Origin of the sequence: Serratia sp. CY43202 (assembly GCF_052168755.1) — a bacterium.
Lineage (GTDB): Bacteria > Pseudomonadota > Gammaproteobacteria > Enterobacterales > Enterobacteriaceae > Serratia > Serratia bockelmannii.
Map to the genome: position 1 here is coordinate 1 of NZ_JBJNMB010000008.1, position 229,642 is coordinate 229,642.

Consider the following 229,642-nt stretch of genomic DNA (forward strand, 5'->3'; position numbering starts at 1 on the left):
TTTTTTTTCGGCAAAAGGGCGAAAAAGCGACGAATTTATGTCACTTTTTCAGGCAAACAGCCATAAAAGCTGGCGATCGCTGGAGTAAAATAGAAATAACGATGTCAGTAAGGACCCGCAGCCATGCCGTTAAATGCACAACAACAGGCCGCCCAACGCAATCTTTCTTATCTGCTTGCAGAGAAACTCGGCCAACAAATTCTGGCGGGCGATTATCAGGCCGGCAGCATCCTGCCCGGTGAAATGGAACTGGGCGAGCAATTCGGCGTCAGCCGCACCGCAGTACGCGAAGCGGTAAAGATGTTAGCCGCCAAAGGCATGTTGCTACCGCGCCCGCGCATCGGCACCCGTGTGATGCCGCAGAGCCAATGGAATTTCCTCGATCAGGATTTACTGACCTGGTGGATGACGCGGGAAAACTTCGATCAGGTGATGCAACACTTCCTTATCTTGCGCACCTCGCTGGAGCCACAGGCCTGCGCGTTGGCGGCAAACCACGCCAGCCCGCAGCAAACCAAGCTGCTGGCGGAACTGATGGCGGAAATGCGCGCGCTGCATACCCAGTTTGATCGCGAGCGTTGGATCCAGGTCGATACCCAATTCCACCAGCTTATCTATGAGGCCAGCGGCAACCCGTTCCTGACCTCGTTCGCCAACCTGTTCAGCTCGGTGTACCAAAGCTACTTCCGTGCCATCACCGGCAATGAAGTCATTAAGCTGCGCCATCATCAGGCTATCGTCGATGCGATACTCGCCGGAGACAGCGCCGGTGCCCTCGTCGCCTGCCAGGTGCTGTTGAAAGAGAAAGACTAGACACGCTCCCCGCTTATATATAGAAGAAAGAGACGAGGGACAGACGACCATTTAACCAGGACCGACCATGACCCAATCCGCGCGCAGTATGGCAGGGCTACCGTGGATCGCCGCAATGGCGTTCTTTATGCAGGCTCTGGACGCCACCATCCTCAACACGGCGCTACCGGCGATCGCCCAAAGCCTGGGGCGATCGCCGCTGGCGATGCAATCGGCCGTCATCAGCTACACGCTGACGGTGGCAATGCTGATCCCGGTCAGCGGCTGGCTGGCGGACCGCTTCGGCACCCGGCGCGTGTTCATCTTCGCCGTCACGCTATTCACCCTCGGCTCGCTACTGTGCGCCCTCTCCCCCACGTTGAGCGCGCTGGTTGCCTCTCGCGTGCTGCAGGGCATCGGCGGCGCGATGATGATGCCGGTCGCACGGTTGGCGCTGCTGCGCGCCTACCCGCGCAGCGAACTGCTGCCGGTGCTGAACTTCGTCACCATGCCCGGCCTGGTCGGGCCGATTCTGGGGCCGTTGCTGGGGGGGTGGCTGGTCACCTACGCCACCTGGCACTGGATTTTCCTGATCAATATCCCTATCGGCCTGCTCGGCATCTTCTATGCGCGCAAATACATGCCGGACTTCACCACGCCCAAACGCCGCTTCGATTTTCTTGGCTTCATGCTGTTCGGCCTAAGCCTGGTGCTGATCTCCACCGGGCTGGAGCTGTTTGGCGAGCGGGTACTGGCAAGCTACGTTTCGCTGGGTATTCTGCTCAGTGGCTTCGTAATGCTGTTCGGCTACATCACGCACGCCCGCCGTCATCCTCAGCCGCTGATCGGTCTCGACCTGTTCAAAACCCGCACCTTCTCGGTCGGTATCGCCGGCAACGTCGCCTCCAGGCTGGGCACCGGCTGCGTGCCATTTTTAATGCCGCTCATGCTGCAGGTGGGATTCGGCTATACGGCGATCGTCGCCGGTTGCATGATGGCGCCAACCGCCATCGGCTCGCTGATGGCGAAATCCACCGTCACTCAGGTGTTGCGCTGGTTCGGCTACCGTAAAACGCTGGTCGGCATTACCGTTATCATCGGAGTGCTGATCGCCCAGTTCGCCCTGCAAAGCCCGGGCATGCCGCTGTGGCTGATGATCCTGCCGCTGTTCGTGCTGGGCATGGCGATGTCCACCCAGTTTACCGCCATGAACACCATCAGCCTGGCAGATTTGAACGACGCCAACGCCAGCGCCGGCAACAGCGTCCTGGCGGTCACCCAGCAGCTGTCCATCAGCTTCGGCGTGGCGATCAGCGCGGCGGTGCTGCGTTTTTACGAATCCCTGTCGTTAGGCACCATGATCGACCACTTCCATTACACCTTTATCACCATGGGGATCGTCACCGTGGCGTCGGCGCTGGTGTTTATGTTGCTGAGAAGGAAAGATGGCCGCAATTTGATCAGCGGCCAGGAAAGCAAGAAAGAAGCCAAGGCGGCGAGTTAACGGCGGCCCACCGAGGCGCGTTCCACCAGCTCGGGCGTCAGCACCAGCACCTGGGGCGCGCGCTCCGGGTTCTGCAGGCGGTTGATCAGCGCATCGATCGCCAGTTCGCCCAGCGAATCCTTCGGCTGATGAATGGTGCTCAGCGGCGGCGCCAGATAACGCGCCAACTCAATGTCATCGTAGCCCATCACCGCCATATCCTGCGGTACGGAAAGCCCGGCCTGATACAGCGCCTGATAAACGCCTACCGCCACCGCGTCGTTGCCGGCAAATACCGCATGCGGCGGCTCGTCCAGCGCCAGCAGTTGGCGCATGGCGTTCACCCCGCCCTCAAACTCAAAATCGCAATGCACTTCATACCCTGGCGAAACCGGCAATCCGGCGCGACGCATTGCGTTGCGATAGCCTTCCAGTCGGTGACGAGCGGTGGTTTTATCCTCCGGGCCAGCAATGCAGGCAATCTTGCGGTAGCCGCGGGCGATCAGATGATCGGTCGCCATCTCGCCGCCCAGCAGCGAGTTATCCTGAATAATGTCGTTGGCGCCCTCGAACGGCGCCCAGTCCATCATCACGATCGGCAATGACGGGTAGCGGCTCAGGGCATCTTGCGATGGCCGGTGGTTTTCGGTGCACATCAACAACAAACCGTCGACGCGCTTTTGCAGCAGCGTCTCCATGCTGCGGTTCATGCGCGCGGCGTCTTCTTCGGTATTGCACAGGATTAAACTGTAGCCACGTTCATAGCAGCTGCGCTCCACGCCGCGCACCACTTCGGCATAAAACGGGTTGTTGCTGGCGGTCACCAGCATGCCGATGGTGCGCGTCTGATTGAGCTTCAGGCTGCGCGCCAGCGCAGAAGGCGCATAGTTCAGCTGTTCCACGGCCGCCATGACCTTGTCGCGCACGCTGTCGCTGACAAAACGATTATTGTTGACCACATGCGACACGGTAGAGGTTGAAACGCCCGCCAGGCGGGCGACATCTTTCATGGTGGCCAAAGGATCACCCCTGCTGCTGCAAGAAGGCGTCGATCTCTTCACGCCAGGGCACCGAAGGTTGCGCGCCGGGGCGGGTCACGGCGATCGCCGCCGCCGCATGGGCGAAACGCACCGCATCAGCCATGATCTTGCCTTCCAACAGGGCGGTCACCAGCGCACCGTTAAAGGTATCGCCGGCGGCGATGGTATCCACCGCTTGCACCTTGAAACCAGGCACCCGTTTGCCGTTGCCGTTTTCGCTCAGCCACACGCCGCGGCTGCCGAGGGTGATGATCACCGTCGCGATGCCCTTGTCGTGCAGCGCCTGCGCCGCACGCGCCGCATCCGTTTCGTTGTCCACGGCGATGCCGGTCAGGCGCTGGGCTTCGGTTTCATTCGGGGTGATCATATCGATCATGCCCAGCAGCTCGTCAGGTAGCTCGCGCGCCGGAGCCGGGTTGAGGATCACCTGCGTTTGATGTTGTTTCGCCAGGCGGGCGGCGGCGATCACCGTCTCCAGCGGCGACTCGAGCTGCATCAGCAGGGCATCGGCGTCGATCACTTTTTGTTGGTAGCGCGCCAGGTAATCCGGCGTTACCGCGGCGTTGGCGCCGGCATCGATGCCGATCACGTTCTCGCCTTCGGCGTTGACGAAGATCAGCGCCACGCCGGTGGTGCTGTCGGCGATGGCTTCAATCGGTTGGGTATCAATGCGATCGCTCGCCAGCTGCCGGCGGATACGCTCGCCGATATCATCGGCGCCTACGCAGGCGATAAAGGCGATCTCCGCCCCGCTGCGCCCGGCCGCCACCGCCTGATTCGCACCCTTGCCGCCAAACGCCACCTTATACTGTTTCCCGATCACCGTTTCGCCCGGGTGGGGGAACTGTTCAATATTGAGGATATGGTCGGCATTGATGCTGCCAAGAACCACCAGCTTACCTGTTTCCATCGCATTGATTCCTGAATTGCGCGCCATCGTAAACGCCCCGTTCCGATGGCGCTGGTATGACTTACTGAGTGACCAGTTTCAAATCGACCGGGATGGTCGCCGGCACTTTTTCGCCTTTCAGCACTTTATCGGCGGTTTCCACGCCGATCACGCCGATCTGATCGGGACGCTGCGCCACGGTCGCCGCCAGCTTGCCGCCTTCGACCGCTTTCACGCCGTCGGCGGTGCCGTCGAAGCCTACCACGATCACGTCGGTTTTACCGGCGGTTTGCAGCGCGCGCAGCGCACCCAGCGCCATTTCATCGTTCTGGGCGAACACCGCCTGCACATCCGGGTGCGCGGTCAGCAGGTTCTGCATTACGTTCAGGCCCTTGGTGCGATCGAAATCGGCCGGCTGGCTGGCCAACAGTTTGAATTTATTCTGATCCAGCGACTGCTTGAAGCCTTCACCGCGTTCACGCGCGGCAGAGGTGCCGGCGATGCCTTCCAGCTGAATCACCTTGGCATCGGCGCCCACTTTCTTGGCGATGAAATCACCGGCCATTTTGCCGCCCACGCGGTTGTCCGAAGCGATGTGGCTCACCACGTCACCCTTGCTCGCCACGCGGTCCAGCGTGATGACCGGGATCTTAGCCTGGTTGGCCATCTTGATGGCGTTACCCACCGCGTCGGAGTCGGTCGGGTTGATCAGCAGCAGCTTAGGCGCGCGCACCATCAGATCCTGCACGTTGGCCAGCTCTTTCGCCGGGTTGTTCTGGGAATCCAGCACCACCAGGTTGTAGCCCAGCTTGTTGGCCTCTTGCTGCGCGCCGTCCTTCATCGAGACGAAGAACGGGTTGTTGAGGGTGGACACCACCAGCGCGATGGTGTCTTTAGCCATGGCATTGGCGCTCAGGGTGGCGCTCAGCGCGATGGCGGAGGCTAAGGTTGCCAGTTTTTTCATTTTCATCATCGTGATTCCTGTAGGGGAGGTTACTTGTTGCTTTTGTTATCTACCAGAACCGCCAGCAGTATCACCACTGCCTTCACGATCATTTGGTAGTAGGAAGAAACACCCAGTAAATTCAGACCGTTGTTCAGGAAGCCGAGGATCAGCGCCCCGATCAGCGTGCCGACGATGCGGCCCTTGCCGCCGGCCAAGCTGGTGCCGCCCAGCACCACGGCGGCGATGGCGTCCAGCTCATAGCCGGTGCCGGCGGTCGGCTGCGCCGACGACAGGCGCGCCACTTCGATCACCCCGGCCAGCGCCGCCAGCAGGCCGCACAGCGAGTAGACGATAATCTTCACTTTATCGACGCTGATGCCGGACAGGCGGGTCGCCGCTTCGTTGCCGCCCAGGGCATAAATATAGCGGCCCAGGCGCGTATGGTGCAGCATATACCAGGCGGCGATGAACACGATCGCCATGATCCAGATCGGCGTAGGCACGCCCAGCGGGCGGCCGATACCGAACCAGCCGAAGGTATCGGCCACGTCGGTGAAACCGGTGTTGACCGGGCTGCCGTTGGTGTACACCATGGTGACGCCGCGCAGCAGCAGCATCATCACCAGCGTGGCGATAAAGGCCTGCACTTTGCCTTTGGCGACGATCACCCCAGTGCAGGCGCCAACCGCAGCGCCCAGCGCCAATGCCGCCGCCACCGCCACCAGCGCGTTGACCTCAAAGCCGACGATCGACGCCGCCACCGCGCCGGTCAGGGCCAACAGCGATCCTACCGACAGATCGATGCCGGACGTGAGGATCACCAGCGTCATCCCCACCGCCATGATGGCGTTCACCGAAGTCTGCTGCAGAATATTGAACAGGTTGTTCAGGGTGAAGAAGTTCGGGCTCATGGAAGAGACCACGGCGATCAGCACCAGCAGCGCAATCAACGACTTCTGCTCTAACAGCCACTCTTTACTGAACCAGCGCTTGGCTGCGATAGTCTGGGAACTCATATCTGATTACTCCTGCTTTACGCCGTATTGCTTGCCGACGGCTGCCGCCATCAACGCTTCCTGGGTGGCCTGTTCAATCGGGAACTCGCCGCTGAGATGCCCTTCGTGCATCACCAGAATGCGATCGCTCATGCCCATCACCTCCGGCATTTCCGAAGACACCAGAATGATGCTCAGCCCTTCCTGCTTGAACTGGTTGATTAACTGATAGATCTCTTTTTTGGCGCCGACGTCGACGCCGCGCGTCGGCTCATCGAGGATCAGCACCTTCGGCCGGGTCATCAGGCCGCGGGCGATCGCCACTTTTTGCTGGTTGCCGCCGGAAAGCAGGCCGATCGGCTGCTCCATCGACGGCGTTTTGATATTGAACAGGCGGATGAAATCCCCCACCGCCTGCCGCTCATCGGCCTGTTTCAGGCTGCCGTCGGCGCGGCTGAAGTAGCGCAGCGCGGTCAGAGACATGTTTTCCTTTACCGACATGCCCAGCACCAGGCCGTCGCGCTTACGGTCTTCCGAGATATAGACGATGCCGTTCGCCAACCCGTCCTGCGGCGAGTGGGTGACCACGTCGCGGCCGTCCAGGCTGACGGTGCCGGCCTTACGCGGCGCGGCGCCGTACAGGATCTTCATCAATTCAGTGCGCCCGGCGCCCATCAGCCCGGCCACGCCGAGGATCTCGCCGCGGTACAGCGTAAAGCTGACGTCTTCAACGCCGGGTCCGGAAAGGTGGCTGACGTCCAGCCGCTTTTCCCCGCGCGGCAAATCAAGGCGCGGGTATTGTTCTTCCAGCTTGCGGCCGACCATCATCTCTATCAGCGAATCTTCCTGCAGCTCGCTCACCGGCCGCTCAGCGATGAACTGCCCGTCGCGGAACACGGTCACGTCGTCGCAGATTTCAAAAATCTCTTTCAGGCGGTGCGAGATATAAACGATGCCGCGCCCTTCGGCCTTCAGCTCGTTGATCACCTTGAACAGCGAGGCGGTTTCGGTGTCGGTCAGCGCATCGGTCGGTTCGTCCATGATGATCACTTTCGATTCGAAGCTCAGTACCTTGGCGATCTCCACCATCTGCTGATCGCCGATCGACAGCTCCCCCACCAGCCGGTGGCTGCTGTAGCGCAGGTTGAGGCGCGCCAACAAGCGATCGGCCTCGGCGTACATGCGCTTCCAGTCAATGCGGCCGAAACGGTTGACGAACTCGCGGCCGAGGAAGATGTTTTCCGCAATCGTCAGCTGCGGGATCAGGTTCAGCTCCTGATGGATAATGCCGATGCCCGCTTCCTGCGAATCCTTAGGCCCGTTGAATACCACCTCTTTACCGAGAAAATACTGACTGCCGGCGTCTTTCTGGTAGATGCCAGTCAGCACTTTCATCATGGTGGACTTCCCGGCGCCGTTTTCCCCCACCAGCGCCATCACCTTGCCGGGATAGACGCTGAGGGCGGCGCCGGAAAGCGCCTTCACGCCGGGAAAGGCTTTATCAATCCCTTTCAGTTGCAGTAAAGGTTGCATACGCGCCTCAGAAAGTTACGCCGGCGCACAGGATCACGTTCGCGTAAGGCGAACACTCTCCGCTGCGGATCACCGCCCGGCTGTGCTCGGTTTGCGCTTTAAACGCCTGATGGCTGATATAGCGCACGCTGATGGTATTGCCCTGGCGTTGGCCCAGTGCGGTCAGTTCAGCCAACAATGCCTCGTGGAGCGACGGATTTTGTTTCACGATCTCTTCCGCCAGGATGGCGTTTTCTACCTGCATCTCTTGCGTGACCGCCGCGAACACCTGCATGAAGGTCGGCACGCCTTGCGTCAGCGCCAGATCGATGCGCTGCGTCGCCGCCGGTATCGGCAGGCCCGCATCGCACAAGGTGAGCTGATCGGTGTGCCCCAGCCGGGCAATCACGGCAGACACGTCGGAATTCAGTAATACGCCTTTTTTCATCTTCTCACTCCGCTAGCGAAACGTTTCGCTCTCTGGAGGAGTTTAAAAAAACGGCAGGGGAAGGCAACCGGGACAATGCAGAAGTGTGATCGCTATCGAAACGTTTCGTTCGCGCGCGGAAAAAGCGCAAACAAAAGGGGCTCAGCCATGCTGAACCCCTGTCAGGTGGGTTAGATCTCGACCTGCGTGCCGAGTTCGATGACCCGGTTAGGTGGGATCTCAAACTGATCCGGCGCGCGCAGCGCGTTGCGGCTAAGGGCGACGAACAGCTTGCCGCGCAGGTAGAGATACCACGGCCGCTTGGTGAGGATCAGCGACTCATGCGACATGAAGAATGACGTCTCCGACATGCGGCACGGCAACCCTTCCAGCCCGCAGCGGTGGAACACCTCCTCGACGTTCGGCGTTTCCCGCCAGCCGTAGCTGGCCACCACCCGCCAGAAGGTCGGCGACAGCTGTTCGATGGTCACCCGGCGCACGTTGTGCACGTAAGGCGCATCCTCGGTGCGCAGCGTCAGCAGCACCACGCGTTCATGCAGCACCTTGTTGTGCTTCAGGTTGTGCAGCAGCGCAAAAGGAATGACGTTGGTGGCGCGCGACAGGAACACCGCGGTCCCCGGCACCCGCACCGGCGGCGATTTCTCCAGCGAGGCGATCATCGCCTCCAGCGAGTTGCCGTGTTCATGCAGGCGGCGCAGCAAGCGGAAGCGCTCGCTCTTCCAGGTGGTCATAATGACGAACATCACCAGCGCCAAGGTCAGTGGCAACCAGCCGCCGGAGAACAGCTTCAGGGCGTTGGCGGAGAACATCGGCACGTCGATGATCAGCAAGATGGTCACAATGCCGATCGCCAGGAAGCGATTCCAGTGCCAGTTGTTGATCGCCACCGAGGTGACCAGAATGCTGGTCAGCACCATGGTACCGGTGACGGCGATGCCGTACGCCGCCGCCAGGTTGCTGGAGTGTTCGAACCCGATGATCACCAGCACTACCGAGATGTACAGCGTCCAGTTGATCACCGGAATATAGATCTGGCCGGATTCCATTTCCGAGGTGTGAATGATGCGCATCGGCGACAGGTAACCCAGACGCACCGCCTGGCGGGTCAGCGAGAAGACGCCGGAAATCACCGCCTGCGAGGCGATGACCGTTGCCAGGGTTGCCAGAATCAGCAGCGGGATCAGCGCCCAGTCGGGTGCCAGCAGGAAGAATGGGTTTTTGATCGCTTCAGGGTTTTTCAGCAGCAACGCCCCCTGCCCGAAGTAGTTGAGCACCAGCGAAGGCAGCACCACGGTGAACCAGGCCAGGCGGATCGGGAACTTGCCGAAGTGCCCCATATCGGCATACAGCGCCTCAACGCCGGTGATAGACAGCACCACCGCCCCCAGCGCGAAGAACGACACCTTCTTATATTCCATAAAGAAGTTGAGCGCCCATTTGGGATTCAGCGCCTGCAGCACTTCCGGGTTCGAAATGATGCTGCGCGCGCCCAGCACCGCCAACACGATGAACCACAGCAGCATTACCGGGGCGAACAGCTTGCCGACGCTGCCAGTGCCGTGTTTTTGGATAACGAACAGCAGGGTCAGCACCAGAATCGAGAGCGGGACGATATAGGCGTCGAGCGCAGGCGCGGCGATTTCCAACCCCTCTATCGCCGACATCACCGAGATCGCCGGGGTGATCACCACCTCGCCATAGAAGAAGCTGCCGCCGATCAGGCCCAGTATCACCAGCACTGCGGTGGTGCGCGCCGAGGTATTTCGCCCGGCCAGCGACATCAGCGTCAAAATGCCGCCTTCGCCGGCGTTGTCCGCCCGCATCACGTAGGTAAGATATTTGAGGGAAACGATCACGATCAGCATCCAGAAAATCAGCGACAGGAAGCCGAAAACCACGTCTGGACGAACATCGAAGCCGTAATGGCCGGAGAAACACTCTCTCAGCGTATAGAGAGGGCTGGTGCCGATATCACCGTAGACCACGCCGATGGCCGCCAGGGTTACCGCCGATAAGGACTGCTTATGCTCTGCGCTCATAATTCGTTTCTTTATCAGAACATCCGTTAGCGATGCATCCGCATCAGGCAAAATACGGGCTCAAAGATCCGTCACGCCCACCAGAAAGCCGCACAGTATGCACCATTTATACGGCTTGCCTACCCTTATATCAGAGCCGAAAAATAAACAAAATGTGAACCGGATATCCGACTCAACTGAGAAAAATATTACTAATCAATAAGCTATACCAGTAAAAATAATGGTGGTTTATCATCGGATTATCGACCAAGATTGGCTAACTCTCGGACAATGCGACAATTATATGACGCCATCATCCCTTCTGGCAGAACGAATTTCCCGCCTCAGCAGTGCGCTGGAGAGCGGTCTTTATGAACGGCAAGAAGCGATCCGCCTGTGCCTGCTGGCGGCGCTGAGCGGCGAAAGCGTATTCCTGCTCGGCCCGCCCGGCATTGCCAAGAGCCTGATCGCGCGCCGGCTGAAGTTTGCCTTCCGCAACGCCCGCTCCTTTGAATACCTGATGACGCGCTTTTCCACGCCGGAAGAGGTCTTCGGCCCGCTCTCGATTCAGGCGCTGAAAGACGAAGGGCGCTATCAGCGCCTGACCGCCGGCTATCTGCCGGAAGCGGAGATCGTGTTTCTGGACGAGATCTGGAAGGCTGGCCCGGCGATCCTCAACACCCTGCTGACGGCGATCAACGAACGGCGCTTTCGCAACGGCAACAGCGAAGAACCGATCCCGCTGCGCCTGCTGGTCACCGCCTCCAACGAACTGCCCGAAGCGGACAACAGCCTCGAAGCCTTATATGACCGCATGCTTATCCGCCTGTGGCTGGACAAGGTGCAGGATAAACAGAATTTCCGCTCGCTGCTGGTCAACCGCCAGAGCGAAAGCCAAAACCCGGTGCCGGCGGCGCTGAGCATCAGCGACGAAGAGTTTCTGCAGTGGCAGCCGCAGATCGACAAGGTGGCGCTGCCGGAAGCCTGCTTTGAGCTGATTTTCCAGCTGCGTCAGCGGCTGGACGCGCTGGAGCAGGCGCCATACGTCTCCGATCGGCGCTGGAAAAAAGCCCTGCGTCTGCTGCAGGCCTGCGCCTTCTTCAGCGGGCGCGATGCCATCGCCCCGCTCGACCTGATGCTATTGAAAGACTGCCTGTGGCACGATCTCACCTCGCTGAAGCTGCTGCAACAGCAGATCGATCAGCTGCTGACCGAGTCGGCCTATCAGCAGCAGTCGATGCTGATCCAGTTGCAACAGATCCATACCCGCTGGCTGCAGGACCAGCAGCAGCAAAGCGATCGGCAGGCCATCAGCCTGGTGAAAAAGGGCGGCATGTTCAGCCGCAAACCGCAATATGCGCCGGCCACGCCGTTCGCCGGCGGCACCCTCACCCTGCTGCTGCAAAAACCGCTGCAGCTGCATGACATTCAGGTCAACCATCTGAGCATTGAGAGCAGCGTGCTGGATAACTGGCTGCAAAAAGGCGGCGACGTGCGCGCCAAGCTGAACGGCATTGGCTTCGCGCAGCCGATCGATTTGGACGTCGATGACCAACTGCACCTGACGGTGCTGGACGTCAGCCGCCAGCCTTCGCTGCTGGCGCTGCCGGGCAAACAGGCCACCGCCACGCCGCAGGCGCTGCTGGATGAAATGGACGCGTTGGCCCAGCGCCTGGCGGAGCAGCGCCGCGCCTTCAGCCAACATCAGCCCTGTCTGTTCACGCCTGCCGCTGGCCTGGCCAAGATCGAAGCCAGTCTGCTGCAAGTGGCGGAACAGGTTAAACAGCAACAGCAGCAAATGCGCGGCCAGTAACCATGCTCAGTCTGGAGACGCTCGATCTGCTGCTGGCGATCACCGAAGGCGAGATGATCGAGGAGATGATCGTCGGAATGCTGGCGGCGCCGCAGCTGTCGGTGTTCTTTAAAAAGTTTCCGGCCCTTCGCCGGGCGCTGGATCGCGATCTGCCACGCTGGAAACTGCAGCTCAAGGAGCGTCTGCAGGAGGCTATGGTGCCGCCGGCGCTGGCGCAGGAGTTTTACCGCTACCAACAGTGCCAGCTGGAGAACAACACCCAGTTCTATCACAACCTCAATGACACGATGGAGCTGCTGCGTCAGCTGGTCTCGCCGTTTTATGAACAGGCACGCGCGCTGGTGGACGCCGCCGATCTGCCCAACCACCCGCTGGACGACAGCTTCCAAACCCTGTTCTTGCAGCGCTGGCGCATCAGCCTGACGCTGCAGGCCACCATGCTGCACCACCAGCTGCTAGAACAAGAGCGCGAGCAGCTGATGGCGGAACTGCAGGAGCGCCTGGCGCTGAGCGGCGCGCTGGAGCCGCTGCTGTCGGAAAACGACACCGCCGCCGGCAGGCTGTGGGATATGAGCAAAGGCCAGCTGCAGCGCGGCGATTACCAACGGCTGGTGGAGTACGGCAACTTTTTGCAGCAGCAGCCGGAGCTGAAAAAGCTGGCGCAGCAGCTGGGCCGCAGCTATCAGGCCAAGGCGGTGCAGCAACAGGACGCGCAGCCGGAACCGTTCAGGGTCATGGTGCAGGTGCCGGCCACGCTGCCGGAAGAAGTGAGCGGCATTCATCAGAGCGACGACATCCTGCGTCTGCTGCCGCCGGAGCTGGCGACGCTGGGGATTGAAGAGCTGGAATTCGAGTTTTATCGCCGTCTGTTGGAAAAGCGACTGCTGAGCTACCGTCTGCAGGGCGACGTCTGGCAGGAACAGATCCTGATCCGTCAGGTCACCCACCAGCAGCAGGATCAGCAGCCGCGCGGGCCGTTTATCGTCTGCGTGGACACCTCAGGATCGATGGGCGGCTTCAACGAACAGTGCGCCAAGGCGTTCTGTCTGGCGCTGCTGCGCATTGCGCTGGCGGACAACCGCCGCTGCTACATCATGCTGTTCGCCAACCAGATCGTGCATTACGAACTCACCGCCGCCAGCGGCATCGAGCAGGCCGTGCGTTTTCTCGGTCAGCAGTTTCGCGGCGGCACCGATCTGGCGGCCTGCTTGAACGCCACCGTCACCAAAATGGCGGAGAGCGGCTGGTTCGACGCCGATGCGGTGATCATTTCCGATTTTATCGCCCAGCGGTTGCCGGAGGAGGTAATAAAGAAGGTGAAACAACAGCAGCAAAGCCACCAGCAGCGTTTCCATGCGGTGGCGATGTCCGCCTACGGCAAACCCGGCATCATGCGCATCTTCGATCATATCTGGCGCTTTGATACCGGGCTGAAAAGCCGTTTAATGCGCCGATGGCGGCGCTAGGCGGTTAGAGCAGGCCTTCGACCGCCCCGCGCACTTCCGGCGACCACACGCCGCACTGCACCTGGCCGATATGCGACAGCTGCAACAGCAGCATCACCAAACGCGACTGACCGATGCCGCCGCCGATGGTCTGCGGCATATCGCCGCGCAACAGCGACTGGTGCCATTCCAGCTTCATGCGTTCTTCATCGCCGGTCAGCGCCAGCTGATGTTTCAGCGCCGTGGCGTCGACGCGGATGCCCATGGAAGACAGCTCGAAAGCGTCCTGCAGCACCGGGTTCCACACCACGATATCGCCGTTCAGGCCCGCCAGGCCATCCGCCGTCGGCGTGGTCCAGTCATCATAATCCGGCGCCCGCACATCGTGCGATTTGCCGTGCGACAGCTTGCCACCGATGCCGATCAGGAACACCGCGCCCAATTCTTTGGCGATCGCCCGCTCACGCCCTTTGGCGTCCAGATCCGGATAGCGCTGCAGCAGGGTTTCGCTGTGTACGAAGTGGATCTGTTCCGGCAGGAACGGGGTCAGGCCATGCTCACGGCTGACTTCCGCTTCCGTCGCCTTGATCGCGGTGTAAATGCTGCGCACGGTGCTTTTCAGGTAGTCCAGGCTGCGCTCACCGTCGCCCATCACCCGCTCCCAGTCCCACTGATCGACGTACACCGAGTGGATTGGCGTCAGGCGGTCCTCATCCGGGCGCAGCGCCTTCATATGGGTATACAGGCCCTCGCCGGCGCCGAAATCGTAGCTGCCCAGGGTTTTGCGTTTCCATTTCGCCAGCGAATGCACCACTTCGAAGGTGGCGTCAGGCAGAGTTTTGACCTTAACCTGCACCGCTTTCTCGCTGCCGGAGAGGTTATCCTGCGTGCCGTCGCCCAAACGGCTGAGGATCGGCGCTTGCACTTCGATCAGGCCGAGCTGTTGCTCCAGCTGGCGGGAGAAGAAGGATTTGACCTGGCTGATTTGTTGTTGTTTTTGGATAAACTGTTTTTTCATTGCCGTATCTCTTGTAAACCTGTCTCTGTTGCCATCGATTAAGCAACAAAATGACACATCAATTCAATATCCATTAATCAATATTGCCTTTTCACTTTTAATCGTTCATTTTTACCCGGACAGAATTCAACAATCGTTAATTAATGGGGGATTAAATGGCGGAAATTTATCAGATCGATAATCTCGATCGTGGCATCCTCAACGCCCTGATGGACAATGCGCGCACACCGTACGCCGAACTGGCGAAAAACTTCGCCGTCAGCCCCGGCACCATTCATGTGCGGGTGGAGAAGATGAAACAGGCCGGGATCATCACCGGCGCGCGCATCGACGTCAGCCCCAAACAACTGGGCTACGACGTGTGCTGCTTTATCGGCATCATATTGAAGAGCGCCAAGGACTACCCTTCGGCGCTGAAGAAGCTGGAAAGCCTGGAAGAAGTGGTAGAAGCCTATTACACCACCGGCCACTACAGCGTCTTTATTAAGGTAATGTGCCGATCGATCGACGCGTTGCAACAGGTACTTATCAACAAGATCCAGACTATCGACGAGATCCAGTCTACCGAAACGCTGATCTCGCTGCAGAACCCCATTATGCGCACCATCGTGCCGTAACCCGCCAAATTGCATACCCACATTATCCACAGGTAGATCCCAGCCGATTCACAGCGTACAATGCAGCCACTTTGAGTGAGAAGGTTGGGATCGTTGGTTCATGGCAGACATTACTCTGATCAGTGGCAGTACGCTTGGCAGCGCCGAATACGTGGCTGAACATTTGGCTGAAAAGCTGGAAGACGCGGGTTTCTCTACCGAGATGCTGCACGGCCCTGAACTGGATGAACTGCCGTTGACCGGCCGCTGGCTGGTGGTCTCTTCCACGCACGGCGCCGGCGAACTGCCGGATAACCTTCAGCCGCTGTTGGAACAGATCGCAGATCAGCAGCCGGATCTTTCCGAAGTGCAGTTCGGCGCCGTCGGTTTGGGCAGTTCGGAATACGACACCTTCTGCGGCGCGATCAAACAGATCGACGATCTGTTGATCGCCAGAGGCGCTAAAAGGATCGGCGATCGTCTCGAGATCGACGTGACCGAGCATGAAATTCCCGAGGATCCGGCCGAGGAATGGGTAAAAACCTGGATTAATTTACTCTAATTCGTCTAAAGATCGCGCGAACGATTGTGGATAACTAAGCTTAAAAGCAGGGTAAAAGCCGTAGTTATCCCAATAACAACCGTAGTGCGCTTTTTGTCCTGTGCATAACAAGCCTTTTAGATCCCAGCTTATCTGCGTCGGGATCACCGATCATTCACAGCAAACGATCCTCCTTAATCTGCTGATCTTCATCGTGAATAGTCACTTATCCACAGAGGATCGCGATCCTAATAAGAGATCTAATAAAGAGATCTTTAAATAAAAAAGATCTTCTTTTAATTACCGACGATCCTGACCACTTGGTCGATCGTCTAAACTTGAGTAGAATCCCCGACCCCAGGGCAAATACGATCGTTCGCAATACGGCGAGGTGCAGTTCCATGTTTTATCCAGATCAATTTGACGTCATCATCATCGGTGGTGGCCATGCAGGTACCGAAGCCGCCATGGCCGCGGCACGCATGGGACGTCAGACTTTATTATTGACACACAATATCGATACGCTGGGACAGATGTCCTGTAACCCGGCGATTGGCGGTATTGGTAAAGGGCATCTGGTTAAGGAAATTGATGCACTCGGTGGCCTGATGGCAACGGCGATCGACCACGCCGGCATCCAGTTTAGGATACTAAACGCCAGCAAAGGCCCAGCCGTTCGTGCCACACGCGCTCAGGCGGATCGCGTACTGTATCGCCAGGCGATCCGTACCGCGTTGGAGAACCAGCCCAACCTGATGATCTTCCAACAACCTGTTGAGGATCTGATCGTCGAAAACGATCGCGTAGTCGGCGCCGTCACCCAAATGGGCCTCAAATTCCGCGCCAAGGCGGTGGTATTGACCGTAGGCACCTTCCTGGACGGCAAGATCCATATCGGTCTGGAAAACTACAGCGGTGGTCGCGCCGGGGATCCACCTTCGATCTCGCTGTCGCAACGTTTGCGAGAACTGCCGCTGCGCGTTAACCGCTTGAAAACCGGTACGCCACCGCGCATCGACGCCCGCACTATCGATTTCAGCGTACTGGCGCCACAACACGGCGATACGCCGGTGCCGGTATTCTCGTTCCTGGGCGATGCCAGCCAACACCCGGAACAAATGGCGTGCTACATCACCCACACCAATGAAAAAACCCATGACGTGATCCGCAATAACCTCGATCGCAGCCCGATGTATGCCGGGATCATCGAAGGGATCGGCCCACGTTACTGCCCGTCGATCGAAGACAAGGTCATGCGCTTTGCCGATCGCAACGCGCACCAGATCTTCCTCGAGCCGGAAGGCCTAACCAGCAACGAGATTTACCCTAACGGGATTTCCACCAGCCTGCCGTTCGACGTGCAGATGCAGATCGTCCGTTCGATGGAAGGAATGCAAAACGCGCGTATTATTCGCCCTGGTTATGCTATCGAGTACGATTTCTTCGATCCGCGCGACCTGAAGCCGACGCTGGAAAGCAAATTCATCCAGGGGCTGTTCTTCGCCGGTCAGATCAACGGCACCACTGGGTATGAAGAAGCGGCTGCGCAGGGCCTGCTGGCCGGTCTGAACGCTGGGCGTTTCGCCGACGAACAAGAAGGCTGGGCGCCACGCCGCGATCAGGCCTACCTGGGCGTGCTGGTGGACGATCTCAGCACCCTCGGCACCAAAGAGCCGTACCGCATGTTTACCTCACGCGCCGAGTATCGTCTGATGTTGCGCGAAGACAACGCCGATCTTCGCCTGACGGAAAAAGGCCGTGAACTGGGCCTGGTGGACGACGTGCGTTGGGCACGTTACAGCGAGAAGTTGGAGCGAATCGAACGCGAACGCCAGCGCCTGCGCGACATCTGGATGCACCCGCACGCCGAGAACGTCGAACAGGTCAATGCGCTGCTGAAAGCGCCGCTGTCGCGTGAAGCGAACGGCGAAGAGCTGCTGCGCCGTCCGGAGATGGATTACGCGCAGTTGACCGGCACCGACGCCTTCGCGCCGCCGCTGGGCGACGTACAAGCGGCTGAACAGGTTGAGATCCAGGTCAAATACGAGGGCTACATCGCTCGTCAGCAGGAAGAGATCGAAAAACAGCAGCGCAACGAGAATACCTTGCTGCCGTTGGATCTCGACTACCGTCAGGTTTCGGGACTGTCGAACGAGGTGATCGCCAAGTTGAACGATCACAAACCGAACTCCATCGGCCAGGCTTCGCGCATCTCCGGCATTACGCCGGCGGCGATCTCGATTTTGCTGATCTGGCTGAAAAAGCAGGGACTGCTGCGCCGCAGCGCATAAATCTTGCATCCAGGCGGCCGTTTGTTCATCCCGTAGCCAAACGGCCGCTGACATCACTTGCGCCCTGAATTATCATAGTCGCCTCATTGCGCCAGCTAACCATCCGCTGGTCGTTCAGCGCCTGCCAGAGGATCCGTTGTGCAAAAAAAATTAGACTCGCTGCTTGCGGCGGCAGGCATTGAGCTGCCCGATCAGCAAAAACAGCAGCTGCTGGGCTATGTCGGCATGCTGGATAAGTGGAACAAGGCTTATAACCTCACGTCGGTGCGCGATCCGCAGCAAATGCTGGTGCGCCACATCCTCGACAGCATCGTGGTCAACCCGCATTTGCAGGGCTCACGTTTCATCGATGTCGGCACCGGCCCCGGCTTGCCGGGCATTCCGCTGGCGATCGTGCGCCCAGACGCGCATTTCACGCTGCTCGACAGCCTGGGCAAGCGCGTGCGCTTCCTGCGCCAGGTGCAGCATGAGCTGGGCCTGAACAATATCGAGCCGGTGCAGAGCCGCGTCGAAGCGTTTCCGGCTGAGCCACCGTTTGATGGCGTGATCAGCCGCGCGTTCGCTTCGCTGCAGGATATGCTGTCCTGGTGTCATCATCTGCCGGCGAAAGGGCAGGGGCGTTTTTACGCGTTGAAAGGCGTGCGCCCGGATGAAGAGCTGACGCAGCTGCCGGCTGGCGTAAGCCTGGAGTCCATCGTGCGGTTGCAGGTGCCTGAACTGGAAGGCGAACGCCATCTGGTGATTCTTAAGGCAAACTGAGTTTGCTTTTGATCAAACAAGCGTGAATTAAAAGGCAGTACTCAGCAGAAAGGTAAGCAGGCTAATTAGTTGGTCGCTTTTTTTAGTTAATTTACTTTCTATTAACACAAAAAACGCGGCTAATTAGCGACAATAGAGTAATTGCATTTAGAAATAGTCACGTTAGCAATCATGTGCGAAAGATTGGCGTTTGCTGCTAATGTTAATTGGCTGTTGGAATATTGCCTCGCTGCTTGTCAATAAAAGGTTTTCATCGGGTATACGGATTGTTTTTGAACAGTTAACTGATAATGTTTTGATTTATATAATCTTTTGATCGCTCAAATTGCTAAAGACGGTTTGGTTGACCATCGGCTATAAATCAGGAAGGGACATTACTGTGATCGGCCTCGCGTTTCTAAACGCAACGCTGGAATAATCAGACAATTAAATGCGCCCTATTATTCCGACCGTTTTCTTGTGAAAATAGGCTGGAATAGGGAAATTTAAATAATTGTTCACCTTTTCGCTACTTATCGATTGAATTCGTTGGTATGCCCCGTATAATTTGCTCGTTTTTTGCTGCTTGACTCAGGACAGCAAAAACAGTTGTATACGTCACTCAGCATACCCCCTCTGGGGTACGGAGAGAACAAACGTCATGTCTGTGTCCCTTTACAGCGGGAAAGTCGCACGCAAACTGCTGTTTTTGCAGTTAATGACTTTTGTTCTGATCAGCGTTGCTTTCTGGCTGAAAAGCCCGGAATGGAGCGCTTCGGCGCTGGCAGGCGGTCTCGCCGCCTGGTTGCCGAGTGCAATGTTTATGCTGTTTGCCTTGCGCCATCAGGCGCAAACGCCGGCGCCCGGTAGGGTTGCCTGGTCGTTCGCCATCGGCGAGGGGCTAAAGGTCGTGATCACCATCGTTTTGCTGATCGTGGCGCTGGGGGTGTTCAAGGCGGAGTTTATACCGCTTGGCCTGACCTATTTAGCGGTGTTAGTGGTGCAGATAGTGGCACCGGCCGTGATTAACAGTTACCGAAATTAACTAAATAAAGGGTAGAGGCATCATGTCTGCAGAGGGATACAACAGTCCACAGGAGTATATCGGTCACCACCTGACGCAGCTTCAGGTCGGGACTGGGTTTTGGTCGATTAACCTCGACTCGATGTTTTTCTCCGTCGTCCTCGGGGTTTTGTTCCTGGTGATTTTCCGCAAAGTGGCTAAAAACGCCACCAGCGGCGTGCCGGGTAAACTGCAAACCGCCGTGGAGCTGGTGGTTGGTTTCGTCGACAGCAGCGTGCGCGACATGTACCACGGCAAGAGCAAGGTGATTGCGCCGTTGGCGCTGACCGTGTTCGTCTGGGTGTTCCTGATGAACCTGATGGACCTGATTCCGGTAGACTTCCTGCCGTTCATCGGGGCGCATCTCGGTCTGCCTGCGCTGCGCGTGGTGCCTACCGCTGACGTGAACGTCACGCTGTCTATGGCGCTGGGCGTGTTTATCCTGATTCTGTTCTATAGCATCAAAATGAAAGGCGTTGGCGGGTTCGTTAAAGAGTTGACCATGCAGCCGTTCAACCACCCTGTATTCATTCCTATCAACCTGATTCTTGAAGGTGTCAGCCTGCTGTCCAAACCTGTTTCACTGGGTCTGCGACTGTTCGGCAACATGTATGCGGGTGAGTTGATCTTCATCCTGATTGCCGGCCTGTTGCCGTGGTGGTCACAGTGGGTCCTGAGCTTGCCTTGGGCTATCTTCCACATCCTGATCATTACGCTTCAAGCCTTTATTTTCATGGTTCTGACGATCGTCTATCTGTCGATGGCGTCTGAAGAGCACTGATTTTCTTAAAACACTTGCACTTTTAAACTGAAACAAACTGGAGACTGTCATGGAAAACCTGAGTATGGATCTGCTGTACATGGCTGCCGCTGTGATGATGGGTTTAGCGGCAATCGGTGCTGCGATCGGTATCGGCATCCTGGGTGGTAAATTCTTGGAAGGCGCTGCTCGTCAGCCTGACCTGATTCCTCTGCTGCGTACACAGTTCTTTATCGTTATGGGTCTGGTCGACGCCATCCCGATGATCGCTGTAGGTCTGGGTCTGTACGTGATGTTCGCCGTCGCGTAAGTAGAGTAACCCTCTACGACGTAACCAAACTATTAACTTTTAAAGAGGCATTGTGCTGTGAATCTTAACGCAACAATCCTCGGCCAGGCCATCGCGTTCGTTCTGTTTGTCTGGTTCTGCATGAAGTACGTATGGCCGCCGATCATGGCTGCCATCGAGAAACGTCAGAAAGAAATCGCTGACGGCCTCGCTTCTGCAGAGCGTGCCAAAAAAGATCTGGACTTAGCGCAAGCCAATGCGACCGACCAGCTGAAAACTGCTAAAGCAGAAGCTCAGGTGATCATCGAGCAAGCGAACAAACGCAAAGCTCAGATCATGGATGAAGCGAAAGCCGAAGCCGAGCAGGAACGTAACAAAATCGTGGCGCAGGCTCAGGCTGAGATCGAAGCCGAACGTAAGCGCGCTCGTGAAGAGTTGCGTAAGCAAGTCGCGATGCTGGCAATTGCCGGCGCCGAGAAGATCATCGAACGTTCCGTGGATGAAGCTGCTAACAGCGACATCGTTGATAAACTGGTCGCTGAACTGTAAGGAGGGAGGGGCTGATGTCTGAATTTGTAACTGTAGCTCGCCCCTACGCCAAAGCAGCTTTTGACTTTGCCGTTGAGCACCAAAGCGTAGAGCGCTGGCAGGAGATGCTGGCGTTTACGGCTGAAGTCACTCGCAATGAACAGATTTCTGAACTGCTGTCTGGCGCGGTTGCGCCAGAAACGCTGTCCAAGACGTTCATCGCGGTTTGTGGCGATCGGCTCGACGAACATGGCCAGAACTTTATCCGTGTAATGGCCGAAAATGGACGTTTACTGGTTCTTCCTGCCGTGCTGCAGCAGTTCATCGAACTGCGCGCCTCGCTGGAATCCACCGTCGAAGTCGAAGTGCTCTCTGCGAGCGCGCTGAGCGACGAACAGCAGGCGAAAATCGCCGCTGCGATGGAAAAACGTCTGTCACGCAAAGTTAAGCTGAATTGCAAAATTGACAAGTCTGTACTGGCCGGCATCGTTGTTCGCGCCGGCGATATGGTGATTGATGGCAGCGTTCGCGGTCGTCTTGAACGCCTGACAGACGTCTTGCAGTCTTAAGGGGACTGGAGCATGCAACTGAATTCCACCGAAATCAGCGAACTGATCAAGCAGCGCATTGCTCAGTTCAATGTAGTGAGCGAAGCTCACAATGAAGGTACTATCGTTTCCGTCAGCGACGGGATCATCCGCGTACACGGCCTGGCCGAAGTTATGCAGGGCGAAATGATCGCGCTGCCTGGCAACCGTTACGCAATCGCATTGAACCTGGAGCGCGACTCCGTCGGTGCCGTGGTCATGGGTCCGTACTCGGATCTGGCCGAAGGCATGAAGGTTAAATGTACTGGCCGTATCCTGGAAGTTCCAGTCGGTCGTGGTTTGCTGGGCCGCGTAGTTAACACCCTGGGCGCACCTATCGACGGCAAAGGCCCGATTGAAAACGACGGCTTCTCTCCGGTAGAAGCTATCGCGCCAGGCGTTATCGAGCGTCAGTCCGTTGATCAGCCGGTTCAAACTGGCTACAAATCCGTTGACGCCATGATTCCAATCGGCCGTGGCCAGCGTGAGCTGGTGATCGGTGACCGTCAGACCGGTAAAACCGCGCTGGCGATCGATGCGATCATCAACCAACGCGACTCCGGCATCAAATGCGTTTACGTGGCTATCGGCCAGAAAGCGTCCACCATCGCTAACGTGGTGCGCAAACTGGAAGAGCACGGCGCACTGGCCAACACCATCGTGGTGGTGGCGACCGCTTCCGAATCCGCTGCACTGCAATACCTGGCGCCATATGCCGGTTGCGCAATGGGCGAATACTTCCGTGACCGCGGTGAAGATGCGCTGATCGTGTACGATGACCTGTCCAAACAGGCCGTTGCTTACCGCCAGATTTCCCTGCTGCTTCGTCGTCCGCCAGGTCGTGAAGCTTACCCAGGCGACGTATTCTACCTGCACTCCCGCTTGCTGGAGCGTGCAGCGCGCGTTAACGCCGAATACGTTGAAGCCTTCACCAAAGGTGAAGTTAAAGGCCAAACCGGTTCACTGACCGCTCTGCCGATCATTGAAACCCAGGCGGGTGACGTTTCCGCGTTCGTTCCGACCAACGTAATCTCGATTACCGATGGTCAGATCTTCCTGGAATCCAACCTGTTCAACTCCGGTATTCGTCCGGCAGTTAACCCGGGTATCTCCGTATCCCGTGTTGGTGGCGCCGCGCAGACCAAGATCATGAAGAAACTGTCCGGTGGTATCCGTACCGCGCTGGCACAGTATCGTGAGCTGGCTGCGTTCTCCCAGTTCGCCTCCGATCTGGACGACGCGACCCGCAAACAGCTGAGCCACGGTCAGAAAGTGACCGAGCTGCTGAAACAGAAACAGTATGCGCCGATGTCGGTTGCACAACAGTCTCTGGTGCTGTTTGCCGCAGAACGCGGTTACCTGAACGACGTCGAAGTCGCCAAAGTGGTGAGCTTCGAAGCCGCACTGGTCGCCTATGCGGACCGCGAGCACGCCGAACTGCTGAACCACATCAACCAAACTGGCAACTTCAATGATGAGATCGAGGGCAAGTTGAAAGACGTCCTCGAGACCTTCAAGAAAACCCAGTCCTGGTAACGCCGAACGGTCCTGCTGTTGAAAGACAGCAGGCCGTCTGGCACTGAGGAGAAGCAGAGATGGCCGGCGCAAAAGAGATACGTAGTAAGATCGCTAGCGTGCAAAACACGCAAAAGATCACTAAAGCGATGGAAATGGTCGCCGCCTCCAAAATGCGTAAATCGCAGGATCGCATGGCGGCCAGCCGTCCTTATGCAGAGACCATGCGCAAAGTGATTGGTCACCTTGCGTTAGGGAATCTGGAGTACAAGCACCCGTACCTGGATGAGCGTGACGTTAAGCGCGTCGGGTATCTGGTGGTGTCTACTGACCGTGGTCTCTGCGGCGGCTTGAACATCAACCTGTTCAAAAAGCTGCTGGCGGAGATGAAAGCCTGGTCCGAAAAAGGCGTCGAAACCGATTTGGCGCTGATTGGCTCTAAAGCGGCCTCTTTCTTTGGTTCCGTGGGCGGCAACGTGGTTGCCCAGGTGACCGGCATGGGGGACAAACCTTCCCTGTCGGATCTGATCGGGCCGGTGAAAGTGATGCTGCAGGCCTACGACGAAGGTCGTTTGGATAAGCTGTACATTGTCAGCAACAAATTTGTTAATACGATGTCCCAAGAGCCACAGGTGCTTCAGCTGCTGCCGTTACCGCCAGCCGATGACGAAGAGCTGAAGAAAACGCCTTGGGATTACCTGTATGAACCCGATCCAAAAGTGCTGCTTGATACCTTGCTGCGCCGCTATGTGGAGTCGCAGGTTTATCAGGGCGTCGTGGAAAACCTGGCCAGCGAGCAGGCCGCACGAATGGTCGCGATGAAAGCCGCAACCGATAACGGCGGTAGCCTGATCAAAGAGCTGCAGTTGGTATACAACAAGGCGCGTCAGGCCAGCATCACTCAGGAACTCACCGAGATCGTTTCGGGAGCCTCCGCGGTTTAAGCTAGGTTTACGAATTACGTAGAGGATTCAAGATGGCTACTGGAAAGATTATCCAGGTAATCGGCGCCGTGGTGGACGTCGAGTTCCCTCAGGATGCCGTACCAAAAGTGTACGATGCCCTTGAGGTAGAAAACGGCACCGAAAAACTGGTGTTAGAAGTTCAGCAACAGCTGGGCGGTGGCGTGGTTCGCTGTATCGCAATGGGGACCTCCGACGGTCTGCGTCGCGGTCTGAAAGTGAACAACCTGGACCACCCGATTGAAGTGCCGGTGGGTAAAGCTACCCTGGGCCGTATCATGAACGTATTGGGCCAACCGATCGACATGAAAGGCGACATCGGCGAAGAAGAGCGTTGGGCGATTCACCGCGCGGCGCCAAGCTACGAAGAGCTGTCCAGCTCCCAGGAACTGCTGGAAACCGGTATCAAGGTAATGGACCTGATTTGTCCGTTCGCCAAGGGCGGTAAAGTTGGTCTGTTCGGCGGTGCGGGCGTAGGTAAAACCGTAAACATGATGGAGCTGATCCGTAACATCGCGATCGAGCACTCCGGTTATTCCGTGTTTGCGGGCGTGGGCGAGCGTACTCGTGAGGGTAACGACTTCTACCACGAAATGACCGACTCCAACGTTCTGGACAAAGTATCCCTGGTTTACGGCCAGATGAACGAGCCACCAGGTAACCGTCTGCGCGTTGCGCTGACCGGTCTGACCATGGCGGAGAAATTCCGTGACGAAGGCCGTGACGTTCTGCTGTTCGTTGACAACATCTACCGTTACACCCTGGCCGGTACCGAAGTGTCCGCACTTCTGGGCCGTATGCCATCCGCGGTAGGTTATCAGCCAACGCTGGCGGAAGAGATGGGCGTTCTGCAAGAACGTATCACCTCGACCAAGACCGGTTCCATCACTTCCGTACAGGCCGTTTACGTTCCTGCGGATGACTTGACTGACCCGTCACCAGCCACCACCTTTGCGCACTTGGACGCAACCGTGGTACTGAGCCGTAACATCGCTTCTCTGGGTATCTACCCGGCCGTTGACCCGCTGGATTCTACCAGCCGTCAGCTGGATCCGCTGGTTGTTGGCCAGGAGCACTACGACGTAGCGCGTGGCGTGCAGTCCATTCTGCAACGCTACCAGGAACTGAAAGATATCATCGCGATCCTGGGTATGGACGAGCTGTCTGAAGAAGACAAACTGGTCGTATCCCGTGCGCGTAAGATCCAACGCTTCCTGTCTCAGCCGTTCTTCGTGGCAGAAGTCTTCACCGGTTCTCCGGGCAAGTTCGTATCGCTGAAAGACACCATCCGTGGTTTCAAAGGCATTATGGACGGCGACTATGACCACCTGCCGGAGCAGGCGTTCTACATGGTTGGCACCATTGAAGAAGCAGTGGAAAAAGCCAAGAAACTGTAACGCCTTGAGAGGAGGGTGATATGGCTATGACTTACCATCTGGATGTAGTCAGCGCGGAAAAACAGATGTTTTCCGGCCTGGTGCAGAAGATCCAGGTGACAGGCAGCGAAGGTGAACTGGGGATCTTCCCTGGCCATGCGCCGCTGCTGACTGCCATCAAGCCTGGCATGGTGCGTATTGTTAAGCAGCACGGTGAAGAAGAGTTCATCTACCTGTCCGGCGGCATCCTCGAGGTGCAGCCGAGCGTGGTTACCGTGCTGGCGGACACTGCTATCCGTGGTACTGACCTCGACGAAGCGAGAGCGTTGGAAGCTAAGCGTAAAGCTGAAGAACACATTCGCAGCTCTCATGGCGATGTCGACTATGCTCAGGCATCCGCTGAACTGGCGAAAGCGATCGCAAAACTGCGCGTTATCGAGCTCACCAGAAAAGCGATGTAATGTTTGGGTGCTCTGCACCCAACTTTAAGAAAGCGGCCTATAGGGTCGCTTTTTTTTTACTTTAAAATAAGCATTTCAGCCCGGCGGGCGGTGTGGTGTATAACCCCTGATATCGGGAAAGAAACGTCGCCGAACGCCGACAGTTTTTTCGTCCTGAAGCCGAATCGGCCATGATGGCGGCAGGCCAAGAGGCGCGCGGCCTGCGCCGGGTTCGTGATGAGAAATATGTAGTAATATCGTCGCTAAACGGTTTTACTTTCGTCTATCAAAATGGAGTTATCAGGTTGCTTATGTCGAACAGCGCAATGAGCGTGGTCATCCTCGCCGCGGGCAAGGGTACGCGCATGTATTCCGATCTTCCCAAAGTGTTGCATCCGTTGGCCGGTAAGCCGATGGTGCAGCACGTCATTGATGCCGCGATGAAACTGGGCGCGCAACATGTTCACCTGGTATACGGCCACGGCGGCGATTTGTTGAAAAGCACGCTGACGGACGGCGCGCTGAACTGGGTGCTGCAGGCGGAGCAATTGGGCACCGGCCATGCAATGCAGCAGGCGGCGCCGCATTTTGCCGACGATGAAGACGTGCTGATGCTGTACGGTGACGTGCCTTTGATTTCCGTGGATACGCTGCAACGCCTGATTGCGGCCAAGCCGCAGGGCGGCATCGGTCTGCTGACGGTGAAACTGGACGATCCGAGTGGTTACGGCCGCATCGTGCGCGAGCAGGGCAACGTGGTGGGCATCGTTGAACACAAGGACGCCAGCGAGGCACAGCGTCAGATTAATGAGATCAATACCGGCATCCTGGTGGCGAACGGGCGCGATCTGAAGCGCTGGCTGGGGATGCTGAACAACGACAACGCACAGGGCGAGTTTTACATCACCGATATCATTGCGTTGGCCCATGCCGACGGCAAGAAAATCGAGGCTGTACACCCGTCGCGCCTGAGTGAAGTGGAAGGTGTGAACAACCGCCTGCAACTGGCGACCCTGGAACGCGTATTCCAGTCGGAACAGTCTGAAAAGCTGCTGTTGGCCGGCGTGATGCTGCTGGATCCGGCGCGTTTCGATTTGCGCGGGGAACTTGTTCACGGCCGCGACATCACTATTGATGCGAATGTGATTATCGAAGGTCACGTCAAGTTGGGCGATCGGGTGAAAATCGGCGCCGGCTGCGTGCTGAAAAACTGCGTAATCGGTGATGATTGCGAGATCAGTCCTTACAGCGTGCTGGAAGACAGCGTGCTGGAAGTCGGCTGCACCGTGGGGCCATTTGCCCGCCTGCGCCCAGGCGCGGAGCTGGCGGCAGGGGCCCACGTCGGCAACTTCGTGGAAATGAAAAAGGCGCGTCTGGGCAAAGGCTCCAAGGCCGGCCACCTCAGCTACCTGGGCGATGCCGAAATCGGCGATGACGTGAATATCGGCGCCGGCACCATCACCTGTAACTACGATGGCGCCAACAAGCACAAGACGCTGATCGGCGATGGGGTGTTCGTCGGTTCCGATACTCAGCTGGTGGCGCCGGTATCGGTCGGCAAAGGCTCCACCATCGCCGCAGGCACCACGGTGACGCGCGATATTGCCGAGGACGAATTGGTGCTGAGCCGCGTCAAGCAGGTGCACATTCAGGGCTGGCAACGTCCGGTGAAGAAGAAGTCATAGTGTGTTTTGCGTTGGGCTCTGTTCACGAGCCCAATACAAAACATAATAACCCCCACCATCTACAGGCTCGGGGGACGCACGGTAAAAACCGGCAAAAATCAGGTCAAGGCATCGAAAGCGCCCATGAAGGGCGTTCATTAGGAATATAACTGATGTGTGGAATTGTAGGCGCAGTAGCGCAACGTGATATCGCAGAAATCCTGTTGGAAGGTTTACGTCGTCTTGAGTACCGCGGTTATGACTCCGCCGGTCTGGCGGTGGTCGATGAAAAAGGCAACGTCAGTCGCCTGCGTCGCGTAGGCAAGGTACAAAAACTGGCCGAAGCGGCGGAGCAAACCGATCTGCACGGCGGTACCGGCATCGCTCACACCCGCTGGGCAACGCACGGTGAACCGACCGAAGCGAACGCGCACCCGCATGTTTCCGACTACATTACCGTGGTGCATAACGGCATCATCGAAAACCACGAACCGCTGCGCGAGTTGCTGATCGAACGTGGTTACCGTTTCAGCTCCGAAACCGACACCGAAGTGATCGCGCACCTGGTGCACTGGGAACAGTTGCAGGGCGGTACGCTGCTGGAAGTGGTTCAGCGCGTGATCCCACAGCTGCGCGGCGCTTACGGCACCGTGGTGATGGACAGCCGCGATCCGAGCGTATTGGTTGCGGCGCGCTCCGGCAGCCCGCTGGTTATCGGCCGCGGCGTTGGGGAAAACTTCATCGCCTCCGATCAGCTGGCGCTGCTGCCGGTCACCCGCCGCTTCATCTTCCTGGAAGAAGGCGACGTGGTGGAAGTGACTCGCCGCACCGTCAACATCTTCGACAAGCAGGGCAACGCCATCGAGCGTCCTGAGATCGAATCCCAGGTGCAGTATGACGCCGGCGACAAGGGCGCTTACCGTCACTACATGCAAAAAGAGATCTACGAACAGCCGCTGGCGCTGAAAAACACCCTGGAAGGGCGTTTCAGCCATGGCCAAATCAACCTGAGCGAGCTGGGCCCGCACGCCGACGAGCTGCTGGCCAAGGTGCAACACGTGCAGATCATCGCCTGTGGGACTTCTTACCACTCCGGGATGGTGGCGCGCTACTGGTTTGAAGCGTTGGCCGGCGTGCCGTGCGACGTCGAGATCGCGTCCGAATTCCGTTACCGCAAATCGGCGGTGCGTCCGGGCAGCCTGATCATCACCCTGTCGCAGTCCGGCGAAACCGCCGACACGTTAGCGGCGCTGCGCCTGTCCAAAGAGCTGGGTTATCTTGGTTCGCTGGCCGTTTGTAACGTTGCGGGCTCTTCGCTGGTGCGTGAATCCGATCTGGCGTTGATGACCAAAGCGGGCACGGAAATCGGCGTAGCCTCGACCAAAGCCTTCACCACGCAGCTCACCGTGCTGTTGATGCTGGTGGCGCGCCTGGGCCGCCTGAAAGGCATGGCGGAAAGCGTGGAGCAGGAGATCGTGCACGGCCTGCAGGCGCTGCCGGCGCGTATCGAGCAGATGCTGTCGATGGATAAAGAGATCGAAGCGCTGGCGGAAGGCTTCTCCGACAAGCATCATGCGCTGTTCCTCGGCCGCGGCGATCAGTATCCGATCGCCATGGAAGGGGCGCTGAAGCTGAAAGAGATCTCCTATATTCACGCCGAAGCTTATGCGGCGGGCGAGTTGAAACACGGCCCGCTGGCGCTGATCGACGCCGATATGCCGGTGATCGTGGTGGCGCCAAACAACGAACTGCTGGAAAAGCTGAAGTCCAACATTGAAGAAGTGCGCGCGCGCGGTGGCCAGCTGTACGTGTTCGCCGATCAGGACGCCGGCTTTGTCAGCAGCGAAGGCATGACCATCATTCCTCTGCCGCACGTCGAGGAAATCGTCGCGCCGATCTTCTACACCGTGCCGTTGCAGCTGCTGTCTTACCACGTGGCGCTGATCAAAGGCACCGACGTTGACCAGCCACGCAACCTGGCGAAGTCTGTCACCGTAGAGTAATTTGCCGCAGGTAAACTGCAAAAGCCGGCCTTAGCGCCGGCTTTTTTCATGAGCGGCCTTAAAGATGACAGCGCGACCGATTCGGCGATAAACGTTGTCATATTCAAGCGGATAGGCCGCGCCAAAACGGTTTTTTTATTGCTTGGCAAATGTGCTGTTTCACAACTAACTTTTTGATTTATAGATAAAACAATACCCATCAAACGCACTGTAATATAACTGTCATATTGCGTACATTTTTCTGTCACCAAACTGTCCTATTTTCCCTCCTGCAGCAATACTTACTCTGATTAAAACGACTCGAAGTCGATTTTAAGTATCCCATTAGGAGGGATTATGAAACTGATGCGTACCACCGTCGCCAGTATTGTGGCAGCGACCTTCTCCCTGACCGCCGTGTCCGCGTTCGCTGCTGCCAGCCTGACCGGTGCAGGTGCGACATTCCCCGCTCCGGTTTACGCCAAGTGGGCAGATTCTTATCAGAAAGAAACCGGCAACAAAGTTAACTATCAGGGCATCGGCTCCTCTGGCGGCGTGAAGCAAATCGTGGCCAACACCGTTGACTTTGGCGCTTCCGATGCTCCGCTGTCTGACGACAAACTGGCGGCCGATGGCCTGTTCCAGTTCCCGACCGTGATTGGCGGCGTGGTACTGGCGGTGAATATCCCGGGTATTAAATCCGGCGAACTGACGCTGGACGGTAAAACCCTGGGCGATATCTACCTGGGCAACGTCAAAAAGTGGAACGATCCGGCTATCACCAAGCTGAACCCTGGCGTGAAACTGCCTGACCAGAACATCGCCGTAGTGCGCCGCGCCGACGGTTCCGGCACCTCGTTCGTGTTTACCAGCTACCTGTCCAAGGCCAACGCGCAGTGGAAAGAGAAGATTGGCGCCGGTTCTACCGTTAACTGGCCGACCGGTCTGGGCGGCAAAGGCAACGACGGCATCGCCGCCTTCGTTCAGCGTCTGCCTGGCTCTATCGGCTACGTAGAATACGCTTACGCCAAACAGAACAACCTGGCTTACACCAAGCTGGTATCCGCCGACGGCAAACCGGTTAGCCCGACCGAAGAGAGCTTCAGCAACGCGGCCAAAGGCGTGGATTGGAGCAAGACCTTCGCTCAGGATCTGACTGACCAGAAAGGCGACAACGTGTGGCCAATCACCTCCACCACCTTCATTTTGGTGCACAAAGAGCAGAAAAACCCTGCTCAGGGTGCCGAAGTGCTGAAGTTCTTCGACTGGGCTTATAAAACCGGCGCCAAGCAGGCGAACGAGCTGGATTACGCCACCCTGCCGACAGAAGTGGTTGAGCAGGTGCGCGCGGCCTGGAAAACCAACGTAAAAGACAGTTCAGGTAAAGCGCTGTACTAACAACGCAGGGGCGCGGGTTCGCCGCGCCCCACACAGTTCTTCAGGCTCCGATCCCGGTTGGGGCTGCCAGGGTTCAAACAGAGAGTAATCTATGGCTGAGTACAAGCCGACCATCAAAGCACCGGGCAAAAACGGTGACATCATTTTCAGCGCGCTGGTGAGACTGGCTGCGCTGATTACCCTATTGTTGCTGGGCGGCATCATCGTTTCGCTGATCTTCGCCTCCTGGCCAAGCATGCAGAAATTCGGCTTCGCCTTCCTGTGGACCAAAGAGTGGGACGCACCGGCGGAGCAGTTCGGCGCGCTGGTGCCGATCTACGGTACCGTGGTCACCTCGCTCATCGCGCTGATCATCGCCGTGCCGGTGAGTTTCGGCATCGCGCTGTTCCTGACCGAACTGGCGCCGAACTGGTTGAAGCGGCCGCTGGGCATCGCCATTGAGCTGCTGGCGGCCATCCCAAGCATCGTCTACGGCATGTGGGGCCTGTTTGTGTTCGCCCCGCTGTTCGCCGAATACTTCCAGACGCCGGTGGGCGACGTGCTGTCGGGCATTCCTATCGTCGGCGAGCTGTTCTCCGGCCCGGCCTTCGGCATCGGTATCCTGGCCGCCGGGGTGATCCTGGCGATCATGATCATTCCTTACATCGCTGCGGTTATGCGCGACGTGTTCGAACAGACGCCGGTAATGATGAAAGAGTCGGCCTACGGCATCGGCTGCACCACTTGGGAAGTCATCTGGCGCATCGTGCTGCCGTTCACCAAAAACGGCGTCATCGGCGGCGTGATGCTGGGCCTGGGCCGTGCGCTGGGGGAAACCATGGCGGTGACCTTTATCATCGGCAACACCTACCAGCTCGACAGCGCTTCGCTGTATATGCCGGGCAACAGCATCACCTCGGCGCTGGCCAACGAATTCGCCGAAGCTGAGTCCGGCGTGCACACCGCCGCGTTGATGGAGCTGGGCCTGATTCTGTTTGTTATCACCTTTATCGTGCTGGCGCTGTCGAAACTGATGATCATGCGTCTGGCCAAGAATGAGGGGCGTTAACATGGCGACGATGGATATGCAAAACGCAGTCGTTCTGGCGGAAAGCCGCCGCAAAATGCAGGCCTGGCGCCGGCAGAAAAACCGCCTCGCGCTGTTCCTGTCGATGGCGACCATGGCGTTCGGGTTGTTCTGGCTGATCTGGATCCTGATCGCCACCGTCACCAAAGGCTTCGACGGCATGTCGCTGGCGCTGTTCACCGAGATGACCCCGCCGCCGAATACCGCAGGCGGCGGCTTGGCCAACGCTATCGCCGGCAGCGGCCTGTTGATCCTGTGGGCGACCCTTTTCGGTACGCCGCTGGGCATCATGGCCGGCATCTACCTGGCGGAATACGGCCGTAAATCCTGGCTGGCGGAAGTGATCCGCTTTATCAACGACATTCTTTTGTCCGCACCGTCGATCGTGGTGGGCCTGTTCGTTTACACCATCGTGGTGGCGAAGATGGAACACTTCTCCGGCTGGGCCGGCATCGTGGCGCTGGCGCTGCTGCAGGTGCCGATCGTCATTCGTACCACCGAGAACATGCTGAAACTGGTACCGGATACGCTGCGCGAGGCCGCTTATGCCCTGGGTACGCCGAAATGGCGCATGATTTCCGCCATCACGCTGAAGGCGTCGGTGTCCGGCATCATCACCGGCGTGCTGCTGGCGATTGCGCGCATCGCGGGGGAAACCGCACCGCTGCTGTTCACCTCGCTGTCGAACCAGTTCTGGAGCACCGACCTGATGCAGCCGATCGCCAACCTGCCGGTGACCATCTTCAAATTCGCCATGAGCCCGTTCGCCGAATGGCAACAGCTGGCCTGGGCCGGGGTGCTGTTGATCACCCTGTGCGTACTGTTACTGAATATCCTGGCGCGCGTGGTTTTCGCCAAGAAAAAGCATTCATAAAATTTTGAGCGCCGCTTTGGCGGCGCTGATGAAAAGAGAGAAGTCTTGATGAGTATGGTTACTGACGCTTCCAGCAGCAAAATTCAGGTACGCGATCTGAACTTCTACTATGGCAAATTCCATGCGCTGAAGAACATCACGCTGGATATCGCCAAGAACAAGGTCACCGCGTTTATCGGCCCGTCCGGCTGCGGCAAATCTACCCTGCTGCGCACCTTCAACAAGATGTACCAGCTGTACCCGGAACAGCGTGCGGAAGGCGGCATCCTGCTGGACGGCCAGAACATCCTGACCGACAACTCGGATATCGCACTGCTGCGCGCTAAGGTCGGCATGGTGTTCCAGAAGCCGACGCCGTTCCCGATGTCGATTTACGACAACATCGCCTTCGGCGTTCGCCTGTTTGAAAAGCTGTCGCGTGCCGATATGGACGAGCGCGTACAGTGGGCGCTGACCAAAGCGGCGCTGTGGAATGAAACCAAGGACAAGCTGCACCAGAGCGGCTACAGCCTCTCCGGCGGCCAGCAGCAGCGTCTGTGCATCGCCCGCGGCATCGCCATTCGTCCGGAAGTGCTGTTGCTGGATGAGCCTTGCTCGGCACTGGATCCGATCTCCACCGGCAAGATTGAAGAGCTGATCAGCGAGCTGAAGGCTGATTACACCGTGGTGATCGTGACGCACAACATGCAGCAGGCGGCGCGCTGCTCCGACTCTACCGCATTTATGTATCTGGGCGAGCTGATCGAGTTCAGTGATACTGATAACCTGTTCACTGCGCCGCAGAAAAAGCAGACTGAAGACTACATCACTGGCCGTTATGGTTGATAGGAAGCATCATGGATAACCTGAATTTAAACAAACACATTTCCGGCCAGTTCAACGCAGAGCTCGAGCATATCCGCACCCAGGTGCTGACCATGGGCGGGCTGGTGGAGCAGCAGCTGACCGACGCCATCACTGCGATGCACAATCAGGATGGCGAGCTGGCCAAGCGCGTGATCGAAGGCGACGCCAAGGTCAACATGATGGAAGTGGCGATCGATGAAGCCTGCGTGCGCATTATCGCCAAGCGCCAGCCGACCGCCAGCGATCTGCGTCTGGTGATGGCGATCATCAAAACCATTTCCGAGCTGGAGCGCATCGGCGACGTGGCGGACAAGATCTGCCGCACCGCGCTGGAGAAGTTCTCGCACCAGCACCAGCCGCTGCTGGTCAGCCTGGAGTCGCTGGGGCGCCACACGGTGCAGATGCTGCACGACGTGCTGGACGCGTTCGCGCGCATGGATCTGGACGAAGCGATCCGTATTTACCGGGAAGATAAAAAGGTCGACCAGGAATACGAAGGCATCGTGCGTCAGCTGATGACCTACATGATGGAAGACTCGCGCACCATTCCGAGCGTGCTGACCGCGCTGTTCTGCGCCCGTTCTATCGAGCGTATCGGCGATCGCTGCCAGAACATCTGCGAATTTATCTTCTATTTCGTCAAAGGACAGGATTTCCGTCATTTGGGTGGCGATGCCCTGGAAAAGCTGCTCTCCCCGGGCGGTAAAGACGAAAAAGATGACTAACCCTTTCCGGGTAATATCCTCCCAAGGCGCGGTTTCCCGCGCCTTTATTCCATCTTAAACGCGTAAAGATAAAAAGGTTATAAATATAGCTTTTTATATTATTTCCTGACCTATGTGGCGCTTGCTAGCTTATCCGCCAGCAGGACATCAACCACTTAGGAGCTTTCTATGAAACATCGCGCTTTGGCCTTAACGTTGTTAGCCAGTCTGACCGGTTTCGCCGCCGGCGCCGCGCACGCGGACAAACTTGACGATATCAAGCAAGCCGGCGTGGTGCGCATCGCGGTGTTCGACAGTAACCCGCCGTTCGGCTACATCGATCCGCAGAGCAAGAAGCTGGTGGGCTACGATGTGGACGTCGCCGACGCGATCGGCAAAGCGCTGGGGGTGAAAGTAGAGCTGCGCGCCACCAACCCGGCCAACCGCATTCCGCTGCTGGTGTCGAAGAAGGTTGACCTGATTGCCGCCAACTTCACCATTACCGACGAGCGCGCCAAGGAAGTGAACTTCAGCGTGCCGTACTTCGCCACTGGGCAGAAATTCATCGCCCGTAAAGGCGTGCTGAAAACGCCGGAAGACATCAAGAAACTGCGCATCGGCGCGGACAAGGGCACGGTGCAGGAAATCACCCTGCGCGAGCGTTTCCCGACGGCGAAAGTGATCTCCTACGATGATACCCCGCTGGCGTTCGTGGCGCTGCGTAATGGCAACGTGCAGGCGATCACTCAGGACGACGCCAAGCTGGTCGGCCTGCTCGGCAACCTGCCGGCGGCGCAAAAGGCGGAGTTTGAAATTTCGCCGTTCAGCCTGACCAAAGAGTATCAGGGGGTCGGCATTCCCAAGGGCGAAGATCGCCTGACCGCTGCGGTGAACGAGACGCTGATCAAGCTGGAAAACGACGGCGAAGCGGTTAAGATTTACGATCGCTGGTTCGGGCCGGAAACCAAATCCGCTCAACCGCGCGGCGATTTCAAAATCGCGCCTTTGGATCAGCAACCAAAAGCCTGACTTAACCGCTTGCGGTGAGATAGGCACGGAGGGGCGCAGCTTGCTGCGCCCCTGATGCATTCTGCAAGACAAGGATTGAACATGAACCTGGACTGGCTGCTGGCGCCGCAATACCTGAGCTGGCTGTGGCATGGCTTTCTGCTGACGCTGTGGCTTTCCGCCTGCGCGGGCCTGGCGGCCACGTTGCTGGGCTTTGTGCTGGCGGCGATGCGCGACAGCAGCCTGCGGCCGTTGCGTTGGCTGGCGATGGGGTACAGCTCGCTGTTTCGCAATACGCCGCTGCTGGTGCAGCTGTTCTTCTGGTACTTCGCCGCCGGGCAGATCCTGCCGTCCGCCGCCATGCAGTGGCTGAACAGCTCACATCAGGTCGGCCCGCTTGAGTGGCCGTCGTTCGAGTTTCTCGCCGGTTTCTTTGGCCTGACGCTCTACTCCACCGCCTTTATCGCCGAAGAGATCCGCTCCGGCATTCGCGGCGTCGCCGGCGGGCAGAAATATGCCGCTCAGGCGCTGGGACTGACCGGCTGGCAGGCGATGCGCTACGTGGTGTTGCCGCAGGCGCTGAAAATCGCGCTGCCGCCGCTGCTGGGGCAATACATGAACGTGATCAAGAACTCGTCGCTGACCATGGCGATCGGCGTTGCCGAACTCTCTTACGCCTCGCGTCAGGTCGAAACCGAAACCCTGCGCACCTTCCAGGCGTTCGGCGTGGCGACGGTGCTGTATATCGCCATCATCGCGCTGCTGGAAGGTTGGGGCATGTGGCGACAACAGCGTAAACCGCTGGGAGGACATTGAGATGGATTTCAGCGTGATTCACGACAACCTGGGTTACCTGCTGTGGGGCACCTGGCCGGACGGGCCGCTGGGCGGCGCGGCGCTGACGTTGGCGATCAGCCTGATGGCCGGCGTGGCCTCGGCGGTGCTCGGCACCTTACTCGGCGTGGCGCTGGCGATGTCACGCGGTGTCGCCGCCGGGCTGCTGGCGGCGGTGTTGGGCTTTTTCCGCGCCATTCCGGTCATCATGCTGATCTTCTGGACCTATTTCCTGCTGCCGATGGTGTTTGGCGTCGAGATCCCGGAAATCACCACCGTGGTGTGCGCGCTGGCGTTGATCGCCTCGGCCTATCTGGCCCATGCGGTGAAGGCCGGCATCGCCGCGATCGGCCCCGGCCAGTGGCAGGCCGGGCTTTCTCTGGGGCTGACGCGCTGGCAGACGCTGCGCATGATCGTGCTGCCGCAGGCGCTGCGCATGATGGTGCCGTCGTTCATCAACCAGTGGATTTCTCTGATCAAAGACACCTCGTTGGCTTATATCGTCGGCGTTGGCGAATTGACCTTCCTGGCGACCCAGGTCAACAACCGCAGCATGGTCTATCCGATGGAAGTGTTCCTGTTTGTGGCGCTGGTTTATTTCGTGTTCTGCCTGGCGCTCGATCTGTTGGCCAACGCGGTCAACCGCCGCTTCGGCGCGCAAACCCGCGCGCTGAAACGGTCCTGGCGCTGGTGGCGCAACAAGCCGCCGTTGCCGGCCAGTTAATCGGCCGTGAGCCGCCAGCCTCGTTCGCGCCACAGCGCGGGCAGTTGGGCCAGGTCGTCAAACGTGGTCACCAGCGGGTGGTCAATCGGCGGGTTATGCGGATCGGCGCAGAAGTAAAAGACCGGGATGCCGGCATGGATGCCGGCCTGCGCGCCGGCGGGCGAATCGTCCACCAGGATGCAGCGCGTCACCGGCACCTGCATCTGTTCGGCGGCGTGAAACACGATCGCCGGATCCGGCTTCCAGCGCTGAATGTCATAGCCGCTGAATAACCGGTCATCAAAATAAGGCAGCATGCCGGTTAGGCCGAGCGAATGCTGCATCTTGCTGACCGGCCCGTTGGAGACGGTGCAGACAGGCACCGTTATCTGCGCCAGCAGCTCGCGGGCGCCGGCAATCTGTTGCAGTTCGCTGTCGAACAACCGCGCCACTTCCTGCCGATACAGCGGCTCCAGTGTCTCTTTGGCCAGGTCAGTGCCCTGCTCGGCGTTGACCCGATCGATGATCTCGTACAGCTTCACCCCTTTGTATTTCTTGAATACCTCTTCCAGCGACAGATGAATGCCGTAGTGGGCGAACATGTGCACATAGGCTTTGCTGCACAGCACTTCGCTGTCTACCAGCGTGCCATCGCAGTCGAACAAAATGCAGTCAATCTGATTCATGCGGGACAGGTTCCTTCGGGTTAACGCCGCTGAGGCCGCTCAGCGATCACTTGATCAGGTTACGCGCCTTGAGATCGTGCAAAATCAGCGCGGCGACGTGTGAGCACTGCGGCAGATCGCGACTGTCGCACCACTTCAGCTCGGCGATTTCGGCGGCCGGCTGCAACTGCCCGGTAAAGTCGGCCTGGTAGCAGCGAATGCGCACCTGGGTGCCGTCCTGCTTGCCGTCCGCCGGGCCGGTGAATTCGCCGTAAAACGCGATGGATTGCGACAGCAGCGCAACGGTCAGCTCTTCGTCGATTTCGCGGCACAGCGCCTGTTCGTCGGTTTCGCCCGCTTCGCGCTTTCCGCCCGGCATATAAAACAGCGTCTTATTGTGTGAGCGCACCAGCGCCACTTTGTCATCTTTCAGCGCGATCAACGCCAGCTTATCGATAAAGGTCGAAGACATGCGGGCTCCTGTTTTTAACGGATAGGGATAGAGGGGCGATAGGCCATTTTATCGGCCGTGCCGGCAAACGGCAACGCAGCGGGCGGCAAGGGGGATGAATGCCTGTAAATACAAGCCGTTGACGCGTTTAGCCGTAAAGACGGCGAAAAAAACCTGTGACCGACATCAAAAGCCCCACTTTTTGTTATAGGATAGCCGGCGACTGTCCATTCCCATTTTCGGAATTCTGATAATGACCAAACCAGTATCTGGCCTTGACGCTGAGCAAGGCTTGCTTGGGCGTGTGTTTAAACTCAAGCAACATGGCACGACGGCGCGTACGGAAACGATTGCCGGTATCACCACCTTTCTCACCATGGTGTATATCGTGTTCGTTAACCCGCAAATTTTGGGCGCGGCGGGCATGGATACCCAGGCGGTATTTGTCACCACCTGTTTGATCGCCGCCTTCGGCAGCATCTTTATGGGCCTGCTGGCGAACCTGCCGGTGGCGCTGGCGCCGGCGATGGGCCTGAACGCCTTCTTCGCCTTCGTGGTGGTCGGCGCGATGGGCATCTCCTGGCAGGTGGGCATGGGCGCCATCTTCTGGGGGGCGGTCGGCCTGCTGTTGCTGACCATTTTCCGCATTCGCTATTGGATGATCGCTAACATTCCGGTCAGCCTGCGGGTCGGCATTACCAGCGGCATCGGTCTGTTCATCGGCATGATGGGGCTGAAAAACGCCGGCATCGTGGTGGCTAACCCGGATACGCTGGTGACCATCGGCAGCCTGACCTCGCACAACGTGCTGCTGGGGGCGCTCGGCTTCTTCATCATCGCCGTGCTCTCTTCGCGTAACTTCCACGCGGCGGTGCTGGTGTCGATCGTGGTCACCACCCTGATCGGCTGGATGCTGGGCGACGTGAAATACGGTGGCCTGTTCTCCCTGCCGCCGAGTATCACCTCGGTGGTGGGCCAGGTCGACGTGGCCGGCGCGCTGAACATCGGGCTGGCCGGGGTTATCTTCTCGTTTATGCTGGTGAACCTGTTCGACTCTTCCGGCACCCTGATCGGCGTTACCGATAAAGCCGGCCTGACCGACAACCAGGGCAAATTCCCGCGTATGAAGCAGGCGTTGTACGTTGACAGCATCAGCTCAGTGGCCGGTTCGCTGGCGGGTACCTCTTCCGTGACCGCTTACATCGAAAGCTCGTCCGGCGTCGCCGTCGGCGGCCGCACCGGTTTGACGGCGGTGGTCACTGGCCTGCTGTTCCTGCTGGTGATCTTCCTGTCGCCGTTGGCGGGTATGGTGCCGGCTTACGCTGCCGCCGGCGCGCTGATCTATGTCGGTGTACTGATGACCTCCAGCCTGGCGCGGGTGAAGTGGGACGATCTGACCGAAGCGGTACCGGCATTTGTCACCGCGGTGATGATGCCGTTCAGTTTCTCGATCACCGAAGGTATCGCGCTCGGCTTTATCTCCTACTGCGTGATGAAGCTCGGCACCGGCCGCTGGCGTGAAATCAGCCCGTGCGTGGTGGTGGTGGCGCTGCTGTTCGTACTGAAAATCGTCTTTGTCGACGGCCATTGACAGCCAAAGGGCCGACGTCTGTCGGCCCTGAACGCTAGACTCCCGGCGTCGCGTCCGGCGCCTGGTCCAACACCCACTGCAACGGCCGCCTGAAGCGCGCCTGCCAACTGCCGGCGGCATCCTCGCCCTGGGCGAAGTGCAGCGTCTCTACCTGGTTATCCTCTCCAAACAGATTGGCGAAGTGCAACGCCAGCGCCTGCTCGCTGAAGTTCTGCCGATCGTAATACGCCATCACGATTTTCTTTTGCGCCGCCAGCGACTGCTGGGCCGGCTTGATCTCCCCGTTGGGGGCGATCAGGAGCGCGCCGGCGTAAAACTGCGGGTACTTCGCGATCAGGTTGGCGGCGTGCAGTGCACCCTGGCCGCGGGCGCTGAGGTAAATCCGTTGGGTATTCAGCTTTAGCTGCGGAGCCAGCTGTTGCAGCGTACGCTGAATGGCGGTTTGGGTGCTCTCATCGCTGTAATTCGACCAGCGGAAGCTGTTTTCCGACAGCATCTGCGTGCCGTTGATCTCGATGTAGGCTACGCCCATTTCGCCGAACAGCAGCCGTTCTTCGGGGCTGATAGCGGCGGCTTTGCCGTAGGTATGCAGGAAGATCACCGTTGGCCAGCCTTCGGGCGGCGCTTCGCCGTCCGGCATCGCGTAGCTGGCTTTGCCTTCATAGCGGCGAGCGTGCTGCAGATAGCGCGCTTTGGTGGCGGCCAAAATGGATTGGTAGGTGGCGGAATGTTGAATGCTGTTGAAGGCGTCGTCCTCCAGCAGGTTGTAGTAGTACCACAGGCCGCGGTCGGCGCTCAGCTGCAGGTAGCGTTCCGCCAGCTCGGTTTGCCCTTTCTCTGCCGACGACACCGCCAACTGGTAGGGCGCCCAGACATTGCGGCCGTCTTCGCGCATCAGCGTCAGGTACAGCGACATGGCGCCCAGCTTTTTGTCTTCCTGGTTTTGCGCGGATCGCGACAGCTGGGCGTTGAGCGCACTGTGTGCCGGCAGCTCCAGCGGTTCTTCACCGGCGGGATAACGCATGTCTGCGGCGAAAGCGGGACTGGTGATGGAAACAAAAAATAACGCTAAAATGAAAAAATACATGATGCAATGGCTTTAATTTTCAATGAATTGACGGACTTCATGTCCTGTTGCGGCACCCGGTGGGCGCCGCGAGACGGTCACTCCACGCGGCGAATAAAATCGCTGAACGCGGACAGCTGGCCGGTCAGGAAGTCCAGCGTTCCCTGATCGCTCAGTTCACCGGCCTGTTCATCGACCTTGCTCTGGATCACGCCGCCCATAAACTCAGGCTTGTTCATTACCATCGCATCGAGGAATACCAGGATCTGGCGCAGATGGTATTGGCAGCGCGCGCCGCCGATCGGCCCCATCGAGCTGGTTTGAATGGCGACCGGCTTGCCGGCCAGCGGCTGATTCGGCAAGCGAGACAGCCAGTCGATGGCGTTCTTCAACCCGCCGGGCACGGAATAGTTATATTCAGGGGTGACGATGATCACGCCGTCGGCCTGGCGGATCTGTTCGGCGATCGCCTCGACAGCGGCAGGGAAGCCTTCACCCTGTTGCATGTCGGCGTCGTACAGTGGGATATCGCGGATGGATGGTAGCGCTTCAATGGTGACGCCCTGCGGAGCCAGCCCTGGCAGAGCGCGGGCCACCATGGCGTTGTAAGAGCCTTTACGCAGGCTGCCGAGCAGAGTGACGATTTTTAAGGCTTGGTCTGACATGATGATTCTCCCTTTCGAATGAGCAGATTCAGCGTACAACATGGGCGAATAGTAGGCTAAAGCGCGGGTCGAGAATAGGCGATTGCTCAACATTTAGCTGTCTTTACAATTTAATCCAGCGACTCGAGCGGTAAAGACAGCGTTATCCGCTTTGCGCCGCGTTAACCGGGCGTTTTCAGGCCCGTCAGTTTAACGAAGCGCGAGGACGCCGCCGGGCTGCGCGGTGAGATTTCCCCGTCTTTGTGCAGTCCACCGCGCTCTTCGTAGCGCCAGCACAGCAGGCGATCCAGCCCAGGGCTGCCGGCGCAGGCCCAGCTCAGGTATTCGTCGGCGTCGCTCATCACCTGAACGTCCGGCGTGGCACTGGAGCGCAGGTGGCCGGAGAAGGGATGCAGACGCAGCGTAGACTGGCCGCTGTTACCGAGGCCGGAAATTTTCAGCACGCTTTGCCGGATGCTCCACAGCTGAGTCTCTGCCTCCAGCCGATCGTCCTGCGCGCCGATCCAGGCATTCTCCGCCGGCGTCTGATGTGCGTGTTGCAGCGCGCTTTGTCGGGTACCGCGCGCCCGCATCACTTCGATATCCAGTCCGACTTTGCCTTCGTCGCTGAGCAGCACGCCCACGGTGTTGCTGGCGTAAGCGAGGCTAAAGTCGGGCAGCTGATGATCGGCGAAACAGGGGCGGCCGGTCGGCGTAGTGGCGATGGGGGGCAAGGTCGGCAGGCCGTACAGATAGAACATCATTTCGGCGAGCAGAATGCGCCCTTGCAGAAAGCGCGTGCGGCGTTTAACGGAAAAGGTGCGGGTGGCGGCTATCACTTCGTCGGAGAGTCTTTGGGTATCCAGAACAGCGGAGGCCGGGGTCCATCGGGCAAAATGACACGCCATTGTTCACTCCATGACAGAGGGTCGCTAAGAACGCAGGGGTGTTAGATTAAGACTAAGTTGAGGATTTATCATCAAAAAACACTATGCGGATTATCCTATTTATTAACGATGGAAGAGGTATCGTCCGACGCGGCATCGCTCCACCATTGGATCATTGATGCGTTCGGTGCCAAATCAAAGTATGGCTTGCCCAGCAAGTGATTGAGGATGCGCGCTGAACGCCAGGCCATCAGGCTCAGTCCGCCTTCTGCGCTGCCGTGGCTGTGTATCCCGGCATTTACCGCATAAATTCGATTTTGCTCCGGCCCGAGCCATTCAAGATTAAAATTCGGCAGCAGCGGTAGATGCTGCTTCGAATCGAGCGGGATGCGTGGCACCAAGGGTTTCAGGTACGCGGGCAGAGAGGCGCGATAGCCGGTGGCGAGAATGACGATATCAGCCCTGAAACTTTCCCGGCGATTTTCCAGACCGTGAAGCGTGCGCAGATGAAAAGCCTCATCCATTGATTCGACGGTCAGTAGAGTACGATGGGGCAGTAAACGCACATTGCGTGTCTGGCGCATCACGTCAAAACGCATATAAAGCTCACGGTACAAGGTTCGCAGCGTATGATTGCTGATGCCGTCTGCCGGCAATTTCTGTGTTTTGATTTCACGTGCGCGGATCTCGGCCGGCAGCGTATAGAAATAGTCGACGTATTCAGGAGTGAAATATTCGTTGGTGAAGGGGGACTCGTCCAGCGGCTGAAAATTGGGACGACGCGAGAGCCAATCCAGCTGTGCCGGCTCGCCCCAGTGTCCCTGCAACGCGTTCAAAAAAACATCGGCGCCGCTTTGGCCGCCGCCCACCACCATAACCCGCTTGCCGCTGAAGTCTGGATTGCGAAGGGCTATTTCGGCGGCATGCATGCAGTTTTCACCCAGCGCCGGGTAAAATGCTTCCGGCAACCAAGGGTCATGTCCGGTACCCAGACAGATATTTTTCGCCCACAGGGTCTGGCTGTGGGTACATACCTTGAACAAACCTTTTTCATCGTCGAAATCAATACGCTCTACGGACTGTGAAAACTGTAGCCCGTCTAACCTTTCGCAGGCCCAACTCAGGTAGTCGGAAAATTCTTCCCGGCTGATAATTTGCTGCTCGGTGATTAAAAAACGATAAATTTTTTTCTGTTCGACCAAGTAATTAATAAATGAAAATTGGCTGCGTGGGCTGACGGCGGTAACCAGATCCTGAAGTACATAGGTTTGCATATAAGCTGAGGGCAGCAGCATACCGGGATGCCAACGGAAGCTGGCGTTACGATCGAGAAAGGTATAATTGACGGCGCCGCTTTCGGCGGCCAGAGCGGCCAGACTGAGATTGAAAGGCCCCAATCCCACGCCGATCAAGTCTAAAGGTTCGTTCATGTAAGCTTATCTCTCACGCAGCAAAATTGATGAGATAAGCTTAGGTGAGTTTTGATGCCGCCGGGAGAAGTAACATGCGGGCGCCGAGTAGGATACGGCGCTCGCAGTCGATTATTTCCCGATACAGAAGCTGGAGAAGATACGGCCCAGCAGGTCGTCGGAGGTGAATTCGCCGGTGATTTCGCTCAGGGCCAGCTGTGCCTGGCGCAGCTCCTCGGCCAACAGCTCACCCGCGTAAGCGCTCACTAACTGTTCTTTGCCCTGCACCAGGTGCTGTGCCGCCAGTTCCAGCGCCTGCAGGTGGCGACGGCGCGCCAGGAAGCCGCCTTCCATATTGCTGGTGAAGCCCATGCTCTGTTTAAGATGATCGCGCAGCACATCGACGCCTTCGCCGGTGCGGGCCGACAGGCGAATAAGTGAGTGGTTGTTCACTTCTGTCAGACCCAGCGCTTCACCGGTGATGTCGGCCTTGTTGCGCACCACGGTGATCGGCAGCGTGCCCGGCAGGCGCGCCATAAATTCCGGCCAGATCTCAGCCGGCTCGGTGGCGGCGGTGGTGGTGCCGTCAACCATAAACAGCACTCGGTCGGCCTGTTCAATCTCGTTCCACGCACGTTCGATGCCGATGCGTTCCACTTCGTCGCTGGCGTCGCGCAGGCCGGCTGTATCGATGATGTGCAGCGGCATGCCGTCGATATGGATATGTTCGCGCAAGACGTCGCGGGTGGTGCCGGCGATATCGGTCACGATCGCCGCCTCGCGCCCGGCCAACGCATTGAGCAGGCTGGATTTACCGGCGTTGGGGCGCCCGGCTATCACTACCTTCATCCCTTCGCGCAGCAGGCTGCCCTGGCGCGCTTCACCGCGCACGTTGTCCAGATCCGCCATTACGTCGTTAAGCTGCGCCTCGATTTTACCGTCGGACAGGAAATCAATTTCCTCATCCGGGAAGTCGATTGCCGCTTCCACGTAGATTCGCAGGTGAGTGAGCGCTTCCACGAGCTGGTGGATGCGGGTGGAGAACGCACCCTGCAGCGAGTTCATCGCCGAACGCGCCGCCTGCTCGGAGCTGGCGTCGATCAGATCGGCAATCGCTTCGGCCTGCGCCAAATCGAGTTTGTCGTTGAGGAACGCGCGTTCGGAGAACTCGCCGGGCCGTGCGATGCGCACGTCAGGGAGCGCCAGCACGCGCTTGAGCAACAGATCGAGGATCACCGGCCCGCCGTGGCCCTGCAGTTCCAGCACGTCTTCGCCGGTAAAGGAGTTAGGCCCCGGGAACCACAGCGCGATGCCCTGATCGAGGGTGGCGCCCGTGGCGTCGCGGAACGGCAGATAGTCAGCGTAGCGCGGCTTCGGCAGCTTGCCGAGCAACGCCTGGGCGACGTCTTTGGCCTTGCTTCCGGAAATGCGCAGAATGCCGACGCCGCCGCGTCCCGGCGGGGTGGCTTGGGCAACGATGGTATCGGTGGTGCTCATAACGGTTCTCTCTGACGATTAAGATGCAAAAAGGCGGTCTAATGACCGCCTTTGGGGGGACTGCAAGGGTCGGCGCGCCGAACCCCTACAATACGCTTAGCTTTTTTTCTTGTCGCGGCTGTGCAGACCGCGTTTTTCCAGACCACGGTAAATCAGCTGCTGCTGCAGGATGGTCACCAGGTTACTGACGATGTAATACAGCACCAGACCGGACGGGAACCACAGGAAGAACACTGTGAAGATCACCGGCATGAAGGTCATGATTTTCTGCTGCATCGGGTCAGTCACGGTGGTTGGCGACATCTTCTGAATGAAGAACATCGTCACGCCCATCAGGATTGGCAGGATGTAGTACGGGTCTTGCGCCGACAGGTCATGGATCCATAGGGCGAACGGCGCGTGGCGCAGCTCGACCGAGCCCATCAGCATGTAGTACAGCGCCAGGAAGATCGGCATCTGAATGATCAGCGGCAGGCAGCCGCCGAGCGGGTTCACTTTCTCCGACTTGTACAGCGCCATCATCTCTTGGCTCATGCGCTGTTTGTCATCGCCGATGCGCTCGCGCATCGCCTGCAGCTTCGGCTGCAGCATGCGCATTTTCGCCATCGAGGTGTACTGCGCCTTGGTCAGCGGGTACATGATGCCGCGCACGATGAAGGTGATGATGATGATGGAGAAGCCCCAGTTACCGATAAAGCCGTGGATGAACTTCAGCAGTTTGAACAGCGGCTGGGAGATGAACCACAGCCAGCCGTAATCCACGGTCAGGTCCAGGTGCGGCGCCAACTGGGCCATCTGATCCTGCAGCTCCGGGCCGACCCACAGGGTCGCGTTCAGCTGCTGCTGAGCGCCCGGCTGCACCACGACCGGGGTAGATTTGAAGCCGATGGTGGACAGGTTGTCACCCGGTTTGGCGGTGTAGAAGGTGTTGTCACCCTTGGTCGCCGGTACCCACGCGGTGGCGAAGTACTGCTGCAGCATGGCGACCCAACCGTCTTTGGTGGTGACGCTCAGGTTTTCGTCTTTGTCGAACGCGTATTTCTGGTACTTGTCCTCGCTGGACGAGTACGCCGCGCCGCGGAAGGTGTGCAGCGCGAAGTTGCTGCTGCCGGTGTCGCGGTGCTTAGGCAATTCGGTGGTCTGCTTCAGTTGGCCGAACAGGGTCAGCTCCAGCGGCGTCGCGCCTTTGTTGTCGATGCTGTAATCCACGCCGACCGCATAGTGATTGCGTTTGAGCACGAAGGTCTTGGTGTAGATCGCGCCGTCTTTATCGGTGTAGGTCAGCGGGATGCGCAGCTCGTCCTGGCCTTCCGGCAGGGTGTAGCTGTCCTGCGCCGCCTGATACAGCGGGCGCTCGCCGTTGGCCGGGTTGTCCGGGCCGTTTTTACCGGTCAGGCCGCTTTGTGCCTGATAGACGAACGACGGAGTGGTTTCCAGCAGTTGGAACGGAGTCGATGAACCCAGAGTATCCGGGTAGGCCAACAGTTTAGCCTGCTCGATATCGCCACCACGGGTGTTGATGGTCAGTGACAGCACGTCGGTGTTCACGGTAATCAGCTTACCCTGACCACTGGCTGGCACGGCCTGGCTGGCGGCATCACCGGCTACTGCGTTCGAAGTCTGTTGCGTGGTCTGTGCGGCCGGCTGCGGAGCGTTGTCCGTTTGCCATGCCTGCCAGATCATGAAAGACACGAACAGCAGAGCGATGAGGAGAAGATTGCGTTGCGAATCCATCGTTAGTGTTCTCTGTTATCGTCGGTTTTTGGCGGCACCGGATCATCGCCACCTGGGTTCAAAGGGTGGCATTTTAATACGCGTTTCAATGCTAACCAACTGCCTTTTATCATGCCAAACCTGCTTAATGCCTCAATTGCGTAATGAGAGCATGTCGGCTGGAAGCGACAACGAGGCCCTAGCAGCGGACTGATGACGAGCTGATAGGCCCGCACCAGCCCGATCAGGATGCGGGAGCCTGGCGACAGTGGCGACGCCATAATTTATCCAAAGCTTCCGTCAGCGCGCGGTTATCCAAATCCGCTATCCCCTTTTTGGCCACCACGACAAAATCCATCGCCGGTAATTCGTGCTGACGCAGGCGGAAACTTTCGCGGGTTAGGCGTTTGATCCGATTACGCTCGTGCGCGCGTTTGACGTGTTTTTTGGCGACGGTAAGACCGATGCGGGGATGCCCCAGCTGGTTCAGGCGGCCGAGGATGGTGATTTGCGGCGTGCCAGCCCGTTGTGGCTGCTGGAAGACGAAAGTGAAATGAGTGGGAGTTAACAAACGTAACTCCCTGGGAAAAGCGAGCTTAACCACTCAGCGGGTTAGCTTTATTACTTAGAAACAGTCAGACGAGCACGGCCTTTCGCACGACGGCGGGCCAGAACTTGACGACCATTTTTGGTGGCCATACGAGCACGGAAACCGTGGCTACGGTTGCGCTTCAATACGGACGGTTGGAAAGTGCGTTTCATAGCGATTTCTACCTAAACTTAAAATAATTACTGATCAGTAAACGCGTTTGGCTACTCGGCGTGAAGATGACCGACGCCTCAATCGCAATACATAAAGAAGCGGGATTGTAATAATTGTACAGTCCTGAGTCAATTCGCATCGCGCCAGCCTACCTGGTTGTCTGCCAATAACGGAACAAAATCCGGTCTTGGCCCGTGGTCACCGCAGAATCCTGTCTGGCTAATGACGCACCATAAGGAACCAGGTATCACACGTAGGGCGAAGATTATACGGACTCGGGGTGAAATCGCAAGGATCCCCGTGAGATCCTTTGCGCGCGATCCCAGGATCCGACGTGGATAACAGGGTATAACCGGTTGACAATGTAAAAAACGCGGCGCAGCGGCCGGGATCTGCGCGGTCATTCGGTGTTGGCGGTGAAAAGATCGCCGCCGGCCGCGGCCTGTGGATAAAATGGATCTAATCTGTGAGGAAGGGGAGGATCTCTTGCTCGGATTGCGCTATGATCCGTCATTCCGATCGCGATCCCTCATGCCGGGATCGTGAGGGACACAAACCGTGAAAGGCGGTTCGCATCCCCCACAGGCAAACAGCCGATGCCGGGTATGTGTCAAAAATCATGAGTTATAAAAAAGTTGCCCGTTTCTTTTCTTTATTGATCTTGTTCGAGTGGAGTCCGCCGTGTCACTTTCGCTTTGGCAGCAGTGTCTTGCCCGATTGCAGGATGAGTTACCTGCCACAGAATTTAGTATGTGGATTCGCCCATTGCAGGCGGAACTGAGTGACAACACCCTGGCGCTGTACGCGCCTAACCGTTTTGTGCTGGATTGGGTTCGCGATAAGTACTTAAACAACATCAATGGTCTGCTGAATGATTTCTGCGGCACGGACGCGCCTTTGCTGCGTTTTGAAGTCGGCAGCAAGCCGATCACGCAGGTGATCAGCCAGACCGTGACCGCCAGCGTCAGCAGCGCCCCTGCGGCCCCGGCGGCGCGTACGGCTGCACCTTTGCGCCCGAGCTGGGACAACGCGGCGGCGCAGCCCGAGCTCTCTTACCGCTCCAACGTCAATCCTAAACACACCTTCGACAACTTCGTCGAGGGTAAGTCCAACCAGCTGGCGCGCGCGGCGGCTCGCCAGGTGGCGGACAATCCGGGCGGCGCCTACAACCCTTTGTTCCTGTATGGCGGTACCGGCCTGGGTAAAACTCACCTGCTGCACGCGGTCGGCAACGGCATCATGGCGCGCAAGGCCAACGCCAAAGTGGTCTACATGCACTCGGAACGCTTCGTGCAGGACATGGTCAAAGCGTTGCAAAATAATGCCATCGAAGAGTTTAAGCGCTACTACCGTTCGGTCGACGCCTTACTTATCGATGACATCCAATTTTTCGCCAACAAGGAGCGTTCGCAGGAAGAGTTCTTCCATACCTTTAACGCCCTGTTGGAAGGCAATCAGCAGATCATCCTGACCTCGGATCGCTACCCTAAAGAGATCAACGGGGTGGAAGATCGCTTGAAGTCCCGCTTCGGTTGGGGGCTGACGGTGGCGATCGAGCCGCCGGAGCTGGAAACCCGCGTGGCGATCCTGATGAAAAAGGCCGACGAAAACGACATTCGCCTGCCGGGCGAAGTGGCGTTCTTCATCGCCAAGCGCCTGCGTTCCAACGTGCGTGAGCTCGAAGGGGCATTGAACCGCGTGATCGCCAACGCCAACTTTACCGGCCGGGCTATCACCATTGATTTCGTGCGCGAAGCGCTGCGCGATCTGCTGGCGCTGCAGGAAAAGCTGGTCACCATCGACAATATCCAAAAGACGGTGGCGGAGTATTACAAGATTAAAGTCGCGGATTTGCTGTCCAAGCGGCGTTCGCGATCCGTTGCCCGCCCGCGCCAGATGGCGATGGCGCTGGCGAAGGAACTCACCAACCACAGTCTGCCGGAAATCGGCGATGCGTTTGGTGGCCGCGACCATACCACGGTGTTGCACGCCTGCCGGAAGATCGAGCAGCTGCGTGAGGAAAGTCACGACATCAAAGAAGATTTCTCCAATTTAATCAGAACATTATCTTCATAGCGCTATGAAATTTATCGTTGAACGTGAGCATCTGCTAAAACCGCTGCAACAGGTGAGCAGCCCGCTGGGCGGCCGCCCGACCTTGCCGATCCTGGGCAACCTGCTGTTGCAGGTGACGGAAGGCTCCCTGCTGCTGACTGGCACCGATCTGGAGATGGAGATGGTGGCGCGCGTCGCCCTGTCCCAACCGCATGAGCCGGGCGCGACCACCGTGCCTGCGCGCAAATTCTTTGATATCTGCCGTGGCCTGCCGGAAGGGGCGGAGATCGCCGTCACGCTGGAGAGCGAGCGCATGCTGGTGCGGTCCGGCCGCAGCCGTTTCTCACTGTCTACGCTGCCCGCGGCGGATTTCCCGAACCTGGATGACTGGCAGAGCGAGGTGGAATTTACCTTGCCGCAGGCGACGCTGAAGCGCCTGATCGAAGCTACCCAGTTCTCGATGGCCCATCAGGACGTGCGTTACTACCTGAACGGCATGCTGTTTGAAACCGAAGGCGAAGAGCTGCGCACCGTCGCGACCGACGGCCACCGCCTGGCGGTGTGCTCGATGCCGATCGGCCAGCAGCTGCCGTCGCATTCGGTGATCGTGCCGCGTAAAGGGGTGATGGAGCTGGTGCGCCTGCTGGACGGCGGCGATTCGCTGCTGCAGTTGCAGATCGGCAGCAACAACATCCGCGCCCACGTCGGCGATTTCATCTTCACGTCCAAGCTGGTTGACGGCCGTTTCCCGGACTATCGTCGCGTCTTGCCGAAGAACCCGGATAAAACGCTGGAAGCCGGCTGCGATCTGCTCAAGCAGGCGTTTGCCCGCGCGGCTATTCTCTCGAACGAGAAATTCCGCGGCGTGCGGCTGTATGTCAGCCAGAACCAGCTGAAGATCACCGCCAACAACCCGGAGCAGGAAGAGGCGGAAGAGATCCTCGACGTCAGCTACGACGGCGCGGAGATGGAGATCGGTTTCAACGTCAGCTACGTGCTGGACGTGTTGAACGCGCTCAAGTGTGAAGACGTGCGCCTGCTGTTGACCGACTCGGTCTCCAGCGTGCAGATCGAAGACGGCGCCAGCCAGGCGGCGGCCTACGTTGTCATGCCAATGCGGTTGTAGTCTCGTTACCTTGAATTACAGCACCGTCATCGGTAAAGAGATTGCATGGCTCTGACGCGTTTATTGATTAAAGACTTCCGCAATATCGAGGCGGCGGATTTGGCGCTAGCGCCGGGATTCAACTTCCTGGTTGGCGCCAACGGCAGCGGCAAGACCAGCGTGCTGGAAGCGGTGTATACGCTCGGCCACGGCCGCGCCTTTCGCAGCCTGCAGGCTGGTCGGGTGATTCGCCACGACCAACCGGAGTTCGTGTTGCATGGCCGCATCGAAGGTGCGGAGCGCGAGCTGTCGGTAGGATTGAGTAAGAGCCGTCAGGGTGACAGCAAAGTACGCATCGATGGCAGCGACGGCCACAAGGTGGCCGAGCTGGCGCAGCTGCTGCCCATGCAGCTGATCACCCCCGAAGGTTTTACCCTGCTGAACGGCGGGCCGAAATTCCGGCGCGCCTTCCTGGACTGGGGCTGTTTTCATAACGAACCCGGTTTTTTCACCGCCTGGAGCAACCTGAAACGGTTACTGAAGCAGCGCAATGCCGCGCTGCGCCAGGTGAGTCGCTATGCGCAGATCCGCGCTTGGGATCAGGAACTGATCCCGCTCGCGGAGCGCATCAGCGAATGGCGGGCGGAATACAGCGACGCGATCGCCGCGGATATCACCGCGACCTGTGCGCAGTTTCTGCCTGAATTCGGCCTGAGCTTCTCCTTCCAACGCGGCTGGGACAAAGAGAGCGACTACGGCGAGCTGCTGGAGCGCCAGTTTGAGCGCGACAGGGCGTTGACCTATACCGCGGTGGGGCCGCATAAAGCGGACTTTCGCATTCGTGCCGACGGCACGCCGGTAGAGGATTTGTTATCGCGCGGTCAGCTTAAGCTGCTGATGTGCGCGTTGCGCTTGGCGCAGGGTGAGTTTCTCACCCGGCAGAGCGGGCGGCGTTGCCTGTATCTGATTGATGATTTTGCCTCCGAGCTGGACACCGGCCGTCGCCGGTTGCTGGCCGATCGCCTGAAAGCCACCCAGGCCCAGGTTTTTGTCAGCGCAGTCAGCGCTGAACAAGTGACCGACATGGCCGGTGAAAAGGGCAAGATGTTCCGCGTGGAACAGGGTAAAATAGAGGTTCAACCACAGGACTAAAATGAGCGAGAAACGTTGATGTCGAATTCTTATGACTCCTCAAGTATCAAGGTATTAAAAGGGCTGGATGCGGTGCGCAAGCGCCCGGGCATGTATATCGGCGATACCGATGACGGCACCGGTCTGCACCACATGGTATTCGAGGTTGTGGACAACGCTATCGACGAAGCGCTCGCGGGCCACTGTAGTGACATTCAGGTCACCATCCATGCCGACAACTCGGTATCGGTGCAGGATGACGGCCGCGGCATTCCGACCGGCATTCACCCTGAAGAAGGGGTTTCAGCCGCAGAGGTCATCATGACCGTGCTGCACGCCGGCGGTAAATTCGACGACAACTCCTATAAAGTTTCCGGCGGCCTGCACGGCGTGGGCGTCTCGGTGGTTAACGCCCTGTCGGAGAAACTGGAGCTGGTGATCCGCCGCGAAGGCAAAGTGCACGAACAAACTTACAGCCACGGCGAGCCGCAGGCGCCGCTGAACGTGGTGGGCGAAACCGAGCAGACCGGCACCATGGTGCGCTTCTGGCCGAGCCACCAGACCTTCACCAATGTGACCGAATTCGAGTATGACATTCTGGCCAAGCGTCTGCGCGAGCTGTCCTTCCTCAACTCCGGCGTGTCTATCCGCCTGAAGGACAAGCGTACCGACCGTGAAGACCACTTCCATTACGAAGGCGGCATCAAGGCGTTTGTCGAGTACCTGAACAAGAACAAAACCCCGATCCACCCGAACGTGTTCTACTTCTCGACCGTGAAAGACGACATCGGCGTGGAAGTGGCGCTGCAGTGGAACGACGGTTTCCAGGAAAACATCTACTGCTTCACCAACAACATCCCGCAGCGCGACGGCGGCACGCACCTGGTCGGTTTCCGTACCGCGATGACCCGTACGCTGAACAGCTACATGGAGAAGGAAGGCTACAGCAAGAAGGCCAAGGTCAGTGCCACCGGCGATGACGCACGTGAAGGCCTGATCGCCGTGGTCTCGGTGAAGGTGCCGGATCCGAAGTTCTCTTCTCAGACCAAGGACAAGCTGGTCTCTTCCGAGGTGAAAACCGCGGTTGAAACGCTGATGAACGAGAAGCTGGTGGATTACCTGATGGAGAATCCAGGCGACGCGAAAATCGTGGTCGGCAAAATCATCGACGCGGCGCGCGCGCGCGAAGCGGCGCGTAAAGCGCGTGAGATGACCCGCCGCAAAGGCGCACTGGATCTGGCCGGCCTGCCGGGCAAGCTGGCGGACTGCCAGGAACGCGACCCGGCGTTGTCCGAACTGTACCTGGTGGAAGGGGACTCCGCGGGCGGCTCTGCCAAGCAGGGGCGCAACCGCAAGAACCAGGCTATCTTGCCGCTGAAGGGGAAAATCCTCAACGTCGAGAAAGCGCGTTTCGACAAAATGCTCTCCTCGCAGGAAGTGGCGACGCTGATCACCGCGCTGGGTTGCGGCATCGGCCGCGACGAGTACAGCCCGGACAAGCTGCGTTATCACAGCATCATTATCATGACCGATGCCGACGTCGACGGTTCGCACATCCGTACGCTGCTGTTGACCTTCTTCTATCGCCAGATGCCGGAAATCATCGAGCGTGGCCACGTGTTCATCGCACAGCCGCCGCTGTACAAGGTGAAGAAAGGTAAGCAAGAGCAGTACATCAAAGATGACGAGGCGATGGATCAGTACCAGATCGCTATTGCGATGGACGGCGCTACGCTGCACACCAATGCCAGCGCACCGGCGCTGGGTGGCGAACAGCTGGAAAAACTGGTGGCTGAGCACTATGGCGTGCAGAAGCTGATCGGCCGCATGGAGCGCCGCTACCCGCGCGCGCTGCTGAACAGCCTGATCTATCAGCCGACGCTGAACGAAGGCGATCTCAGCGATGAAGCCAAGGTGAAAACCTGGATTGCTTCGCTGGTGCAGGCGCTGAACGACAAAGAGCAGCACGGCAGCAGCTATGACTTCGTTATCTTCGAGAACCGCGAGCGCCAGATGTTCGAGCCGGCGCTGCGCATCCGCACCCACGGCGTGGATACCGACTATAAGCTGGACTTCGACTTCATCCACGGCGGCGAATACCGCAAGATCTGTCAGCTGGGCGAGAAGCTGCGCGGGCTGGTCGAAGAGGGCGCGTTCATCGAGCGCGGCGAACGCCGTCAGCCGGTAGACAGCTTCGAGCAGGCGTTGGAGTGGCTGGTGAAAGAGTCGCGCCGCGGCCTGTCGGTGCAGCGTTATAAAGGTCTGGGCGAGATGAACCCGGAGCAGCTGTGGGAAACCACCATGGATCCTGAAAGCCGCCGTATGCTGCGCGTGACCGTCAAGGATGCCATCGCTGCCGATCAGCTGTTCACCACGCTGATGGGCGATGCGGTTGAACCGCGCCGCGCCTTTATCGAAGAAAACGCCCTGAAAGCGGCGAACATCGATATCTGATGCGTTAATGGCTGTGAAAATCCGCGCCGGGCGACCCGCGCGGATTTTTTTTGCGCCTTTTTTGGCGCTGACAGCCGAGGCTGAAACGCGTTAGCATGGGAAAAAACCACTGGGAGAAGCGTTGAATGGCTATTGAACTGATTGCGATCGACATGGACGGCACGTTGCTGGATCCGCAGCACCAAATCACGCCGGCGGTAAAGCAGGCTATCGCGGCGGCGCGGCGCAAAGGGGTGCATGTGGTGTTGGCCACCGGGCGGCCTTATGTCGGCGTGCAGGATTATCTGCGCCAGTTGGACATTCAGGGCCCCGGCGATTTCTGTATCACCTATAACGGCGCGCTGGTGCTGCGTGCGGTTGACGGCGCCTGCATTCTGCAAGAAACGCTGGGCTTTGAGGATTATCTGCACTTTGAGCAGATGGCGCGCGAGTTCGGCGTTCACTACCAGGCGTTTGATTTCGATACCCTGTATACCCCGAACAAGGATATCGGCAAGTACACCATACACGAGGCGGAAATGACCGGCATTCCGCTGAAATACCGCAGCGTGGAAGAGATGGATCGCCAGATGCGGTTCCCTAAAGTGATGATGATCGACGAGCCGGAGCTGTTGGACCGCGCTATCGCGCGCATCCCGGCGGAAACGCGCGAGCGTTATACCATCCTGAAAAGCGCGCCTTATTTCCTCGAGATCCTGCACAAGAACGTCGATAAGGGCGCCGGGGTGAGAATGCTGGCCGAGCATTTGGGTGTGGCGCGGGAAAACATCATGACGCTGGGGGATCAGGCCAACGATACGGCGATGATCGAATATGCCGGCGTCGGCGTAGCGATGGGCAACGCCATTCCCGAACTGAAAGCGGTGGCGCAGTTTGTCACCAGCGCCAATACAGAGGACGGCGTGGCGCGCGCTATCGAGAAGTTCGTGCTCAACGCCTGATAACGCGGGGCGCTGCGGCGCCCCTTTATACTTTCGCCAACACCCCTTTGGCGATCTGCAGATCCTGAATCGCCAAGCCGGTGAGATCGGCGATGGTGATGTGCTGCGGCTCGCGTCGTACCCGCCCTCCCTGCGCCAAGACGGCGCCCATTTCGACGATTGGCGTTGAAATCAGCCTGTTTTGCCGATAAGCCGTCGCGATCTCGCCATAGTCCGCGCACTGCGTCAGGGCATCGACCAGCAGCGCGTCTGCGTTGGCCACCAGCTCGGTCGCCAGTTCCTGTTTGCCGGGCGCGTCGGCGCCCACGGCGGTGATGTGCGTGCCGGGCCGAATATCCGCCGCCTGCAATATCGGTTCGCGGCTGGGCGTGGTAGTCACGATCAGCCGACAGTGCGCTGCCAGTTCCGCCGCATTCTGCGTAACCCGCACCCGAAAACCCTCGGCTTCGGCATCGCGCCGATACGCCGCCAGCGCCTGTTCGTCTCGTCCCCACACCCATACGTCTCGGCAATCGGTCACCGGTTTCAGGCATTGCAGCTGCAGCCGCGCCTGCAGACCCGTGCCGACCATGCCGATCGCCTGAATATGCGGCGGCGCGCACAGCTCGGCGGCGATGCGGCCGGCCAGGGCGGTGCGCAACGCGGTCAGCCAACCTTCATCCTGCAGCAGCGCCTGCGGTTCGCCGGTCTGGGCGGAGAACGCCATCACCAGCCCCTGATTGCTCGGCAGGCCGTGTTCGGCGTTGCGATAGAAACCGGCGGAGATCTTGACCACGAACAGTTCGTCCTCTTCCAACCAGGCGGACTTGATGCAGCAGTCGCCGTCGGCCCGCTCGAACAGGAAATGCTGCACCGGCGGTTGTTGCACTCGCTGTTGCGAGTAGGCGATAAAACCCTGCTTCAGCAGCGGCGTTATGGTCTCGGCGTCGAACGCGGCGAGGATTTGCTGCCGATTAAGGATGTGCATCGGCGATGGCCTTGAGGTATTTCTCCAGCACGATGTTCTTGCCGCACAGTACCACCGCCACCTTTTTACCTTGGTATTCCGGCGCCAGTTTGATCGCCGCCGCCAGCGCCACGCCGGCCGCGCCTTCGATAATCCAGCGATCGCTGGCGGCGATCCGGCGCATCGCGTGTTTGATCTCTGCCTCGCTAACCAGCACTTTGCGGTCGATCAGCTGTTGGCACAGCGGAAAGGTCACGGCGCCCGGCTCGACGCCGCCGGCGGTGCCGTCGGACAGGGTTTCTTGCTCTTCCACCGGGAAGATATGGCCCGCTTCCAACGCGCTGTACAGGCTGGTGGCGTTTTCCGGCCAGCAGGCGATAAGCTGCGTGTTCGGCGACAGTTGCCGCAGAACGGTGCCGATGCCGGCGATATAGCCACCGCCGCCCACCGCCACGAACACCGCGTCCAGATCGGTGAGTTGTTCAACCAGCTCCATGCCGCAGGTGCCCTGGCCGGCGATCACCTGCTCGTCGTTATACGGCGAGATATAGGTTTTTTCCTGTTCGCGTGCGGCCTGTTCCCCCGCCAGTTCGGCGTTCAGCGCATCGCCCGGCACCAATTCCACGGTGCCGCCCAGTGCACGAATGGTGTCGAGCTTGATGCTCGCGGCCGTCTTTGGCGCATAAACCGTGACGCCAACCCCCATCAGGTACCCCGCCAGGGCGACCGCTTGGCCGTGGTTGCCGGTTGAGGCGGCGATCACGCCGCGCCGGCGTTGCTCGTTATCCAGCAGCCGCAGCTTGTTGCTGGCGCCGCGAAATTTAAAGGAACCGGTGTGCTGCAGGTGATCGCATTTCAAATACAGCTCGCAGCCCAATTGCTGAGAAAGCAGTACGCTGCGCTCCAATGGCGTGACCCGCACCTGAGGGCGCAGTTGCTGATGGGCAGAAACAATGGCATCGAAGAGGGGATTCATACCGGCTCCAGAATGTATTGGACTTAAAAATCCAGTTTGTACTTTTTTGTATTGATTGTAAACCCCGTCGGGCAACCCGGCCAGAAAGCGGAAATGGCCGGGGTACGGCATCGCGTATGCGGTGAAAATAAACATTACTGGGCGTTTAGCGGCACGATTTTTTATTTATTTGCGTTAAGAAAGGCGCTGCCGCTGAATTATTTTGATCAAGTAAATGAGAATGAAAAAATAGCGCTCGCGGCATCTGCCTATACGGCATGGGCACCGCTGAGTTTCACTGCCTGGAATACGGCCGGCTAGCCGGGCGTTTATTTCCTGCCGGCGTCGTCGATAGGTTTAACGGATAAGTCTCATGGAAATTTCGACGCGGGAAAGCCCCCGGCTCGTCCTCGCCGGCCATATGAAACGCGGCTGTCGATCCGGTAAGATGGCCGTTCAGTGCCAGCATGCGCAGGAGAGCCGCCATGAGCCATCGGGAAAAACAACTGACTTTCGACCCACGCGGGCATCAGTTAACCAATATCAACGTCTGGACGCCGGACAGCCAATGGCTGGCTTATGACGTGCGCCCGCGCGGCGCCTCTTTCACCGGCCTGAGCATCGAGCGGGTTAACGTCGCCAGCGGCGCGGTGGAAGTGGTTTATCGCGCCCAGCACGGCGCACACGTCGGTGTGGTCACGGTCAGCCCCGATGCGCCGGCGCGTTACGTCTTCATCCACGGCCCGGAACACCCGGACAGCGCCTGGCAGTATGATTTTCATCACCGCCGCGGGGTGATCGTCAGCGAACCGGATCGCGAGTTGGCCATTACCCTCGACGCGCTGGATATCACGGCGCCCTACACGCCCGGTGCGCTGCGCGGCGGCAGCCATGTGCACGTTTTCAGCCCGGACGGCAGCCGCCTCAGCTTTACCTACAACGATCACGTGATGCATGAATGCGATCCGGCGCGCGATCTGCGCAACGTCGGCGTGGCTGTGCCGCTGCACGGGGTCAATCCGCCGAAACAGCATCCCCGTGAGTATGACGGCAGCCACTATTGCGTGCTGGTCAGCGAGACCGTGCCGCAGCCGCAGCCGGGCAGCGATCAGATCAATCGCGCCTACGAAGAGGGCTGGATTGGCCGCGAAGGTTACCGTAAGGCCGACGGCAGTCGGCAGCGTTGGGCGCTGGCGTTCATCGGCGATACGCTGTCCGCCGCCGGCGAGAAACTGCCGGAGGTGTTTATCGTCGATCTGCCGGAGAACGACGCCGACTACGCCAGGGCGGGCGCTTTGCCGCTGCAGGGGACGGAAAGCGAGCTGCCGGCGCCGCCGCTTGGCGTCAGGCAGCGGCGGGTGACCTTTACCGGGGATCGTCGTTTTCCGGGCGTCGCCGGCGCGCCGCGCCATTGGCTGCGCAGCTCGCCGGACGGCAGCCAGATAGCTTTTCTGATGAAGGATGACGGCGGCGTGGTGCAACTGTGGACGGTGTCGCCGAACGGCGGTGAGCCGCGCCAGGTCAGCCGCGGCGAGCATGACATCCAGTCGGCGTTCAGCTGGCACCCGCAGGGCGGGACGATAGCCCTGGTGTGTGACAACAGCGTGATGCTGTGTGAGGTCGCCAGCGGCCGCCTGCAGCGTTTAACGCAGCGCAGCGTGCAGCCGCCGTCGGGGGATGCCGTGGTGTTTTCGCCGGATGGCAAGAAAGTGGCATTTATGCGCGAGATTGCCGGATTCAACCAGATCTTTGTGGTTGAGGCGTAAGGCGGGCCTGATGGCCCGCTGCGTGCGTGATTAGTGTGTGGCGGTGCTGTCGTTGCCCTCGCCGGGGTTGCCGGTTGCAGCCAGATTCTGTTGCTCGCTGCGCAGGATGCGCGCTTTTGGCGAGTCTGCGGTGGCGTCATTGCCTGAACGCAGATAGTCGTAAGGCAGCAGCACGGTATCCATCACTGCGGAGAACGGCAGATCCAGCGCCACCAGCGGCATCATCGCCCAACTGGTGTTGTCGTCCTTCAGCATGTCCACGCTGGCGCGGGTGCCGGGATAGTAACCCTGATTCGGGCCGGTATGGCTCATCACGCTGGAGCAACCGCTGGTCGCCAACAACATGCAGCCCGTCGCTATCGCTTTCATCGTCGTCATTAATCCATCCTGCAGGGTTGCTGTGCCCCTAAATTAAGCTGATTTATAACATCCTGTTGCTGCTTTAAAAGAAGCAAAATCCCGCTCTGTGGCGGCTCTCTCACTTTAGTGTAAGTGGTAAAAAAACTTTCACCTAACCGAAAAGCGCTTTTTTTGATCCTCGCCCGTTGAATTGATGAAATCAACCCCCATTTTATCATCAGAGCCGGATTGAGAATTTGCCGTAAGGGAATTCTGGCTTAATTAGCCTGTCCAGAATGGAAGGCGTATTTATTTCAACCTCGCTGAAGTGCCTTAGGAGGCTGTTTTATGCGTAATTTCGATCTTTCTCCGCTATACCGTTCCGCCATTGGTTTCGATCGCCTGTTCAACGCGCTGGAGGCCGGCCAGAGCCAGGGCAACGGCGGTTATCCCCCTTATAATGTCGAGCTGGTGGACGAAAATCATTATCGCATCGCCATTGCGGTAGCCGGGTTTGCCGAGCAGGAGCTGGAGATCACCACGCAAGATAATCTGCTGATCGTGCGCGGTGCGCACAATAACGAACCGGCAGAAAAAACCTATTTATATCAGGGCATCGCTGAGCGTAATTTCGAGCGTAAATTCCAGCTGGCTGAACATATTCAAATTAAAGGCGCCAAACTGGAAAACGGCCTGCTGTATATCGATATGCAGCGCATCGTGCCGGAAACATTAAAACCGCGCCGTATCGAAATTAAATAATTCCCTTTTCGCCGGCAGGAACGCTGTCGGCAAATATGCAGTAACAATCCGCCTGCCGTCAGGGGGCTGAATAAACACATCTCGCTTAATGAAAGGAGTTGTTCCTATGCGTAATTACGATCTATCCCCGCTTCTGCGTCAATGGATTGGTTTTGATAAACTGGCCAGTTCCATGGGGGGCCAGGAACCCCAGGGGTTCCCGCCGTATAACATCGAGAAAAGCGATGACAATCACTACCGCATTTCTCTGGCGCTGGCCGGTTTCCGGCAGAGCGAGCTGAATATCGAAGTGGAAGGGCCGCGGCTGACCGTCAGCGGTAAACCCACGCCGCCGGAAAAACAGGTCGAGTACCTGCATCAGGGGTTGGTGTGCAAAGAGTTCCAGCTGACCTTCACTCTGGCGGAACACCTGCAGGTATCCGAGGCCAAATTTGAAAATGGCCTGTTGCACATCGATCTGGTGCGTCAGGTGCCGGAAGCCTTGCAGCCTCAGCGCATTGCCATCGGCGCGACGCCGGAGCTGGAAGCCAAATAACCGACTGAAAAACGGTCATCATCATGCGGGGGAGATCCAGACGGATCTCCCCCGTTGCGTTATGTGGCGCACGCCACAGTCCCCCCGTCTGCCCGATGCCATAATCCTTGTTAATTGTGTGTCTTTGTCCGCAAATCCCATGTTCAACTTTGGCAAGGATGTGACCTATGAGCGATATCGCCCTGACCGTCAGCATGTTGGCGCTGGCGGCCGTCATTGGGCTGTGGATGGGGAACTGGAAGCTGTACGGCGTCGGGCTGGGCATCGGCGGCGTGCTGTTCGGCGGCATTCTGGTCGGCCACTTTGCCCAGAGCGGGCAAATCAGCCTGAATGGTGACATGCTGCACTTTATCCAGGAGTTTGGCCTGATCCTGTTCGTTTACACCATCGGCATCCAGGTCGGTCCCGGTTTCTTCTCTTCGCTGCGCGTCTCTGGTCTGCGCCTCAACGCCTTCGCGGTGCTGCTGGTACTGACCGGCGGCGTCGTGGCGGCGGCGGTGCACAAGCTGTTCGACGTGCCGCTGCCGATCATCCTCGGCGTGTTCTCCGGCGCGGTCACCAACACCCCGGCGCTGGGCGCCGGTCAACAAATCCTGACCGATCTCGGTTCCGATCCGGCGTTGGTGGACGGCATGGGGATGGGCTACGCCATGGCCTACCCGTTCGGCATTTGCGGCATCTTGCTGGTGATGTGGCTGATCCGATTGGTTTTCCGCATCAACATCGAGCGCGAGGCGCAGGCGTTTGAAAACAGCCTGGGCAATCAGCGTGAGCTGCTGCACGCCATCAACGTGGCGGTGCGCAATCCCAACCTGCAGGGCATGGCGATTAAGCAGGTGCCGTTGCTCAACGGTGAAGCGATCGTCTGTTCGCGCCTCAAGCGCGGAGAGCTGCTGATGGTGCCGGCGCCACACGAGCGGCTGGAACTTGGTGACTACCTGCATCTGGTGGGCAAGCGTGAAGATCTGGAGAACGCCCGGCTGGTGATCGGCGAAGAGGTGGACGCCTCGCTGTCGACGCGCGGCACCGCGCTGCAGGTGGTGAGGGCGGTGGTGACCAACGAGCAGGTGCTGGGCAAGAAAATCCGCGATCTGAACCTGAAGCAGAAGTATGACGTGGTGATTTCACGCCTCAACCGCGCCGGCGTCGAGCTGGTGGCCGGCAGCAACGTGACGCTGCAGTTTGGCGACATTCTCAACCTGGTCGGCCGGCCGGAGGCCATCGACGCGGTGACGGCAATCGTCGGCAACGCCCAACAAAAACTGCAGCAGGTGCAGATGCTGCCGGTCTTTATCGGCATCGGTCTCGGGGTGCTGCTGGGCTCCATTCCGCTGTTCGTGCCCGGCTTCCCGGCGGCATTGCGGCTGGGGCTGGCCGGCGGGCCGTTGGTGGCGGCGCTGATCCTGGGGCGCATCGGCAGTATCGGCAAGCTGTATTGGTTTATGCCGCCGAGCGCCAACCTGGCGCTGCGCGAACTGGGCATCGTGCTGTTTCTGGCGGTGGTCGGTTTGAAATCGGGCGGCAATTTTATCGATACGTTGCTGCACGGCGAGGGGCTGACATGGATTGGTTATGGCGCGTTAATCACCGCCATTCCGCTGCTGAGCGTCGGTATTCTGGCACGCACGGTGGGCAAGATGAACTACCTGACGCTGTCCGGCATGCTGGCGGGATCGATGACCGATCCGCCGGCGCTGGCCTTCGCCAACGGTCTGCATCCCACCAGCGGCGCCGCCGCGCTGTCTTACGCCACCGTGTATCCGTTGGCGATGTTCCTGCGCATCATGTCGCCGCAGCTGCTGGCGGTGCTGTTCTGGACGCTGTAGTGCGGATCGTCTACAGCCGATAAGGCATCAACACGCCATTGTCAGTGCCGAAATCTTTGGGGTTGCGGGAGATGAGCATCCGGAATCCCACCTGCGCTGTGGCCCAGATAATGGCGTCTGGCAGTTTCACATGCTGTGAGTGGCGCAGTTCTACGGCGCGTTCAGCGACTTCATCGGTAATAGGCAGCAGCAGAAATTGCCCTAAAAACTGACGTGTTTTCAGCTCCAGTGCCGGACCCTGTTTTTTAGCACCTACCATCACTTCCATCCAGGTGATGGCGCTGATGGCCGGATTGATGTGATACTCGACCAGAACGTCCCTGGCTTGAGGAATGCCGTTGAGATAATCGATCAGGATATTGGTGTCGAATAACGCCCGTTGAGCCACCATTATTCCCACTCCTCGCGCTGACGATTTTCGTACTCCACGCCATCTCCCATCGCCCCGGACCAGAGCCCGAAAGCGTTGCTGGGATCTTCCACGTGGTTCTCCGTCAGATAGCGGGAGACTGCTTGACGAATGATCTCGGCCCGCGGAACGTGGCGGATATTTTTCAGATTATCGAGCTGCCGCAGGTCTTCTTCAGGTAAATCGATCACGATGCGAGTCATCGTTGGCCCTCCAAAAAAAGATATACGATATATGCATCGTATATCTTTGTCGGTCAATTTTCAATCAGTCGGCGTTAGCCTTTCTGATGTGCGCGCTCGATCTCTTCCGCCAGGATCGCCACGCCGCGCTCGATTTTCTCCGGATCGGGCACGTAGTTCATGCGCATGCACTGGTGGGTGTGCGGCCAGTCGTGCTCCAACCCCGGGAAGAAGTAGTGGCCCGGCACCATCAGCACGCCGCGCTTTTTCAGGCGCTGATACAGCACTTCGGTGGTGATCGGCAGATCCTTGAACCACAGCCAGAGGAAGATAGCCCCTTCCGGTTTGTGGATCAGGCAGCGCTCCGGCGACAGGTAGCGGCGAATAATCTCGATGGTGTGCTCGACGCGCTGTTTGTAGAACGGGCGAATGACCTCGTTCGACAGGCGCAGCAGATCGCCGCGCGCGATCATTTCCGTCGCCATCGCCGGCCCCATGCTGCCTGGCGACAGGCTGATGATGCCGTTCATGTTGGTTAGCGCGGTGATCACCTTCTCGTCGGCGATCACGATGCCGCAGCGCGAGCCCGGCAGGCCGAGCTTGGACAGGCTCATGCACAGGATGGTGTTCGGGTTCCACAGCGGCGTGGCGTCGCTGAAGATGATGCCGGGGAACGGCACGCCGTAGGCGTTGTCGATCACCAGCGGAATATCACGCTGCTGCGCCAGCAGGTCGAGCTTCATCAGCTCTTCGTCGGTGATCACGTTGCCGGTCGGGTTGGTCGGCCGTGAAACGCAGATCATGCCGATGTCATCGCCGATGGTGAGATGTTCGAAATCGACGTGATACTTGAACTGGCCGTTCGGCAGCAGCTCGATGTTCGGTTTGGCGGAGACGAACAGCCCTTCGTCCAGCCCGGCGTCGGCATAGCCGATATATTCCGGCGCCAATGGGAACAGCACGCGGCGGCGCGAACCGTCGGCGTAGCGGCCGGCGAACAGGTTGAACAAGTAGAAAAACGCGCTTTGGCTGCCGTTAGTCAGTGCAATATTCTGTGGCGAAATCTCCCAGCCGAGCTCGTCGCGCAGCAGATTGGCCAGCGCTTTCAGCAGCGCGTCCTTGCCTTGCGGGCCGTCGTAGTTGCACAGCGCCTCGGTCAGTTTGCCCTGGTCGAGCATCTCCTGGCACAGCTGTTTGAAGTAGGCTTCCATCTCTGGGATCTGCGCCGGATTGCCGCCGCCGAGCATGATGGCACCGGGGGTGCGCAGGCCTTCGTTCAGGTCGTCCATCAAACGGGTAATGCCCGCATAACGGGTAAATTTTTCGCCGAAAAGTGAGAAAGTCATAGGTGCAGCAGTACTGTTTCTTAGCAGGTAATCACCCACCATACCGCCAGACAAATCCCGCTGCAATGCGGCCGACAAATCGGCCAATGGGCACAAACTTCGCTCATTGGCCGATTAGCAGCATATTACGCTGGATTATTGTGACCGTTCGCCGGCCCACACCACCATCACCTCATCGTCGCCAAGCCGGCGGCTGAAGGCGTAATAGGCGGCGTGCGCCTGCGGGGTTTGCACGCCGCCGCCGATCGCCGGGTGGCGAGCGCGGAACTGCCCTAACCGTTGCCAGTGGGTCAGCAGCGGGGCTTTTTCTCCCTGCAGCTCACGCCAGTTCATGTCGGAGCGGGTACCCTGCAGCGGATCGGAACCGGTTGGGCCGAGCGGGCGGCCGCTTTCATCGCCGTAGTAAATCTGCACCGCGCCCGGCGCCAGCAACAGCAGGTTCGCCGCCCGCTGTTGGCGAGGCAGCGAGCCTTTGGCGTCGCTGGCGAAGAACAGCCGGGTGTCGTGTGAAGAGAGATAGCTTAGCACGTTGAAATCCTGCAGCCGCTCGGCCATCTGCCGGTAGGTGGCATCGATGTCGGCGAAGCAGCCCAATGCCTGCGACGCCTGGTCCTGGAAATCGAAGTTGATCATCGCGTCGAAGCCGTTTTGGTAATAGTCACTTTTCATCACCCCGTGGCCCCAGGCCTCGCCAGTCATCCAAAACGGCGCATCATCCAACGCCTGCTGCGGATGCTCCGCTTTCCATGCCGCCAATGCCGCCGTGGCGCGCTGTTTCAACAGCGCCAGCGTCGGTTTTTCCACGTGCTTGGCGGTATCGACGCGAAAACCGTCGATGCCGTAATCGCGCACCCACTGGCTGAGCCAGACGGTCAGGTAATCGCGGGTGGTGGCGCCGGGCATGTCGCGCGCGGCGGTGTCGGGTTTGTGGCGATAGAACACCGGCAGGCCGCTGGCGCCGGGCGCTTCGGTTTTGATATCCGGCAGGAAGGCCAGTGACATCGTCAGATCGTCATAGCCCGGCGCGTCATAGTCGCCGATGTCGGTGCGGATCCAATTTTTCCCCCACCATGGGCGCCAGCCCGCCTTGTCGCTGAAGTTGATGTAATCGTTGAAGCTGTGCCAGTTTTGCCCTGGCCCGGGGCGCCAGTCGCTCCAGTTTTTCCCCAGGGTTTTCTCCACCTCTGCGCCTTGCAGATACAGCGAGCCGAAGTGGAACGTCTGCATATCCGCCAGCGTGGCGTAGCCGACGTGGTTCACCACCACGTCGAACAGAATGCGAATGCCGCGGCGATGCGCCTGCTCGACCAGCGTGCGCAGCTCCTGTTCGGTGCCCATGTTGGCGTCGAGGCGAGTCCAGTCCAGCGCGTAATAGCCGTGATAGGCGTAATGCGGGAAATCACCTTGGGTGCCGCCGCCGACCCAGCCGTGGATCTGCTCCAGCGGCGAGCTGATCCACAAGGCGTTGACGCCGAGCTGCTGCAGATAATCCAGCTTCTGCGTCAGGCCGGCCAGATCGCCGCCGTGAAAGGTGCCTATTTCCTGCAGGCCGTCGCTGCGGCGCCCGTAGCTGTGGTCATTGGCCGGATTGCCGTTCTCAAAGCGATCGGTCAGCACGAAGTAGACCGTGGCGTTATGCCAGCTGAACGCCGCCGGTTTCGCCGTGGCGGCGGATTCCAGCAGCAACAGGCCGCCGCTGGCGGGGGCGGGCTGCAGCGTGATTTTTCCCTGGCTCACCTGCGCCGTTTGGCCGGAATAGAAATCGCGCAGCGTTTCGCCTTCGGTGAAGGTGGAGGTGACGTCGACCGTGACCGGCTTACCGTCCCAGCGCGGGCAGCTGCGGACGGCAACGGCGGCGCTTTCCGGCACGCTGCTCAGGCTGAGCTGCAGCGTCGGCGTGCCGCTGCGCGTATCGACGCGCACCTGATAGTCGCCGGCGCGGAACTGCCGCCAGCTGACCGGCGGGTTGGCGCCGCAGGGTTGCAGCGACAGCGTCTGGTTAAGCTTCACCGCCTCGGCCGGTTGCCAGCAGTGGTTATCCTGATACAGCCGCAGCGGCAGCTGGCCTTTGGGCAGCGCGGCCTGGCTGGTGAACAGCCCGGCGGCCGTTTCGTCGAAGGCCGGGAAGCCCGGCAGCGTCCAGCCGGCCAGCGCCGAAGGCGACAGCAGCATCAACAAGGGCAGGGGTAACAGTTTCATGGCTCTCCTTACGCGCGGCAGGAAGCGTTTTTTCGCAGGGTAGCGCCCAGTGTGGCAAACGGTGGAAAAATGGCCTCCTCCCTGCGGGGGTTTTTCGAGGAGGAGAGGAAGGGTGGAGCGTTTTCGGATTGATTCGGCTTGGCTTTGTGCGCGCGCTGCGGCAGATTAAACGATGAACATCAAAGGAGGTTAGCGATGACGGACAAAAACTGGCGAGAAGAGATCGTTCAGGCAATTCAGGATGCCGAATTGCAGCACTTCGCCGAAGAACATCAGCTGCAGGCGCTGTTCGCGCCGCAGCAGGAAGAGCAACACGGCCGGTTATCCTCAGACCACCGGCCGCGCTGAGTTATTTCCGCAACAGCTGCGGATTGACGCAGTTTTCTTTCACCGTGCCGGTCAACGCGGCGATCAAATTATCCACCGCGCAGGCGGCCATGCCGTAGCGCGTTTCATGGGTGGCGGAGCCGATGTGCGGCAACGCCACCACGTTCGGCATGCTGAGCAGCGGCGAGTTGGCCGGCAGCGGCTCTTTCTCGAACACATCCAATCCGGCGGCGTGGATCTCGCCGTTTTGCAGCGCTTCGATCAGCGCCTGCTCATCCACCACCGGCCCGCGGCCGGCGTTGATCAGAATGCCGCTTTTCTTCATTTTCGCCAGCTGTTCGCGGCCGATCAGGTGGAAGGTTTGTTCGGTCAGCGGCAGCGTGATGCAAACGAAATCCGACTCGGCCAGCAGGGTGTCCAGATCGCAGCGGCGCGCGTTGAAGCGCTGTTCCGCCTCTTCATGCGTGCGGCGGGCGTTGTACAGCACCGGCATGCCGAAGCCGAAGTGCGCGCGCTGCGCCAGCGCCAGGCCGATGCGGCCCATGCCGAGGATACCGATGGTTTTGTGGTGCACGTCGACGCCGAACCAGTCCGGCCCGATGCTGCCGCGCCATTCGCCGGCCTTCACCCGCTCCGCCACTTCCACCACCCGGCGCGCGGTCGCCAGCACCAGGCTCATGATGGTGTCGGCGACGGTTTCGGTCAGCACCGTCGGGGTGTGCATCAGCAGCACGTTATGGGCGTTGAGCGCCTCGACGTCGAAGTTGTCGTAGCCGACGGAAACGGTCGAGGCCGCGCGCAGTTTGGGCGCCTGCTGCAGGAAGGCTTCGTCAATTTTACCGCCGGAACCGATGATCCCTTCGGCCTGCTGCAGCGCCTGGCGCAGTTCGTCGCGGTTCTCCGGCTGCAGGCCGTTGAAGGCGTGCACGGTGAAGTGCTGTTCCAGACGTTCACGCAGATCGGCGGGCAGGCTTTTGTACAATACGATAGAAGGCTTCATCACGAACTCCATCTGGGCCAAAGGGGGCATGGCGCCCCCCCGGTTGGGTTAACAGATAAAAAGTATAACCGGATCAAGCCAATTGCGGCTGGATCTCGTTGCGGGCGGGTTTGACGATCAGCGTCAGCACCACCGCCACCACCAGTGCGATGGCCATGAACATGTAAGAGGCCGCCGGGCTGCCGGTGGCGCCATTCAGATAGCCGACGAACCACGAACCGAAGAACGACCCCAGCGCGCCCATGCTGTTGATCAGCGCCATGGCGCCCCCGGCAACGTTTTTCGGCAGCATTTCCGGAATGATGGCGAAGAACGGCCCGTAGGGGGCGTACATCGCGGCGCCGGCGACCACCAGCAGGCCGTAGGAGATCCAGAAGTGGTTGGCGCCGACGGCGTAAGAACCGAAGAACGCCAGCGCGCCGATCAGCAGCAGCGGCCAGACGAACAGCTTGCGGTTTTGCATTTTGTCCGACGCCCAGGAGACCACGATCATAGCGATGGTTGCCGCCAGGTAAGGCACCGCCGACAGCCAGCCGGCTTCCACCATGCCCATCTGCATGCCGCTGCGCAGGATGGAAGGCAGCCACAGCACGAAGCCGTACACGCCGATGCTCCAGGCGAAGTACTGCACGCACAGCAGGATCACGTTGCGTGAGCGGAAAGCTTCGCCGTAGTTGCGCACGGCCTTGATGCCTTTTTGCTCTTCGTCCAGCTGCTGCTGCAGCGCCTGTTTCTCATCGGCGCTCAGCCAGCCGGCCTGCGCCGGTTTGTCTTTCGCCAGCACCCACCAGCAGAACGCCCAGATAACCGCCGGAATGCCCTCGATGATGAACATTTCACGCCAGCCGAAGGCGTGGATCAGGTAGCCGGACACCACCGACATCCACAGCACCGTCACCGGGTTGCCGAGGATCAGGAAGGTATTGGCGCGTGACCGCTCCGATTTTGTGAACCAGTTGCTGATGTAGATCAGCATCGCCGGCATCACCGCCGCTTCCACCACACCCAGGATAAAGCGGATGGCGGCCAACATCGGGATATTGCTGACCACGCCGGTCAGCGAGGCGCAGCCGCCCCATAGGATCAGGCACCAGAAGATCAGTTTTTTGACGCTGCGGCGTTCGGCGTAGATGGCGCCGGGAATTTGGAAGAAGAAATAACCGAGGAAAAACAGCGCGCCCAGCAGCGAGGCCATGCCTTTGGTGATGCCGAGATCTTCATTGATGCCGGCGGCAGAGGCGAAGCTGAAGTTGGCGCGATCGAGATAGGCCAGGCTGTAGGTGATAAACACGATGGGCATGATGTACCACCAGCGTTTGGCCGCGACAGTCGCTTTGTTCATGTTCAGTATCCTTCAGTGGTGTTGCATCCCCTTCGCCCGGCACGCTGGGCGTGAAAGAGGAAGGGGCAGATGCTCTCCCGACGCGTCCCGGTTGTAGGGCCAGAGGCTGACGTCATGCGGAGAAGTCGTTTTTTTTATTGTTATTCGGCCAATGCCGCACGGGTCGGCAGGCCTTCGCTGTCGCCGATGGCCTGGATCGCCAGCGAGCCGATTTTATTGCCGCGCTGCACCGCCTGTATCAGCGTTTTACCTTCCAACAGGGCGCTGAGGGTGCCAACGGCAAAGCCATCACCGGCACCGACGGTATCCACCACGTTGTCGACCTTGACCGCGGCCACTGCCGCTTTATCGCCGGCGGCGGTTTTAAACCAGGCGCCGTCCGGGCCGGTTTTGATGATCACCGCCTGCACGCCGCGCTCCAGATAGAAATCGGCGATGCCTTCCGGTGTCGACTGGCCGGTGAGGATCTGTCCCTCTTTCAACCCCGGCAGCACCCAGTCGGCGGCGAACGCCAGCTGGTTCAGCTGCTCGATCATCACCTCGCGGCTGGGCCACAGCACCGGGCGCAGATTGGGATCGAACGAAATGGTTTTACCCATGGCACGCATCTCGCGCGCCGCATGGTGGCACAGCGCCAGCGACTCGCTGGACAGCGCTGCCGCCACGCCGCTCAGGTGCAGGTGGCGTGCGGAACCGAAATACTCGCGGTTGAAATCGGCAATCGACAGGTGGCTGGCCGCCGAGCCCTTGCGGAAATACTCCACACTGGGATCGGTACCATCGGTGGTTTTGGATTTCACCTGAAAACCGGTGGGGTAGTGGCCGTCGACCGTCACCTGCCGGTAATTGATGCCTTCTTTTTTCAACTGCTGCAGGGTGAAGCGCCCGAACGAATCGTTGCCGACGCGGCTGACCCAGCCGACGTTCATACCCAGACGCGCCAGGCCGATCGCCACGTTCAGTTCGGCGCCGGCGATGCGTTTGGTGAAGGTTTCCACCTCCGCCAGATCGCCGGTTTGTGCCGCCACGAACATCGCCATGGCTTCACCCAGCGTGACCACATCCAGGGGCGCCTGCTGCGCCGTCGTTGCCGTTAACGTTGTCATCATGGGGTTACTCCGCACGCAAGATATTGACGTAATGGCGGGTGACGGCTTCCAGGTCATCGCCCTGCAACGGGAATTCGATACCGCGCGGCGCATCGTGCGGCAGGCGGGCCAACAGGTCGCGCCAGCTGCCGTCGGTCTCGTCCAGCGCGATGGCGCGCCAGCCGCGCGGGCCTTGGGTGGCGGCTTTGACGTGCACGTAACCGACGTGGCGGGCCAGGCGTTCGGCGGCGGCGAAGGCGTCTTGCCCCACCCACAGCCAGTTGGCCATATCGAAGGTCATGCTGACCGGCAGGTGGCTATCTTCCGCGGCGTGGAAAAAGGCGTTCAGCATCGACAAAATGCCGCAGTCCGGCGTTTGGTCGTTCTCGACCACCAGCTTGACCGGGTGTTGCTCCAGAGCCACTTTCAGCTCGGTAAAATCAAAGCCGGGGCGGAAATGGCCGAGGGAGAGCTTCAGCTGGCGCGCGTTCAGCGCCTGCGCTTCCGCCAGCAGCGCCGACAGGTTGGGGTTCAGCGTATGTTGCGGTGTGAACAGCGCCTCAGGGGCGGAATAGACGGCGAACAGCTGCTGGCGATCGATCTCTTGCGCCAGCGCCGGCAGGCTGTCCAGTTCACCGGCGGTGAACAGTTCGCGGCGGATCTCCACCCCGTCGGCGCCCGCGCCGGCGATGATGGGCAACAGCGCGCGCTGGCCGCCGTGTTGTTTGACGGTATCGGTGCCGTAGGCGCCGGTGACCACGATGATTTCTGTTTTCATTTTGACTCCTGAGACGGCATTGTCGCCGCCGCTGCTGTTACCGGTACGTTAAATGGAACCGGTTCCAGCGAAAAGCGACAGAGTGTAAAAATATGATCGCAATCACGAAGCTGAGCAAAAAACAGCCGATTCAGATAGAGGCGGGGCGGTCAACGGCCCCGGAGAAGGTGGATTAGCGGGTGGTGGAGCCGCGGACGATCAGCTCGCCGGAGAACATCTGCTCGCCGCTGGGGGTGGCCAGGCCCTGAATGCGCTGCACCAGCCGCTCCAGCGCCGCGTGTCCCATTTGGTAGGTAGGTTGTTTCAGCGTGGTGATGCCGACGCCCGCCAGCTCCGCCCACTCCAGCTCGTCAAAGCCCAGCAGGCCGATGTCGTTGCCCCACTGGATGCCGAGCCGACGCATGGCGCGCGCCACCTGCAGCGTCAGGGCGCCGTTGGCGGAGATCACCGCTTTGCGCATGCCGCGATGGCGGCCGCTGAAATCGCTCAGCACCTGCTCCAGCTTCTGCCGATCGTTGAGCGGCGTTTCGGCCTGCTCCGCCAACAGCGCGGGGTGCTGCGCCATGGTATGTCTGAAGGCGTGCAGGCGTTCGAGACGGGTATTGACCGTACCGAGCGGCTCGCTGAGGAACAGGATCGCTTCGAAACCTTGTTGCAGCAGGTGTTCGGTGGCGACGGTGGCGGCTTCGCGGTTGTTCAGGCCCACCACGTCGCAGGCGAAGTCGGGGATTTTTCGATCGATCAGCACCATCGGCAGCATCGACTGTTGCAGCGTGGATAATGCTTCCTCGCGCATGCCGACCGCGTTGACCACGATGCCTTCTACCCGGTAACTGCTGAGCAGCTGCAGGTAGTGCTGTTCCTGATTGACTTCGTTGTTGGTGTTACACACCAGCAGGGTAAAACCGTGTTGACGGCAGGCGGCCTCGATGCCGCGCATCACGTCCACCGAATAGGGGTTGGTGATATCGGCGAGGATCAGGCCGATCAGGCGGGTCTGGCCGCCCTTCAGGCTGCGCGCCATCTGGCTTGGCCGGTAGTCGAGCTGCTGGATAGCCTGTTCGATGCGCTGTTTGAGATCGTCGGAAAGCAGGTGCTGTTCACCATTCAGATAGCGCGACACGCTGGTCTTGCCGGTTTTGGCGATGCTGGCCACATCGCTGATGGTAGCGCGTCCTGAGGTGCGCGTTGCCTTGCCTGTGCTCACAGCCGATCCCTCCTGCGGTTAATTGCCAAGGAGACTACCATACCCGATGTGCGAGCGGGAATATTGAAGGATAAGGAGAAAGTCGGGAGGAAGCGGCGGGGCACCGGTGGCGCCCCGCACGGGATTACTGCAGCGGGCTGAGGGTGATCTCGACGCGGCGGTTTTGCGCCTTGCCTTCCGCGGTGCTGTTGGAGGCGATCGGGTTGTCCGGGCCGGCACCGGTGGTGCGGATACGGTTCGCCGCCACGCCCTGGGTGATCAGCGCGCTGGCTACGCCGTCGGCGCGCTGCTGCGACAGGTTCATGTTGAGCGAGCGGGAGCCGGTGCTGTCGGTGTAGCCGACCACGTTGACCGCGGTTTTCGGATACTCTTTCAGCACCATGGCGACGCCGGTCAGGGTGTTGGCGCCCGCCGGTTTGAGCGTGGCGCTGCTGCTGTCGAAGGTCACATTATTCGGCATGTTCAGCACGATGTTGTCGCCCTGGCGGGTGACGCTGACGCCGGTACCTTTCATCTTGTCGCGCAGTTTGGCTTCCTGCACGTCCATGTAATAGCCTGCGCCGCCGCCGAGGGCTGCACCGGCCGCTGCGCCGATCAGCGCGCCCTTGCCGCGATCTTTCTTGGAAGAGGACAGCACGCCGACGCCGGCGCCCAGTGCGGCACCGAGGCCCGCGCCGATGCCGGATTTACCGACTTCGGATTCGCCGGTGTAAGGGTTGGTGGTACAGGCCGACAGCGTGAGCGCGACGCTCACTGCGCCGGCAATAATTGCAATGCGTTTTTTCATGTTCTTGTCCTTAATGGCATCAATTCTGTACGCGCCGGCCCAACACGGGGGCGCAAAAAGTAGGCGACGCAGGTGGGGCCCGCATCACCGCGCTACTATGACGCGTTGGCTCGCCGGCAGTTCCGGAGAAAAACGTGACAAATGATGAGCGCGGGTAAGTGCTGGGGGAGTTATGCGATAAAACGCCGGGCGGCGCCATGCAGCGGATTCCTAATTGCGCGCCGCCAGGGCGCGAATGCGCCTTTTTTCACCGTAACCGGTTGAATTCTCGATTGCCGGCCAGTTCATGATCAGCGTATAGGCTTGGGTTTCGTCGTTAAACAGGCGTTGCGTCACCTGAAAACCGTGCTTGTGGTAGAACGCGCAGGCTCGCAGGTTCTGCTGATACACCTCCAGGCTGAGCCGGCGGTAGCGCTGCTGCACGTGCGTCATCAGCGCCTGGGCGACGCCGCGGCCGTGATACGCCCGATCGACGAACAGCGCGCCGATGAACTGCTCGTCCAGCACGCTGATAAAGCCGACGATCTCGTCGTTATGCCAGCAGGCCCAGCTTTGCGCGCGCGGCAGGTAGTTTTCCCGCACCAGTGCGGCGCTCTCATGCCAGTATTTTTCCGCCACGAACGGATGGGCGGCGATGGTGCTGGGCAGCCACAGCGCCATCAGCCGTTCGATATCCTCCGGGCCACAGGGGCGGATCACCGTGGCTTTGGGTAGCACATGCACCCCGTGAGATGATCGTTCACCAGCCCGCTGGCCTGCATGAAGGCGTAACAGATCGTGGAGCCGATAAACTTGAAGCCGCGCTTTTTCAACGCTTTGGACATGGCGTCGGACTGCTCGGTTTTAGCCGGCACCTGGCTCAGCGCCTGCCAGCGGTTGAGCTGCGGCCGGCCGCCGACGAAGTCCCAGATGAAGGTAACGAAATTCTCGCCGGACGCCTCCATCGCCAGATAGGCTTTGGCGTTGGTGATGATGGCTTCTATCTTGCCGCGGTGGCGGATAATGCCGCTGTCCTGCAGCAGGTTTTCCACGTCCTGCTCGGTCATGGCGGCGACCCGCTGCGGATCGAAACCATGGAAAGCACGCCGGTAATTCTCGCGCTTTTTCAGGACGGTGATCCAGGAAAGGCCGGCCTGCTGCCCCTCCAGGCACAGCATTTCAAACAGCTCGCGCGCGTCGGTGGTGGGCACGCCCCATTCCTTGTCGTGATACTCGAGATACAACGGATCGGCCGTCACCCAACCGCAGCGTTCGTCTGCCATCCTGACTGTCCTTATGCTGTGTTTATGAACAGTAATCATCGCTCGAAGCGCCGAACTTGGCAAGCCTCTGATTGTTTTGTCATCAGCCCGCTTGACGTGGTGAAAAAGCCGACAATAGTTACTACATGGCCGGTGGAAAACCGGCCAACGATAAAAACGACATTGCCTTCATTTGCAGGCTCTCAGGAGTCGATTCATGCCTCTAAAAATAACGTGCATGCCCCGCCCGGCGGCGCTTGCAGTGGCGCTACTTTGCAGTGTGACCCTTCCGGCTCAGGCGTACGATCAACTGTACGTCTTTGGCGATAGCCTGAGCGATACCGGCAACAACGGCCGGTTCACCTATGACGGCAGTCAGCATCTGCTGTACGACGAAGCGTTGGCGCAACGCATCGGCGCGGCGCTGGTGGCCTCGGACAACGGCGGTGAAAACTACGCCGCCGGCGGCGCCGTGGCGGTGCCGGGCCTGAACCCGGTCGACAACACCCAGGATCAGGTGCAGCGCTACCTGAATCGGGTTAACGGCCAGGCCGATGGCGACGGTTTGTATATTCACTGGATCGGCGGTAACGATTTGGCGGCGGCGGCGCTGAATGCCGCTACCGCGCCCGGCGTGGCCTATAACAGTGCCGCGGCCGCCGCCGCGCAGGTGCATTCGCTGCTGAACGCCGGTGCCGGCACGGTGATCGTGCCGACGGTGCCGAACATCGGCTCCACGCCGCAGCTGATGGAACTGATCATTCAGCAGGCGCTGCCGCCGGTACAGGGGGCGGCGATCCAGGCGGCCTATGCCACGCTTAATTCGGTGGCTACCCCGGACAACGCTTCGCGCACGCAGGCGATCCACGCGGCGTTGGCCGCCGCGGCGAAGCAGGGCAGCGCCATTCCTCAGGTGCAGCAGGCGATCGCCGCGCAGCTTATCGCGGCGTATGACAGCCTGAGCGCGCAGGCCGCTCAGCTGACCGATTTCTATAATCAAAGTGAAGACCGTCTGCTGGCGCAGGGGGGCGGCAATATCGTGCGGGTGGACGTCAACAAGCTGTTCGCCGAAGCGATCGCCAATCCGGCGCAGTTCGGCTTCGCCAACACGGCCGGCATGGCTTGCCCGGCGGGCGTTTCCTCGGCGGTTTGCCGTTCCGACATGCCCGGCTTCGACGCTGGCCAGTCCTATCTGTTCTCCGACCATTTCCACCCCAGCCCGCAGGCGCACCTGCTGATTACGGATTATATTCAGGCGGTGTTGGATGGCCCGGCGCAGGTGGTGGCGCTGAATCAGGCGACGGCGGCGATGGCGCGTGACAGCCGCGCCACGCTCGACAGCCGTTTCCAGCAGCTGCGCAACGGCGACAACCCGCAGGGCTCGCTGGGCGTGTTCGGCGGCTACGCCGGCCAGCACTACGACTATGCCGATAATCGGGCGGCGGGGGACGGCAACGCCACCACCCACAACCTGACCGTCGGCGTGGACTATCAACTGACCGACAGCTGGTTGATCGGTGCGTTGATCGCCGGTTCCAACGACGATCAGCATCCTTCCAGCCGTTTTGATTACAAGGCGCGCGGGCTGCTGCTGTCAGCCTTCAGTTCGCTGGCACTATTCGAGCATGGCTGGGTCAACGCCGATCTGCACTATGCGACGATGGACTATGACGACATCCGCCGCAGCATGCGGCTGGGGCCGCTGACGCGTACCGAAACCGGGTCGACCACCGGCAAGCAGTGGGGCGCGCGCGTGACCGCCGGCTATGACTTCCCGATCGCCTCTTACCTGACCACCGGGCCGGTGGCGCAGTTCGCCTGGGACTACAGCCGCGTTTCCGGCTACAGCGAAGATGGCGATGACAGCACCGCCATGCGCTTCAACGATCAAACCTATCACTCGCAGATCGGCGCGTTGGGCTGGCGGCTGGATACGCAATTCGGCGTGTTTAACCCCTATGCGGAAGTGAGTTATCAGCATCAGTTCGGCGATGACGTCTACCGCGCCGGCGGCGGCCTGAAATCGACGCAAACCTCGTTTACCCGCGACAGTGCGGGCCAGGATAAAAACTGGGTGGATGTGACGCTGGGGGCCAACATGCCGTTGACGGACAGGGTATCGGCCTTCGCCACCGTTTCGCAAACCGGCGGGCTGAGCAGCGGCGAGCAGTTTATGTATAACGTCGGCGTCAGCGCGCGTTTTTGAATTGGCCATCGGCGCGCTCAAGGGCGCAGGATAGTCATAAGGTCTGATAAGGGATTTATGAGGAAGGCGGCCTGGGGTGAATTATGCGGGCCGCAATGACGTTGGCGGAAATACAAAAAAAAACTGATCCTATGAAAGGATCAGGTAGCCACTTGGCCAACACCAGGGAAAATTTTATTTATTATTGTATAACCAAAGATTAACTGTCAATTTGTTTCTGTGGCCCGTTAGCGCCGTCTTTCATCCCTGGCCGTTCCTCCCATGCCCCGACCGTCGGCACGCCGCGTGATATCGCCTTATTGTTCACGATAATAAGAAATAATCTGGCACTTGATCACATTATCTCTCGATGAGGGGAGTTTTTTAGTTGATAAAATTAACAAAAATAACATTGTCGCAACTTTATCTCGTGGCAAATATAAAGATACACGCACGGAAATCAGCCTGAATTTGACCGGCGAGGGGAGAAATAGCGTTCAGCTAATTGACTATTTAAACGGCGGTGAGTGATATTTTTGTTTAGATACTCTAATGTTTTTGCCGGGTGTGTTTTTCTGGACGGCGAGGCGACCGGCCGGCGCGTTGTCCTTCCCTCGGTGTCCGCCGCGTGAAAATCCAGCGCTTCTCGCCCCGATTCGCACTTGTTGCCGGATTCTGGCTGTATATCTTACGGTCAAAGGGTATACTGGCGCATTCCATCTAAATCCACTTGTATCGCGTGCGAATTCAACATGCAAAAGTTTGATACCAAGACCTTCCAGGGCCTGATCCTGACACTGCAGGATTATTGGGCGCGCCAGGGCTGCACCATCGTTCAACCATTGGACATGGAAGTCGGCGCGGGAACCTCACACCCGATGACGTGCCTGCGCGCACTGGGGCCGGAGCCGATGGCGACCGCCTATGTGCAGCCATCCCGTCGCCCGACCGACGGCCGCTACGGCGAAAACCCGAACCGTCTGCAGCACTACTACCAGTTCCAGGTGGTGATTAAGCCATCGCCGGACAACATTCAGGAACTCTACCTGGGCTCGCTGAAAGAGCTGGGTCTGGATCCGACCATCCACGACATTCGCTTCGTGGAAGACAACTGGGAAAACCCGACGCTCGGCGCCTGGGGCCTGGGTTGGGAAGTGTGGCTGAACGGCATGGAAGTGACGCAGTTCACCTACTTCCAGCAGGTCGGCGGCCTGGAGTGCAAGCCGGTGACCGGCGAGATCACCTATGGTCTGGAGCGTCTGGCGATGTACATCCAGGGCGTGGACAGCGTATACGATCTGGTGTGGAGCAACGGCCCGCTGGGTGTCACCACCTACGGCGACGTGTTCCACCAGAACGAAGTGGAGCAATCCACCTACAACTTCGAATACGCCGACGTCGACTTCCTGTTCTCCTGCTTCGAGCAGTACGAGAAAGAAGCCCAATCGCTGCTGGCGCTGGAAAAACCGCTGCCGCTGCCGGCCTACGAACGCATCCTGAAGGCGGGCCATACCTTTAACCTGCTGGACGCGCGCAAGGCGATTTCGGTGACCGAGCGTCAACGCTACATTCTGCGCATCCGCACGCTGACCAAAGCCGTTGCCGAAGCCTACTACGCTTCCCGCGAAGCGCTGGGCTTCCCGATGTGCAACAAGAAGAACGAGAACTAAGAGGCAGCCATGACTCAACAGACTTTCCTGGTGGAAATCGGCACGGAAGAGCTGCCGCCGAAGGCGCTTCGTTCCCTGGCGGAATCTTTCGCCGCCAACTTCACCGCCGAGCTGGACAACGCCGGCCTGGAACACGGTGACGTGAGCTGGTTCGCCGCACCGCGCCGCCTGGCGCTGAAAGTGGCCAACCTGAGCGCGGCACAGGCCGATCGCGAAATTGAAAAACGCGGCCCGGCGATCGCCCAGGCGTTCGACGCCGAAGGTAAACCGAGCAAAGCGGCCGAAGGCTGGGCGCGCGGCTGCGGCATCACCGTCGATCAGGCTGAACGCCTGGTGACCGACAAGGGCGAGTGGTTGATGTACCGCGCCCACGTCAAAGGTCAGTCGGCGCAACAACTGCTGGCCGGCATGGTCAGCACCGCGCTCGGCAAGCTGCCGATCCCGAAACTGATGCGCTGGGGCGATTCCGACGTGCAGTTCGTGCGTCCGGTACATACCGTCACGATGCTGCTGGGCGCCGATCTGATCCCAGGCACCGTGCTGGGCATCGAATCCGCGCGCACCGTGCGCGGCCACCGCTTCATGGGCGAAGCCGAGTTCACCCTCGACAATGCCGACCAATACCCGCAGATCCTGCTGGAGCGCGGCAAAGTGGTCGCCGACTACGAAGCGCGTAAAGCCCTCATCAAGCGCGATGCCGAACTGGCGGCGCAGAAGATTGGCGGCAAGGCCGATCTGAGTGAAAGCCTGCTGGAAGAAGTGGCTTCGCTGGTGGAATGGCCGGTGGTGCTGACCGCCAAATTCGAAGAGAAATTCCTGGCGGTGCCGGCGGAAGCGCTGGTGTACACCATGAAGGGCGACCAGAAGTATTTCCCGGTGTACGACGCCGCGGGCAAACTGCTGCCGAACTTTATCTTCGTAGCCAACATCGAGTCGAAAGACCCGCAGCAGATCATCTCCGGTAACGAGAAGGTGGTGCGTCCGCGTCTGGCCGACGCCGAGTTCTTCTTCAACACCGACCGCAAGAAGCGTCTGGAAGACAACCTGCCGCGCCTGGAAACCGTGCTGTTCCAACAGCAGCTGGGCACCCTGCGCGACAAGACCGACCGCATTCAGGCGCTGGCGGGCTGGGTTGCCGGCCAGATCGGCGCTGACGTCAACCACGCCACCCGCGCGGGCCTGCTGTCGAAGTGCGACCTGATGACCAACATGGTGTTCGAATTCACCGACACCCAGGGCGTGATGGGCATGCACTACGCGCGCCACGACGGTGAGGCGGAAGACGTCGCCGTTGCGCTGAACGAGCAGTATCAGCCGCGCTACGCCGGCGATGCGCTGCCGCAGTCGCTGGTGGCCTGTTCCCTGGCGATCGCCGACAAGATGGACACCCTGGCCGGCATCTTCGGCATCGGTCAGCATCCGAAGGGCGATAAAGACCCGTTTGCGCTGCGCCGTGCCGCGCTGGGCGTGTTGCGTATCATCGTCGAGAAAAACCTGCCGCTGGATCTGCAGACACTGACCGAAGAGGCCGTGCGCCTGTACGGCAGCAAGCTGACCAATGCCAAGGTGGTCGACGAGGTGGTGGAATTCATGCTGGGCCGCTTCCGCGCCTGGTATCAGGAAGAAGGCCACGCGGTCGATACCATTCAGGCGGTGTTGGCGCGCCGTCCGACCAAGCCGGCCGACTTCGACGCGCGCGTCAAGGCGGTATCCCACTTCCGCACGCTGGACGAGGCGGCGGCGCTGGCTGCGGCCAACAAACGCGTCTCCAACATTCTGGCGAAGTCTACCGAAACGCTGAACGACAGCGTGCGCGCCTCGGTGCTGAAGGACGCGGCGGAGATCCAGCTGGCGACTCACCTGGTGGTGCTGCGCGACAAGCTGCAGCCGTACTTCGCGGCGGGCAACTACCAGGAAGCGCTGGTGGAACTGGCCGCGCTGCGTGAGCCGGTGGATGCGTTCTTCGACAACGTGATGGTAATGGCGGACGATGCGGAAGTGCGCGTAAACCGCCTGACGCTGCTGAGCAAATTGCGTGAACTGTTCCTGCAGGTGGCGGATATCTCCGTACTGCAGTAAGCGATTCTCTGCTGTGAAAAGGCGCCTGCGGGCGCCTTTTTTATTTCCGTTTCCTGGGTGCGAAGGCAAGGTCGCCTGGCGACTTGGGGGGGCTACTTGGGGAAATTGAAGCGTCCGGTCGCCGACGGCAATGAACCTCAGTGCGTTTTGCGCACGATGTTCAACCGCATTCGGCCGGGGCAATGCTCATCGCAAACGGAATCGCGTATCGGAACGCCGCCAGTTGATCTATTCTTATAGGCGCACGGAGTGCGCAAAAAGGGGCGGAGTCCAATGAAAAAGCAGGTTTATAACAGGAGTTATGTCACATGGCGGTAGGGATCCAGAGCAGAGGTTTCGCGCGTTGGTTGGCACCGGTATTGGCATTGTTGGTGGTCATGCAATTGACCGCCTGCGGCGATAAAGAGCCGGAACAGCGCAAAGCATTTATCGATTACTTACAGAATACCGTGATGCGCAGCGGGGCGAATATCCCCACGTTGAGCGAAGATCAGAAGCAGAAGTTCGGCAACTATGCCGGCGATTACGCGATTTTGGTCGGTTTTTCGCAGCAGTTGTCCAAATCGGTCGGCGCCAGCCTGACCCCGGCGCTGGATCAGATTAACCAGATCCGCACCGCGCAGGACTACCTGAACAAACGCGACGCGCTGCAGCAATCGGTCGGGGCGTTGAACCTGCTGGGCCAGCAGATCCAGTCTGCCAAATCGCAGGCGGATACTGCCCACGCGGCGCTGAAACAGCCTGACGATCTGAAGGCGGTGTACAACCAGGCCTATGACAAAATCGTCACCGCACCGGCCAACGCCTTGATGCCGGCGATCCCGACCACCGCCAGCTTTGTGCAGGATCTGGTGCAGGTCGGCGATTTCCTGCAGAGCCAGGGCAATCAGGTCAGCTTCAACAACAACGGTGTGCAGTTCCGCACCGCGCAGCAGGTGGCGCAGTACAACACCATGATGTCGAATCTGGTGGCCAAACAGCAGAACCTGATGAATGCGCAGAAGACCATTCAAAGCGTGACGCAATAACGCGTCCAGGCGCGAAACAGGCCGGCATTGCCGGCCTGTTTTATTTCCCCTCAGCGTTTCCAATAGCTTGCTGGTTTATTGCGCAGGCTTCTGTACTACACTTCAATTAATCCATTCATTCGGCAATGTAGTTTTCTTTCATTCATCACTTCGCTAGTTCCCGGCGGGATGAGTGCTCACAGGGAAGATCAAACAGAGCGTTGCGATCGGCGCTGCAGCTAAAAATAAATTGTGACTAATGTCACAATTCAAAAACAAAACGTCAATTTAAAAATGTGATCATAGTCACTTTATTGGGAGTTTTGTGGCGACTTTTTTCTCACTGTGCTTTTTTTACACGTCATAAATGTGATCTTTATCACTATAAATGAGGGTTTGTTGGGGTGTTGTATGTGACTTGTATCACAAAAAATTCGTGAAGTTCGCGTGACAAAAACAGCGTGATAGAGTCCGTTTCGCATATAGCGGCAACACGGCTGGATCGTCACAACAATAATCACGCGCTCTATTGTCAGCGCGTAACAATAGGGGTGTGTTTTATGTTTTCACCAGACATCAAGGTTAAAGTGCAAAACTTTGGCCGCTTCCTGAGCAACATGGTGATGCCCAACATCGGCGCCTTTATCGCCTGGGGGATTATCACCGCGCTATTCATTCCAACCGGCTGGCTGCCGAATGAAACCTTAGCCAAGCTGGTCGGCCCGATGATCACCTACCTGCTGCCGCTGCTGATCGGTTATACCGGCGGGCGGCTGGTGGGCGGCGATCGCGGCGGCGTCGTGGGTGCCATCACCACCATGGGCGTCATCGTCGGTGCCGACATGCCGATGTTCCTCGGCTCGATGATCGCCGGCCCGCTGGGTGGCTGGGCTATCAAGCATTTCGACCGCTGGGTGGACGGTAAGATCAAAAGCGGCTTTGAAATGCTGGTGAACAACTTCTCCGCCGGCATCATCGGCATGCTGCTGGCGATCCTGGCCTTCCTGGGCATCGGGCCGCTGGTGGAGGTGCTCTCCAAGCTGCTGGCGGCGGGCGTGCACGTGATGGTGAAGAACAACCTGCTGCCACTGGCGTCCATCTTCGTTGAACCGGCGAAAATCCTGTTCCTGAACAACGCCATCAACCACGGCATCTTCTCGCCGCTGGGTATCCAGCAGGCCACGGAAGCCGGCAAGTCGGTGTTCTTCCTGATTGAAGCCAACCCAGGCCCGGGCATGGGCGTGCTGATGGCCTACATGTTCTTCGGCCGCGGCAGCGCCAAGCAATCCGCCGGCGGTGCGGCGATCATTCACTTCCTGGGCGGCATCCACGAAATCTACTTCCCTTACGTGCTGATGAATCCACGTCTGCTGCTGGCGGTGATCCTGGGCGGCATGACCGGCGTATTCACCCTGACGATGCTGAACGGCGGCCTGGTTTCTCCAGCTTCCCCGGGTTCGATCCTGGCGGTGCTGGCGATGACGCCGAAAGGCGCCTACTTCGCCAACATTGCGGCGGTGTGCGCAGCCTTTGCCGTCTCCTTCGTGGTGTCCGCTTTCCTGCTGAAAACCTCCAAAGTGAAAGAGGATGACGATCTGGAAGCCGCGACCCGCCGCATGCAAGAGATGAAATCGCAGTCCAAAGGCGGCGCAGCGGCGCCAGCGTCGGTCGACGGCGATCTGAGCACCGTGCGCAAAATCATCGTCGCCTGCGATGCGGGCATGGGTTCCAGCGCCATGGGCGCCGGGGTGTTGCGCAAGAAAGTGGCGGACGCCGGGCTGAAGAACATCTCGGTGACTAACAGCGCCATCAACAGCCTGCCGGACGATGTGGATCTGGTCATCACGCACCGCGATCTGACGGAGCGCGCGATGCGCCACGCGCCGCAGGCCCAGCACATCTCGCTGACCAACTTCCTCGACAGCAAGCTGTACAGCGATCTGGTCGACCGTTTGGTAGCGGTCAACAAAACCACCGACAACCAGCAGAAGGTGCTGGGCGCGCTGGACGACAGCTTCGAAGCCGGGGAACCGAACCTGTTCAAGCTGAGCGAAAGCAATGTGTTCCTCAACCTGCAGGCTAGCGACAAAGAGCAGGCGATCCGTTTCGCCGGCGAGCAGCTGGTGAAAGGCGGCTACGTCGAGGCGGAGTACGTGCCGGCGATGCTGGAGCGCGAAAAGCTCACCTCCACCTACCTGGGCGAGTCGATCGCCGTGCCGCACGGCACCATCGAGGCCAAAGACCGGGTGCTGCGCACCGGCGTGGTGTTCTGCCAGTACCCGCAGGGCGTGCGCTTCGGCGATGAAGAGGATGAAGTGGCTCGCCTGGTGATCGGCATCGCTGCGCGCAACAACGAGCATATTCAGGTGATCACCAGCCTGACCAACGCGCTGGATGACGAGAGCGTGATTGAGCGGCTGGCGCATACCACCAGCGTCCAGGAAGTGCTGGACCTGCTCGGCGGCAAAAAAGCTGGATAACAGAATCATTTTAAAGGGTGCAGCTTGCTGCACCCTTCGACATTAAGAAGGTAGAGTTATGAAAGCATTACATTTTGGCGCAGGGAATATCGGCCGCGGTTTTATCGGCAAGCTGCTGGCGGACGCCGGGGTTGAACTGACCTTCGCCGACGTCAATCAAACGGTGCTGGATCTGCTGAACAGCCGTAAAAGCTACGCGGTGCACGTGGTGGGCGAGCAAGAACGCGTGGAGAGCGTCAACAACGTCAGCGCCGTCAACAGCGGCAGCGAGGCGGCGGTGGCGCTGATCGCCGAAGCGGATCTGGTGACCACCGCCGTTGGCCCGCAAATTCTCGCCAAAATCGCCGGCACGATCGCCAAAGGGTTGGTGCTGCGCCATCAGCAGGGCAATGTGCAACCGCTGAACATCATCGCCTGCGAGAACATGGTGCGCGGCACCAGCCAGCTGAAACAGCATGTGTTCGCCGCGCTGCCGCAGGATGAGCAGGCATGGGCTGAGCAGCATGTCGGCTTCGTCGATTCGGCGGTCGATCGCATTGTGCCGCCGGCGGACAGCAACGACCCGTTGGAAGTGACGGTGGAAACCTTCAGCGAATGGATCGTCGATCAGACCCAGTTCAAAGGCCAGCCTCCGGCGATCGCCGGTATGGAGCTGACCGATAACCTGATGGCGTTCGTCGAGCGCAAGCTGTTCACCCTCAACACCGGTCACGCCATCACCGCCTACCTCGGCCAACAGGCCGGGCTGCAAACCATTCGTGACGCCATTCTCGACCCGGCGATCCGCCGCGTGGTGAAAGGGGCGATGGAAGAGAGCGGCGCGGTGCTGATCAAGCGCTACGGCTTCGACGCCGACAAGCACGCCGCCTACATCAACAAAATCCTCGGCCGCTTCGAAAACCCGTATCTGCACGACGACGTCGAGCGCGTGGGCCGTCAGCCGCTGCGCAAACTGAGCGCCGGCGATCGCCTGATCAAACCGCTGCTGGGCACGTTGGAATACGGCCTGCCGCATGCCAACCTGATCCAGGGCATCGCCGCCGCCATGAGCTACCGCAGCGAACAGGATCCGCAGGCGCTGGAGTTGGCGGAACTGCTGAACACGCTCGGGCCGAAAGCCGCGCTGGCGCAAATTTCCGGCCTGCCGGCGGAAAGCGAGGTTGTAGAAGAGGCCGTTGCTGTGTATAACGCCATGCACAAGTAGAATCGTGATGATGAACACCCGAGCGCAGCTTGCTGCGCTCCTGCAACCCGAGTTCGGCATCGACGGCCCTCCCCACGCCTTTCGAAAAGCGACGATGGAAGAAGCACAGGCATTTGAAAACCAGGTTCTGGAAAAGCTGAACGCGGGCAAAACGGTGCGCAGCTTCCTGATCGCAGCGGTAGAGCTGCTGGCGGAAGCGCTCAACGTGCTGGTGGTGCAGGTATTCCGCAAGGATGACTACGCGGTGAAATATGCCGTCGAACCGCTATTGTCCGGCAGCGGCCCGCTGGGGGAGCTGTCGGTGCGCCTGAAGCTGATGTACGGCCTGGGGGTGATTTCCCGCCACGAATATGAAGATGCCGAGCTGCTGATGGCGATGCGCGAAGAGCTGAACCACGACGGGTCGGAATACCGCTTCGTCGATGACGAAATTCTCGGGCCGTTCGGCGAGCTGCACTGCGTGGCCGCGCTGCCGCCGGTGCCGACCTTCCTGCAGCCGGGCGAGGCGGATGAAGCGCTGATCGCCATGCAGCGCCAGCGCTATCAGCAGATGGTGCGCTCCACCATGGTGCTGTCCATTACCGATCTGATCGCCGGCATCGGCGCCAAACAACCTTCCCGACTCTCTCCTCTCGGCCGCGGCTAAGCAAAGGCCGCGCGCCACTCGTCGAACAACAGCCACAGCGCGGTGGCGGCCATCAGTCCGGACATCACGCCGTTGAAGGCGCGCAGTTTCCAGGTCACTCGCAGCGCGTTGCGCAACCGGTCGCCCAGCACCGCCCACAGCAGCACGCACGGCAGGTTCAGCAGCGCGAAACCGGCGATGACCGACAGCGTATGGACGAAGGTGACGCCTTCGCGCGGGGTGAACAGGATCGCCACGTTGATCACCATCAGCCAGGCTTTGGGGTTGACCGCCTGAAACAGTGCACCGTTGAGCAGGCTCATCGGCTGCGCCTGCTCTTTGGCGTCCGGCGAGGCCGCCTGAAACAGCTTCCATGACAGCCACAGCAGATAGGCGCAGCCGATCACCGCCAGCGGGAGGCGGATGACGCCGGCCCAGCTCAACGCCAGCGCCAGCAGCGGGATAATGATCGCCAGCTGTACCGCACAACCGACACAGATGCCAAACAGCATCGGCAGGGTGCGGCGCAGGCCGAAGTTGACGCCCGACGAGGCCAGCAGCAGGTTGTTGGGGCCGGGGGTGATCGACATGACGGTGACGTAGCTGACAAAGGCGGAGTCCAGCATGGCAGGTTCCTTGAAAATGACGGTGATAACGAGAGGATCAGCATAATCGCTGCAATGGGATGGTGACAGAACCACAAATCGGATATTGTCATGGTTACAGTTGTGCAAAATGTAAACTGTACCCATTACTTGGAGAGAAACTGTGACCTTGCTCGATGAAACCCCGGATACCCGTTACCTGCAACTGGCGGATACGTTGGCCGAGGCCATTCGACGCGGCACGCTGCTACCCGGTGACCGCTTGCCTTCGGTGCGGCGCTGTGCGCAAACGCACCGCGTCAGCATCAATACCGTGGTGTCGGCTTACCGCACGCTGGAGGATCGCGGGCTGATCGAAGCGCGACCGCAGTCGGGGTTTTATGTCCGCAGCACGCTGCCGGCGCTGAAGATGGCCTCGGCGCCCAGCGGCCGCATCGAGCCGCCGGCGGACGACGTGCTGGCGCTGATCGATACGGTATTCGCCGCCCAGCAGAATCCGGCCTTCACTAACATTGCGCTGGCCTGCCCGCAGACCAGCGACTTCTATCCCGGCGGCAAGCTGGGGCGTATGTTGTCTTCTCAGCTGCGCCGCCAGCCGGATCTGATCGGGCAGTATCCGTTGCCGCCCGGCAGCCTACGGCTGCGCCAGCAGATCGCCCGCCGCTCGATGACGCTGGGCATGTTGCTGGAGCCGGGCGACGTAGTGCTGACCCATGGCTGCATGGAGGCGCTGCAGCTGGCGCTGCGCGTCACCACCAAACCGGGTGACTGCGTCGGGCTGGAGTCGCCAACCTATTTCTATCTGCTGCCGCTGCTGGCCAGCCTGGGGCTGAAAGCGCTGGAAATCCCCACCGATCCGCAGCTGGGGCTGTCGTTGGACGCGCTCGAGTTGCTATTGAACGAGAAGCGGCTGAACGCGGTGATCGCCATGCCGACGGTGCAAAACCCGTTGGGCTGTACCATGCCGCTGGCGGCGAAAAAGCGGCTGGCGCGGCTGATGAACGATCATCAGGTGCCGTTGATTGAAGACGGGCTGTATGCCGAGATCCAGTTCGGCGGCGCGCTGTCGCCGGCGGTGAAGGCGTTCGATCGCGACGGCTGGGTGCTGTTTTGCTCCAGCTTCACCAAAACGCTGGCGCCGGATTTTCGCGTCGGCTGGATCTGCGGCGGCCGTTTTCACGAGGCGTTGCGCAAGCTGAAGGCGGTATCGTCGATGTCCGAATCGCAACTGCTGTCGGAAACGCTGGCGACCTTCCTCGAGAGCGGCGGCTACGATCACCATTTGCGCAACCTGCGCAAGCGCTATGCGGCCCAGGTCGACGAGGCGCGGGCGCTGATCGCCCGGCATTTCCCGCGCGGCACGCTGGCCACGCAGCCGGCGGGCGGCTTCGTGTTTTGGGTTGAATTTCCCCCCGGCGTGGACAGCGTGGCGCTGTTCCATCAGCTGCTGGAGGAGCAGATCTGTTTGACGCCGGGCACCCTGTATTCGCCCAGCGGGCGTTACCGCAACGCGCTGCGGCTCTCCTGCTGCTACCCATTCAACGCGCGCTACACCCAGGCGTTGGCCCGGCTCGGCGCCAGGGCCTGCGAGATGAGCGGCCTGCCGCCCGGCATTGCGCAGGACGGGTAACGGCGCGCGCCTTTTGCTACAATGCCGGTATCATTGATTAGCGTGCCATTTTGGGCACAACGGGCCAGAGACCATGAAAGAGAAAGAAAAGGCAGAGATCAAGCGCCTGAGCGACCTGCTGGACGCCTTGAACCACAAAGACGCGACCGTGATCCAACAGGGCAACCCCGAGTTGATCGCGCAGCACACCAAAGAAAAAGAGAAACTGGCGACGGAGATCGAGCGCCTGAAAGACGTGCGTGGCGAGAAGCTGAGCGCCGAAGCGCAGAAGCTGAGCAAGCTGCCGTTCAGCCGCGAGATCACCAAGAAAGAGCAGGCCGATATGGGTGCGCTGAAGAAAAGCGCGCGCGGGCTGATCGTGGTGCACCCGATGACCGCGCTGGGCCGCGAAATGGGCCTGAAAGCGGTCACCGGTTACGCCAAGAAAGCCTTCTGAACCCCCGGGCGTCAGACCTTGGTGGTGAAATACGCCTTGGTCTGATAGGGCACGGTTACCGTGTCCTGGCCCTGTAACTCCTCTTCTTCCGCCACCAGTTGGCGCAACCGATCGATAACCTGCTCCTGTTGCGGCTGTGGCAGTGCGGCGATAAAGCTGGTTGAACGCACCCGGTTGTAGATCACGTCCTCCACCGCGCCGCGGTGGCCCAGCATAAAGACCTGCTCCTGCAGCGGTTCAAAGCCTTTGAACGGGAAGAATTTGCGCCATTCGCCGGTATAGAAACGCGGCGCATCGCCTTCGTGGCTATCGACGATCTGATTCAGTTTACGCACCCAACCGACGCGCGCATCGCGCATGTTCCACACCAGACCGAGTTTGCCGCCGGGCTTGAGAATACGCAGGATTTCCGCCAGCGCCTGCGGCGTGGCGAACCAGTGGAAGGACTGGGCGCACACCACGGCATCGACCGACTCGTCCGGTAGCGGGATCGCGTCGGCGGTGCCCGCCAGCGTTTTCACCTGCGGCAGCGCCGCCGACAGTTTTTCCAGCATCTGCGGCACCGGTTCGACGGCGATCACCTGCGCGCCGGTTTCCAGCAGGCGCGGAGTGAACTTGCCGGTACCGGCACCGAGATCGATGATCGTCATGCCGGCGTGCAGGCCGATAGACTCACGCAGCCAGGCGGCGATTTCCGGCGGGTAATCCGGCCGGCCTTTTACATAGCGATCGGCGTTGGCCTGATAGCCCTCGGCGGCGGCATGATGAATCGAATGGGTCGGGGTGGTCATATACCTGGCTCCTGGCTGAAAAAACACGCGGCTACAGTATAGGCGGAAGAAGAGGGTTAACGCGGCATTCGGCGCACGTTTTTCATCTTTTCCGCCTGCGATTTCAACGGCCGAGCAGGCGGCGGTTGAAGTCCTCGAGGCGCCCTTCGGCGAGCCGCGTGAGCATGGTCTTGCTCCAGCTGGCGGAGAGGCCGGCGACCGCCAACAGGCGGCGATATTGTTCCGCGTCGAACGGCATATGCCAGGCGATGGCGATGGCTTCGGCGACCGACACGTCGCTGTTGCGCGCCGCCAGCTCCAGCGGACGATCGCCGCTGACCGCACCCGGCGAGACCACCCGATACAGCCAGCCGCAGCGGCCGCTTTGCTGCATCAGCACCGAAATATCCTCGATGGCGAAGTGGTAGTTGAGCTTGAAGCACGGCGAGCGCGGCTGGGTGACTTGGATCAGCGCTTCGCCCCAGCGGAAGATGTCGCCCATAAACACATTGTGTTCGGTCAGTCCTTCGGTGGAGATATTCTCGCCGAAGGCCGGGGCGCAAAACTGCTCGACCTGCGCCGGAAACTGTTCGCGCCAGTGGGCATAATGTTCGCGCGGGTAGTGGCACAGCGCGCGATCAGGCCCGCCGTGGTAGCTTTTCTCGGCTTGCTCGTCGCCTTCCAGGCCGAGCGGCGTGAGCCGGATGGCGCCATCCACCTGGCGTTTGGCGATGGCGCTGGGGCGCCCGCCTTCATAGGGTTGAATATTGCCGATGTAAACGTCTGGGTGATGCATGTGCGCCTCCGTGTCTCGCGTCGAGGGCTCAGCATAGCCTGAGTTGTGCCGGGGGGACATAACAACCCGCCCGAAAGTCATCGGGCGGGCGGCGGGGCGTCAGAAGGTGGTCCAGTTTTCTTCCGCGGCGGCGTTGGCGGCCGCGGGTTTTACCGCCGGCGCTTTCGGCGCGGCGGCTTTCACGGCGGCGGGTTCGGTCTGCTCCGCCAAACGGAACACCGAGACGCTCTGCAGCAGCATGTCGGCCTGTTCTTCCAGCGAATCGGCGGCGGCGGCGGACTCTTCCACCAGCGCGGCGTTCTGCTGGGTGGTGTGGTCCATTTCGACGATCGCCTGGCCAATCTGGGCGATGCCGCGCGTCTGCTCATCGGAGGCGGCGGCGATCTCGGCCATGATGTCGCGCACGTGGGTGACCGAACGGACGATCTGTTCCATGGTGTTGCCGGTGCTTTCCACCAGTTCGGTGCCGGTTTTCACCCGGCTGACCGACTCGGCGATCAGCCCTTCGATCTCCTTGGCCGCCTGGGCGCTGCGGCTCGCCAGGCTGCGCACTTCGCTGGCGACCACCGAGAAGCCGCGTCCCTGTTCGCCGGCGCGCGCCGCTTCCACCGCGGCGTTGAGCGCCAGGATGTTGGTCTGGAAGGCAATGCCGTTGATTAGGGTAGTAATTTCGGCGATACGCTGCGAACTGCTGGAGATATCGCGCATGGTGCTGACCACGTTTTCCACCAGCTTGCCGCCCTGTTGCGCGGTCTGCGAAGCGTCGGTGGCCAGCTGATTGGCATGATGGGCATTGTCGGCGTTTTGTTTCACCGTGGCGGTCAGCTGTTCCATGCTGGCCGCGGTTTCTTCGACCGCCGCCGCCTGCTGTTCGGTGCGGGAGGAGAGATCGGTGTTGCCGGCGGCGATTTCCGCAGAGGCGGTGGAGACCTGGCTGACTCCCATCTGAATCTTCTCAATCATGGTGCGCAGGTTTTGGCTCATCGCCGCCACCGCGTTCAGCAGTTGCCCCAGCTCGTCGCGGCGGGTGCTGGTCTGTGCCTGGCGCAGGTCGCCGCTGGCGATGCGTTCCGCCATGGCCAGCGTGCTGTGCAGCGGACGGGTGATCTGCAGCGTGATGCGCCAGGCGATAAGCACCCCGGCGATGATGGCGATCAGCGTGGTGATGCCCATTTGCAGCTGCGCCAGATTGATGTTGTTGCGCGTCTGTACCAGCTCGTCCTGCATAAAGGCGTTCACCAGCGTGCCGATCGCTTGCGCGCGTTCGCCGAGCTGCCGGCTGATCTGCTGCTCATGCTCATAGGCCGGCAGGTAGGCCGCGATGCGGTTTTTGTAATCGTCCAGCGCGGCCAGCAGCGGTTGCAGCTGCGGGCGTTGCGCGTCGCTGACCCGGCGGCTCAGGGCATTGGCCGCGTCGCGCGCATCGTCAATGGCCGCCATCAGCGGCGCTTCGGTTTCCTTGTTCAGGCTCAGCAGCAGGCCGCGCGCGCCGTAGCGCACCTGGGTCAGCTTCTGGTTCAGTTGGATGAAGGCCAGCTGCAGATCGCCGTTGGTCAGCTGGCGCTCCACCTGGCTCAGGCTGGCCTGCACTTCCGACATGTTCCAGCTTTGGCGCACCGCGTCTTTCGCCGTGACCGCCTGCTCAAAGACTTTTTGCTGCTGCTGATATTCCCCGATCAGCGTCACCAGACGCTGCAGATCCTTGCGGCTTTGGGCATCCCAGTCCAGCGCTTGCCCCTGGTCTATCAGTTTGACGGCGTTTTCAATATTGGCGCGGTTGTTCTGCAGATACTCCGGCTGGTAGGTCTGGCCGTACATGGCGCGGTTGTATTTGGCCTGGTTGATCTCCTCGTTCAGCCGGTTGCTGAAGTCGATGCGATCGGCGCGGGATTCGATGATATGCAGATATTGCGCCCCGGTGCCGGCGATGACGATCGCCAACAGCAGCAACAGCGCGAAGCCGAGACCGAGCTTTTTACCTACGGTGAGATGAGTGAACTTTCCTGCCAATGCTTGCAATGCCGCCATAGCGTTTTTCCTTCTCCGGGCGAACGTCAATTGAACAAACCATCGGCAAGAAGTGGTCAAACTTTAGCGGATTTCAGGCAAAAAAATACCCGCCGGTGGCGGGCATCTTCATCAACGGGGGCGAATTACTTCTTCGCGGCGAAGCGTGCGGCGGCTTCGTCCCAGTTGACCACGTTCCAGAACGCCTTGATGTAGTCAGGGCGTTTGTTCTGGTATTTCAGGTAGTAAGCGTGTTCCCACACGTCCAGGCCGATGATTGGGAAACCGGAAGCGCCGGCGACGGCTTCGCCCATCAGCGGGCTGTCCTGGTTAGCGGTAGACACTACGGCCAGTTTGCCGTCTTTCAGCACCAGCCAGGCCCAACCGGAACCGAAGCGGGTGGCTGCGGCTTTCTCGAACTCTTCCTGGAATTTCTCAACGCTGCCGAAATCGCGCTCGATGGCCGCTTTCAGATCGCCGCCCAGCGTGGTGCCGGTTTTCAGGTTTTTCCAGAAGAAGCTGTGGTTGGCGTGGCCGCCGGCGTTGTTGCGCATGAAGGTGCGTTTGTCGGCAGGCACTTTATCCAGATCCTGGATCAGCTCTTCAACGCTGTATTTGGCCAGCTCAGGGTAGGCTTCCAGCACGGTGTTGGCGTTGTTGACGTAGGTCTGGTGGTGTTTGGTGTGATGGATTTCCATCGTCTGCTTGTCGAAATGCGGTTCCAGTGCGTCGTAAGCGTACGGCAGGGATGGCAGTGAATAACTCATAATCATCATCTCCAGTGGTGTATGGGCGGCGCAAAGGGCGAGCACCGCGTAAGCAGTCGGATCATTATAGTTAATTAAATGATATTGAAAATGATTATCAATGCCCTGTGAAGTGTGTGGTTAATGTACAAATCGATGCGCTAACATACTGATAGAAGAGGACGGCGGGTGGCCGCGTCAAGCCATCGCCCCGGCACGTTGGTTACTCTCTATACTGTAGGGAGCGCCAAGGTCGAAATGTATCGAAATGTGCCAATGCGTTCACTGAATGAGCACGAGTGTGTAACAACCACAAGCACGCTGTGGTAATATGGCCGGCGTTCGTAGCAAGCATAACAACAGTGACATTCGCGTTTGCCGCGCTAGCGGGGCAGGCGCATTTGAACAATGTGACAATCGAGAGTAAAGGAGACCCCCATGCAGGTCAGCAGAAGGCAGTTCTTTAAGATCTGCGCTGGCGGTATGGCAGGAACGACGGTGGCCGCGCTGGGCTTTGCCCCCGAAGTGGCGTTGGCGGAAACCCGGCAGTACAAACTGCTGCGCGCCCGTGAGACCCGTAATACCTGTACGTATTGTTCCGTCGGCTGTGGGCTGTTGATGTACAGCCTTGGTGATGGCGCCAAGAACGCCAAAGAAAGCATTTTCCATATCGAAGGGGATCCGGATCACCCGGTAAACCGCGGCGCGCTTTGCCCGAAAGGCGCCGGCCTGGTTGACTTCATCCACAGCGAAAGCCGCCTCAAGTACCCGGAATACCGGGCGCCAGGGTCGGACAAATGGCAACGCATCAGCTGGGACGACGCCTTTACCCGCATCGCCAAGCTGGTGAAAGAAGACCGCGATGCCAACTTCATCAAAACCAACGACCAGGGCGTTACCGTCAACCGTTGGCTGACCACCGGCATGCTGTGCGCCTCGGCCGCCAGCAACGAAACCGGTTTTCTGTCGCAAAAATTTAGTCGCGCTCTCGGCATGCTTGCCGTAGACAACCAGGCGCGTGTCTGACACGGACCAACGGTAGCAAGTCTTGCTCCAACATTTGGTCGCGGTGCGATGACCAACCACTGGGTTGATATCAAGAACGCGAATTTGATTATCGTCATGGGCGGTAATGCGGCGGAAGCGCATCCGGTGGGGTTCCGCTGGGCGATGGAAGCCAAAATACACAACAATGCCAAGCTGATCGTGATCGATCCGCGCTTTACCCGAACCGCATCGGTGGCGGACTTCTACACGCCGATCCGCTCCGGGACCGACATCGCTTTCCTGTCGGGCGTGTTGCTGTATCTGATGACCAACAACAAGTTTAACCGCGAGTACGTCGAGGCCTACACCAACGCCAGCCTGCTGGTGCGGGAAGACTTTGCCTTCGAAGACGGCTTGTTCAGCGGCTACGACGCGGAAAACCGCAAGTACGACAAAACCACCTGGAACTACCAGTTCGACGAGAACGGCTTCGCCAAGCGCGACGTCACGCTGCAGGATCCGCGCTGCGTGTGGAACATGCTGAAGCAGCACGTGAGCCGCTACACGCCTGACGTGGTGACCAACATCTGCGGCACGCCGAAGGACGATTTCCTCAAGGTGTGCGAATACATCGCCGAAACCTGCGTCGCGGATAAAACCGCTTCGTTCCTGTACGCCCTGGGCTGGACTCAGCACTCGGTCGGCGCGCAGAACATCCGTACCATGGCGATGATCCAGCTGCTGCTCGGCAACATGGGCATGGCGGGCGGCGGCGTCAACGCGCTGCGCGGCCACTCCAACATCCAGGGTCTGACCGATCTCGGCCTGCTGTCGCAGAGCCTGCCGGGCTACATGACGCTGCCGTCGGAGAAACAGACCGATCTCGACACCTACCTGAAGGCCAACACGCCGAAGGCGCTGCTGCCGGGCCAGGTAAACTACTGGGGCAACTACCCGAAATTCTTCGTCAGCATGATGAAGACCTTCTACGGCGATAAGGCGCAGAAGGACAACAGCTGGGGCTTTGACTGGTTGCCGAAGTGGGACAAAGGCTACGACGTGCTGCAGTACTTCGAGATGATGGCGCAGGGCAAGGTCAACGGCTACTTCTGCCAGGGCTTTAACCCGGTGGCGTCGTTCCCGAACAAAAACAAGGTGGTGGCTTCGCTGTCCAAGCTGAAGTTCCTGGTGACCATCGATCCGTTGAACACCGAGACCTCCAACTTCTGGCAGAACCACGGCGAGTTCAACGAGGTGGATCCTTCGCAGATCCAGACCGAAGTGTTCCGCCTGCCGTCCACCTGCTTCGCCGAAGAGAACGGTTCGATCGTCAACTCCGGCCGCTGGCTGCAGTGGCACTGGAAAGGCGCAGACGCCCCGGGCGAAGCGCTGAACGACGGCGAGATCCTGGCGGGCATCTTCAGTCGCCTGCGCGAGATGTATGCGCGCGACGGCGGTGCGGTGCCTGAACAGGTGCTGAACATGCGCTGGGACTACCTGACGCCGGACAACCCGGCGCCGGAAGAGGTGGCGCAGGAGAACAACGGCAAGGCGCTGGCGGATCTGCTGGATGCCGACGGCAAAGTGGTGGTGAAAAAAGGCGAGCTGCTCAGCTCGTTCGCGCAGCTGCGCGACGACGGCACCACCGCCAGCGGTTGCTGGATCTTCGCCGGCAGCTGGACGCCGGCCGGCAACCAGATGGCGCGGCGCGACAACGCCGATCCGTCCGGCCTCGGCAACACGCTGGGCTGGGCCTGGGCATGGCCGCTCAACCGCCGCATTCTGTACAACCGCGCCTCGGCGGATCCGCAGGGTAAACCGTGGGATCCGAAACGCCAGCTGCTGGAGTGGGACGGCGCCAAGTGGGTCGGGGCCGATATCCCGGACTACAGCACCGCTGCGCCGGGCAGCGACGTCGGGCCGTTCATCATGCAGCCGGAAGGCATGGGCCGCCTGTTCGCCACCGACAAGATGGCGGAAGGGCCGTTCCCTGAACACTACGAGCCGTTCGAAACGCCGCTCGGCACCAACCCGCTGCACCCGAACGTGGTGTCCAACCCGGCGGCGCGCGTGTTCAAGGACGATCTGGCGGCGATGGGCAAATCCGACAAGTTCCCGTACGTCGGCACCACCTATCGTCTGACCGAGCACTTCCACTACTGGACCAAGCACGCGCGGCTGAACGCCATCGCGCAGCCGGAGCAGTTTGTGGAGATCGGCGAAAAGCTGGCGGAGAAGAAGGGCATCAAGCAGGGCGATACCGTGAAGGTCAGTTCTAACCGCGGCTACATCAAGGCCAAGGCGGTGGTGACCAAGCGTATTCGCACGCTGCAGGTGCACGGCCAGGAAGTCGACACCATCGGCATCCCTATTCACTGGGGTTACGAAGGGGTGGCGAAGAAAGGCTTTATCGCCAACACGCTGACGCCGTTCGTCGGCGACGCCAATACGCAAACGCCGGAGTTCAAGGCGTTCCTGGTCAACGTGGAAAAGGTGTAACGGAGACGAATTATGGCCATGCAATCTCAAGACATCATTCGTAAATCCGCCACCAATGGCTTCACGCCGGCGCCGCGCGCCCGTGACCACCAGGAAGAAGTGGCCAAACTGATCGATGTCACCACCTGTATCGGCTGCAAGGCCTGTCAGGTGGCCTGTTCCGAATGGAACGACATCCGCGACGAAGTGGGGCACAACGTCGGGGTGTACGATAACCCCGCCGATCTGACCGCCAAGTCGTGGACGGTGATGCGCTTCTCCGAGGTGGAGGAAAACGGCAAGCTGGAATGGCTGATCCGCAAGGATGGCTGCATGCACTGCGCCGATCCGGGCTGCCTGAAGGCCTGCCCGTCGGAAGGCGCGATCATTCAGTACGCCAACGGCATCGTCGACTTCCAGTCCGAGCACTGCATCGGCTGCGGCTACTGCATCGCCGGCTGCCCGTTCGACGTACCGCGCATGAATAAGGACGACAACCGGGTGTACAAGTGCACCCTGTGCGTCGACCGCGTGGACGTCGGCCAGGAACCGGCCTGCGTGAAAACCTGCCCGACCGGCGCCATTCACTTCGGCACCAAGGAAGCGATGAAGCAGGTGGCGGCGGATCGCGTCAGCGAGCTGAACACCCGCGGCTACCAGAACGCCGGTCTGTACGATCCGGCGGGGGTGGGCGGCACGCACGTGATGTACGTGTTGCACCACGCCGACAAACCGCAGCTGTACCACGGTTTGCCGGACAACCCGAGCATCAGCCCGGCGGTGACCTTCTGGAAGGGCGTGTGGAAACCCCTGGCGGCCATCGGTTTTGCCGCCACCTTCGCGGCCAGCGTGTTCCACTATGTCGGCGTCGGGCCTAACCGCGTCGACGATGAGGATGAGCACGACGAGTCGCATGACGAGGAGACGCGCAAATGAGAAAGGAAAAGCCCATTCAGCGTTACAGCGCACCGGAGCGCATCAACCACTGGATCGTGGCGTTTTGCTTCGTGTTCGCCGCCATCAGCGGGCTGGGGTTCTTCTTCCCCTCCTTCAACTGGCTGATGAACATCTTCGGGACGCCGCAGCTGGCGCGCATTCTGCACCCGTTTGTCGGGGTGATCATGTTTGCCGCGTTCCTGCTGATGTTCCTGCGCTACTGGAAGCATAACCTGATCAACCGGGAAGATATCGTCTGGGCCAAGAACATCCACAAAATCGCCATGAACGAGGAAGTGGGTGACACCGGGCGCTATAATTTCGGCCAGAAGTGCGTGTTCTGGGCGGCGATTATCAGCCTGGTGCTGCTGCTGGCCAGTGGCGTGGTGATCTGGCGGCCGTATTTCGCGCCGTCGTTCTCCATCCCGCTGATCCGCATCGCGCTGCTGGTGCATTCGCTGGCCGCGGTCGGCCTTATCATCGTGATTATGGTGCACATTTACGCCGCATTGTGGGTAAAAGGCACCATTACCGCGATGGTGGAAGGCTGGGTGCCGGCGGCCTGGGCCAAGAAACATCATCCGCGCTGGTACCGTGAGGTCCGCGAGAAACGACAGGAAGATAAACCCTGATGAGTATCCGCATCGTTCCTAAAGAGCAGTTAGGGGCACAGCGTGAGAAGTCCACAACGGCGGAGAACATCCCGCCGTTACTTTTCGCCAACCTGAAAAGCCTGTACAGCCGCCGCGCCGAACGTCTGCGTCAGCTGGCGGTCGACAACCCGCTGGGCGACTATCTGAACTTCGCCGCTGAACTGGCGCAGGCGCAGCAACATGCGCTGCACGATAATCCGCTGGCGCTCGATCTGAGCGAAGCGTTGGCGCAGGGCGCCGCCAGCGGCAAACCGCCGCTCGATCTGAGCGTGTTCCCGCGCAGCGAGCACTGGCGCAAGCTGCTGACGTCGCTGATCGCCGAGCTGCGCCCGCAGGCGCCGGAGCATATCCTGGCGGTGCTGGACAACCTGGAGAAAGCCTCGGCGCACGAGCTGGAGCTGATGGCCGACGCCTTGCTCAACCGCGAGTTTGGCAAGGTGGGCAGCGAGAAGGCGCCGTTCCTCTGGGCCGCGCTGTCGCTCTATTGGGCGCAGATGGCCAGCCTGATCCCCGGCAAGGCGCGCGCCGAATACGGCGAGCAGCGTCAGTTCTGCCCGGTGTGCGGCAGCATTCCGGTCTCCAGCATGGTGCATATCGGCACCGTCAACGGCCTGCGCTACCTGCACTGCAACCTGTGCGAAAGCGAATGGCACGTGGTGCGGGTGAAGTGCAGCAACTGTGAGCAGACCCGCGATCTCAACTACTGGTCGCTGGACAGCGAACAGGCGGCGGTGAAGGCGGAAAGCTGCGGCGACTGCGGCACTTACCTGAAGATCCTCTATCAGGAAAAAGACCCGCAGGTCGAAGCGGTGGCTGACGATCTGGCTTCGCTGGTGCTGGACGCCCGCATGGAAGAGGAAGGCTTCGGCCGCAGCAGCATCAATCCGTTCCTGTTCCCGGCGGAGTAACCGCCCGGCCCCGTTCGCGCGGGGCCGGACCCGCAATTTAAGAACGGGCTTCTGGCATTCGCCCGGGCGAGTTGCTACGTTTAGGCCATGACGCGCCAAGCGAAAGGAACCACGATGTTAAACACCCTGGCAAAACTGACCGCGGTCGCCGTGCTGGCGATCGGACTGGCGGCCTGCGACAACAAGGACGACACCAAACCGGCGGTGCCGCCACCGGACACCAAGCCGACCGTGACGCAGCCCGCGCCACCGCCGCCTGCGCCGGTAGAAACCCCGCCCGCGCCGCCGGGGCTGAACGTGTCGCTGCAGAAGGGCAAGATCACCTTCGAGTTGCCGCCGGGCTTTAGCGATCAAACGCTGAACAGCGGCATCGTTAATGACAGCACCTCCACCATCCAGCGCTTCCTCGACGGCAAGTCGCGCCAGAGCGCGGTTTCGTCCGAAGTGATCCCGCCGGACGGCATGAAGATCAATACCAGCGACAAAATGCTGAAAGAGCTGACGCAGAGCGCCATTACGGTGCTGGCCGAGCGCTATCAGAATATCCAGACCACCAAAGAAGAGAACTTCACCGTCGGCAAACAGAAGTTTCGCCGGGTGGATACCGAGCAGACCGTCAACGGGCAAAAGGTGGTTTCCACCCTGGTGTTGACGGTGTTCAACAAGCGAGTAGTGACGCTGCAAATGCTGTCGCCGGCCAAAACGCCGGAAGTGCATCAGGCGCTGGTGCAGCGGATTATCGATACTCTGGCGGTGAAGTAAGGGCATTGCGCTGCGGCCAGGACGAAGCGGAGGAGACCGGATGAAGCTTATCGGCAGTTACACCAGCCCCTTTGTGCGCAAGATTTCCGTGATGCTGCTGGAGAAGGGGATCGCGTTTGAATTCGTCAACGATCCGCCGTATGAGCCCGGCAGCCGGGTGAAGGAGCAGAACCCGCTCGGCAAAGTGCCGGTGCTGATCGCCGATGATGGCGAGGTGTTTTACGACTCGCCGATCGTGGCCGAATACCTCGAACTGCTGACGGTGGAGCCGGCGTTTTTGCCGGCCGATCGCGCCACCGCGCTGCGCGTCCGCCGGGTGGCGGCACTGGCGGACGGCGTGACTGAAGCGGCGGCGACGCTGTTCCGCGAAAGCCGGCGCGCGCCGGAAAAGCAGGACGAAAACTGGATGCTACGCCAGCGTGACAAGCTGACGCAGGGCCTGGACGCATTGGAGGCGCTGGCGCAGGAAAAAACGTGGCTCAATGCCGAGCGGCTGACGCTGGCGGATATCGCCACCGGCTGCGCGTTGGGCTACCTCAATTTCCGCCACATTCTGCCCAACTGGTGCGTCCAACGTCCGGCGCTGGTCAAGCTGGCCGAACGCCTGTTCGCCCGCGAAAGTTTCGCCCGCACGGCACCGCCCTGAACGTTCTTTTCTCCCCGCCGCGGCGGGGTTTTGCTATGCCGATACGTCTAAATTGAAAACCGAGCGACCATGAGCACTGAATCCCACCTTCTTTACAGTCAACTGCCCGCCATCGACCGCCTGCTGCGTGAACCCGCGATTGAACCGCTGGTGGCTCAGCATGGCCAGACGCTGATCGGCGAACTGTTGCGCCGGCTGCAGGCCCAGGCGCGCGACGCTATCAAGCAACAGCAACGTTTACCGGCCTGGTGCGGCGACTGGCCGCAGGCGCTGCGGGCGGAGCTGGCCCGGCAGCAACGCCCGGCGTTATTGCCGGTGTTCAACCTCAGCGGCACCGTGCTGCACACCAACCTCGGGCGCGCCCTGCTGGCGCAGCCGGTGAAGGACGCGGTCAGCGCGGTGATGGGAGAGGCGGTGACGCTGGAGTACGATCTGGACGGCGCCGGGCGCGGTCATCGCGATCGGGCTGTGGCGGATCTGCTGTGCCGGCTGACGGGCGCGGAAGACGCCTGCATCGTCAATAACAACGCGGCGGCGGTATTGCTGATGTTGGCGGCGATCGCCCCCGGCAAAGAGGTGGTGGTGTCGCGCGGCGAGCTGGTGGAGATCGGCGGCGCGTTCCGCATTCCCGACGTGATGCGCCAGGCCGGCTGTCAATTGGTTGAGGTCGGCACCACCAACCGCACCCATCTGAAGGATTACCGCCAGGCCATCAACGAGCAGACCGGCCTGTTGATGAAAGTGCACACCAGCAACTACAGCATTCAGGGCTTTACCGCGGCGGTCGATGAGGCCGAACTGGCGCTGCTCGGGGCCGAACAGGGCGTGCCGACCGCCACCGATCTGGGCAGCGGCTCGCTGATCGATATGGCGCAGTACGGCCTGCCCGCCGAACCGATGCCGCAGCGGTTGCTGGCCGCCGGCGTCGATCTGGTGACGTTCTCCGGCGATAAGCTGCTGGGCGGCCCGCAGGCCGGCATCATCGTCGGCAAAAAGGCGCTGATCGCGCGCCTGCAGCAGCATCCGCTCAAGCGCGCGCTGCGCGTCGGCAAGCTGACGCTGGCGGCCCTGGAGGCCACGCTGCGGCTCTATCTGCAACCGGAAAAACTGGCTGAGCAGCTGCCGACGCTGCGGCTGCTGACCCGCCCGCAGCAGGAGATGCAACAGATGGCCGAGCGGCTGCTGACGGCGCTGACTCCACGGTTCACCGCCGATTTCGAGCTGCGCGCCGAACCGTGCTGGTCGCAGATTGGCAGCGGTTCGCTGCCGGTGGATCGCCTGCCCAGCTATGCGCTGACCTTCACGCCGCGCGACGGCCGCGGTGCCACGCTGGAAGCGTTGGCTGAGCGCTGGCGCCGCCTGCCGCAGCCGGTGATCGGCCGTCTCGGCGACGGCCGGCTGTGGCTGGATCTGCGCTGTCTGGCACAGGAAGGGGCGCTGATCGACGCGTTGAGCGCATCATGATCATCGCCACCGCCGGCCATGTCGATCATGGCAAAACCACCCTGCTGCAGGCGATCTCGGGGATCAATGCGGATCGCCTGCCGGAAGAGAAGCGCCGCGGCATGACCATCGATCTGGGCTACGCCTACTGGCCGCAGCCGGACGGCCGGGTACTGGGCTTTATCGACGTGCCCGGCCACGAAAAATTCCTCGCCAATATGCTGGCGGGTGTCGGCGGCATTGACCATGCGCTGCTGGTGGTGGCCTGCGATGATGGCGTGATGGCGCAGACCCGCGAGCATCTGGCGATCCTGCGCCTGAGCGGGCGTCCGGCGCTGACGGTGGCGCTGACCAAGGCCGACCGGGTGGAGGCGGCGCGTGTCGACGAGGTGCGCAGTCAGGTGCGCGACGAGCTGGCGCGCCAGGGCTGGCCCGATGCGCCGCTGTTTGTCACCGCGGCGGCGGCGGGAGAGGGCATCGAGGCGCTGCGCGCGCATTTGCTGGCGTTGTCGCCCGGCGAGCACGCGCTGACGCGCCGTTTTCGCCTGGCGGTAGACCGTGCGTTCAGCGTCAAAGGGGCGGGGCTGGTGGTGACCGGCACCGCGCTCGGCGGCCGGGTGAAGGTGGGGGATACGCTGTGGCTGACTGGCGCCGACGCGCCGGTGCGGGTGCGCGGCCTGCATGCCCAGAATCAAACCGTGGAACAGGCGCAGGCCGGGCAACGCATCGCGCTTAACATCAGCGGCGATGTCGATAAAGAGCGGATCGCGCGCGGTGATTGGCTGCTGGCGCAGCGTCCGCCCGAAGCGGCGGAACGCATTCTGGTGGCGCTGGAGACGGATCGGCCGATCCGCCATTGGCAGCCGCTGCATCTGCACCATGCCGCCAGCCACATCACCGGGCGCATTTCGCTGCTGAACGACGGACTGGCGGAACTGATCCTCGATCGCCCGCTGTGGCTGGCGGAAAACGATCGGCTGGTGCTGCGCGATATCGGCGCGCGGCAAACGCTGGGCGCGGCCCGGGTGCTCAGGCTGAATGCGCCCAAGCGCGGCAAGCGTCAGCCGGACTATCTGGCATGGCTGCAGGCCTTGGCGCAGGCGCAGGACGACGTGCGGGCGCTGGCGCTTGAGCTGCCGCACGGCGCGTTGTCGCTGGTGGCGTTCGCCTGGGCGCGTCAGTTGACCGACGACGGCCTGGCGGCACTGCTGGCGAACCGCGATCTGCTGATCGTCGGTGACCGAGCGCTGGCGCAGGAGCAGGTGCAACAGGCGGAGAGCCGCCTGCTACAGGTGCTGGCGGAGTATCACCAACAGCACGCCGACCAGCTGGGGTTAGGACGCGCCCGCCTGCGGCGCATGGCGCTGCCTCAGCAGCCGGAAGCGCTGGTGTTTATGATGATCGATCGGCTGCTGAAGGCCGGCGCGCTGCGCAATACGCGCGGCTGGCTGCACTTGCCGGAACACGGCCTGGCGTTCAGCGCCGACGAGGCGCCGCTGTGGGCGCGCATCGAACCGCTGTTCGGCGACGAGCCGTGGTGGGTGCGCGATCTGGCGAGCGAACTGGGCGAGGAAGAGAGCCGGGTACGGGCGCTGCTGCGCAAGGCGGCTCAGCTGGGCCATGTGACGGCGGTGGTGGTGGATCGCTACTACCTCAGCCGACGCATCGATCAATTCGCGGCGCTGATCCGCGAGCTGGATGCGGAGCGCGGGGGCGCCAACGCCGCCGATTTCCGCGATCGGCTCGGCGTCGGGCGCAAGCTGGCGATCCAGGTGCTGGAGTTCTTCGATCGCAGCGGCTTTACCCGCCGCAAGGGCAACGAGCATCTGCTGCGCGACGGCGGGCTGTTCGGTAGCGAGTCCCCTACCCGATAAACCTGACGGCGGCCCGGCTGACGTCGGGCGTTTGGGCGGTGAGAAACGCCTGTAAACGTTCGATCAGCGGCCGTTTTGCCGATTCTTCCGGCCAAACCAGATAGTAACCGTCGCCGGTGCGCACGGCGGCGTCACAAGGCAGCGCCAATAACCCCTCCTCAATCGTCCGCAGGCTCAGCGCCAGATCGCCGATCGAAACGCCGTGCCCGGCGATGGCCGCCGCGTTGCCCTGTTCCAGCGAATCAAATACCTGGCCGCGTGTGAGATCGATCGGGGCTGCGATGCCGCTTTTTTGCAGCCAGCGCCGCCAGTCGCGCCGATCGGGCGAAGGATGGATCAGCGGGCAGGTGGCGAGATCGCGCTGCGCGTCGGCGAGCAGCGCGGGGGCGCAAATTGGGATCAGCCATTCGTCGAACAGCTTGGCGGCGGCGGTATTGGCGCCGAAATGGCCGTTGCCGAGCAGGATGGCGCAGTCGTAGGGTTCGCTGAAAAAATCCACGCTGTCGATGTCCATCCACACGCTGGCTGCCTGCACCTCGAACGCCTGCGCCGTTTGCCGGAATCGGCTCAGGCAGTCCAGCAGCCAGCGTAGGGTCAGGGTGGAGGGCGCCTTCATCCGCAGCAGATCGCGGTGGCTTCTGAACAGCTCGCAGGCTTGTTCGATGCGGCCAAACCCTTGCTGCAGCTCGGCGGCGAAGATTTTTCCCTGCGGGGTGACCTCGATGCGTGGGCCGTTGCGCTGGAACAGCCGATAGCCGAAGTGCTGCTCCAACGTTTTGATGTGCTTGCTGACGGCGCTGGGGGTGAGATGCAGCTCGTCGGCGGCCAGCGTGAACGAGCCGGTGCGGGCGGCGCTCTCGAAAGCGCGCAGGGCGTAAAGCGGCGGAAGGGAACTGGCCATCGCGGCGTCTCTAAGAATGAGTCTGGCTCACAGTAAACGACAGGATTACTCCTTTTTCAAGGCGGGGGCTACGGCACCATAATGATCCGACGCCAACCGCCTGAATGTGAGTGAAATAAAGATGAACCTGTCGTTGCTGGCGGCGTATTTCGCCGCCATTTTCTTGCTGATCGCCACGCCAGGGCCGGTGGTGATGATGGTCGCCAACACCGCGGCGCGCTTTGGCGCCCGGCGCGCGCTGTTGACCGCGCTGGGCAGCAATGGGGCCTCTTTGTTGCTGATCGGTATTGCCGCGCTGGTTGTCACCGGGCTGTTCGCGGTGGATATGCGCTTGCTGCAGTGGATAGGCCTGCTGGGCTGCCTGTTTATCGGCCGCATGGCGATCGCCTCGCTGTATGAGGATTTATCCGCACGAACCCCCGATGCGCAGCCCGTTGCACCATCGCAAAAACGCTCGGCGATGGCAAACGGTTTTCTGGTAGGCATCGCTAACCCCAAGGACATCATCTTCTTCGTCGCCTTTTTCCCGCAGTTCATCGCCGTCACTCCCTCGATCGGCGCCAGCCTGACGCTGCTGACCGCGCTGTGGGTGCTGGCGGATTTCGCCATCTTGCTGGCCTATATCACCCTGCTGTCGGGAAAGGCGCTGCAGCGCGCGCGGCGGGCGATCTCTGTCCTGTCGGCGTTGCTGCTGTTGGGGGTGGCGGTAGTGGGAGCGGGGTATGCGCTGTGGGGGCTGCTCGGCTGAGGCCGCATAAAAAAACGCCGGTCGGGAAACCGGACCGGCGTTTTATCGTCGCGTTTACACCGCGCCGGTCGGCTGCGGTGTGGGGTCGCCGTTGCGGCGTTTGCCGAGGAACAGCGCCACCAGCGTCAGCCAGCACAGGCCGCTGATGAGGTTGAACAGGTTGAACAGCCCGCTGCCGCCCCAGACGTAGGCGACCTTGGCCAGCTCGATGCCGACGGTGAATACCATCATGCTCAGCATGCCCATAGTGGCCGACACCGTGCCTTTGCTGACATTGCTGGAGAACAGCGTCAGGCGGTACAGCCCGGCGTTGGCGAGGCCGATGCCGAAAGCGTACAGGCTCAGGCCGGCGGTCATCCACAGGTAGGCGTGGCTGGAGAACTGGGTTGCCAGCGCGGCGATCAGCAGCCCCAGCAGCATCGGGCCCGCGCCCAGCTTGATCAGGCGCTCCACGCTGTTTTTGCCGGTCAGGCGCGCCAGCGTCAGGTTGCCGAGGATCAGCGCGCCGAACACCGGGATTTGCAGCAGGCCGTAGTCCAGCGTCGACAGCGACTCACCGCTGATCAGGATCACCGGTGACTGGGCGATCCAGGCCAGCAGCGGCAGGCTGGCGAAACCGATCGCCAGCGCGCCGCACAGGAAGCGGCGGTTGCCCAGCACCTGGCGGTAGTCGCGCCACAGGTTGGCGGCGGAAAACGCCTCGCCCTGCAGCGTGGCGGTTTCCGGCATGGCTTTCCACAGGCCGTAGAAGGCGATGGCCGCCAGCGCCGCAAACAGCACGAACATGCTCTGCCACGGCGCGACGTGGATCAGCGCCGCGCCGGCCAGCGGCCCGAGCAGCGGGGCGATCAGCGCCACGTTGGCCATCAGGGCGGTGATTTTGATGCACACCGATTCTTCAAACGACTCCTGGATGGTGGCGTAGCCGACCGCGCCGATAAAGCATAGGCCGATGCCCTGCAGGAAACGCATGGCGATGAACTGCTCGATGGTGGTGACCAGCAGGATCGCCAGGCAGGAGACGATAAAGAACGCCACCCCGGCCAGCATCACTGGGCGACGGCCGCGGCGATCCGACAGCGGCCCGAGCAGCCACTGCAGGAAGATGCCGCCGGCCAGATAGGCGGTCATCGAGGTCGGTACCCACTCTTCGCCGGCGTTGAAATCCGCCACGACGGCCAGCATGCCCGGCTGAATCATATCGTTGCCGATATAGGTGGCGAACTCGAACAGCACCAGACAAAGAGGGAATAAAAGCGCCTGTCGGCCCAAACGTGCCGCAGGTGGTAATGTCGTTTTCATATTATTGTACTGATAGTAAAAGAGAAAAAGGAACTGCCAGGGCGGGAAGCGCAAACTGAGCGAGTTATGGCGGCTATTTTGCCGCCAATTGTTCACCTTCGCAATCATAAGGTGTTGTTTAAGTGCATTCTGATATTTCGCTTTTGGGTTGTCGCCGAACGCCGTGCCCGATAACCTCTTCTTAACATATCAATATGACACAAGATCGGGCGAGCGTTTGAGCGAGAAAATCGGCTGGATAGACAACCTGCGGGCGATGGCGTGCATGATGGTGGTGATGATCCACGCCACCACCTATTACGTCACCAACGGCGTGGCAATAGGGTTGCACAACTGGGACATCGCCAACGTGCTGAACTCGCTGTCGCGCGTATCGGTGCCACTGTTCTTTATGATTTCCGGCTACCTGTTCTTCGGCGAAAAGAGCGCCGGCCGCCGGCATTTCACCCGCATCGTCAGCTGCATTCTGTTCTACAGCGCCATTGCGCTGATCTACATCGCGGCTTTCACTAAGATCGGTTTCTGGCCGTCGCTGCGCGGCATGTTGCAAAAGCCGGTGTTCTATCATCTGTGGTTTTTCTACGCTATCGCGGTGATTTACCTGCTGTCGCCGCTGATCAGCGTCAAACCGGTGTCGCGCCGCTACCTGGCCGCCGCGCTGGTGGTGTTGGCGGCGATCGCCAACCCGAATACCGATAAGCTGACCTTCGGCAACGCGCATCTGCTGCCGGTTAACCTGTATATCTACGGCGATACCTTCTACTACCTGCTGTATGCGTTGGCCGGACGGGCGATTGGCATGATGGAGGCGCGCGGGCGCGCCGTGGGCTGGTTGGCGGCGTTGGGATTTGCGCTGTGCGTGGCGCTGATCGCACGCGGCACCAAACATCAGCTGTTCATCAACGGCAACTTCGCCGATACCTACTACATCTACAGCGGCCCGCTGGTGTTTATGGCGGCGGTGGCGCTGCTGGTGTGGGTGAAACACTGTCTGCCGCAGCCGATCGGTTGGTTGAGCGCGTTTTCCCGCCATTCGCTGGCGATTTACGGTTTTCACGCCCTTATCGTCAACGTGATGCGCAGCCGGCACCTGGACTTCACCGGCCACCCGCTGCTGGATATCTTCTGGGTGTTCGGCGTGGCGCTGGGGCTCAGCCTGCTGCTGTCTGTCGGCCTGCAGCGGCTGGATACCCGCCGGCTGGTGTCATAGCGGCGAGTGCTGGCGTTGCTGGGCGCGGCGCAGCTGCCGCCCGGAAGAAAAACCGGCCGCCAGCGCGGCCTTCTCCAAGCCATACCCTTGCTGCAGGCGCTGTTGCGCCACCGCCAGCCGCAGCTGCTCATGATATTCCCGCACGCTGATGCCGACGTGGCTGCGAAACAGCCGCGCCAGGTGGCGGCTGCTGACGTGCGCCTTCTCCGCTATCTGCGGCACCGACCAGTCGGCCTCCGGCTCGGCGGCCATCACGTCCTGCGCGCGGTGCACCGCCGGGTGCAGGTGGTTGCGGTAGCGCAGCCAGGGCGACAGCTGCGGATCGTCCCCGGCGCGGCGGAAATAGACCACCATATCGCGGGCGACGTCGCGCGCCCGGCCGGAACCGCAGTGGCGGTGGACCAGGTGCAGCGCCAAATCGATGCCGGTGGTGATGCCCGCGCTGGTGTAGACGCCGCGATCTTCGACGAAGATACGGTTCTCTTTCACCTGCGCTGCCGGCGCCTGCCGGCGGATACGTTCGATGACGTCGTGGTGGGTAGTGCACTGATAGCCGTCGAGCAGCCCGGCCTGCGCCGCCAGCAGCGCGCCGGAACAGATGCACACCAGGGTGATGCGCTGCCGCTGCAGGTCGGGCCGCAGCGTCGCCAGCCAGCGGCGCGCCTGCTCGGCCTCTTCCCCGGCGAAATAGCGCTGCGAATCGCCGACGCCCGGCAGCACCAGGATGGCACCGTCTTCCAGGCGCTCGGGCAACGGCTGCAGGCCGCTCAGCGTCATGCCGATGGAGCAGACGATCTGCGGCGCCGGGCTGAGATAACGCAGGGTGAACTGCCCGGCGAGGCGCAGGGTTTCCGCCGGGCCGCTGACGTCCAGCGACAACACGTTGGGCAACAGCAGAAAATAGACGGCCTGCGACATGGTTACTCCTGTGCGAGTTGCGCCAGCGCCTCATCCACGCTGGCGATGCGGGCAAAACGATCGACCAGTACGGTTTCAGTATGCCGTTTCAACTGCGCGGGGGTAAAGACTTCGCCGTCGGGATGGCGCATCGGGAAGGTCAGCGTCGCCTCGGTGACGAAAGTCACCCGATAACCGAGATCGGACGCCACCCGGGTGGTGGTTTCGCAGCACTGCTCGGTGCGGATGCCGGAGACGATCAGGTGGTTGATATTCCGTTCGCGCAGCCAGGCGTCGAGGCCGGATTCGGTCAGCGCATTGTGCACATGCTTATGCACGGTGATATCCGCCTGGTGGGTGAGGAACGGCAGGCGCTGCACATGGCCTGAAGCCAGTGAGAATGGCCCCTGCGGCGAAACGTGCAGCACGTCGACCAGCGCCGCGCCGTGCCGTTGGCAGCCCGCGATCAGGCGGGCCAGCGCCTGCTGAAACGCCGGCAGATCGTCCTCTTGCCAGAATGGACGGTGCTGGAATGATTGCTGGACATCGATGATCAATAACGCGCTCTGTGACATTTTCGGCCCTCCGCCAGTGTGTGTAGCGACCATCTTGCGCCGCTACTGACTCTGGCAGAAGGCCAAAAACGGCCATCATGATGACAACAGCGGACCGACCTTAGGCTTTGCTCACCTGGCCGGCGACCAGGCGCCCCTGATGGAAGGTGGCGTTGCGCGCCGGCAGACGGGCGACCGCCTCGGCGGAGCAGCTGGCGTTGACCAGCACGAACTCGGCGGCATCGCCGGCTTTCGGCCAGGCGCGCTGCCCCTTATCGTCCAGCGGCAGCACGCCGCCGGTGGAGATGGCCATGGCGCGCGACAGGTGATACTCGTCGGAACCGCGGTACAGCTGAGCATACAGGTTGGCCTTCTCCAGGATGTCGCCGGTGCCGAACGGCGACCAGTGGTCGATCACGCTGTCGGTGCCGGTCATCACGAACACCCCTTTCTCACTGAGCTGTGGCAGCGGCATCATCAGGCCGCCGATTGGCACCGTGGAGGCGATGGTGATCTGCTGCGCCGCCAGCCGGGTGGCGGTTTCCGCCAGTTCGCCCGGCGTCAGCGTGGTCAGGGCGAAAGCGTGGCTGATGGTGACCTTACCGCGCAGCGCCGGGTTTTTCTCCACGGTGGCGATCATGTAGTTGATGGCGGCGACCCCGGCCGGGCTGGTTTCATGCAGGTGGATATCCACGCCTTTGCCGGTATCGAGGGCGATCTGGAACATGGCGTCCAGCGATTTCTCCATCGCGCCGTCGACGTTGGTCGGATCGAGCCCGCCGACGTACTGCACGCCCATCTGCATCGCTTCGCGCATCAGCGCATCGACCCTGGAGTGCAGCAGGCCGTGCTGCGGGAAAGCGACGATTTCACAGCTGAAGTCCGCCCGGTGGTTTTCCAGCGCGCGCTGCAGGTGCTCCAGGCTTTTCAGGCCGCTGACCGGATCGATATTGCAGTGGCTGCGCGCCACGGTGCTGCCTTTGGACTGCAGCAGGGCGATCAGATTTTCCGCCCGCTGCTGTGAGGTGGGCAGCAGTGTCGGGATCAGCGTCTGCTCCAGCGCGATCATGTCCATGATGGTTTTGCCCTGGCGCGGGCGCGGCGCCTGCCACGGGCCGCTGTAGAAGGTTTTGTCCAGGTGGATGTGCATATCGCGAAACGCCGGCAGCAGCAGCTGGCCCTGCGCCTGATAGCGGGGCACGCCGGCGGGCAGCGCGGCGTTGGCGGCATGAATGGCGGCGATCTTGCCGTCTTTGATCTCAAGCGTATACAGCGCGGTGCGGGTGCCGATCACCGTTTCGCCGTCGTATTCAAAGCCGTCTTCGAGCCGCACCTCACTCAGGCAGTAGTGGCGATCGGTCAGGGTCATCGGCGTTGGCGCACATTGCCCGTCGCCCGGTGACGCGGCCTGCGCCATGCCGCCGGTCAGGCCGATCACCGCGCAGGCGGTGGTGAGTTTGCCGGTTTGGCTGAGGAAGGCTCTGCGGCCCGGTTGCTGAGGGTTTTCCACGTTCGGTTCCTTAATCCAGAGGTGAGGGAGTGAAAACATCCCCCAATTTAGGAGAGGAACCGACCGGTTGGCAGCGACATTTGCCACTGGTGACTATTCGATTTGGTAATGATCGGCGTCTGCCGGCGGAAGGGTGCTCTTGGCTTGCTCTTTCGCAGCTTTAATGGCTACATTTGTAGTCATTAAAGCTACATTGAGGTCAGCGTGATGCACGATCCGATGCTCGAATTACTGTTCAGCGAATACCGTAGAAAAGTGCTAAGCCTGCTGTTTATTGAAGCCGGGCAGGCGTTTCATGTGCGAGAAATTGCGCGGCGCACCGCAACTCAGGCCGGGACTTTACATAAAGAGTTGAGCCGGCTGGCTGAAGGCGGCATCTTGCTCCGGCAGCGGCAGGGCAACCAAATTTGCTATCAGGCTAACGCCGATTGCCTGATTTTTCCCGAGCTGGCGGCGATTTTCCGCAAGACCTGCGGCCCGGCTGCGCGCTTACGGCAGGTGCTGACTGGATTTGGGGAGGACATCGAACGGGCTTTCATCTTTGGTTCCGTCGCCAGTGGCAAAGCGACGGCGGCCAGTGATATCGATGTTCTGATCGTCGGTAAACTGTCTTTTACGGATGTAATTCAGGCGGTTTATCCGCTGCAGGCAACGCTGGGTCGGGAAATTAACCCCAAACTGTACTCGCCGGAAGAGTGGCGAGCGGCTTTGGCCGAGAACTCCGCGTTTATTCAGGACATTATGCAGAAACCCCAACTCTGGATTGCGGGAGACAAGGATGACGCTGGACAATCTGGTCGGGCTGGGACTGGAGGTGATAACGCCTGACGCGGGGGCGATTAAAAAATTGCTGGCCGCCGCCGCTCGCAACCGACGCGATGCGGGTATCACTCAGCTCAGCAATGAGAGCCGTTTCGACATGGTATATAAGGCGGTCATGCAAATGGCCAATGCCGCTTTGCAAGCCAAAGGATACCGCACGCTGACCAGCAGGCCTGGCCATCACCAGACCATGATCCAAACGTTGCCGCTCACTGTAGGGTTGCCGCGCGAGGCAATGATCTGCCTGGATGCATTGCGAAAACAGCGCAACGTGGCGGATTATTCCGGCGACTTGGTGACGGACGCGGCGGTACAAGCTTGCCTTGAGCAGACAGAAGCGCTGTGGGTACGGATTATCGACTGGCTGCAGCGCGAACATACGCAGATAGTGGCGTAAGCGGTCTCATTTCAACCCGCAAAACACCGTTAGCCGCTGGGCCAGCGCCAGCGTGGCGGCGGGGGCGCCGTCGCGGTAGTAGAGCGCCAGTTCGAAGCTGTCTATCGGCGGTAATCCTTCGGCCTCGCCCAGCACCCGGTGCGCGGGCAGACGGCAGCCGGCCGGCAGCAGGGTGACGCCCAGCCCGGCGGCGGAAGCGGCGGTCAGCGCCGCCAGGCTGGCGCTGCTGTAACCGATGCGCCAGCGTTTGCCGAGGGTGTCCAGCGCCTGGCACAGCTCTTCGCGGTACAGGCCGTTGAGCGGAAACACCGCCAGCGGCACCGGCGATTGCTCGATGGCCGGGAAGGCCAGGCTGTCCAGCCACAGCAGCGGTTCCGGCCGCGCGGCGCGCGGCGGTTGCCGGCGGCGCTGTTTCACCAGGATCAGATCCAGCTCTTCACGCGCGTAGGCGCTGTGCAGATCGGCGCTCAGGCCGCTGGCGACGTCCAGCCGCAGGTGCGGGTGCTCACGGCTGAAGTCGGCCAGCAGCTCGGTGGTGGGCACGGCGAAATCTTCCGGCATGCCGATCCGCAGCACGCCGTCGCGCCAGATGCCGGTCAGCGCGTCGTGGGCTTCTTCATTTAGCGCGATAATGCGGCGCGCGTAGCTCAACAGCTTGACGCCTTCTTCGGTCAGCAGCACCTGATGCGAGGAGCGCTCAAACAGCGGCTTGCCCAGCATCTCTTCCAGCCGGCGTACCTGCTGGCTAACGGTGGACTGCGACAAAAACACCCGCTCTGCGGCGCGGGTGAAGCTGTTGCTGTCGCATACGGCGACGAAGCTGAGCAGCAGCTGCGGATTGAACATCGGGTAGCGATTCATTTTCCCACTGTTGGCTATTTTATTATTTAATTTCCCAATACTAGCGGCGTTGCCTACAGTAACGCAATGCTGCGGCGATCGCGCTGTGACGCCGCACTCTTCATTTCGCAGTACCAGGAATATACCTTGTTAAATCATTCTGTTAATTCATCCTCCTCGCGCCGCTGGTTCAACCCCCTGTTGCTGGCGCTGGTGTTGATCGGCCTGAACATGCGGCCGCTGTTGACCTCGATCGGCCCGTTGCTGCCGACGCTGCGCCAGGCTACCGGGCTGAGCTTTGGCGGCGCGGCGCTGCTGACCACGCTGCCGGTGCTGATGATGGGGCTGATGGCGCTGGCGGGCGGCGCCATCAACCGGCTGTTCAGCGAACGCAGCGCCGTGACGCTGAGCCTGCTGGCGATCGGGCTGGGAGCGCTTTGGCGCGAACTGGCCCCCGGTAGCGTGCAACTGCTGATGAGCGCGGTGCTGGGCGGGCTCGGCATCGGGGTGATCCAGGCGGTGATGCCCGGCATCATCAAGCATCATTTCCTCAAAAGCATGGCGCTGGTGGCCGGGCTGTGGTCGGCGGCGCTGATGGGCGGCGGTGGGTTGGGGGCGGCGATCACCCCGTGGCTGATGAGCGTAGGGCACGACTGGCACAGCGCGCTGGCCTGGTGGGCGTTGCCGGCGCTGGTGGCGCTGCTGGCCTGGTGGCCGGTCAGCCGCGGGCTGTCTCGCCTGGGCGCGGCGGGCGAAAACCGCGGGCCAGGACTGCTGCGCAACCGGCGCGCCTGGCTGCTCGGCGCCTATTTCGGCCTGATCAACGGCGGCTATACCAGCCTGATCGCCTGGCTGCCGCCGTATTACATGCAGCTCGGCTGGCAGCCGCAGGCCAGCGGTTCGCTGCTGGCGTTGATGACCTTTGGCCAGGTCGTGGGCGCGCTGCTGCTGCCGGCGCTGGCGCGCAATCATGACCGGCGGCCGCTGCTGTTGCTGGCGCTGATGATGCAACTGATCGGCTTTATCGGCCTGATTTACCTGCCGCAGACGCTGCCGTGGCTGTGGGTGTTGGTTTCCGGGCTGGGGCTGGGCGGCGCGTTCCCGCTGTGCCTGGTGCTGGCGCTCGATCACCTGCACCAGCCGGCGGCGGCCGGGCGACTGGTGGCCTTTATGCAGGGCGTCGGCTTCCTGCTGGCGGGTGTGACGCCCTACCTTTCCGGCCTGCTGCGCGACTACAGCGGCGGCTTCGTGCTGGACTGGCAGATCCACGCGCTGCTGGTGGTGGTGTTGATCGCCATCACCTGGCGCTTCCATCCGCACAGCTACCGACGGGCGTTCGCCGAATAATATTTCTGTCATTGCCGCTCCCTATAGTGACGTTGCTTTTACTTCTGGGCGATAACAACGAAAAGGGACAATGACATGCACAACACCAAAACCCGGCTGGCGCTGCTGGTCGGCTGCATGGCGCTGAGCGCCAACCTGTGGGCCGACGCGCAGCCGGTGCAAGCGACGCTGGCCGGGCATGCGCTGCTGCCGGTGAAATCCGCCGTTTCCACGCCGAAGGACGCGCCGAGCGATCTGCAGCAGAGCGGCAAATACACCAGCGGCAAACGCGTCACCGAGCTGGGCAGCGTGGCGGGCAAATCCGCCGATCGCCTGACCGGCCTCGGCCTGCCGATCGACGGCCAGCCGCTGCAGGGCCACTCCGGCATCAAACACATGCCCGACGGCACCTACTGGGTGCTGACCGACAACGGCTTCGGCAGCAAGGCCAACTCCCCGGACGCCATGCTGTACCTCAACCACTACAAGATCGATTTCAAAGACGGCACGGTCGCGCCGCTGAAGACGGTGTTCCTGCACGATCCGGATAAAAAGGTGCCGTTCCACATCATCAACGAGAGCACCGAGAAGCGTTATCTGACCGGCAGCGATTTCGATCCGGAAAGCTTCCAGTTTGCCGACGATGCCTTATGGATCGGTGAAGAGTTCGGGCCTTACCTGATCAAGGCCGACCTGAACGGCAAAGTGCTGGCGGTGTTCGACACCCAGGTAGACGGCAAGGTGGTGAAATCGCCGGACAACCCGACGCTGACCCTGCCGGGCGCGCCGGACGGCAAGCAGAACTTCCAGGTGGCGCGTTCCAAAGGCTTTGAAGGCATGGCCGCCTCGCCGGACGGCAGCAAGCTGTACCCGCTGCTGGAAGGGGCGCTGTGGGACGGCGAGCAGTTCGAGAACGTCGGCGGCAAACGCTACCTGCGGGTGCTGGAGTTTGACGTGAAACAGCAGGCCTGGACCGGCCGCAGCTGGCAGTACGTGCTGGAAGACAACCAGAACGCCATCGGCGACTTCAACATGATCGACGCCACCCACGGGCTGGTGATCGAGCGCGACAACGGCGAAGGCACGCCGGATAAAGCCTGCGCCGCCGGCGCGCCGACCGACAACTGCTTCAGCCAGGTGGCCAAGTTCAAGCGGGTGTATAAAATCGCCTTCTCGGACGCCAACGTCGGCAAACCGGTCGAAAAACTGGGCTATATCGACCTGATGAACATTCAGGATCCGAACAAGCTGGCGCGCAAGCCGCTGAACGACGGCGTGCTGACCTTCCCGTTCTTCACCATCGAGAACGTGGACGTGGTGGACGCCAACCACATCATCGTCGGTAACGACAACAACTTCCCGTTCTCCTCCAGCCGCCAGCCCAATATGGCGGATGACAACGAGTTCATCCTGCTGGACGTGAAGGATTTCCTGAAGTAGCGCTCCCCGGCCGCCGAATCGCCGGCGGCCGCCATTTCCCGCTTAGCGCAGTGAACAAACTGCGCTATAATCAGCGCCTTGCTTCTCCCTTCTCCAAGGAAGATCCTCGTCCCCGGTGGGGCGGCCGGACTTCAAATCCGGTTGGGGCCGCCAGCGGTCCTGGGCAGGTTCGACTCCTGTGATCTTCCGCCAAAGCTTGTCCGGGTAGTTCCTGAAAAGTCCATTAAAATGTATAAAATCAATTGATTATGTGATTTTATTGTCCGCTAGTGTCCGTGCGTTACCGCCTGAATCCGAGAAAAATGTGTATAATGATGCGTATAATGTTTTTATACACAGAATCCACTTATACACATGCTCCTAACTGATATACAAATTCGACGTTCCAAGCCGCAGGAAAAGCCCTACACCCTCAACGATGGCCAAGGCCTGTCTCTCCTTATCAACACTGACGGGAGTAAAGGTTGGCGTTTTCGCTATCGCTATGCCGGAAAAGCCAAGCTAATGTCCTTTGGTACCTACCCTTTGGTAACGCTGGCCGACGCGCGAGAAAAGCGCGGAGAGGCCCGTAAGCAAGTTGCTAATGGCATTGACCCTGTAGCCGAGAAAAAGGCGCAAAAGCTCGCTCAGAAGCTTTCTGTTGAGAATTCCTTTGAAGCTATTAGCCGCGAGTGGCACACGAACAAGGCTGACCGGTGGACTCTGGCCTACAGGGAAGAAATCATGCGTACCTTTGAGCAGGATGTGTTTCCGTACATTGGTCAACGTCCGATTGCAGAAATTAAGCCCTTAGAGTTGCTAGAAGTGCTGCGACGCATTGAGAAGCGTGGGGCATTGGAAAAGACACGTAAGGTACGCCAGCGCTGCGGAGAGGTATTCCGCTACGCAATTATTACCGGTAGGGCGGAATATAACCCAGCCCCAGATCTCGCCAGCGCGCTAGCCGTTCCCAAACAAAAGCACCATCCGTTCCTTTCGGCCGAGGAACTACCTTACTTTGTTAAGGATTTGGAAGGATATACCGGTAGCATCATCACTAAGAATGCAGCGAAGATCGTTATGCTGACCGGCGTCCGCACGCAAGAAATGCGCTTTGCCACGTGGGAAGAGATCGATCTTGAGCGTGCCATCTGGGAGATCCCCGCCGAACGTATGAAAATGCGACGCCCGCACATTGTGCCGCTCTCTAATCAGGTGGTTGAACTGTTTAAACAGCTGCAACCGATCACTGGTCACTATCCTTACATTTTCATTGGACGAAACAACCGCAGAAAGCCTATAAGTAAGGAGAGTGTGAACCAGGTGATCGAGCTGCTGGGGTATAAGGGGCGAGCCACTGGTCACGGCTTCAGGCATACAATGTCTACCATCCTGCATGAACAGGGGTTTGAGTCTGCATGGATTGAGATGCAACTAGCGCATGTGGATAAGAATGGTATTCGGGGTACTTATAATCATGCGCAGTATCTTGAAAAACGTAGGGACATGTTACAGTGGTATAGTGATTTTTTAATAAAGTGATAGAGATAAAAACTATCACTTTATTAAATTTTTGATTAAATTATATTTATAATGCTTTTCATTTGTTGATTGTAGAAAATAAGATCATCAATAGAAAAATCTTTGTTGGAATTGTGAACAATAATATTCCTTACCTGTCTTAGTTGAGAAATACTCTTTAGTATGTCCTCACTAATAATATTCGCGCTGCATAACTCCCTCTCTGGTCTTGTGAAAAGTGACGGCCTACTTAGGGATATTCCATTTTTATATGCTGCTTCAGAAATTTTCGACTCTAATTTTTTCCACAACACAATGAAATCACCGTAGTGTTCACTGTTATTGATGACTACATTCTCTGCTAATTCTTCACGTTCATCTTCTGGGACAGTTATTTTATCAAGAGATGCAATGGCATCTTCTAATATAGGTCTTATCTCATTTGTTATTTCAATGGTGGAGTCATAATCGGTTTTTTCGAAGTTGTTATTATGAGCAACTTTACATCGTAATAAATAGAGCTTTTCCCATTTTGATTTTAAATAGCTACCTTCACATTCAACATGTTTTTGAAAATATCGCTGCCAGTTAGATTGTGGGATGAAATCTTTTAATTCGTCAGAGTTAATTGATTTTTCTTTATGGCTTTTAATCTTGGAAATAAGACTTTCAATATCCTGGGTTCTGTATGTATCAAATAAAAAATTAGAAAGCTGTATAAAGTCAGTGTCATATAGATAGTTATTTTCGTTTCCCGATGATTTAGTTCTCTTGGATTTTTTTAATTCCTCTGGAATAGCTGTTTCAACCCAACCTACGCCGACATTTGTTAGCATGAATTTTGTGATGAGTTTTCTCATCATATTTTCTATTTCATGAATGATTGGGTAACACTTTAACGAATAGTTAAACCCTATATCATCCCACAAGGTCTGTATATTATTTTTTGATGCCATGTGGAGTAGGTTTCTCAAAACTTTCAATAAATTGGTGAATTCATTTACTCTCTCATCATTTTCGTTTGACAGTTTGATATGAAATATCTTATTTTTTTCTGATGGAGAGTTTGCTTCAGTTATTTCAATCCCAAAAATATCACCTCTGTAATTTATTTTTTTTCCTACTATATTAATCTCAGAGTCTGATTGAATGAAATTTAAAAATGATTTTTTAGTTTTGCAAAAAGAATTCGTAATCTCAATGGTAACTAGATATTCAACTCTCATGACACACCACCTTTATTTTTAAGATGTTTTATTTTGCGTTTTAATCGCGTGGTGAATTGATAATTACCACTAAATAAACATGAACTGTGATAAAAATCAATCATTATTATCAATGATGTATTTTAACCATTGATTGTATCGCTTGTCACCTACTTTAATAATATGCTTTTTTATGTGTAGGTTACTATAGCTCTCATTATCGGTAAAGTTAAATACTAGCTCACCAATGCTCCACTCACATGTTATTTTTCTTAAATACCCTTCCTCAAACAAAACCGGGGGTTGGAAATCAAGGTCAGCAGGAAATCTTGAGTTAAGATATTTGGTTGCTTCAATGAATAATAGAACAATATCTATGAAATCCTCGGCTTCTTCAAGAGTTGCATCTCTATATTCATGTTCAATGCTATTCCTTAATTTATTTATTTTGTCTATTATTCTTGGCCTAACAATGCCAATGCTTTCTAAAAAATCCAATTTCTGTGGGAAATTTTTTAAAGATAATTTAAAATACTCGTCCCCACAAAAGGAACGACAAAGGATATCAACTTTCATGTGAAGAGCTGATTTTGCATTTCTTATTGCATTATTAAAGTTTCTTCTTTCTTGTCCGGACTTTAAGTCATCAATAGCATCTTGTAAATATCTATTTGGGCCTAGATAATCCTTGAATTTAATAAACATCCAAGAATAAGATGGATAGGTATCAACGTCTAATTCATTAGGCACCAGCATCCCAAACTCCTCATGTTAAAATCATTTTATAATTTCTTTATGCAATTATGTAAAGCCCATAATATATAAAAGGTCACTTTCATGTAAAACCTCTGCGCGCGCAATACTCCCCCGCCTACGCGCTCTGACTTTATCATGCACATTTCATGCATGACACAAAGGCTCTGTAAGCCCTTGTGGTGCGGGGTTTCGGCTCTTTGGGATAGGCTGGGGATTCATGCAAAATCATGCACCCTATGCATGCACGCGTGGTTTGAGGCAGGCTAGCCAGAAAAAAGGCTGTTTTCGGGCTTAGGGGAACGGTAAAGCCCCCGCAGCAAAATCAGCATTGCAGCGGGGCCTGCTCAATCAATGAAGGGTTTGGTTTCGGCTATAACGGCGGTAACGATTTAATGTCCTTTTTTCCGGCGGTGGTAAATCATCAACGGTCACCGTTTCCGCTTGAATGGGCTGACATAAAATCTTATCGACGCTCTCCACCGTTTTAAATGTGCAGGAACACACGATGTTCTGGCACTGGTAATAGGCTTCTTTTGTCCGCTCCGTGATATAGCGACTGGTGCGGGTATAGGATGCATGGGTGCACAGCGGGCAGCGCATCATGATTTGGCCCCCTTCTGCAGCAAGCGTTGACGTTTTTCCTTCAGTTCTGAGACAGCCTGCATGCTTTTGGCTGGACTGTTTTGCAGTTCCGGCAATGCGCCCGTTTCTTCCGGTATCGTCAGGCCAATCTCATTAAGCACCGGGTGGTCGATATTTTGCTGTGCCATGGCAACGTGAATACGGCCTTGTAGCGTTCCCAGTACCTGTTGCTCAATCATTTTCATCGGATTGTCCGCATAGACGCCGTAAGCCCGTGAAGCCAGTGCACAAGCCTTGATAACGTCAGAGCTGATAAGCGCCTTGCTCAGCGCATCCACGGCCTGATGCATCGCGTGAGCTGCAAAGGTCGTGAGGGCGTCTTTGTGCGCGTTCACCACCTTCGGGGCTGTGCCGCCGCAGTTGAGGTGAAGCTGCATTTTGTCCAGCTCCATCTCCTCAATCAGTCCGTCGAACTCTTTCGCCAGCTCCCGCTTGGAAATCCGACTGTGGTGCTGCGCTTGCAGTTCCGGCGTCATTTCTCCGCGCAGTTTGCGAAACAGAGTGCGCCACTGGCTTTCTGCCTCCTGGCTCTGCACTTCGGTGTCTTTCTTCTGTTGGTGGCAGCGAGCAATGCCGGTTACGACATCGGTCAACGCCTGATAGTTTTTGTCGTGGGCGGCGCGAGCGTCACGCAGGGCTTGCAGTTTATCGGTAATGTATTTCGGTAAGGCGGTGGTGCTCATGGTCATGTCTCCGGTGTCAGTCAATGTGAAGCTATTCTGCTGACCGCCGTACAACATCGCCATTCATCCCGGTTGGACTGTCCCCAGGACAACAGTCTCGAAAAATGACGATAAAACCATCAAAGCGTTTTTAGTTTTATATAAAACTATTCACAACTGTTCACTCTAATAAAAACATAGATAAATCAGTTAATAAAGTAGTGAATAGTTTCACTAAAACTCGTCACCCAGTGTTCACCACTGTTCACTTTTCTAAAAAAGACCTTTTCTCTGGCTAGCCGTGGTTATATTTATTTTTGATGTTCCTGCCTATTTATAAATCGATTATTAATTGCTGAAAGCTATGATTTGAAAGTGAGGAAGGGTGAGGAGCGGTGGGCTAATGCAACTTAGTGCAATTCGTTGTTTTTACGTGCAATTCCTTAGCCCATCACACAACATCCCCTTGTTGCCACCCCGCAAAATATTCTCATAATAGGGCGCTACCAGACGAACCCACACAGCGCCGGTGAAATCCCACCGGGTATAAACGAGGTAGCATTCCATGTTTGCAGTTGCCACACAGACCCCTTCCACATCCCCGACCGTCCCGGTCGATTACATGCCCCGTGAGCGTTTCATTCGCCTGCCCGAAGTGCTTTACACCACCGGGCTGTCACGCTCTACCGTCTACGAAATGATGACCCGCAAGCAGTTCCCGGCCCAAGTTTCCCTTGGCGGTAAAACCGTCGCGTGGCTCGAATCAGAAGTCGAAAGCTGGATGGCTGAACGTATCGCCAACCGTCATCAGGGGGCCGCAGCATGATGCGGTTAACCTTTGGTCGCCAACACTTTACCCTGAGCGACAACGACGCACTGTTTGTGGCAGAAGCCATCCTGTTGCAACGCAAACAGCCGGATATTGTCTTACCGGAGCACCGCAGCGAAAAACACGGCGTTATTCGTCTGACGAGTCGCCAGGCTGAGTCGCGTCTGTTCAGTGCCGGGCCAGTACCGCTGAGCTGCGCCGCCGCTGAGACCCGCAACGACCAGCTTACAGACTGTTGATCACTATGCGATCGATTGAACGTCCGGGGGCGTCTTACGGCTTGCCCCCGCGTCCGGCACTGCGCTATAGTCCCTCCGCTGTCGCACAATCGGCAGCCGGGCGTGGAAACCCGTGTAACTCAATGGCGACACCACACGCGCCTAGCGTGTTTTTTTATGTCGCGGCCTTAGTGCGCTCATTTTTTGCACAGTGGTTTTTATGCTACTGTGGCTGTCAAACAATGGTGGCTCAGGCGGGGCTGACTTCGGTCAGGCCGGTATCCATTGAGGCCGGTATTTCCACCCCCGTCTGGGCTACCACCCATAAGCGTGGAAACTTCGGTGGTAGCAATAACCATTACTCAATGGAGGCTGCCACCATGGCTACGACCCTCACCCCGACTCACCCTACATTCTGCTTTCTGTTTGCGGCCGTGCGCCGTTCTGCGCTGACGGCTTCACCGCGTATCGTGCGCACCGTGGCGGATTCTGAACACAGCGCCCGCCGTCTGCTGGCGCGTGACTACATTCTGTCGTTTGCGGGCCGTCTGCCTGTTCAGGGGGTGGCATGAATACGCTGGCCGCCCGTTTCCACAGTGAAACCTTCTATCCTATTCCGCATGCTGATTTCCTGCGTCTTCAGCACGCGCATTCTACCGGCGTGCTGTTCCTCGACATGCTGGATACCCTTGAATCGACCGGTCAGCGCCCGGACGCCGCTCAAAAAGCCGCCTTTGCGTCTGTCATAGCGGTACTCACTGACCAGCTTGGACAGGTCGTCAAAACCTGTGACTCCCACATCATCGCCAGCATGGAGGCTTCCGCCGCATGAACACCCCACAGTCTTGTTTACCCGTTGAAGTCCGTACCGCCGTTTACCGTCGCGCATTGGCCCATGCCTATCTCGATACCTGCGCCTTTTACCGGGTGAACCCCGGCTACACGCTGGATGAACTGCAAATGGCGATTGCGATGGACATTGAAGGCTACTTTGTCCGCCAGCACGGCGCAGAGGTGGGCATGGACATGGCCTGTACCATGCTCAGTGACATGGTGCAGCCGGATATTCTGGTGGCGCCGCCGCGTCTGACCACGCTCGGGCAGAAGATGATGGATGAGCTGTGCTGTGGCCGGATGGCCGTCACCTGCAACACCACCGTGCACTGAGGGAGCAAAACAATGACCGCAACAAGCGTTTCTCACACCTCACGTGCAGCGACCGGCCACTGGCCGGTCTTACTCACCGCGCTGGGCATTCACATTACTGCAGGGGGCCGGGCGCAGCCCTGCCCGGTCTGCGGCGGCAAAGACCGTTTTCGCTTTGATAATCTGCAAGGCCGTGGCACATGGTTCTGTAACCAGTGCGGCGGTGGCGACGGCCTGAATTTGGTCGAAAAAGCACTGGCCGTGACCACCAAAGAGGCCGCCGCGAAGGTAGCCGGGATATTAGGTGAACCGTCATGCAGCGCCATGCCGGAGCACAATCCCCAGCAGGTACAGCAGGACAAAGCGCAGGCGCGGTATCATGCAGCGCAACAGGCCAAAAAACTGCTCGCCAGTGCCCAGCAACTGGCCGGGAATAGATATCTGACTGCGAAAGGCTGGCCGGACACTGACGCCCTGACATTACAGGGGGCGTCACTGCGTGTCGGCGGTATCACTTACCAGCCCGGCGACCTGCTGTTGCCACTGACCGACAGCACCGGGGACGTGGTCAACGTCCAGTTAATTAATGCCGCGGGCGACAAGCGCACGCTGGCCGGAGGACAGGTGAAAAACGCCTGCCATTTCCTGCCGGGGCAGGATGACGCCGTTATCTGGCTGACCGAGGGTTACGCCACCGGCCTGACCGTGCACCACCTGACCGGGGAAAGCGTCTGCGTTGCGCTCAGCGCCAATAACCTGCCCGCGATGGCGCAGCAGTTGCGCGCTCACTATCCAGATGCGCTGTTGTTGCTGGCGGCCGACAATGACGAGAACGGCACCGGGCAGGCCCGCGCTGCCGAAGCCGCGCAACTGAGTGGCGGTAAACCGGCGTTACCGTCAGAAACAGGCGACTGGAACGACGTATACCAGCAACAGGGCAAGCTGGCCGCGCTTGCACAATTGACTGCCTTTAGCCAGCCCAAGCAACCCAGTCCGTTTGATACGCTCAGCGATGCCGACCTGAAAGCCATGAGCGCGAGTGAAAAGGCCGAACTGCTGGCGGAGCACTACCAGCACCTGCTGGCCGTGCCACAGGTCGGTGAAGACCTGTGCCGCTATGAAAACGGTGCATGGCAGGTGTTGCCGTACCGGGTGCTTAGCCGGGAAATTGCCGCCCTGTTTCAGAAAATCCGCGCGCCGTTCTCGGCGGCGGGTATCAACAGCATTCTGGACACACTCAGGCTGATGGTGCCGCAAATGGGCACGCCGGCACGACACCTGATTGGCTTTCGTAACGGGGTGTTTGATACCACCACAGGGCAATTCGGTGCGCACCAGAAAACGCACTGGCTGCGCACCGTCAACAGCGTGGATTACACGCCGCCCAAGACCGGGGAAAATCTGGCCGACCACGCCCCGCATTTCTGGCGCTGGCTGACCCGCGCTGCCGGGCAGCAACCCGACAAGCAGGCGCGTATTCTTGCTGCGCTGTTTATGGTGCTGGCGAACCGTTATGACTGGCAACTGTTCCTTGAGGTCACCGGTCCCGGCGGCAGCGGCAAAAGCGTGATGGCCGCGATAGCCAGTCTGCTGGCGGGGAAAGACAACACCACATCAGCCACCATCGATAACCTCGAGTCGGCACGCGAGCGTGCATTGGTTGTTGGCTTTTCGTTGATTATTCTGCCTGACCAAGAAAGGTGGAGCGGTGACGGGGCAGGCATCAAGGCGATCACCGGTGGCGATGCGGTGGCTATCGATCCGAAACACCGTGCCCCTTACGCGGCGCACATTCCGGCGGTGATTCTGGCGGTGAATAACAACCCGATGCAGTTCAGTGACCGCAGCGGCGGCGTGTCTCGTCGCCGGGTGATCCTGCCGTTCCCGGAGGTGATACCGGCCAGCGAGCGTGACCCGCAGTTGCTGGCAAAAATCACCGGCGAGCTGGCGGTGATCGTGCGCCACCTGATGCAGCGTTTTGCCGTGCCCGATGACGCCCGCACATTGCTCGAAGCGCAACAGAACTCCGATGAAGCGCTGGAGATTAAACGCAGTGCCGATCCGCTGGTCGATTTTTGCGGCTACCTGCTGGCAGTCAATGCGCCTGACGGTCTGTATATCGGCAATGCCAACATTACCCCGGCGAACCCGCGTAAATACCTGTATCACGCGTACCTCTCTTACATGGAGGCCCGGGGACACAAGTACCCATTGAATCTGACCGCGTTCGGGCGCGCCGTGCCACAAACCTTGCGAGAGTATGAAATAGCGCTGTTGAAGCGCAAGACCAATCAGGGGATGCAGACTAACCTGATATTAAACGAAGACTGTGAAGCCGACTGGCTCCCAAAGTGTGAAATGCGCTGAGCGAATGGCGTCACGATCGTTTCTGCCGATCAATAGCCGGTTATTGATCTACCGAACCCATTGGACGCTGTTGCGCGGGGCCACTTATAGTCGAACGGTACAAACCGCATACACCCAACACCGGGGAACCCCGTAGCGGTGACTACTCAGGCCTGCATTGCAGGCCTTTTCTCTGCCTGAAATCTCTCCCTGCCCTTCACCCACAGCGCAATAAATCACCGGTTCAGGCCGGTATTTTGCATTTTTTGGTCTGACTGTTCACTGTGAGTGACCAGTCAGGGCAAACTGATCACCAACTAATCACGGGTTAATCATTTGTTTTTAAACAACTAAAACCAAAAGTGAACAGTGTGACCAGTTTTTCTATAAATCTTTTTTCTGGCGTTCAGAGTGTCACCGCTAGAGACTCTTCCAGTCAGGCCGCTTGTTGGCCCGCTTGCGTCAAGAGTGGATTAACGCCATGAATAAACCAAACAGCAAACCGGCAAAGAGGGCCAAACCAGACGGCGAAGAACAACGTATTCAGCCAGAAGGGGGCGAACGGTGGAGGTGGCATTTTACCTCCCATCTTCCAAAACAGGGCAAGATCGGCGGCCCATAATTGCTCCGCCACATCTTTTTATCTTCCATCAGGGCTATTGCCTTTTTCTTCTTATCTTCAAATGCCATCATCCGAATCCTTTCATTGGGTATCTATAAAGACCGTCTAATAATATGCCTTATCCAGAATCAGCCATAGAGGGGACGTTTGGAAAATGGAAAAAATCCCGCTCTAAGAATTTTTTAGGCAAACAGGTTCTGACAGGCAGCTTTGAGCGAGAAGCGGACTATTTTGCCAATTTGTTGTAATATCAGTCAGGGTTGTAGTAAGTGATTGTTCATAAATGCTTATGATCAGTGAATGTAAATGCAACGGCACTAAGTGTGATCTGCAGTGAATATAGCAGGCAAATTATATTCATTGCCAAGTAATGGTCATATACTGAAACTTGGCTTAATGAAATAATATATTTCATCAGAGGTAACTATCATGGATAATTCTCAAAAAAATTTCTGCTACGAACAATATGAATCAGTAAAAAAAATACTACGCGAACAGATAAGAAATGATTTTCGTGAAATCATCATTCAAGTTGAAAAGTGCGATTATATAATAGCATCTTCTATACATGGTATGAGAACACATGAATCATTAACGGCCGCAGCAAACGCCCATTCACTGTTCTTAGTTGCTTTCGACTTAGCTCAATCCGGTCACTTTACAGCAATGTTCCCTCTTTTTAGAACGGCCCTTGAAAGTGCCATCTATGGTTATTTATTTAATTGCGAAGAAGGTCTCAGTGAAAAATGGAAGAAACGTCAATTATCCGAAGAAGATTTTAAATCTAATAAACAAGCATTCACTGCAGCAGTCAAACGGTTTCGAGGATACTTGCAGCGTCATGATGAAAAATCAGGTGACACACCGTACGAACAATACATCATGAGTTTGTATGATGCAGCAATTGATTTTGGTGCTCACCCAAATCCTATTGGATTACTGAATAATATATCATTAGAAAATGAAGGTGAAGCAACAAAATTCAGTTACGATTATTTAATTACGGACTCTAAGGACATTCTTAAGGCTCTCTCCGCATGCCTTGATTATGGAATTGCAATAGCTGCAATTAATCATCTTTCACATGTTTATAGCAATCCAACCCATCCAGGACTGGATTCTATTCTCCTTGACTTCATTAATGAAAACAATGCAATAGTAGATATATTAAATGGAAGTCCATTAGGTTTTGAACACAGGTACTATAATCGCATCAATAGCTTTGTACCTCCTAATTTATAGTTTTTAGTTTAGGTGCCATTTATTTTTTTCTATCAGTCATAAACTGGAAAAATATCGAATAATCAGATGTCACCCACGTTATATATGTGGGTGACAATTTCATGAGTAGTATGTTGATGACAGTTTGCTCTCTCCTATACAAACTAACACCCGAACGTGTGAGCAACCTCCGCTCTTGGCGCAGAACGGACCTGCATTTAGCATTATATGTCTGCTTCAAGCGTGAGGCGGACATAATGACGATTTTAATATATACGTCCCTGTTTGTTGTCTTGCATATGTCTCCAAATCTCTTCGAAAACATCTTCATTTACATAGCCCATATAACACGTTGAGAACTTTATAAATTGTTCTCTAAGGGCCTCTTTGCTTTGTAAAAAAACATTCAGAACCTTTCTGGCGTTAAAAAGATATTCTTTCTTATCTTTTGGAGTCATTTCATTCCATTTATGACCCAATTCTTTTATGGCTAGAGTAATTAGCTCTTCTCTTCTATTTTTTAAAGCTTTCCCTCTATTATGCCTTTGCATCGCTTCATGAAATGCACGATGAAACATATAATCAGAATTATACGTGTGAAACTTAGACAAATCCAAAAGGTTTGCAGAAGATGTCAAATCTCCTGTTGAGAATAAACTGTTATAGAATGTATGAGTTGCATTTTCAATATCACCTGCAGGTATTGCATCAAAGGGAGCGATGCAAAAGTATACCGGTGTAAATTTTTTAATTGTATGGTTTTTGTGAATGAAGTTATATCCATGACAAGTCCCAATAAATGCTATAAGCTCATTATTCATTAGCCTGTTTATTATTCCAAGTTCATCTGCGAGTTCATTCCAATGAATTATGCTTTTATCTGGAAGAACCATCGAAATTGGATTCCCATGAGCTTCAATGTGAATAATAGGCCGAAGTCCAATTTTTAATTCCGGGATGAAAAAATCCTTTATATTTTTAAGTATATTTCGAAATGATTGCGCATCTTGTACTTTTAAAAGTGAAATCCCACTGCCAAATCCTTTGTCGCTTAGGTTTTCATGTAGACGTCGGGCCGTTTGATATTCATTCTCAGGCAGACAATCAAGAATAATAAGCTTGTTGAAATTTATTTTTTTCTGAAATGTAATATGATTCATTTTCTTCCTTGCCCTATTTGTATTTGTGCAAACCTTATGTTGAATATTTATTAGATGATTCACAAACATATTATTAGGTTTTCATTATCGTAGTTTTAACAATTTTTGACAAATATTTTTGAAGCTTACAATGTTCGCTTCTGGCACATAGCAAACTGTCAACCCGGAGTATTGTTTACCGAGGGATATTAAATTCCTATGAAATGGTGCTGAGACTGATCCCGGCGCTTATACGTGTAATCACAGCAAGTTGTTGTTCTTCATTCAGTGCTGAAGGACGACCAAATCGCTTTCCAGCTTTTTTGCCCTCGCAATACCTGAGTGCGTGCGCTCAAGCAACAGATCCGCCCAAATTTCACCACAGCAGAAATCACCGACATCATTATGAGAAGCAACTCAATAATCGGCTCAGGCCGGTATATTGCATTTTTGGGTTGACTGTTCACGGGAAGTGACCAGTTGGGGCAAACTCATCACCAACTGCTCACTGATTAATCCATTTTTTCTAAACAACTAAATGCAAAAGTGAACACTATGAACAGTTTCTCTATAACTCTTTTTTCTGGCGTATTAGATCGATCTGGGAACAACATGCGGGAATATTGTATCTGGATCATCACGATGTCCTGCACTGTCTGTAATGTGTGCAGTTGTGAGGTGACAAAAAAATTGTGTATATGTTGGTGTATAATGGATTGTTGCATTTAATAAAAAATAATTCAAATTCATTATGTTATGGTGTTTTCATCACTCCTGTGATCTTCCGCCAATCAATATCTCCCAATCTCCTCTGTGATTGTCGGCTCCGGTAGAGTAAGTTTGCTTCTTTCGCTTTGTGATAGCGCAGCTTGCGTGGGTAGAAGAAACGTTCATGAAGAAGGACTATGAGGCAGTAAGCCGTTGACGTAAAAACCGCTTACGCGGCCTTTTTATTTCTGAGAAACAGGGCAAGCAGATACAGGGCGCCCAGCGGCAGGGCCATGACATAACAGAATGCATAATACAGGATCAGCACGCCATTTTTGCCTATGGTATCGGCGAACAGTCCGCGGTGCCAAAATTCTTCACTCGTGAACTGCAGGGCGGCCATTTCAGTGCCTTTTTTAGCACAGGGATACAGTAAAAAGCTCAGGATGGAGAGGATCAACGAAAGTGCGATATTCACCATGTCCTGGAAAGAATAGATGTAATAAAGCGCGATAAAAAAGTAAGTCACGCCCCACACCTGACTTTTCCAATAATACGCTTTGGTCATTTGCGCCTCCCTGGGCATGAGTTCCTTTCTGTTTCGTGCTTGGCGAAATGGAATACCGATGCCATTGCCCGCGTCGCGCGGTTTACCCAAGGCGTCTGAGTATGCGCAGGGCTTCGGCAAAATGCCATATTACCGGCTTATCTGGCAGGCGTATTTGGGTTCTGCAGCGAGCGTCCCTCTCCCCAACACATAGCCCCCTCACTCCCGCTGCAAAAAGAACTGCTTGATGGTCTGCCGCAGCCAGCGGTGCGCCGGATCGCGATCCAGGCGCGGGTGCCAGGCCTGGACGATAAACACCGATTCCAGCTCAAGCGGCAGCTCGATCTCCGCCAACGGCAGGTGGATGTTGCTCACCCCCTGCAGCACGTGGCGCGGCAGCGGCAGGATAAAGTCCGATTTCATGGTCAGCATCATCGCCGAATGAAAGCCCGGCAGGGTCAGGGCGACGTTGCGCTGCAGGCCGAGATCGCGCAGCGCGTCGTCGATCGGCCCCTGCGTGCGTCCGCGGCGAGAAACGCTGATATGCGGGTAATGGGTCAGGGTTTCGGGCGTTACCCGGCCTATGATCGGGTGCCCAGGGCGCACCAGCGCCTGAAAGGTGCTGGTGAACAGGCTCTGCGTCTTGATTTCCGGGTGCCAGTCGCGTGAGGAACCGATCACCAGATCCACTTTGCCGCTGCGCAGCGCGTCATCCTCGCCGTCGCTTTCGGCGATGAATTTCAGGCCGCTCAGCGGCGCCGATTCCCGCAGCGTCTCCAGCAATCCGCCCGCCAGCGCGCCGATAAAGATATCGTTGGCGCGAATGGTGAAGGTTCTGGTCAGCTTGCCGGGTTCGAACGCATCACTCGGTGCGATCAGCGCAGTGGCCTGCTCGATGATGTCGCCGAGCTGGCGTTTCAACTCCAGCGCACGCGGCGTCGGCACCAGATGCTTACCGGCTCTGACCATGATCGGGTCGTCGAACTGCCGGCGGATGCGCCCGAGAATGCGGCTCATTGCCGGCGCGCTCAGATTCATCTTCTCGGCGGCGCCGCTCACGCTCCCTTCTTCCAGCAGCAGATTCAGCGCATAGATCAGGTTGAAATCAATTTTTTGCGGCATGGCCTCTCCGGGGGTGGTGCGCTCAATGGGTTGCGTTTTGTGCAACTAGTTAATTACATCATTTCATTTTAAACAATCGAAATAACTCCGGATACTGCCTACGAAAACAAAGATTGAGGCTGAAACAGCAGGAGTGGGGAATGGTTGAGGTGTCTGTTACGCCGCACCACACAAATCGATGGCTCGCCAGCGCCGGTGAAATCAACGGCCGTACCTGGCTGGGGTTGTTCGGCGTGTTTTTGGCGGTGATGGCCAGCGGCGTGGGGGAAAACGCCAGCAAGTTTGCGCTGGCGGATATACAGGGTGGCATGCTGCTGAGCTTCGATGCCGGCAGCTGGCTGACCACATGCTACGTCACCGGCTTTGTGATCGGTTCCGGGTTCACGCCCTGTTTTTGGCCGACCTTTTCGCTGCGCCGGGTGGCGTTGACGATGTGCGGCATTTACCTGGCCGGTGGACTGTTGACGCCCTGGTTGGGAGATCAGTATGGCGTGCTGCTGGCGGTGCGCAGCCTGCAGGGCTTCGCCGGCGGCGCGTTGCCGCCGATGCTGATGACGGTGGTGCTGCGTTTTATGCCGCCGCTGATCAAGGTGCTGGGGCTGGGTGCCTACGGCTGGGTCTCGGCCTGGAGCGCCACGCTGGGCGCTACCGCCGCCGCCTTCGCCTTTCACTGGGGCTGGAGCGGGTATTTCTACTGGAACCTGCCGCTGATGGCGATCGCCGCCGTGTGCATCGGTTACGGCCTGCCGCAGGATCCGCTGCGGCTGGAGCGCCTGCGGCAGTTCAATTGGCGCGGCCTGTTGCTCGGCGGCATGGCGCTCGGCATGTTGACGGTGGGCATTTCACAGGGGGAGCGCCTCGACTGGCTGAACTCGCCGCTGATCTACGTTTTATTATTGGGCGGCGGCGGATTATTGGCGTTATTTCTGATTAACGAATGGTATCACCCGCTGCCTTTTTTTAATTTGCAGCTATTAAGCAAAAGGAATTTGTCTTTCTCCTTAATTACGCTGGGTGGCGTGCTGTTAATTATGGTGTCGCTGGTTAATATCACGTCGGGATATTTAGCCGCGATTCAGGGTTATCGTCAGGAACAAACCTCCGACTTAATGCTGTGGGTCGCATTGCCGCAATTAATTACGCTGCCGATCGTCGCCATAATTTGCAATACGCCGCGGGTGGATTGCCGCTGGGTGCTGGCGATCAGCCTGCTGTTGATGGCCACCGCCTGCGTGCTGGCGGCTCAGCTGACGCCGGAATGGAACGGCGACACGTTCCGCGTCATCGCGCTGTTGCAGGCGGTCGCTCAACCGATGGCGATCATCCCGTTGCTGATGCAGGCGACCGGCGGGCTGTTGCCGACCGACGGGCCGTTTGCGGCGGCCTGGTTCAACGCGGTGAAAGGTTTCGCCGCCACCGCTGCCGGCGGCGCCATCGCGCTGCTCAGCCGGCAGCGCGGGGATTATCACGCCGGTACGATCGCCGACGGCTTCGGCTCGGCCTACAGCCGCGCATCGGGGTCGGCGGAGCAGCTGGCGCAGCTTGCCGCCCGGCAGGGCCACGTGCTGGCCAGCGCCGATCTTTATCTGTTGGTTGCCGGCCTGGCGTTATTACTGACCGCGCTGATTTTAGTTATGCCGACCCGTATTTATCCGCCGCGTTCGGTCGCTGCCTGACATTTTATCATCAGAAATAAATATTAATTGGAGTCACTTTTATGGCTAACAAGAAAGTCGCCGTCGCCGTATTGGCGGTTGCCGTCATTACGCTGGGGTTATTAATCAATAAGTTCTTTATTAAAGAGACACAGCAGAATACCAACGACGCCTATATTCGCGCCGATATCTCGCGTATTTCTCCGCAGATTGCCGGTGAAATTGCGCAGGTGTTGGTCAGGGACAACCAGTGGGTCAAACAGGGGGAATTGCTGGCGGTGATCGATCCGCGTGAATTCAACGTCGCATTGGCGCAGGCGACGGCGCAGGAGCAATCCGCCCGCGCCCGCCAGGACGACGCCAGGGCCAACCTGACCCGACAGAGCGCGCTGATCGCCGCCGCGCAGGCGGAGCGGCAGGCGGCGCAGGCGGAGCTGGCGTTTGCGCGCCAGGAGCAGAACCGCTACCAGAGAATGGCCAGCAGCGGCGCGGGTTCACAGCAGGCGGCGCAGCAGGCGACAACGCGAGTGCACACGCTTTCCGCCAATGTGGCGCAGGCGGAGGCGACGCTTAAAGCGGCGCGAAACATGGAGCAGGTGCTGCAAGCCAAGCTGGCGGACAGCGATGCCGAGCTGATGCTGGCGCAGGCGAAGAAAGCGATGGCCGAGCTGAACCTGTCTTACACCCGCATCACCGCGCCGATCGGCGGCGTGATCGGCAAGAACAGCCTGCGGGTCGGGGAGTTCGTCAAACCGGGCGATGCGCTGCTGGCCATCGTGCCGCAGGACAAGCTGTACATCATCGCCAACTACCAGGAAACCCAGCTGGAAAACATTGCGCACGGGCAGTCGGTAGACATCCATATCGATACCTTTCCCGGCCAAACGCTGAAAGGGCAGGTGGACAGCATCGCGCCGGCTTCCGGCGTCAGTTTCGCGGCCGTGGCGCCGGAGAACGCCACCGGCAACTTCACCAAGATCGTTCAGCGCATCCCGGTGAAAATTGTATTTGATATCAACAAAGAGCACGCCGCTTTGTTGAGCGCCCTGCGCGTCGGCATGTCTGCGGACGTCAGCATCAATACGCTGGACGGGGGCCTGCAATGAACAGAGCCGTGATCCCGCTGCTGTTGATTGCGCTGAGCGGCTGCCGGGCGGTGGGGCCGGACTACGCTCGGCCGCAGAACGCGCTGCCCGAGAGCTGGGGTGAGCAGGCCGGCGGCGGGGCGCTGCCGGTGGCCTGGTGGTCGATATTCAACGATGCGTCGCTGTCGCAACTGGTGCAGCGCGCGGCGGCCGGCAACCTGGATCTGCAGCTCGCCACGGCGCGCATGCAGCAAAGCCGCGCCTTGCTGGGCGTGACAGAGGCGGCGCTGATGCCGGATCTGAGCCTGGACGGCGCCTATCAGCGCCAGCGCGCCACCTCGGTGGGCAGCATGGATCCGTCCGGCAACGGCGGAGAGGCGGATTATAACCTCTGGCGCGGCGGATCCAGCGCCACCTGGGAGCTGGACATGTGGGGCAAGCTGCGTCGCGCGTCGGAAAGTGCGCGCGCCGGCTTTGCCGCTTCGCAGGAGAACCGGCGCGCACTGCTGACGTCGGTGACGGCGGAGGTGGCGAGCGACTATCTACGCCTGCGCGCCACGCAGCAACAGCTGGCGGTGGCGCAGGAAAACCGCGCCACGGCGCTGCGCACGCTGCAGCTGACGCAAAGTCGTTATCAGAGCGGCGCGGGCAACGAACTGGATGTCGATCAGGCGCAGGTGCAGTTGGCGCAGGTGGATGCCCTGCTGCCGACGCTGTTCGATAGGCAGGAACGCTTGATCAACGCCATCAGCCTGCTGTTGGGCGAGCGGCCGGGCGCGCTGAAAGCGATGTTGGCGCCGACGAAGCCCCTGCCGACGCTGGCGCGCGCGGTGCCGATGGGCGTGCCGTCGGATCTGGCGCTGCGCAGGCCGGATATTCGCGAAGCGGCGGAGCGTTTGCATCAGGCAACCGCCGAGATCGGCATCGCCACCGCCGACTACTATCCGCGCATCACGCTGACCGGCAATGCGGGCTATCAGGCACTGGCACTGGCGGATATGGGCAGTTGGTCCACGCATACCTTCGCCATCGGCCCCGCCCTGTATTTGCCGCTGTTCGACGGGGGGAAAATCACCCAACGGGTGCGCCTGAGCGAATACCGGCAGCAGGAAATGGCCATCGCCTACCAGCAAACGGTGTTGCGCGCCTGGCACGAGATCGACGACGCGCTTTCCGGCTATCGCGCCCAGCAGCGCCGCCAGACGCACCTGACCGAGGCGCTGGCCGCCAACCGACACGCGTTTGCGCTGGCGCGCGACAGCTATCTGAACGGTGCGAGCGATTTTATCCACGTTCTGAGCACGCAGCGTGCGCTGCTGGATCTGCAGTCCGCGCAAATTGTTTCAGAGGAGGAGACGGCGATCGCCGTGGTGAATATCTATCGAGCGCTGGGCGGCGGCTGGGAACACACCTACCCGTCGGCGGCGCCACAGGAGAAGGCTGATGCACAACACGCTGAATAAGATTGTCGACGAGATGCTGGAAAGAGACACCCGCCGCAAACGGGAGGCCCGGGTGAGCGCCGTGCGGCAAGTCACCGCCCGGATCCGCCGCATCACGTTGAGCGGCGACGATGTGGATAAGTTTATCGCCGATCCGCGCGCGCAGGAGCCGGCCAGTTGGGTCAAAGTGTTCTTCCCGTGGCGCGACACGCTGGCCGGACGGGCTTACACCCTGAGCGGCATCGACAAACTCGCCCGCACTTTCGATATCGATATGGTGCTGCACGGCGAAGGCCCGGCGTCGAACTGGGCGCGCGACGCGATGCCGGGCGACAAGCTGGGGTTCGCCGGCCCTTGCTCCGGCGGCTTCCGATTGTTGCCGCAAACTCGCTGGCTGCTGTTGCTGGGCGATGAGACCGCGTTGCCCGCCATGCGCACCATTCTCGCCTCGCTGTCCGACCCGTTGCCGGTGCTGTGGTTCGCCGAAGTGGGCGATGCGCAGGAGATTCAGGATGTCGATTATTCCTTTTTGCAGGTGAACAGCTGGCAAATTCGCACCCGACATTTTGACAGCGTGATGAACAGCCCGCTGGTGCAGGCCGTCAGCCATTGCGAACTGCCGTCCGGCGAAGGGCAGGTATGGCTGGCCTGCGAACACCAGATTGCCGCGTACCTGAAGGCGCGCTTTATCAACGAAATGGGTATCTCCCGCGCTGCGCTGTTTGCCAAGGGGTATTGGAAAAAGGGCGAAGCCAACTTCAAGGGCGCGATTTAACTCAGGCGAGTGAGGATGGTTATGATTGAGAGAGTGTTATTGGCGGTGGACTGCTTTGAACACAGCGGCAATGCCCTGGATTTTATGGCGCGCCTGCAAGGCTGCATCGGCGACGTGATCGTGCTGACGGTGGTAGACAATGCCTTTACGCTCAGCCGCAGCGGCCTGCGTTTTGACAGCGATGAGCGCGAGGAGTACCCCGCCGCTCAACGGGAAGAAGCGCTGGCGGAAAAGCAGGTCGGTCAGGTGACGCGGGCGCTGAAGCAGCAGGGTTTCAATGCCCAGGGCTTGCTGGCAGCGGGGACGCCCATCGAGGTGATCCCGGAACAGATGGCGCTGTTCAACTGCGATTTGCTGATCATCTCGCACCGCCACCTGTCTTCGTTGGGGCGCTGGCTGAACGCCTCTGTCACGCGCGGCCTGCTGGATGAGATTGGCCAACCGGTATTGGTGATCCCGCGCTAAGCCGGAGGGGGATCTCACTGGCGCTGATAGAGATAAATGTCGGCGCGCCGATCGTTGGGGTTGGCGATCGGCCTCTGGCCGCTGCGCGCTGGCCTGGCGCCGAGCGCAATCAGGTGAATGGGGCTGGCCTGAGGTAAGCGCTCGGCGATACGGTAGCCGCGTTGATATGACAGTGCTCGGTTGTGGCTCGCGTTGCCTATTGAGTCTGTGCGGCTGACAATAAATATGCCGTCGTAGTCGGACGTCTGGCTGATGTGCGAGCAGCAACGCGCCAGCGTCGCCTCATCAACCAGGGCGCTACCGCTTGCGAAATGCACCGTGCCGACATGGCTCATGACGATGTTTTCCTTGGTCAGTAGCAAGGCGCCGAGGCTGTTGGCGTCGTAAGCGTTTTCCTGGTGGCACAGTGTGCCCAGGTACTCGTGCAACACGGTGACGAATCGATACTGCACCAGCTGGCTACGGCTCAGCCGTGCGTTGGTGCGGCCGTCGAACCGGAGCAGGCCGGCCTGGCGTTTTGCGTCGCCGAAGCGTTCATATATCGGGCCGGTTTGGCAGCTGGACTGATTGAGCTCGTCGCTGCTTTTAGCATAGGAAAAAGGGGCGCAGAGCAGCATCAGCGCGATCGTTATAACTTTATTCATGTGCGTTAATGTTCCTGGTGGTGGATTCTTGCGAGAAGATAAAGTTGAATTGCTCTTCCAGCGTTGGCGTGGATTCGTTGTTTATATCTTCAAGGTTGATATAGCCCGGATCGGTGAACCACTGGGTAGCGCAGCTCAGCTCTTCGAACTTATTTCGGCCATCCTGATTCTGGGTAACGACGATCAGCTTGGCCGACTTATTATTGATAAAGCCGGTCTTAATGGCTGCGCAGCTCTGTCGGATGCCGGTGACCTCGTCGGGATCGATAACTTCTTTTGTGTCCGACGCAAACAGAATAATGACGTTGCGTGCCATGCCGCGAGAGGCAGAAAACGCGGTGCGCCCCGCCCACAGTAGCCCTTCCAGCGTTTTAATCTTATTGGTGCTAAAGTCGATGCCGGAAAGCGCGCTATTCACATTTTGGGATGAGGTCAGGCCATACTTTACGGTGCTGGCGGGGCAGGTGCCGGCATCGCCAAAATAAACGCCGCGTTTGACCGCGAGGGAGGATAGATATTCCGCACTTTGGTAAGTCGTCTTTGCGGCGCGTTCAAAATCACTCTGCGTAATTGAAAATATTCCAGAGTTAGCAAAATTATCGGTATAATCATCCAGAAGATAATAGTTATCGTACCTTTTTGCGTAATGCTTGGCCAGAGGAAAGTAATCAATATACTGTTGTTGTTGCTTAAGGTTGTCTATAACTTCTTTCTGTGCATCGACATTTTCTTTGGCAATCTTTATGTTTTCATTAGCCATTGGCAGCATCGCCTCAGCAAGTCTTATCTCTTGTTGATAATAACTTATTTGTTCTGTCAGCTCTTTATATTCCTGAGTGCCGGGATCATGTTGACTAAGCTCATTATTCAAATATATTATCATCTGATTACTGTAATCAATCTCTGCGTTTAATCTTCCGAGATATTCCTCGGCCATTCTTAATGTATTTGCAAGTTCAGCCAGGTAATCTTCTTGCGCAAAGAAGTTTTCCCACCAGACAAATGAAAAGGCATCGCTCCGGGCGATCCCGGTATAGCATTTGCCCCCGGAGTTGACGCGAAAAGAGTATGGGATCACCGTCGTTCGGGTAGCCGGCGCTTCGGCATACAGGCGGGATAGTGAGCTCATTAGCGCCGCCCGCGCCTGCATCACGTTTGCACGGTTAAGACTGCTGGCCTCGACGGCGATAATCACGTGTAACGGTCTGAAAACTTTGACGGCGTTATCCGCCGTGGAGATCCTGACCTCTGGGTCGAGGCCAATGGTTTTGTTTATTTCATCGAAGGGAACGTTAGTGTTTTGACTGACGTTGGAAGTGGTCGCGAGCAGTTCGCTGATCCGCTTATTTTCTTTTAGCTCCTGAAGCTTTTCCAGCGTGGTTTCTTGCAGCTCCGCTGAGAAGGCATGGGTTGCCTGATTCATATTGGCGCCTGTCGCTTCGGCTAGCCGCCCGGCATTGGCGGTCACCGTTCCTCTTTCTACCATCGAGGTACGGGTCACGACGGAGGTCAGCCGCATTTCTCGCGTTTTTTCCATGATGGTGGAGGAGTAGTTTTCGACCCAAAAAATAGAGATCACCACCATCATGCCGCCAATCGCCCACAGCGGCATTAATCCACCCTGTTCATCACCTAAAAAACGCTCGAATTTATTCTTCATGATTATTATCTTCTAATGATGATGGCCAATTTGGATGGCACTTTCTGCCAGCAGCGTTTTATTTTTAGAGAATAATCCCGGTTCTGTTTTTTTACAGATGGAAACCCGATACACCGAGTTAGATTTGCCGAATGAGGTTTTGATATCGATGCCATAGTCAGTCAGCCGCTTGGTGAGCTGGCAGCCTTCTTTGCTCCCGGGTAGCTTATACATGCTGTATTGCCCCGTTGCGTAGGCGATTTCCTCAACGAAAACGTCGAAAAACGGCGCTTCTCCGCCGTTCTTGAACTGGCTAAACATTTTAGCGACGTTAACGACGTCGCCTTGGCTTAAATTGGCATTGCCAAACAGGCTGTCACGATGGGAAATAATATTCACCATTTGATCGGCCAGTTTATTAATACTAAACTGTACTGACATGACCAAAGCCTGCTGCATGGTATAAATCAGCAGCACGGACAAGAATAGGGTAACAAAGGTGCCTTCAACGGCGACGCTACCATCCTCATTATCAACAAGCCTGTTAATGGAAGTAATCATTGACGATAAATACCTCGCGATCAAATTGTTGTGGGAAAGACAGTAGGTCGCTTATCCAATCGCTGCTGTATTCACGTTGGATCTGATAGGCGATGTTAATCAGCTTGGTTTTCTTTCCGCACTTTTTGCTGACTTTGATATTGATATCCTCATAGCAGGTTATCTTTGGCTCCGAATAGAGTAGCGCGCTGAAATAAAACTCACTGCCGCTCTTGTTTAAATCGGCCAGGAAGTTTTCATTTATCTTTTCGACATCGTTGTCTAAAAACGAGAGATCGACGCGCTGTGACGCAAACTCTTCGTTGAAATAAATGATTGAGATATCGTTCTGAAACCTCAGCACCTCATAAATCATCATCAATATGATAAAGAGGATCGGCAGCAGCACGCTGGCCTCGATGGTTGAGATACCTCGCTCCTCACTCCCTACTCTAGTGAATAGACTTATCATTTTGCGATTTTCATACCGTTAAGATCGTTGATGATCGTCATGGAATCCTCGCGGGAATAGCGCATGCTGAGCAGCTCAAAGGCGCGGGTCTCTTGGTCACCGCGAATCAGCGCCATGATCAGGTTGGCATACATCTCTTTAGATTCCGTATTGCTATAGCCGGCATACAGCAGAGAAGGGTCTATATCCCCTGTGCTGGCCTTGGCCATGTATTGTGCAATCTTCAGGTTGTCGGCCAGCGCCGGGTCTCCCGGCAGGTAGGTTCTGGCGCGCTTCAGTTCGGCGATGCAGGTTTCATACTTATTCTGCTTACAGTAGGCAATGGCGGCATACATCAGCGATTTGCCGCGCATAGTAGCGCTTTGGGCAAGCGCCATTTTCCCTTCGGCAAAATTCTGTTTATACAGAGAGATAGTTTCCTGATATTGATGTCGCATCAGACTGTTCTTCATTAGTTCGATAATCACCCTTGGGTAATTCTCATCTGCGCGGCTAATTTTTCCCTGAATAATCTCCAGTTCCTGGCCCTCCATATCATATTTATTCATCTTGGAATAGATATCGGCCAGGTAGAAGCGTGTCTCGATATTGTCCGGTTGCGCTTGCAGACTATCTACCGCGATCTCCCTGGCCTTTTCAAAGGCGCCGACGCGGACCGCCAGCTGAGCCGTTTCCCGATCGTTTCTCAACATATCGGGCGTGCCGTTGACGCAGGCAGCAAGAAAGACTATCGAAGTGAGGACTAACTTTTTCATTACGAGATCATCTCCAATGACAGGCTGCCCATGGCGCGTAGCAGGCCAGGAGCAATGATTTCAACAATAACCGGGAACATGATAAAGAGAATGAGCGGTATCCCCATCTTGGCGTTGACGGAGCCAATTTTTTCTTCGGTTTCTATAAAGTGAAACTGGCGGATCTCTTTAGATAACTCTTGCAGACCGGACTGCATGCCAGCGCCGAACTGGGCGGAGTTACGCACGGTTGCGATAAACTCCTTGACCTCGCTTAGGGGAACCTCTTCATAGAGCTTTTCGCAGGCGATGTTTATATCGCTGTATTTCAGCGTGCGTGAAAAGTTCTGCATGCTGTTGCCTAACAGACCGGAGAAGCGATAGAGCACCGGGGAAACGGTTTCTAAAGCGGCCGTCAGCGTCATGCCAGTTTTGATACAGGTGGCGCACAGATCGAGAAAGTAGACGAAGTTGATCCTGAACTTTTTGATCTCGTTCTTATGTTTTCTCTCGAGATAAATCTTTGAGCCAATGTAGTACACGATCATGAAAACAGGAATGACATAGAATGACAGATTACCCAGGCAGGCTAACAGCGTTAGGGACAGAGTTGAAAAGAGAAATATGCTAGAGATATAAATATAAAATAGGGTGCTTTCTTGCAGCGAGTAATATCCTGCCTTATTAATGAGAGCATGGTATTCCGTATGGGACAGGTTGTTTTCAACGTAGAATGATAGCTTTCTCATTAATAAAGAGAACAGGTCTTTAATCCTGTTTTTCAGGCTGAGGTAGTCATCGAGGTTCTCGTGTGAGGAAACGATAAAGTAAAATTTATCATAATACTCTTCTTCTTTCTTGTGGCTCTTTAATCCCCAGATAAACACAATAACGCCGACGATAAAGAGCGAGGTTGAGATAAAGAAAATCACAGTTCAACTCCCTTAATCATGCGTGAAATAATGAAAAACCCGATGCTGACGCTAATGACCACGTAAATCACCACGTAGCGGCCATAAAGTTCATCGAAGAGGTAAACGAAGTTCCAAAAGGCGAACTTATAGAGTACGACCAGCATCAGCAGCGGTAAAAGCGCCAGGATCTTTGCCGCCCCGCGTGCCTCTGAGGTTAACGCCTTGGTTTTTTTCTTAATGACTTGAGCGGCGACCAGGTCATTGGCCAGGGACAGCAGGGTATCTTTCAGACTGCTGCCTTTTTGTATGGAGATACGAATATACGAACTAAAAACAAAGTAGCCTTTATAGGGGTAGATTTTCTCACCCCGGCTGAGTATGTCATCAAAGGACACGCCGTTTTTCAGTTGGAATGAGATGCGGGTAAATTCTCGCTTCATGATATCGCTCAGGTTCTCCGCCGCTGCATCAATGGCCGCATATATCGTCTGGCCCACGGCCAGGTTGCGGCTGATAAGCCGCAGCGCATAGGGGAACTGTGCTTCGAAATAGTCGCTGAAACGGCTCTGGTAGATGCCGTACAACGCGGCAAACGAAATAGCTACCAGGATCACGGTGCCAAATACATAGGCAAACGACGAGGCGCTGAAGGTCAGGCAGCAGAACCACCAAAACAGGATGTAGCCGCCGCTGACCACCAGAGACATCACCAGGCTTTTGGTGCCAAAAATAAACACGAAGTCGGGTAGGTAAGACTTGCCGATGAGCTTTTTTATTTCCTTGGTTTTCTCTTTCTCAGCCGGCTTCGCTTTACCGAAAAAGTTCTCCCACTTTTTCTTCTTCGCGGCCTTTTGCCTGACGTATGAGAACATCAGCAGCAGAAGCAGCAGGGTGATGAGGAAGCCCGTCAGGTTAGTCATGCAGGATGCCTTTGAGCTCTGGGAGCAGCCCGGCGAACGCGGCCTTTGATTCCAGAATGGAGTAGGCGATATTCTGCTTATGCGCATACTTCGTGACCGTATCCGACTCTTTTCGCCTTTCGAGCAGGAACACGTCCTGGCTTTGAATGACCTCACCCTCCAGCGTGCCGATTTCCGTAATGTTGGTAATCTTCCTCGAGCCGCAGGGCAACCTTGCGCATTGAATAATAATATCAACGGCCTGCGATATTTGGCCGCGAATGGTTTTGGCCGAGATATTGGAGTTCGCCATGGAGAGCATGCTTTCCAGGCGCACCAGCGCGTCTTTTGGCGTATTGGCGTGAATGGTTGAGAGCGAACCTTCGTGGCCGGTGTTCATGGCCTGAAGCATTTCAAAGGTTTCATCGCCACGACACTCGCCCACGATGATCCGGTCTGGGCGCATACGCAACGCGTTGATCACCAGGTCACGAATCGAGACTTCACCGCCGCCGTCAACACCCTTAGGGCGCGACTCCAGGCGCACGACGTGATCTTTTTGCAGCTGCAGCTCGGCGGCATCTTCGATGGTGACGATGCGGTCGCCATCATCGATTTCGTTCGAAATTGCATTGAGCAGGGTGGTTTTCCCTGAACCCGTCCCCCCCGAGATGATGATGTTCGCCTTGGCCCTGACCATCAGGCTCAGGTAGTGCCCCATCGCCTCACTCATCGAGCCAAAGTTGATCAGGTCGATCAGGTCTAATTTATCCTCTTTAAACTTTCGGATGGAGATGGTGCAGCCATCTAGGGCCACGGGCGGAATGATGATGTTGACGCGGCTACCGTCGGCCAGGCGGGCATCGACCATCGGCGAGCTTTCATCTACCCGACGCCCAATCGGCGCAACAATACGCTGCGCGATACGCAGGATCTGCTCATTAGATTTAAACTGAGAATCTTGCTTGATGAGTTTGCCCGCCCGTTCGATGTAGATGGATTTACACCCGTTAACCATGATGTCGTTAACGCTGGGATCGGCCAGCAGATCTTCGATGGGCCCCAGCCCGAAGATGTCGTCATAATAGCTTTTGATCAGCTCATCAAACTTTCTTCTGGTTAATATAATATTTTCCAGATCGAGCGCCGGTATGAGCAGTTCTTCAATTTTCATCAGCGCTTCATGAGTGGCAGAGCTGTCATAGTTTTCTATTTTTATTTGCTCTAACAGCGCGTTTCTGATTTTTTCATAGGTTTTTATATCCATGTCATCACCTAAATATGCTGTCTATAATGTTTTTGCTTTCTTTCTTACGGTTGAAAGCGGTTAACAACCCCCCCAGCAGGTTGGCGTTATTGTTGAAGTCCACCTTGATGCCCAGCTTGGTGTGGATTTCTTTATCCGTGATTTCAGTTGCCAGCTTACCGGCCTGTTTTCGGATGGAGATCAGCTTGTCCCTTCTTTTCTCCCCTTTATCCTGCTTAAAGCCAATTCGGTTCTTGAGATAGTTAAGGTTATAGATAGACTCGATCTGCCCATTGGTCATCAGCACACGGATGTCGCTCTCATTGAGCAAATTAATTCCGCCGTGCAGCGTGAGAAAATAGTAGGGGATATTAATAAAAATAAATCCATAGGAGTTTGCCAGCGATTCGATGAATTTCTCAACGCCGTTGAGGAAGGCGTCAACGTTGTCAACGTGCGCCTCGTCGTTGGCAATGTTGAAGGAAACGTAGTCGAAGTGATCTTTTATTTTCATCACCAGTTTCAGGGACGAGGTGGTATCCAGTTCATTCTCATAGCCCAGCACGTGCTCAACGGTGTTTTTATTGGCCTTTACCCCCAATGCGGCATCAAAGAAAATGTTTGCGATGTCGCAGTTAACAAACAGCATTGAATAGCCTTTCATCATTTCGCTGTTACAGAGATCGTGAAAAACGCGATAATTAATATCGATATCAGGCGAGGTATTGCACAACCCGATCACCAGAGAAGTTCTGGAGCGCACATAGCCGAAGTGTTCCACTATCCCCAGCAGCAGCAGGCGGATCTCACTGGTGCGGGTAAAATAGCTGCTGAACCCCAGCTCGCGAGCCTGCCACGTTGCCTGGATCGAATCCTCGTTGCCGATCAGCATGGAGGGATAGCGACCACGCAGCATCATGGCGATGTCCGCGATTTCAGTCTCGCTGTAGCTCTGGGCATCCAGCACAAAATAATTTTTCCCCGTCAGGGCGTTATTAATAAACTCCAGCAGGTCGCCAGCGGGGATGTGCTTGATCATCGTATCGACGTCGTACAATGAGAGTGGTTCTGAGAGTGATAAAAAATCAGTCTCAGTTTTGGTTAAAACAATCACGCTGGCCTTTTTCTTTTTGGCCTCGTTTTTTCTCTTTAGTTTTTCTATGAACATTAACGTGCTCTCTCAGCGAAATCATTACCATTGGTCGAGCAAACTTCTCGCTCCGAATAGTTATCCAGAGCCTGCTCGTCGGAGCTGTACCAGTTAAAATCAGAGAGCCGGAACCGATAGCAACCTCGCTCGGTTTTATGCCGGTTACCGATGGCAATATAGTTTGCGTCAAGCTGGTTCACGCTCTCTTGCAATACAGCATTAATGCCATACTGTTTCTGTATTTCTTCTTGCAGCCTGATCGCACGGTCATAGTGGTTATCGCTATAAATAATCGCCAAGCTGCTGATGGAGCCGATTTTCTTGCTTAAAACAAAGTTTTCAAGCTTTGCCATCTTGGTGCGGTCGGGGTTGCCGACAAACTTAACGTAATACGCCTTTCTTTCGTCGGGCTGCCTTTCGAACGCGCAGCCGTTTAAGCCCAGGCAGATAAAAATAAGGAGCAGCGAATTAGTTAATGACATAGTCGGCTCCTTTGACAAAGACATCGGTAATGCTGTTATCACTGTGCCCGAGATCGAAAAAGACCTCCCACGGGCTGGAGAATTTGGCGTAGGGGAGCTTGATGTAGTTTCTCTCTACGGGTTTGACATACTCAACGGTGGCGAAGATGACTAATTCACTGCGCCCAGATGTGAACCCGGTTGACTTGAACAAGGCGCCCAGCACTGGAATGTCGGCAAATCCTGGAACTTTATTAACATATTGCGTTTGGCTGTTGTCGATCAGTCCGCCGAGGACGAAGCTCTCTCCATCCCGCATTCGTACTGAGGTCTTCACGTTACGCACGTTAATCGTCGGCAGCTCGGTGTTCTCATATTTATAGTACCCGCCGATCTGAGATGATTCGACGCTCACGTCCATGCTAATCGAGGAGTCCGAATTGATCACCGGTGCAAAGTTCAGCATGACGCCATAGTTTTTCCATTCAACCGTTGAGCCATTTTCACTGCGCTGAAAAATAGGTATCTGCCCGCCGCCGTGAAATGATGCGGTCTTCCCGTTGGTGACCGTGATACTTGGCGTGGTCAGCACGTTAGCCAGGCTGTTTTTCGCCAGGGCGTTGATGGCTACGCCCAGAGAGTCGAAGTTAAACCCCTTAACCAGGCTGCTGTAGATGCCGTTGTTGATAGTCAGATCGTTACTCACGCCGGTGCTGATCTTGCCCCGCCCCCAGTCAATGCCCAGGGTTTCCGTCACGTCCTTCGAGACTTCCGCGACCGTAACCCTGATCTTAATTTGCTGATTTTTTTGGGTTACTAAGGAGTACCTGACCTGATCGCTATCCACGTACTCTTCGATCAGCGACTTGATCCGTGCGCCATCTTCAGTGGAAAATACCGGGCCGCTGACCAGCAGCGAGTCGCTCATGTCGATGACCTTCACGTCTTTAAACCCCTCGCTGATCAGCAAGGTATTCAACATGACGGATTTCTTTTGCAGATCGTTCACGGTGATCAGCAGCGTTTGACTCTCACCGTTGGTACCATTAACGGAGAGATTGGTTTGCCCGCTTTTTTTACCGAAGACATAGATGTGGTTCTCATCGACCACCCGGAAGTCGGCAATTTCCGGTGAGCCAACGACGATTGACTTCACGCTGAAGTCAATCTCAAGATCGGTCGTTTTATTGATGTCCACGTCGAGCGCCGCAGCGTTAAAGCTGGCGGTTAACATCACAATAAGAAAAACCGCCAGCCTGTTAATATTTACGAATTTCACTTTGCGCTCCCCTGATTTCAACCACGCGGCTTTGCCTTTCCGAAATGGGCGCCCCAGAGACAATGTCTGACGGGGTAATCTCTCTTGTGCTGTTATTTATTTTGGCGATGCCCTCATTGATATTGTGAACCTTGGTGGGCGTGATGAAGAACATCCCCATAATTTGCGCCTGAATGACTTTATCCACGTCCTCGGGCTTGAAGTAGGCATAGACGATGGTCGTTGAGGACTTGTCATCGCTGACGGCCCGGTTGCTGTGCACCTCATTCGCCAGCGAATTCTCCCCGCTGGTTGTTTTCATCAGGCTGGAAACCAGCCCCGACTGATCGAACTTTTGCAGCTTATTGAGGTTGCCGTTGCCCATAAAGAACCACACCTTGCTGGCGAACTGTTTGACCCGCGTGTCCTTGTAGTCTTTCCCCGTGGTACCGTTATCGCTGCGCGATTTTTGATAAAGATCGTCCCGGTAGGCTTTGTTATCATTGGAGACCAGGAACAGATCGATAAAACCAAAGTCCGCGATGTTAGGGTTCTTCAGGCTGGCGGTGGTGACAGAAATAGGCAATATCGAATAGCTCGAATCGATTTTCTGCAACAGGTTGCCAAGGTTATCTTTCGAGGCCCGTTCGCCGGAGGCAATATTTTGATATGCCACGCCGCCGGACGCCATTAGTCCGCGAAAGTCCTTTTCGCCAAAAATCGTGTCTAGCCAGGCGGGGGGCGAGCCTGGTGGATATTTTATCTCTTTCTCGGTGAAGTCATCCGTGGTGACGATAGCACCCACATCAATATTATGCTTTGCGGTATAATAGATAAGGCTTTTATTCACTATGAGGTTCTTAGTCTTTTCCTCGTCCTCGTTGCCTTTATCGCTGTATATACCTACTACGCCGGCTAACATGGTTAGCAGTGCGACTATTGCAATAAATTTAAAGCGCACAGATGCTCCTTATCAAACTGCACCGATAAACGTATAGGTACATAAACTGATTAAAATAGGGATGGCGTAGGGTACGCCGCTCCTTACTTTATCATAGCGCTTGATCAGCGAAATTTTTGACAGGGCATATGTCCATAAGATTGCCCATACGCCACCCATAAAAACAGTCAGGTAAATAACGTTAACGTATTGTTCCGGCGGCACCACCAGCATGGTGATGAACAGCAGTTTGGTATCGCCAAACCCCAGTATGTTGCAAGACGAAAGAATGATACCAACCAAGAGCATGGCAAACGGCCATATCAGCACCTGGCCCGCACCAATAATGCCTGGGTGGGAAAAAATATAGCAGTATGCCACCGTAAGTATCATAAAATGCGCTACGTTAGGTATTCTTCTTTCTGTGATATCTTTAAGTGATATGTATAAAGATATGATTATTATCGCTATGAACATATAGGTTTTAAATATAGCCCTCGAAGAGTCGAAGGCTATATGACGAAAGTTTACTATTACTTCAGGATGTTGCCTGAAGCAGTGATCTTCGTGGCCATGGTGTTCCATGCCGCGCTCAGGGATTCAATGAATCCGCCTTTGTCAAAGATGAAGAACAGGGCAGAGGCCATCGCTACACCGATGATGGCGTATTCGATAGCGGTGATGCCACGCTCGTTTTGTTCTGCGTTTTTGACGTTGCGGCAAGCCATAGAGACATACGCTTTCAGAGCTACATTTTTCAACATTTTTTATTCCTTTAAATATATTAGTAGGATGGTTATGACGCTAAAAACTCGCTTTTAATTGAAGCGTGTTGTTTAGGCCGGGGGTATCCTACTCAGTGATAAAAAAAACGTCATATCATATTTAATAATGAAATATAAAATTGCATCATTTATCAGGAAAAATTAGGAAAATCAGTTCGTTAATATCATTGTTACCTGTTGGAATATAGAAGTCATCCTTGTTTATAACCAAAAAATATTGTTTGCTGTTCTTGTGTAACAAAACCGATACCAGACGATTGCGACTGTCGGAGCTGAATGCGCTCTCTGTCATATTTCGCTCATGCCAATCCACTTTTGCTGTGGCTATTGAATGCGTTAACAATGCATTGAGTTCCATTTCGGCAGTGATATAACGTAAGTGATTGCCATCACTTTGAATCAATCTGATGTAGGCGGTTTCTCTATCTTTGTTTAAGTATAGGTTTAGCTTTATTTTTTCTTCGCCGTCCAGAAATAATAACCCATGGTAACTATTGCTCATTGATTCTAAAATATATTGTTTATAACTTAGAGTTCCACAGATGAAAAGTAATATGCAAGCAATTAAAAATAATCCCTTAACCTTCATTTTTACAAGTCGTGATTTCTGTAAGGTAGTCTCTTTTTTTATTGTCATTTATATTGCTCTTCATTCGATAACAAACGGTTTTTTTTTCACCGTGAACGTATTCTATGCGATCGCCAGTAGAGTGAATCCTGTATCCATCAAGGTATAAGGTTTCTTCATTTTTATCTTCATTTATTTTTACGGAAAACCAAACGCCTATAATATAGCTGCATATCAATACGGCTATCATCAGCATGCTTCTTTTCACTTTATCACGTTTGGATGTCGCTTTTTCTGATGCAGTTTCGTGAACCTCACGAGTCTTCTTAAATCGGTGAGGAGATATCTCTTCTTTATGTTTTGAATCATTATCCGAATTGCTCCCCAGTTCCGCTGTGCCAGTGCTCGTATTGGGTATTAACTCGGTTTCATCATCAACTTTAATGATGACCTTCTCTGCATTAATCGTATACCCTTTTTTAGGAACGGTAATGATAATTTCACGTGATGCATCACCAATCTTTCTTCTCAATGAATTTATCGTTTGGTTGATGGCGAAATCTGTCACATAACGCCCTTCCCATATATGTATACCGAGATCTTTTCTTGATGATACATTAGGGCTTTGTTCAATAAGAAAATGCCATAGCTTCAATTCTTTATTCCTTAAAATAATCTGCTGATTGTTTTCTGGTATTAAAATAGCCATTCTTTCCCGGTAATAAACGATCATCATGACACCTTCCTTGACTGTGACTTCTTATAATACAATCCTGTTTTTTATTGTAAATACTAATTTAAGTTTTTTATTTATATTTTATTTTATATTAATCGGTATGTTTGATATGTTTTTCATTTTAATTTTATTATTATTATAAATAATATTTTTTTTAAGATAAAACAAGGCGGGCGGTGTGTTTTATCTTGGAGGATATTTTTTCTTGTTAGTGTTTTTGGATGTTTTATTTTATATTTTATATTATCCATCTACCTCTATTGCTTTCTATAATTTTGGCAGATAGGCGCGGCCTGCTGGGTGAGATTGGCCAACCGGTATTGGTGATCCCGCGCTAAGCTATGGGTAAGGGCAGCCGCATGCGGCTGCGCGCGTTCGGCGACGAAGGCCGTACATACCGGAGGTCAACATGCGAAGTCTGGAAGATCAACTTGCCGCTTACGCCGCCTATCATCGTGATGCGCGCAATATCGTCACGCACTTTATCGGCATCCCCCTGATCGTCGTCAGCCTGCTGACGCTGCTCTCCCGGCCGGCATGGGGTGCGGGGTGGCTGCCGTTCTCGCCGGCCTGCGCGGTGGTTATCGTTTCGGCTCTCTATTACCTGCGGCTGAGCCTGCGCCTTGGCGTCATGATGTTGGCGTTGCTGCTGCTGTGCCTCGGGGTCGGCGCCTGGGTGGCGTCGCTGTCGACGGCGGCGTGGCTGAGCGTCGGCATCGGCGGCTTCGTCATCGGCTGGCTGTTTCAGTTTGTCGGGCATTTCTGGGAGGGACGAAAACCGGCGTTTATGGACGACGTGACGGGCCTGATCATCGGCCCGCTGTTCGTGCTGGCGGAAGCTTGCTTCCTGGCCGGCGGGCTGCGCGAACTGCAGCGGAACATCGAAATGCGCTCGGGCAAAGTGCGCAACGGGAGGGCATGAGGTGGCGCTGATTCCCACGGTGGCGGCATTTCCGCTGCAGCGGGCTTTTATCCCTCTGCTGGAAGCGCTGACGGCGGGGCTGCCACGCCAATTCCCGGCACTCATCCACAGCATTTACCTCTACGGCAGCGTCGCGCGTGGCGAAGCCCTTCCCGGCGTGTCCGATCTGGACATCACGCTGTTGCTCAACAAGCCAGCCGATAGTGAGGCGTTACAGCGCCTTGAGGCATGGCGGCAAGCCTTTCAGCTGGAGCAGCGGATCGTGAGCAAGGTCGACTTTGATATCGGCAGCGTTGATGAGGCGTTGGCGCCGGAGCATCACGATTCCTGGGGATTTTGGCTGAAGCATCACTGCCGCTGCCTGTGGGGCGAAGACCTGTCCGCCGCTTTTCCGCTGTTTCAGCCCGATCGGCGCATCGCGTTGGCGGTCAATGCCGATTTGCCCCGCGTATTGGCGCGTTATCGGGAGCAACTGCTGCAGGCCAGGACGGTATCGGATGAGAGGCGCTTAAAGCGCGAAGCGGCCAGAAAACTGATCCGAGCCACCAATATGCTGCGCGCCGAGGGAAGCCCGTTCTGGCCGATAACGTTAACCGACTATGCCGAACAGCTGTTGGCGCTTTATGCAGAGCAGCGAGATGAAATGGACTATTGGTTAGCGCACGCGGTGGGAGAGGCGAATGACGCGGATTTTAGCGACAGAATGATGCGATTTCTCGACTGGATCGAAGCACAGAAAAAATAACGCCGGCTTGAGCCGGCGTTGTCGGCAATCGTTATCCGATCGTCGGGTAATCGGTGTAGCCTTCCCGGCTGCCGCCGAAGAATTTCTCTTTGATTGGCGCATTCAGCGCCAGCCCGTGTTGCAGGCGGTGGGGCAGATCCGGGTTGGCGATGAACGGGCGACCGAAGCCGATCAGATCCGCCCAGCCTTTGGCCAGCGCTTCTTCAGCGCGTTCACGCGTGTATTTGCCCGAGTAAATCAGCGTGCCGCGGAAAATCAGGCGCAGCGATTCTTTGAACGCTGCCGGCATCACCGGGGCATCATCCCAGTCCGCTTCGGCGATGTGAATGTAAGCGGCGCCGATATCGTTCAGCACGCTGGCCGCTGCCAGATAGGTGGCTTCCGGGGTATCGTCCTGCGAGCCCATCAGGGTGGTCAGCGGCGCCAGGCGCACGCCCAGTTTCTCTTTGCCGATGGCATCCGCTACCGCCTGCGCGACTTCCCGCAGGAAACGCAGGCGATTTTGCAGTGAACCGCCGTATTCGTCGTCGCGCTGGTTTTCCCGCGAGTCGATAAACTGATTGATCAGATAACCATTCGCACCGTGCAGCTCTACGCCGTCGAAACCGGCGGCGATAGCGTTGCGTGCCGCCTGAGCGTAGTCGTTAACGATCGCCGGAATTTCTTCCCGCGTTAAGGCGCGCGGTGCGGAGTGCTGCACCATTTCACCCACGCCATGTTCCGGCCCGCGACCTTCGACATCCACGAACACCTTGACCCCGTCGGCCTGGATGGCGGAGGAGGAGACCGGCGCGGCGTGGCCAGGCTGTAAAATGGTATGCGACACGCGGCCGACGTGCCAAAGCTGCGCGAAGATCTTGCCGCCGGCCTGATGTACGGCGTCGGTCACTTTTTTCCAACCGGCGATGTGTTCCGGGGAGTAAATGCCGGGTGTCCAGGCATAACCCTGGCCCTGCTGGCTGATCTGCGTGCCTTCACTGACGATCAGCCCGGCGCTGGCGCGCTGGGCATAATATTCAGCCATCATGTCGGTGGCGACGTCGCCGGCGCCGGCCCGAGAGCGGGTCATTGGCGGCATGACGATGCGATTGTTCAGCGATAAACCGTTTAAAGAATACGAGTCAAAAAGCATGGCGCTTCCCTCTATGTGAATTAGGTCGTAGGGCATTGATGTTTTACTGAGGCCATTATATTTCGTCGTTTAATTCTAAAAACGCGCACAATAACAAAACACTTTTGCTCTGTGTTCAATAGTTGCGGCAGCCGCCGATGGGTCGGTATGGCGGCTTGCACCGGTGGTGAGAATGAACCCGATGTGCGCTCGGGCGACGGCGGCTATTGCTTGTCGGCGCATTGCTGAGATAGAGTCGGCGGCTGTTTTTCCCCACGATTTTTAACAAAATCGCAAAAGTCTTTTAGCCTCCTGCCTGCTTATCTTTGGTGTGATCAATGTCATACTTTTGGCATCTTAACTTTCCCGCGCTTCGGCAGCGGTTAACCGGAGTTGTTGAATGAAAATTAACTTTCCCTTATTAGCCCTGGCGGTGGGGGCGTTCGGCATCGGCACGACCGAGTTTTCCCCGATGGGGTTGCTGCCGACGATCGCCAAAGGGGTGGATGTCTCCATCCCGATGGCCGGCATGTTGATCAGCGCCTACGCCGTTGGCGTGATGGTCGGTGCACCGCTGATGACGCTGCTGCTCTCGCACCGGGCGCGCAGAAGCGCGCTGATCTTCCTGATGGCGATCTTTACCCTGGGTAACGTGCTGTCGGCCATTGCGCCTGACTACACCACCCTGATGCTGTCGCGCATCATCACCAGCCTGAACCACGGCGCGTTCTTTGGCCTCGGTTCCGTGGTGGCCGCCAGCGTGGTGCCGAAGGAGAAACAGGCCAGCGCCGTGGCGACCATGTTTATGGGGTTGACCATCGCCAATATCGGCGGGGTGCCTGCCGCGACCTGGCTGGGTGAAACCATCGGCTGGCGTATGTCGTTCCTGGCCACCGCAGGGTTAGGGGTGATCGCCATGTTGGGGCTGTGGTTCTCGTTGCCGAAAGGCAGCGCCGGCGCGCGCCCGGATGTGAAGCGCGAACTGTCGGTATTGGTACGCCCGCAGGTGCTGTCCGCCTTGCTGACGACCGTGCTGGGCGCGGGCGCGATGTTCACGCTCTATACCTATATCTCGCCGGTATTGCAGCACATCACCGATGCGACGCCGCTGTTCGTGACGTCCATGCTGGTGTTGATCGGCGTCGGTTTCTCCATCGGCAACTACCTGGGCGGCAAATTCGCCGACCGTTCCGAGAGCGCGACGCTGAAGGGCTTCTTGCTGCTGTTGGTGGTCATTATGCTGGTGATCCCGTTCCTGGCGCGCAGTGAAATCGGCGCGGCAGTCAGCATGGTGATTTGGGGCGCGGCGACCTTTGCCGTGGTGCCGCCGCTGCAGATGCGCGTGATGCGTGTCGCCAGCGAAGCGCCGGGCCTGTCGTCCTCGGTCAACATCGGTGCCTTTAACCTGGGCAATGCGCTGGGCGCCGCCGCCGGTGGCGCGGTCGTCTCCGCCGGGCTGGGATACAGCTTCGTGCCGGTGATGGGCGCAATTATTGCCGGATTGGCGTTGCTGCTGGTGCTGTTCACCCACCGTCAGGCCGAAAAAGTGGCCTACGCCAGCAACTAAGTTGTACCTGCACGGCGGAACTCTCCGCCGTGCTCACTCAAAGCCCAGCAGGCTGAACGCATCGTCCTGCGGGGCGTAGCCGAGCAGGCGTCGGGTCTCTTCCAGCGATAAACGTTTGTAGCGGTTGTTGGAAACCCCGTGCACCACCGCATATTGCACCCCTTCGACACGAATGCAGCGCTCCAGCAGATCGGCGGCGTCGCGATGGCTGAGAAAAGCGCTCATGTCGCGGGCGCTAAGCTGTTCGCCCCGGCTCAGGGTGGTGAAGTTGGCGATGCGCACCGACAGGGCGGAAAGCCCTTCCTGATGGGCGAAGTAGGCGGCGATGCCTTCGCCGAAGGCCTTGCTGGCGCCGTACAGGTTTTTCGGCTTTGGTGCGTCATCCGGGCGGATTTGATAGTCGAGCGGATAGCCTTCCACCGCCTGCGCGCTGCTGGCGAACACCACCCGGCGGCAGCCGGCGTCTTTCGCCGCGCGGAAGATATTGAAGGTGCCCAGAATGTTGTTGTCCATCAACGAACCGCAGAAGTCGGCATCGGGGGAGGGATCGGCCGCCAGATGCAACACGGTGTCGATATTGGCGCAGGCCGCGCGGCAGGCGTCGAGATCGGCGATGTTGAAGCTGATGACTTCGTCGCCGGGCTGCCGATCGCGCAGCAGGCTGACATCCCGTTCCGCCAACCGTAGCGGGTAGCGATCGCCCATCGCCTGACGAAACGCCGTGGCTACCCGGCCGCCGGCGCCGGTGATCAGAATCCGTCCTACATCAGTACGCAACACCATGGTGACTGCCATCCCTACTCTCGATTAAGCGTTGACCAGTAATAATCCCCTGCGTGACTTTTGTCCAGTATTTATATTAGTCATTCTGATGCTTTATGCCGGTAATGGGCACGTTGTGCCGAGCGTTTCGACCAGGAAATTCATCACCGCACGCACGGCTGCGGTGCGCGCTAAATCGGGATACGTCACCAGCCAAAGCTCACGCGTTGGCGCGGCGTTGGCCGTTGGCAATGCGACCAGATCCGGATCGCCATCGGCGACGAACGTCGGCAAAACGGCGGCGCCTAGCCCTGAACGCGCCGCCTGTTGCAGTGAAAACAGATCGCTGGCCTGAAAGACCACCGGACGCCCCTGCAACAGCTGCACCAACCATTGCTGATGCGGCTGCTGCCGATAGTGATGGTCATAGGCGAGAAAGCGGCGCGCCGCGTCGGGCAGAGCCGCGTGCTCCGGTGCGGCATACAGCGCGTAGCGCATCATGCCGATGCGCTGCGTCAACAGCTCCGGTTGCTGTGGGCGCACCATGCGCACGGCGATGTCGGCTTCGCCGCGATCCAGCTCGGCGAGCGCCGATTCACCCGACAGCGTGACGACGATCTGTGGAAAAGCCTGGTTAAATGCGGCAATGCGCGGCGCGAGAATATGCGCGGCGATCGACGGCGGCGCACTGATGCGCACCCCGGCCTGTGGCGTTGCGCCGGCGCTGCGCGCATGGCGGGCAATTGCCTGGCTTTGCGCCTCGATCTCCGCTGCCAGCCCGGCAATCGCCTGCCCGTCCTGGGTCAAGGGCGTGCTGCGTGGCAGACGCACGATCAAACGCAGGCCGAGCGCCTGTTCCAGCGCCGCTACGCGTCGCCCGACGGTGGCGTGATCGCAACCCAGCTCCCGCGCTGCCGCCGACAAGGAACCGGTACGCGCCAGCGCCACGAAGTGTTTTAAATCCTGCCAGTCAAACATCAGTGAATTCCTGCACGGTATCGACGTAATTTTCAGGAATATTCACACAGAGCGCGCCGTGATTCAATGTGTGAACGTTCCCTTTAAAATCGAAAAAATTAGGTTAGGTTTTCTTATGAATCTACAGTTGCAACACCGTACGGCATTGGTCACGGGCGCCAGCGAAGGGATCGGTGCCGGCATGGTCAGGGTATTGGCTGCTCAAGGGGTCAAGGTGGTGGCTACCGCACGACGCGGTGATCGGCTGCAGGCGCTGGCGGATGAGGTTGAACGGCAAGGGGCGGTGCGCCCGTGGGTAGCCGTTGCAGACGTGACCGACCCCGACGCGATAACCCAGCTGGCGGCGCAGGCGCTGCGCCAGGCGGGGACAGTCGATATTCTGATCAACGCGGTCGGTGCGTTTCACCCCACGACGCTGAACGACAGCGATCGCAGCTGGGATGACGCCTTTGCTTTGAACTTCACACCGGCCCGGCGGTTGACTCAGGCGCTGTTGCCGGCCATGCAGGCGCAAGGCTGGGGCCGGGTGATCAATATCAGCGGATCGATGGAGCCGCGCAGCCTGAGCGCCGCCAGCGCCGCCAAGGGCGCGCTGCATCTGTGGGCCAAAGGATTGGCCAGCGACGTGGCTGCGCAGGGGATTACCGTCAATACGTTACAGCCGGGGCGCATCAACAGTGAACAGATCCGCGAGCGCTTATACGCTTGCGATGAAGCGCGCCGGGCGTTCATTGCGCAACATATCCCGATTGGCTACTTCGGCGAACCGGAAGATATGGCCTATCTGGCGGCGTTTCTTTGTTCCCCGCTCGCGCGATATATCACCGGCGCGGTGATCCCGGTAGATGGCGGCATGCATTATTTCGCGCATTGAGGCCGTTTTGCCCTCGCGATCACAGTTCGGCAATTTGCCGGCGCAAAGCCTTGCCCCGGCAAAATCCACGGTGTTAACGTCATAGCTCAACCGATTTAGGGTTGTTACTGCTGCGGCAGGCAAAACCTAAACCTCGCGTTTCTGGTCCCCGATGGGACAGAGGCCGCGAGGTTTAGGTTTTTTTTTGCGCCGCATTTCGCCCCGGCGCCAGGCCAGTGCGGGGAGGGGAGCGGCAGAACGCGAAGTCTAAGGATAACCGTATGAAATATGACACATTAGCCAGTGAGATTTTGGCCGGCGTCGGTGGCCGCGACAATGTGAAAAGCTTGGTGCACTGCGCCACCCGCCTGCGGTTCAAGCTGCGCGACGACAATCGTGCCAACGCGGCAGCGCTGAAGAAAAACCCGGGCGTCATCATGGTGGTGGAGAGCGGCGGCCAGTTCCAGGTCGTGGTGGGCAACCACGTGGCGGAGGTGTTCGACGCGGTCAATCGGGTCGGCGGATTGGCCGAGGGCGCGCCGAGCGACGACGCGGGCGGTAAAAAAGACAACCTGCTCAGCCGCTTTATCGATCTGGTGTCCGGCATTTTTACCCCGCTGCTCGGGGTGATGGCCGCTTCGGGGATCCTGAAAGGCTTCCTGGCGCTGAGCCTGGCCTGCGGCTGGCTGCTGGAGAGCGGTGGCACCTTCAAAATGCTGTTCGCCGCCAGCGACTCGCTGTTCTACTTCTTCCCGATCATGCTCGGCTACACCGCCGGGAAAAAATTCGGCGGCAACCCCTTCGTCACCATGGCGATCGGCGGCGCATTGACGCATCCGCTGATGATGGCGGCGTTCGAAGCGGCGCAGCAGCCGGGCGCGGTGCGCGAATATTTCTTCGGCATTCCGCTGACTTTTATCAACTACAGCTCGTCGGTGATCCCGATCATCTTTGCGGCCTGGGTGTCCTGCCGCCTGGAGCCGTTGTTTAACCGGGTGATCCACAGCGCGCTGCGCAATTTCATCACGCCGCTGCTGTGCCTGGCGATCACCGTTCCCTTGACCTTCCTGCTGATCGGCCCGGCGGCAACCTGGCTCAGCCACCTGCTGGCCAACGGCTATCAGAGCATTTACGCCTTTAACCCGATCATCGCCGGCGCCTTTATGGGGGCGATGTGGCAGGTGTGCGTGATCTTCGGCCTGCATTGGGGATTGGTGCCGTTGATGATCAACAACCTGAGTGTGCTGGGGCGCGACACCATGGTGCCGCTGCTGTTGCCGGCGGTGATGGGGCAGGTCGGCGCCACGCTGGGCGTGATGCTGCGCACCCGCGACGACAAGCTGCGGGCGCTGTCCGCTTCAGCCATCGGCGCCGGGATCTTCGGCATCACCGAACCGGCGGTGTACGGCGTCACGCTGCCGAACAAACGCCCATTCATCTTCGGCTGCATCGGCGGCGCGCTGGGCGGTGCGGTGATTGGCTACTTCCATACCTCGGTCTACTCGTTCGGCCTGGTGAGCGTATTTACCTTTGCGCAGATTATCCCCGGCGGCGGCATCGACGCCACGGTATGGGGCGCGATCGGCGGCACCCTGCTGTCGTTCGTGTTCGCCGCGCTGGCCAGCTATCTGTTCGGCGTCGCACCGGCGGAAGAGACGGTACAGCCTGAAGCCGCCGCGCCGCTTAACCGCAAACAGGTCATTCTCAGCCCGATCGCCGGCGATATCGTGCCGCTGGATCAGGTGAACGACGCGACCTTCGCCAGCGGCCTGCTGGGGAAAGGGGTGGCGATTGCGCCGCAGCAGGGGCGCGTAGTGGCGCCGGTCAGCGGCAGCGTGGCGTCGCTGTTCAAAACCAAACACGCCATCGGCATCGAATCGGACGACGGCGCGGAGATTCTTATCCACGTCGGCATCGATACCGTGAAGCTCGACGGGGCGCATTTCACCGCCCACGTGCGGGAAGGCGAGCGGGTCGCCCCGGGCGATCTGCTGATCGAGTTCGACCAGGCGGCGATCCATGCCGCCGGCTATGACACCACCACGCCGATCATCATCAGCAACAGCGATGACTACGTGGACGTGTTGACCAGCGGCCTGTCTCCGGTGCAGGAACAGGCGCCGCTGCTGACTTTATTACGTTAATTGAGGAGCAAGCGATGAACGGCAAGTTTCCGCAACATTTTCTGTGGGGCGGCGCGGTAGCGGCGAACCAGGTAGAAGGCGCGTATCAGGCTGACGGCAAGGGGCTGTCGACCTCCGATCTGCAGCCGCAGGGCATCTTCGGCGCCATTACGCCGCGCATGGCGGGCGACAGCGGCATCAAGGACGTGGCGATCGATTTCTATCATCGTTATCCGGAGGACATCGCGCTGTTCGCCGAAATGGGCTTCAAGTGCCTGCGCACTTCGATCGCCTGGACGCGCATTTTTCCACAGGGCGACGAAGAGACGCCGAACGAAGCCGGGCTGGCGTTTTACGATCGGCTATTCGACGAGATGGCGAAATACGGCATTCAGCCGCTGATCACGCTGTCGCACTATGAGATGCCTTACGGTCTGGTGAAGCGCTACGGCGGCTGGGGCGATCGGCGCACCATCGATTTCTTCGAGCGCTATGCGCGCACCGTATTCGAACGTTATAAGCACAAGGTCAAACGCTGGCTGACCTTCAACGAAATCAACATGTCGCTGCACGCGCCCTTCACCGGGGTTGGCCTGCCGCAGGAGAGCGACAAGAGCGCCGTCTATCAGGCGATCCACCATCAGTTGGTGGCCAGCGCCAAAGCGGTGAAGGCCTGTCACGAGATCGTGCCGGAGGGCCAAATCGGCAACATGCTGCTGGGCGGCATTCTGTACCCGCTGAGCTGCAAGCCGGAAGATCTACTGGAAACCCAGCGGCAAAACCGCGACTGGCTGTTTTTCGGCGACGTGCAGGCGCGCGGCCATTACCCGGCCTATATGCAGCGCTTTTTCCGTGAAAACGGCATTCAGGTGACGATCACCGAGGAAGATCGGCAAACGCTGCGCGAAACCATCGACTTCATCTCGTTCAGCTATTACATGAGCGGCTGCGTCACCGCCGACCCGGAGCAGTACGAGACGGCGCGCGGCAACATTCTCGATATGGTGCCGAACCCGCACTTGGCCAGCTCGGAGTGGGGGTGGCAAATCGACCCGATCGGGCTGCGCTACCTGCTCAACGTGCTGTACGACCGCTATCAGAAGCCGCTGTTCATCGTCGAGAACGGGCTGGGCGCCAAAGACCGCGTCGAGGCGGACGGCAGTATCAACGACGACTACCGCATCAACTACCTCAATGACCATCTGGTGCAGGTGGCGGAAGCCATCGACGACGGCGTCGAGGTGATGGGCTACACCAGCTGGGGGCCGATCGATCTGGTCAGCGCCTCGAAGGCCGAAATGTCGAAGCGCTACGGCTTCATTCACGTCGACAGAGACGATGCCGGCAACGGCAGCCTCGAGCGCCGCCGCAAGAAGAGTTTCTACTGGTACCGCGATGTGATCCACAGCAATGGCGCCAGTCTGAAAGACCGACGCTAACCCTTCAGCCCGGCGGCAAGCGCCGGGCGTTAACCTAACGTTATTCGCTGCTGTTCATGATGGGAAATTCTCTCCCAGGGAATGCTGTTGCCCGCAGTCAGCCGTTATGCGGAGAAATATAATAATGATGAAAAGCTTATTACCTCGTTCCATGACCCTGGTGGCGCTGGCGCTGTGGTGCAGCCAGGCGCAGGCGGAAACGCTGCAAACCGGCAAGGACGTTGAAGCCCCCACCGCTAAATGGGAAGGGGTGGCGCTCGGTTTTGAACCGCCGCAGCCTGGGCTGTTGGGGGATATGCTGGGGATCAGGCCGATCCTGGAGGATCATGGCTTCCACTATAACCTCGGCTACCTCAGCCAGCTGTCGTATAACGCCGGCGGCGGTTACAACCACGATAAACAGGCGTCGTATATCGACCAATTTTCGCTGACCTTCAGCCAGGATTTGCAGGCGCTGACCGGCATTCCGGACGCGGCGATCGAAGGCAATATCGTCAACCGCAACCATGACAACAACCTGACCCGCGATCGGCTGCAGGATCCGCGCGTCGGCCTGACCGATCTGTCGCAAGAGAGCTATGGCGGACAGTCGATTACCCGGCTGGGTTGGTTGACCTTCAGCCGTTCTTTCCTCGACAGCCGGCTGCAGTGGCGCATCGGCATGATGAACAAGGTGCAGGATTTCGATCAGATCATCCCCTGCGATTTTCAGACGCTGACGCTGTGCGGCGGCAAGTCTGCCAACTCGTTGACCTGGTATAACTGGAACGTGCATTACTGGGGCACCACGCTGCAGTACAAACTGACCGACGGCCTGACGCTCAAGGGCGGCGTGATGGAGCAGAACCCGAGCGCCCCCAGCCGCAGCCACGCCTGGAGTTGGTCCACCAAGGGCAGCAAAGGCTTCCTGTTGCCGATGGAGCTGGAGCTGAAAACCCACGCCGTCAACCAGCTGCCGGGGGTGTATAACCTGGGCGTGCTGTTCACCAACGCGCGCCAGAGCGATCTTTATGAAGGGGTGTCCGGCGGGCCGGGCGCCAGCGATCCGCAGGGCTATCGCAACCACGATCGCACCTGGTTCATGTATACCGGTTTCAACCAGCAGGTGACGCGCCATGCGGATAACGTCAACCGCGGCTTGAGCGTGTTTTACAGCCTGGGGCTGGGAGATCAGCGCAGTAACTACCTGCACTGGTCTACCTCGACCGGCATTCGCTATCACGGGCTGTTCGATGCGCGGCCGGACGACTGGCTGGGGCTCGGCGTCTCGGTGGTGAAACTGAGCGACCGCTATAAAGACAATCAGCGGTATCTCAACCAGATGAGCGGCATCAGTGATTATCACGATCCGAACTACCGGCCAGTGCCGGGCCATTCGGTGACGGCGGAGCTGTATTACCGCGTTAACGTCACGCCGTGGCTACAGCTGCAGCCGGGCCTGCAGTACTGGCATCACCCGGCGGGCGTCAGCGAGACGCAGGACGCCTGGGTGACGGCGTTGAAAACGGTGGTGACCTTCTGATCAGGCCGCGTCGCTCTCGCGGTAGCGCCGGCGGGCGTGTTCGAACCAGCTGGCCGGCACGTTGTGCGGTGGCTGCTGCAACCTGAGCAGCCCCTGTTCAACGATATGGCTGGCTTGGCGCCACAGCGTCGGGTCGCCTTCGGTCAGCACCTCCAGCAGGCGCTGTTTCTCGATCAGGTAGGTCTGGGCGAAGTGGCTGTCGTAGTCCAGCAGCGAGCGGGTGTTGTCGATTAGATCCGCCAGCTTGATGGTTTTGGCCTGCGGCGACGCGCCGGCGCTGTGGCGCCGATCGCGGTTTTTACGCTCGAAGCGGTTGCCGTCCTCGGCGTGGCTGACGTTGGTCAACATCCGCACCAGTTCCGCCACTTTTGGCCCAAAGTGGCTGTCGATATCGCCGAGGGTGGTGGGTGTGTCTTCCACCGTATCATGCAGCCAGGCGGCCGCCAGCATCTCTTCGGTGTGCGGCACGCTGCGCACCAGCTCCATCACCGCCTGCGGGTGGACGATATACGGATCGTCGGTGTATTTGCGGCGCTGATCGATGGCCGCATGCGCCTTGGTGGCGTAGCGGCGCGCGCGTTCTACAAGCGTGTTCGTCATTTCCTTTCCCTCCGAGCATCCTCTGCATAAAAAAAGGTAGCATACCTCACAAGAAATAGCTTGCGATTACATCGTGCGCTATCTATATTCGTACACATGAAAAGCACCGATACCGAACAACCCAAGGCGAAGAACCTGCTACAGCTCGATCAGCAGCTCTGTTTCGCGCTGTACTCCGCCAATCTGGCGTTGCACAAAGTCTACCGCAAGCTGTTGAGTCAGCTCGAACTCACCTACCCGCAATACCTGGTGATGATGGTGCTGTGGGAACGCGATCGGGTGACGGTATCGGATATCGGTGAGCGGCTGTTCCTCGATTCCGCCACGCTGACGCCGCTGCTGAAGCGGCTGGAAACCGCCGGTTTGCTGGTGCGCTATCGCGCCACCACCGACGAGCGGCAGGTGATCATCGCCCTGACCGAAGCCGGCCGCGCGCTGCGCGAGCGGGCGCAATCGGTGCCCGAGGCGGTGATGTGCGCTACCGACTGCAGCCTGGACGAGATCGTCTCGCTCAAACAGCAGCTGGAAAAGCTGCGCGGCAGCCTGATCGATCAGATTTGACCCGCCGCCGCCGGACGCAAGAACGGCACGGGTGGTCTACACTGGTTAATAAGTGTCAAAAATAAGTAGTGCGCGATTTAATCGCAAAAGATAAATATGTGACCGGCTTTACCTCGTGGAAGCCGTAGTCATCTCGCCAACCAGCAAGAAGGAATGAACGATGTCTATTGAGAAAGTGGTTTACCGCGCTCACGCCACCGCAACCGGCGGCCGCGACGGCCGTGCGACCTCCTCCGACGGCGTGTTGGACGTGAAATTGGGCGTGCCGAAAGAGATGGGCGGCGCCGGCGGCGAAGTTACCAATCCCGAGCAGCTGTTCGCTGCCGGTTACTCGGCCTGTTTCCTCGGCGCGTTGAAGTTTGTCGCGGCGAAGGAAAAGGTCAAAATCCCGGCCGAAGCCAAGATCGACGGCACCGTCGGCATCGGTGAGATCCCGAACGGCTTCGGCATCGAAGTGCAGCTGGATATCTCGCTGCCGGGCATCGAGCGCAGCGTGGCGGAAGATCTGGTGAAAAAGGCGCACGTGGTGTGCCCATACTCCAACGCTACCCGTGGAAATATCGATGTGACTCTGAACGTTAAGTAAGATTTTTGCCGAAATATGGAAAAAATGGAGGGTTTGTCCCTCCATTTTCTTGCGTGCCCTGCCTGAAAATCGTTCAAAAAAACGGTAAATTTTGTCCGTTTTGTGAGAATTCTCTTGATTATTACCCGCAAAATAACGCTTATTGCCGGTTGGCTGAACCAGAAGCCGCAATCAGTGTCTGACTGAGTCAGAACCGCTACACCGCCCCCGGAGCCACCGCGTTACATGAACAAAGTTAAATCGCTATCGCAGCAGAATTTATCGTTATTGTTAGCGATCTATATCGGCATCTTTCTCAACCTGTCCGTTTTCTATCGCCGTTTTGATTCGTTGGCGCATGGCATTCAGGGGATTAAGCTTATTTCGGCGGTGACGGAAGTCATCGCTATCGTCCTGTTCACATTCTTCATCATGCGGCTGGTATCGCTCGGCGGCCGGCTGTTTTATCGCATCGTCGCCTCGCTGCTGGTGTTGATTTCGGTGGCTGCCAGCTACTACATGACGTTTTTCAACGTGGTGATTGGCTACGGCATCGTGGTGTCGGTGATGACCACCGACATCGATCTGTCGAAAGAGGTGGTTGGCCTGCACTTTGTGCTGTGGATGGTGGCGCTCAGCGCCTTGCCGCTGCTGCTGATCTGGAAAAACAGCCTGCGTTACACCCTGATCGAACAGCTGAAAACCCCCGGCCATCGCATCAAACCGCTGATGGTCTTGCTGGCTGTGGTGGCGTTGGTCTGGCTGCCGCTGCGCATGCTGGACGATGAGCAAAGCGTGCAAGAGAAGCTCTCCAACGTCGATCTGCCGAGCTACGGCGGCGTGGTAGCGCACTCGTATCTGCCGTCCAACTGGCTGTCGGCGCTGGGGCTGTTTGCCTACACCCGCTATGACGAAAGCCAGGACCAGAGCACGATGTTCGATCCGGGCAAACACTTCACTTATGTACCACCGGCGGATATCGACGATACCTACGTGGTGTTCATCATCGGTGAGACCACGCGCTGGGATCACATGGGCATGCTGGGCTATGAGCGTGATACCACGCCGCGGCTGTCTAAAGAGAAGAATCTGGTGGCGTTCCGCGGCGAGTCGTGTGACACCGCTACCAAGCTGTCGCTGCGCTGCATGTTCGTGCGCGAAGGCGGCACCGAAGACAACCCGCAGCGCACGCTGAAAGAGCAGAACGTGTTCGCGGTGCTGAAGGATCTGGGCTTCTCTTCCGAGCTGTTCGCCATGCAGAGCGAGGTGTGGTTCTACAACAACACCGAGGTGAACAACTATTCGTTCCGCGAGATGATCGCGTCCGAGAAGCGCAACGACGGTAAGGCGGTCGACGATATGCTGCTGGTGGACGAAATGAAGGAGTCGCTGGCGCGTTATCCGAAGGGCAAACACCTGGTGATCCTGCATACCAAAGGCTCGCACTACCTGTACTCGCAGCGCTATCCGCGCAGCTATGCGCGCTATCAGCCGGAGTGCATGGGGGTGGATGATTCGTGCACCAAGGCCCAGTTGATCAACGCCTTCGACAATACGGTGCTGTATACCGACAGCTTTATCAGTAATGTGATCGACCAGGTGCGGGACAAGAAGGCCATCGTGTTCTATGCCGCCGATCACGGCGAATCGATCGGTGAGAATACGCACCTGCACGGCACGCCGCGCGAAATGGCGCCGCCGGAGCAGTTCCGCGTGCCGATGATCGTGTGGGCGTCGGACAAGTTCCTCGAAAACCCGCAGCACCTCAGCGCCTTTGAGCAGCTGCAGGCGCAGCAGCGCATCGGCAAAACGCATCGCCATGTCGAGCTGTTTGACACCCTCCTTGGCTGCCTCGGATACACGTCTCCCGATGGCGGCATCGTGGATAAAAACAACTGGTGCCATCTGCCACAGGATAAAACGGCGCCAGCCCGTCTGTGATCCCTCCCGCCGGGTGCCTGCCTTGCGCACCCGGTAATTTCACCCAATACATTCTCTTCATCAATTATTCCGGTGTGTGCATACGGTATACTTGCGCACTTCCCCTTCTAACCGGAGATTTCCATGACCCTGCGCGTGGCGTTTATCGACGATCATGACATTGTGCGTTCGGGCTTTGTGCAGCTGCTGTCGCTGGAGGCCGATATTCAGGTGGTGGGCGAGTTCAGCAGCGCGGCGCAGGCGCGCGCCGGCCTGCCGGGGCTGGAGACGGAAATCTGCATTTGCGACATTTCGATGCCGGACGGCAGCGGGCTGGATCTGCTGGCGGACATTCCTTCCGGCATCCGCGTGGTGATGCTGTCGATGCACGATAACCCGGCGCTGGTGGAAATGGCGCTGGAACGCGGCGCCAGCGGTTTCCTCTCCAAGCGTTGCAAACCGGAAGATCTGATCACCGCGGTGCGCACCGTCGCCGGCGGCGGCGTCTACCTGATGCCGGAAATCGCGCAGCAGTTGGCGCGGGTGAAGGTGGATCCATTGACCCGCCGCGAGCGCGAGATCGCGCTATTGCTGGCGCAGGGCCAGGAGGTGCGCGAGATCGCCGCCGCCTTGGGGCTGTCGCCGAAGACGGTGCATGTGCATCGCGCCAACCTGTTCGCCAAGCTGGGCATCACCAACAACGTTGAGCTGGCCAGACGGATGCTGAACCTGTGACGCAGCGTCTGATCACCCAGCTGGCGCTGTTTTTCATCTACGCCGCCAGCGCGTTTTGCCTGTGGGGCATCGGCACCGCGCTGATCGACCCGCCCTGGCAGGCGCTGCTGTTGTTCCCGTTCGGCTTGCGCATGGGCATTTTGCTGCAGAGCCCGTACCGTTTCTGGCCGGGGATCCTGCTGGCCGACCTGCTGCTGATGGCGCTGCTGGCGGACCAGTTCGGTTACGGCCCGGCGCTGTGGGCGTCGGTGGCGGTGCTGGTGCTGACGGTGCTGCTCAGCCTGCTGGCCTCGCCGTGGCTGTTGCGCCATCAGCAGAGCGACAGCGAATGGCGATGGCCGCTGTTGCAGGGCGCGGTGGTCACCGCCGCCGCCTTGCTGCAGGCGCTGGTGTGGCAGCTGGTGAGCGGCGAAGGCGCCCGTGCGCTGCTGCTCGGCCTGACCGGCGGTTTCACCATCGCGCCGACCTGCCTGCTGTTGTGGCACTATCTGGCACGCCAAATCTGGGTGCCGCTGGAGCCGGGACTGATCCACAAGCCGGTGGAGCTGCGTCTGGGCCACCTGGCCAGCTATCTGCTGCTGTTTGCATTCAGCATCTGGCTGCAGCAGCAGGTGAACGCCGCCGAGCTGCGGCGTTTCGCACCGTTCTGCCTGGCCATTCCTATCGTGTTCATGTCTTATCGCTATGGCTGGCAGGGCGCGTTGTTGGCGACGCTGCTCAACGGCGTGGCGCTGATGGTCAACGAGCCGCCGCAGCCGGAGTCGCACCGCGATCTGCTGCTGTCGCTGCTGGCTCAAAGCCTGACCGGGCTGCTGCTGGGCGCCGGCATTCAGCGCCAGCGCGAACTGAATCAACAGCTGCGGCTGCGGCTGGCGGAGAACCGCCAGCTGGCGCGGGCGCTGGTGACGGCGGAGGAGCAAACCCGGCGCGAGGTGGCGCGCGAGCTGCACGATGAAGTGGGGCAGACCATCACCGTGATCCGCACCCAAGCCAGCATCGTCAAACGCCTGGCGCCGGAACCGGCGGTGATCGGCTGCGCCGACACCATCGATGCGTTGGCGCTGCGGGTCTACGACGGGGTGCACGACGTGCTGACCCAGCTGTGGCCGGCGGCGCTGAACAACCTGCCGCTGTCGGCGGCGGTGGCGGCGATGCTGCGGGAATCGCTGCCGCAGGACGCGTCACTGGTGAGCAGCCTGCAGTGGCAGGTACCGGACGAGCTGCTGGATGAAACGCTGAAAATCACGCTGTACCGGGTGTGTCAGGAAGGGGTGACCAATGTGTGCCGCCACGCCGGCGCCAGCCGCCTGGAGCTGGACGCACGCCTGCAGCCGCGCAAAGGCGCCGCGCCGCTGATCGCCCTGACCATCCGCGACAACGGCGTGGGCTTCGAGGCGGAAAACCATCAGCCGGGGTATGGCCTGCGCGGCATGCAGGAGCGCATCAGCGCCCTCGGCGGCAGCCTGCGGCTCACCTCGGAGCGGGGCGCCTGTTTGAGTGTGATCTTGCCCACAGTTTCACCGGAGCAAGCGCAAAACTAGGAAAAACTCCTAACTGCGTCGGGAATCCGGCGTAAGCCTCCCGCGCGCGCGGGGAGCATCATAGCGGCACTTTATTCAATCCTCTGAGGTTCCACATGTGGTCTTTCCTTAAAAGCCGCTCGGACGCGCCGCAGGTCACCGATCAACGGCAGATCGACGCCAGCTACAAATACTGGCGCATCCAGCTGATGTGCACCATGTACATCGGCTACGCTGCGTTTTACTTCACGCGCAAAAGCTTCAACTTCATCATGCCGGCGATGCTGAGCGATCTGGGTCTGACGATGTCCGACGTCGGTATCCTCGGCACGCTGTTCTACATCACCTACGGCTGCTCGAAATTCATTTCCGGTATGATCAGCGATCGCTCCAACCCGCGTTACTTTATGGGGCTGGGCCTGATCATGACCGGGGTGCTGAATATCTTCTTCGGCCTCAGCTCGTCGCTGCTGATGCTGGGCACGCTGTGGATCCTCAACGCCTTCTTCCAGGGCTGGGGCTGGCCGCCGTGCTCCAAAATCCTCACCAGCTGGTATTCGCGCTCCGAGCGCGGCAGTTGGTGGGCGATCTGGAACACCTCGCACAACGTCGGTGGGGCGCTGATCCCGCTGCTGGTGGGCTTTATCTCGCTGCACTTCAGCTGGCGTTACGGCATGATCATTCCCGGTATCATCGGCGTGGTGCTTGGCCTGCTGATGTGCTGGCGCTTGCGCGACAAGCCATCCACCCTGGGGCTGCCGAGCGTCGGCAAATGGCGTAACGACGCCATGGAGCTGGTGCAGGAATCGGAAGGCCAGGGGCTGAGCAATCGCGAGATCATCAAACGCTACGTGCTGACCAACAAGTACATCTGGCTGTTGGCGGTCTCTTACGTGCTGGTGTACATCGTGCGTACCGCGATCAACGACTGGGGCAACCTCTATCTGACGCAGGAAAAGGGCTATTCGCTGATGACCGCCAACTCAGCCATCTCGCTGTTTGAAGTGGGCGGTTTTATCGGTTCACTGGTGGCCGGTTGGGGTTCCGATAAGCTGTTCCGCGGCAACCGCGGCCCGATGAACCTGATTTTCGCCATCGGTATCTTCCTGTCGGTGGCGGCGCTGTGGCTGATGCCGGGCGTGACCTACCTGCTGCAGGCCTGCTGCTTCTTCGCCATCGGCTTCTTCATCTTTGGCCCGCAGATGCTGATCGGCATGGCGGCGGCGGAGTGCTCGCACAAGGATGCGGCGGGCGCGGCGACCGGTTTCGTCGGCCTGTTCGCCTACCTGGGCGCAGCGCTGTCCGGCTATCCGATTGCGCGAGTGATGGAAGTCTGGCACTGGAACGGCTTCTTCGTGGTGATTTCCATCGCCGCCTGCCTGTCGGCGCTGTTCCTGCTGCCGTTCCTGCGTGCGCAGACGCCGGCGCTGAAACCGGCCAAGGCCTGAGTAAAATTCGCTGCGCAGCCCCCGGCGCAGCGCATTATGGCGCTTTTATCATCACTTGAAATGCAGGCGAAAAAAAGTGATTGACGCCTATAACCGCCAGCAGTAAGATGCGCCCCGCATCGGCGAGTAGCGCAGCTTGGTAGCGCAACTGGTTTGGGACCAGTGGGTCGGAGGTTCGAATCCTCTCTCGCCGACCACCATTCGAAAAACCTGCTTTTTAAAGCAGGTTTTTTTTCGCCCGTAGTTTATGAGGATGAGTACCTCCGCAGGAGGTTCGAGCCTCGCGAAGCGAGACAACGTTGCTTCAGCAACGGCCCGCAGGGCGCGTATCAAAGATGCGCGTAATCCTCTCTCGCCGACCACCATTCGAAAAACCTGCTTTTTAAAGCAGGTTTTTTTTCGCCTGTCGTTTATGAGGCTGAGTACCTCCTCGCTACGACCGGCTTCGCTTTATGGCGTGCCTCAATCTGCCGTCCTCGTGAAATATATTTATCCTTTACGCTTAATTAATTCACATTCCTTATTCCCATTAGGTTCTTATTTTCATGTTTAAATAAATTCATGCTTGCCAAATAAAACCCGATTGATAGCGCTCTTGTTTTCACGTTTTTTTTACCTATAGTCTAAATGGACAACGCGGGAACTCTTATTCCCGTCGCGTGGGAAATACCGTGATTATTTATTAACGTTAATCTTCGTGGATTATTGCGGAATTTTTCGCTTCGGCAATGCGTAGCGACGATTAACTCTTTTATGTTTATCCTCTCGGAATAAAGGAATCAGTTATGCGCAAATTTAATAAACCGCTGTTGGCGCTGTTGATCGGCAGCACGTTGTGTTCCGCGGCGCAGGCCGCCGCGCCGGGCAAGCCGACCATCGCCTGGGGCAACACCAAGTTCGCTATCGTCGAAGTCGATCAGGCGGCCACCGCTTATAATAATCTGGTGAAGGTAAAAAATGCCGCCGACGTTTCTGTCTCCTGGAATTTATGGAATGGCGACACCGGCACGACGGCAAAAATTTTATTAAATGGCAAAGAGGCGTGGAGCGGCCCTTCAACCGGTTCTTCCGGTACGGCGAATTTTAAAGTGAATAAAGGCGGCCGTTATCAAATGCAGGTGGCATTGTGCAATGCCGACGGCTGCACCGCCAGCGACGCCACCGAAATTGTGGTGGCCGACACCGACGGCAGCCATTTGGCGCCGTTGAAAGAGCCGCTGCTGGAAAAGAATAAACCGTATAAACAGAACTCCGGCAAAGTGGTCGGTTCTTATTTCGTCGAGTGGGGCGTTTACGGGCGCAATTTCACCGTCGACAAGATCCCGGCGCAAAACCTGACCCACCTGCTGTACGGCTTTATCCCGATCTGCGGCGGCAATGGCATCAACGACAGCCTGAAAGAGATCGAAGGCAGTTTCCAGGCCTTGCAGCGCTCCTGTCAGGGCCGCGAGGACTTCAAAGTCTCGATCCACGATCCGTTCGCCGCGCTGCAAAAAGCGCAGAAGGGCGTGACCGCCTGGGATGACCCCTACAAGGGCAACTTCGGCCAGCTGATGGCGCTGAAGCAGGCGCATCCTGACCTGAAAATTCTGCCGTCGATCGGCGGCTGGACGCTGTCCGACCCGTTCTTCTTCATGGGCGACAAGGTGAAGCGCGATCGCTTCGTCGGTTCGGTAAAAGAGTTCCTGCAGACCTGGAAGTTCTTCGACGGCGTGGATATCGACTGGGAGTTCCCGGGCGGCAAAGGCGCCAACCCTAACCTGGGCAGCCCGCAAGACGGGGAAACCTATGTGCTGCTGATGAAGGAGCTGCGGGCGATGCTGGATCAGCTGTCGGCGGAAACCGGCCGCAAGTATGAGCTGACCTCCGCCATCAGCGCTGGCAAGGACAAGATCGACAAGGTGGCTTACAACGTCGCACAGAACTCGATGGATCACATCTTCCTGATGAGCTACGACTTCTACGGCGCCTTCGATCTGAAGAACCTGGGGCATCAGACCGCGCTGAATGCGCCGGCCTGGAAACCGGACACTGCCTATACGACGGTGAACGGCGTCAATGCGCTGCTGGCGCAGGGCGTCAAGCCGGGCAAGATCGTGGTCGGCACCGCCATGTATGGCCGCGGCTGGACCGGGGTGAACGGCTACCAGAACAATATTCCGTTCACCGGTACCGCCACCGGGCCGGTTAAAGGCACCTGGGAGAACGGCATCGTGGACTACCGCCAAATCGCCAGCCAGTTCATGAGCGGCGAGTGGCAGTACACCTACGACGCCACGGCGGAAGCGCCTTACGTGTTCAAGCCTTCCACCGGCGATCTGATCACCTTCGACGATGCCCGCTCGGTGCAGGCCAAAGGCCAGTACGTGTTGGATAAGCAGTTGGGCGGCCTGTTCTCCTGGGAGATCGACGCGGACAACGGCGATATTCTCAACAGCATGAACGCCAGCCTGGGCAACAGCGCCGGCGTTCAATAATCGGTTGCAGTGCGTTGCCGGGGGATATCCTTTCGCCCCCGGCTTTTTCGCAGCCGAAAGTTTTTTTACGCCGCACAGATTGTGGGCCTGCCCGGTGCAAAACGCGCTCATCGGACTCACCCTTTTGGGTAATCCTTCAGCATTTCCTCCTGTCTTTAACGGCGATCACAAAAATAACCGTTCAGATATTCATCATTCAGCAACAAAGTTTTGGCGTTTTTTAACGGAGTTAAAAACCAGTAACTTTGTTAGGGTCAGACCAATGCGCTAAAAATGGCCGCTTAGCATAAATTTTCATGCTGGAACTGTTAACAAAAGGTTTTTTTTATGTTTGTTTGCTGTTTCTCACAGTCTGCGTAAATCCCCACTGGTTATATTGACGACACCCCAAACAGTTGGCAACTTGATAGCCTCAGGGGTAAGAGCGAGAGTTGTTTGAGTGAATTCCACGCGCTCAGACGTCCCCGCCGCGATGCGTTCCATCCGGCATTCTCTCCTCGTACGCCTTCTGCCTTCGGGCGCCGATCGCACAGGCCACGCAATAAAAAATACAGGTCTGGCGGCAATTACACACATCACATCACACAATGGAGCACTAACGATGACACGTTCCTTGGGTAAATCGGGGATTCTGAAATTCGGTATTGGGCTGATCGCGCTGACCGTGGCGGCCAGCGTACAGGCCAAGACGTTGGTTTACTGTTCTGAAGGTTCCCCGGAAGGGTTCAACCCGCAGCTGTTTACCTCCGGCACCACCTACGACGCCAGCTCGGTACCGATCTACAACCGCCTGGTCGAATTCAAAATCGGCACCACCGAACTGCAGCCGGGCCTGGCTGAGAAGTGGGACGTCAGCGAAGACGGCAAAACCTACACCTTCCACCTGCGCAAAGGCGTGAAGTGGCAGAGCAACAAAGACTTCAAACCGACGCGCGATTTCAACGCCGACGACGTGGTGTTCTCCTTTGAGCGCCAGTTGGATGCGAACAACGCCTACCACAAAGTGTCCGGCGGCAGCTACGAATACTTTGAAGGCATGGACATGCCTAAGCTGATCGCCAAGATTGAAAAAGTGGACGACAACACCGTGCGCTTCGTGCTGAACCGCCCGGAGGCGCCGTTCCTGGCTGACCTGGGCATGGACTTCGCGTCCATCCTGTCCGCCGAATACGCCGACGTGATGATGAAAGCCGGCACGCCGGAGAAAGTCGACCTGAATCCGATCGGCACCGGTCCGTTCCAACTGCTGCAATACCAGAAAGACTCCAAGATCCTGTACAAGGCATTCGACGGTTTCTGGGGCACCAAGCCGAAGATCGATCGCCTGGTGTTCTCCATCACGCCTGACGCCTCCGTGCGCTACGCCAAACTGCAGAAAAACGAATGTCAGGTGATGCCGTACCCGAACCCGGCCGATATCGCCCGCATGAAGCAAGACAAGTCCATCAACCTGATGGAACAGCCGGGCCTGAACGTGGGTTACCTGTCGTTCAACGTCGAGAAAAAGCCGCTGGATAACCTGAAGGTGCGCCAGGCGTTGACCATGGCGGTCAACAAGCAGGCGATCATCGACGCGGTTTATCAGGGCGCGGGCCAGGCGGCCAAGAACCTGATCCCGCCAACCATGTGGGGCTATAACGACGCGGTGCAGGATTACGCTTACGATCCGGCCAAGGCGAAAGAGTTGCTGAAAGAAGCGGGCATGGCCGACGGTTTCAGCATCGACCTGTGGGCGATGCCGGTACAGCGTCCTTACAACCCGAACGCACGCCGCATGGCGGAAATGATCCAGGCCGACTGGGCCAAGATCGGCGTGAAAGCCAAAATCGTGACCTATGAGTGGGGTGAATACCTCAAGCGCGCCAAAGCGGGCGAGCACCAGACGGTGATGATGGGCTGGACCGGCGACAACGGGGATCCGGATAACTTCTTCGCCACGCTGTTCAGCTGCGCGGCGGCGAAAGACGGCTCCAACTACTCCCGCTGGTGCTACAAGCCGTTTGAAGATCTGATTCAACCGGCGCGCGCCGAATCCAACCACGACAAGCGCATCGAACTGTACAAACAGGCGCAGGTGGTGATGCACGATCAGGCTCCGGCGCTGATTGTCGCACACTCCACCGTGTACGAGCCTGTGCGTAAGGAAGTGAAAGGCTACGTCGTGGATCCGCTCGGTAAGCATCACTTCGAGAATGTCTCTGTAGACTGATTTCGACCGCTTTACCGGAGACGCACGAATGGACTTGCAGGGGCGCAACAGGTTTGCGCCCCTGCTGACCAGTCTCCGGCGTATGGCCGTCGAATCGTTCAAAGGCATGTGAGCGTTAATAAGCCTGGCGGACGATGAGCTGCCGGGCATTGATACAGAGAGTTCGGGATATGTTGCAGTTCATACTCCGACGTTTGGGGTTAGTTATCCCAACGTTTATCGGCATTACATTGCTGACTTTTGCATTCGTCCATATGATCCCCGGCGACCCGGTGACCATCATGGCCGGGGAACGCGGTATCTCCGCCGAGCGCCACGCGCAGCTGATGGCGGAAATGGGGCTGGACAAGCCGCTTTATCAACAATATTTCTCCTACGTGTCCAACGTGCTGCACGGCGATCTGGGCACCTCACTCAAAAGCCGCATCTCCGTCTGGAGCGAGTTCGTTCCGCGCTTTCAGGCCACGCTGGAGCTGGGCTTCTGCGCGATGCTTTTCGCGGTGCTGGTAGGCATCCCGGTCGGGGTGCTGGCGGCGGTCAAACGTGGCTCGGTCTTCGATCATACCGCGGTGGGCATCTCGCTGACCGGCTATTCGATGCCGATTTTCTGGTGGGGCATGATGCTGATCATGCTGGTGTCGGTGCAGCTTAACCTGACGCCGGTGTCGGGGCGCATCAGCGACACGGTATTCCTTGACGACAGCCAGCCGCTGACCGGCTTTATGCTGATAGACACCCTGATCTGGGGCGAGCCGGGCGACTTTATCGACGCGGTGATGCACATGATCCTGCCGGCCATCGTGCTGGGCACCATCCCGCTGGCGGTGATCGTGCGCATGACCCGTTCCTCGATGCTGGAGGTGTTGGGTGAAGACTACATTCGCACCGCCCGCGCCAAGGGCGTGAGCCGTATGCGGGTGATCGTCGTCCACGCGCTGCGCAACGCGCTGCTGCCGGTGGTGACGGTGATCGGGCTGCAGGTCGGCACCATGCTGGCCGGCGCCATTCTGACCGAAACCATCTTCTCCTGGCCGGGGCTGGGCCGCTGGCTGATCGACGCGCTGCAGCGCCGCGATTACCCGGTGGTGCAGGGCGGGGTGTTGCTGGTCGCCTGTATGATCATTCTGGTTAACCTGCTGGTAGACGTGCTCTACGGCGTGGTCAACCCGCGTATTCGCCACAAGAAATAAGGGGCGCTCTCATGTCTCAAATCACTGAGTCTGCAGTTAAAGGTGCGCCGAAGCCAATGACCCCGTTTCAGGAGTTCTGGCACTATTTCAAGCGCAATAAAGGGGCCGTGGTCGGCCTGGTGTATATCGTTCTGATGCTGGTGATCGCGCTCGGCGCCGGCGTGCTGGCGCCGCATGCGCCGGCGGACCAGTTCCGCGATGCTCTGCTCAAGCCGCCGGTGTGGCAAGAGGGCGGCAGCTGGCAATATATCCTCGGCACCGACGACGTGGGCCGCGACGTCCTGTCGCGCCTGATGTACGGTGCACGGCTGTCGCTGTTGGTCGGCTGCCTGGTGGTAGTGCTGTCGCTGATCATGGGCGTGATATTCGGCCTGCTGGCCGGTTACTTCGGCGGCGTGGTGGACGCGATTATCATGCGCGTCGTCGACATCATGCTGGCTCTGCCGAGCCTGCTGCTGGCACTGGTACTGGTGGCGGTATTCGGGCCGTCGATCGTTAACGCTTCGCTGGCGCTGACCTTCGTCGCCCTGCCGCACTATGTACGTTTGACGCGCGCGGCGGTGCTGGTGGAGGTCAACCGCGACTACGTCACCGCATCGCGGGTGGCGGGCGCCGGCGCACTGCGCCAGATGTTCGTCAATATTCTGCCTAACTGCCTGGCGCCTTTGATCGTGCAGGCTTCTCTCGGTTTCTCGAACGCCATTCTGGACATGGCCGCGCTCGGCTTTCTGGGCATGGGCGCGCAGCCGCCGACGCCGGAGTGGGGCACCATGCTCTCCGACGTGCTGCAGTTCGCGCAAAGTGCCTGGTGGGTGGTGACCTTCCCCGGCGTGGCGATCCTGCTGACGGTGCTGGCATTCAACCTGATGGGGGACGGTTTGCGTGACGCTCTCGACCCCAAACTCAAGCAGTAACAGAGGACGAGAGAGATGGCGTTATTGAATGTAGACAAGCTTTCGGTGCACTTCGGTGACGAAGGCACCCCGTTCCGCGCGGTAGACCGCATCAGTTACAGCGTGGAGCAAGGTCAGGTGGTCGGCATCGTCGGTGAATCCGGCTCCGGCAAATCCGTCAGTTCGCTGGCGATCATGGGCCTGATCGATTTCCCCGGCAAGGTGATGGCCGACAAGCTGGAGTTCAACGGCCAGGATCTGCGCAAGATCTCCGAAAAAGAGCGCCGCCAGCTGGTGGGCTCCGAAGTGGCGATGATCTTCCAGGATCCGATGACCAGCCTGAACCCGTGCTATACCGTCGGTTATCAGATCATGGAGGCGCTGAAGGTGCATCAGGGCGGCAATCGCCGCACTCGCCGCCAGCGTGCTATCGACCTGCTGACCCAGGTGGGCATTCCGGATCCGGCTTCGCGGCTGGACGTATACCCGCACCAGCTTTCCGGCGGCATGAGCCAGCGCGTAATGATCGCCATGGCCATCGCCTGTCGGCCGAAGCTGCTGATCGCCGATGAGCCGACGACCGCGCTCGACGTGACCATCCAGGCGCAGATCATCGAGCTGTTGCTGGACCTGCAGCAGCGCGAAAACATGGCGCTGCTGCTGATCACCCACGATCTGGCGCTGGTGGCGGAAGCCGCGCATCACATCATCGTGATGTACGCCGGCCAGGTGGTGGAATCCGGCAAGGCGGCGGAGATTTTCCGCGCGCCGCGCCACCCGTACACCCAGGCGCTGCTGCGCGCGCTGCCGGAGTTCGCTGCCGACAAGGCGCGGCTGGCTTCGCTGCCGGGCGTGGTGCCGGGCAAATACGATCGCCCGACCGGCTGCCTGCTCAATCCGCGTTGTCCGTACGCCAATGAGCGCTGCCGTAACGAGGAGCCGGAACTGCGCAGCATTCCCGGCCGTCAGGTTAAATGTCACACACCGCTGGATGATGCGGGGAGGCCGACCGTATGAGCCAGAATCAACCTTTACTGCAGGCGATTGACCTGAAGAAGCATTACCCGGTGAAAAAGGGCCTGTTCGCGCCGGAGCGGCTGGTCAAGGCGCTCGACGGTGTGTCCTTCACCCTGGAGCGCGGCAAAACGTTGGCGGTGGTCGGCGAATCGGGCTGCGGCAAATCGACGCTCGGCCGCCTGCTGACGATGATCGAAGTGCCGACCGGCGGCGAGCTGTACTACCAGGGGCAGGATCTGCTGAAGCCGGACGTCTCGGCCGAGAAACTGCGACGCCAGAAGATCCAAATCGTGTTCCAGAATCCTTACGGATCGCTCAACCCGCGCAAGAAGGTCGGGCAGATCCTCGAGGAGCCGCTGTTGATCAACACGTCGCTCAGCGCCGCCGAACGGCGGGAAAAAGCGCTGGAGATGATGGCGAAGGTCGGCCTGAAGACCGAACATTATGACCGCTACCCGCACATGTTCTCCGGCGGCCAGCGCCAGCGTATCGCCATTGCCCGCGGGCTGATGCTGAATCCGGACGTGGTGATCGCCGATGAACCGGTGTCGGCATTGGACGTGTCGGTGCGCGCGCAGGTGTTGAACCTGATGATGGATCTGCAGCAGGAGCTGGGGCTGTCCTATGTGTTCATCTCGCACGATCTGTCGGTGGTGGAACACATCGCCGACGAGGTGATGGTGATGTACCTCGGTCGCTGCGTGGAAAAGGGCAGCAAAGAGGCGATCTTCAACAACCCGCGCCATCCTTACACCCAGGCGCTGCTGTCGGCGACGCCGCGGTTGAACCCGGATATGCGCCGCGAGCGCATCAAGCTGACCGGCGAACTGCCCAGCCCGATGAACCCGCCGCCGGGCTGTGCGTTCAACGCCCGCTGCCGCCGCGCTTTCGGCACCTGCGTGCAGCTGCAGCCGCAGCTGAAGCAGTACGGTGAGCAGATGGTGGCCTGCTTCGCGGTCGATCAGGACGAACATCCGGGGGCATAAGGCATCGGATGGCATTGCGTAAACTCACGCCGGCATAATGCCGGCGTTTTTTATTATTCAATCAAAGTGTTGATCAATAGGCAGTCGTCATAAGCCGCTATTTTAATGAATGTCCTCGCCAGGTTTAGTAAATGTTATTTTTTAAGAATCTTCGTATATTTATAATTGTCGAATAATAGAATTTAACGATTTGTTATTAATAACGTTTTTTTGCCCGATAAGCGCCGCCGTTTTTTATTATAAAAACTCTAAAAAAAAGCACGCCGGCGGCGTGCTTTAGGTTGATGAGATCGCGCTTATTGCGGATAAGGCACCCAGTCGCCGCCGTTCAGGCGAATGTAAGGCTTGCCCTGATATTGCATCACGATAGCGTTGTCGTTTTCGGAGATGACCGGGGTCTGCGGCAGCCCCTGCGTCAGTGTCTGCCAATCGACGCTGGATTCGCTGAAGACCTTGCCGTCCACCAGGCGCGACACCAGTTCAGACAGCGCCAGATAGCTGCTCGGCGTTTTGATCTGCAGCGGACTGCCCTGATGCGGTGCCTTCATGCCCACCAGTTTGATGCCGACCGGCGTATGGGTGATGTTCGGGCTGGGGATATCGCGCAGGCCGGACATCTGCATCTTGTCACCCACTAACGCCGCCCCGTGTTCCGGCACGATCACCACCACCACTTTGCGGCCGGATTTTTCCAGCTGATCGAGGAAGGTGTTCAGCTGATCGAACAGCTTCTGCGCGCGTGGCTGATAGTCGGCGCTCTTGTTGGCGCCGACGAAGCGGTTGCCGTCGTGCAGCGGGATGACGTTGAAGAAGGTAGCGGTGCGGCCGTCGCCGCCTTTTTGCTGCTGATCCAGCCAGCGGGTCAGCAATTCGAGATCGTTATAAATCGGCTCTCCGTCGAACGACGTCAGCTCGTTGCCGATGCCGGCCTGCGACATTAACGGCGCCTGCATGTCGCCCTGTTCACGCAGCTCTTTCAGGTAGTTGCCGAATACCCCGGAGTGATCGAGCATCAGCTGTTCCTTGAAGCCGAGTTTTGTCAGGTTGTCGAACAGGTAACACTGCTGGTTCACCGGCTGGTACAAATCATGATGCGAAAGCTGGCCGCAGCTGGCGCGCAGCAACCGTATCGAGGCCGGGCCGCTGTAGGCGGTGGCCGAATTGAAGCTGTCGAACATGATATCCATCTTCGACCACAGCGGATGATTCTGTAGGTTGACCGCGTCCATATCGGCCCAGGCCAGCGAACAGATGTTGATCACCAGCAGATCGAACGGCTGGGCGTCGGCGGGCAAGGTGGTCGGGAACGCGGTGGCGCGGCCTTTTTCCCGGTCGTAGAACTGGTTCAGGTAGGCCGTCAGGTTGGCGCTGGTCGGCGGCAGGCTGTCCGCCGGCGCAGCGTTCCCCGCCACCGGCGCGGCCGTGGCCGGCGTATTGGCGCTGCCGGCCGAGGCTGTGGAGGTCGCGGGCAGCAGTGAGACCGCCGGCCCGGCAATGTTGACGATATTGAGCCACACCAGCGCCGCCACGGTGAATACGGTGACGCGCACCCATTGCGCGACGAACAGGTAGGCGATAAACAGTACGAAGGCCGCGCCGATCATCTGCCAGTTGATAAAGCGGTTGACCAGTTCCAGCAGATACTGGGCGCTGAAGCCGGCCAGCTGCGACCCCTGGCTGAGAATGCTGTTGATGCCCGGCAGCCAGGTGTCGTGGTAGAACAAGGCGATGCCGATCGGGATGGCGAGGTAGTGGCGCCAGCGATGCAGGCGTTGCGAAGGGATCGGCATCAGCAGAAACGCCATGAACACCAGGTTCGGCAGCGCGTGGAAATTCAGGTAGCCGAACCACAGCAGGGCGAATTTAGCCAGAAAATAAAGGTTCCAGCCACCCAGCCCACGCCAGTAGCGCCACAGAGCGTTATCGGATTGCGTATTCGAGTTTCGATTCATGGCTGCTTCTTACGTTTAATCTGAGATGAGGAGCCAGTGCGCACCCACAAACCGGCGGATTTCAAATAGCGCGGCGATAACAACAGGTTTTGCCAGTATTGACGCAAATGCGGAAAACGCCGGTGAAAGGCGTAACCCAGCGGAATGAAGATCAGCGCGCACAGCAGGATCAGTTGCACGATATCGTTAAGGTTCAGCATGCGGTTCCTCCTGCGGGTCAAGCGACAGCGTGAAGGCGACCGGCTGCCGCCGTTCCACGGGTTCCTCGGCCACCGCCACGCTGGGGCGCGGCGCGGCGCCGGCGGTACCGGTAGCCGAAATCTGCCAGTGCCCCTGGGCCATGCGTTTGATTTCCGAAACGATATCGACGTCCTGGTGCCACACCACCCGGTTGCTGAAGGCTTCATCCACCGGCAGCCGGAAGATGAACTTCAGCGCGGTATCCAGATCGTTGATGCGGCAGGTGGACAGGAACAGCACCAGCCGCCCCTGCACCACGGTCATCACGTCGCCGAACCGCCGCAGGTGGCACAGGGTCATCGCCTGTTCCGCGCGCAGACCGATGGCCGGGCGCAGCGCCACCATCACGCCTTTGCCGTCCTCAGGCAGCAGCGTGTTACCCATCAGCGAAAGCACCGCCTGGCTGAACGCCTCCGGCCGCATATAGCCTTTGAGCTGCAGCGGGCGTAAACCGGCCAGTAACGCATCGATGTCGGCGGGCACATGGCGTGAGAAACGCTGCCCCTGGATGCCCTCGAGCATGGTGAGAAAACGCGACAGCGGCGCGACGTGCGGCACGATCAGATTGGCGCCGCAGGCCAGCAGCAGCCGTTCGTCGCTGTAGCGCAGGCTGGCGCTCATCTCGCGCACCGCGATTTTCAGGCCGCTGCCGCGGCTGCGTCGCAGGGTGTGGATCTGGTGCGCCAGGTGATCGATTTGGTCGCTTTGATACAACGCGAAAATCAACGTTGCCGAGAGTCTCAGCATGCCGTGCTGCGCCAGTTCGTCGTTGCTCTCCAACAGCTGCCAGTTGGCGGACAGCGGTGGCGCGCCCTCCAGAATGCTGCGTTCGGCCAGATACTGACCTTCGTCGCTGCGCAAGGCGGTGGGGGAGGGTTGACTATTTTCATCCTCGCCCTGCCAGCCGCCTTGCGCGGCGTACAACGTCAGCAGTTGATTGGCGTTGATGCCGTTTTCGGTGCTCCACCAGTTCACCAGATATTGCGCGCTGTCCTGCTGCCATTGCAGGCTGGATAGGCCGTTCAGGATACGATGCTGTGCGCTGAGCTGCCCTTTAAGCTTATTGATGCCGCCGCCGTGGCTGAGGATCAACAGCGTGCAGCCCTGCCGCCGCAGCCAGGCGGCGAGGGTACGTGTCCACTCGCGCAGCTCTTCGGTGGTGAAGGTTTGCCACAGGCTGGCGTGGGCCAGCAGGATAAGCAAGCGATTCTGCGGCCGCAGGGCGCGCATCAGATCGTCGCTCAGCTGCGTCAGCGCGGCTTTTTTCTCCGGTAATTGATACAGCGGCAGCTTTTGCAAAGCGGGCGAAGCCAGCTCGGCCAGCAGGCTTTCGGGTTTGTCGCCGCTGCAGATCAGGGCGACTTTGTGGGTGGCCGGCTGGGCGGCGATCACCTGGCGACACAGCAACGCGGCGTCGCTTTGCCTGTCGATATTGATCCAATAGAGCCCCGGAGCCTGCATCACCGAGAGCTCTTCCCAAATCTGCCGAATGCCTAGAGAAAAAGAGTGCGCCATAGGATGTGTTCTACTTTCGTTGAAAGCCGACTAAAGGCGTTTATATTTAAAGATAGCCATTTTTACTCTGGCAATAACAAATATCCGACGCTATTCGGCAATATTTGTTGAGAATCATCTTATTGACTGTCTCTTTTTGTATCGTTGCTATAGTTAATTAACATAGCCTATTTTCGCCAAGGCGGAAGAATGAATAACGCACCTACCCATTTTCGTGCAGCGGCGCCTGGGGAGAGCCAGGATGACCTGCAGGCGCTCAGCCAGGCTTTTTCATTGCCGAAATTAAGCTATGTCGATATTTCGCGGCAGGAGCGGCTAACGCACATGATGACGCGCTGGTCACTGTTGGCCGAATTGGCGCAGACTGTGGGGAGCCATTGATCTATGCCGGTGATCGCGCTGCAAGGGCTGCGGGGTGGGATGGGGACGACGTCGGTCACGGCGGCGCTCGCCTGGGCGTTGCAGCAGCTGGGTGAGTCGGTGTTGGCGATCGATTTCACGCCGGATAATCTGCTGCGCTTGCATTTCAACACGCCGTTCGAACTGGCACGCGGCTGGGCCCGCGCGGAGCAGGACGGCGGCGGTTGGCAGGAAGGCGCGCTGCGTTATTGTGAAAACCTCGATTTTCTGCCGTTTGGCCGCCTGAATGCGGCGGAACGGCTGGAAGTGCAGCGTCAGTGTCAGCAGCTGCCCGAACGCTGGCGCGACAACCTGCGCCAACTGAGCGCCGGCGATCCGCAGCGCTGGATCCTATTGGATGTTCCGATCGGGGACGGCGCTCTGGCGCAGCAAGCGCTGCAGCTAGCCGACAGCGTGTTCATGCTGTTGAACCCCGACGCCAACTGTCAGGTACGGCTCCATCAGCAGACGCTGCCGAACGACTGCCGGTTCCTGGTCAATCACTACTCCTCCGCCAGCCAGCTGCAGCAGGATTTGCATCAGCTGTGGCTGCAAACCCTGAGCGGTCTGTTGCCGGTGGTGATCCACCGCGATGAAGCGCTGGCGGAAGCGCTGGCGGTCAAACAGCCGCTGGGCGAGTACCGCCCCGAGAGTCTGGCGGCGGATGAAGTGCTGACGCTGGCCAACTGGTGCCTGATCAACCTCAAACGGGGTGTTGCGCCATGAGCCGGGTGCTGAGCCTGCTGCTGGTGCCGCCGGTGCGTCAGGCGGTGCAGGCGCGCTACCGCGGCTATCGCCGCAACGGCGCGTCGGCGCTGACCGCGTTTTTTGCCACGTTGCTGGTGGCGCTGGGGTGGATGCTGCTGCGCTTTGAATCACCGGCCTGGCAGCGTGTGCGTACCGGCCGCGCTTACTGGTTCCCGCATCTGTCCGCCGAACGCCCACGCCCGGCGGATGCGCTGCGCTATCTGCTGCAGGGCCTGTGGCTACTGCTGTTCCGCAGCGGCCGCGCGCCAGTGCAGCGTGACTATTTCGCTGGGTGGCGTCGGCTGCAGCAGCGCTACGCCGATTGGCTGCAGGGCCTGCCGCAGCGGCTGAAAAACGCCGGCGTGGAACAGCGTTCGGTAGAGCGCCTCGGCCGCATGAACCGCGGCATGCGACGCGCGCTGTTTATTCTGGTCGGCGTGCTGGCGGCGATCCTCGCCATGCTGTGCATCTCGCAACCGTTCGATCTGTCGGCGCAATTCGTGTTCGTCGTGCTGCTGTGGGGGATCGCGATGGTGGTGCGCCGGGTGCCGGGGCGCTTGCCTGCGCTGATGCTGATCGTGCTGTCGCTGACCGTCTCCTGCCGTTACCTGTGGTGGCGCTATACCGCCACGCTGAACTGGGACGATCCACTTAGCCTGGTGTGCGGCCTGTTGCTGTTGGTGGCGGAAACCTACGCCTGGGTGGTGCTGGTGCTGGGCTATTTCCAGACTATCTGGCCGCTTAATCGCCAGCCGGTGCCGTTGCCCGCTGACAGCGCGACCTGGCCAACCATCGATTTGATGGTGCCGACTTACAATGAGGACCTCGGGGTGGTGAAGCCGACCGTCTATGCGGCGCTGGGCATCGACTGGCCGAAGGAAAAGGTGAATATCTATATCCTTGATGACGGTAATCGCCCCGAATTCCGTGCGTTCGCCGCCGAAGTGGGGGTGAAATACATCGCCAGGCCGACCCACGAACATGCCAAGGCCGGCAACATCAACAACGCGTTGAAGCAGGCCACCGGCGAGTTCGTGGCGATTTTCGACTGCGACCACGTGCCGACGCGCTCTTTCCTGCAGCTGACCATGGGCTGGTTCTTCAAAGACAAAAAGCTGGCGATGCTGCAGACCCCGCACCACTTCTTCTCGCCGGATCCGTTCGAGCGCAACCTGGGGCGTTTCCGCCAGACGCCCAACGAGGGCACCTTGTTCTACGGGCTGGTGCAGGACGGCAACGACATGTGGGACGCCACCTTCTTCTGCGGCTCTTGTGCCATCTTGCGCCGCAGCGCGCTGGACGAGATCGGCGGCATCGCGGTGGAAACCGTCACCGAAGACGCCCACACCTCGCTGCGTTTGCACCGGCGCGGGCATACCTCGGCTTATATCCGCATTCCGCAGGCTGCCGGGCTGGCGACCGAAAGCCTGTCGGCGCACATCGGCCAGCGCATTCGCTGGGCGCGCGGCATGGTGCAGATCTTCCGGCTCGACAACCCGCTGCTGGGCAAGGGGCTGAAACTGGCGCAGCGCCTGTGCTACGCCAACGCCATGCTGCACTTCCTGTCGGGCATTCCGCGGCTGATCTTCCTCACCGCACCGCTGGCGTTTTTGCTGCTGCATGCCTACATCATCTTCGCGCCGGCGCTGGCGATCGCGCTTTATGTGCTGCCACACATGATCCACGCCAGCCTGACCAACTCGCGTATCCAGGGGAAATACCGCCATTCGTTCTGGAGCGAAATCTATGAAACGGTGCTGGCCTGGTATATCGCGCGGCCGACCACGGTGGCGCTGTTCAATCCGCACAAGGGCAAATTCAACGTCACTGCCAAGGGCGGGCTGGTGGAGGAGGAGCACGTAGACTGGGTGATCACCCGCCCTTATATGTTCCTGGTGATCCTTAACCTGGCCGGGCTGGCGTTCGGCGCCTGGCGGCTGGCCTATGGCCCGACGGACGAGGTGATGACGGTGATCATCAGCCTGGTGTGGGTGCTGTACAACATGACCATTCTCGGCGGCGCGGTGGCGGTGGCGGTAGAGGCCAAGCAGGTGCGTCAGGCGCACCGCGTGGAGATCGCCATGCCGGCGGCGATCGCGCGTGCCGACGGCCACCTCTACCCCTGCACGCTGCGCGATTACTCCGACGGCGGCGTGGGCATTGAGATGCGAGTGGAAAACGCGTTGAAAGACGGCGACAAAGCCTCGCTGCTGCTCAAGCGTGGCCAGCAGGAGTACAGCTTCCCCTGCGTGGTGACGCGCGCCTTCGGCAACAAGGTGGGGGTGCGTCTGGTCAGTCTCTCTACCCGTGAACACATCGATTTCATTCAGTGCACCTTCGCCCGCGCCGATACCTGGGCGCTGTGGCAGGACGGGTTCCCTGAAGACCGGCCGATCGAAAGCCTGCGCGACGTGCTGGCGCTGGGCTTCCGGGGCTATGTGCGCATGGCGGACTACGCGCCGCCGCTGGTGCGCGGTTTGCTGGTCGGGGTCACGTCGCTGACCGCCTGGGTCGTGTCGTTTATTCCGCGCGGCGTCGGCAGGGATCCGACCTTGGGTCAACAAGAAACAGTGGGTTAGCTGCGAGTTCAACCGCCCGCTCACTCGCCCGGTGAACAGGCTCCAACATTGATGATGATACGATGACGAGAAAAATAACCTGGTTAACTGCTCTGGCCTTAGGCATCAGCACCCTGTCGCAGGCCGAAACCGCCACCGCGCCGACCGTGGCGGCCCAGCCGCCGATCGCCGCGGCGGCCGATACGGCGACCGCGCCACCGCCGGCCGCCGCGCCGCAGGATCCGAATGCGCCGGTGCGCGACGTGTCGCTGCCGTTTGCGCAGATAGCGCCGCCGCCGGGCACCTTTGTTCTGCGCGGCACCCGGCCCGACGGGCAGATCGAATTCGGCGTGCGCAGCGATGAGGTGGTCTCGCAGGCGATGCTCGATATGGAGTTCACGCCGTCGCCGGCGCTGATCCCGGTGGAGTCGCACGTCAAGGTCTACCTGAACGACGAGCTAATGGGGGTGACCACGATCGCCAAGGAGCAGCTGGGTAAGCCCAATCGCATCCAGATGGCGATCGATCCGCGCTATATCACCGATTTTAACCGCGTAAGGCTGGTGTTCGTCGGCCATTATCAGAACATCTGCGAAAACCCGGCCAGCACCTCGCTGTGGCTCGATGTCAGCAAATCCAGCGCGCTGAAGCTGCGTTTCCAGACGCTGCCGGTGAAAAATGAGCTGTCGCACTTCCCTGAGCCGTTCTTCGACAGCCGCGATAATCGGCCGCTGACGCTGCCGATGGTGTTCGCCGGCCAGCCGGATCTGGCCCAGCAGCGCGCGGCGGGCATTCTGGCCTCCTGGTTCGGCAGCAAGGCGCAGTGGCGCGGGCAATCTTTCCCGACGCTGTACAACGCGCTGCCGGCGCAGCACGCGGTGGTGTTCGCCACCAACCAGCAGCGTCCGGATTTCCTGCGCGATTATCCGGCGGTCAACGGCCCGACGGTGGAGATGATCAGCCACCCCGACAATCCGTACGTCAAACTGCTGCTGATTCAGGGGCGTGACGACAACGATTTGATCACCGCGGTGAAGGGCATCGCGCAGGGCAACATCCTGTTCCGTGGCCAGAACGTGACGGTGGACAAGGTGGAGCAGCTCGCGCCGCGCCAGCCTTACGACGCGCCGAACTGGGTGCGCACCGATCGGCCGATGACCTTCGCTGAGCTGCAGCAATACGCCGAACAGCTGCAAACCAGCGGCATCGAGCCCGGCCCGATCTCGCTGACCATGAACCTGCCGCCGGATCTGTTCCTGATCCGCAGCACCGGCATCGACATGCACCTGAAATACCGTTATACCGCGCCGCGCATTCAGGACGGTTCGCGGCTGAGCGTCAGCCTGAACAACCAGTTCGTGCAGGCTTACTCGCTGGTGCCGGAACACGAACAGGGCGCACAGCTGCTGCGCCTGCCGTTGACGCAGGGGCTGCTCGACTCCGACAAGAACGTCAATATCCCGGCGCTGCGGCTGGGGGCTACCAACCAGCTGCGCTTTGACTTCGATTACACCACGCTGCTGGCCAGCGGCGCGGAAGGGCGCTGCGAAACCTACTCCTTCACGCAAAACCACGCGGTGATCGACGGTGCGTCCACCATCGATTTCTCCGGCTACCGCCACTTTATGGCGATGCCGGACCTGCGCGCTTTCGCCAACGCCGGTTTCCCGTTCAGCCGCCTGGCGGATCTGTCGCAAACGCTGGTGTTGGTGAACCAGAAACCGCAGCCGGCGCAGGTCAGCGCGCTGCTGAACTCGCTGGGCGTGATCGGCGCGCAAACCGGTTATCCGGCGCTGGCCTTCACGCTGAGCGACGACTGGTCGCAGGCCAAGGATCGCGACGACGACATCCTGATGGTCGGCACCATTCCTCAGGCGCTGCGCGACGACAAGAAAATCAGTCTGCTGGTGGACGCGACCCAAAGCTGGGTGAAACAGCCGACGCGGCAGCCGCCGCTGCCGAGTGCGGAAGTGCTGGCAGAGGACACCAAGCCGGACAGCAAGACCACCGTCAGCTCCGAGGGCGCAATGTCGGCGATCATCGGCGTACAGTCGCCGTTCAACGACCAACGCAGCATCGTGGCGCTGTTGGCGGACAGCCCGCGCGGCTATGAGCTGCTCAACAATGCCCTGCTGGACAGCGGCAAGCGCGCCGCGGTGTTTGGTTCGGTGGCGGTGATCCGCGAATCGGGGGTCAACAGCCTGCGCGTCGGCGATATTTACTATGTCGGCCACCTGCCGTGGTGGGAGCGGCTGTGGTATGCCCTCTCCACCCATCCGGTACTGCTGGCGGTGATCGCGGTGGTGCTGGTGGTGATCCTGGGGCTGATACTGTGGCGCGGCCTGAAGGCCTTCAGCCGGCGTCGTCTGGCGCCTGAAGATCGGGATTGACGGCGGTGAGCGCGATGCTGCAACGCCTGTCGCTCGGCATGCTGCTGCTGTGCGCGTTCAGCGCGGCGGCGGCCTGCGAGTGGCCGGGCTGGCAACAGTACAAGCAGTTCTACATCAGCCCGCAGGGGCGGGTGATCGATCCGAGCAGTCCGAACAAGATCACCACCTCCGAGGGACAGAGTTACGGCCTGTTCTTCGCTCTGGTGGCCAACGACCGGCCGACCTTCGATCGGCTGTTGGCCTGGACGGAGAACAACCTGGCGGCGGGCGATCTCAGCGCCCGTTTGCCCGCCTGGCTGTGGGGCGAGAGCGACGACAAGCAGTGGAAGGTGCTGGACGCCAACTCGGCGTCAGATGCCGATCTGTGGATCGCTTATAACCTGCTCGAAGCCGGCCGCCTGTGGAAAAGCCGGCGTTATCAAACCCTGGGAACGCTGCTGCTGCAACGCATCGGCCGCGAGGAAGTGGCCGACATCCCCGGCCTGGGCCTGATGTTGCTGCCGGGCAAAGTCGGGTTTGTGGCGGAAGATCGCTGGCGGCTGAACCCCAGCTACCTGCCGCCGCAGCTGCTGGCGCGTTTTGCGGCGCTGAACGGCCCGTGGCGCGCGATGCGCCAGGTCAATCAGCGGCTGTGGCTGGACAGCGCGCCGCACGGCTTCTCACCGGACTGGGTGGTGTGGCGAGTCGGCACCGGCTGGCAGCCGGATACCGTCAAGCCGAACGTCGGCAGCTACGACGCGATTCGGGTCTATCTGTGGGCCGGCATGCTGGCGGACGACGATGAGCATAAGGCGGCGCTGCTCGCACGCTTCCAGCCGATGGCGCAGCTCACCGCCAAACAGGGTGTGCCGCCGGAGAAAACCGATACCGCCAGCGGCAAAACCACCGGTGACGGCCCGGTCGGCTTTTCCGCCTCAATGCTGCCGATGTTGGCGACGCAGGCCGAGGCGCTGGCGACACAGCGGCAACGCATCAGCGAACATCCGCCGGGTGACGACGCTTATTTCAGCGCCTCGCTGACGCTGTTCGGTCAGGGGTGGGATCAACAACGTTATCGCTTTAATCGTCAGGGTGAATTGCAACCCTCGTGGGACGGCCAATGCACAACTTCAAAATAAACTGGCTGAATTTGATTCCGCTGAGCCTGGCGATGCTGCCGCAGGCGCGCGCCGCGGAGGCCGTGGCCCCGGAGCAGTGGCTGCTGGAGCAGGTGCGCATTGGCGAGGCCGGCAACAAGGACGATCTGGTGCGCCAGTCGCTGTACCGGCTCGAGCTGATGGATCCGAATAACCCGGACGTGATCGCCGCGCGTATGCGTTTGGCGCTGCGGCAGGGCAACATGGCGCTGGCGCAACAGCAGTTGGACAAGCTGAAAACTCTCGCGCCGCAGTCCAGCGCCTATCGCCAGGCGCAAATGAACATGCTGCTGACCCAGCCGGAAACCCGGCAAAAGCTGCAGCAGGCCCGCCTGATGGCGACCGCTGGCCGGCTGCCGGAGGCCAAGGCGCAGTACGATGCGCTGTTCCACGGCGAGCCGCCGACGCTCGATCTGGCGGTGGAGTATTGGCGGCTGGTGGCGCGTTTGCCGGGGCAGGAGGCGAAGGCGTTAAAGCAGTTGCAGGCGCTGGACCAGCAATATTCCGGCAACGTGGCGCTGCGCATGTCGCTGGCACGCATGCTGTTCAGTCAGAATCAGGACGCGCAGGCCTATGAACTGCTGCAGAAGATCGCCGCCGATCCGGCCGGGCGCGGCGATGCCGCCGATCTGTGGCTGGACAAGGTCAAAGCGATGCCGGTCAGCGCGCAAAGCGTGGCGGCGCTCAACCGTTTCCTCGGCGTGTTCGACACCGGCGATCAGGCGACCCGCGCCCGTGAAGAGCTGGCCAGACAGCAGAAACTGTTGGCCGATCCGGCTTATCAGGCGCGGGTGCGCGGCCTGGCACAGGTGGATAAAGGCGGCAGCCGGGCGGCCATTCCTGAGTTGCAAAAGGCGTTGGCGGCGACGCCGAACGACGCCGAGGTGCTGGGCGCGCTCGGCCAGGCCTATTCACGCGCCGGTGACCGCCCGCAGGCGCTGAAGCTGTTTCGCCAGGCGCTGGCGGCCGACAAGAATGGCTACGGCAGCGGCAAATGGCAGAGCCTGATCAAGAGCACCGGCTACTGGCTGGCGATCGACGAGGGCGACAAAGCGCTCAAGGCCGGCAATCTCGCGCTGGCACGGCAGAAATATCAGCAGGCGCGCCAGCTCGACGACAGCGACGGCGATGCGTTTATCGGCCTGGGCGATGTGGCGGTGGCGAGCAAGGATGACGCCGCGGCGGAAGGGTTTTATCAGCAGGCGCTGCGACGCGATCCCGGCAACGGCAGCGCGCTGCGCGGCCTGGTGAATATCTATCAACGGCAGTCGCCGGAAAACGCGCTGGCCTACCTCAGCGGCCTGCCGCGCAGCCAACAGGCCAAGCTGCGCAGCACCTTCGACGGGCTGCGGCTCGACATGTTGAAACAGCAGGCGGAGACGCTGGCGCAGCAGCAACAGTGGCAACAGGCGGTGGAAATTTATCGCCGCGCCCAGGCGATGGATCCCGACGATGTCTGGCTGACCTATCGCTACGCGCAGGCGCTGCGTCAGGCCGGGCAGCCGCAGCAGGCGGACGCTCTGTTCCGGCAGCTGGCGCAGCGCCAGCACGCCAATCCGCAGCTGACCTACGCCTATGCGCTCTATCTTTCCGGCAGCGATCGCGACAGGCAGGCGCTGGCGCAGCTCAATACGCTGCCGGCGGCGCAGTGGAACGACAATATGCGCGAACTGGCGCAGCGGCTGAAAATGCAGGCGATAATCGAACAGGCCGAACGGCTGCGGGCGGCCGGTGACGAACCGGCGGCGGAAGCCTATTTGCGCCGGCAGCCGGCGGACACCCGCATCGATTTGCTGCTCGCCGACTGGGCGCTGGCGCGCGGGGAGTATGCGGCGGCGCTGGACGACTATCAGCGGGTGAAACGCCGTGAACCGAACAATCCGGATGCGCAGCTGGGCGAGATCGAAGCCTATGTGGCGCAGGGAGATCTTGACGCGGCGCGCCAGCGGCTGAAAACCGAACCGCAGCCGCAAGACGCTTCGCTCAACAGCCAACGGCGGGTTGCCAACGCCTGGAGTGTGGTCGGCGATGCGCAGCAGGCCGACGCGCTCTTCGGCCGGCTGAAAACGGCGGCGGCTTCAGAACCCGTCGGGCAGACCAAGGCGCTGATCTACCGTGACGCCGCCCGTCTGGAGCGGGCTCAGCAACAGCCTGAGCGGGCGCAGCAGGATTTCCGGCAGGCGATGGTGGCCGGCGGCATCACGCCGACGCTGCCGCAGGATAATGACAGCTACACCTATTTGACGCGCAATAACGCGGGCGACGACTGGCTGAAACGCGGCATTCGCTCCGACGCCGCGGATCTGTATCGACAGCAAGACGTGAACGTCACGCTCGATCACGATTACTGGCGCTCGAGCGGCACCGGCGGCATTTCCGATTTCAACGCGCACGACACCATGCTGCAGGTGGACATGTCGCTGTATGACGGGCGCGCCTTCTTGCGCACTGACACCGTGCAGCTGGATGCCGGCCGCTTCTCGACCGACGGCAGCGGCAAATACTACGAAACCTTCGGCACCTGCAACACGCAAGGGTGCCGCGGCGATGAACACCAGAAAACCACCGGCACCAGCGTGGCGGCCGGCTGGAAAAACGATCGCTGGGCCGCCGATATCGGCACGACGCCGATGGGCTTTGAGGTGGTCGACTGGACCGGCGGCCTGGCCTACAGCGGCGACTGGAACCACATCGGTTGGACGCTGGCGGCCTCGCGGCGGCCGATCTCCAGCTCGCTGCTGGCGTTCGGCGGTGCCAAAGATCCGAACACCGGTACCACCTGGGGCGGCGTGCGCGCCACCGGCGTCAGCCTGAGCGCCAGCTACGATCGCGGCGAGGCGAACGGCGTGTGGGCCGATCTCAGCGCGCACCAGATTACCGGCAAGAATGTGGCGGACAACCAGCGGCAGCGGTTGATGGCCGGTTACTACTACAAGCTGATCAACGAAGACAATCGCCGCCTGAGCGTCGGGCTCAATACCATGCTGTGGCATTACCAGAAGGATTTGAGTGGTTATTCGCTGGGGCAGGGCGGCTATTACAGCCCGCAGCAATATCTGTCTCTGTCGCTGCCGGTCAACTACCGTCAGCGCACCGAGAACTGGTCGTGGGAGCTGGGCGGTTCGGTTTCGCTGTCCCATTCCAAAACCGACAGCCAGCGCCGTTATCCACTGCAGGGGCTGATCCCGGATTCGTTGCCCGATAAGTTCGCCGTCGAGGACGGCAGCTCCTCAAGCGGCGTCGGTTATACCCTGCGGGCAATCGTCGAACGCCGTCTCAGTTCGCACTGGACGCTCGGCGCCGGCATCGACATTCAACAGGCGAAGGACTATACGCCGAGCCACGCGTTGATTTATCTGCGCTATTCCCTGGCCGGCTGGCAGGGGGATCTCGATTTGCCGCCGCAGCCGCTGACGCCTTACGCCGACTTTAAGTAGTCGGAAGGGGAAAGATTCGGAGTGTCGGACGCCGGGGAGTTTTGTTACCCTGTGTCCGGGTCGTGTTTGTTCGCTTTAGGAAAAGACTGAAACCCGCGATTTTCTTGGTTTTGCCTGCGGCATAGCCAGATAAAAACAGCCGATGATCGAGTATACTCAGCCCGGTTCGAGGGGGCGGGTGAGAGTCAGCCCCCTTTTTGTTTTAGCCCGATTTCACGGAGAGCAGGTTTGCGGGTCAGGCGTTCGTTAACGATTAAGCAGATGGCGACAGTGTCCGGCGTGGCGCTGGTCACGATCTGCATCTTTATCGTGATCCAGTTATTCCACTTTGTGCAGCAGCGCAGGGATGACTACGCCCAGCAACTGGAGAATATCGCTCACTCCGTGCGCCAGCCGCTGGCGGAAGCGGTGCTGCGGATGGACGTGCCGGAAGCCAAAAGGGTGCTGAACACCCTGTTGCCGGTCGGCATTCTCAGCCGGGCGGATATCGTCTTGCCGAACGAGTTTCAGGCGCTGCACGCCAATTTCCCGCCGGAGCGGCCGGTGCCGACGCTGATCGCCCGGCTGTTTGAACTGCCTATCCAAATTTCCGTGCCGCTCTATTCGCTGGAACGGGTGCCGGCCAACCAGCAGCCGCTGGCCTATCTGGTGCTGCAGGCCGATTCGTTCCGCATGTACCAGTTTATCCTCAGCATTTTGTCGACCATGCTGTCGACCTACCTGCTGCTGGCGCTGATCCTGTCGGTGGCCATCACCTGGTGCATGAACCGGTTGATGGTGCACCCGCTGCGCGCGATGGCCAAAGAGCTGGAGAACATCTCGCAGGACGAAGCGCCCTATCACCAACTGATGCTGCCGGCGCTGCACCAGGACGACGAGCTCGGCCTGCTGGTGCGCAACTACAACCGCAATCAACAGACGTTGGCCAAGGCGCATGCCGACATGAGCCGCCTGAGCACCCGCCACCCGGTGACCGAATTGCCAAATCCGGCGTTGCTGAACGCGTTGCTGGAACAGCATATCGCCTCCAGCCTGCGCCCCGAGCGTTTTAACCTGTTGGTGATCGGCATCGAGACGCTGCATGAAGCGTCTGGCGTGATGAGCCCGGCGATGCGTGAAGCGTTGCTGCTGGCGTTGGCGAAGAAGCTGCGCGGCTGCATCGACGAAAACGGCGTGCTGGCACAGCTGAGCAATACCGAATTCGCCATTCTGGCCAAGGGCATCGAGCGGCCGTTCCACGCCATGCAGCTGGCGCGGCGTATCATGGCGGAGATCAACGCGCCGTTGACGCTGGAAGGTTTGGCGCTGCGGCCCAACGCCAGTATCGGCATCGCGCACTACCTCAATCAGGGGGAGAGTGCGGAACAGCTGCTGCGCAGCGCCACCTCGGCGATGATGTCCGCGCACCGCGAAGGAAAAAATCAGATCCTGTTCTTCGAGCCCAGCCTGACGGAACGCACGCAGAAGCGGTTGACCCAGGAGAGCGAGATCTTGCACGGCATCGAGCAGCGGCATTTCACGCTGTTCCTGCAGCCGCAGATCGACATGCAGTCCAACGAGGTGATCGGCGCCGAAGCGCTGCTGCGTTGGCAGCAGTATGACGGCAGCTATACCCTGCCGGCCGACGTTATCCCGCTGGCGGAAGAGCTGGGTGTGATCGTGCCTCTCGGCAACTGGGTGTTGGAAGAGTCCTGCCGCATCCTGGCGGACTGGCAGCAACGCGGCATTGCGCTGCCGCTGGCGGTCAACGTTTCCGGGATTCAGATGCAACATGAGGCGTTTGTTCCGCATCTGAAAAACCTGCTGGCGCAGTATCGGATCGATCCGCGCAAGCTGCTGCTGGAGATCACCGAGACGGTACGCATCGACGATCTCGACCACGCGCTGGCGCTGCTGCGTGAGCTGCACGATCTGGGATTGTCTATCGCGCTAGATGACTTCGGCATGGGCTACTCCAGCCTGGAGTACCTGAACCGGTTGAAATCCCTGCCGATAGATTTGATCAAAATCGACCGCAGCTTCATTCAGGGGCTGCCGGCCGACGATGCGATGGCGCGTATCGTCAGTTCGATCTCCGAAGTGCTGGCGTTACCGGTGATGGCCGAAGGCGTGGAAAACGCCGGGCAGCGCGACTGGCTGCTGCAGCACGGCATTCGCAGCGGGCAAGGATTCCTGTTCGCCCGGCCGCTGCCGCGCGAAGCGTTCGAAGCCGAGTTTTGCCGCGCGGCGCCGTGAGCGCCGCGTGACCTTTCAGGTACTTTTCCCCGTCCGAAAATCGCCATTCTTCATATACCTCTTTTGCGTTAGTGCAAACAAAGGCTTACGCAATTTTCAGCTTTGCACCTCGACTGACGCGTTTCAGCTCTTAAATTCACATCAACCCGCAGGGGCGGGTGCAACAAATTATTTCCATGTTGTTAAGTGGGTGTTATTTTCCGCGCAAGCAATGAACAGGCTGGATTTTTAGACTGCTGCCTGGTGCGTGTCTTCCCCCCATAGGATGTTCATATGAAAACAACGATCTTTAAGAGCCTCTATTTTCAGGTACTGACGGCGATCACGCTGGGTATCCTGCTTGGCCATTTCTACCCTGACCTCGGCGCCGAGATGAAACCTCTGGGCGATGGCTTCGTCAAACTGATCAAGATGATCATCGCACCGGTGATCTTCTGCACCGTGGTGACCGGCATCGCCGGCATGGAAAGCATGAAGGCGGTGGGGCGCACCGGCGCCATCGCGCTGCTGTATTTTGAAATCGTCAGCACCATCGCGCTGATTATCGGTCTGGTGATCGTCAACCTGGTGCAACCGGGCGCCGGCATGAACGTCGATCCCGGCACGCTGGACGCCAAGGCGGTGGCGGTCTACGCCGAGCAGGCACAGCAGCAGGGCATCATTCCGTTCCTGCTGGACATCATCCCCGGCAGCGTGATCGGCGCGTTCGCCAGCGGCAACATTCTTCAGGTGCTGCTGTTCGCGGTACTGTTCGGCTTCGCCCTGCATCGTCTGGGCGACAAAGGGCAGCTGATCTACAACGTGATCGACAGCTTCTCGCGGGTGATTTTCGGCATCATCAACATGATCATGCGCCTGGCGCCGCTGGGGGCCTTCGGCGCTATGGCGTTTACCATCGGTAAATACGGTGTCGGCACCCTGGTGCAACTCGGCCAACTGATCGTGTGCTTCTATATCACCTGCATCCTGTTCGTGGTGGTGGTGTTGGGCAGCATCGCCCGCGCCAACGGCTTCAGCATCTTCAAATTCGTCAACTACATCAAAGAAGAGCTGCTGATCGTGCTGGGGACCTCGTCGTCCGAATCCGCGCTGCCGCGCATGCTGGATAAAATGGAGAAGCTGGGCTGCAAGAAATCAGTGGTGGGTCTGGTTATTCCGACCGGGTACTCCTTCAACCTGGACGGCACCTCTATCTACCTGACCATGGCCGCGGTGTTTATCGCGCAGGCGACCAATACCCACATGGACATCATGCATCAGATTACCCTGCTGGTGGTGCTGCTGCTCTCCTCCAAAGGGGCGGCGGGTGTCACCGGCAGCGGCTTTATCGTGTTGGCCGCCACCATCTCCGCCGTCGGCCACCTGCCGCTGGCCGGCCTGGCGCTGATCCTCGGCATCGACCGCTTCATGTCGGAAGCCCGTGCGTTGACCAACTTGGTGGGCAACGGGGTGGCGACCGTGGTGGTGGCAAAATGGTGTAACCAGCTGGATGAAAAACAGCTGAAAGACACGCTGAACAACAAAAACACCGGCGCGGACAAAACGCTGCCTTCCGCCTGATATCGGCGGTAAATCACCGGCCGCATCCGCGGCCGGTGAGGTTCTTCCCCCTGCCTCGTAACGATTTTTTGCATTAAAAACCCCGCAATCCATTATTTTTCACTCTAATGAGTGACATCCGCAAAGGCGCGCGGTCTAACACGGTGGTACACTTTCTGCTTTCCGCCCCACCGTGAAACTCAGGGCGTATTTTTATGATTCCATTGAATGGAATACACGCATTTGCATAAGAAATTGGATAGTCATTAAGTAGGGGTTCACATGCAGGGCACCAGAATTCATCTTATAGTTGGTGGGTTGCTATTGGCTGCAGCCAGTAGCAGCGTGCAGGCTGAAGCACTACAACCCGACCCTGCCTGGCAGCAGGGGGCGTTGGCCAACGGGTTTTCATGGCAGATTCTCGATACGCCGCAGCGGCCGAGTGACCGCGTTGAACTGCGGTTGATCGTCAATACCGGCTCTTTGGTGGAGTCTTCGCAGCAGACCGGCTTTGCTCATCTGCTGCCGCGGCTGGCGTTGGCGCGTAGCGAAAGCTTCACGGCCCCGCAGCTGCGCGCCCTGTGGCAGCAGAGCGTGGACAACGAGCGGCCGCTGCCGCCGGCTATCATCTCGTATGATTTCACCATGTATAACCTCAGCCTGCCGAACAACCGGCCCGACCTGCTGAAAGAAGCGCTGGCCTGGCTGGCGGATACCACCGGCAAATTGGCGATCGACGAGCATACGGTGCATGCGGTGATGAATTCCAGCATCAATCCGGTCGGCACTTTCCCGCCTAATACCCAAGACGTCTGGTGGCGTTACCGCCTGAAAGGCTCGACGCTGCTGGCGCACGATCCGGCGCAGCCGGCAAAACGGCCGGTCAACCTCGAGCAGCTGAAGAAATTCTACCAACAGTGGTATACCCCGGATGCCATGACGCTGTTCGTGGTCGGCAAGGTTGACAGCCGCAGCCTGGGCGAGCAGATCAACAAGGCGTTCTCGCCGCTGCAAGGCAAACGTGAAACCCCGGCCCCGATGCCGACGCTGACACCCCTGCCGCAGCAGCCGGTGAGTCTGATCAGCGAGCAGGTGAAACAGGATACGCTGTCGATCATGTGGGATTCGCCGTGGCACCCGATTCGCGATTCGCAGAGCCTGCTTCGTTACTGGCGTGGCGATCTCGCCCGCGAGGCGCTGTTCTGGCATCTCCAGCAGACGCTGGAAAAAAGCGAACAGAAGAGCCTGCATCTGGGCTTTGACTGCCGCGTGCAGTATCAACGAGGGCAGTGCGCCATTCATCTGGATACGCCGAACAACAATCTGAACGGCAGCCTGGGCTTTATTGCCCGCGAGCTGGCCAACGTGCGTGACAACGGCCTGTCGAAAGAAGAATTCGATGCGCTGCTGGCGCAGAAAAACGATCAGCTGAGCAAGCTGTTCGCGACCTACGCCCGTACCGACACCGATGTGCTGATGAGCCAGCGTCTGCGCTCGCAACAGAGCGGGGTGGTGGATATCGCGCCGGAGCTGTATCAGAAACTGCGCCAGGAGTTCCTGTCCAGCCTGACGCTGGAGACGCTGAATCAGGCGCTGAAGCTGCAGCTTTCTCAGGAGGCGACGCTAGTGCTGATGCAGCCGAAGGGCGAGCCGGAAATGAGCATGAAGCAGCTGCAGGAAACCTATGACGGCATCATGATGCCGGCGCCGGCGGTGGTGACGGAAGAAGCCAAGCCGGCCGACGCCGCGGTGGCAGCGCCGGCGACGGACGCCAGCGCGCAGTAATTCGCCGCAGGGGGGCTCAGGCCCCCTCAGTTGCGGTACAGCACCTTGATGATGTGGTAACCGAACTGGGTTTTGACCGGGCCGTAAGGTTTGAGCAGCGGGATGCTGAACACCGCTTTATCGAACGCCGGCACCATCGCGCCTTTGTTGAACTCGCCCAGCGAGCCGCCGTTGCGTTTTGACGGGCAGCTCGAGTATTTGCGCGCCAGCGTGTCGAAGCTGACGCCGCGCTTCAGCTTGGCCAGCAGCTCGTTGGCCAGCTTTTCATTGTCTACCAGAATGTGCAGGGCGCACGCCGTTTTTGCCATGGTATTGCCTTTGTCGATGCGAAAATTGCGCTGATTATACCCGCTAAATCTCGTCGGCGCTTTCTGCTACAATTCCCTTCCACGTTTTACAGCCGAGCAAGCCAGCACCATGCGATTAAACCCCAGCCAACAACAAGCCGTCGAATTCGTTACCGGGCCCTGCCTGGTGTTGGCCGGTGCCGGTTCCGGCAAGACGCGCGTTATCACCAACAAGATAGCCCACCTGATCCACCACTGCGGCTACCAGGCGCGGCACATCGCCGCCGTGACCTTTACCAACAAGGCCGCGCGCGAGATGAAAGAGCGCGTGTCGCAAACCCTGGGGCGCAAAGAGGCGCGCGGGCTGATGATTTCCACCTTCCATACCCTGGGGCTGGAGATCATCAAGCGGGAATACGTGGCGTTGGGGATGAAATCCAACTTCTCGCTGTTCGACGACCAGGATCAGCTGGCGCTGTTGAAAGAGCTGACCGAAAAGTGGCTGGAAAGCGATAAAACGCTGGTGGCGCAGCTGATTTCGACCATCTCCAACTGGAAAAACGACCTGATCGATCCCCAGCGGGCGGCGGAGCTGGCGCGCTCGGAGCGCGACAAGCTGTTCGCCCACTGCTACGGCCTGTACCACGCCCATATGCGGGCGTGCAACGTGCTGGACTTCGACGACCTGATCCTGTTGCCTACGCTGCTGTTGCAACGCAACGAAGAGGTGCGCGAACGCTGGCAGCAGCGCATCCGCTACCTGCTGGTGGATGAATACCAGGATACCAACACCAGCCAGTACGAGCTGGTGAAGCTGTTAGTGGGCAACCGCGCGCGCTTTACCGTGGTGGGTGACGATGACCAGTCGATCTACTCCTGGCGCGGCGCGCGGCCGCAGAACCTGGTGCTGCTGAAGGAGGATTTCCCGGCGCTGCAGGTGATCAAACTGGAGCAAAACTACCGTTCCAGCGAGCGCATTCTGAAGGCGGCCAATATCCTGATCGCCAATAACCCGCACGTGTTTGAAAAACGGCTGTTTTCCGAGCTGGGGTATGGTGAAGAGCTGAAAGTGGTGACTGCCAACAACGAGGAGCACGAAGCCGAGCGGGTGGTGGGGGAGCTGATCGCCCACCACTTCGTGAAAAAGACCAACTACGGCGACTATGCGATCCTGTACCGCGGCAACCACCAGTCGCGGGTGTTTGAAAAGATGCTGATGCAGAACCGCATTCCGTACAAGATTTCCGGCGGCACCTCGTTCTTCTCGCGCCCCGAGATCAAGGATCTGCTGGCCTACCTGCGCGTGCTGACCAACCCGGAGGACGACAGCGCCTTCCTGCGCATCGTCAATACCCCCAAGCGCGAGATCGGCCCGGCGACGCTGCAGAAGCTCGGCGAATGGGCCAACCAGCGCAACAAGAGTTTATTCCACGCCAGTTTCGATCTGGGGCTGAGCCAGCACTTGACCGGGCGCGGGCTGGAATCGTTGCAGCGCTTCACCCATTGGCTGGGCGGCATCGCTCAACAGGCGGAACGTGAGCCGGTGGCGGCGGTGCGCGATCTGATCCGCGGCGTGGATTATGAAAGCTGGCTGTTTGAAACCTCGACCAGCCCGAAGGCCGCCGAAATGCGGATGAAGAACGTCAACACGCTGTTCGGTTGGATGACGGAGATGCTGGAAGGCAACGATTTGGACGAGCCGATGACGCTGACCCAGGTGGTGACGCGCTTCACCCTGCGCGACATGATGGAGCGCGGCGAAAGCGAAGAAGAACTGGATCAGGTACAGCTGATGACGCTGCACGCCTCCAAGGGACTGGAGTTCCCTTACGTGTTCCTGGTGGGCATGGAAGAGGGCCTGCTGCCGCACCAGAGCAGCATTGACGAAGACAATGTCGACGAAGAGCGGCGTCTGGCCTATGTGGGGATCACCCGCGCGCAAAAAGAGCTGATCTTCACCCTGTGCCGCGAGCGCCGTCAGTACGGTGAGCTGGTGCGGCCGGAGCCGAGCCGCTTCCTGCTGGAGTTGCCGCAGGACGATTTGGCGTGGGAAACCGAGCGCAAAGTGGTGAGCCCGCAGGAGCGAATGCAGAAAGGGCAGAGCCATCTGGCCAATATCCGCGCCCAGCTGGCCAAGGCCAAAGGCGGGAATTAAAAAGACAGGGCGCTCATCGCGCCCTGGTCATTTCAACGTTGTTCTTCCAACCGCAGCGTCCAGTGGACGTAGCTCTGCCAGTGGCTTTCCTGCTCCAGCGCCTCGGCACGCAGCGGATGCTGTTCCAGCCACCCCGGCGGCAAAATCACCGTCAGTTCATCGTCCTGATTGGCGCGTAAACGCACCGCCGGCAGCGTGTCGTCGCGGCGGCGGCTGGCGAAGATGATCGCCAGGCGCAAAATGCGGCACAGACGCTGCGCGGTGCGCGGCGGCAGGGCGTTTTGCTGGTTCAACAGCGACAGGTCGAGAGGGTTGCTCTGGTTTTGCAGCAGGGTGGCCAGCAGTTTTTTCTGCGCCGGGGTAAAGCCGGGTAAGTCCAGATGGCGGATCAGGTAGGCGGCGTGTTGCGGCGCCTGCTTGAAATCGACGCTGAGGCCGAGTTCGTGAATCAGGCTGGCGCTGTGCAATAGCTCGCGACATCGTGCGTCCAACTGCCATTCGTTGGCGACCTGCTGCGAGAAATTGGCGGCGAGCTGGCTCACGCGTTCGGCCTGCTCGGTATCGATCAGGTAACGGCGCTGCAGGTTGCGGATGGTGCGGATGCGAATATCCTGCTCCACCGGCAGATGCAGCATGCCGTAAACCAGGCCTTCACGCAGCGCTCCGCCGGCCAGCATCATGCTCTCGATGCCGAGCTCCTGGAAAATGGCCAGCAGAATGGACAGGCCGCTCGGGAAGACCAGCGCGCGCTCCAGCGTCAACCCTTCGATCTCCAGCTCTTCCAGCTTGCCGCACTGAATGGCACGCTGTTTCAACTGGCGCAGCTTGGGCAGGGTGATGCGTTCATCCATGCCTTGCGCCACCATGATCTCCTGCAGCGCTTGCACGGTGCCGGAAGCGCCGACGCAGATCTGCCAACCTTGCTGGCGCAGCTGCGGTGCGATCGGCCGCACCATTTCGCGCGCGGCCTGTTCGGCGCGCTCGAAGTTTTCTTGCCCGAGGTTGCGGTCGCTGAAGTAGCGCTCCAGCCAGGTAACGCAGCCCATCGACAGGCTATACAGCTGCGATGCCTGTGCGCCGGTGCCGGTGACCAGTTCGGTGCTGCCGCCGCCGATGTCGACGACCAGCCGCCGATCCGGCCCGCCGGTGGTGTGCGCGACGCCGTGATAAATCAGCCGTGCCTCTTCTTCGCCGCTGATCACCTGCACCGGGCAGCCGAGGATTTGCTCGGCGACCTGCAGGAACTCATCGGCGTTGGACGCCAGGCGCAGCGTGGCGGTGGCGACGACGCGGATCTGCTCGCGCGGAATGTCCTGCAGGCGTTCAGAGAACAGCCGCAGACACTGCCAGCCGCGCTGCATGGCCTCATGCGACAGGTGATTGTGCTGATCCAGCCCGGCCGCCAGGCGCACCTTGCGCTTGATCCGCGCCAGAGTCTGAATGCTGCCGGCCACCTCGCGCACCACCAACATGTGGAAGCTGTTGGAGCCGAGGTCGATGGCAGCATAAAGCGTGCTGGAGCTGAGCATGGCGATCAGCTCGGGCGTTTACGGTTGCTGCGCGGCGCGCCGCCGCGACGAGGCGCGGAGTTGCGACGTGGGCCGTTGCCGCCGCGCGGACGCGACAGGCGCTTCGGCGCCGGCAGATCGGTCAGCAGCGCATCGCTGTTGTACTTGCTCACCGGAATGCTGTGGTCGATATAGGTCTCGATCGCCGGCAGGTTGAGCGCGTACTCTTCACACGCCAGGCTGATGGAGTGGCCGCTGGCGCCTGCTCGGCCGGTACGGCCGATGCGGTGCACGTAGTCTTCGCAGTCGTCAGGCAGATCGTAGTTGAAGACGTGCGTGACGGCGGGAATGTGCAGACCGCGCGCGGCGACGTCGGTGGCGACCAGGATATCCAGGTTGCCCTTGGTGAAATCGTCGAGGATGCGCAGGCGTTTTTTCTGCGCCACGTCACCGGTCAGCAGGCCGACGCGGTGACCGTCGGCGGCCAGATGGCCCCAGATGTCTTCGCAGCGGTGCTTGGTGTTGGCGAAGATGATGGCGCGATCCGGCCACTCTTCTTCGATCAGCGTCTGCAGCAGACGCATTTTTTCTTCGTTGGACGGGTAGAACAGCTCTTCTTTAATGCGGTGGCCGGTTTTCTGTTCCGGTTCCACTTCAACATATTCGGCGTTGTTCATCTGCTCGAAGGCCAATTCGCGTACGCGATAGGACAGGGTAGCGGAGAACAGCATGTTCAGGCGTTGATCGGCCGTAGGCATACGGCGGAACAGCCAACGGATGTCTTTGATAAAGCCAAGATCGTACATGCGATCGGCTTCATCCAGCACGACAACCTGCATCGCGCCGAGATCGACATAGTTCTGCTTGGTGTAATCGATTAAACGGCCGGTGGTGCCAATCAGAATGTCCACGCCGCTTTCCAGCACTTTCAGCTGTTTGTCGTAGCCGTCGCCGCCGTAGGCCAGGCCCAGTTTGAGGCCGGTGCTCTGGGAGAGCGCTTCAGCATCGGAGTGGATTTGCACCGCCAGTTCACGCGTAGGCGCCATGATCAAGGCGCGCGGCTGATTGGTCTGGCGATCCTGTTTCGCCGGGTGAGTCAGCAAATAGTGAAAAGTAGACGCCAAAAACGCCAGCGTCTTTCCGGTACCGGTTTGCGCCTGACCTGCAACGTCACGCCCGGAGAGCGTGAGCGGCAATGCTAACGCCTGGATAGGCGTGCAATTGTGAAACCCTTTTTTCTCAAGGGCTTCAAGGACTAACGGGTGCAGGGCGAAGTCGGAAAACTTCTGTTCGGTCAAGTGTGTTTTGCTCATAGTGTGGTAGAATATCAGCTAACTATTGCTTTACGAAAGCACATCCGTTGAAATAAACGCGGTGCAATAAAATCACCTTGAGTTGGTTAATGCTACACCAACAAGGTAGACATAATCCTGTGGAGTAGAACATGAGCGATAAAATTATTCACCTGACTGACAGCAGCTTCGAAGCCGATGTGCTGAATGCGGAAGGGCCGATCCTGGTCGATTTCTGGGCTGAATGGTGTGGGCCGTGCAAGATGATTGCTCCGATTCTGGATGAGATTGCCGAAGAGTTCGAAGGCAAACTGACCATCACCAAGCTGAATATCGATCAAAACCCGGCTACCGCGCCTAAGTACGGTATCCGTGGCATCCCTACGCTGTTGCTGTTCAAGAACGGTGAAGTGGCCGCGACCAAGGTTGGCGCGTTGTCTAAAGGTCAGCTCAAAGATTTCCTGAACGCGAATCTGTAATCGGGCGGGAAGCCCAGTATCAGGTGCCTGGCGGTGATGTTCAATTCACCGCTAGACGCCTGCCAAGAAGCGTGTTAAGTTTAACCACACTGCATATAGAACTTGCCCGAAGTTTTAAATCTAAAGAGTTTGAATCTAAAGCTATACTCTGTGTCGAACCACTGGCGTTGAAAGTAAACTGAACTCAGCCCGTGTTTTGGCAATCAAACGGTTTTGCAAAAATCATTTTTAAGGTACCTTCGATCTTCAACCGTCAATGTGTGCGCCCGATGTAAGCCATTTCTTACCGCGACGGCTCTGCGCCCGGTGATCGAACGTCCAGTAAACAGGCACGCATCTCGCTGCCATACCATTCACGATACAAGTTCGAGACATACCCCGAGTTTAAGAACCCACCACTATGAATCTTACCGAATTAAAGAATACGCCGGTTTCTGAGCTGATTACTCTCGGCGAAAATATGGGGCTGGAAAACCTTGCCCGCATGCGCAAGCAGGACATTATCTTCTCCATTCTGAAGCAACATGCGAAAAGCGGAGAAGATATCTTCGGCGACGGCGTGCTCGAGATATTGCAGGATGGATTCGGTTTCCTCCGCTCTGGAGACAGTTCCTACCTCGCCGGTCCCGACGACATCTATGTATCCCCTAGCCAAATCCGCCGCTTCAACCTCCGCACAGGTGACACCATTTCCGGTAAGATTCGTCCGCCAAAAGAAGGCGAGCGCTATTTTGCCCTGTTGAAAGTCAACGAAGTCAACTACGACAAGCCGGAAAACGCCCGCAGCAAGATCCTGTTCGAGAACTTGACGCCGCTGCACGCCAATTCCCGTCTGCGGATGGAGCGCGGCAACGGCTCGACCGAAGACCTGACGGCGCGCGTACTGGACCTGGCGGCCCCGATTGGCCGCGGCCAGCGTGGCCTGATCGTGGCACCGCCGAAAGCCGGTAAAACCATGCTGCTGCAGAACATTGCGCAGAGTATCGCTTACAATCACCCAGACTGCGTGCTGATGGTGCTGCTGATCGACGAACGTCCGGAAGAAGTGACCGAGATGCAGCGCCTGGTGAAAGGTGAAGTGATCGCATCGACCTTCGACGAACCGGCTTCGCGCCACGTGCAAGTGGCCGAAATGGTAATCGAGAAGGCCAAACGCCTGGTTGAGCACAAGAAAGACGTGATCATTCTGCTTGACTCTATCACCCGTCTGGCGCGTGCCTACAACACCGTGGTACCGGCTTCCGGTAAGGTGCTGACCGGTGGTGTGGACGCCAACGCCCTGCATCGTCCGAAGCGTTTCTTCGGTGCGGCACGTAACGTGGAAGAGGGCGGCAGCCTGACCATCATCGCGACCGCGCTGGTTGATACCGGTTCGAAGATGGACGAAGTGATCTACGAAGAATTTAAAGGTACCGGCAACATGGAATTGCACTTGGCGCGTAAAATCGCCGAGAAACGCGTATTCCCGGCGATCGATTACAACCGCTCCGGTACCCGTAAAGAAGAGCTGCTCACCACCTCCGAAGAGCTGCAAAAAATGTGGATCCTGCGCAAAATCATTCACCCGATGGGTGAGATTGACGCGATGGAGTTCCTCATTAATAAGTTGGCGATGACTAAAACCAACGATGAATTCTTCGATATGATGAAACGCTCATAATTCGTTAAAAAATTCGCTGAACGCCACGCCTAGTCGTGGCGTTTTTCGCTTTTGGCGGATACGATAAGTAGCAGTAATGGAAAAGTAAGTTGTTTCCTCGACTTATTGAGAATTCATCTTGTTTGTCGGTCGGCGTTGCGTCGGTCGGCTTTGCTGCTGTCGTTTTGTCAGCCGATGCGAAGAAAATAGGCATGAATCACCGTTGTCATAGGAAATGACCGAAAGGTGGCGGGGGCCGATGGCACAAGCTATTGCCCGTGGTAAGCTGCCTTATCTTCTACAGAGATCTGTTAACTGTGAACTTACTCACTATGAGTACTGAAATTCTATTTGTTTTCCTGTTTTCTTTGGCTTTTCTCTTTGTTGCCCGCAAGGCGGCAAAACGTATTGGTCTGGTAGATAAACCCAATTATCGCAAACGCCATCAGGGGCTGATTCCTCTGGTCGGCGGTATTTCCGTTTATGCCGGATTGTGCTTCGCATTTTGGATCTCCGAACAGCCTATCGCGCACGCCAAGCTTTACCTCACCTGCGCCGGCATTCTGGTGTTTGTGGGCGCGCTCGACGATCGTTTTGACATCAGCGTTAAGATCCGCGCCCTGGTGCAGGCGTTGGTCGGCATCGCCATGATGGTGTTCGCCGGTCTGTATCTGCGCAGCTTCGGCCATGTGCTGGGCGACTGGGAGATGTTGCTGGGGCCGTTCGGCTATTTGGTGACGCTGTTCGCGGTATGGGCGGCGATCAACGCCTTCAACATGGTCGATGGCATTGATGGCCTGCTGGGTGGGCTGTCATGCGTTTCCTTCGGCGCGCTGGGTCTGTTGCTGTACCTGAGCGGTCACCATGAGATGGCGTTCTGGTGCTTTGCGATGATCGCCACCATCGTTCCCTATATTTTGCTCAACCTCGGCATCCTCGGCCGCCGTTATAAGGTGTTCATGGGGGATGCCGGCAGTACCCTGATCGGCTTTACCGCCATTTGGCTGCTGTTGCAAAGCTCGCAGGGCAAGGCACACTCGATTAACCCGGTGACTGCGCTGTGGATCATCGCTATTCCGCTGATGGACATGATAGCAATCATGTATCGTCGTTTACGCAAGGGGATGAGCCCCTTCTCTCCCGATCGTCAACATATTCACCACCTGATCATGCGCGCCGGCTTTACGCCACGGCAGGCTTTCGTATTGATCACCCTGGCGGCCGCATTGCTGGCGGCGGTGGGCGTGATCGGCGAACGCCTGACTTTTATCCCTGAGTGGGTTATGTTGGCATTATTCTTGCTTGCATTCTTCCTGTACGGTTACTGCATCAAGCGCGCCTGGCGGGTTGCGCGGTACATTAAGCGTATCAAGCGCCGGCTGCGGCGTTCGGGCGATAACAAGCAAGTACCTTAACCAGAGACCAGAGGCTTTTTGGCTGTGATGAATCCAGAAACAACGTCTGACAAGCATACCCCGGCGGTGGATAACGAACTCGATATCCGCGGCCTGTGCTGCACCCTGTGGCGCGGCAAACCGTGGATAATCGGCATTGCGGTGCTGTTCGCGGCGGTCGCGCTGATCGTCTCTTATCTGGTTAAGCAAGAATGGAGCGCGACCGCAATCACCGACAAACCCACGGTGAATGCGCTGGGCGGTTACTACTCCCAGCAACAGTTCCTGCGCAATCTGGATGTGCGCACGTTGCCGGCGACGGCGGGCGATCAGCCGAGCATCGCGGATGAAGCGTACAATGAGTTCATCATGCAACTGGCGGCTTACGATACGCGTCGCGATTTCTGGCTGCAGAGTGATTATTACAAGCAACGTCAGGAAGGGGATGCCCGCGCCGATGCGGCACTGCTCGACGAGCTGATCAACAACATCCTGTTCACGCCGCGTGACGACAAAAAAGTCCCGAACGACGGCGTGAAGCTGACGGCGGAAACCGCCGCGGACGCCAACCGCCTGCTGCGTCAATACGTGGCTTTCGCCAGCCACCGTGCTGCTCTGCACCTGAACGAAGAGATCCAGGGGGCATGGGCCGCTCGCACCACCTCGATGAAGGCGCAGGTCAAGCGTCAGGAAGCGGTGGCAGAGTCGGTTTACAAGCGCGAGCTGAATACCACGCAGCAGGCGCTGAAAATCGCTGAAAGCCAGGGGATTAGCCGCACGCAAACCGACACTCCGGCCGAGCAACTGCCGGATTCGGATCTGTTCCTGCTGGGCCGGCCAATGCTGCAGGCACGTCTGGAAGGCCTGCAGGCCTCCGGCCCGACCTACGATCTGGATTACGATCAGAACCGCGCGATGCTGGCGACGCTGAACGTTGGCCCGACGTTGGATGAGAAGTTCCAGACCTATCGTTATTTGCGCACGCCGGAAGAGCCGGTAAAACGTGACAGCCCACGCCGGGTATTCTGGCTGATTCTGTGGGGCGCGATGGGCGCTTTGGTTGGCGCGGGTGTTGCCTTGGCGCGTCGGCCGCGTAGTTAAAAAATAATATAATAATCTGATGCAGGGCGCGTGAGCTCCCCATTCGCAGGCGGTGCCTGCGATTAACCGACCAAAAGAGATTCGCTGTGAAAGTGTTGACTGTTTTCGGCACCAGACCTGAAGCCATTAAAATGGCGCCGCTGGTACATGCACTGGCCCAGGATGAGGCCTTTGACGCAAGAGTCTGCGTAACGGCACAGCATCGTGAGATGTTGGATCAGGTATTGCGGTTGTTTGAGATCACGCCGGATTACGATCTGAACATCATGAAACCCGGCCAGGGGCTAACGGAAATCACCTGTCGCATCCTGGAAGGGTTGAAAGGGGTGCTGGAAGACTTCAAACCGGATGTGGTGCTGGTGCACGGCGATACCACTACCACGCTGGCGACCAGCCTGGCGGCGTTCTATCAACGCATCCCCGTTGGGCATGTCGAGGCCGGGCTGCGCACCGGCAATCTGTATTCTCCCTGGCCGGAAGAGGCCAACCGCAAACTGACCGGCCATCTGGCGATGTACCATTTCGCGCCAACCGAGAACTCGCGCCAAAACCTGTTGCGCGAGCTGCTGCCGGACAACCGCATTTTCGTGACCGGCAATACGGTAATCGACGCGCTGTTCTGGGTGCGCGACCGCGTGATGAGTGATGCTGCGCTGCGCGCGGGCCTGGCACAGCGTTACCCGTTCCTCGACGCCGACAAGAAACTGATCTTGGTCACCGGCCATCGCCGCGAAAGCTTTGGCGGCGGCTTTGAGCGGATTTGCAGCGCGCTGGCGGAGATCGCCAGCAATCACCCGGAAGTGCAGGTAGTGTATCCGGTGCATCTCAATCCAAACGTCAGTGAGCCGGTGAATCGCATTTTGAAAGGCATCGACAACGTCATGCTGATCGAACCGCAGGATTATCTGCCGTTTGTCTATTTGATGACCCAGGCTTACATGATCCTGACCGATTCCGGTGGCATTCAGGAAGAGGCGCCATCGTTAGGCAAACCGGTGCTGGTGATGCGCGACACCACCGAACGCCCGGAGGCGGTAGATGCGGGCACGGTGCGTCTGGTCGGCACCGATGTGGCCAAAATTGTTGAAGCGGTGACCCGGCTGTTGACGGACGAAAGCGAATATCACGCGATGAGTCGGGCGCACAACCCGTACGGTGACGGGCATGCCTGTCAGCGTATCCTCGAAGCTTTAAAGAATCATCAGGTGAAACTATGAGTTTTGACACTATTTCGGTTATCGGCCTGGGTTATATCGGCTTGCCAACGGCGGCGGCGTTTGCCTCCCGCAAGAAAAAAGTGGTGGGTGTAGATGTTAACCAACATGCGGTAGATACCATTAACCGCGGCGCGATCCACATCGTTGAGCCGGATCTGGATAAAGTGGTCAAGGACGCCGTCGACGGCGGGTTCCTGCAGGCGGTGACCAAACCACGGGCGGCCGATGCGTTCCTGATCGCAGTGCCTACCCCGTTCAAAGGCGATCACGAGCCGGATCTGGCCTATGTCGAAGCGGCGGCGAAATCGCTGGCGCCGGTGCTGAAAAAAGGCGATCTGGTGATCCTGGAGTCCACCTCGCCGGTGGGCGCCACCGAACAAATGGCAGAATGGCTGGCGCAGGCGCGCAGCGATCTCAGCTTCCCGCAGCACGCGGGTGAAGCGGCGGACGTGAATATCGCCTACTGCCCGGAGCGCGTGTTGCCGGGGCAGGTGATGGTGGAGCTGATTCAAAACGACCGCGTGATCGGCGGCATGACGCCGAAGTGCTCGGAGCGCGCCAGCGCGCTGTACAAGATTTTCCTCGAGGGCGAATGCGTGATCACCAATTCGCGCACCGCCGAGATGTGCAAGCTGACGGAAAACAGCTTCCGCGACGTGAATATCGCCTTTGCCAACGAACTGTCGCTGATTTGCGCCGAGCAGGGGATCAACGTCTGGGAGCTTATCCGCCTGGCAAACCGCCATCCACGGGTGAATATTCTGCAGCCGGGGCCGGGCGTCGGCGGTCACTGCATTGCCGTCGATCCGTGGTTTATCGTGGCGCAGAATCCGCAGCAGGCGCGCCTGATCCACACCGCACGCCTGGTGAACGACGGCAAACCGCTGTGGGTGGTCGACCGTGTGAAAGCGGCGGTGGCCGATTGCCTGGCCGCCACCGACAAGCGCGCGTCCGAGGTGAAAATTGCCTGTTTCGGCCTGGCCTTCAAGCCGAATATCGACGATCTGCGTGAAAGCCCGGCGGTAGAGGTGGCGCACCTGATCGCCGAATGGCACGTCGGCGAAACGCTGGCGGTGGAACCGAACGTCGAACAGTTGCCGAAGTCGCTGGCGGGCCATGTGACGTTGACGCCGATTGCCGAGGCGTTGCAGCAGGCCGATGTGATCGTGATGTTGGTCGATCACCAACAGTTCAGGGCCATCCGGCCGGAAGATGTAAAACAAACATGGGTTGTTGATACCAAAGGAGTATGGCGTTGAAACGTATTTTAGTTACCGGTGGTGCCGGTTTCATTGGCTCCGCCGTTGTGCGGCACATCATCGAGGCCACCGGCGATAGCGTGGTGGTGGTGGATAAGCTGACCTATGCCGGTAACCTCGAGTCGCTGGCGGTGGTGGCCGACAGCGATCGTTATGCCTTCGAGCAGGTCGACATCTGCGATCGCGCCGAGCTGGATCGGGTATTTGCCCAGTATCAGCCGGACGTGGTGATGCACCTGGCGGCGGAAAGCCACGTCGATCGCTCTATCGACGGCCCGGCGGCCTTTATCGAGACCAACGTGGTTGGCACTTACACGATGCTGGAAGCGGCGCGCCATTACTGGCAGCCGTTGGCGGCGGAGAAGAAGCTGGCTTTCCGTTTTCATCATATCTCCACCGACGAAGTGTACGGCGACCTGCACGGCACCGACGATCTGTTCACCGAAACCACGCCCTATGCGCCGAGCAGTCCGTATTCCGCCTCCAAGGCGTCGAGCGATCATCTGGTGCGTGCCTGGCTACGCACCTACGGTTTGCCGACCCTCGTGACCAACTGTTCGAATAACTACGGTCCTTATCACTTCCCGGAGAAGTTAATTCCGTTGGTGATCCTGAATGCGGTAGCCGGCAAACCGCTGCCGGTATACGGCAACGGCGCGCAGGTGCGTGACTGGTTGTATGTCGAGGATCACGCGCGTGCGCTCTATCAGGTCGTGACCGAAGGCGTGGTGGGCGAAACTTACAATATTGGTGGCCACAACGAGCGCAAGAATATCGAAGTGGTACAGACCATTTGCGATCTGCTGGAGGAACTGGCGCCAAACAAACCAGAAGGCGTGGCGAACTACCGCGATCTCATCATTTACGTGAAGGATCGCCCGGGCCACGACATGCGTTATGCCATCGACGCTAGCAAAATCGATCGTGAGTTGGGCTGGCGGCCGCAGGAAACCTTCGAAAGCGGCATTCGCAAGACGGTAGCCTGGTACCTGGCTAACGAAACCTGGTGGCGCCGGGTGCAAGACGGCTCTTATGCCGGCGAGCGTTTAGGGTTGTCAGATTAATTTAACGCCGCGTCGCTCTGCGGCGGCGCGGCGGTTTTTGGAGTAAGTATGAAAGGTATTATTCTGGCTGGCGGTTCCGGTACGCGTCTGCATCCGATCACTCGTGGCGTGTCCAAGCAACTGCTGCCGATTTATGACAAGCCGATGATCTATTACCCGATGTCGGTACTGATGCTGGCGGGGATCCGCGACATTTTGATCATCTCGACCCCGGAAGATCTGCCGTCCTTCGAACGTTTGTTGGGTAACGGCGAACAGTTCGGCGTCAATCTCAGCTACGCTGCGCAGCCTAAGCCTGAAGGTCTGGCGCAGGCGTTTCTGATCGGCGAGGAGTTTATCAACGGCGATTCTTGCTGCCTGGTGTTGGGCGATAACATCTTCTTCGGCCAATCTTTCAGCCCGAAATTAAAAACCGTCGCGGCCCGCACCGAAGGGGCCACCGTGTTCGGTTATCAGGTCATGGATCCTGAACGCTTTGGCGTCGTGGAGTTTGACGGCAACTTCCGTGCGCTGTCGATCGAAGAGAAACCGAAGAAACCGAAATCCGATTGGGCGGTGACCGGTCTGTACTTCTACGATAGCCAAGTGGTGGAGTTTGCCAAGCAGGTGAAGCCTTCTGAGCGCGGCGAGCTGGAAATCACCAGCATCAACCAGATGTATCTGGAGCGCGGTGAACTGACCGTCGAGCTGTTGGGACGCGGTTTCGCCTGGTTGGACACCGGGACTCACGACAGTCTGCTGGAAGCCAGCAGCTTCGTGCAGACGGTAGAAAAACGCCAGGGCTTTAAAATCGCCTGTCTAGAGGAAATTGCCTGGCGCAACGGTTGGCTGGATGACAAGGGACTCAAACGTGCCGCCAACGCCTTGTCGAAAACCGGTTACGGTAAGTACCTGTTGGATCTGCTGCATGTGCGTCCACGCCACTATTGAGCCTTTGGCGTGGGAAAGCGAGTTTTTCGCGCTAGACAGCGCGAAACTCAGCTTCTCCTCCTCGGCTCCGGCGCTCGCCGAAGCCGATCTGGCGGCTTATGCCTTGGTGCAGGCCAAAGTCCCCGCTCAGCACCTTGCGTTGGCGGACGGTCTGGCTGATTTGGGATTTCGCCTGGTTGAGGGCGAGGTCGATCTGGTTCTGGCTCTTGAGCATGATCACGTGGTTGAACCGGGTTTCGTCGCCCAGACGTCCCGCCTGGCGGCAGAAGCCGATATCCCGGCATTGCGCACCGCGGCGGCTCAGGCGTTCACCGTCAGCCGCTTTCGTACCCCCTGGTATCAACCTGATGACAGCGGCCGGTTTTATGCTTTGTGGATCGAAAAGGCCGTTCTGGGCACCTTCGATCATCAGTGCCTGTTGGCGCTGGACGAACAGGGGCGGCCAGAGGGATTTGTCAGCCTGCGTGACATTGGCGGCCAGGAAATGCGTATCGGCCTGCTGGCGGCTTTCCCCGGCGTATCAGGCCGGGGCATTGGCACTCGGCTGATGACTGCGGCGCTGGCCGAATGTCGGCGGCAAGGAATGCAGCGCCTGCGGGTCGCGACCCAGACAGGCAATATCGCCGCATTACGACTCTATCAACGACAGGGTGCCGTGATTGAAAGCACCGCGTACTGGTTATACAGAGGTAGACATGATTCCATTTAACGCTCCACCGGTTGTTGGCACTGAACTGGAATATATGCAGGCTGCTATGGGCAGCGGTAAGTTGTGCGGCGACGGCGGTTTTACCCGCCGCTGCCAGCAGTGGATGGAACAGCGTTTCGGCAGCGCGAAAGTGTTGTTGACGCCTTCCTGCACCGCGTCGTTGGAAATGGCCGCCATCCTGCTGGATATCCAGCCGGGTGATGAAGTGATCATGCCGAGTTTTACCTTCGTTTCAACCGCCAACGCCTTTGTGCTGCGCGGTGCCAAAGTGGTGTTCGTCGACCTGCGGCCGGACACCATGAACATCGACGAAACCAAAATCGAAGCGGCGATCACCGATAAAACCCGCGCGATTGTGCCAGTGCACTATGCCGGCGTTGCCTGCGAGATGGATACCATCATGGCGCTGGCGAAGAAATATAACCTGTTCGTGGTGGAAGACGCCGCGCAGGGTGTGATGTCGACCTACAAAGGCAAGGCATTGGGCACCATTGGCCATATCGGCTGCTTCAGCTTCCATGAAACCAAAAACTACACCGCCGGCGGCGAAGGCGGCGCGACGCTGGTGAACGATCCGGCCCTGATCGATCGGGCGGAAGTCATCCGCGAGAAAGGCACCAACCGCAGCCAGTTCTTCCGTGGCCAGGTCGATAAATATACCTGGCGCGACATCGGTTCCAGCTATTTGATGTCTGACCTGCAGGCCGCTTACCTGTGGGGCCAGCTGGAAGTGGCGGAACGCATCAACCAGCGCCGTTTGGCACTGTGGCAGAAGTACTACGACAGCTTCCTGTCGTTGGCAAAGGCCGGCCGCATCGAACTGCCGAGCATCCCAGCCGACTGCGTGCATAACGCGCACATGTTCTATATCAAGCTGCGTGATATCGAAGAGCGCACGGCCTTTATCGACTACCTGAAGGAAGCCGAAATCATGGCCGTGTTCCACTATATCCCGCTGCATGACTGCCCGGCCGGCGAACAGTTTGGCCGCTTTGCCGGCGAAGATCGTTACACCACGCAGGAAAGTGCGCGTCTGGTGCGCTTGCCGCTGTTCTACAATATGTCTGATGTCAATCAGCGTACGGTAATCAATACCATCCTGAGCTTCTTTGCCTGATATGTCGTTGGCAAAAGCATCGATATGGACCGCCGGCTCCACGCTGATCAAAATTGGCGTGGGGCTCTTGGTGGTGAAACTGCTGGCGGTAGCGTTTGGCCCCAGCGGCGTGGGGCAGGCGGGTAACTTTCGCCAGTTGATCACCGTGCTGGGCGTGCTGTCCGGCGCGGGTATTTTTAACGGTATAACCAAATACGTTGCGGAGTACCATCAGGATCCGCAGCGTTTGCGCCTGGCGGTCGGTACCGCGTCGAGCATCGTGCTGGGCTTTTCGACCTTGCTGGCGCTGGTGTTTCTGTTCGCCGCCGAACCGATCAGCATCGGGCTGTTCGGGCATGCCGATTACGTCGGCGTGGTGCGCGCCGTCGCTTTCATTCAGATGGGCATCGCCTACGCCAACCTGTTCATGGCGGTGCTGAAAGGCTATCGCGACGCGATGGGCAATGCGCTGGCGGTGATCGGCGGTAGCCTGATCGGCGTGGTGGCATATTACCTGTGCTTCAAGCTGGGCGGCTATGAAGGTGCGCTGGCGGGGCTGGCGCTGGTGCCGGCGTTGGTGGTGCTGCCGGCCGGGCTGATGCTGTGGCGGCGCAAAACGCTGCCGCTGCGCTATTTGGCGCTGCGTTGGGACAAACGGGTGGCCGGTAACCTCGGCAAATTCACCGTCATGGCGTTGATCACCTCGGTGACGCTGCCGGTGGCCTACGTCATGATGCGAAACCTGCTGGCCGCGCATTACGGTTGGGATGAGGTGGGGATCTGGCAAGGCGTCAGCAGCATTTCCGATGCCTATCTGCAGTTTATCACCGCCTCGTTTACCGTCTATCTGCTGCCGACGCTGTCGCGGCTGACGGACAAGGGCGCCATCTCGCGGGAGATCGTGCGCTCGCTGAAATTCGTGCTGCCGGCGGTAGCGGCAGCGAGCTTTACGGTCTGGGTGCTGCGCGATTTCGCTATCTGGCTGCTGTTCTCGGATAAATTCGTCGCCATGCGCGATCTGTTTGCCTGGCAACTGGTGGGCGACGTGCTGAAAGTCGGGGCTTATGTATTCGGCTATTTGGTGATCGCTAAAGCGTCGCTGCGCTTTTATATCCTGACGGAAGTCAGCCAGTTTCTGCTGCTGACGCTGTTCTCGCACTGGCTGATCCCGCAGCACGGCGCGCTGGGGGCGGCTCAGGCCTATATGGCAACCTACATCGTGTATTTCGCGCTCTGTAGCTGCGTGTTTCTTATTTATCGTAGACGAGTATGACCACACTGATTCACGTTCTGGGATCCGATATCCCGCATCATAACCAGACGGTGCTGCGCTTCTTCAACGACGTGCTGGCGCCGCGTTTGCCGGCTGAGCAGACGCGGCATTTTATGGTGGCGGCCAAGGATGTGGCGGCACTGGGGGATTTCCCCGCCCTGAATATTGAGCCTTACGCCGATAAGAAAAGCCTGGCGGCGGCGGTGATCGCCCGCGCCCAGGCCGATCGCGCTGCGCGCTTCTTCCTGCACGGCCAGTTCAATCCGGGGCTGTGGCTGGCGCTGCTGAGCGGCAAGATCAAGGCGCGTCAGATCAGTTGGCATATTTGGGGCGCCGATCTGTACGAAGACGCCACCAGCTGGAAATTCAGGCTGTTTTATCTGCTGCGCCGCATTGCCCAGGGGCGGGTGGGGAATGTATTTGCTACCCGCGGCGACGTGATTCACTACCAGCAGCGCCATGCGCGGGTACCGGCTTCGCTGCTGTACTTCCCGACCCGCATGGATCCGGCGCTGACCGACGTTCACGTCGAGAAAAACCTGGCCGGGCCGATGACGATTCTGGTGGGCAACTCCGGCGATCGCAGCAATCGGCATATCGAAGCGCTGCAGGCGATTCATCAGCAGTTCGGCGCCGACGTGCGCGTGATCCTGCCGATGGGCTATCCGGCCAATAACGACGCCTACATCGAGCAAGTGCGCGCCGCCGGATTGCCGCTGTTCGGCGAAAAAAACCTGCAGCTGCTCACGCAGCAGGTGGCATTTGAAGACTACCTCAATATTCTGCGCGCCTGCGATCTCGGCTATTTCATTTTCAATCGCCAGCAGGGGATAGGCACCCTGTGCCTGCTGATTCAGTTTGGCGTGCCTTTCGTGCTCAGCCGGCAGAACCCGTTCTGGCAGGATTTGGCGGAACAGCACCTGCCGGTGCTGTTCTACGGTGACTCGCTCGACGAGGCGGTGGTGCGCGAAGCGCAGCGTCAGCTGGCGGCGGTAGATAAACAGGCGATCGCTTTCTTCAATCCGAACTATGTCGACGGCTGGCAGCAAGCCCTGGCGCTGGCGGCGGGAGAGCACTCATGACGTTGGCGCAATTCGGCGGCCTGTTCGTCGTCTACCTGGTCAGCCTGACGTTTATTCTGACGCTGACCTACCAGGAGTTTCGGCGCGTGCGCTTTAACTTCAACGTCTTCTTCTCGCTGCTGTATTTGCTGACGTTTTATTTCGGCTTCCCGCTGACCTGTCTGCTGGTGTTTCAGTTTGACGTCGAGGTGGTGCCGGTGGAGTTTCTGCTGTACGCCTTGCTGTCGGCGACGGCGTTTTACGCCATCTATTACGTCACCTACAAGACCCGGCTGCGCAAGCGCCGCTCTCAGCCGCGTGCGGCGCTATTCACCATGAACCGGGTGGAAACCCATATGACCTGGGTGCTTCTGGCCCTGGTGGCGATCGGGACCGTGGGTATCTTCTTCATGCAGAACGGCTTCCTGCTGTTCAAGCTCAATTCCTACAGCCAGATCTTCTCCAGCGACGTGTCCGGCGTGGCGCTCAAACGGTTCTTCTACTTCTTCATTCCGGCGATGCTGGTGGTCTATTTCCTGCGGCAGGATCTGCGCGCCTGGTTCTTGTTCCTGGTGGCGACGGTGGCGTTCGGCATTCTGACCTACGTCATCGTCGGCGGCACCCGCGCCAATATCATCATCGCCTTCGCGCTGTTCCTGTTTATCGGTATCGTGCGCGGCTGGATCACGCTGTGGATGTTGGCGGCGGCGGGCATATTCGGTGTGGTCGGCATGTTCTGGCTGGCGTTGAAGCGCTACAGCCTGGACGTCAGCGGCGCGGAAGCGTTTTATACCTTCCTTTATCTGACCCGCGATACTTTCTCGCCGTGGGAAAATCTGGCGCTGCTGCTGCAAAATTACGACAAGATCGATTTCCAGGGCCTGGCGCCGATCCTGCGTGATTTCTACGTCTTTATTCCAACCTGGCTATGGCCAGGCCGGCCGGACGTGGTGCTGAACTCAGCCAACTATTTCACCTGGGAAGTGCTGAACAATCACTCCGGGCTGGCGATTTCCCCGACGCTGATCGGTTCACTGGTGGTGATGGGCGGCGCGCTGTTTATCCCGCTCGGCGCGATTCTGGTGGGCATGATCATCAAGTGGTTCGACTGGCTGTATGAGTTGGGTAAAACCGAACCGAACCGCTATAAGGCGGCCATTCTGCAAGGCTTCTGCTTCGGTGCGGTGTTCAACATAATCGTATTGGCGCGTGAAGGGGTGGACTCATTTGTGTCGCGCGTGGTGTTCTTCTGCATTATTTTCGGCGCCTGTCTGGTGCTGGCGAAGTTGCTGTATTGGCTGTTCGATACCGCCGGGCTGATCAAGGCCAGAGTGACGCGCGCCCGCGCGCTGGCCTCTCCCCCACGGGTGGACGGTCTTTTGTAAGGGTAATGACGACGATGGAAACAAAGATTTCGGTGCCGCAGTATGAGCTGCGCGGTTTCAGCCTGTGGGGCTTTCGCGATATGGCGCACTGCATGGACTTTCTGTTCGACGGCGGCCGGGTCAAACAGGGCACGCTGGTGGCCATGAACGCGGAAAAGATCCTGAAGGCGGAAGAGGACCCGGCGCTGCATGCGTTGCTGGATGAGGCGGAGTACAAGTACGCCGACGGCATCAGCATGGTGCGCTCGATTCGCCGCAAATACCCGGCGGCGGACGTTTCGCGCGTTGCGGGCGCCGATCTGTGGGAAGCCTTGATGCAGCGCGCCGGTCGTGAAGGCACGCCGGTCTTCCTGGTCGGCGGCAAGCCGGAGGTGCTGGCGGAAACCGAGCAAAAGCTGCGCAGCCAGTGGAATGTCAACCTGGTGGGTAGCCAGGATGGCTATTTCAAACCGGAGCAACGTGAGGCGCTGTTCGAGCGTATTCGCGCCAGCGGTGCCGCTATCGTGACGGTGGCGATGGGATCGCCGAAGCAGGAGATCCTGATGCGCGACTGCCGCAAGGTGCATCCGCAGGCGCTGTACATGGGCGTGGGCGGCACCTACGACGTCTTTACCAGCCACGTGAAGCGTGCGCCCAAGGTGTGGCAGAACCTCGGTCTGGAGTGGCTCTACCGCCTACTCAGCCAGCCCAGCCGCATCGGCCGGCAGTTGAAGCTGTTGAAGTTTGTCGGCTACTACTACAGCGGCAAGATGTAACCTCTACATCCGGGGCGGAAAGTGCTGTTCCGCTCCGGTCTGCTGTACCAATAATCTGCTTTTGCACGTTTCTCCCGCATATCTATAACCCCCAGCCCTAAACGCAGCCGCATTTATTCCATAAAGTTTTAAATTGCGGTTTGCTTATAGCGGCGAAATGCGAAACGATACCGCCCGGAAATTATCCCCGGCCGCTGAAGCCTGATGCGACAGCGCTGAACGATGTTCTTCTCACGGTAACTTCGCTCCGACTACCCGTTGATGCCAACCCGAACGGCAGGGGATGATTTATTCTTTTAATAATGACAATAACGACCGGCAGCGGCCGGCAGGCAAACACAACCCGAAAAAAATTATTGAGGATTTATGGCACACAAAGAGAAACCGCAAGGGCTACACCGGGGCCTTGAGGCCCGGCACATCGAGCTTATCGCTCTGGGGGGCACCATCGGCGTCGGCCTGTTTATGGGGTCGGCCAGTACGCTGAAATGGGCGGGGCCGTCGGTGCTGCTGGCTTACATCATCGCCGGACTGTTCGTGTTCTTCATTATGCGTTCGATGGGGGAGATGCTGTTCCTCGAGCCGGTCGCCGGGTCGTTTGCCGTTTACGCGCATAAGTACATGAATCCCTACTTCGGTTACCTGACCGCCTGGGGCTACTGGTTTATGTGGATTGCCGTCGGCATTTCTGAGATCACCGCCATCGGGGTGTATGTGCAGTTCTGGTTCCCGGAAATACCGCAGTGGGTGCCGGCGCTGATCGCCGTGGCGATGGTGGCGCTGGCCAACCTGGCGGCGGTGCGCCTGTACGGTGAGCTGGAGTTCTGGTTCGCCATGATCAAGGTCACCACCATCATCGTGATGATTCTGGTGGGGCTGGGGGTGATCTTCTTCGGTTTTGGCAACGGCGGTGAACCTATCGGTTTCGCCAATCTGACGGCGCACGGCGGCTTCTTTGCCGGAGGCTGGAAGGGCTTCCTGTTTGCGCTGTGCATCGTGGTGGCGTCCTATCAGGGGGTTGAGCTGGTGGGCATCACCGCCGGGGAAGCCAAGAACCCGCAGGTGACGCTGAAACGCGCGATCAACAATATCCTGTGGCGCATCCTGATCTTCTATGTGGGCGCGATCTTTGTCATCGTCACCATTTTCCCGTGGAACGGCATCGGCACCACCGGCAGCCCGTTCGTGCTGACCTTCGCCAAGATCGGTATCGTTGCCGCCGCCGGCATCATCAACTTCGTGGTGTTGACCGCCGCGCTCTCCGGCTGCAACAGCGGCATGTACAGCGGCGGCCGCATGCTGTACGCCTTGGCCAAGAACCGCCAACTGCCGGCGGCGTTGACCAAGCTTTCCGCCAGCGGCGTGCCGGTGAACTGCATCGCCGTCACCATCGCCTGTCTGTTGGTGGGGTCCGCGCTGAACTACATCATCCCGAATCCGGAGCAGGTGTTCGTGTATGTCTACAGCGCCAGCGTGCTGCCGGGCATGGTGCCGTGGTTCGTGGTGCTGATAAGCCAGCTCTATTTCCGTCGTGCCCATAAGGAAGCGATCAAAACCCACAGCTTTAAGTCGATCATGTTCCCGTATGTGAACTATCTGACCATCGCTTTTCTGGTTTGCGTGCTGGTCGGCATGGGAATCAACCCGGATACGCGGATTTCCCTGCTGGTCGGGGCGATTTTCTTAGCCGGCGTCAGCCTGTGCTACTTCGCTTTCGGCATGCATAAGAAACATCATCCGGCTGAAAATCGGGTAGAAACGCGGCAATAAACGGTGAAAAGGGGCTACGGAGTGCGCTTTCCTGCGCAGGAGTGAGCAAAGCGTAATCAAACGCAACATTTCTGCGAAAAAGCACTAGACAGGATTGGTGTAAATCCGTAGTATCCCCTCCCGCAACGGCGCTACGCGCCCGTAGCTCAGCTGGATAGAGCGCTGCCCTCCGGAGGCAGAGGTCTCAGGTTCGAATCCTGTCGGGCGCGCCATTAAGTTTGTGCGCAGGAGCTGCGGTGGTAATATTACCGCGTGAGTAAGAAGAAGTAGTAATGGTGGCTATAGCTCAGTTGGTAGAGCCCTGGATTGTGATTCCAGTTGTCGTGGGTTCGAGTCCCATTAGCCACCCCACTTCCTGGCGAAGTGAAGATTTAGCAGTATTTTGTGACAGTGCGAAGGTGGCGGAATTGGTAGACGCGCTAGCTTCAGGTGTTAGTGTTCTTACGGACGTGAGGGTTCAAGTCCCTCTCTTCGCACCACGCAAAATATCTGATAAATATAAGATTTATATGGACAACGGTCTGATAAATCGGGTAGTATGAGCAACACAAATCGGCGAGTAGCGCAGCTTGGTAGCGCAACTGGTTTGGGACCAGTGGGTCGGAGGTTCGAATCCTCTCTCGCCGACCACTTTCAAAGAAACCGACGCAAGTCGGTTTTTTTACGCCTGCAGTTTATGAGGATGAGTACCTCCGCAGGAGGTTCGAGCCTCGCGAAGCGAGACAACGTTGCTTTAGCAACGGCCCGCAGGGCGCGCATCAAAGATGCGCGTAATCCTCTCTCGCCGACCACTTTCAAAGAAACCGACGCAAGTCGGTTTTTTTACATCTGCCGTTTATGAGAGCAAGTTTTCTCAGCATGACGAAGCTAATACCGACAAGCCCGTGCAGCAATGCGCGGGTTTTTTGCGTATCGAAGGATGGGCATTTTGTCTCTGCTGGCAAGCGTGTTGGTTTTCAGCGACAACGCCATCCAGCGCTGTCGTCAGGTTGAGACAAATAATTCATTGATTTAAAAAAATAAAGTTGGCTTTGGCTTAAGTCGTCGTTTTGAGGCGACATCCTGATAACGGCCGCTGGCAAGGAATGCCAGGAAGTGGTTTGCAACGTAAAGGATGGAATTAAATAAAAAATCAATATTTTCAATATCTTGAATTCTATTTTCTTATGGGGATGGACTCAATATAAAAGTTGGCACGCCAAATGCTATATCTATAGCGTAGATGCTCATTCCACCTCTTATGTTCGCCTTAGGCTTCATAAACCCTGGGAATGACGCAGAGCCGATTTAGGGTGCCTATCGCCCACGAGAACGATGACTAACCCGTCATCACGCTCAGGGCAGAACGTTGAGTGAGGCACCGCCCCTGTTGTCCTAGACCTGATTGCTTCTTTATACACTTGCCATACGGCAAGTGTTTTTTTTTTGCGCCACAGAAAAACCCTGAGCAAAAAAAAAGCGCGGCATCGGGGCCGCGCTCTTCTCTCTCGGGCAGGGCGTTATTCGCCGCCGTTCTGTTTCAGCGTCAACATCAGCCCTTCACGCCGCATCTGCGCCGCTTCATCCGAACGATGCAGTTTCTCCAGCGTATCGGCCAGCCAGGCGTAATCGTAGGCGTCCGGACGCTGTTTCAGCGCTTCGCGGAAGGCGTCGGCCGCTTGCTGCCACTCGCCGTGCTTCATCAGCAGTTGCCCCAGCGTGCTGTTTAACAGCGGCGTCGCGCCGTGTTGTTTCATCTGCTGACGCAGCGCTTTCTCAAGCTGCTCGGGGTTGCCGGACTTCAGCCGCGGCAGCAACAGCACCAGGCGCTCGTCGTATTGGCGCTTCAGGCTGTCGAGCACAATCTCCTGTGCCAGCTCGTGGTCGTTGCATTCGATCAGGTGTTCCACCATCGCGATTTGCAGCGGCACCTCGTGACGCGTCTTGCGGCTCTGATCTTTCCACCAGCGCTTCAGGCCTTCACTGCCTTCGTCCGCCATCGCCTGATTCATCAGACCGATGTAAGCCTGCTGCTGCAAGGCCTGCAGCTGCTCTTCGCTGTGCAGTTCGATTTTACGCATCGACGGCAGCACTTCCAGCAGCGACGCGTAGGCGCCGGTGCGCAGATAGGCTTGTTCCGCCAGGCGCAGCACTTCCGGATGGCGCGGCGCCTGGTTCAGCAGGCGATCGACGCCGTGGCGCGCGGCGTGGTTCTCGCCCTGCGCCAGCTGGATACGAACCCGGGTGATATCCACCGGCAGCTGATCGGTGTCGGCCGCTTCGGCAGCGCGCTCCAGATATTGATTGGTGCGGAAGTCGTCGCCGCGTTGTTGTGCGGCTTCGGCGGCCAGCAGGTAGTTCACCACCGGCTGTTCGGCGTGGTCGGCGTTGCGCGTCATCAGCTTCTCAACCTGCTTGTAGTCGCCTTCCGCCAGCTTGATCAGCGCGGCTTTGGTTTGCTGGCGTGCGCGGGTGCGCTTACGGCCGATAAACCAACCGCGCGTGCGGGCGCCGGTACGGAAGAGACGGCGCAGGATCCACTCGATCGCCAGCAGCACCACGAACAGCAGCACCAGCATGATCACCAGGCCGGTGACGCTGGTTTCGACATTGTAGTTATCGGTCTGGATCAGTACATAGCCCTGATGCCCGGCCAACATCGGCCCGAGCACCACGCTGGCGATCACCACCAGGAACAGAAATAGCACGCGTAACATGGCTTAACCCTCCTGGTGAACGGCAGGGGACTGGGTCATCAGGTTGCGCACCCGGGTCTGCATCACTTTTTCCAGCAGCGGCTGGCTTTTCAGCTGATCCGGCACGTCCATCGAGATCGACTGCTGGCTCAGGCTGTCCAGCTCTTCCAGGAAAGCCTTGGTCGCCGGATCGGTGGTGTCGAAATAGGCGCGCACCCAGGTGGAGACGGTTTCCAGCGATTGCTTGTAGGTCTCGTTCTGGTGGCGCGGGATGGCCTGTGCCGCCACCAGCAGGCGCGAACGGATATTTTCGCGCAGGTAGATGTCCTGGTTCGGCGCCAGCAGCGGTTCGGCGCTGGTGTCGCGGCGGCGGATGGTGATGAAGTCGGCCATGAAATTGCGCCAGCTCTTGGCCAGGTTCTGCCGCCATTCGCCGATCGAGCCGGAGAGCTCGCTGCTGTTTTGATCCATCGGCGCTTCGTCGGTGTCGTTATCGGCCAGGCGCAGGTTATCCACCTGGTTGGACAGCTGATTGACCTTGAGGATGATGCCGTCGTAATCGACCTGGGTCAGCGTAGAAAGCGTGCTGATGTCTTCGGTAATGGCGCGGCGCACGTCGAGCAGGCTAGGATCGTTCATGTCCGCCAGGCTGGCGTCGGCGCTTTTCAGCAACGCGGCGGCGCTGGTCACGTCTTGATCGCTCCACAGCTTGCGGCCGGCCATTTTCACCAGGAAATCGGCCTGCGCCAGCAGCCAGGTTTTGGCGTCGCTGCCGGAGATGGTCGCCACTTTTTCCTGCAGCTCGCTCAGTTGACGCGCCAAATTCGCCTGCTCGCGATCGGCGGCGTCCAGGGTTTTACCCTGCTGCTGCAGCAGGCCTTCCAGCGCATTTCTTTCCTGCTGTTGGCTCTGCTTCACGCCTTCAAGCTGCTGCTGCAGCGCCTGATTGGCGGCGATCAGCTGTTGCGCCTGCTTGTGCGTGTGGTAATAGCCGCCCGCGCCGAGGGCGATGACCAGCACGATAGCGATCGCGCCGAGCACCGGGCCGGTGTTCTTGCCTTTGCGGCTGGCAGCGGCTGGCTGCTGGGAGCTCTCAACCGCGGTGGTTGGCTCTTCAACCGGGGCGGCTGGGGTATTTTGTTCCGTCATAGTGGCACATCCCATAGTCAGATTATTGTAGCGCGCGGATCAGCGCGTCATTATCGGCGTTGTCAGCTACCCGAATCGTACGCCAGCCCAAATCCCGGGCGAGGGTAGCCAGGCGTTCGCTCACTACTACCAGGCGGCAACGCAGCAGCCATGAAGAACGATAGTAATCAGGAACTAAAGTATAGAGCTGTTGTAACATTTCACCGCTGGTCACCACCAGCGTATCCACACCGGCACGCTGCCAGTGGGCGCTTTGCTCGCTGCCGTCGTAGTGCACCGGGCTGCGTTGATAGCATTCATAATAGCTGACGTCGGCGCCGCGCTCGCTCAGCGTTGTGCCCAGCAACTCGCGGCCGCCGTTGCCGCGTAAAATCAGCGCGCGTTTGCCCGCCAGTTTCTGCAGCGCCGGCAGCAGCAGCAGCGTTTCGCTGATCTCGCGCTCGCGCGGGTATTCCACCGGCAAACTGCTGATGCGGTGCAGCGCCAGCCCGGTGGTGCGACCGATGGCGTAATACGCCAGGTGAGCGGGCCAGCTCAGTCCGGCGCGGCCGATGACCGAATCGGCATAGTTCACCGAATGCTGCGACAGCACGAATACCAGATCGCCGGCGTTCAACTGCTGCAACGCCTGCGGCAGCTGCGGCAGATCGCTGCCGGGGGCGAAGTCGATCAGCGGTGCATGATAGGCAACCCGGCCGAGTGCGCGCAGCCGGCTCACTAACCGCTCTCCCGAAGGCGATGGGCGGGTTACCAGGATCGTCATGCCGGCGGATTTCCCTGATAAACCTCGCGCAGGATCTCGCGCGCGCCGCGCGCCAGCAACTCTTCCGCCAGCTCAACGCCCATCCGTTCAGCCTCGGCGGCCGGGCCGCGGCGTTCGCCGCGCACCATCTGGCTGCCGTCCGGCGCGCCGACCAGGGCGCGCAGCCACAGGCTGTCGCCATCCAGTTCGGCATAGCTGCCGATCGGCACCTGGCAGCCGCCTTCCAGACGGGTGTTCATCGCCCGTTCGGCGCGCACGCGGGTTTCGGTAGCCGCATGGTTCAGCGGCGCCAGCAGCGCGCGGGTGACGCTGTCGTCGAGACGGCATTCAATGCCGACTGCACCCTGGCCGACCGCCGGCAGGCACTCTTCGGCACTCAGCGGGCTGCGGATGCGTTGCTCCAGCCCCAGGCGTTTCAGGCCGGCCACCGCCAGAATAATCGCGTCGTAGTCGCCGTTGTCCAGCTTGGCCAGGCGAGTGCCGACGTTGCCGCGCAGGTCGCGTACGATCAGGTCCGGGCGGCGTTCGCGCAGTTGGCACTGGCGGCGCAGGCTGGAGGTGCCGACCACGCTGCCCTGCGGCAGCTGATCGAGCGAGGCGAAACGATTGGAAACAAAAGCGTCGCGCGGATCTTCGCGTTCGCAAATGGTGGTCAAACCGAGGCCGGCAGGGAAATCGACCGGCACGTCTTTCATCGAGTGCACGGCGATGTCGGCGCGGCCTTCCAGCAGCGCGAGCTCGAGTTCTTTAACAAACAGGCCTTTACCGCCGACTTTCGCCAGCGGCGTATCCAGAATAACGTCGCCGCGCGTCACCATCGGCACCAACTCGACCTGCAGGCCGGGATGGCTGGCCATCAGACGTTGCTGCACATAATGTGCTTGCCAGAGTGCAAGCGGGCTTTGTCGGGTGGCAATTCGAATAATTTTGTCTAACATGCTTGTTACCGTTTTTATATTTCGCCATCCATCCTACCACTGAGAGCCAATACTGTCAGTGCAAGAAGCCGGAGGCGGAAAAAGGACAACGGAATCAAAGGGACGTGTGATGTGCTTTGGGGCAGTTAACACTGCGGGTAAATCGTTTAGGGAAGCGCTACAATAATTGTGAAGCGTTACCTCCTTTACGGTCAATCAGCAAGGTGTTAAATTGATCACGTTTCCAGCAATAAGTCGCCAAATATTCTTCTTACACTAACGGCGCTTATGGAATACGGGTTTTTTTCTAAACACCGGGATAATCAGGCGAGACGTCTTGTACCTCTACATCGAGACATTGAAGCAGAGACTGGATGCGATCAATCAGCTACGCGTCGATCGCGCCCTAGCGGCTATGAAGCCCGCGTTTCAACGGGTATACAGTCTGCTGCCCACCTTACTGCACCACCACCACCCGCTGATGCCGGGTTACCTGAACGGTAACGTTCCCCACGGCATTTGCCTCTACACGCCTGATGAAACTCAACAAGATTACCTGAACGATTTAGAAGACAAATGGGGTAGCCCGTTTGACAAACCGGCCAGCGGCGAGCTGCCGATCACCGGCGTCTACTCGATGGGCAGCACCTCGTCTATCGGCCAAAGCTGCAGCTCGGATCTCGACATCTGGGTCTGCCACCAGTCCTGGCTGGACAACGAAGAACGCACCCGCCTGCAGCAAAAATGCAGCCTGCTTGAGAAGTGGGCCGCCTCGATGGGGGTGGAAGTCAGCTTCTTCCTGATCGACGAAAACCGCTTCCGCCATAATGAAAGCGGCAGCCTGGGTGGCGAAGACTGCGGCTCGACGCAGCATATCCTGTTGCTCGACGAATTTTACCGCACCGCGGTGCGCCTGGCCGGCAAACGCATCCTGTGGAACATGGTGCCGGGCGAAGAAGAAGCGCACTACGATGAATACGTGCTGTCGCTGTACGCGCAGGGCGCGCTGACGCCGAACGAGTGGCTGGATCTCGGCGGCCTGAGTTCGCTGTCGGCGGAAGAGTACTTCGGCGCCAGCCTGTGGCAGCTGTACAAGAGCATCGATTCGCCTTACAAGGCGGTGCTGAAGACCCTGCTGCTGGAAGCCTATTCCTGGGAATACCCCAATACCCAACTGCTGGCGACGGACATCAAACACCGCCTGCATCAGGGTGAGATCGTCAGCTTCGGGCTCGACGCCTACTGCATGATGCTCGAGCGCGTGACCCGCTACCTGACCGACATCAATGACACCACCCGCCTCGATCTGGCCCGCCGCTGTTTCTACCTGAAAGTGTGTGAAAAGCTGTCGCTGGCCAAGGCCTGCGTCGGCTGGCGGCGCGAGATCCTCAGCCAGCTGGTCAGCGAGTGGGGCTGGAGCGAAGAGCGCCTGGCGATGCTGGACAACCGCGCCAACTGGAAAATCGAACGGGTGCGCGAAGCGCATAACGAACTGCTCGACGCGATGATGCAGAGCTACCGCAACCTGATCCGTTTCGCCCGCCGCAACAACCTCAGCGTCAGCGCCAGCCCGCAGGATATCGGCGTGCTGACCCGCAAACTGTATGCGGCGTTCGAAGCGCTGCCCGGCAAGGTGACGCTGGTGAACCCGCAGATCTCACCGGACCTGTCGGAAAACGATTTAACCTTTATTCACGTGCCGGTTGGCCGCGCCAACCGCACCGGCTGGTACCTGTATAATCAGGCACCGGCCATGGATTCGATCGTCAGCCATCAGCCGCTGGAATATAACCGCTACCTGAACAAGCTGGTGGCCTGGGCCTATTTCAACGGCCTGCTGACGCCGCAGACCCGCCTGCACATCAAAAGCGGCAACCTGTGCGACACCGCCAAACTGCAGGAACTGGTGGCCGACGTTTCTCATCACTTCCCGCTGCGCCTGCCGGCGCCAACGCCGAAAGCGCTGTACAGCCCGTGTGAGATCCGGCATTTGGCGATCATCGTCAATCTGGAAAACGATCCGACCGCCGCCTTCCGCAATCAGGTGGTGCACTTCGATTTCCGCAAACTGGACGTGTTCAGCTTCGGCCAGCAGCAGCAGTGTTTGGTGGGCAGTATCGATCTGCTGTATCGCAACTCCTGGAACGAAGTGCGTACCCTGCATTTCAGCGGCGAGCAGTCGGTGCTGGAAGCGCTGAAGACCATTCTCGGCAAAATGCACCAGGACGCCGCGCCGCCGGAGTCGGTGGAAGTGTTCTGCTACAGCCAGCACCTGCGCGGCCTGATCCGCACCCGTATCCAGCAGCTGGTGTCGGAGTGCATCGAGCTGCGCCTGTCCAGTACCCGGCTGGAACCCGGCCGCTTCAAGGCGGTGCGCGTTGCAGGGCAGACTTGGGGGCTGTTCTTCGAGCGCCTGAGCGTGTCGGTGCAAAAGCTGGAGAATGCGGTGGAGTTTTACGGTGCGATCTCCAACAACAAGCTGCACGGCCTGTCTATCAAGGTGGAAACCGATCAGGTGCATCTGCCGCCGGTGGTGGACGGCTTCGCCAGCGAGGGGATCATCCAGTTCTTCTTCGAAGACACCTCAGACGACAAGGGCTTCAACATCTATATTCTGGATGAGTCGAATCGGGTGGAGGTGTATCACCACTGCGAGGGCAGTAAAGAGGAGCTGGTGCGCGACGTCAGCCGCTTCTACTCCTCGTCGCACGATCGCTTCACCTACGGCTCCAGCTTCATCAACTTCAATCTGCCGCAGTTCTATCAGATCGTGCAACTCGACGGGCGCACGCAGGTGATCCCGTTCCGCAGCAACGTGCTGTCCAGCCTGTGCGTGACGGTGGCCGACGGCGCCGCTCAGCCGCTGAAACAGCAGTTCCAGCTGCATTGACGCCGCAAGGGCTCGGTTGCCGAGCCCTGCTTAGCCTCAGGAAAAATGCAGTTCCTCGCCGGCCTGCGCGCTGGCCGCTTCGCTGAGCAGCTGATAAAACGGCTGCCCGCTGCGATCGCATAGCCAAATGCCGTCGCGGTAGTTGAAGTGATAACCGCCGGCCTTGGTGGCGAGCCACACCTGGTGCAGCGGCTCCTGGCGGTTGATGACGATTTTGGTGCCGTTTTCGAAGCTCAGCGTCATTACGCCGCCATTGGTTTCGTAATCGATATCCGCATCGCCGTCAAAATCGTCCAGTGTCTCTTCAATATTCAGCATCAGCTGGTCGGCCAACTGGTGAAACTCACTGTCGTTCATATTCAATTCCTATTGCTTTTCATGATCCACCTGCGATTATAGAGACCTTGGACGCATGAATTACAGGCATTAATGCAAATGAAAAAACAACTACGCTATGCGCTGATGGCAGTTCTGGTTACCGGCCTCGCCGGCTGCGGTCTGAAAGGCCCGCTTTACTTCCCGCCTGCCGATCCCGCCAGCCAGAAACCGGCCAAGCCGCCGGTGCAAACGGGCGATCAGGTGCAAAAGAACCAGCAGGAGCAGTCTGGCTCTCAGCAAAAACCGTCGATGGTTGACCAGTAAACCCCGGTTTGCGGTAGCGAGCGCCACCGCAACATCAAGACGGATAGCGCGTCCAGATAGCGGAGTATGATATGCAGTTCTCCAAAATGCACGGTCTGGGCAACGACTTTATGGTGGTCGATGCCGTTACACAGAATGTCTATTTTTCACCTGAGCTGATCCGCCGGTTGGCCGATCGGCACCTGGGCGTCGGCTTTGACCAGATGCTGGTGGTAGAACCGCCTTACGATCCCGAACTGGATTTTCACTACCGAATTTTTAACGCCGACGGCAGCGAAGTGGCGCAGTGCGGCAACGGCGCGCGTTGCTTCGCGCGTTTCGTACGGCTGAAAGGGCTGACCAACAAGCGCGACATCCGTGTCAGCACCCAAACCGGGCGCATGGTGCTCAGCGTCACCGACGACGATCTGGTGTGCGTCAACATGGGCGAACCGAATTTCGACCCGCAGGCGGTGCCGTTCCGCGCTACTAAGGCTGAAAAGACCTACATCATGCGCGCGGCGGAACATACCGTGCTGTGCGGTGTGGTGTCGATGGGTAACCCGCATTGTGTTTTGCAGGTGGATGATGTAAAAACCGCCAAGGTGGAGCGGCTCGGGCCGGTGCTGGAAGGGCATGAACGCTTCCCGGAACGGGCCAACATCGGCTTTATGCAGGTGGTGAGCCGCGATCACATCAAGCTGCGCGTTTATGAACGCGGCGCCGGCGAAACGCAGGCCTGCGGCAGCGGCGCCTGTGCGGCGGTGGCGGTGGGGATCCAACAGGAATTGCTGTCAGAAGAGGTGCATGTAGAACTGCCGGGCGGCAGCCTGCATATTCGCTGGAAAGGGCCGGGCAACCCGCTGTTTATGACCGGTCCGGCAACCCATGTCTATGACGGATTTATTCATCTATGAAAAGCGTAGAAGAACAGAGCGTCGCTGGCCTGGCGCTGGATGACGACACCGTGATGCAGTACCTGCTGCAGAACCCGGATTTCTTTATTCGCAACGCGCGCCAGGTTGAGCAGATGCGTGTGCCGCACCCGGTGCGCGGCACTGTTTCGCTGGTGGAATGGCATCTGGCCCGCCAGCGCAATCACATCGAACGGCTGGAAGAAGAGATCACGCTGTTGATGGAGCAGGCCAGCGCCAACGAAGGGCTGTTCGCCCGGTTGCTGCACCTGCAGGCCGATTTGGCCACCGCCGACAGCCTGCAGGACATGCTCAATCGGCTGCAGCGCTGGGCGCGCGGCTTCGGTTTAGCCGGCGCCACGGTGCGCCTGTTTGCCGAACGCTGGAAGATCGGCGCGCCTTCTGATTTCACCCACCTGGCGCTGACGCGTTCGGCGTTCGAGCCGTTCCGCATTCAGCGACTGGGCAGCGAACAACACTACCTCGGCGGCCTGAACGGCCCCGAACTGCTGCTGCTGTTGCCGCAGGCCAAACAGATTGGCCAGATTGGTTCGGTGGCGCTGTCGATGCTGGGCGACGACGGCGAACTGGGCATGGTGATCTTCAGCAGCCGCGATACGCAGCACTATCAGCAGGGCATGGGCACGGTGATGCTCAATCAACTGGCGCGCATGCTGCCAGAGCTGCTGGAACGCTGGGTCGAACGCGCATGACGCCGATTGCGCCCAGCCTGCAGCAGCCGGTGGA

General features: G+C 58.7%; 209 protein-coding genes, 6 tRNA genes, 2 other RNA genes and 1 pseudogene (1 of these 218 cut by a window edge). 133 read left to right on the plus strand and 85 right to left on the minus strand.

Annotation, left to right across the window (positions count from 1 at the left end; translation table 11 throughout):
• The first annotated feature begins 123 nt into the window (after positions 1 to 123).
• Both ACJ8J5_RS17140 and mdtD read left to right on the plus strand, forming a co-directional pair.
• Complete coding sequence (locus ACJ8J5_RS17140; RefSeq protein WP_033636503.1) at positions 124 to 813, plus strand: FadR/GntR family transcriptional regulator; 690 nt, start codon at positions 124 to 126, stop codon at positions 811 to 813.
• 67 nt (positions 814 to 880) lie between these two features.
• Positions 881 to 2,296 (plus strand): multidrug transporter subunit MdtD, encoded by a 1,416-nt coding sequence (gene mdtD / locus ACJ8J5_RS17145; protein ID WP_049295014.1) that lies wholly within the window; start codon positions 881 to 883, stop codon positions 2,294 to 2,296.
• Here the strand turns inward: mdtD and rbsR are convergent.
• The 7 genes from rbsR to kup all read right to left on the minus strand — a co-directional run bounded on the left by rbsR (position 2,293) and on the right by kup (position 10,144).
• Positions 2,293 to 3,294 carry a ribose operon transcriptional repressor RbsR gene (rbsR, locus tag ACJ8J5_RS17150; protein ID WP_025304727.1) on the minus strand — a complete coding sequence of 334 codons (1,002 nt, stop codon included), beginning with the start codon at positions 3,292 to 3,294 and terminating at the stop codon, positions 2,293 to 2,295. The two genes, mdtD and rbsR, sit on opposite strands and share 4 nt — an antisense overlap.
• Positions 3,295 to 3,298: 4 nt before the next feature.
• The gene (gene rbsK, locus ACJ8J5_RS17155) at positions 3,299 to 4,225 is read right to left on the minus strand and encodes a ribokinase (protein ID WP_414104971.1); all 927 of its coding nucleotides are present in this window, start codon (positions 4,223 to 4,225) and stop codon (positions 3,299 to 3,301) included.
• Between the two features lie 61 nt (positions 4,226 to 4,286).
• Entirely contained in the window at positions 4,287 to 5,174 is an 888-nt protein-coding gene (gene rbsB, locus ACJ8J5_RS17160) for a ribose ABC transporter substrate-binding protein RbsB (RefSeq protein ID WP_025160300.1), read from the minus strand.
• Positions 5,175 to 5,197: 23 nt separating this feature from the next.
• Positions 5,198 to 6,166 carry a ribose ABC transporter permease gene (gene rbsC / locus ACJ8J5_RS17165; protein WP_019455467.1) on the minus strand — a complete coding sequence of 323 codons (969 nt, stop codon included), beginning with the start codon at positions 6,164 to 6,166 and terminating at the stop codon, positions 5,198 to 5,200.
• Between the two features lie 6 nt (positions 6,167 to 6,172).
• On the minus strand, positions 6,173 to 7,678 hold the full coding sequence (gene rbsA / locus ACJ8J5_RS17170) for a ribose ABC transporter ATP-binding protein RbsA (RefSeq protein ID WP_025304731.1): 1,506 nt from the start codon (positions 7,676 to 7,678) through the stop codon (positions 6,173 to 6,175).
• Between the two features lie 7 nt (positions 7,679 to 7,685).
• Entirely contained in the window at positions 7,686 to 8,105 is a 420-nt protein-coding gene (rbsD, locus tag ACJ8J5_RS17175; RefSeq protein ID WP_147823466.1) for a D-ribose pyranase, read from the minus strand.
• A gap of 170 nt (positions 8,106 to 8,275) precedes the next feature.
• Positions 8,276 to 10,144 (minus strand): low affinity potassium transporter Kup, encoded by a 1,869-nt coding sequence (gene kup / locus ACJ8J5_RS17180; protein ID WP_049207096.1) that lies wholly within the window; start codon positions 10,142 to 10,144, stop codon positions 8,276 to 8,278.
• A 283-nt stretch (positions 10,145 to 10,427) separates the two neighbouring features.
• Here kup and ravA point away from each other — a divergent pair, with 283 nt between their 5' ends.
• On the plus strand, positions 10,428 to 11,936 hold the full coding sequence (gene ravA / locus ACJ8J5_RS17185; RefSeq protein ID WP_025304733.1) for an ATPase RavA: 1,509 nt from the start codon (positions 10,428 to 10,430) through the stop codon (positions 11,934 to 11,936).
• A 2-nt stretch (positions 11,937 to 11,938) separates the two neighbouring features.
• A complete protein-coding gene (gene viaA / locus ACJ8J5_RS17190; RefSeq protein WP_004933781.1) occupies positions 11,939 to 13,402 on the plus strand; it encodes an ATPase RavA stimulator ViaA in 1,464 nt (487 codons plus the stop codon).
• A gap of 4 nt (positions 13,403 to 13,406) precedes the next feature.
• Here viaA and asnA read toward each other — a convergent pair whose 3' ends face one another.
• Complete coding sequence (asnA, locus tag ACJ8J5_RS17195; protein ID WP_141999183.1) at positions 13,407 to 14,399, minus strand: aspartate--ammonia ligase; 993 nt, start codon at positions 14,397 to 14,399, stop codon at positions 13,407 to 13,409.
• A 155-nt stretch (positions 14,400 to 14,554) separates the two neighbouring features.
• Here asnA and asnC point away from each other — a divergent pair, with 155 nt between their 5' ends.
• The 23 genes from asnC (at position 14,555) to ACJ8J5_RS17310 (ending at position 37,185) form a co-directional block, all read left to right on the plus strand.
• On the plus strand, positions 14,555 to 15,016 hold the full coding sequence (asnC, locus tag ACJ8J5_RS17200; protein WP_004933786.1) for a transcriptional regulator AsnC: 462 nt from the start codon (positions 14,555 to 14,557) through the stop codon (positions 15,014 to 15,016).
• Positions 15,017 to 15,116: 100 nt separating this feature from the next.
• On the plus strand, positions 15,117 to 15,557 hold the full coding sequence (mioC, locus tag ACJ8J5_RS17205) for an FMN-binding protein MioC (protein WP_060434928.1): 441 nt from the start codon (positions 15,117 to 15,119) through the stop codon (positions 15,555 to 15,557).
• A gap of 380 nt (positions 15,558 to 15,937) precedes the next feature.
• Complete coding sequence (gene mnmG, locus ACJ8J5_RS17210) at positions 15,938 to 17,827, plus strand: tRNA uridine-5-carboxymethylaminomethyl(34) synthesis enzyme MnmG (protein WP_089181460.1); 1,890 nt, start codon at positions 15,938 to 15,940, stop codon at positions 17,825 to 17,827.
• A gap of 138 nt (positions 17,828 to 17,965) precedes the next feature.
• Entirely contained in the window at positions 17,966 to 18,586 is a 621-nt protein-coding gene (gene rsmG / locus ACJ8J5_RS17215; protein ID WP_015379471.1) for a 16S rRNA (guanine(527)-N(7))-methyltransferase RsmG, read from the plus strand.
• Positions 18,587 to 19,226: 640 nt separating this feature from the next.
• Positions 19,227 to 19,610, plus strand: coding sequence for a F0F1 ATP synthase subunit I (gene atpI / locus ACJ8J5_RS17220; protein WP_025304739.1), 384 nt, complete (start codon positions 19,227 to 19,229; stop codon positions 19,608 to 19,610).
• A 22-nt stretch (positions 19,611 to 19,632) separates the two neighbouring features.
• Complete coding sequence (atpB, locus tag ACJ8J5_RS17225; protein ID WP_025304740.1) at positions 19,633 to 20,409, plus strand: F0F1 ATP synthase subunit A; 777 nt, start codon at positions 19,633 to 19,635, stop codon at positions 20,407 to 20,409.
• Between the two features lie 49 nt (positions 20,410 to 20,458).
• Positions 20,459 to 20,698, plus strand: coding sequence for a F0F1 ATP synthase subunit C (gene atpE / locus ACJ8J5_RS17230; protein ID WP_004093904.1), 240 nt, complete (start codon positions 20,459 to 20,461; stop codon positions 20,696 to 20,698).
• A gap of 57 nt (positions 20,699 to 20,755) precedes the next feature.
• Positions 20,756 to 21,226: a F0F1 ATP synthase subunit B gene (atpF, locus tag ACJ8J5_RS17235; protein ID WP_004933804.1), complete on the plus strand. Its 471-nt coding sequence runs from the start codon at positions 20,756 to 20,758 to the stop codon at positions 21,224 to 21,226.
• A gap of 14 nt (positions 21,227 to 21,240) precedes the next feature.
• Positions 21,241 to 21,774: a F0F1 ATP synthase subunit delta gene (atpH, locus tag ACJ8J5_RS17240; RefSeq protein ID WP_025304741.1), complete on the plus strand. Its 534-nt coding sequence runs from the start codon at positions 21,241 to 21,243 to the stop codon at positions 21,772 to 21,774.
• Between the two features lie 12 nt (positions 21,775 to 21,786).
• Positions 21,787 to 23,328, plus strand: a complete 1,542-nt coding sequence (gene atpA / locus ACJ8J5_RS17245) for a F0F1 ATP synthase subunit alpha (protein ID WP_025304742.1) — start codon at positions 21,787 to 21,789, stop codon at positions 23,326 to 23,328.
• Between the two features lie 59 nt (positions 23,329 to 23,387).
• A complete protein-coding gene (atpG, locus tag ACJ8J5_RS17250) occupies positions 23,388 to 24,251 on the plus strand; it encodes a F0F1 ATP synthase subunit gamma (protein ID WP_004933811.1) in 864 nt (287 codons plus the stop codon).
• Between the two features lie 32 nt (positions 24,252 to 24,283).
• On the plus strand, positions 24,284 to 25,666 hold the full coding sequence (gene atpD / locus ACJ8J5_RS17255) for a F0F1 ATP synthase subunit beta (protein WP_004933813.1): 1,383 nt from the start codon (positions 24,284 to 24,286) through the stop codon (positions 25,664 to 25,666).
• Positions 25,667 to 25,686: 20 nt separating this feature from the next.
• Positions 25,687 to 26,106: a F0F1 ATP synthase subunit epsilon gene (locus ACJ8J5_RS17260; protein WP_004933814.1), complete on the plus strand. Its 420-nt coding sequence runs from the start codon at positions 25,687 to 25,689 to the stop codon at positions 26,104 to 26,106.
• 290 nt (positions 26,107 to 26,396) lie between these two features.
• On the plus strand, positions 26,397 to 27,770 hold the full coding sequence (gene glmU, locus ACJ8J5_RS17265) for a bifunctional UDP-N-acetylglucosamine diphosphorylase/glucosamine-1-phosphate N-acetyltransferase GlmU (RefSeq protein ID WP_414104972.1): 1,374 nt from the start codon (positions 26,397 to 26,399) through the stop codon (positions 27,768 to 27,770).
• A 152-nt stretch (positions 27,771 to 27,922) separates the two neighbouring features.
• Positions 27,923 to 29,752 (plus strand): glutamine--fructose-6-phosphate transaminase (isomerizing), encoded by a 1,830-nt coding sequence (gene glmS / locus ACJ8J5_RS17270; RefSeq protein ID WP_043140722.1) that lies wholly within the window; start codon positions 27,923 to 27,925, stop codon positions 29,750 to 29,752.
• A gap of 336 nt (positions 29,753 to 30,088) precedes the next feature.
• Entirely contained in the window at positions 30,089 to 31,129 is a 1,041-nt protein-coding gene (gene pstS / locus ACJ8J5_RS17275; protein ID WP_043140725.1) for a phosphate ABC transporter substrate-binding protein PstS, read from the plus strand.
• Positions 31,130 to 31,220: 91 nt separating this feature from the next.
• On the plus strand, positions 31,221 to 32,177 hold the full coding sequence (gene pstC, locus ACJ8J5_RS17280) for a phosphate ABC transporter permease PstC (protein ID WP_016929615.1): 957 nt from the start codon (positions 31,221 to 31,223) through the stop codon (positions 32,175 to 32,177).
• A gap of 1 nt (position 32,178) precedes the next feature.
• Positions 32,179 to 33,069: a phosphate ABC transporter permease PstA gene (gene pstA, locus ACJ8J5_RS17285; RefSeq protein ID WP_025304746.1), complete on the plus strand. Its 891-nt coding sequence runs from the start codon at positions 32,179 to 32,181 to the stop codon at positions 33,067 to 33,069.
• Positions 33,070 to 33,123: 54 nt separating this feature from the next.
• Positions 33,124 to 33,894, plus strand: coding sequence for a phosphate ABC transporter ATP-binding protein PstB (gene pstB / locus ACJ8J5_RS17290; protein ID WP_016929614.1), 771 nt, complete (start codon positions 33,124 to 33,126; stop codon positions 33,892 to 33,894).
• Positions 33,895 to 33,905: 11 nt separating this feature from the next.
• Complete coding sequence (gene phoU / locus ACJ8J5_RS17295; protein ID WP_004933833.1) at positions 33,906 to 34,640, plus strand: phosphate signaling complex protein PhoU; 735 nt, start codon at positions 33,906 to 33,908, stop codon at positions 34,638 to 34,640.
• Positions 34,641 to 34,808: 168 nt separating this feature from the next.
• Positions 34,809 to 35,648: an ABC transporter substrate-binding protein gene (locus ACJ8J5_RS17300; RefSeq protein WP_147823463.1), complete on the plus strand. Its 840-nt coding sequence runs from the start codon at positions 34,809 to 34,811 to the stop codon at positions 35,646 to 35,648.
• A gap of 81 nt (positions 35,649 to 35,729) precedes the next feature.
• On the plus strand, positions 35,730 to 36,443 hold the full coding sequence (locus tag ACJ8J5_RS17305) for an amino acid ABC transporter permease (RefSeq protein WP_025304748.1): 714 nt from the start codon (positions 35,730 to 35,732) through the stop codon (positions 36,441 to 36,443).
• 1 nt (position 36,444) lies between these two features.
• On the plus strand, positions 36,445 to 37,185 hold the full coding sequence (locus tag ACJ8J5_RS17310; protein WP_004933841.1) for an amino acid ABC transporter permease: 741 nt from the start codon (positions 36,445 to 36,447) through the stop codon (positions 37,183 to 37,185).
• Here ACJ8J5_RS17310 and yieH read toward each other — a convergent pair.
• Both yieH and ACJ8J5_RS17320 read right to left on the minus strand, forming a co-directional pair.
• On the minus strand, positions 37,182 to 37,850 hold the full coding sequence (gene yieH / locus ACJ8J5_RS17315) for a 6-phosphogluconate phosphatase (RefSeq protein ID WP_025304749.1): 669 nt from the start codon (positions 37,848 to 37,850) through the stop codon (positions 37,182 to 37,184). The two genes, ACJ8J5_RS17310 and yieH, sit on opposite strands and share 4 nt — an antisense overlap.
• 46 nt (positions 37,851 to 37,896) lie before the next feature.
• Positions 37,897 to 38,301, minus strand: a complete 405-nt coding sequence (locus tag ACJ8J5_RS17320) for an NUDIX hydrolase (RefSeq protein ID WP_016929609.1) — start codon at positions 38,299 to 38,301, stop codon at positions 37,897 to 37,899.
• A 232-nt stretch (positions 38,302 to 38,533) separates the two neighbouring features.
• Between ACJ8J5_RS17320 and ACJ8J5_RS17325 the strand changes: the two genes are divergently transcribed.
• Positions 38,534 to 39,871: an NCS2 family permease gene (locus ACJ8J5_RS17325; protein ID WP_004933851.1), complete on the plus strand. Its 1,338-nt coding sequence runs from the start codon at positions 38,534 to 38,536 to the stop codon at positions 39,869 to 39,871.
• A 34-nt stretch (positions 39,872 to 39,905) separates the two neighbouring features.
• On the opposite strand, the gene ACJ8J5_RS17330 is transcribed toward ACJ8J5_RS17325, so the two are convergent.
• The 9 genes from ACJ8J5_RS17330 to rpmH form a co-directional block, all read right to left on the minus strand.
• Positions 39,906 to 40,958 carry a hypothetical protein gene (locus tag ACJ8J5_RS17330; protein WP_025304751.1) on the minus strand — a complete coding sequence of 351 codons (1,053 nt, stop codon included), beginning with the start codon at positions 40,956 to 40,958 and terminating at the stop codon, positions 39,906 to 39,908.
• Between the two features lie 77 nt (positions 40,959 to 41,035).
• On the minus strand, positions 41,036 to 41,602 hold the full coding sequence (locus tag ACJ8J5_RS17335; RefSeq protein ID WP_025304752.1) for an NADPH-dependent FMN reductase: 567 nt from the start codon (positions 41,600 to 41,602) through the stop codon (positions 41,036 to 41,038).
• Positions 41,603 to 41,763: 161 nt separating this feature from the next.
• Positions 41,764 to 42,489 (minus strand): 4'-phosphopantetheinyl transferase family protein, encoded by a 726-nt coding sequence (locus ACJ8J5_RS17340; RefSeq protein ID WP_141999193.1) that lies wholly within the window; start codon positions 42,487 to 42,489, stop codon positions 41,764 to 41,766.
• 95 nt (positions 42,490 to 42,584) lie between these two features.
• Positions 42,585 to 43,898 carry a lysine N(6)-hydroxylase/L-ornithine N(5)-oxygenase family protein gene (locus ACJ8J5_RS17345; protein WP_414104973.1) on the minus strand — a complete coding sequence of 438 codons (1,314 nt, stop codon included), beginning with the start codon at positions 43,896 to 43,898 and terminating at the stop codon, positions 42,585 to 42,587.
• Between the two features lie 111 nt (positions 43,899 to 44,009).
• A complete protein-coding gene (gene mnmE / locus ACJ8J5_RS17350; RefSeq protein ID WP_147823459.1) occupies positions 44,010 to 45,374 on the minus strand; it encodes a tRNA uridine-5-carboxymethylaminomethyl(34) synthesis GTPase MnmE in 1,365 nt (454 codons plus the stop codon).
• Between the two features lie 96 nt (positions 45,375 to 45,470).
• Entirely contained in the window at positions 45,471 to 47,108 is a 1,638-nt protein-coding gene (yidC, locus tag ACJ8J5_RS17355) for a membrane protein insertase YidC (protein ID WP_025304756.1), read from the minus strand.
• A 2-nt stretch (positions 47,109 to 47,110) separates the two neighbouring features.
• Complete coding sequence (yidD, locus tag ACJ8J5_RS17360; RefSeq protein WP_004933881.1) at positions 47,111 to 47,368, minus strand: membrane protein insertion efficiency factor YidD; 258 nt, start codon at positions 47,366 to 47,368, stop codon at positions 47,111 to 47,113.
• A complete protein-coding gene (gene rnpA, locus ACJ8J5_RS17365) occupies positions 47,332 to 47,691 on the minus strand; it encodes a ribonuclease P protein component (RefSeq protein ID WP_004933883.1) in 360 nt (119 codons plus the stop codon). The genes yidD and rnpA overlap by 37 nt, the downstream gene beginning before the upstream one ends.
• 17 nt (positions 47,692 to 47,708) lie before the next feature.
• A complete protein-coding gene (gene rpmH, locus ACJ8J5_RS17370; protein WP_000831330.1) occupies positions 47,709 to 47,849 on the minus strand; it encodes a 50S ribosomal protein L34 in 141 nt (46 codons plus the stop codon).
• A 682-nt stretch (positions 47,850 to 48,531) separates the two neighbouring features.
• Between rpmH and dnaA the strand changes: the two genes are divergently transcribed.
• From dnaA to yidA, 5 genes are all read left to right on the plus strand, one after another.
• A complete protein-coding gene (gene dnaA / locus ACJ8J5_RS17375; RefSeq protein ID WP_071826153.1) occupies positions 48,532 to 49,926 on the plus strand; it encodes a chromosomal replication initiator protein DnaA in 1,395 nt (464 codons plus the stop codon).
• Positions 49,927 to 49,930: 4 nt separating this feature from the next.
• On the plus strand, positions 49,931 to 51,031 hold the full coding sequence (dnaN, locus tag ACJ8J5_RS17380; protein WP_004933892.1) for a DNA polymerase III subunit beta: 1,101 nt from the start codon (positions 49,931 to 49,933) through the stop codon (positions 51,029 to 51,031).
• 45 nt (positions 51,032 to 51,076) lie between these two features.
• Complete coding sequence (recF, locus tag ACJ8J5_RS17385; protein ID WP_025304758.1) at positions 51,077 to 52,162, plus strand: DNA replication/repair protein RecF; 1,086 nt, start codon at positions 51,077 to 51,079, stop codon at positions 52,160 to 52,162.
• An 18-nt stretch (positions 52,163 to 52,180) separates the two neighbouring features.
• Positions 52,181 to 54,595 (plus strand): DNA topoisomerase (ATP-hydrolyzing) subunit B, encoded by a 2,415-nt coding sequence (gene gyrB / locus ACJ8J5_RS17390; RefSeq protein WP_025304759.1) that lies wholly within the window; start codon positions 52,181 to 52,183, stop codon positions 54,593 to 54,595.
• Positions 54,596 to 54,720: 125 nt separating this feature from the next.
• Entirely contained in the window at positions 54,721 to 55,536 is an 816-nt protein-coding gene (gene yidA, locus ACJ8J5_RS17395; RefSeq protein ID WP_025304760.1) for a sugar-phosphatase, read from the plus strand.
• A 25-nt stretch (positions 55,537 to 55,561) separates the two neighbouring features.
• On the opposite strand, the gene ACJ8J5_RS17400 is transcribed toward yidA, so the two are convergent.
• Positions 55,562 to 56,503, minus strand: a complete 942-nt coding sequence (locus ACJ8J5_RS17400; RefSeq protein WP_414104974.1) for an ornithine cyclodeaminase family protein — start codon at positions 56,501 to 56,503, stop codon at positions 55,562 to 55,564.
• Complete coding sequence (locus tag ACJ8J5_RS17405; protein ID WP_442520485.1) at positions 56,490 to 57,458, minus strand: threonine/serine dehydratase; 969 nt, start codon at positions 57,456 to 57,458, stop codon at positions 56,490 to 56,492. The genes ACJ8J5_RS17400 and ACJ8J5_RS17405 overlap by 14 nt, the downstream gene beginning before the upstream one ends.
• A gap of 36 nt (positions 57,459 to 57,494) precedes the next feature.
• Between ACJ8J5_RS17405 and ACJ8J5_RS17410 the strand changes: the two genes are divergently transcribed.
• Entirely contained in the window at positions 57,495 to 57,758 is a 264-nt protein-coding gene (locus ACJ8J5_RS17410) for a hypothetical protein (RefSeq protein ID WP_197835767.1), read from the plus strand.
• A gap of 164 nt (positions 57,759 to 57,922) precedes the next feature.
• Positions 57,923 to 59,203, plus strand: coding sequence for a DUF3748 domain-containing protein (locus ACJ8J5_RS17415; protein ID WP_414104976.1), 1,281 nt, complete (start codon positions 57,923 to 57,925; stop codon positions 59,201 to 59,203).
• 30 nt (positions 59,204 to 59,233) lie between these two features.
• On the opposite strand, the gene ACJ8J5_RS17420 is transcribed toward ACJ8J5_RS17415, so the two are convergent.
• The gene (locus tag ACJ8J5_RS17420; RefSeq protein ID WP_016929593.1) at positions 59,234 to 59,581 is read right to left on the minus strand and encodes a YceK/YidQ family lipoprotein; all 348 of its coding nucleotides are present in this window, start codon (positions 59,579 to 59,581) and stop codon (positions 59,234 to 59,236) included.
• A 309-nt stretch (positions 59,582 to 59,890) separates the two neighbouring features.
• On the opposite strand from ACJ8J5_RS17420, the gene ibpA reads away from it, so the two are divergent.
• The 3 genes from ibpA (at position 59,891) to ACJ8J5_RS17435 (ending at position 62,665) form a co-directional block, all read left to right on the plus strand.
• Positions 59,891 to 60,304, plus strand: a complete 414-nt coding sequence (gene ibpA / locus ACJ8J5_RS17425; protein ID WP_004933919.1) for a small heat shock chaperone IbpA — start codon at positions 59,891 to 59,893, stop codon at positions 60,302 to 60,304.
• A gap of 106 nt (positions 60,305 to 60,410) precedes the next feature.
• Positions 60,411 to 60,839, plus strand: a complete 429-nt coding sequence (ibpB, locus tag ACJ8J5_RS17430; protein WP_004933922.1) for a small heat shock chaperone IbpB — start codon at positions 60,411 to 60,413, stop codon at positions 60,837 to 60,839.
• Positions 60,840 to 61,006: 167 nt separating this feature from the next.
• Positions 61,007 to 62,665, plus strand: coding sequence for a putative transporter (locus ACJ8J5_RS17435; protein ID WP_414104977.1), 1,659 nt, complete (start codon positions 61,007 to 61,009; stop codon positions 62,663 to 62,665).
• A 10-nt stretch (positions 62,666 to 62,675) separates the two neighbouring features.
• On the opposite strand, the gene ACJ8J5_RS17440 is transcribed toward ACJ8J5_RS17435, so the two are convergent.
• The 4 genes from ACJ8J5_RS17440 to ACJ8J5_RS17455 form a co-directional block, all read right to left on the minus strand.
• On the minus strand, positions 62,676 to 63,056 hold the full coding sequence (locus ACJ8J5_RS17440) for a type II toxin-antitoxin system VapC family toxin (RefSeq protein ID WP_025304766.1): 381 nt from the start codon (positions 63,054 to 63,056) through the stop codon (positions 62,676 to 62,678).
• A complete protein-coding gene (locus tag ACJ8J5_RS17445; protein WP_025304767.1) occupies positions 63,056 to 63,277 on the minus strand; it encodes a ribbon-helix-helix domain-containing protein in 222 nt (73 codons plus the stop codon). Before ACJ8J5_RS17445 ends, ACJ8J5_RS17440 begins: the two co-directional genes overlap by 1 nt.
• Before the next feature lie 74 nt (positions 63,278 to 63,351).
• Positions 63,352 to 64,602 carry a valine--pyruvate transaminase gene (locus ACJ8J5_RS17450; RefSeq protein ID WP_414104978.1) on the minus strand — a complete coding sequence of 417 codons (1,251 nt, stop codon included), beginning with the start codon at positions 64,600 to 64,602 and terminating at the stop codon, positions 63,352 to 63,354.
• A gap of 135 nt (positions 64,603 to 64,737) precedes the next feature.
• Positions 64,738 to 66,801 (minus strand): alpha-amylase, encoded by a 2,064-nt coding sequence (locus ACJ8J5_RS17455; RefSeq protein WP_414104979.1) that lies wholly within the window; start codon positions 66,799 to 66,801, stop codon positions 64,738 to 64,740.
• 195 nt (positions 66,802 to 66,996) lie between these two features.
• Between ACJ8J5_RS17455 and ACJ8J5_RS17460 the strand changes: the two genes are divergently transcribed.
• Positions 66,997 to 67,149 (plus strand): hypothetical protein, encoded by a 153-nt coding sequence (locus ACJ8J5_RS17460; protein WP_162837931.1) that lies wholly within the window; start codon positions 66,997 to 66,999, stop codon positions 67,147 to 67,149.
• A gap of 1 nt (position 67,150) precedes the next feature.
• On the opposite strand, the gene ghrB is transcribed toward ACJ8J5_RS17460, so the two are convergent.
• The 8 genes from ghrB to ACJ8J5_RS17500 form a co-directional block, all read right to left on the minus strand.
• Positions 67,151 to 68,128 carry a glyoxylate/hydroxypyruvate reductase GhrB gene (ghrB, locus tag ACJ8J5_RS17465; protein WP_149570672.1) on the minus strand — a complete coding sequence of 326 codons (978 nt, stop codon included), beginning with the start codon at positions 68,126 to 68,128 and terminating at the stop codon, positions 67,151 to 67,153.
• A 73-nt stretch (positions 68,129 to 68,201) separates the two neighbouring features.
• Positions 68,202 to 69,470 carry an MFS transporter gene (locus ACJ8J5_RS17470; protein ID WP_033639091.1) on the minus strand — a complete coding sequence of 423 codons (1,269 nt, stop codon included), beginning with the start codon at positions 69,468 to 69,470 and terminating at the stop codon, positions 68,202 to 68,204.
• Between the two features lie 140 nt (positions 69,471 to 69,610).
• Positions 69,611 to 70,576: a sugar kinase gene (locus ACJ8J5_RS17475; protein ID WP_025304772.1), complete on the minus strand. Its 966-nt coding sequence runs from the start codon at positions 70,574 to 70,576 to the stop codon at positions 69,611 to 69,613.
• 7 nt (positions 70,577 to 70,583) lie between these two features.
• Positions 70,584 to 71,336, minus strand: coding sequence for a sugar phosphate isomerase/epimerase family protein (locus tag ACJ8J5_RS17480; RefSeq protein WP_025304773.1), 753 nt, complete (start codon positions 71,334 to 71,336; stop codon positions 70,584 to 70,586).
• A gap of 172 nt (positions 71,337 to 71,508) precedes the next feature.
• Positions 71,509 to 72,543: a LacI family DNA-binding transcriptional regulator gene (locus ACJ8J5_RS17485; RefSeq protein WP_025304774.1), complete on the minus strand. Its 1,035-nt coding sequence runs from the start codon at positions 72,541 to 72,543 to the stop codon at positions 71,509 to 71,511.
• Positions 72,544 to 72,667: 124 nt separating this feature from the next.
• A complete protein-coding gene (locus ACJ8J5_RS17490; protein ID WP_016929583.1) occupies positions 72,668 to 73,330 on the minus strand; it encodes an OmpA family lipoprotein in 663 nt (220 codons plus the stop codon).
• 210 nt (positions 73,331 to 73,540) lie between these two features.
• Positions 73,541 to 74,029, minus strand: a complete 489-nt coding sequence (locus tag ACJ8J5_RS17495) for an N-acetyltransferase (RefSeq protein ID WP_197769484.1) — start codon at positions 74,027 to 74,029, stop codon at positions 73,541 to 73,543.
• The gene (locus ACJ8J5_RS17500) at positions 74,026 to 74,592 is read right to left on the minus strand and encodes a DNA-3-methyladenine glycosylase I (protein ID WP_141996917.1); all 567 of its coding nucleotides are present in this window, start codon (positions 74,590 to 74,592) and stop codon (positions 74,026 to 74,028) included. Before ACJ8J5_RS17500 ends, ACJ8J5_RS17495 begins: the two co-directional genes overlap by 4 nt.
• Before the next feature lie 196 nt (positions 74,593 to 74,788).
• Between ACJ8J5_RS17500 and ACJ8J5_RS17505 the strand changes: the two genes are divergently transcribed.
• The 8 genes from ACJ8J5_RS17505 (at position 74,789) to ACJ8J5_RS17540 (ending at position 85,842) form a co-directional block, all read left to right on the plus strand.
• A complete protein-coding gene (locus ACJ8J5_RS17505; RefSeq protein ID WP_414104980.1) occupies positions 74,789 to 76,777 on the plus strand; it encodes an autotransporter outer membrane beta-barrel domain-containing protein in 1,989 nt (662 codons plus the stop codon).
• A 330-nt stretch (positions 76,778 to 77,107) separates the two neighbouring features.
• Positions 77,108 to 77,287 (plus strand): hypothetical protein, encoded by a 180-nt coding sequence (locus tag ACJ8J5_RS17510; protein WP_127146956.1) that lies wholly within the window; start codon positions 77,108 to 77,110, stop codon positions 77,285 to 77,287.
• Between the two features lie 221 nt (positions 77,288 to 77,508).
• On the plus strand, positions 77,509 to 78,426 hold the full coding sequence (glyQ, locus tag ACJ8J5_RS17515; RefSeq protein ID WP_043140757.1) for a glycine--tRNA ligase subunit alpha: 918 nt from the start codon (positions 77,509 to 77,511) through the stop codon (positions 78,424 to 78,426).
• Positions 78,427 to 78,435: 9 nt separating this feature from the next.
• Positions 78,436 to 80,505: a glycine--tRNA ligase subunit beta gene (gene glyS / locus ACJ8J5_RS17520; protein WP_049207117.1), complete on the plus strand. Its 2,070-nt coding sequence runs from the start codon at positions 78,436 to 78,438 to the stop codon at positions 80,503 to 80,505.
• A 308-nt stretch (positions 80,506 to 80,813) separates the two neighbouring features.
• Complete coding sequence (locus ACJ8J5_RS17525; protein WP_025304780.1) at positions 80,814 to 81,533, plus strand: DUF3053 domain-containing protein; 720 nt, start codon at positions 80,814 to 80,816, stop codon at positions 81,531 to 81,533.
• A gap of 539 nt (positions 81,534 to 82,072) precedes the next feature.
• Positions 82,073 to 83,992, plus strand: a complete 1,920-nt coding sequence (locus ACJ8J5_RS17530) for a PTS mannitol transporter subunit IICBA (protein WP_060434902.1) — start codon at positions 82,073 to 82,075, stop codon at positions 83,990 to 83,992.
• Between the two features lie 58 nt (positions 83,993 to 84,050).
• Entirely contained in the window at positions 84,051 to 85,196 is a 1,146-nt protein-coding gene (locus ACJ8J5_RS17535) for a mannitol-1-phosphate 5-dehydrogenase (protein ID WP_049204674.1), read from the plus strand.
• A gap of 94 nt (positions 85,197 to 85,290) precedes the next feature.
• Positions 85,291 to 85,842 (plus strand): MltR family transcriptional regulator, encoded by a 552-nt coding sequence (locus ACJ8J5_RS17540; protein WP_016929575.1) that lies wholly within the window; start codon positions 85,291 to 85,293, stop codon positions 85,840 to 85,842.
• Here ACJ8J5_RS17540 and ACJ8J5_RS17545 read toward each other — a convergent pair.
• On the minus strand, positions 85,839 to 86,447 hold the full coding sequence (locus tag ACJ8J5_RS17545; RefSeq protein ID WP_049204676.1) for a LysE family translocator: 609 nt from the start codon (positions 86,445 to 86,447) through the stop codon (positions 85,839 to 85,841). The two genes, ACJ8J5_RS17540 and ACJ8J5_RS17545, sit on opposite strands and share 4 nt — an antisense overlap.
• 142 nt (positions 86,448 to 86,589) lie before the next feature.
• Between ACJ8J5_RS17545 and ACJ8J5_RS17550 the strand changes: the two genes are divergently transcribed.
• Complete coding sequence (locus ACJ8J5_RS17550; RefSeq protein ID WP_049204677.1) at positions 86,590 to 88,056, plus strand: aminotransferase-like domain-containing protein; 1,467 nt, start codon at positions 86,590 to 86,592, stop codon at positions 88,054 to 88,056.
• A gap of 73 nt (positions 88,057 to 88,129) precedes the next feature.
• The gene (locus tag ACJ8J5_RS17555) at positions 88,130 to 88,492 is read left to right on the plus strand and encodes a YibL family ribosome-associated protein (protein WP_025304785.1); all 363 of its coding nucleotides are present in this window, start codon (positions 88,130 to 88,132) and stop codon (positions 88,490 to 88,492) included.
• 11 nt (positions 88,493 to 88,503) lie between these two features.
• Here the strand turns inward: ACJ8J5_RS17555 and ACJ8J5_RS17560 are convergent, their stop codons facing one another.
• The 4 genes from ACJ8J5_RS17560 to sodA all read right to left on the minus strand — a co-directional run bounded on the left by ACJ8J5_RS17560 (position 88,504) and on the right by sodA (position 92,832).
• Positions 88,504 to 89,283, minus strand: coding sequence for a class I SAM-dependent methyltransferase (locus ACJ8J5_RS17560; protein ID WP_049204679.1), 780 nt, complete (start codon positions 89,281 to 89,283; stop codon positions 88,504 to 88,506).
• 103 nt (positions 89,284 to 89,386) lie between these two features.
• A complete protein-coding gene (gene yiiM, locus ACJ8J5_RS17565) occupies positions 89,387 to 90,058 on the minus strand; it encodes a 6-hydroxyaminopurine reductase (RefSeq protein ID WP_049204681.1) in 672 nt (223 codons plus the stop codon).
• 99 nt (positions 90,059 to 90,157) lie between these two features.
• A complete protein-coding gene (locus ACJ8J5_RS17570) occupies positions 90,158 to 92,086 on the minus strand; it encodes a methyl-accepting chemotaxis protein (protein WP_141996929.1) in 1,929 nt (642 codons plus the stop codon).
• Between the two features lie 125 nt (positions 92,087 to 92,211).
• Positions 92,212 to 92,832, minus strand: coding sequence for a superoxide dismutase [Mn] (gene sodA, locus ACJ8J5_RS17575; protein WP_004934003.1), 621 nt, complete (start codon positions 92,830 to 92,832; stop codon positions 92,212 to 92,214).
• Positions 92,833 to 93,249: 417 nt separating this feature from the next.
• On the opposite strand from sodA, the gene fdnG reads away from it, so the two are divergent.
• The 8 genes from fdnG (at position 93,250) to selB (ending at position 103,498) form a co-directional block, all read left to right on the plus strand.
• On the plus strand, positions 93,250 to 96,297 hold the full coding sequence (gene fdnG, locus ACJ8J5_RS17580; RefSeq protein WP_154618048.1) for a formate dehydrogenase-N subunit alpha: 3,048 nt from the start codon (positions 93,250 to 93,252) through the stop codon (positions 96,295 to 96,297).
• A gap of 12 nt (positions 96,298 to 96,309) precedes the next feature.
• Positions 96,310 to 97,212 carry a formate dehydrogenase subunit beta gene (gene fdxH, locus ACJ8J5_RS17585; protein ID WP_033649532.1) on the plus strand — a complete coding sequence of 301 codons (903 nt, stop codon included), beginning with the start codon at positions 96,310 to 96,312 and terminating at the stop codon, positions 97,210 to 97,212.
• Complete coding sequence (gene fdoI / locus ACJ8J5_RS17590; protein WP_004934017.1) at positions 97,209 to 97,844, plus strand: formate dehydrogenase cytochrome b556 subunit; 636 nt, start codon at positions 97,209 to 97,211, stop codon at positions 97,842 to 97,844. Before fdxH ends, fdoI begins: the two co-directional genes overlap by 4 nt.
• Positions 97,844 to 98,773 carry a formate dehydrogenase accessory protein FdhE gene (gene fdhE, locus ACJ8J5_RS17595; protein WP_004934019.1) on the plus strand — a complete coding sequence of 310 codons (930 nt, stop codon included), beginning with the start codon at positions 97,844 to 97,846 and terminating at the stop codon, positions 98,771 to 98,773. The genes fdoI and fdhE overlap by 1 nt, the downstream gene beginning before the upstream one ends.
• A gap of 114 nt (positions 98,774 to 98,887) precedes the next feature.
• The gene (locus ACJ8J5_RS17600) at positions 98,888 to 99,535 is read left to right on the plus strand and encodes a DcrB-related protein (RefSeq protein ID WP_025304791.1); all 648 of its coding nucleotides are present in this window, start codon (positions 98,888 to 98,890) and stop codon (positions 99,533 to 99,535) included.
• A 40-nt stretch (positions 99,536 to 99,575) separates the two neighbouring features.
• Positions 99,576 to 100,181, plus strand: a complete 606-nt coding sequence (locus ACJ8J5_RS17605) for a glutathione S-transferase (RefSeq protein ID WP_141996935.1) — start codon at positions 99,576 to 99,578, stop codon at positions 100,179 to 100,181.
• A gap of 69 nt (positions 100,182 to 100,250) precedes the next feature.
• Positions 100,251 to 101,645, plus strand: a complete 1,395-nt coding sequence (selA, locus tag ACJ8J5_RS17610; RefSeq protein ID WP_414104981.1) for an L-seryl-tRNA(Sec) selenium transferase — start codon at positions 100,251 to 100,253, stop codon at positions 101,643 to 101,645.
• Positions 101,642 to 103,498, plus strand: coding sequence for a selenocysteine-specific translation elongation factor (gene selB, locus ACJ8J5_RS17615; RefSeq protein WP_414104982.1), 1,857 nt, complete (start codon positions 101,642 to 101,644; stop codon positions 103,496 to 103,498). The genes selA and selB overlap by 4 nt, the downstream gene beginning before the upstream one ends.
• Here the strand turns inward: selB and ACJ8J5_RS17620 are convergent.
• On the minus strand, positions 103,488 to 104,399 hold the full coding sequence (locus tag ACJ8J5_RS17620; protein ID WP_442520486.1) for a LysR family transcriptional regulator: 912 nt from the start codon (positions 104,397 to 104,399) through the stop codon (positions 103,488 to 103,490). The genes selB and ACJ8J5_RS17620 overlap by 11 nt on opposite strands.
• A 121-nt stretch (positions 104,400 to 104,520) precedes the next feature.
• Between ACJ8J5_RS17620 and ACJ8J5_RS17625 the strand changes: the two genes are divergently transcribed.
• A complete protein-coding gene (locus tag ACJ8J5_RS17625; protein ID WP_060434888.1) occupies positions 104,521 to 105,147 on the plus strand; it encodes a LysE family translocator in 627 nt (208 codons plus the stop codon).
• A gap of 54 nt (positions 105,148 to 105,201) precedes the next feature.
• Here the strand turns inward: ACJ8J5_RS17625 and ACJ8J5_RS17630 are convergent, their stop codons facing one another.
• Entirely contained in the window at positions 105,202 to 106,449 is a 1,248-nt protein-coding gene (locus ACJ8J5_RS17630) for an MFS transporter (RefSeq protein ID WP_049204735.1), read from the minus strand.
• A 217-nt stretch (positions 106,450 to 106,666) separates the two neighbouring features.
• Between ACJ8J5_RS17630 and ACJ8J5_RS17635 the strand changes: the two genes are divergently transcribed.
• Positions 106,667 to 107,659, plus strand: coding sequence for an acyltransferase (locus ACJ8J5_RS17635; RefSeq protein WP_197835789.1), 993 nt, complete (start codon positions 106,667 to 106,669; stop codon positions 107,657 to 107,659).
• Here the strand turns inward: ACJ8J5_RS17635 and ACJ8J5_RS17640 are convergent.
• The 3 genes from ACJ8J5_RS17640 to ACJ8J5_RS17650 form a co-directional block, all read right to left on the minus strand.
• The gene (locus ACJ8J5_RS17640) at positions 107,654 to 108,577 is read right to left on the minus strand and encodes a GlxA family transcriptional regulator (RefSeq protein WP_141996943.1); all 924 of its coding nucleotides are present in this window, start codon (positions 108,575 to 108,577) and stop codon (positions 107,654 to 107,656) included. The two genes, ACJ8J5_RS17635 and ACJ8J5_RS17640, sit on opposite strands and share 6 nt — an antisense overlap.
• Before the next feature lie 2 nt (positions 108,578 to 108,579).
• Positions 108,580 to 109,131, minus strand: a complete 552-nt coding sequence (locus ACJ8J5_RS17645; protein WP_141996944.1) for an isochorismatase family protein — start codon at positions 109,129 to 109,131, stop codon at positions 108,580 to 108,582.
• 100 nt (positions 109,132 to 109,231) lie between these two features.
• Positions 109,232 to 110,620: an amidohydrolase family protein gene (locus tag ACJ8J5_RS17650; RefSeq protein WP_147823444.1), complete on the minus strand. Its 1,389-nt coding sequence runs from the start codon at positions 110,618 to 110,620 to the stop codon at positions 109,232 to 109,234.
• Between the two features lie 207 nt (positions 110,621 to 110,827).
• Between ACJ8J5_RS17650 and ACJ8J5_RS17655 the strand changes: the two genes are divergently transcribed.
• Positions 110,828 to 111,448, plus strand: coding sequence for a nucleotidyltransferase domain-containing protein (locus ACJ8J5_RS17655; protein WP_043140802.1), 621 nt, complete (start codon positions 110,828 to 110,830; stop codon positions 111,446 to 111,448).
• Entirely contained in the window at positions 111,399 to 111,839 is a 441-nt protein-coding gene (locus ACJ8J5_RS17660; protein WP_414104983.1) for a DNA-binding protein, read from the plus strand. Before ACJ8J5_RS17655 ends, ACJ8J5_RS17660 begins: the two co-directional genes overlap by 50 nt.
• A gap of 6 nt (positions 111,840 to 111,845) precedes the next feature.
• Here the strand turns inward: ACJ8J5_RS17660 and ACJ8J5_RS17665 are convergent, their stop codons facing one another.
• Positions 111,846 to 112,700: a LysR family transcriptional regulator gene (locus ACJ8J5_RS17665; RefSeq protein ID WP_164099870.1), complete on the minus strand. Its 855-nt coding sequence runs from the start codon at positions 112,698 to 112,700 to the stop codon at positions 111,846 to 111,848.
• 126 nt (positions 112,701 to 112,826) lie between these two features.
• Between ACJ8J5_RS17665 and ACJ8J5_RS17670 the strand changes: the two genes are divergently transcribed.
• The 4 genes from ACJ8J5_RS17670 (at position 112,827) to ACJ8J5_RS17685 (ending at position 116,966) form a co-directional block, all read left to right on the plus strand.
• Positions 112,827 to 114,026 (plus strand): cyanate transporter, encoded by a 1,200-nt coding sequence (locus ACJ8J5_RS17670; RefSeq protein WP_141971772.1) that lies wholly within the window; start codon positions 112,827 to 112,829, stop codon positions 114,024 to 114,026.
• Positions 114,027 to 114,101: 75 nt separating this feature from the next.
• Positions 114,102 to 115,445, plus strand: a complete 1,344-nt coding sequence (locus ACJ8J5_RS17675; protein ID WP_025304806.1) for an esterase-like activity of phytase family protein — start codon at positions 114,102 to 114,104, stop codon at positions 115,443 to 115,445.
• A gap of 97 nt (positions 115,446 to 115,542) precedes the next feature.
• Positions 115,543 to 115,637: transfer RNA gene (locus tag ACJ8J5_RS17680), tRNA-Sec, on the plus strand.
• A gap of 162 nt (positions 115,638 to 115,799) precedes the next feature.
• Complete coding sequence (locus ACJ8J5_RS17685; protein ID WP_414104984.1) at positions 115,800 to 116,966, plus strand: tyrosine-type recombinase/integrase; 1,167 nt, start codon at positions 115,800 to 115,802, stop codon at positions 116,964 to 116,966.
• A gap of 35 nt (positions 116,967 to 117,001) precedes the next feature.
• Here ACJ8J5_RS17685 and ACJ8J5_RS17690 read toward each other — a convergent pair whose 3' ends face one another.
• The 4 genes from ACJ8J5_RS17690 to ACJ8J5_RS17705 all read right to left on the minus strand — a co-directional run bounded on the left by ACJ8J5_RS17690 (position 117,002) and on the right by ACJ8J5_RS17705 (position 120,231).
• A complete protein-coding gene (locus ACJ8J5_RS17690; protein ID WP_414104985.1) occupies positions 117,002 to 118,171 on the minus strand; it encodes a hypothetical protein in 1,170 nt (389 codons plus the stop codon).
• Positions 118,172 to 118,267: 96 nt separating this feature from the next.
• Positions 118,268 to 118,906 (minus strand): hypothetical protein, encoded by a 639-nt coding sequence (locus ACJ8J5_RS17695; protein ID WP_414104986.1) that lies wholly within the window; start codon positions 118,904 to 118,906, stop codon positions 118,268 to 118,270.
• Between the two features lie 348 nt (positions 118,907 to 119,254).
• Positions 119,255 to 119,509: an ogr/Delta-like zinc finger family protein gene (locus ACJ8J5_RS17700; protein WP_072269777.1), complete on the minus strand. Its 255-nt coding sequence runs from the start codon at positions 119,507 to 119,509 to the stop codon at positions 119,255 to 119,257.
• Positions 119,506 to 120,231: an NAD-dependent aldehyde dehydrogenase gene (locus ACJ8J5_RS17705; protein ID WP_414104987.1), complete on the minus strand. Its 726-nt coding sequence runs from the start codon at positions 120,229 to 120,231 to the stop codon at positions 119,506 to 119,508. Before ACJ8J5_RS17705 ends, ACJ8J5_RS17700 begins: the two co-directional genes overlap by 4 nt.
• 544 nt (positions 120,232 to 120,775) lie before the next feature.
• Here ACJ8J5_RS17705 and ACJ8J5_RS17710 point away from each other — a divergent pair.
• Genes ACJ8J5_RS17710 through ACJ8J5_RS17735 form a run of 6 tightly spaced genes read left to right on the plus strand, consistent with a single transcriptional unit; the run spans position 120,776 to position 124,770 of the window.
• A complete protein-coding gene (locus ACJ8J5_RS17710) occupies positions 120,776 to 121,036 on the plus strand; it encodes a helix-turn-helix transcriptional regulator (RefSeq protein ID WP_414104988.1) in 261 nt (86 codons plus the stop codon).
• Positions 121,033 to 121,278: a hypothetical protein gene (locus tag ACJ8J5_RS17715; RefSeq protein WP_414104989.1), complete on the plus strand. Its 246-nt coding sequence runs from the start codon at positions 121,033 to 121,035 to the stop codon at positions 121,276 to 121,278. Before ACJ8J5_RS17710 ends, ACJ8J5_RS17715 begins: the two co-directional genes overlap by 4 nt.
• A 5-nt stretch (positions 121,279 to 121,283) precedes the next feature.
• Positions 121,284 to 121,829, plus strand: a complete 546-nt coding sequence (locus tag ACJ8J5_RS17720; RefSeq protein WP_107227551.1) for a host cell division inhibitor Icd-like protein — start codon at positions 121,284 to 121,286, stop codon at positions 121,827 to 121,829.
• Positions 121,826 to 122,089 (plus strand): hypothetical protein, encoded by a 264-nt coding sequence (locus ACJ8J5_RS17725; protein ID WP_037432034.1) that lies wholly within the window; start codon positions 121,826 to 121,828, stop codon positions 122,087 to 122,089. The genes ACJ8J5_RS17720 and ACJ8J5_RS17725 overlap by 4 nt, the downstream gene beginning before the upstream one ends.
• Positions 122,086 to 122,424: a DUF5375 family protein gene (locus tag ACJ8J5_RS17730; protein ID WP_107227513.1), complete on the plus strand. Its 339-nt coding sequence runs from the start codon at positions 122,086 to 122,088 to the stop codon at positions 122,422 to 122,424. Before ACJ8J5_RS17725 ends, ACJ8J5_RS17730 begins: the two co-directional genes overlap by 4 nt.
• 12 nt (positions 122,425 to 122,436) lie before the next feature.
• Complete coding sequence (locus ACJ8J5_RS17735; RefSeq protein WP_414104991.1) at positions 122,437 to 124,770, plus strand: primase-helicase zinc-binding domain-containing protein; 2,334 nt, start codon at positions 122,437 to 122,439, stop codon at positions 124,768 to 124,770.
• A 415-nt stretch (positions 124,771 to 125,185) separates the two neighbouring features.
• Here the strand turns inward: ACJ8J5_RS17735 and ACJ8J5_RS17740 are convergent, their stop codons facing one another.
• Entirely contained in the window at positions 125,186 to 125,338 is a 153-nt protein-coding gene (locus ACJ8J5_RS17740) for a DUF6404 family protein (RefSeq protein WP_414105000.1), read from the minus strand.
• Positions 125,339 to 125,800: 462 nt separating this feature from the next.
• Between ACJ8J5_RS17740 and ACJ8J5_RS17745 the strand changes: the two genes are divergently transcribed.
• Positions 125,801 to 126,613 carry a hypothetical protein gene (locus ACJ8J5_RS17745; RefSeq protein WP_414104992.1) on the plus strand — a complete coding sequence of 271 codons (813 nt, stop codon included), beginning with the start codon at positions 125,801 to 125,803 and terminating at the stop codon, positions 126,611 to 126,613.
• Between the two features lie 245 nt (positions 126,614 to 126,858).
• Here ACJ8J5_RS17745 and ACJ8J5_RS17750 read toward each other — a convergent pair whose 3' ends face one another.
• The 4 genes and pseudogenes from ACJ8J5_RS17750 to ACJ8J5_RS17765 all read right to left on the minus strand — a co-directional run bounded on the left by ACJ8J5_RS17750 (position 126,859) and on the right by ACJ8J5_RS17765 (position 130,108).
• Positions 126,859 to 127,752, minus strand: coding sequence for a hypothetical protein (locus ACJ8J5_RS17750; RefSeq protein WP_414104993.1), 894 nt, complete (start codon positions 127,750 to 127,752; stop codon positions 126,859 to 126,861).
• Between the two features lie 196 nt (positions 127,753 to 127,948).
• Positions 127,949 to 128,132, minus strand: a pseudogene (locus ACJ8J5_RS17755) (recombinase family protein); the annotation flags it as partial.
• A gap of 536 nt (positions 128,133 to 128,668) precedes the next feature.
• Positions 128,669 to 129,007: a colicin E1 family microcin immunity protein gene (locus ACJ8J5_RS17760; protein ID WP_033645080.1), complete on the minus strand. Its 339-nt coding sequence runs from the start codon at positions 129,005 to 129,007 to the stop codon at positions 128,669 to 128,671.
• A 198-nt stretch (positions 129,008 to 129,205) separates the two neighbouring features.
• Positions 129,206 to 130,108: a LysR family transcriptional regulator gene (locus ACJ8J5_RS17765; protein WP_016929547.1), complete on the minus strand. Its 903-nt coding sequence runs from the start codon at positions 130,106 to 130,108 to the stop codon at positions 129,206 to 129,208.
• A 140-nt stretch (positions 130,109 to 130,248) separates the two neighbouring features.
• Between ACJ8J5_RS17765 and ACJ8J5_RS17770 the strand changes: the two genes are divergently transcribed.
• From ACJ8J5_RS17770 to ACJ8J5_RS17790, 5 genes are read left to right on the plus strand one after another with little or no spacing between them, the layout of a single operon-like run.
• Positions 130,249 to 131,784 carry an MFS transporter gene (locus ACJ8J5_RS17770; RefSeq protein ID WP_414104994.1) on the plus strand — a complete coding sequence of 512 codons (1,536 nt, stop codon included), beginning with the start codon at positions 130,249 to 130,251 and terminating at the stop codon, positions 131,782 to 131,784.
• 41 nt (positions 131,785 to 131,825) lie between these two features.
• A complete protein-coding gene (locus ACJ8J5_RS17775) occupies positions 131,826 to 132,869 on the plus strand; it encodes an HlyD family secretion protein (RefSeq protein WP_060434858.1) in 1,044 nt (347 codons plus the stop codon).
• Positions 132,866 to 134,311 carry an efflux transporter outer membrane subunit gene (locus ACJ8J5_RS17780; protein WP_025304816.1) on the plus strand — a complete coding sequence of 482 codons (1,446 nt, stop codon included), beginning with the start codon at positions 132,866 to 132,868 and terminating at the stop codon, positions 134,309 to 134,311. Before ACJ8J5_RS17775 ends, ACJ8J5_RS17780 begins: the two co-directional genes overlap by 4 nt.
• Positions 134,292 to 135,065 carry a siderophore-interacting protein gene (locus ACJ8J5_RS17785; protein ID WP_025304817.1) on the plus strand — a complete coding sequence of 258 codons (774 nt, stop codon included), beginning with the start codon at positions 134,292 to 134,294 and terminating at the stop codon, positions 135,063 to 135,065. Before ACJ8J5_RS17780 ends, ACJ8J5_RS17785 begins: the two co-directional genes overlap by 20 nt.
• A 21-nt stretch (positions 135,066 to 135,086) precedes the next feature.
• The gene (locus ACJ8J5_RS17790) at positions 135,087 to 135,530 is read left to right on the plus strand and encodes a universal stress protein (RefSeq protein WP_025304818.1); all 444 of its coding nucleotides are present in this window, start codon (positions 135,087 to 135,089) and stop codon (positions 135,528 to 135,530) included.
• A gap of 14 nt (positions 135,531 to 135,544) precedes the next feature.
• Here ACJ8J5_RS17790 and ACJ8J5_RS17795 read toward each other — a convergent pair whose 3' ends face one another.
• The 16 genes from ACJ8J5_RS17795 to ACJ8J5_RS17870 form a co-directional block, all read right to left on the minus strand.
• Entirely contained in the window at positions 135,545 to 136,174 is a 630-nt protein-coding gene (locus ACJ8J5_RS17795) for a hypothetical protein (protein ID WP_060434853.1), read from the minus strand.
• Positions 136,167 to 137,834, minus strand: coding sequence for a hypothetical protein (locus ACJ8J5_RS17800; protein WP_173889376.1), 1,668 nt, complete (start codon positions 137,832 to 137,834; stop codon positions 136,167 to 136,169). The genes ACJ8J5_RS17795 and ACJ8J5_RS17800 overlap by 8 nt, the downstream gene beginning before the upstream one ends.
• A 12-nt stretch (positions 137,835 to 137,846) precedes the next feature.
• Positions 137,847 to 138,374, minus strand: coding sequence for a tight adherence pilus pseudopilin TadF (tadF, locus tag ACJ8J5_RS17805; protein WP_072008262.1), 528 nt, complete (start codon positions 138,372 to 138,374; stop codon positions 137,847 to 137,849).
• On the minus strand, positions 138,358 to 138,762 hold the full coding sequence (locus ACJ8J5_RS17810) for a hypothetical protein (RefSeq protein WP_043140890.1): 405 nt from the start codon (positions 138,760 to 138,762) through the stop codon (positions 138,358 to 138,360). Before ACJ8J5_RS17810 ends, tadF begins: the two co-directional genes overlap by 17 nt.
• 59 nt (positions 138,763 to 138,821) lie before the next feature.
• Positions 138,822 to 139,580 carry a tetratricopeptide repeat protein gene (locus ACJ8J5_RS17815; RefSeq protein WP_043140893.1) on the minus strand — a complete coding sequence of 253 codons (759 nt, stop codon included), beginning with the start codon at positions 139,578 to 139,580 and terminating at the stop codon, positions 138,822 to 138,824.
• A complete protein-coding gene (locus ACJ8J5_RS17820) occupies positions 139,580 to 140,491 on the minus strand; it encodes a type II secretion system F family protein (protein ID WP_043140897.1) in 912 nt (303 codons plus the stop codon). Before ACJ8J5_RS17820 ends, ACJ8J5_RS17815 begins: the two co-directional genes overlap by 1 nt.
• Positions 140,488 to 141,393 (minus strand): type II secretion system F family protein, encoded by a 906-nt coding sequence (locus ACJ8J5_RS17825; RefSeq protein ID WP_049205748.1) that lies wholly within the window; start codon positions 141,391 to 141,393, stop codon positions 140,488 to 140,490. Before ACJ8J5_RS17825 ends, ACJ8J5_RS17820 begins: the two co-directional genes overlap by 4 nt.
• Positions 141,386 to 142,639, minus strand: coding sequence for a CpaF family protein (locus ACJ8J5_RS17830; protein ID WP_043140903.1), 1,254 nt, complete (start codon positions 142,637 to 142,639; stop codon positions 141,386 to 141,388). Before ACJ8J5_RS17830 ends, ACJ8J5_RS17825 begins: the two co-directional genes overlap by 8 nt.
• A gap of 4 nt (positions 142,640 to 142,643) precedes the next feature.
• Positions 142,644 to 143,786 carry a hypothetical protein gene (locus ACJ8J5_RS17835; protein WP_142105463.1) on the minus strand — a complete coding sequence of 381 codons (1,143 nt, stop codon included), beginning with the start codon at positions 143,784 to 143,786 and terminating at the stop codon, positions 142,644 to 142,646.
• On the minus strand, positions 143,786 to 144,250 hold the full coding sequence (locus ACJ8J5_RS17840; protein WP_043140909.1) for a hypothetical protein: 465 nt from the start codon (positions 144,248 to 144,250) through the stop codon (positions 143,786 to 143,788). The genes ACJ8J5_RS17835 and ACJ8J5_RS17840 overlap by 1 nt, the downstream gene beginning before the upstream one ends.
• Positions 144,237 to 145,508 (minus strand): type II and III secretion system protein family protein, encoded by a 1,272-nt coding sequence (locus ACJ8J5_RS17845; RefSeq protein ID WP_142105465.1) that lies wholly within the window; start codon positions 145,506 to 145,508, stop codon positions 144,237 to 144,239. Before ACJ8J5_RS17845 ends, ACJ8J5_RS17840 begins: the two co-directional genes overlap by 14 nt.
• Positions 145,489 to 146,448: a hypothetical protein gene (locus ACJ8J5_RS17850; protein WP_060448365.1), complete on the minus strand. Its 960-nt coding sequence runs from the start codon at positions 146,446 to 146,448 to the stop codon at positions 145,489 to 145,491. The genes ACJ8J5_RS17845 and ACJ8J5_RS17850 overlap by 20 nt, the downstream gene beginning before the upstream one ends.
• A 12-nt stretch (positions 146,449 to 146,460) precedes the next feature.
• Positions 146,461 to 147,012, minus strand: a complete 552-nt coding sequence (locus tag ACJ8J5_RS17855; RefSeq protein ID WP_080352627.1) for an A24 family peptidase — start codon at positions 147,010 to 147,012, stop codon at positions 146,461 to 146,463.
• Positions 146,961 to 147,191, minus strand: coding sequence for a Flp family type IVb pilin (locus ACJ8J5_RS17860; RefSeq protein WP_049205753.1), 231 nt, complete (start codon positions 147,189 to 147,191; stop codon positions 146,961 to 146,963). The genes ACJ8J5_RS17855 and ACJ8J5_RS17860 overlap by 52 nt, the downstream gene beginning before the upstream one ends.
• A gap of 145 nt (positions 147,192 to 147,336) precedes the next feature.
• Positions 147,337 to 147,801 (minus strand): hypothetical protein, encoded by a 465-nt coding sequence (locus tag ACJ8J5_RS17865; RefSeq protein ID WP_154618046.1) that lies wholly within the window; start codon positions 147,799 to 147,801, stop codon positions 147,337 to 147,339.
• On the minus strand, positions 147,791 to 148,516 hold the full coding sequence (locus tag ACJ8J5_RS17870) for a winged helix-turn-helix domain-containing protein (RefSeq protein ID WP_049205755.1): 726 nt from the start codon (positions 148,514 to 148,516) through the stop codon (positions 147,791 to 147,793). Before ACJ8J5_RS17870 ends, ACJ8J5_RS17865 begins: the two co-directional genes overlap by 11 nt.
• A gap of 409 nt (positions 148,517 to 148,925) precedes the next feature.
• Here ACJ8J5_RS17870 and ACJ8J5_RS17875 point away from each other — a divergent pair, with 409 nt between their 5' ends.
• Positions 148,926 to 149,438 (plus strand): Mpo1 family 2-hydroxy fatty acid dioxygenase, encoded by a 513-nt coding sequence (locus ACJ8J5_RS17875; RefSeq protein ID WP_049205736.1) that lies wholly within the window; start codon positions 148,926 to 148,928, stop codon positions 149,436 to 149,438.
• A gap of 1 nt (position 149,439) precedes the next feature.
• Positions 149,440 to 150,183 carry a nucleotidyltransferase domain-containing protein gene (locus tag ACJ8J5_RS17880; protein ID WP_099816924.1) on the plus strand — a complete coding sequence of 248 codons (744 nt, stop codon included), beginning with the start codon at positions 149,440 to 149,442 and terminating at the stop codon, positions 150,181 to 150,183.
• A gap of 31 nt (positions 150,184 to 150,214) precedes the next feature.
• Here the strand turns inward: ACJ8J5_RS17880 and ACJ8J5_RS17885 are convergent, their stop codons facing one another.
• Positions 150,215 to 151,315 carry an alkene reductase gene (locus ACJ8J5_RS17885; protein ID WP_043142322.1) on the minus strand — a complete coding sequence of 367 codons (1,101 nt, stop codon included), beginning with the start codon at positions 151,313 to 151,315 and terminating at the stop codon, positions 150,215 to 150,217.
• Between the two features lie 379 nt (positions 151,316 to 151,694).
• On the opposite strand from ACJ8J5_RS17885, the gene ACJ8J5_RS17890 reads away from it, so the two are divergent.
• Complete coding sequence (locus ACJ8J5_RS17890) at positions 151,695 to 152,861, plus strand: MFS transporter (protein ID WP_025304822.1); 1,167 nt, start codon at positions 151,695 to 151,697, stop codon at positions 152,859 to 152,861.
• 33 nt (positions 152,862 to 152,894) lie between these two features.
• Here ACJ8J5_RS17890 and ACJ8J5_RS17895 read toward each other — a convergent pair whose 3' ends face one another.
• Both ACJ8J5_RS17895 and ACJ8J5_RS17900 read right to left on the minus strand, forming a co-directional pair.
• Entirely contained in the window at positions 152,895 to 153,644 is a 750-nt protein-coding gene (locus ACJ8J5_RS17895) for an NAD-dependent epimerase/dehydratase family protein (RefSeq protein WP_043142321.1), read from the minus strand.
• A gap of 93 nt (positions 153,645 to 153,737) precedes the next feature.
• Positions 153,738 to 154,601: a LysR family transcriptional regulator gene (locus ACJ8J5_RS17900; RefSeq protein ID WP_141996985.1), complete on the minus strand. Its 864-nt coding sequence runs from the start codon at positions 154,599 to 154,601 to the stop codon at positions 153,738 to 153,740.
• A gap of 115 nt (positions 154,602 to 154,716) precedes the next feature.
• Here ACJ8J5_RS17900 and ACJ8J5_RS17905 point away from each other — a divergent pair, with 115 nt between their 5' ends.
• The 4 genes from ACJ8J5_RS17905 to ACJ8J5_RS17920 all read left to right on the plus strand — a co-directional run bounded on the left by ACJ8J5_RS17905 (position 154,717) and on the right by ACJ8J5_RS17920 (position 160,538).
• Positions 154,717 to 155,475: an SDR family NAD(P)-dependent oxidoreductase gene (locus ACJ8J5_RS17905; protein ID WP_043142316.1), complete on the plus strand. Its 759-nt coding sequence runs from the start codon at positions 154,717 to 154,719 to the stop codon at positions 155,473 to 155,475.
• Positions 155,476 to 155,735: 260 nt separating this feature from the next.
• Entirely contained in the window at positions 155,736 to 157,598 is a 1,863-nt protein-coding gene (gene bglF / locus ACJ8J5_RS17910; protein WP_414104995.1) for a PTS beta-glucoside transporter subunit IIABC, read from the plus strand.
• A gap of 14 nt (positions 157,599 to 157,612) precedes the next feature.
• Positions 157,613 to 159,016: a glycoside hydrolase family 1 protein gene (locus tag ACJ8J5_RS17915; RefSeq protein WP_414104997.1), complete on the plus strand. Its 1,404-nt coding sequence runs from the start codon at positions 157,613 to 157,615 to the stop codon at positions 159,014 to 159,016.
• A 151-nt stretch (positions 159,017 to 159,167) separates the two neighbouring features.
• Positions 159,168 to 160,538 (plus strand): carbohydrate porin, encoded by a 1,371-nt coding sequence (locus tag ACJ8J5_RS17920; RefSeq protein ID WP_414105001.1) that lies wholly within the window; start codon positions 159,168 to 159,170, stop codon positions 160,536 to 160,538.
• Here the strand turns inward: ACJ8J5_RS17920 and ACJ8J5_RS17925 are convergent, their stop codons facing one another.
• Positions 160,539 to 161,138, minus strand: a complete 600-nt coding sequence (locus ACJ8J5_RS17925; protein WP_025304829.1) for an HD domain-containing protein — start codon at positions 161,136 to 161,138, stop codon at positions 160,539 to 160,541.
• Positions 161,139 to 161,234: 96 nt separating this feature from the next.
• Between ACJ8J5_RS17925 and ACJ8J5_RS17930 the strand changes: the two genes are divergently transcribed.
• From ACJ8J5_RS17930 to dppF, 14 genes are all read left to right on the plus strand, one after another.
• On the plus strand, positions 161,235 to 161,699 hold the full coding sequence (locus ACJ8J5_RS17930; protein ID WP_025304830.1) for a MarR family winged helix-turn-helix transcriptional regulator: 465 nt from the start codon (positions 161,235 to 161,237) through the stop codon (positions 161,697 to 161,699).
• 160 nt (positions 161,700 to 161,859) lie between these two features.
• Complete coding sequence (locus ACJ8J5_RS17935; protein WP_004934114.1) at positions 161,860 to 162,285, plus strand: organic hydroperoxide resistance protein; 426 nt, start codon at positions 161,860 to 161,862, stop codon at positions 162,283 to 162,285.
• A gap of 225 nt (positions 162,286 to 162,510) precedes the next feature.
• On the plus strand, positions 162,511 to 164,205 hold the full coding sequence (gene eptB / locus ACJ8J5_RS17940; protein ID WP_099816926.1) for a kdo(2)-lipid A phosphoethanolamine 7''-transferase: 1,695 nt from the start codon (positions 162,511 to 162,513) through the stop codon (positions 164,203 to 164,205).
• A 123-nt stretch (positions 164,206 to 164,328) separates the two neighbouring features.
• A complete protein-coding gene (gene uhpA, locus ACJ8J5_RS17945) occupies positions 164,329 to 164,919 on the plus strand; it encodes a transcriptional regulator UhpA (protein ID WP_025304832.1) in 591 nt (196 codons plus the stop codon).
• Positions 164,916 to 166,460, plus strand: coding sequence for a signal transduction histidine-protein kinase/phosphatase UhpB (gene uhpB, locus ACJ8J5_RS17950; RefSeq protein WP_043142285.1), 1,545 nt, complete (start codon positions 164,916 to 164,918; stop codon positions 166,458 to 166,460). Before uhpA ends, uhpB begins: the two co-directional genes overlap by 4 nt.
• Positions 166,461 to 166,555: 95 nt before the next feature.
• Complete coding sequence (locus ACJ8J5_RS17955) at positions 166,556 to 167,887, plus strand: MFS transporter (RefSeq protein ID WP_049209000.1); 1,332 nt, start codon at positions 166,556 to 166,558, stop codon at positions 167,885 to 167,887.
• 120 nt (positions 167,888 to 168,007) lie between these two features.
• Positions 168,008 to 168,084 (plus strand) — tRNA-Pro (locus ACJ8J5_RS17960).
• A 36-nt stretch (positions 168,085 to 168,120) separates the two neighbouring features.
• Positions 168,121 to 168,249: non-coding RNA, RtT sRNA (locus tag ACJ8J5_RS17965), on the plus strand.
• Between the two features lie 423 nt (positions 168,250 to 168,672).
• Entirely contained in the window at positions 168,673 to 170,364 is a 1,692-nt protein-coding gene (locus ACJ8J5_RS17970; RefSeq protein ID WP_197811675.1) for a glycosyl hydrolase family 18 protein, read from the plus strand.
• 601 nt (positions 170,365 to 170,965) lie between these two features.
• Positions 170,966 to 172,573: a dipeptide ABC transporter periplasmic-binding protein DppA gene (gene dppA, locus ACJ8J5_RS17975; RefSeq protein WP_025304836.1), complete on the plus strand. Its 1,608-nt coding sequence runs from the start codon at positions 170,966 to 170,968 to the stop codon at positions 172,571 to 172,573.
• A gap of 170 nt (positions 172,574 to 172,743) precedes the next feature.
• Positions 172,744 to 173,763, plus strand: coding sequence for a dipeptide ABC transporter permease DppB (dppB, locus tag ACJ8J5_RS17980; RefSeq protein ID WP_038630050.1), 1,020 nt, complete (start codon positions 172,744 to 172,746; stop codon positions 173,761 to 173,763).
• Positions 173,764 to 173,774: 11 nt separating this feature from the next.
• On the plus strand, positions 173,775 to 174,677 hold the full coding sequence (gene dppC, locus ACJ8J5_RS17985) for a dipeptide ABC transporter permease DppC (protein WP_025304838.1): 903 nt from the start codon (positions 173,775 to 173,777) through the stop codon (positions 174,675 to 174,677).
• A 15-nt stretch (positions 174,678 to 174,692) separates the two neighbouring features.
• Positions 174,693 to 175,673 (plus strand): dipeptide ABC transporter ATP-binding protein, encoded by a 981-nt coding sequence (gene dppD / locus ACJ8J5_RS17990; RefSeq protein WP_004934132.1) that lies wholly within the window; start codon positions 174,693 to 174,695, stop codon positions 175,671 to 175,673.
• Positions 175,670 to 176,659: a dipeptide ABC transporter ATP-binding subunit DppF gene (gene dppF / locus ACJ8J5_RS17995; protein ID WP_015376237.1), complete on the plus strand. Its 990-nt coding sequence runs from the start codon at positions 175,670 to 175,672 to the stop codon at positions 176,657 to 176,659. The genes dppD and dppF overlap by 4 nt, the downstream gene beginning before the upstream one ends.
• Positions 176,660 to 176,955: 296 nt before the next feature.
• On the opposite strand, the gene bcsG is transcribed toward dppF, so the two are convergent.
• From bcsG to bcsE, 3 genes are read right to left on the minus strand one after another with little or no spacing between them, the layout of a single operon-like run.
• Positions 176,956 to 178,611 carry a cellulose biosynthesis protein BcsG gene (gene bcsG / locus ACJ8J5_RS18000; protein WP_060434825.1) on the minus strand — a complete coding sequence of 552 codons (1,656 nt, stop codon included), beginning with the start codon at positions 178,609 to 178,611 and terminating at the stop codon, positions 176,956 to 176,958.
• Entirely contained in the window at positions 178,608 to 178,811 is a 204-nt protein-coding gene (bcsF, locus tag ACJ8J5_RS18005; RefSeq protein ID WP_004934139.1) for a cellulose biosynthesis protein BcsF, read from the minus strand. Before bcsF ends, bcsG begins: the two co-directional genes overlap by 4 nt.
• Positions 178,798 to 180,366, minus strand: a complete 1,569-nt coding sequence (gene bcsE / locus ACJ8J5_RS18010; protein ID WP_060434823.1) for a cellulose biosynthesis protein BcsE — start codon at positions 180,364 to 180,366, stop codon at positions 178,798 to 178,800. The genes bcsF and bcsE overlap by 14 nt, the downstream gene beginning before the upstream one ends.
• Before the next feature lie 189 nt (positions 180,367 to 180,555).
• Between bcsE and bcsR the strand changes: the two genes are divergently transcribed.
• From bcsR to ACJ8J5_RS18055, 9 genes are all read left to right on the plus strand, one after another.
• Positions 180,556 to 180,747, plus strand: coding sequence for a cellulose biosynthesis protein BcsR (gene bcsR, locus ACJ8J5_RS18015; protein WP_043142275.1), 192 nt, complete (start codon positions 180,556 to 180,558; stop codon positions 180,745 to 180,747).
• 3 nt (positions 180,748 to 180,750) lie between these two features.
• A complete protein-coding gene (gene bcsQ, locus ACJ8J5_RS18020) occupies positions 180,751 to 181,491 on the plus strand; it encodes a cellulose biosynthesis protein BcsQ (RefSeq protein WP_025304844.1) in 741 nt (246 codons plus the stop codon).
• On the plus strand, positions 181,488 to 184,091 hold the full coding sequence (gene bcsA / locus ACJ8J5_RS18025; protein WP_060434820.1) for a UDP-forming cellulose synthase catalytic subunit: 2,604 nt from the start codon (positions 181,488 to 181,490) through the stop codon (positions 184,089 to 184,091). The genes bcsQ and bcsA overlap by 4 nt, the downstream gene beginning before the upstream one ends.
• A gap of 62 nt (positions 184,092 to 184,153) precedes the next feature.
• On the plus strand, positions 184,154 to 186,460 hold the full coding sequence (gene bcsB, locus ACJ8J5_RS18030; protein ID WP_414104998.1) for a cellulose biosynthesis cyclic di-GMP-binding regulatory protein BcsB: 2,307 nt from the start codon (positions 184,154 to 184,156) through the stop codon (positions 186,458 to 186,460).
• A gap of 5 nt (positions 186,461 to 186,465) precedes the next feature.
• Positions 186,466 to 187,578, plus strand: coding sequence for a cellulose synthase complex periplasmic endoglucanase BcsZ (gene bcsZ, locus ACJ8J5_RS18035; RefSeq protein WP_025304847.1), 1,113 nt, complete (start codon positions 186,466 to 186,468; stop codon positions 187,576 to 187,578).
• Positions 187,560 to 191,033 carry a cellulose synthase complex outer membrane protein BcsC gene (gene bcsC / locus ACJ8J5_RS18040; protein WP_414104999.1) on the plus strand — a complete coding sequence of 1,158 codons (3,474 nt, stop codon included), beginning with the start codon at positions 187,560 to 187,562 and terminating at the stop codon, positions 191,031 to 191,033. The genes bcsZ and bcsC overlap by 19 nt, the downstream gene beginning before the upstream one ends.
• 228 nt (positions 191,034 to 191,261) lie before the next feature.
• Entirely contained in the window at positions 191,262 to 193,268 is a 2,007-nt protein-coding gene (gene hmsP / locus ACJ8J5_RS18045; protein ID WP_025304849.1) for a biofilm formation regulator HmsP, read from the plus strand.
• A 273-nt stretch (positions 193,269 to 193,541) separates the two neighbouring features.
• Complete coding sequence (locus ACJ8J5_RS18050) at positions 193,542 to 194,828, plus strand: dicarboxylate/amino acid:cation symporter (protein WP_016929514.1); 1,287 nt, start codon at positions 193,542 to 193,544, stop codon at positions 194,826 to 194,828.
• Positions 194,829 to 195,089: 261 nt separating this feature from the next.
• On the plus strand, positions 195,090 to 196,592 hold the full coding sequence (locus ACJ8J5_RS18055) for a M16 family metallopeptidase (protein ID WP_025304850.1): 1,503 nt from the start codon (positions 195,090 to 195,092) through the stop codon (positions 196,590 to 196,592).
• A gap of 26 nt (positions 196,593 to 196,618) precedes the next feature.
• On the opposite strand, the gene ppiC is transcribed toward ACJ8J5_RS18055, so the two are convergent.
• A complete protein-coding gene (gene ppiC, locus ACJ8J5_RS18060; RefSeq protein WP_004934175.1) occupies positions 196,619 to 196,900 on the minus strand; it encodes a peptidylprolyl isomerase PpiC in 282 nt (93 codons plus the stop codon).
• Between the two features lie 109 nt (positions 196,901 to 197,009).
• On the opposite strand from ppiC, the gene rep reads away from it, so the two are divergent.
• Complete coding sequence (gene rep / locus ACJ8J5_RS18065) at positions 197,010 to 199,034, plus strand: DNA helicase Rep (protein ID WP_043142264.1); 2,025 nt, start codon at positions 197,010 to 197,012, stop codon at positions 199,032 to 199,034.
• Between the two features lie 32 nt (positions 199,035 to 199,066).
• Here rep and ppx read toward each other — a convergent pair whose 3' ends face one another.
• Positions 199,067 to 200,563, minus strand: coding sequence for an exopolyphosphatase (gene ppx, locus ACJ8J5_RS18070; protein WP_173890254.1), 1,497 nt, complete (start codon positions 200,561 to 200,563; stop codon positions 199,067 to 199,069).
• Between the two features lie 5 nt (positions 200,564 to 200,568).
• Entirely contained in the window at positions 200,569 to 201,855 is a 1,287-nt protein-coding gene (gene rhlB / locus ACJ8J5_RS18075) for an ATP-dependent RNA helicase RhlB (RefSeq protein WP_025304853.1), read from the minus strand.
• A 131-nt stretch (positions 201,856 to 201,986) separates the two neighbouring features.
• Here rhlB and trxA point away from each other — a divergent pair, with 131 nt between their 5' ends.
• From trxA to ACJ8J5_RS18175, 20 genes are all read left to right on the plus strand, one after another.
• A complete protein-coding gene (gene trxA, locus ACJ8J5_RS18080; protein WP_025304854.1) occupies positions 201,987 to 202,313 on the plus strand; it encodes a thioredoxin TrxA in 327 nt (108 codons plus the stop codon).
• 400 nt (positions 202,314 to 202,713) lie between these two features.
• Complete coding sequence (rho, locus tag ACJ8J5_RS18085) at positions 202,714 to 203,973, plus strand: transcription termination factor Rho (RefSeq protein WP_004934188.1); 1,260 nt, start codon at positions 202,714 to 202,716, stop codon at positions 203,971 to 203,973.
• Between the two features lie 296 nt (positions 203,974 to 204,269).
• Positions 204,270 to 205,367, plus strand: a complete 1,098-nt coding sequence (gene wecA / locus ACJ8J5_RS18090) for a UDP-N-acetylglucosamine--undecaprenyl-phosphate N-acetylglucosaminephosphotransferase (protein ID WP_025304855.1) — start codon at positions 204,270 to 204,272, stop codon at positions 205,365 to 205,367.
• Between the two features lie 27 nt (positions 205,368 to 205,394).
• Positions 205,395 to 206,447: an ECA polysaccharide chain length modulation protein gene (gene wzzE / locus ACJ8J5_RS18095; protein WP_033631474.1), complete on the plus strand. Its 1,053-nt coding sequence runs from the start codon at positions 205,395 to 205,397 to the stop codon at positions 206,445 to 206,447.
• An 86-nt stretch (positions 206,448 to 206,533) separates the two neighbouring features.
• Entirely contained in the window at positions 206,534 to 207,664 is a 1,131-nt protein-coding gene (wecB, locus tag ACJ8J5_RS18100; protein ID WP_043142254.1) for a non-hydrolyzing UDP-N-acetylglucosamine 2-epimerase, read from the plus strand.
• Positions 207,661 to 208,923 (plus strand): UDP-N-acetyl-D-mannosamine dehydrogenase, encoded by a 1,263-nt coding sequence (gene wecC, locus ACJ8J5_RS18105; RefSeq protein ID WP_049203647.1) that lies wholly within the window; start codon positions 207,661 to 207,663, stop codon positions 208,921 to 208,923. Before wecB ends, wecC begins: the two co-directional genes overlap by 4 nt.
• Positions 208,914 to 209,987, plus strand: coding sequence for a dTDP-glucose 4,6-dehydratase (rffG, locus tag ACJ8J5_RS18110; RefSeq protein WP_173890263.1), 1,074 nt, complete (start codon positions 208,914 to 208,916; stop codon positions 209,985 to 209,987). The genes wecC and rffG overlap by 10 nt, the downstream gene beginning before the upstream one ends.
• A 48-nt stretch (positions 209,988 to 210,035) precedes the next feature.
• Complete coding sequence (gene rfbA, locus ACJ8J5_RS18115) at positions 210,036 to 210,917, plus strand: glucose-1-phosphate thymidylyltransferase RfbA (RefSeq protein WP_043142249.1); 882 nt, start codon at positions 210,036 to 210,038, stop codon at positions 210,915 to 210,917.
• Positions 210,895 to 211,626: a dTDP-4-amino-4,6-dideoxy-D-galactose acyltransferase gene (gene rffC / locus ACJ8J5_RS18120; RefSeq protein WP_043142245.1), complete on the plus strand. Its 732-nt coding sequence runs from the start codon at positions 210,895 to 210,897 to the stop codon at positions 211,624 to 211,626. Before rfbA ends, rffC begins: the two co-directional genes overlap by 23 nt.
• Positions 211,613 to 212,743, plus strand: coding sequence for a dTDP-4-amino-4,6-dideoxygalactose transaminase (rffA, locus tag ACJ8J5_RS18125; protein ID WP_049203642.1), 1,131 nt, complete (start codon positions 211,613 to 211,615; stop codon positions 212,741 to 212,743). The genes rffC and rffA overlap by 14 nt, the downstream gene beginning before the upstream one ends.
• 1 nt (position 212,744) lies before the next feature.
• A complete protein-coding gene (gene wzxE, locus ACJ8J5_RS18130) occupies positions 212,745 to 213,995 on the plus strand; it encodes a lipid III flippase WzxE (protein ID WP_025304863.1) in 1,251 nt (416 codons plus the stop codon).
• Entirely contained in the window at positions 213,992 to 215,077 is a 1,086-nt protein-coding gene (locus ACJ8J5_RS18135) for a TDP-N-acetylfucosamine:lipid II N-acetylfucosaminyltransferase (protein WP_099816935.1), read from the plus strand. Before wzxE ends, ACJ8J5_RS18135 begins: the two co-directional genes overlap by 4 nt.
• Positions 215,074 to 216,441 carry an ECA oligosaccharide polymerase gene (gene wzyE / locus ACJ8J5_RS18140; protein ID WP_060434807.1) on the plus strand — a complete coding sequence of 456 codons (1,368 nt, stop codon included), beginning with the start codon at positions 215,074 to 215,076 and terminating at the stop codon, positions 216,439 to 216,441. The genes ACJ8J5_RS18135 and wzyE overlap by 4 nt, the downstream gene beginning before the upstream one ends.
• A gap of 14 nt (positions 216,442 to 216,455) precedes the next feature.
• Positions 216,456 to 217,196: a lipopolysaccharide N-acetylmannosaminouronosyltransferase gene (gene wecG, locus ACJ8J5_RS18145; RefSeq protein WP_442520487.1), complete on the plus strand. Its 741-nt coding sequence runs from the start codon at positions 216,456 to 216,458 to the stop codon at positions 217,194 to 217,196.
• 366 nt (positions 217,197 to 217,562) lie between these two features.
• Positions 217,563 to 218,966 carry a bifunctional threonine/serine APC transporter ThrP gene (thrP, locus tag ACJ8J5_RS18150; RefSeq protein ID WP_025304867.1) on the plus strand — a complete coding sequence of 468 codons (1,404 nt, stop codon included), beginning with the start codon at positions 217,563 to 217,565 and terminating at the stop codon, positions 218,964 to 218,966.
• A gap of 135 nt (positions 218,967 to 219,101) precedes the next feature.
• A tRNA-Arg gene (locus ACJ8J5_RS18155) sits at positions 219,102 to 219,178 on the plus strand.
• Positions 219,179 to 219,241: 63 nt separating this feature from the next.
• Positions 219,242 to 219,317: transfer RNA gene (locus ACJ8J5_RS18160), tRNA-His, on the plus strand.
• Between the two features lie 41 nt (positions 219,318 to 219,358).
• Positions 219,359 to 219,445, plus strand: a tRNA-Leu gene (locus ACJ8J5_RS18165).
• Positions 219,446 to 219,519: 74 nt separating this feature from the next.
• A tRNA-Pro gene (locus tag ACJ8J5_RS18170) sits at positions 219,520 to 219,596 on the plus strand.
• A 32-nt stretch (positions 219,597 to 219,628) separates the two neighbouring features.
• Positions 219,629 to 219,757: non-coding RNA, RtT sRNA (locus ACJ8J5_RS18175), on the plus strand.
• Positions 219,758 to 220,465: 708 nt separating this feature from the next.
• Here the strand turns inward: ACJ8J5_RS18175 and hemY are convergent.
• Genes hemY through hemC form a run of 4 tightly spaced genes read right to left on the minus strand, consistent with a single transcriptional unit; the run spans position 220,466 to position 224,491 of the window.
• The gene (hemY, locus tag ACJ8J5_RS18180; protein ID WP_414105098.1) at positions 220,466 to 221,662 is read right to left on the minus strand and encodes a protoheme IX biogenesis protein HemY; all 1,197 of its coding nucleotides are present in this window, start codon (positions 221,660 to 221,662) and stop codon (positions 220,466 to 220,468) included.
• A gap of 3 nt (positions 221,663 to 221,665) precedes the next feature.
• Complete coding sequence (gene hemX / locus ACJ8J5_RS18185) at positions 221,666 to 222,790, minus strand: uroporphyrinogen-III C-methyltransferase (RefSeq protein WP_197837318.1); 1,125 nt, start codon at positions 222,788 to 222,790, stop codon at positions 221,666 to 221,668.
• Positions 222,791 to 222,812: 22 nt separating this feature from the next.
• Positions 222,813 to 223,553 (minus strand): uroporphyrinogen-III synthase, encoded by a 741-nt coding sequence (gene hemD, locus ACJ8J5_RS18190; protein ID WP_025304868.1) that lies wholly within the window; start codon positions 223,551 to 223,553, stop codon positions 222,813 to 222,815.
• The gene (gene hemC / locus ACJ8J5_RS18195) at positions 223,550 to 224,491 is read right to left on the minus strand and encodes a hydroxymethylbilane synthase (protein WP_041037210.1); all 942 of its coding nucleotides are present in this window, start codon (positions 224,489 to 224,491) and stop codon (positions 223,550 to 223,552) included. The genes hemD and hemC overlap by 4 nt, the downstream gene beginning before the upstream one ends.
• A gap of 316 nt (positions 224,492 to 224,807) precedes the next feature.
• On the opposite strand from hemC, the gene ACJ8J5_RS18200 reads away from it, so the two are divergent.
• Positions 224,808 to 227,360 (plus strand): class I adenylate cyclase, encoded by a 2,553-nt coding sequence (locus tag ACJ8J5_RS18200; protein WP_019452546.1) that lies wholly within the window; start codon positions 224,808 to 224,810, stop codon positions 227,358 to 227,360.
• Between the two features lie 36 nt (positions 227,361 to 227,396).
• Here ACJ8J5_RS18200 and cyaY read toward each other — a convergent pair whose 3' ends face one another.
• Positions 227,397 to 227,717 carry an iron donor protein CyaY gene (gene cyaY / locus ACJ8J5_RS18205; protein WP_173889847.1) on the minus strand — a complete coding sequence of 107 codons (321 nt, stop codon included), beginning with the start codon at positions 227,715 to 227,717 and terminating at the stop codon, positions 227,397 to 227,399.
• 78 nt (positions 227,718 to 227,795) lie between these two features.
• Between cyaY and lptM the strand changes: the two genes are divergently transcribed.
• The 4 genes from lptM to xerC form a co-directional block, all read left to right on the plus strand.
• Positions 227,796 to 228,002, plus strand: coding sequence for an LPS translocon maturation chaperone LptM (gene lptM, locus ACJ8J5_RS18210; RefSeq protein WP_004934241.1), 207 nt, complete (start codon positions 227,796 to 227,798; stop codon positions 228,000 to 228,002).
• Between the two features lie 71 nt (positions 228,003 to 228,073).
• On the plus strand, positions 228,074 to 228,898 hold the full coding sequence (gene dapF, locus ACJ8J5_RS18215; protein WP_414105099.1) for a diaminopimelate epimerase: 825 nt from the start codon (positions 228,074 to 228,076) through the stop codon (positions 228,896 to 228,898).
• Complete coding sequence (locus ACJ8J5_RS18220) at positions 228,895 to 229,608, plus strand: DUF484 domain-containing protein (RefSeq protein WP_038874100.1); 714 nt, start codon at positions 228,895 to 228,897, stop codon at positions 229,606 to 229,608. The genes dapF and ACJ8J5_RS18220 overlap by 4 nt, the downstream gene beginning before the upstream one ends.
• Positions 229,605 to 229,642, plus strand: partial view of a tyrosine recombinase XerC gene (gene xerC / locus ACJ8J5_RS18225; RefSeq protein ID WP_414105100.1) — the beginning only. 874 nt of this gene lie beyond the right edge of the window; the window shows 38 of its 912 coding nt (coding positions 1-38); its start codon is at positions 229,605 to 229,607; the stop codon falls past the right edge of the window. The genes ACJ8J5_RS18220 and xerC overlap by 4 nt, the downstream gene beginning before the upstream one ends.

Coding starts and splice junctions, on each gene's coding strand:
- ACJ8J5_RS17340 (WP_141999193.1), bottom strand. CDS start 42,489: ATGGCGTGTCATTTTGCCCGATGGACCCCGGCCTCCGCTGTTCTGGAT.
- bcsR (WP_043142275.1), top strand. CDS start 180,556: ATGAATAACGCACCTACCCATTTTCGTGCAGCGGCGCCTGGGGAGAGC.
- ACJ8J5_RS17325 (WP_004933851.1), top strand. CDS start 38,534: ATGACCAAACCAGTATCTGGCCTTGACGCTGAGCAAGGCTTGCTTGGG.
- ACJ8J5_RS17695 (WP_414104986.1), bottom strand. CDS start 118,906: ATGCTGGTGCCTAATGAATTAGACGTTGATACCTATCCATCTTATTCT.
- ACJ8J5_RS18055 (WP_025304850.1), top strand. CDS start 195,090: ATGCAGGGCACCAGAATTCATCTTATAGTTGGTGGGTTGCTATTGGCT.
- rfbA (WP_043142249.1), top strand. CDS start 210,036: ATGAAAGGTATTATTCTGGCTGGCGGTTCCGGTACGCGTCTGCATCCG.
- ACJ8J5_RS17870 (WP_049205755.1), bottom strand. CDS start 148,516: ATGATGATCGTTTATTACCGGGAAAGAATGGCTATTTTAATACCAGAA.
- ACJ8J5_RS17720 (WP_107227551.1), top strand. CDS start 121,284: ATGCGATCGATTGAACGTCCGGGGGCGTCTTACGGCTTGCCCCCGCGT.
- mioC (WP_060434928.1), top strand. CDS start 15,117: ATGGCAGACATTACTCTGATCAGTGGCAGTACGCTTGGCAGCGCCGAA.
- hemC (WP_041037210.1), bottom strand. CDS start 224,491: ATGTTAGACAAAATTATTCGAATTGCCACCCGACAAAGCCCGCTTGCA.
- ACJ8J5_RS17855 (WP_080352627.1), bottom strand. CDS start 147,012: ATGGAACACCATGGCCACGAAGATCACTGCTTCAGGCAACATCCTGAA.
- ACJ8J5_RS17470 (WP_033639091.1), bottom strand. CDS start 69,470: ATGAACAAAGCGACTGTCGCGGCCAAACGCTGGTGGTACATCATGCCC.
- wecC (WP_049203647.1), top strand. CDS start 207,661: ATGAGTTTTGACACTATTTCGGTTATCGGCCTGGGTTATATCGGCTTG.
- ACJ8J5_RS17545 (WP_049204676.1), bottom strand. CDS start 86,447: ATGCTGGACTCCGCCTTTGTCAGCTACGTCACCGTCATGTCGATCACC.
- ACJ8J5_RS17345 (WP_414104973.1), bottom strand. CDS start 43,898: ATGAACGAACCTTTAGACTTGATCGGCGTGGGATTGGGGCCTTTCAAT.
- ACJ8J5_RS17955 (WP_049209000.1), top strand. CDS start 166,556: ATGTGGTCTTTCCTTAAAAGCCGCTCGGACGCGCCGCAGGTCACCGAT.
- glmU (WP_414104972.1), top strand. CDS start 26,397: ATGTCGAACAGCGCAATGAGCGTGGTCATCCTCGCCGCGGGCAAGGGT.
- atpG (WP_004933811.1), top strand. CDS start 23,388: ATGGCCGGCGCAAAAGAGATACGTAGTAAGATCGCTAGCGTGCAAAAC.
- ACJ8J5_RS17600 (WP_025304791.1), top strand. CDS start 98,888: ATGTTAAACACCCTGGCAAAACTGACCGCGGTCGCCGTGCTGGCGATC.
- ACJ8J5_RS17420 (WP_016929593.1), bottom strand. CDS start 59,581: ATGACGACGATGAAAGCGATAGCGACGGGCTGCATGTTGTTGGCGACC.
- recF (WP_025304758.1), top strand. CDS start 51,077: ATGGCTCTGACGCGTTTATTGATTAAAGACTTCCGCAATATCGAGGCG.
- rffA (WP_049203642.1), top strand. CDS start 211,613: ATGATTCCATTTAACGCTCCACCGGTTGTTGGCACTGAACTGGAATAT.
- trxA (WP_025304854.1), top strand. CDS start 201,987: ATGAGCGATAAAATTATTCACCTGACTGACAGCAGCTTCGAAGCCGAT.
- asnC (WP_004933786.1), top strand. CDS start 14,555: ATGGCGGAAATTTATCAGATCGATAATCTCGATCGTGGCATCCTCAAC.
- dppC (WP_025304838.1), top strand. CDS start 173,775: ATGTCTCAAATCACTGAGTCTGCAGTTAAAGGTGCGCCGAAGCCAATG.
- ACJ8J5_RS17775 (WP_060434858.1), top strand. CDS start 131,826: ATGGCTAACAAGAAAGTCGCCGTCGCCGTATTGGCGGTTGCCGTCATT.
- thrP (WP_025304867.1), top strand. CDS start 217,563: ATGGCACACAAAGAGAAACCGCAAGGGCTACACCGGGGCCTTGAGGCC.
- ACJ8J5_RS17455 (WP_414104979.1), bottom strand. CDS start 66,801: ATGAAACTGTTACCCCTGCCCTTGTTGATGCTGCTGTCGCCTTCGGCG.
- ACJ8J5_RS17620 (WP_442520486.1), bottom strand. CDS start 104,399: ATGGCCAGTTCCCTTCCGCCGCTTTACGCCCTGCGCGCTTTCGAGAGC.
- ACJ8J5_RS17815 (WP_043140893.1), bottom strand. CDS start 139,580: ATGAAAAAGTTAGTCCTCACTTCGATAGTCTTTCTTGCTGCCTGCGTC.
- pstC (WP_016929615.1), top strand. CDS start 31,221: ATGGCTGAGTACAAGCCGACCATCAAAGCACCGGGCAAAAACGGTGAC.
- ACJ8J5_RS17895 (WP_043142321.1), bottom strand. CDS start 153,644: ATGGTGTTGCGTACTGATGTAGGACGGATTCTGATCACCGGCGCCGGC.
- ACJ8J5_RS17500 (WP_141996917.1), bottom strand. CDS start 74,592: ATGGCAGACGAACGCTGCGGTTGGGTGACGGCCGATCCGTTGTATCTC.
- rep (WP_043142264.1), top strand. CDS start 197,010: ATGCGATTAAACCCCAGCCAACAACAAGCCGTCGAATTCGTTACCGGG.
- ibpB (WP_004933922.1), top strand. CDS start 60,411: ATGCGTAATTACGATCTATCCCCGCTTCTGCGTCAATGGATTGGTTTT.
- mdtD (WP_049295014.1), top strand. CDS start 881: ATGACCCAATCCGCGCGCAGTATGGCAGGGCTACCGTGGATCGCCGCA.
- ACJ8J5_RS17705 (WP_414104987.1), bottom strand. CDS start 120,231: ATGAGCACCACCGCCTTACCGAAATACATTACCGATAAACTGCAAGCC.
- ACJ8J5_RS17460 (WP_162837931.1), top strand. CDS start 66,997: ATGACGGACAAAAACTGGCGAGAAGAGATCGTTCAGGCAATTCAGGAT.
- dnaN (WP_004933892.1), top strand. CDS start 49,931: ATGAAATTTATCGTTGAACGTGAGCATCTGCTAAAACCGCTGCAACAG.
- hemX (WP_197837318.1), bottom strand. CDS start 222,790: ATGACGGAACAAAATACCCCAGCCGCCCCGGTTGAAGAGCCAACCACC.
- bglF (WP_414104995.1), top strand. CDS start 155,736: ATGAAATATGACACATTAGCCAGTGAGATTTTGGCCGGCGTCGGTGGC.
- glmS (WP_043140722.1), top strand. CDS start 27,923: ATGTGTGGAATTGTAGGCGCAGTAGCGCAACGTGATATCGCAGAAATC.
- ACJ8J5_RS17330 (WP_025304751.1), bottom strand. CDS start 40,958: ATGTATTTTTTCATTTTAGCGTTATTTTTTGTTTCCATCACCAGTCCC.
- wzxE (WP_025304863.1), top strand. CDS start 212,745: ATGTCGTTGGCAAAAGCATCGATATGGACCGCCGGCTCCACGCTGATC.
- ACJ8J5_RS17725 (WP_037432034.1), top strand. CDS start 121,826: ATGAATACGCTGGCCGCCCGTTTCCACAGTGAAACCTTCTATCCTATT.
- ACJ8J5_RS17475 (WP_025304772.1), bottom strand. CDS start 70,576: ATGACAACGTTAACGGCAACGACGGCGCAGCAGGCGCCCCTGGATGTG.
- ACJ8J5_RS17140 (WP_033636503.1), top strand. CDS start 124: ATGCCGTTAAATGCACAACAACAGGCCGCCCAACGCAATCTTTCTTAT.
- ACJ8J5_RS17665 (WP_164099870.1), bottom strand. CDS start 112,700: ATGAATCGCTACCCGATGTTCAATCCGCAGCTGCTGCTCAGCTTCGTC.
- atpI (WP_025304739.1), top strand. CDS start 19,227: ATGTCTGTGTCCCTTTACAGCGGGAAAGTCGCACGCAAACTGCTGTTT.
- atpD (WP_004933813.1), top strand. CDS start 24,284: ATGGCTACTGGAAAGATTATCCAGGTAATCGGCGCCGTGGTGGACGTC.
- fdoI (WP_004934017.1), top strand. CDS start 97,209: ATGAGAAAGGAAAAGCCCATTCAGCGTTACAGCGCACCGGAGCGCATC.
- dppB (WP_038630050.1), top strand. CDS start 172,744: ATGTTGCAGTTCATACTCCGACGTTTGGGGTTAGTTATCCCAACGTTT.
- atpE (WP_004093904.1), top strand. CDS start 20,459: ATGGAAAACCTGAGTATGGATCTGCTGTACATGGCTGCCGCTGTGATG.
- rbsD (WP_147823466.1), bottom strand. CDS start 8,105: ATGAAAAAAGGCGTATTACTGAATTCCGACGTGTCTGCCGTGATTGCC.
- kup (WP_049207096.1), bottom strand. CDS start 10,144: ATGAGCGCAGAGCATAAGCAGTCCTTATCGGCGGTAACCCTGGCGGCC.
- ACJ8J5_RS17690 (WP_414104985.1), bottom strand. CDS start 118,171: ATGAGAGTTGAATATCTAGTTACCATTGAGATTACGAATTCTTTTTGC.
- ACJ8J5_RS17890 (WP_025304822.1), top strand. CDS start 151,695: ATGAAAATTAACTTTCCCTTATTAGCCCTGGCGGTGGGGGCGTTCGGC.
- atpB (WP_025304740.1), top strand. CDS start 19,633: ATGTCTGCAGAGGGATACAACAGTCCACAGGAGTATATCGGTCACCAC.
- dppF (WP_015376237.1), top strand. CDS start 175,670: ATGAGCCAGAATCAACCTTTACTGCAGGCGATTGACCTGAAGAAGCAT.
- dppD (WP_004934132.1), top strand. CDS start 174,693: ATGGCGTTATTGAATGTAGACAAGCTTTCGGTGCACTTCGGTGACGAA.
- eptB (WP_099816926.1), top strand. CDS start 162,511: ATGAACAAAGTTAAATCGCTATCGCAGCAGAATTTATCGTTATTGTTA.
- ACJ8J5_RS17605 (WP_141996935.1), top strand. CDS start 99,576: ATGAAGCTTATCGGCAGTTACACCAGCCCCTTTGTGCGCAAGATTTCC.
- ACJ8J5_RS17800 (WP_173889376.1), bottom strand. CDS start 137,834: ATGAAGAATAAATTCGAGCGTTTTTTAGGTGATGAACAGGGTGGATTA.
- ACJ8J5_RS17320 (WP_016929609.1), bottom strand. CDS start 38,301: ATGTCTTCGACCTTTATCGATAAGCTGGCGTTGATCGCGCTGAAAGAT.
- glyS (WP_049207117.1), top strand. CDS start 78,436: ATGACTCAACAGACTTTCCTGGTGGAAATCGGCACGGAAGAGCTGCCG.
- ACJ8J5_RS17480 (WP_025304773.1), bottom strand. CDS start 71,336: ATGAAAACAGAAATCATCGTGGTCACCGGCGCCTACGGCACCGATACC.
- ACJ8J5_RS17645 (WP_141996944.1), bottom strand. CDS start 109,131: ATGTCACAGAGCGCGTTATTGATCATCGATGTCCAGCAATCATTCCAG.
- ACJ8J5_RS18050 (WP_016929514.1), top strand. CDS start 193,542: ATGAAAACAACGATCTTTAAGAGCCTCTATTTTCAGGTACTGACGGCG.
- bcsQ (WP_025304844.1), top strand. CDS start 180,751: ATGCCGGTGATCGCGCTGCAAGGGCTGCGGGGTGGGATGGGGACGACG.
- ACJ8J5_RS17640 (WP_141996943.1), bottom strand. CDS start 108,577: ATGTCGCAGGCCGTCTATTTTCTGCTGTTGCCCAACGTGTTGTCGCTG.
- ACJ8J5_RS17930 (WP_025304830.1), top strand. CDS start 161,235: ATGAAAAGCACCGATACCGAACAACCCAAGGCGAAGAACCTGCTACAG.
- bcsB (WP_414104998.1), top strand. CDS start 184,154: ATGACGAGAAAAATAACCTGGTTAACTGCTCTGGCCTTAGGCATCAGC.
- atpA (WP_025304742.1), top strand. CDS start 21,787: ATGCAACTGAATTCCACCGAAATCAGCGAACTGATCAAGCAGCGCATT.
- ACJ8J5_RS17785 (WP_025304817.1), top strand. CDS start 134,292: ATGCACAACACGCTGAATAAGATTGTCGACGAGATGCTGGAAAGAGAC.
- ACJ8J5_RS17860 (WP_049205753.1), bottom strand. CDS start 147,191: ATGTTGAAAAATGTAGCTCTGAAAGCGTATGTCTCTATGGCTTGCCGC.
- bcsG (WP_060434825.1), bottom strand. CDS start 178,611: ATGAATCGAAACTCGAATACGCAATCCGATAACGCTCTGTGGCGCTAC.
- ACJ8J5_RS17795 (WP_060434853.1), bottom strand. CDS start 136,174: ATGAATAAAGTTATAACGATCGCGCTGATGCTGCTCTGCGCCCCTTTT.
- ACJ8J5_RS17735 (WP_414104991.1), top strand. CDS start 122,437: ATGACCGCAACAAGCGTTTCTCACACCTCACGTGCAGCGACCGGCCAC.
- yidD (WP_004933881.1), bottom strand. CDS start 47,368: ATGGCGTCGCCACTGTCGCCAGGCTCCCGCATCCTGATCGGGCTGGTG.
- ACJ8J5_RS17765 (WP_016929547.1), bottom strand. CDS start 130,108: ATGCCGCAAAAAATTGATTTCAACCTGATCTATGCGCTGAATCTGCTG.
- ACJ8J5_RS17740 (WP_414105000.1), bottom strand. CDS start 125,338: ATGGGAGGTAAAATGCCACCTCCACCGTTCGCCCCCTTCTGGCTGAAT.
- ACJ8J5_RS17770 (WP_414104994.1), top strand. CDS start 130,249: ATGGTTGAGGTGTCTGTTACGCCGCACCACACAAATCGATGGCTCGCC.
- ACJ8J5_RS17310 (WP_004933841.1), top strand. CDS start 36,445: ATGGATTTCAGCGTGATTCACGACAACCTGGGTTACCTGCTGTGGGGC.
- ACJ8J5_RS17710 (WP_414104988.1), top strand. CDS start 120,776: ATGTTTGCAGTTGCCACACAGACCCCTTCCACATCCCCGACCGTCCCG.
- wzyE (WP_060434807.1), top strand. CDS start 215,074: ATGACGTTGGCGCAATTCGGCGGCCTGTTCGTCGTCTACCTGGTCAGC.
- ACJ8J5_RS17630 (WP_049204735.1), bottom strand. CDS start 106,449: ATGAAAACGACATTACCACCTGCGGCACGTTTGGGCCGACAGGCGCTT.
- ACJ8J5_RS17905 (WP_043142316.1), top strand. CDS start 154,717: ATGAATCTACAGTTGCAACACCGTACGGCATTGGTCACGGGCGCCAGC.
- selB (WP_414104982.1), top strand. CDS start 101,642: ATGATCATCGCCACCGCCGGCCATGTCGATCATGGCAAAACCACCCTG.
- viaA (WP_004933781.1), top strand. CDS start 11,939: ATGCTCAGTCTGGAGACGCTCGATCTGCTGCTGGCGATCACCGAAGGC.
- ACJ8J5_RS17865 (WP_154618046.1), bottom strand. CDS start 147,801: ATGAAGGTTAAGGGATTATTTTTAATTGCTTGCATATTACTTTTCATC.
- phoU (WP_004933833.1), top strand. CDS start 33,906: ATGGATAACCTGAATTTAAACAAACACATTTCCGGCCAGTTCAACGCA.
- cyaY (WP_173889847.1), bottom strand. CDS start 227,717: ATGAACGACAGTGAGTTTCACCAGTTGGCCGACCAGCTGATGCTGAAT.
- ACJ8J5_RS17730 (WP_107227513.1), top strand. CDS start 122,086: ATGAACACCCCACAGTCTTGTTTACCCGTTGAAGTCCGTACCGCCGTT.
- atpH (WP_025304741.1), top strand. CDS start 21,241: ATGTCTGAATTTGTAACTGTAGCTCGCCCCTACGCCAAAGCAGCTTTT.
- ACJ8J5_RS17560 (WP_049204679.1), bottom strand. CDS start 89,283: ATGACCACCCCGACCCATTCGATTCATCATGCCGCCGCCGAGGGCTAT.
- ppx (WP_173890254.1), bottom strand. CDS start 200,563: ATGCTCAGCTCCAGCACGCTTTATGCTGCCATCGACCTCGGCTCCAAC.
- ACJ8J5_RS17920 (WP_414105001.1), top strand. CDS start 159,168: ATGACCCTGGTGGCGCTGGCGCTGTGGTGCAGCCAGGCGCAGGCGGAA.
- ACJ8J5_RS17790 (WP_025304818.1), top strand. CDS start 135,087: ATGATTGAGAGAGTGTTATTGGCGGTGGACTGCTTTGAACACAGCGGC.
- ACJ8J5_RS17570 (WP_141996929.1), bottom strand. CDS start 92,086: ATGGCGGCATTGCAAGCATTGGCAGGAAAGTTCACTCATCTCACCGTA.
- rbsB (WP_025160300.1), bottom strand. CDS start 5,174: ATGAAAATGAAAAAACTGGCAACCTTAGCCTCCGCCATCGCGCTGAGC.
- yieH (WP_025304749.1), bottom strand. CDS start 37,850: ATGAATCAGATTGACTGCATTTTGTTCGACTGCGATGGCACGCTGGTA.
- ACJ8J5_RS17970 (WP_197811675.1), top strand. CDS start 168,673: ATGCGCAAATTTAATAAACCGCTGTTGGCGCTGTTGATCGGCAGCACG.
- uhpA (WP_025304832.1), top strand. CDS start 164,329: ATGACCCTGCGCGTGGCGTTTATCGACGATCATGACATTGTGCGTTCG.
- rffG (WP_173890263.1), top strand. CDS start 208,914: ATGGCGTTGAAACGTATTTTAGTTACCGGTGGTGCCGGTTTCATTGGC.
- ACJ8J5_RS17700 (WP_072269777.1), bottom strand. CDS start 119,509: ATGATGCGCTGCCCGCTGTGCACCCATGCATCCTATACCCGCACCAGT.
- ACJ8J5_RS17875 (WP_049205736.1), top strand. CDS start 148,926: ATGCGAAGTCTGGAAGATCAACTTGCCGCTTACGCCGCCTATCATCGT.
- fdxH (WP_033649532.1), top strand. CDS start 96,310: ATGGCCATGCAATCTCAAGACATCATTCGTAAATCCGCCACCAATGGC.
- ACJ8J5_RS17935 (WP_004934114.1), top strand. CDS start 161,860: ATGTCTATTGAGAAAGTGGTTTACCGCGCTCACGCCACCGCAACCGGC.
- ACJ8J5_RS17900 (WP_141996985.1), bottom strand. CDS start 154,601: ATGTTTGACTGGCAGGATTTAAAACACTTCGTGGCGCTGGCGCGTACC.
- lptM (WP_004934241.1), top strand. CDS start 227,796: ATGAAAAAACAACTACGCTATGCGCTGATGGCAGTTCTGGTTACCGGC.
- ACJ8J5_RS17335 (WP_025304752.1), bottom strand. CDS start 41,602: ATGTCAGACCAAGCCTTAAAAATCGTCACTCTGCTCGGCAGCCTGCGT.
- ACJ8J5_RS17915 (WP_414104997.1), top strand. CDS start 157,613: ATGAACGGCAAGTTTCCGCAACATTTTCTGTGGGGCGGCGCGGTAGCG.
- ACJ8J5_RS17405 (WP_442520485.1), bottom strand. CDS start 57,458: ATGAATCCCCTCTTCGATGCCATTGTTTCTGCCCATCAGCAACTGCGC.
- ACJ8J5_RS17435 (WP_414104977.1), top strand. CDS start 61,007: ATGAGCGATATCGCCCTGACCGTCAGCATGTTGGCGCTGGCGGCCGTC.
- glyQ (WP_043140757.1), top strand. CDS start 77,509: ATGCAAAAGTTTGATACCAAGACCTTCCAGGGCCTGATCCTGACACTG.
- selA (WP_414104981.1), top strand. CDS start 100,251: ATGAGCACTGAATCCCACCTTCTTTACAGTCAACTGCCCGCCATCGAC.
- rbsA (WP_025304731.1), bottom strand. CDS start 7,678: ATGCAACCTTTACTGCAACTGAAAGGGATTGATAAAGCCTTTCCCGGC.
- ACJ8J5_RS17840 (WP_043140909.1), bottom strand. CDS start 144,250: ATGTCATTAACTAATTCGCTGCTCCTTATTTTTATCTGCCTGGGCTTA.
- pstA (WP_025304746.1), top strand. CDS start 32,179: ATGGCGACGATGGATATGCAAAACGCAGTCGTTCTGGCGGAAAGCCGC.
- ACJ8J5_RS17440 (WP_025304766.1), bottom strand. CDS start 63,056: ATGGTGGCTCAACGGGCGTTATTCGACACCAATATCCTGATCGATTAT.
- bcsA (WP_060434820.1), top strand. CDS start 181,488: ATGAGCCGGGTGCTGAGCCTGCTGCTGGTGCCGCCGGTGCGTCAGGCG.
- ACJ8J5_RS17655 (WP_043140802.1), top strand. CDS start 110,828: ATGCACGATCCGATGCTCGAATTACTGTTCAGCGAATACCGTAGAAAA.
- sodA (WP_004934003.1), bottom strand. CDS start 92,832: ATGAGTTATTCACTGCCATCCCTGCCGTACGCTTACGACGCACTGGAA.
- asnA (WP_141999183.1), bottom strand. CDS start 14,399: ATGAAAAAACAGTTTATCCAAAAACAACAACAAATCAGCCAGGTCAAA.
- bcsF (WP_004934139.1), bottom strand. CDS start 178,811: ATGCTGAACCTTAACGATATCGTGCAACTGATCCTGCTGTGCGCGCTG.
- ppiC (WP_004934175.1), bottom strand. CDS start 196,900: ATGGCAAAAACGGCGTGCGCCCTGCACATTCTGGTAGACAATGAAAAG.
- ACJ8J5_RS17525 (WP_025304780.1), top strand. CDS start 80,814: ATGGCGGTAGGGATCCAGAGCAGAGGTTTCGCGCGTTGGTTGGCACCG.
- rbsK (WP_414104971.1), bottom strand. CDS start 4,225: ATGGAAACAGGTAAGCTGGTGGTTCTTGGCAGCATCAATGCCGACCAT.
- ACJ8J5_RS17660 (WP_414104983.1), top strand. CDS start 111,399: ATGACGCTGGACAATCTGGTCGGGCTGGGACTGGAGGTGATAACGCCT.
- ACJ8J5_RS17835 (WP_142105463.1), bottom strand. CDS start 143,786: ATGTTCATAGAAAAACTAAAGAGAAAAAACGAGGCCAAAAAGAAAAAG.
- ACJ8J5_RS17745 (WP_414104992.1), top strand. CDS start 125,801: ATGGATAATTCTCAAAAAAATTTCTGCTACGAACAATATGAATCAGTA.
- ACJ8J5_RS17260 (WP_004933814.1), top strand. CDS start 25,687: ATGGCTATGACTTACCATCTGGATGTAGTCAGCGCGGAAAAACAGATG.
- yiiM (WP_049204681.1), bottom strand. CDS start 90,058: ATGCATCACCCAGACGTTTACATCGGCAATATTCAACCCTATGAAGGC.
- ACJ8J5_RS17675 (WP_025304806.1), top strand. CDS start 114,102: ATGCACAACACCAAAACCCGGCTGGCGCTGCTGGTCGGCTGCATGGCG.
- bcsC (WP_414104999.1), top strand. CDS start 187,560: ATGCACAACTTCAAAATAAACTGGCTGAATTTGATTCCGCTGAGCCTG.
- gyrB (WP_025304759.1), top strand. CDS start 52,181: ATGTCGAATTCTTATGACTCCTCAAGTATCAAGGTATTAAAAGGGCTG.
- dapF (WP_414105099.1), top strand. CDS start 228,074: ATGCAGTTCTCCAAAATGCACGGTCTGGGCAACGACTTTATGGTGGTC.
- dppA (WP_025304836.1), top strand. CDS start 170,966: ATGACACGTTCCTTGGGTAAATCGGGGATTCTGAAATTCGGTATTGGG.
- ACJ8J5_RS17445 (WP_025304767.1), bottom strand. CDS start 63,277: ATGACTCGCATCGTGATCGATTTACCTGAAGAAGACCTGCGGCAGCTC.
- ACJ8J5_RS17925 (WP_025304829.1), bottom strand. CDS start 161,138: ATGACGAACACGCTTGTAGAACGCGCGCGCCGCTACGCCACCAAGGCG.
- rpmH (WP_000831330.1), bottom strand. CDS start 47,849: ATGAAACGCACTTTCCAACCGTCCGTATTGAAGCGCAACCGTAGCCAC.
- mnmE (WP_147823459.1), bottom strand. CDS start 45,374: ATGAGCACCACCGATACCATCGTTGCCCAAGCCACCCCGCCGGGACGC.
- rbsC (WP_019455467.1), bottom strand. CDS start 6,166: ATGAGTTCCCAGACTATCGCAGCCAAGCGCTGGTTCAGTAAAGAGTGG.
- ACJ8J5_RS17505 (WP_414104980.1), top strand. CDS start 74,789: ATGCCTCTAAAAATAACGTGCATGCCCCGCCCGGCGGCGCTTGCAGTG.
- ACJ8J5_RS17825 (WP_049205748.1), bottom strand. CDS start 141,393: ATGACTAACCTGACGGGCTTCCTCATCACCCTGCTGCTTCTGCTGCTG.
- ACJ8J5_RS17780 (WP_025304816.1), top strand. CDS start 132,866: ATGAACAGAGCCGTGATCCCGCTGCTGTTGATTGCGCTGAGCGGCTGC.
- ACJ8J5_RS17625 (WP_060434888.1), top strand. CDS start 104,521: ATGAACCTGTCGTTGCTGGCGGCGTATTTCGCCGCCATTTTCTTGCTG.
- ACJ8J5_RS18220 (WP_038874100.1), top strand. CDS start 228,895: ATGAAAAGCGTAGAAGAACAGAGCGTCGCTGGCCTGGCGCTGGATGAC.
- wecG (WP_442520487.1), top strand. CDS start 216,456: ATGGAAACAAAGATTTCGGTGCCGCAGTATGAGCTGCGCGGTTTCAGC.
- rhlB (WP_025304853.1), bottom strand. CDS start 201,855: ATGAGCAAAACACACTTGACCGAACAGAAGTTTTCCGACTTCGCCCTG.
- ACJ8J5_RS17750 (WP_414104993.1), bottom strand. CDS start 127,752: ATGAATCATATTACATTTCAGAAAAAAATAAATTTCAACAAGCTTATT.
- ghrB (WP_149570672.1), bottom strand. CDS start 68,128: ATGAAGCCTTCTATCGTATTGTACAAAAGCCTGCCCGCCGATCTGCGT.
- ACJ8J5_RS17885 (WP_043142322.1), bottom strand. CDS start 151,315: ATGCTTTTTGACTCGTATTCTTTAAACGGTTTATCGCTGAACAATCGC.
- ACJ8J5_RS17490 (WP_016929583.1), bottom strand. CDS start 73,330: ATGAAAAAACGCATTGCAATTATTGCCGGCGCAGTGAGCGTCGCGCTC.
- yidA (WP_025304760.1), top strand. CDS start 54,721: ATGGCTATTGAACTGATTGCGATCGACATGGACGGCACGTTGCTGGAT.
- ACJ8J5_RS17530 (WP_060434902.1), top strand. CDS start 82,073: ATGTTTTCACCAGACATCAAGGTTAAAGTGCAAAACTTTGGCCGCTTC.
- ravA (WP_025304733.1), top strand. CDS start 10,428: ATGACGCCATCATCCCTTCTGGCAGAACGAATTTCCCGCCTCAGCAGT.
- ACJ8J5_RS17830 (WP_043140903.1), bottom strand. CDS start 142,639: ATGGATATAAAAACCTATGAAAAAATCAGAAACGCGCTGTTAGAGCAA.
- ACJ8J5_RS17400 (WP_414104974.1), bottom strand. CDS start 56,503: ATGCACATCCTTAATCGGCAGCAAATCCTCGCCGCGTTCGACGCCGAG.
- ACJ8J5_RS17305 (WP_025304748.1), top strand. CDS start 35,730: ATGAACCTGGACTGGCTGCTGGCGCCGCAATACCTGAGCTGGCTGTGG.
- mnmG (WP_089181460.1), top strand. CDS start 15,938: ATGTTTTATCCAGATCAATTTGACGTCATCATCATCGGTGGTGGCCAT.
- pstS (WP_043140725.1), top strand. CDS start 30,089: ATGAAACTGATGCGTACCACCGTCGCCAGTATTGTGGCAGCGACCTTC.
- ACJ8J5_RS17715 (WP_414104989.1), top strand. CDS start 121,033: ATGATGCGGTTAACCTTTGGTCGCCAACACTTTACCCTGAGCGACAAC.
- ACJ8J5_RS17540 (WP_016929575.1), top strand. CDS start 85,291: ATGGAAGAAGCACAGGCATTTGAAAACCAGGTTCTGGAAAAGCTGAAC.
- ACJ8J5_RS17450 (WP_414104978.1), bottom strand. CDS start 64,602: ATGACTTTCTCACTTTTCGGCGAAAAATTTACCCGTTATGCGGGCATT.
- bcsE (WP_060434823.1), bottom strand. CDS start 180,366: ATGGCGCACTCTTTTTCTCTAGGCATTCGGCAGATTTGGGAAGAGCTC.
- pstB (WP_016929614.1), top strand. CDS start 33,124: ATGGTTACTGACGCTTCCAGCAGCAAAATTCAGGTACGCGATCTGAAC.
- ACJ8J5_RS17415 (WP_414104976.1), top strand. CDS start 57,923: ATGAGCCATCGGGAAAAACAACTGACTTTCGACCCACGCGGGCATCAG.
- ACJ8J5_RS17555 (WP_025304785.1), top strand. CDS start 88,130: ATGAAAGAGAAAGAAAAGGCAGAGATCAAGCGCCTGAGCGACCTGCTG.
- rho (WP_004934188.1), top strand. CDS start 202,714: ATGAATCTTACCGAATTAAAGAATACGCCGGTTTCTGAGCTGATTACT.
- rffC (WP_043142245.1), top strand. CDS start 210,895: ATGTGCGTCCACGCCACTATTGAGCCTTTGGCGTGGGAAAGCGAGTTT.
- wzzE (WP_033631474.1), top strand. CDS start 205,395: ATGAATCCAGAAACAACGTCTGACAAGCATACCCCGGCGGTGGATAAC.
- ACJ8J5_RS17300 (WP_147823463.1), top strand. CDS start 34,809: ATGAAACATCGCGCTTTGGCCTTAACGTTGTTAGCCAGTCTGACCGGT.
- ACJ8J5_RS18135 (WP_099816935.1), top strand. CDS start 213,992: ATGACCACACTGATTCACGTTCTGGGATCCGATATCCCGCATCATAAC.
- yidC (WP_025304756.1), bottom strand. CDS start 47,108: ATGGATTCGCAACGCAATCTTCTCCTCATCGCTCTGCTGTTCGTGTCT.
- ACJ8J5_RS17685 (WP_414104984.1), top strand. CDS start 115,800: ATGCTCCTAACTGATATACAAATTCGACGTTCCAAGCCGCAGGAAAAG.
- ACJ8J5_RS17760 (WP_033645080.1), bottom strand. CDS start 129,007: ATGACCAAAGCGTATTATTGGAAAAGTCAGGTGTGGGGCGTGACTTAC.
- hemD (WP_025304868.1), bottom strand. CDS start 223,553: ATGACGATCCTGGTAACCCGCCCATCGCCTTCGGGAGAGCGGTTAGTG.
- ACJ8J5_RS17535 (WP_049204674.1), top strand. CDS start 84,051: ATGAAAGCATTACATTTTGGCGCAGGGAATATCGGCCGCGGTTTTATC.
- tadF (WP_072008262.1), bottom strand. CDS start 138,374: ATGATTACTTCCATTAACAGGCTTGTTGATAATGAGGATGGTAGCGTC.
- hemY (WP_414105098.1), bottom strand. CDS start 221,662: ATGTTACGCGTGCTATTTCTGTTCCTGGTGGTGATCGCCAGCGTGGTG.
- ibpA (WP_004933919.1), top strand. CDS start 59,891: ATGCGTAATTTCGATCTTTCTCCGCTATACCGTTCCGCCATTGGTTTC.
- fdhE (WP_004934019.1), top strand. CDS start 97,844: ATGAGTATCCGCATCGTTCCTAAAGAGCAGTTAGGGGCACAGCGTGAG.